The 182,562-nt window shown below is 40.9% G+C and carries 175 protein-coding genes, 2 tRNA genes, 1 rRNA gene, 1 pseudogene, 2 riboswitches and 1 other annotated feature; of the genes and pseudogenes, 121 read left to right on the top strand and 58 right to left on the bottom strand.

What is annotated here, in order from left to right; translation table 11 throughout:
- Positions 1 to 38: 38 nt before the first annotated feature.
- The 8 genes from rrf to tsaD all read left to right on the top strand — a co-directional run bounded on the left by rrf (position 39) and on the right by tsaD (position 4,265).
- Positions 39 to 154 (top strand): 5S ribosomal RNA (gene rrf, locus ASG46_RS19430).
- A 17-nt stretch (positions 155 to 171) separates the two neighbouring features.
- Positions 172 to 248: transfer RNA gene (locus tag ASG46_RS19425), tRNA-Met, on the top strand.
- A gap of 49 nt (positions 249 to 297) precedes the next feature.
- Positions 298 to 374, top strand: a tRNA-Asp gene (locus ASG46_RS19420).
- A 279-nt stretch (positions 375 to 653) separates the two neighbouring features.
- Positions 654 to 1,631 carry a thiamine-phosphate kinase gene (gene thiL, locus ASG46_RS19415; protein WP_017359860.1) on the top strand — a complete coding sequence of 326 codons (978 nt, stop codon included), beginning with the start codon at positions 654 to 656 and terminating at the stop codon, positions 1,629 to 1,631.
- Between the two features lie 12 nt (positions 1,632 to 1,643).
- Complete coding sequence (gene tsaE / locus ASG46_RS19410) at positions 1,644 to 2,120, top strand: tRNA (adenosine(37)-N6)-threonylcarbamoyltransferase complex ATPase subunit type 1 TsaE (RefSeq protein ID WP_017359859.1); 477 nt, start codon at positions 1,644 to 1,646, stop codon at positions 2,118 to 2,120.
- Positions 2,101 to 2,790 (top strand): tRNA (adenosine(37)-N6)-threonylcarbamoyltransferase complex dimerization subunit type 1 TsaB, encoded by a 690-nt coding sequence (tsaB, locus tag ASG46_RS19405; RefSeq protein WP_056705794.1) that lies wholly within the window; start codon positions 2,101 to 2,103, stop codon positions 2,788 to 2,790. Before tsaE ends, tsaB begins: the two co-directional genes overlap by 20 nt.
- A gap of 25 nt (positions 2,791 to 2,815) precedes the next feature.
- Positions 2,816 to 3,244 (top strand): ribosomal protein S18-alanine N-acetyltransferase, encoded by a 429-nt coding sequence (gene rimI / locus ASG46_RS19400; protein ID WP_008344382.1) that lies wholly within the window; start codon positions 2,816 to 2,818, stop codon positions 3,242 to 3,244.
- Entirely contained in the window at positions 3,237 to 4,265 is a 1,029-nt protein-coding gene (gene tsaD, locus ASG46_RS19395) for a tRNA (adenosine(37)-N6)-threonylcarbamoyltransferase complex transferase subunit TsaD (protein ID WP_017359857.1), read from the top strand. Before rimI ends, tsaD begins: the two co-directional genes overlap by 8 nt.
- A 467-nt stretch (positions 4,266 to 4,732) precedes the next feature.
- Here tsaD and ASG46_RS19390 read toward each other — a convergent pair whose 3' ends face one another.
- The gene (locus ASG46_RS19390; protein ID WP_056705790.1) at positions 4,733 to 6,655 is read right to left on the bottom strand and encodes an ABC-F family ATP-binding cassette domain-containing protein; all 1,923 of its coding nucleotides are present in this window, start codon (positions 6,653 to 6,655) and stop codon (positions 4,733 to 4,735) included.
- A gap of 138 nt (positions 6,656 to 6,793) precedes the next feature.
- Here ASG46_RS19390 and moaC point away from each other — a divergent pair, with 138 nt between their 5' ends.
- From moaC to tatC, 4 genes are read left to right on the top strand one after another with little or no spacing between them, the layout of a single operon-like run.
- On the top strand, positions 6,794 to 7,285 hold the full coding sequence (gene moaC, locus ASG46_RS19385; protein WP_035391505.1) for a cyclic pyranopterin monophosphate synthase MoaC: 492 nt from the start codon (positions 6,794 to 6,796) through the stop codon (positions 7,283 to 7,285).
- A gap of 15 nt (positions 7,286 to 7,300) precedes the next feature.
- Positions 7,301 to 7,954: a redox-sensing transcriptional repressor Rex gene (locus ASG46_RS19380; RefSeq protein WP_008355687.1), complete on the top strand. Its 654-nt coding sequence runs from the start codon at positions 7,301 to 7,303 to the stop codon at positions 7,952 to 7,954.
- A gap of 27 nt (positions 7,955 to 7,981) precedes the next feature.
- The gene (locus ASG46_RS19375; RefSeq protein ID WP_008344374.1) at positions 7,982 to 8,161 is read left to right on the top strand and encodes a twin-arginine translocase TatA/TatE family subunit; all 180 of its coding nucleotides are present in this window, start codon (positions 7,982 to 7,984) and stop codon (positions 8,159 to 8,161) included.
- 6 nt (positions 8,162 to 8,167) lie between these two features.
- Entirely contained in the window at positions 8,168 to 8,932 is a 765-nt protein-coding gene (gene tatC / locus ASG46_RS19370) for a twin-arginine translocase subunit TatC (RefSeq protein ID WP_090756407.1), read from the top strand.
- A gap of 39 nt (positions 8,933 to 8,971) precedes the next feature.
- Here tatC and ASG46_RS19365 read toward each other — a convergent pair whose 3' ends face one another.
- Genes ASG46_RS19365 through ASG46_RS19355 form a run of 3 tightly spaced genes read right to left on the bottom strand, consistent with a single transcriptional unit; the run spans position 8,972 to position 10,580 of the window.
- Entirely contained in the window at positions 8,972 to 9,598 is a 627-nt protein-coding gene (locus ASG46_RS19365) for an NUDIX hydrolase (RefSeq protein ID WP_008344370.1), read from the bottom strand.
- A gap of 56 nt (positions 9,599 to 9,654) precedes the next feature.
- On the bottom strand, positions 9,655 to 9,849 hold the full coding sequence (locus tag ASG46_RS19360) for a YdiK family protein (RefSeq protein WP_017366710.1): 195 nt from the start codon (positions 9,847 to 9,849) through the stop codon (positions 9,655 to 9,657).
- Positions 9,846 to 10,580, bottom strand: a complete 735-nt coding sequence (locus ASG46_RS19355) for a CPBP family intramembrane glutamic endopeptidase (RefSeq protein WP_046342812.1) — start codon at positions 10,578 to 10,580, stop codon at positions 9,846 to 9,848. The genes ASG46_RS19360 and ASG46_RS19355 overlap by 4 nt, the downstream gene beginning before the upstream one ends.
- 229 nt (positions 10,581 to 10,809) lie before the next feature.
- Between ASG46_RS19355 and groES the strand changes: the two genes are divergently transcribed.
- The 4 genes from groES to ASG46_RS19335 all read left to right on the top strand — a co-directional run bounded on the left by groES (position 10,810) and on the right by ASG46_RS19335 (position 14,247).
- Complete coding sequence (gene groES, locus ASG46_RS19350) at positions 10,810 to 11,094, top strand: co-chaperone GroES (RefSeq protein ID WP_003214120.1); 285 nt, start codon at positions 10,810 to 10,812, stop codon at positions 11,092 to 11,094.
- 56 nt (positions 11,095 to 11,150) lie between these two features.
- Positions 11,151 to 12,785, top strand: coding sequence for a chaperonin GroEL (gene groL, locus ASG46_RS19345; RefSeq protein WP_007496015.1), 1,635 nt, complete (start codon positions 11,151 to 11,153; stop codon positions 12,783 to 12,785).
- 375 nt (positions 12,786 to 13,160) lie between these two features.
- The gene (locus ASG46_RS19340; protein ID WP_008344363.1) at positions 13,161 to 13,613 is read left to right on the top strand and encodes a MarR family winged helix-turn-helix transcriptional regulator; all 453 of its coding nucleotides are present in this window, start codon (positions 13,161 to 13,163) and stop codon (positions 13,611 to 13,613) included.
- 22 nt (positions 13,614 to 13,635) lie between these two features.
- Positions 13,636 to 14,247: an FMN-binding negative transcriptional regulator gene (locus tag ASG46_RS19335; protein ID WP_056705788.1), complete on the top strand. Its 612-nt coding sequence runs from the start codon at positions 13,636 to 13,638 to the stop codon at positions 14,245 to 14,247.
- Positions 14,248 to 14,282: 35 nt separating this feature from the next.
- On the opposite strand, the gene ASG46_RS19330 is transcribed toward ASG46_RS19335, so the two are convergent.
- Positions 14,283 to 15,083, bottom strand: coding sequence for a M15 family metallopeptidase (locus ASG46_RS19330; RefSeq protein ID WP_056705785.1), 801 nt, complete (start codon positions 15,081 to 15,083; stop codon positions 14,283 to 14,285).
- A 204-nt stretch (positions 15,084 to 15,287) separates the two neighbouring features.
- Here ASG46_RS19330 and ASG46_RS19325 point away from each other — a divergent pair, with 204 nt between their 5' ends.
- The gene (locus ASG46_RS19325; protein ID WP_035391494.1) at positions 15,288 to 15,713 is read left to right on the top strand and encodes a hypothetical protein; all 426 of its coding nucleotides are present in this window, start codon (positions 15,288 to 15,290) and stop codon (positions 15,711 to 15,713) included.
- Between the two features lie 45 nt (positions 15,714 to 15,758).
- On the opposite strand, the gene ASG46_RS19320 is transcribed toward ASG46_RS19325, so the two are convergent.
- The 3 genes from ASG46_RS19320 to ASG46_RS19310 all read right to left on the bottom strand — a co-directional run bounded on the left by ASG46_RS19320 (position 15,759) and on the right by ASG46_RS19310 (position 17,678).
- Entirely contained in the window at positions 15,759 to 16,109 is a 351-nt protein-coding gene (locus tag ASG46_RS19320; protein WP_056705783.1) for a DUF4064 domain-containing protein, read from the bottom strand.
- A 138-nt stretch (positions 16,110 to 16,247) separates the two neighbouring features.
- Positions 16,248 to 16,715 (bottom strand): hypothetical protein, encoded by a 468-nt coding sequence (locus tag ASG46_RS19315; RefSeq protein WP_017366718.1) that lies wholly within the window; start codon positions 16,713 to 16,715, stop codon positions 16,248 to 16,250.
- A 288-nt stretch (positions 16,716 to 17,003) separates the two neighbouring features.
- The gene (locus tag ASG46_RS19310; RefSeq protein ID WP_056705780.1) at positions 17,004 to 17,678 is read right to left on the bottom strand and encodes a hypothetical protein; all 675 of its coding nucleotides are present in this window, start codon (positions 17,676 to 17,678) and stop codon (positions 17,004 to 17,006) included.
- A gap of 209 nt (positions 17,679 to 17,887) precedes the next feature.
- Between ASG46_RS19310 and ASG46_RS19305 the strand changes: the two genes are divergently transcribed.
- Entirely contained in the window at positions 17,888 to 18,256 is a 369-nt protein-coding gene (locus ASG46_RS19305) for an RlpA-like double-psi beta-barrel domain-containing protein (RefSeq protein ID WP_008344356.1), read from the top strand.
- 73 nt (positions 18,257 to 18,329) lie between these two features.
- Positions 18,330 to 19,379, top strand: a complete 1,050-nt coding sequence (locus ASG46_RS19300) for a hypothetical protein (RefSeq protein ID WP_017359848.1) — start codon at positions 18,330 to 18,332, stop codon at positions 19,377 to 19,379.
- Between the two features lie 214 nt (positions 19,380 to 19,593).
- On the opposite strand, the gene ASG46_RS19295 is transcribed toward ASG46_RS19300, so the two are convergent.
- From ASG46_RS19295 to gabP, 3 genes are all read right to left on the bottom strand, one after another.
- Complete coding sequence (locus ASG46_RS19295; RefSeq protein ID WP_056705778.1) at positions 19,594 to 19,968, bottom strand: carboxymuconolactone decarboxylase family protein; 375 nt, start codon at positions 19,966 to 19,968, stop codon at positions 19,594 to 19,596.
- A gap of 268 nt (positions 19,969 to 20,236) precedes the next feature.
- Positions 20,237 to 21,766 (bottom strand): multicopper oxidase family protein, encoded by a 1,530-nt coding sequence (locus ASG46_RS19290; RefSeq protein ID WP_056705775.1) that lies wholly within the window; start codon positions 21,764 to 21,766, stop codon positions 20,237 to 20,239.
- A gap of 97 nt (positions 21,767 to 21,863) precedes the next feature.
- Positions 21,864 to 23,252: a GABA permease gene (gene gabP / locus ASG46_RS19285; protein ID WP_024719380.1), complete on the bottom strand. Its 1,389-nt coding sequence runs from the start codon at positions 23,250 to 23,252 to the stop codon at positions 21,864 to 21,866.
- Positions 23,253 to 23,734: 482 nt separating this feature from the next.
- Between gabP and ASG46_RS19280 the strand changes: the two genes are divergently transcribed.
- The 15 genes from ASG46_RS19280 (at position 23,735) to ASG46_RS19210 (ending at position 39,112) form a co-directional block, all read left to right on the top strand.
- Positions 23,735 to 24,634: a cation diffusion facilitator family transporter gene (locus ASG46_RS19280; protein ID WP_041506687.1), complete on the top strand. Its 900-nt coding sequence runs from the start codon at positions 23,735 to 23,737 to the stop codon at positions 24,632 to 24,634.
- Positions 24,635 to 24,736: 102 nt separating this feature from the next.
- A complete protein-coding gene (locus ASG46_RS19275; RefSeq protein WP_017366721.1) occupies positions 24,737 to 25,699 on the top strand; it encodes an AAA family ATPase in 963 nt (320 codons plus the stop codon).
- On the top strand, positions 25,696 to 26,886 hold the full coding sequence (locus tag ASG46_RS19270; protein WP_056705772.1) for a DUF58 domain-containing protein: 1,191 nt from the start codon (positions 25,696 to 25,698) through the stop codon (positions 26,884 to 26,886). Before ASG46_RS19275 ends, ASG46_RS19270 begins: the two co-directional genes overlap by 4 nt.
- 11 nt (positions 26,887 to 26,897) lie before the next feature.
- The gene (locus ASG46_RS19265) at positions 26,898 to 29,096 is read left to right on the top strand and encodes a transglutaminase TgpA family protein (RefSeq protein WP_056705771.1); all 2,199 of its coding nucleotides are present in this window, start codon (positions 26,898 to 26,900) and stop codon (positions 29,094 to 29,096) included.
- Positions 29,097 to 29,280: 184 nt separating this feature from the next.
- Complete coding sequence (guaA, locus tag ASG46_RS19260) at positions 29,281 to 30,822, top strand: glutamine-hydrolyzing GMP synthase (RefSeq protein ID WP_017359841.1); 1,542 nt, start codon at positions 29,281 to 29,283, stop codon at positions 30,820 to 30,822.
- A 207-nt stretch (positions 30,823 to 31,029) separates the two neighbouring features.
- On the top strand, positions 31,030 to 31,215 hold the full coding sequence (locus ASG46_RS19255; protein ID WP_056705768.1) for a hypothetical protein: 186 nt from the start codon (positions 31,030 to 31,032) through the stop codon (positions 31,213 to 31,215).
- Between the two features lie 144 nt (positions 31,216 to 31,359).
- Positions 31,360 to 31,563: a hypothetical protein gene (locus tag ASG46_RS19250; protein WP_056705764.1), complete on the top strand. Its 204-nt coding sequence runs from the start codon at positions 31,360 to 31,362 to the stop codon at positions 31,561 to 31,563.
- 196 nt (positions 31,564 to 31,759) lie between these two features.
- Positions 31,760 to 32,122, top strand: a complete 363-nt coding sequence (locus ASG46_RS19245) for a hypothetical protein (RefSeq protein ID WP_056705761.1) — start codon at positions 31,760 to 31,762, stop codon at positions 32,120 to 32,122.
- Between the two features lie 17 nt (positions 32,123 to 32,139).
- Positions 32,140 to 33,528 (top strand): FtsK/SpoIIIE domain-containing protein, encoded by a 1,389-nt coding sequence (locus ASG46_RS19240; RefSeq protein WP_235562258.1) that lies wholly within the window; start codon positions 32,140 to 32,142, stop codon positions 33,526 to 33,528.
- 299 nt (positions 33,529 to 33,827) lie between these two features.
- Positions 33,828 to 34,334: a hypothetical protein gene (locus ASG46_RS19235; RefSeq protein ID WP_034320420.1), complete on the top strand. Its 507-nt coding sequence runs from the start codon at positions 33,828 to 33,830 to the stop codon at positions 34,332 to 34,334.
- Positions 34,312 to 35,343: a replication initiation factor domain-containing protein gene (locus ASG46_RS19230; RefSeq protein ID WP_056705758.1), complete on the top strand. Its 1,032-nt coding sequence runs from the start codon at positions 34,312 to 34,314 to the stop codon at positions 35,341 to 35,343. Before ASG46_RS19235 ends, ASG46_RS19230 begins: the two co-directional genes overlap by 23 nt.
- Positions 35,344 to 35,363: 20 nt before the next feature.
- Entirely contained in the window at positions 35,364 to 35,567 is a 204-nt protein-coding gene (locus ASG46_RS19225) for a DUF3173 domain-containing protein (protein ID WP_056705756.1), read from the top strand.
- On the top strand, positions 35,567 to 36,823 hold the full coding sequence (locus ASG46_RS19220) for a tyrosine-type recombinase/integrase (protein WP_056705752.1): 1,257 nt from the start codon (positions 35,567 to 35,569) through the stop codon (positions 36,821 to 36,823). The genes ASG46_RS19225 and ASG46_RS19220 overlap by 1 nt, the downstream gene beginning before the upstream one ends.
- 145 nt (positions 36,824 to 36,968) lie before the next feature.
- Positions 36,969 to 38,390 carry a deoxyguanosinetriphosphate triphosphohydrolase gene (locus tag ASG46_RS19215; protein WP_056705749.1) on the top strand — a complete coding sequence of 474 codons (1,422 nt, stop codon included), beginning with the start codon at positions 36,969 to 36,971 and terminating at the stop codon, positions 38,388 to 38,390.
- Positions 38,391 to 38,410: 20 nt separating this feature from the next.
- Positions 38,411 to 39,112 carry a hypothetical protein gene (locus ASG46_RS19210; protein WP_056705746.1) on the top strand — a complete coding sequence of 234 codons (702 nt, stop codon included), beginning with the start codon at positions 38,411 to 38,413 and terminating at the stop codon, positions 39,110 to 39,112.
- 279 nt (positions 39,113 to 39,391) lie between these two features.
- Here ASG46_RS19210 and ASG46_RS19205 read toward each other — a convergent pair whose 3' ends face one another.
- The 4 genes from ASG46_RS19205 to ASG46_RS19190 form a co-directional block, all read right to left on the bottom strand.
- Complete coding sequence (locus ASG46_RS19205) at positions 39,392 to 40,084, bottom strand: hypothetical protein (protein WP_046342833.1); 693 nt, start codon at positions 40,082 to 40,084, stop codon at positions 39,392 to 39,394.
- Between the two features lie 342 nt (positions 40,085 to 40,426).
- Complete coding sequence (locus ASG46_RS19200; protein WP_056705743.1) at positions 40,427 to 40,912, bottom strand: YbaK/EbsC family protein; 486 nt, start codon at positions 40,910 to 40,912, stop codon at positions 40,427 to 40,429.
- Entirely contained in the window at positions 40,894 to 42,003 is a 1,110-nt protein-coding gene (locus tag ASG46_RS19195) for a helix-turn-helix domain-containing protein (protein WP_056705739.1), read from the bottom strand. The genes ASG46_RS19200 and ASG46_RS19195 overlap by 19 nt, the downstream gene beginning before the upstream one ends.
- Entirely contained in the window at positions 42,004 to 43,665 is a 1,662-nt protein-coding gene (locus tag ASG46_RS19190; protein WP_056705736.1) for a 2-isopropylmalate synthase, read from the bottom strand. It lies immediately after the preceding gene.
- A 57-nt stretch (positions 43,666 to 43,722) separates the two neighbouring features.
- Positions 43,723 to 43,987, bottom strand: a binding site (T-box leader).
- Between the two features lie 409 nt (positions 43,988 to 44,396).
- Between ASG46_RS19190 and ASG46_RS19185 the strand changes: the two genes are divergently transcribed.
- Both ASG46_RS19185 and ASG46_RS19180 read left to right on the top strand, forming a co-directional pair.
- Complete coding sequence (locus ASG46_RS19185; RefSeq protein ID WP_056705734.1) at positions 44,397 to 45,269, top strand: AraC family transcriptional regulator; 873 nt, start codon at positions 44,397 to 44,399, stop codon at positions 45,267 to 45,269.
- Between the two features lie 13 nt (positions 45,270 to 45,282).
- Positions 45,283 to 45,855: a GNAT family N-acetyltransferase gene (locus ASG46_RS19180; RefSeq protein ID WP_008344332.1), complete on the top strand. Its 573-nt coding sequence runs from the start codon at positions 45,283 to 45,285 to the stop codon at positions 45,853 to 45,855.
- A gap of 118 nt (positions 45,856 to 45,973) precedes the next feature.
- Here the strand turns inward: ASG46_RS19180 and ASG46_RS19175 are convergent, their stop codons facing one another.
- The 4 genes from ASG46_RS19175 to ASG46_RS19160 all read right to left on the bottom strand — a co-directional run bounded on the left by ASG46_RS19175 (position 45,974) and on the right by ASG46_RS19160 (position 48,597).
- Positions 45,974 to 46,885, bottom strand: coding sequence for a hypothetical protein (locus ASG46_RS19175; protein ID WP_056705731.1), 912 nt, complete (start codon positions 46,883 to 46,885; stop codon positions 45,974 to 45,976).
- 19 nt (positions 46,886 to 46,904) lie between these two features.
- Positions 46,905 to 47,633, bottom strand: coding sequence for a CPBP family intramembrane glutamic endopeptidase (locus ASG46_RS19170; RefSeq protein WP_056705727.1), 729 nt, complete (start codon positions 47,631 to 47,633; stop codon positions 46,905 to 46,907).
- Between the two features lie 95 nt (positions 47,634 to 47,728).
- On the bottom strand, positions 47,729 to 48,139 hold the full coding sequence (locus ASG46_RS19165) for a hypothetical protein (protein WP_056705725.1): 411 nt from the start codon (positions 48,137 to 48,139) through the stop codon (positions 47,729 to 47,731).
- Positions 48,140 to 48,144: 5 nt separating this feature from the next.
- Positions 48,145 to 48,597, bottom strand: coding sequence for a LytTR family DNA-binding domain-containing protein (locus ASG46_RS19160; RefSeq protein ID WP_056705722.1), 453 nt, complete (start codon positions 48,595 to 48,597; stop codon positions 48,145 to 48,147).
- Positions 48,598 to 48,793: 196 nt separating this feature from the next.
- Between ASG46_RS19160 and ASG46_RS19155 the strand changes: the two genes are divergently transcribed.
- Complete coding sequence (locus ASG46_RS19155) at positions 48,794 to 51,463, top strand: AAA domain-containing protein (protein WP_056705720.1); 2,670 nt, start codon at positions 48,794 to 48,796, stop codon at positions 51,461 to 51,463.
- A gap of 51 nt (positions 51,464 to 51,514) precedes the next feature.
- On the opposite strand, the gene ASG46_RS19150 is transcribed toward ASG46_RS19155, so the two are convergent.
- Both ASG46_RS19150 and ASG46_RS19145 read right to left on the bottom strand, forming a co-directional pair.
- Complete coding sequence (locus ASG46_RS19150) at positions 51,515 to 52,072, bottom strand: GNAT family N-acetyltransferase (protein WP_056705717.1); 558 nt, start codon at positions 52,070 to 52,072, stop codon at positions 51,515 to 51,517.
- A gap of 4 nt (positions 52,073 to 52,076) precedes the next feature.
- Entirely contained in the window at positions 52,077 to 52,262 is a 186-nt protein-coding gene (locus ASG46_RS19145) for a hypothetical protein (protein ID WP_056705714.1), read from the bottom strand.
- Between the two features lie 179 nt (positions 52,263 to 52,441).
- Here ASG46_RS19145 and ASG46_RS19140 point away from each other — a divergent pair, with 179 nt between their 5' ends.
- A complete protein-coding gene (locus tag ASG46_RS19140; RefSeq protein WP_041093219.1) occupies positions 52,442 to 52,987 on the top strand; it encodes a sigma-70 family RNA polymerase sigma factor in 546 nt (181 codons plus the stop codon).
- Positions 52,956 to 54,404 (top strand): DUF4179 domain-containing protein, encoded by a 1,449-nt coding sequence (locus ASG46_RS19135; RefSeq protein WP_056705712.1) that lies wholly within the window; start codon positions 52,956 to 52,958, stop codon positions 54,402 to 54,404. The genes ASG46_RS19140 and ASG46_RS19135 overlap by 32 nt, the downstream gene beginning before the upstream one ends.
- An 18-nt stretch (positions 54,405 to 54,422) precedes the next feature.
- Here the strand turns inward: ASG46_RS19135 and ASG46_RS19130 are convergent, their stop codons facing one another.
- Positions 54,423 to 55,610, bottom strand: a complete 1,188-nt coding sequence (locus tag ASG46_RS19130) for an MFS transporter (protein WP_056705710.1) — start codon at positions 55,608 to 55,610, stop codon at positions 54,423 to 54,425.
- Positions 55,611 to 55,710: 100 nt separating this feature from the next.
- On the opposite strand from ASG46_RS19130, the gene ASG46_RS19125 reads away from it, so the two are divergent.
- From ASG46_RS19125 to ablB, 21 genes are all read left to right on the top strand, one after another.
- The gene (locus ASG46_RS19125; protein WP_056408212.1) at positions 55,711 to 56,589 is read left to right on the top strand and encodes a LysR family transcriptional regulator; all 879 of its coding nucleotides are present in this window, start codon (positions 55,711 to 55,713) and stop codon (positions 56,587 to 56,589) included.
- Positions 56,590 to 56,715: 126 nt separating this feature from the next.
- A riboswitch (purine riboswitch) is annotated at positions 56,716 to 56,817 on the top strand.
- A 145-nt stretch (positions 56,818 to 56,962) separates the two neighbouring features.
- Positions 56,963 to 58,288 (top strand): NCS2 family permease, encoded by a 1,326-nt coding sequence (locus ASG46_RS19120; protein ID WP_024719393.1) that lies wholly within the window; start codon positions 56,963 to 56,965, stop codon positions 58,286 to 58,288.
- A 206-nt stretch (positions 58,289 to 58,494) separates the two neighbouring features.
- Positions 58,495 to 58,656: a hypothetical protein gene (locus ASG46_RS21200; RefSeq protein ID WP_200939635.1), complete on the top strand. Its 162-nt coding sequence runs from the start codon at positions 58,495 to 58,497 to the stop codon at positions 58,654 to 58,656.
- Positions 58,657 to 58,674: 18 nt separating this feature from the next.
- Complete coding sequence (locus ASG46_RS19115) at positions 58,675 to 58,857, top strand: YezD family protein (RefSeq protein WP_025206857.1); 183 nt, start codon at positions 58,675 to 58,677, stop codon at positions 58,855 to 58,857.
- Between the two features lie 217 nt (positions 58,858 to 59,074).
- A complete protein-coding gene (locus tag ASG46_RS19110) occupies positions 59,075 to 59,872 on the top strand; it encodes a hypothetical protein (RefSeq protein WP_056705709.1) in 798 nt (265 codons plus the stop codon).
- A gap of 304 nt (positions 59,873 to 60,176) precedes the next feature.
- On the top strand, positions 60,177 to 60,731 hold the full coding sequence (locus ASG46_RS19105; RefSeq protein WP_008344300.1) for a DUF2179 domain-containing protein: 555 nt from the start codon (positions 60,177 to 60,179) through the stop codon (positions 60,729 to 60,731).
- Positions 60,728 to 60,928, top strand: coding sequence for an NETI motif-containing protein (locus tag ASG46_RS19100; protein ID WP_008344299.1), 201 nt, complete (start codon positions 60,728 to 60,730; stop codon positions 60,926 to 60,928). Before ASG46_RS19105 ends, ASG46_RS19100 begins: the two co-directional genes overlap by 4 nt.
- Before the next feature lie 79 nt (positions 60,929 to 61,007).
- Positions 61,008 to 61,109: riboswitch (purine riboswitch) on the top strand.
- Positions 61,110 to 61,278: 169 nt separating this feature from the next.
- Positions 61,279 to 61,767 (top strand): 5-(carboxyamino)imidazole ribonucleotide mutase, encoded by a 489-nt coding sequence (gene purE, locus ASG46_RS19095; protein ID WP_050827020.1) that lies wholly within the window; start codon positions 61,279 to 61,281, stop codon positions 61,765 to 61,767.
- Positions 61,760 to 62,902 (top strand): 5-(carboxyamino)imidazole ribonucleotide synthase, encoded by a 1,143-nt coding sequence (purK, locus tag ASG46_RS19090; protein WP_056705708.1) that lies wholly within the window; start codon positions 61,760 to 61,762, stop codon positions 62,900 to 62,902. Before purE ends, purK begins: the two co-directional genes overlap by 8 nt.
- Entirely contained in the window at positions 62,899 to 64,194 is a 1,296-nt protein-coding gene (gene purB / locus ASG46_RS19085) for an adenylosuccinate lyase (protein ID WP_056705698.1), read from the top strand. The genes purK and purB overlap by 4 nt, the downstream gene beginning before the upstream one ends.
- Before the next feature lie 72 nt (positions 64,195 to 64,266).
- A complete protein-coding gene (purC, locus tag ASG46_RS19080; protein WP_007496901.1) occupies positions 64,267 to 64,989 on the top strand; it encodes a phosphoribosylaminoimidazolesuccinocarboxamide synthase in 723 nt (240 codons plus the stop codon).
- Positions 64,982 to 65,236: a phosphoribosylformylglycinamidine synthase subunit PurS gene (gene purS / locus ASG46_RS19075; protein WP_003214349.1), complete on the top strand. Its 255-nt coding sequence runs from the start codon at positions 64,982 to 64,984 to the stop codon at positions 65,234 to 65,236. The genes purC and purS overlap by 8 nt, the downstream gene beginning before the upstream one ends.
- Complete coding sequence (purQ, locus tag ASG46_RS19070; protein WP_056705694.1) at positions 65,233 to 65,916, top strand: phosphoribosylformylglycinamidine synthase subunit PurQ; 684 nt, start codon at positions 65,233 to 65,235, stop codon at positions 65,914 to 65,916. Before purS ends, purQ begins: the two co-directional genes overlap by 4 nt.
- A complete protein-coding gene (purL, locus tag ASG46_RS19065; RefSeq protein ID WP_008344291.1) occupies positions 65,900 to 68,131 on the top strand; it encodes a phosphoribosylformylglycinamidine synthase subunit PurL in 2,232 nt (743 codons plus the stop codon). The genes purQ and purL overlap by 17 nt, the downstream gene beginning before the upstream one ends.
- Positions 68,107 to 69,537: an amidophosphoribosyltransferase gene (gene purF / locus ASG46_RS19060; RefSeq protein ID WP_017359819.1), complete on the top strand. Its 1,431-nt coding sequence runs from the start codon at positions 68,107 to 68,109 to the stop codon at positions 69,535 to 69,537. The genes purL and purF overlap by 25 nt, the downstream gene beginning before the upstream one ends.
- Positions 69,538 to 69,633: 96 nt before the next feature.
- Positions 69,634 to 70,674, top strand: a complete 1,041-nt coding sequence (purM, locus tag ASG46_RS19055; RefSeq protein ID WP_017366751.1) for a phosphoribosylformylglycinamidine cyclo-ligase — start codon at positions 69,634 to 69,636, stop codon at positions 70,672 to 70,674.
- On the top strand, positions 70,671 to 71,240 hold the full coding sequence (gene purN, locus ASG46_RS19050; RefSeq protein WP_056705691.1) for a phosphoribosylglycinamide formyltransferase: 570 nt from the start codon (positions 70,671 to 70,673) through the stop codon (positions 71,238 to 71,240). Before purM ends, purN begins: the two co-directional genes overlap by 4 nt.
- Before the next feature lie 15 nt (positions 71,241 to 71,255).
- Positions 71,256 to 72,794, top strand: coding sequence for a bifunctional phosphoribosylaminoimidazolecarboxamide formyltransferase/IMP cyclohydrolase (gene purH, locus ASG46_RS19045; protein ID WP_008344287.1), 1,539 nt, complete (start codon positions 71,256 to 71,258; stop codon positions 72,792 to 72,794).
- A 12-nt stretch (positions 72,795 to 72,806) separates the two neighbouring features.
- The gene (gene purD, locus ASG46_RS19040; protein ID WP_019743755.1) at positions 72,807 to 74,081 is read left to right on the top strand and encodes a phosphoribosylamine--glycine ligase; all 1,275 of its coding nucleotides are present in this window, start codon (positions 72,807 to 72,809) and stop codon (positions 74,079 to 74,081) included.
- A 120-nt stretch (positions 74,082 to 74,201) separates the two neighbouring features.
- Complete coding sequence (locus ASG46_RS19035) at positions 74,202 to 74,393, top strand: hypothetical protein (RefSeq protein ID WP_017359816.1); 192 nt, start codon at positions 74,202 to 74,204, stop codon at positions 74,391 to 74,393.
- Positions 74,394 to 74,412: 19 nt separating this feature from the next.
- Positions 74,413 to 75,258, top strand: a complete 846-nt coding sequence (ablB, locus tag ASG46_RS19030; protein ID WP_056705689.1) for a putative beta-lysine N-acetyltransferase — start codon at positions 74,413 to 74,415, stop codon at positions 75,256 to 75,258.
- Here the strand turns inward: ablB and ASG46_RS19025 are convergent.
- Positions 75,253 to 76,911 (bottom strand): PucR family transcriptional regulator, encoded by a 1,659-nt coding sequence (locus ASG46_RS19025; protein WP_056705687.1) that lies wholly within the window; start codon positions 76,909 to 76,911, stop codon positions 75,253 to 75,255. The genes ablB and ASG46_RS19025 overlap by 6 nt on opposite strands.
- Positions 76,912 to 77,102: 191 nt before the next feature.
- Between ASG46_RS19025 and ASG46_RS19020 the strand changes: the two genes are divergently transcribed.
- Genes ASG46_RS19020 through ASG46_RS19005 form a run of 4 tightly spaced genes read left to right on the top strand, consistent with a single transcriptional unit; the run spans position 77,103 to position 81,087 of the window.
- Complete coding sequence (locus ASG46_RS19020; protein WP_056705683.1) at positions 77,103 to 78,467, top strand: aspartate aminotransferase family protein; 1,365 nt, start codon at positions 77,103 to 77,105, stop codon at positions 78,465 to 78,467.
- Positions 78,468 to 78,479: 12 nt separating this feature from the next.
- Positions 78,480 to 79,166 carry a CoA transferase subunit A gene (locus ASG46_RS19015; RefSeq protein ID WP_056705680.1) on the top strand — a complete coding sequence of 229 codons (687 nt, stop codon included), beginning with the start codon at positions 78,480 to 78,482 and terminating at the stop codon, positions 79,164 to 79,166.
- Complete coding sequence (locus ASG46_RS19010) at positions 79,142 to 79,807, top strand: 3-oxoacid CoA-transferase subunit B (RefSeq protein WP_017359811.1); 666 nt, start codon at positions 79,142 to 79,144, stop codon at positions 79,805 to 79,807. Before ASG46_RS19015 ends, ASG46_RS19010 begins: the two co-directional genes overlap by 25 nt.
- A 14-nt stretch (positions 79,808 to 79,821) precedes the next feature.
- Positions 79,822 to 81,087 carry a peptidase gene (locus ASG46_RS19005; protein WP_056705677.1) on the top strand — a complete coding sequence of 422 codons (1,266 nt, stop codon included), beginning with the start codon at positions 79,822 to 79,824 and terminating at the stop codon, positions 81,085 to 81,087.
- Between the two features lie 194 nt (positions 81,088 to 81,281).
- Here ASG46_RS19005 and ASG46_RS19000 read toward each other — a convergent pair whose 3' ends face one another.
- Positions 81,282 to 81,503 (bottom strand): YgaP family membrane protein, encoded by a 222-nt coding sequence (locus ASG46_RS19000; RefSeq protein WP_008344274.1) that lies wholly within the window; start codon positions 81,501 to 81,503, stop codon positions 81,282 to 81,284.
- A gap of 125 nt (positions 81,504 to 81,628) precedes the next feature.
- Here ASG46_RS19000 and ASG46_RS18995 point away from each other — a divergent pair, with 125 nt between their 5' ends.
- Together ASG46_RS18995 and ASG46_RS18990 are read left to right on the top strand one after the other, a co-directional pair.
- Positions 81,629 to 83,371 carry an adenine deaminase C-terminal domain-containing protein gene (locus ASG46_RS18995; RefSeq protein WP_017366759.1) on the top strand — a complete coding sequence of 581 codons (1,743 nt, stop codon included), beginning with the start codon at positions 81,629 to 81,631 and terminating at the stop codon, positions 83,369 to 83,371.
- Positions 83,372 to 83,902: 531 nt separating this feature from the next.
- A complete protein-coding gene (locus ASG46_RS18990) occupies positions 83,903 to 84,217 on the top strand; it encodes a YerC/YecD family TrpR-related protein (RefSeq protein WP_007496879.1) in 315 nt (104 codons plus the stop codon).
- A 79-nt stretch (positions 84,218 to 84,296) separates the two neighbouring features.
- On the opposite strand, the gene ASG46_RS18985 is transcribed toward ASG46_RS18990, so the two are convergent.
- A complete protein-coding gene (locus ASG46_RS18985) occupies positions 84,297 to 84,812 on the bottom strand; it encodes a DUF3916 domain-containing protein (protein WP_056705673.1) in 516 nt (171 codons plus the stop codon).
- A gap of 93 nt (positions 84,813 to 84,905) precedes the next feature.
- Complete coding sequence (locus tag ASG46_RS18980; RefSeq protein WP_056705672.1) at positions 84,906 to 86,486, bottom strand: FMN-binding glutamate synthase family protein; 1,581 nt, start codon at positions 86,484 to 86,486, stop codon at positions 84,906 to 84,908.
- A gap of 139 nt (positions 86,487 to 86,625) precedes the next feature.
- On the opposite strand from ASG46_RS18980, the gene ASG46_RS18975 reads away from it, so the two are divergent.
- Complete coding sequence (locus tag ASG46_RS18975; RefSeq protein WP_017366762.1) at positions 86,626 to 86,856, top strand: hypothetical protein; 231 nt, start codon at positions 86,626 to 86,628, stop codon at positions 86,854 to 86,856.
- On the opposite strand, the gene ASG46_RS18970 is transcribed toward ASG46_RS18975, so the two are convergent.
- Positions 86,837 to 87,259 (bottom strand): DUF2283 domain-containing protein, encoded by a 423-nt coding sequence (locus ASG46_RS18970; protein ID WP_235562257.1) that lies wholly within the window; start codon positions 87,257 to 87,259, stop codon positions 86,837 to 86,839. The two genes, ASG46_RS18975 and ASG46_RS18970, sit on opposite strands and share 20 nt — an antisense overlap.
- Before the next feature lie 249 nt (positions 87,260 to 87,508).
- Here ASG46_RS18970 and ASG46_RS18965 point away from each other — a divergent pair, with 249 nt between their 5' ends.
- The 5 genes from ASG46_RS18965 to ASG46_RS18945 all read left to right on the top strand — a co-directional run bounded on the left by ASG46_RS18965 (position 87,509) and on the right by ASG46_RS18945 (position 95,103).
- Positions 87,509 to 88,201, top strand: coding sequence for a heptaprenylglyceryl phosphate synthase (locus ASG46_RS18965; RefSeq protein WP_008344257.1), 693 nt, complete (start codon positions 87,509 to 87,511; stop codon positions 88,199 to 88,201).
- Positions 88,202 to 88,258: 57 nt separating this feature from the next.
- Positions 88,259 to 90,481, top strand: coding sequence for a DNA helicase PcrA (gene pcrA / locus ASG46_RS18960; RefSeq protein ID WP_056705666.1), 2,223 nt, complete (start codon positions 88,259 to 88,261; stop codon positions 90,479 to 90,481).
- Positions 90,482 to 90,525: 44 nt separating this feature from the next.
- Positions 90,526 to 92,532, top strand: a complete 2,007-nt coding sequence (gene ligA / locus ASG46_RS18955; RefSeq protein ID WP_056705664.1) for an NAD-dependent DNA ligase LigA — start codon at positions 90,526 to 90,528, stop codon at positions 92,530 to 92,532.
- Between the two features lie 15 nt (positions 92,533 to 92,547).
- Positions 92,548 to 93,735, top strand: a complete 1,188-nt coding sequence (locus ASG46_RS18950; RefSeq protein WP_056705661.1) for a CamS family sex pheromone protein — start codon at positions 92,548 to 92,550, stop codon at positions 93,733 to 93,735.
- Between the two features lie 360 nt (positions 93,736 to 94,095).
- Positions 94,096 to 95,103, top strand: coding sequence for a phosphotransferase enzyme family protein (locus tag ASG46_RS18945; protein ID WP_046527516.1), 1,008 nt, complete (start codon positions 94,096 to 94,098; stop codon positions 95,101 to 95,103).
- A gap of 44 nt (positions 95,104 to 95,147) precedes the next feature.
- Here the strand turns inward: ASG46_RS18945 and ASG46_RS18940 are convergent, their stop codons facing one another.
- Complete coding sequence (locus tag ASG46_RS18940) at positions 95,148 to 95,840, bottom strand: MgtC/SapB family protein (protein WP_008344247.1); 693 nt, start codon at positions 95,838 to 95,840, stop codon at positions 95,148 to 95,150.
- Positions 95,841 to 96,008: 168 nt separating this feature from the next.
- Complete coding sequence (putP, locus tag ASG46_RS18935) at positions 96,009 to 97,490, bottom strand: sodium/proline symporter PutP (RefSeq protein ID WP_056705658.1); 1,482 nt, start codon at positions 97,488 to 97,490, stop codon at positions 96,009 to 96,011.
- 410 nt (positions 97,491 to 97,900) lie between these two features.
- Here putP and gatC point away from each other — a divergent pair, with 410 nt between their 5' ends.
- Genes gatC through gatB form a run of 3 tightly spaced genes read left to right on the top strand, consistent with a single transcriptional unit; the run spans position 97,901 to position 101,107 of the window.
- Entirely contained in the window at positions 97,901 to 98,191 is a 291-nt protein-coding gene (gatC, locus tag ASG46_RS18930; protein WP_003213898.1) for an Asp-tRNA(Asn)/Glu-tRNA(Gln) amidotransferase subunit GatC, read from the top strand.
- 14 nt (positions 98,192 to 98,205) lie between these two features.
- A complete protein-coding gene (gatA, locus tag ASG46_RS18925; protein ID WP_056705655.1) occupies positions 98,206 to 99,663 on the top strand; it encodes an Asp-tRNA(Asn)/Glu-tRNA(Gln) amidotransferase subunit GatA in 1,458 nt (485 codons plus the stop codon).
- A 13-nt stretch (positions 99,664 to 99,676) separates the two neighbouring features.
- Entirely contained in the window at positions 99,677 to 101,107 is a 1,431-nt protein-coding gene (gene gatB / locus ASG46_RS18920; protein ID WP_007496855.1) for an Asp-tRNA(Asn)/Glu-tRNA(Gln) amidotransferase subunit GatB, read from the top strand.
- 182 nt (positions 101,108 to 101,289) lie between these two features.
- Here gatB and ASG46_RS18915 read toward each other — a convergent pair whose 3' ends face one another.
- Positions 101,290 to 102,135: a TetR/AcrR family transcriptional regulator gene (locus tag ASG46_RS18915; RefSeq protein ID WP_039168537.1), complete on the bottom strand. Its 846-nt coding sequence runs from the start codon at positions 102,133 to 102,135 to the stop codon at positions 101,290 to 101,292.
- Between the two features lie 131 nt (positions 102,136 to 102,266).
- Here ASG46_RS18915 and ASG46_RS18910 point away from each other — a divergent pair, with 131 nt between their 5' ends.
- The gene (locus ASG46_RS18910) at positions 102,267 to 105,494 is read left to right on the top strand and encodes an efflux RND transporter permease subunit (protein ID WP_056705651.1); all 3,228 of its coding nucleotides are present in this window, start codon (positions 102,267 to 102,269) and stop codon (positions 105,492 to 105,494) included.
- Between the two features lie 30 nt (positions 105,495 to 105,524).
- Here the strand turns inward: ASG46_RS18910 and ASG46_RS18905 are convergent, their stop codons facing one another.
- Positions 105,525 to 106,478, bottom strand: coding sequence for a nucleoside hydrolase (locus tag ASG46_RS18905; protein WP_056705648.1), 954 nt, complete (start codon positions 106,476 to 106,478; stop codon positions 105,525 to 105,527).
- A gap of 182 nt (positions 106,479 to 106,660) precedes the next feature.
- Here ASG46_RS18905 and ASG46_RS18900 point away from each other — a divergent pair, with 182 nt between their 5' ends.
- The 3 genes from ASG46_RS18900 (at position 106,661) to ASG46_RS18890 (ending at position 113,643) form a co-directional block, all read left to right on the top strand.
- A complete protein-coding gene (locus tag ASG46_RS18900) occupies positions 106,661 to 107,569 on the top strand; it encodes a diacylglycerol kinase (RefSeq protein ID WP_007496845.1) in 909 nt (302 codons plus the stop codon).
- A gap of 61 nt (positions 107,570 to 107,630) precedes the next feature.
- Positions 107,631 to 109,016 (top strand): 23S rRNA (uracil(1939)-C(5))-methyltransferase RlmD, encoded by a 1,386-nt coding sequence (gene rlmD / locus ASG46_RS18895; RefSeq protein WP_056705802.1) that lies wholly within the window; start codon positions 107,631 to 107,633, stop codon positions 109,014 to 109,016.
- Between the two features lie 241 nt (positions 109,017 to 109,257).
- Positions 109,258 to 113,643 carry a hypothetical protein gene (locus ASG46_RS18890; protein ID WP_056705645.1) on the top strand — a complete coding sequence of 1,462 codons (4,386 nt, stop codon included), beginning with the start codon at positions 109,258 to 109,260 and terminating at the stop codon, positions 113,641 to 113,643.
- A gap of 169 nt (positions 113,644 to 113,812) precedes the next feature.
- On the opposite strand, the gene ASG46_RS18885 is transcribed toward ASG46_RS18890, so the two are convergent.
- On the bottom strand, positions 113,813 to 114,385 hold the full coding sequence (locus ASG46_RS18885; RefSeq protein ID WP_035391420.1) for a hypothetical protein: 573 nt from the start codon (positions 114,383 to 114,385) through the stop codon (positions 113,813 to 113,815).
- Positions 114,386 to 114,439: 54 nt separating this feature from the next.
- Positions 114,440 to 114,922 (bottom strand): hypothetical protein, encoded by a 483-nt coding sequence (locus ASG46_RS18880; protein ID WP_056705641.1) that lies wholly within the window; start codon positions 114,920 to 114,922, stop codon positions 114,440 to 114,442.
- A 351-nt stretch (positions 114,923 to 115,273) separates the two neighbouring features.
- Here ASG46_RS18880 and ASG46_RS18875 point away from each other — a divergent pair, with 351 nt between their 5' ends.
- The 3 genes from ASG46_RS18875 (at position 115,274) to ASG46_RS18865 (ending at position 118,751) form a co-directional block, all read left to right on the top strand.
- Positions 115,274 to 116,410 (top strand): Rap family tetratricopeptide repeat protein, encoded by a 1,137-nt coding sequence (locus tag ASG46_RS18875; RefSeq protein WP_235562256.1) that lies wholly within the window; start codon positions 115,274 to 115,276, stop codon positions 116,408 to 116,410.
- 404 nt (positions 116,411 to 116,814) lie between these two features.
- On the top strand, positions 116,815 to 117,789 hold the full coding sequence (locus ASG46_RS18870; protein WP_056705636.1) for a tRNA dihydrouridine synthase: 975 nt from the start codon (positions 116,815 to 116,817) through the stop codon (positions 117,787 to 117,789).
- A 107-nt stretch (positions 117,790 to 117,896) separates the two neighbouring features.
- Entirely contained in the window at positions 117,897 to 118,751 is an 855-nt protein-coding gene (locus ASG46_RS18865) for an SMI1/KNR4 family protein (protein WP_056705633.1), read from the top strand.
- Between the two features lie 54 nt (positions 118,752 to 118,805).
- Here the strand turns inward: ASG46_RS18865 and ASG46_RS18860 are convergent, their stop codons facing one another.
- Entirely contained in the window at positions 118,806 to 119,177 is a 372-nt protein-coding gene (locus ASG46_RS18860; protein ID WP_007496834.1) for a hypothetical protein, read from the bottom strand.
- A gap of 181 nt (positions 119,178 to 119,358) precedes the next feature.
- Here ASG46_RS18860 and ASG46_RS18855 point away from each other — a divergent pair, with 181 nt between their 5' ends.
- Positions 119,359 to 119,796 carry an Rrf2 family transcriptional regulator gene (locus ASG46_RS18855; RefSeq protein WP_045034439.1) on the top strand — a complete coding sequence of 146 codons (438 nt, stop codon included), beginning with the start codon at positions 119,359 to 119,361 and terminating at the stop codon, positions 119,794 to 119,796.
- A gap of 64 nt (positions 119,797 to 119,860) precedes the next feature.
- Positions 119,861 to 120,775: an NAD(P)/FAD-dependent oxidoreductase gene (locus ASG46_RS18850; RefSeq protein WP_056705629.1), complete on the top strand. Its 915-nt coding sequence runs from the start codon at positions 119,861 to 119,863 to the stop codon at positions 120,773 to 120,775.
- Between the two features lie 10 nt (positions 120,776 to 120,785).
- On the opposite strand, the gene ASG46_RS18845 is transcribed toward ASG46_RS18850, so the two are convergent.
- On the bottom strand, positions 120,786 to 120,986 hold the full coding sequence (locus tag ASG46_RS18845; protein ID WP_045034441.1) for a hypothetical protein: 201 nt from the start codon (positions 120,984 to 120,986) through the stop codon (positions 120,786 to 120,788).
- Between the two features lie 113 nt (positions 120,987 to 121,099).
- Between ASG46_RS18845 and ASG46_RS18840 the strand changes: the two genes are divergently transcribed.
- On the top strand, positions 121,100 to 121,747 hold the full coding sequence (locus ASG46_RS18840) for a DUF3885 domain-containing protein (RefSeq protein ID WP_056705799.1): 648 nt from the start codon (positions 121,100 to 121,102) through the stop codon (positions 121,745 to 121,747).
- 34 nt (positions 121,748 to 121,781) lie between these two features.
- On the opposite strand, the gene ASG46_RS18835 is transcribed toward ASG46_RS18840, so the two are convergent.
- Positions 121,782 to 123,110: a 6-phospho-beta-glucosidase gene (locus tag ASG46_RS18835; protein WP_056705626.1), complete on the bottom strand. Its 1,329-nt coding sequence runs from the start codon at positions 123,108 to 123,110 to the stop codon at positions 121,782 to 121,784.
- Positions 123,111 to 123,314: 204 nt separating this feature from the next.
- On the opposite strand from ASG46_RS18835, the gene ASG46_RS18830 reads away from it, so the two are divergent.
- On the top strand, positions 123,315 to 124,046 hold the full coding sequence (locus tag ASG46_RS18830) for a MurR/RpiR family transcriptional regulator (protein ID WP_017366780.1): 732 nt from the start codon (positions 123,315 to 123,317) through the stop codon (positions 124,044 to 124,046).
- Between the two features lie 13 nt (positions 124,047 to 124,059).
- Here ASG46_RS18830 and ASG46_RS18825 read toward each other — a convergent pair whose 3' ends face one another.
- A complete protein-coding gene (locus tag ASG46_RS18825) occupies positions 124,060 to 125,262 on the bottom strand; it encodes an MFS transporter (RefSeq protein ID WP_025206889.1) in 1,203 nt (400 codons plus the stop codon).
- Positions 125,263 to 125,408: 146 nt separating this feature from the next.
- Between ASG46_RS18825 and ASG46_RS18820 the strand changes: the two genes are divergently transcribed.
- A complete protein-coding gene (locus ASG46_RS18820) occupies positions 125,409 to 125,888 on the top strand; it encodes an aminoacyl-tRNA deacylase (RefSeq protein WP_056705623.1) in 480 nt (159 codons plus the stop codon).
- A 32-nt stretch (positions 125,889 to 125,920) separates the two neighbouring features.
- Here the strand turns inward: ASG46_RS18820 and ASG46_RS18815 are convergent, their stop codons facing one another.
- Positions 125,921 to 126,829: a LysR family transcriptional regulator gene (locus ASG46_RS18815; protein WP_045034445.1), complete on the bottom strand. Its 909-nt coding sequence runs from the start codon at positions 126,827 to 126,829 to the stop codon at positions 125,921 to 125,923.
- A 103-nt stretch (positions 126,830 to 126,932) separates the two neighbouring features.
- On the opposite strand from ASG46_RS18815, the gene ASG46_RS18810 reads away from it, so the two are divergent.
- Positions 126,933 to 128,132 carry an MFS transporter gene (locus ASG46_RS18810; RefSeq protein ID WP_045034446.1) on the top strand — a complete coding sequence of 400 codons (1,200 nt, stop codon included), beginning with the start codon at positions 126,933 to 126,935 and terminating at the stop codon, positions 128,130 to 128,132.
- A gap of 63 nt (positions 128,133 to 128,195) precedes the next feature.
- Here the strand turns inward: ASG46_RS18810 and ASG46_RS18805 are convergent, their stop codons facing one another.
- From ASG46_RS18805 to ASG46_RS18795, 4 genes are all read right to left on the bottom strand, one after another.
- On the bottom strand, positions 128,196 to 129,275 hold the full coding sequence (locus ASG46_RS18805) for a DUF3900 domain-containing protein (RefSeq protein WP_017360425.1): 1,080 nt from the start codon (positions 129,273 to 129,275) through the stop codon (positions 128,196 to 128,198).
- 200 nt (positions 129,276 to 129,475) lie between these two features.
- Positions 129,476 to 129,625 (bottom strand): DUF1540 domain-containing protein, encoded by a 150-nt coding sequence (locus ASG46_RS20825; RefSeq protein WP_008344201.1) that lies wholly within the window; start codon positions 129,623 to 129,625, stop codon positions 129,476 to 129,478.
- 206 nt (positions 129,626 to 129,831) lie between these two features.
- Entirely contained in the window at positions 129,832 to 130,281 is a 450-nt protein-coding gene (locus ASG46_RS18800; protein ID WP_123766726.1) for a hypothetical protein, read from the bottom strand.
- 68 nt (positions 130,282 to 130,349) lie between these two features.
- Positions 130,350 to 130,829, bottom strand: coding sequence for a hypothetical protein (locus tag ASG46_RS18795; RefSeq protein ID WP_052320981.1), 480 nt, complete (start codon positions 130,827 to 130,829; stop codon positions 130,350 to 130,352).
- Between the two features lie 272 nt (positions 130,830 to 131,101).
- Between ASG46_RS18795 and rfbF the strand changes: the two genes are divergently transcribed.
- From rfbF to ASG46_RS18770, 5 genes are read left to right on the top strand one after another with little or no spacing between them, the layout of a single operon-like run.
- A complete protein-coding gene (gene rfbF, locus ASG46_RS18790) occupies positions 131,102 to 131,866 on the top strand; it encodes a glucose-1-phosphate cytidylyltransferase (RefSeq protein ID WP_045034448.1) in 765 nt (254 codons plus the stop codon).
- A 4-nt stretch (positions 131,867 to 131,870) separates the two neighbouring features.
- Entirely contained in the window at positions 131,871 to 132,842 is a 972-nt protein-coding gene (locus ASG46_RS18785) for a GDP-mannose 4,6-dehydratase (RefSeq protein WP_025092661.1), read from the top strand.
- A gap of 12 nt (positions 132,843 to 132,854) precedes the next feature.
- Entirely contained in the window at positions 132,855 to 133,766 is a 912-nt protein-coding gene (locus ASG46_RS18780; protein ID WP_056705620.1) for a putative nucleotide-diphospho-sugar transferase, read from the top strand.
- A complete protein-coding gene (locus ASG46_RS18775) occupies positions 133,763 to 134,953 on the top strand; it encodes a glycosyltransferase family 2 protein (protein ID WP_056705616.1) in 1,191 nt (396 codons plus the stop codon). Before ASG46_RS18780 ends, ASG46_RS18775 begins: the two co-directional genes overlap by 4 nt.
- Positions 134,954 to 135,883: a putative nucleotide-diphospho-sugar transferase gene (locus ASG46_RS18770; RefSeq protein ID WP_056705613.1), complete on the top strand. Its 930-nt coding sequence runs from the start codon at positions 134,954 to 134,956 to the stop codon at positions 135,881 to 135,883. It abuts the gene before it with no gap.
- Between the two features lie 34 nt (positions 135,884 to 135,917).
- Here ASG46_RS18770 and ASG46_RS18765 read toward each other — a convergent pair whose 3' ends face one another.
- Both ASG46_RS18765 and pbp4 read right to left on the bottom strand, forming a co-directional pair.
- Entirely contained in the window at positions 135,918 to 137,156 is a 1,239-nt protein-coding gene (locus tag ASG46_RS18765) for an MFS transporter (protein WP_041506635.1), read from the bottom strand.
- 144 nt (positions 137,157 to 137,300) lie between these two features.
- Positions 137,301 to 139,340, bottom strand: a complete 2,040-nt coding sequence (gene pbp4 / locus ASG46_RS18760; protein WP_045034451.1) for a penicillin-binding protein PBP4(5) — start codon at positions 139,338 to 139,340, stop codon at positions 137,301 to 137,303.
- 231 nt (positions 139,341 to 139,571) lie between these two features.
- Between pbp4 and ASG46_RS18755 the strand changes: the two genes are divergently transcribed.
- Complete coding sequence (locus ASG46_RS18755) at positions 139,572 to 141,002, top strand: SLC13 family permease (protein WP_045034452.1); 1,431 nt, start codon at positions 139,572 to 139,574, stop codon at positions 141,000 to 141,002.
- On the opposite strand, the gene ASG46_RS18750 is transcribed toward ASG46_RS18755, so the two are convergent.
- Positions 140,934 to 141,347: a hypothetical protein gene (locus ASG46_RS18750; protein ID WP_224559728.1), complete on the bottom strand. Its 414-nt coding sequence runs from the start codon at positions 141,345 to 141,347 to the stop codon at positions 140,934 to 140,936. The genes ASG46_RS18755 and ASG46_RS18750 overlap by 69 nt on opposite strands.
- A gap of 82 nt (positions 141,348 to 141,429) precedes the next feature.
- Here ASG46_RS18750 and ASG46_RS18745 point away from each other — a divergent pair, with 82 nt between their 5' ends.
- Positions 141,430 to 141,657: a hypothetical protein gene (locus ASG46_RS18745; protein WP_056705606.1), complete on the top strand. Its 228-nt coding sequence runs from the start codon at positions 141,430 to 141,432 to the stop codon at positions 141,655 to 141,657.
- Here ASG46_RS18745 and ASG46_RS18740 read toward each other — a convergent pair.
- On the bottom strand, positions 141,638 to 142,117 hold the full coding sequence (locus ASG46_RS18740) for an Hsp20/alpha crystallin family protein (protein WP_008344182.1): 480 nt from the start codon (positions 142,115 to 142,117) through the stop codon (positions 141,638 to 141,640). The genes ASG46_RS18745 and ASG46_RS18740 overlap by 20 nt on opposite strands.
- A 65-nt stretch (positions 142,118 to 142,182) precedes the next feature.
- Here ASG46_RS18740 and ASG46_RS18735 point away from each other — a divergent pair, with 65 nt between their 5' ends.
- The gene (locus ASG46_RS18735; RefSeq protein WP_008344180.1) at positions 142,183 to 142,440 is read left to right on the top strand and encodes a hypothetical protein; all 258 of its coding nucleotides are present in this window, start codon (positions 142,183 to 142,185) and stop codon (positions 142,438 to 142,440) included.
- A 6-nt stretch (positions 142,441 to 142,446) separates the two neighbouring features.
- A complete protein-coding gene (locus ASG46_RS18730; RefSeq protein ID WP_008344178.1) occupies positions 142,447 to 142,680 on the top strand; it encodes a hypothetical protein in 234 nt (77 codons plus the stop codon).
- Positions 142,681 to 142,715: 35 nt separating this feature from the next.
- Here the strand turns inward: ASG46_RS18730 and ASG46_RS18725 are convergent, their stop codons facing one another.
- Together ASG46_RS18725 and ASG46_RS18720 are read right to left on the bottom strand one after the other, a co-directional pair.
- The gene (locus tag ASG46_RS18725) at positions 142,716 to 144,107 is read right to left on the bottom strand and encodes an amino acid permease (RefSeq protein WP_008344176.1); all 1,392 of its coding nucleotides are present in this window, start codon (positions 144,105 to 144,107) and stop codon (positions 142,716 to 142,718) included.
- Between the two features lie 179 nt (positions 144,108 to 144,286).
- Positions 144,287 to 145,360, bottom strand: a complete 1,074-nt coding sequence (locus ASG46_RS18720) for a tetratricopeptide repeat-containing glycosyltransferase family 2 protein (RefSeq protein WP_056705604.1) — start codon at positions 145,358 to 145,360, stop codon at positions 144,287 to 144,289.
- A gap of 133 nt (positions 145,361 to 145,493) precedes the next feature.
- Between ASG46_RS18720 and ASG46_RS18715 the strand changes: the two genes are divergently transcribed.
- On the top strand, positions 145,494 to 147,386 hold the full coding sequence (locus tag ASG46_RS18715) for an ABC-F family ATP-binding cassette domain-containing protein (RefSeq protein WP_041506629.1): 1,893 nt from the start codon (positions 145,494 to 145,496) through the stop codon (positions 147,384 to 147,386).
- A 227-nt stretch (positions 147,387 to 147,613) separates the two neighbouring features.
- Here the strand turns inward: ASG46_RS18715 and folE2 are convergent, their stop codons facing one another.
- The gene (gene folE2 / locus ASG46_RS18710; RefSeq protein WP_056705599.1) at positions 147,614 to 148,510 is read right to left on the bottom strand and encodes a GTP cyclohydrolase FolE2; all 897 of its coding nucleotides are present in this window, start codon (positions 148,508 to 148,510) and stop codon (positions 147,614 to 147,616) included.
- A 143-nt stretch (positions 148,511 to 148,653) separates the two neighbouring features.
- Between folE2 and ASG46_RS18705 the strand changes: the two genes are divergently transcribed.
- Entirely contained in the window at positions 148,654 to 149,079 is a 426-nt protein-coding gene (locus ASG46_RS18705) for a MerR family transcriptional regulator (protein WP_017366797.1), read from the top strand.
- A gap of 57 nt (positions 149,080 to 149,136) precedes the next feature.
- Entirely contained in the window at positions 149,137 to 150,327 is a 1,191-nt protein-coding gene (locus ASG46_RS18700) for an MFS transporter (protein WP_056705597.1), read from the top strand.
- A gap of 46 nt (positions 150,328 to 150,373) precedes the next feature.
- Here ASG46_RS18700 and ASG46_RS18695 read toward each other — a convergent pair whose 3' ends face one another.
- Complete coding sequence (locus ASG46_RS18695) at positions 150,374 to 151,927, bottom strand: ABC-F family ATP-binding cassette domain-containing protein (protein ID WP_008343192.1); 1,554 nt, start codon at positions 151,925 to 151,927, stop codon at positions 150,374 to 150,376.
- 152 nt (positions 151,928 to 152,079) lie between these two features.
- Between ASG46_RS18695 and ASG46_RS18690 the strand changes: the two genes are divergently transcribed.
- Complete coding sequence (locus tag ASG46_RS18690; protein WP_056705594.1) at positions 152,080 to 153,222, top strand: DEAD/DEAH box helicase; 1,143 nt, start codon at positions 152,080 to 152,082, stop codon at positions 153,220 to 153,222.
- Positions 153,223 to 153,259: 37 nt separating this feature from the next.
- Here the strand turns inward: ASG46_RS18690 and ASG46_RS18685 are convergent, their stop codons facing one another.
- Together ASG46_RS18685 and ASG46_RS18680 are read right to left on the bottom strand one after the other, a co-directional pair.
- Positions 153,260 to 154,264, bottom strand: a complete 1,005-nt coding sequence (locus ASG46_RS18685; protein ID WP_056705591.1) for an NADP-dependent oxidoreductase — start codon at positions 154,262 to 154,264, stop codon at positions 153,260 to 153,262.
- A 121-nt stretch (positions 154,265 to 154,385) separates the two neighbouring features.
- Positions 154,386 to 154,763, bottom strand: a complete 378-nt coding sequence (locus ASG46_RS18680; protein ID WP_017366799.1) for a YfmB family protein — start codon at positions 154,761 to 154,763, stop codon at positions 154,386 to 154,388.
- Positions 154,764 to 154,984: 221 nt separating this feature from the next.
- Between ASG46_RS18680 and ASG46_RS18675 the strand changes: the two genes are divergently transcribed.
- The 13 genes and pseudogenes from ASG46_RS18675 to ASG46_RS18610 all read left to right on the top strand — a co-directional run bounded on the left by ASG46_RS18675 (position 154,985) and on the right by ASG46_RS18610 (position 172,550).
- Positions 154,985 to 155,332 carry a general stress protein gene (locus tag ASG46_RS18675; RefSeq protein ID WP_007496775.1) on the top strand — a complete coding sequence of 116 codons (348 nt, stop codon included), beginning with the start codon at positions 154,985 to 154,987 and terminating at the stop codon, positions 155,330 to 155,332.
- Between the two features lie 1,107 nt (positions 155,333 to 156,439).
- Entirely contained in the window at positions 156,440 to 157,096 is a 657-nt protein-coding gene (locus ASG46_RS18670; protein WP_008343184.1) for a class I SAM-dependent methyltransferase, read from the top strand.
- A 517-nt stretch (positions 157,097 to 157,613) separates the two neighbouring features.
- Positions 157,614 to 158,339 (top strand): GTP cyclohydrolase II, encoded by a 726-nt coding sequence (locus tag ASG46_RS18665; protein WP_056705588.1) that lies wholly within the window; start codon positions 157,614 to 157,616, stop codon positions 158,337 to 158,339.
- Between the two features lie 32 nt (positions 158,340 to 158,371).
- On the top strand, positions 158,372 to 159,175 hold the full coding sequence (locus ASG46_RS18660) for a formylglycine-generating enzyme family protein (RefSeq protein WP_056705585.1): 804 nt from the start codon (positions 158,372 to 158,374) through the stop codon (positions 159,173 to 159,175).
- 4 nt (positions 159,176 to 159,179) lie between these two features.
- Positions 159,180 to 160,937 (top strand): WD40 repeat domain-containing protein, encoded by a 1,758-nt coding sequence (locus ASG46_RS18655; protein WP_056705582.1) that lies wholly within the window; start codon positions 159,180 to 159,182, stop codon positions 160,935 to 160,937.
- A 281-nt stretch (positions 160,938 to 161,218) separates the two neighbouring features.
- The gene (gene ribD, locus ASG46_RS18650) at positions 161,219 to 162,301 is read left to right on the top strand and encodes a bifunctional diaminohydroxyphosphoribosylaminopyrimidine deaminase/5-amino-6-(5-phosphoribosylamino)uracil reductase RibD (protein WP_047946772.1); all 1,083 of its coding nucleotides are present in this window, start codon (positions 161,219 to 161,221) and stop codon (positions 162,299 to 162,301) included.
- An 86-nt stretch (positions 162,302 to 162,387) separates the two neighbouring features.
- Positions 162,388 to 164,806: pseudogene (locus tag ASG46_RS21195) on the top strand (beta strand repeat-containing protein).
- 58 nt (positions 164,807 to 164,864) lie between these two features.
- The coding region (locus tag ASG46_RS18635) for an exosporium glycoprotein BclB-related protein (protein WP_327019553.1) at positions 164,865 to 165,818 on the top strand (954 nt) is incomplete at its 5' end.
- A gap of 142 nt (positions 165,819 to 165,960) precedes the next feature.
- Entirely contained in the window at positions 165,961 to 167,556 is a 1,596-nt protein-coding gene (locus ASG46_RS18630) for a sensor histidine kinase (RefSeq protein ID WP_056705577.1), read from the top strand.
- Between the two features lie 3 nt (positions 167,557 to 167,559).
- Positions 167,560 to 168,258, top strand: coding sequence for a response regulator (locus ASG46_RS18625; protein WP_025206910.1), 699 nt, complete (start codon positions 167,560 to 167,562; stop codon positions 168,256 to 168,258).
- A 2-nt stretch (positions 168,259 to 168,260) separates the two neighbouring features.
- Positions 168,261 to 169,238 carry a tripartite tricarboxylate transporter substrate-binding protein gene (locus tag ASG46_RS18620; protein ID WP_056705574.1) on the top strand — a complete coding sequence of 326 codons (978 nt, stop codon included), beginning with the start codon at positions 168,261 to 168,263 and terminating at the stop codon, positions 169,236 to 169,238.
- Positions 169,239 to 169,429: 191 nt separating this feature from the next.
- The gene (locus ASG46_RS18615; RefSeq protein WP_024719341.1) at positions 169,430 to 170,728 is read left to right on the top strand and encodes a citrate:proton symporter; all 1,299 of its coding nucleotides are present in this window, start codon (positions 169,430 to 169,432) and stop codon (positions 170,726 to 170,728) included.
- Positions 170,729 to 170,909: 181 nt separating this feature from the next.
- Positions 170,910 to 172,550 (top strand): M14 family metallopeptidase, encoded by a 1,641-nt coding sequence (locus tag ASG46_RS18610; RefSeq protein ID WP_056705571.1) that lies wholly within the window; start codon positions 170,910 to 170,912, stop codon positions 172,548 to 172,550.
- 63 nt (positions 172,551 to 172,613) lie between these two features.
- Here the strand turns inward: ASG46_RS18610 and ASG46_RS18605 are convergent, their stop codons facing one another.
- The gene (locus tag ASG46_RS18605) at positions 172,614 to 173,099 is read right to left on the bottom strand and encodes a phenolic acid decarboxylase (protein ID WP_025206914.1); all 486 of its coding nucleotides are present in this window, start codon (positions 173,097 to 173,099) and stop codon (positions 172,614 to 172,616) included.
- A 113-nt stretch (positions 173,100 to 173,212) separates the two neighbouring features.
- Here ASG46_RS18605 and ASG46_RS18600 point away from each other — a divergent pair, with 113 nt between their 5' ends.
- The 3 genes from ASG46_RS18600 (at position 173,213) to ASG46_RS18590 (ending at position 175,505) form a co-directional block, all read left to right on the top strand.
- Positions 173,213 to 173,770, top strand: a complete 558-nt coding sequence (locus ASG46_RS18600) for a PadR family transcriptional regulator (RefSeq protein WP_039168079.1) — start codon at positions 173,213 to 173,215, stop codon at positions 173,768 to 173,770.
- Between the two features lie 104 nt (positions 173,771 to 173,874).
- Positions 173,875 to 174,981, top strand: a complete 1,107-nt coding sequence (locus tag ASG46_RS18595; protein WP_047946767.1) for a nitric oxide synthase oxygenase — start codon at positions 173,875 to 173,877, stop codon at positions 174,979 to 174,981.
- Between the two features lie 194 nt (positions 174,982 to 175,175).
- Complete coding sequence (locus tag ASG46_RS18590) at positions 175,176 to 175,505, top strand: hypothetical protein (protein WP_235562255.1); 330 nt, start codon at positions 175,176 to 175,178, stop codon at positions 175,503 to 175,505.
- Positions 175,506 to 175,519: 14 nt separating this feature from the next.
- Here the strand turns inward: ASG46_RS18590 and ASG46_RS18585 are convergent, their stop codons facing one another.
- Positions 175,520 to 175,792, bottom strand: a complete 273-nt coding sequence (locus ASG46_RS18585; protein ID WP_039962563.1) for an acylphosphatase — start codon at positions 175,790 to 175,792, stop codon at positions 175,520 to 175,522.
- A gap of 122 nt (positions 175,793 to 175,914) precedes the next feature.
- On the opposite strand from ASG46_RS18585, the gene ASG46_RS18580 reads away from it, so the two are divergent.
- Positions 175,915 to 176,565 (top strand): MOSC domain-containing protein, encoded by a 651-nt coding sequence (locus ASG46_RS18580; protein ID WP_046342941.1) that lies wholly within the window; start codon positions 175,915 to 175,917, stop codon positions 176,563 to 176,565.
- Between the two features lie 41 nt (positions 176,566 to 176,606).
- On the opposite strand, the gene ASG46_RS20805 is transcribed toward ASG46_RS18580, so the two are convergent.
- The 3 genes from ASG46_RS20805 to map all read right to left on the bottom strand — a co-directional run bounded on the left by ASG46_RS20805 (position 176,607) and on the right by map (position 178,052).
- The gene (locus tag ASG46_RS20805; protein WP_008341771.1) at positions 176,607 to 176,744 is read right to left on the bottom strand and encodes a YflJ family protein; all 138 of its coding nucleotides are present in this window, start codon (positions 176,742 to 176,744) and stop codon (positions 176,607 to 176,609) included.
- A gap of 134 nt (positions 176,745 to 176,878) precedes the next feature.
- Positions 176,879 to 177,040, bottom strand: a complete 162-nt coding sequence (locus ASG46_RS21190; protein WP_008341770.1) for a hypothetical protein — start codon at positions 177,038 to 177,040, stop codon at positions 176,879 to 176,881.
- 262 nt (positions 177,041 to 177,302) lie between these two features.
- Complete coding sequence (gene map / locus ASG46_RS18575) at positions 177,303 to 178,052, bottom strand: type I methionyl aminopeptidase (RefSeq protein ID WP_008341769.1); 750 nt, start codon at positions 178,050 to 178,052, stop codon at positions 177,303 to 177,305.
- A gap of 190 nt (positions 178,053 to 178,242) precedes the next feature.
- Between map and nagE the strand changes: the two genes are divergently transcribed.
- The gene (nagE, locus tag ASG46_RS18570; protein ID WP_050827054.1) at positions 178,243 to 179,607 is read left to right on the top strand and encodes an N-acetylglucosamine-specific PTS transporter subunit IIBC; all 1,365 of its coding nucleotides are present in this window, start codon (positions 178,243 to 178,245) and stop codon (positions 179,605 to 179,607) included.
- Positions 179,608 to 179,625: 18 nt separating this feature from the next.
- Here nagE and ASG46_RS18565 read toward each other — a convergent pair whose 3' ends face one another.
- A complete protein-coding gene (locus tag ASG46_RS18565) occupies positions 179,626 to 180,384 on the bottom strand; it encodes a DUF817 domain-containing protein (RefSeq protein ID WP_050827055.1) in 759 nt (252 codons plus the stop codon).
- Between the two features lie 194 nt (positions 180,385 to 180,578).
- On the opposite strand from ASG46_RS18565, the gene ASG46_RS18560 reads away from it, so the two are divergent.
- Together ASG46_RS18560 and ASG46_RS18550 are read left to right on the top strand one after the other, a co-directional pair.
- Positions 180,579 to 181,082 (top strand): DoxX family protein, encoded by a 504-nt coding sequence (locus ASG46_RS18560; protein ID WP_007496570.1) that lies wholly within the window; start codon positions 180,579 to 180,581, stop codon positions 181,080 to 181,082.
- Positions 181,083 to 181,302: 220 nt separating this feature from the next.
- Positions 181,303 to 182,453 (top strand): IS3 family transposase gene (locus ASG46_RS18550; protein WP_156376674.1). Its coding sequence is split into 2 segments (ribosomal slippage): positions 181,303 to 181,576 and positions 181,576 to 182,453, totalling 1,152 coding nucleotides; the frame shifts between segments, so codons are not numbered across the junction.
- Positions 182,454 to 182,562: the final 109 nt, after the last annotated feature.

Genomic DNA, 182,562 nt, shown 5'->3' with positions numbered 1-182,562 from the left:
TTGTTATCTAGTTTTGAGAGAACATTCTCTCCATCAGGTTTGGTGGCGATAGCGAAGAGGTCACACCCGTTCCCATACCGAACACGGAAGTTAAGCTCTTCAGCGCCGATGGTAGTTGGGGGGTTCCCCCTGTGAGAGTAGGACGCCGCCAAGCTTGTCATTTTATATCGTCGCGGGGTGGAGCAGTTCGGTAGCTCGTCGGGCTCATAACCCGAAGGTCGCAGGTTCAAATCCTGCCCCCGCAACCAAATTATTTTACCTATTAAGTAGCGAGTGCTCATTGAGTACAGCCAAAATGGTCCGGTAGTTCAGTTGGTTAGAATGCCTGCCTGTCACGCAGGAGGTCGCGGGTTCGAGTCCCGTCCGGACCGCCATTTTTATGACTTGTAAACGAAAACGTATAGTTTCGTTTTTTTTTTATGTCTTTTTCTTTCAATAAGTATCCTAGACGCAATGAAACTCCTTGTGTTTGGCTACACTAAATGTGATAAGAAAAGATCATGACTTCAACAAACAACGCCTGGTTTTTTTATACCAGGCTTTCTTTATATCGTTTTTAGTTGGAACCGAGGCTCATATTCGCTACACTAATACTAACTGTGTCTGACATCATGTTTGCTCAATCAGTTGATTGTATGAAGGGGCTGTCTTTTATGGATGAATTTGATCTTATTCGTCGAATTACACCAAAAGAAACGCATCAGCGTTCTTTGGTCATGGGCATCGGTGATGATGCTAGTGTTTATCAACCTCATTCACATTGTGAAGAGGTCGTTTGTGTTGATACAATGGTAGAGCATGTCCATTTTCGATTTGATTTTTCCACACCCTTTGAGGTTGGATTTAAAGCGCTGGCAGTGAATATCAGTGATATTGCAGCCATGGGAGGAACCCCTAAGTATTATCTTGTATCAATCGCGATCCCGCCTCATGGGGATGAAGCAATTGTCGCAGCTTTTTACGAGGGAATGAAAGCATTGGCTGACACATATCATATGGATTTAATCGGTGGAGATACAGTAGCCACCCGCAGTGACTTTGTCATCACAGTAACGGTCATTGGTGAGATTCCAAAGGGATCAGCCTGTTACCGTCATAGTGCTCAGACAGGAGACGTTGTCTTTGTCACAGGTGAACTAGGTTCATCAGCTGCTGGGCTATCCCTTTTAATGAATGAAGTAAATACTGCACATTCGATTGACACTGCTTTTTTTCTAGAGCGACACAAAATGCCGCAGCCCCATATTGCTGCTGGCCTTATTTGTTCAAGCTTCCCCCGGGTGACCTTGAATGATGTGAGTGACGGATTAGCGAGTGAGTTAAACGAAATAGCGGAAGCCAGTCGTGTGACGATTGAAATTGAAGCTGATCAGCTCCCAAAACATCCACATCTACCGTTGTTACATAAAGAGTGGCTTGAATGGGTCTTGTTCGGTGGAGAGGATTTTGTCTTAACTGGTACGATCCCTGAAACGGATTGGAAGCGATTTGAGACGCAATGTAAAAAAGAACACATTCAGGTCACGCGTATTGGACAAGTCAAAGATGACCAAGCGTCCAGCGTTATTTTAAAAGACCATGATCAACAAACAATTTTAATGAAAAAAGGATATAATCATTTTAAGAAATGAGGTGACTTCACCATGAAGTTAACGTGGACAACAAAAGGTGCGGATGAGACGAAACGAATTGCTGCTGCCTTGGCTACACTTGTGATGCCCGGCGATGTCTTAACATTAGAAGGAGACTTAGGCGCAGGTAAAACGACTTTTTCAAAAGGTTTTGCAGAAGGCTTAGGTATTACCCGTATCGTCAACAGCCCTACTTTTACAATTATTAAAGAATATACGGATGGCAGACTGCCACTTTATCATATGGATGTGTATCGTATGGAAGATGCGGAAGAAGATATTGGACTGGGCGAATATTTTGAGGGGGAAGGTGTGTGTTTGGTTGAATGGGCACATCTCATTGAACCTCAATTGCCTTCATCGTATTTAAAAATTGAAATGCTGAGAACAGAACGTGAAGAAGAACGTCATCTCACGTTTTATGCAAAAGGGGAGCGTTATGAGGCCCTTTGTAAGGAGATGAAAAACATTGACCATACTGGCAATTGATACGTCAAACCATACACTCGGAATAGCTGTTATCCGTGATGACACTGTGGTTGGGGAAAGTATTACGTACTTAAAGAAGAATCATTCAGTACGTGCAATGCCGACAGTTGAAGCACTGATGAAAGAATGCGGCGTAGCACCGAACGAATTAAGCAAAATTGTTGTAGCCAAAGGACCCGGCTCTTACACTGGCGTTAGAATCGGTGTGACCATTGCAAAAACACTTGCTTGGACGCTGTCTATCCCGATAGCTGCTGTTTCAAGTTTAGAAACGCTGGCGGCAAATGCTCGATATTTTGATGGAATGATTTCTCCTATATTTGATGCAAGAAGAGGACAAGTTTATACAGGGTTATATACATTTGAAGGTGGAAAGATAAAAGAAGTGAAACCTGATCAAAATATCCTGCTCACTGATTGGCTTCAAGAGCTGAAAAAGGAAGGGAATCCTGTTTTATTTCTTGGACATGATGTGCATCTTCATCAAGAGAATATACTCTCCATACTTGGAGAAACCGCCGTTTTAGCAGACGAGGCATTTCACAACCCAAGACCTTCAGTGCTCGCATTTTTGGGGGCAGACCGCCCTGCTGAAGATGTCCATCAGCTTGTTCCTAATTATATTCGTTTGGCAGAAGCGGAAGTGAAATGGCTTGAAGGACAAAAATAATCTCAACACAGTAGAGATGCGAAGAATGACAGTAGAGGACATCCCAGAGGTATATACGATTGAAGTGCATTCGTTTACAGCGCCTTGGAAAAAAGAGTCGTTTGTCTATGAAATTCTCCATAACCAATACAGCCATTATTTCCTCATTGAAGAAGATGGTCAGCCTGTTGGGTATTGCGGCGTTTGGATTGTCATGGATGATGCACAAATTACGAATATTGCGATTCTCCCTGAGCACCGGGGAAAAGGATACGGGGAAGCGCTGCTTCGATATGTCATGGAATTTTGCAAAGAAAAAAAGACAGATCATCTTTCACTAGAAGTGCGGGTATCAAATACGCCAGCACAATCCCTTTATGAAAAGCTAGGTTTTAAACCAGCTTCTATTCGAAAAAATTATTATACGGATAACGGGGAAGATGCATTAGTCATGTGGGTGAAGATAAATGAGTGAAAAAAAAGATCGATTCATATTAGGTATAGAAACAAGCTGTGACGAAACAGCTGCGTCCATTGTGAAAAATGGGAAAGAGATCGTAGCGAATGTTGTCGCCTCACAAATAGAAAGCCATAAACGATTTGGCGGCGTGGTACCAGAAATCGCTTCAAGGCATCATGTGGAACAAATGACGATCGTATTAGAAGAAGTCATGACGCAGGCCAATATGACCTTTCAGGATTTAGATGCCATTGCTGTGACAGAAGGACCGGGCTTAGTTGGTGCACTTTTGATAGGTGTTAATGCAGCCAAAGCATTGAGTTTTGCACATCAAATTCCGCTTGTTGGTGTTCATCATATTGCTGGACACATTTATGCGAACCAGCTCGTTGGTGAACTGGTGTTTCCTTGTTTAGCTCTAGTCGTCTCTGGTGGGCATACTGAGCTTGTTTTGATGAAAGAGCATGGGTCTTTTGAGGTCATTGGTGAAACGTTGGATGATGCGGCTGGAGAAGCGTATGACAAAGTAGCTCGGACAATGGGTCTGCCATATCCAGGGGGACCTCACATTGATCGATTGGCACATGAAGGGGAGCCAACGATTAAGCTTCCTCGAGCATGGCTTGAAGAAGGGTCCTATCATTTTAGCTTCAGCGGTTTAAAATCAGCGGTCATCAACACACTACACAATGCGTCTCAAAAGGGTGAAACCATTGCGCCAGAGGATTTGGCTGCAAGTTTCCAAGAAAGTGTGATTGAGGTGCTGGTTGGAAAGACATTAAAAGCGGCTGAAGCGTATGGTGTGAAACAAGTCGTTCTAGCTGGCGGGGTTGCTGCCAATAAAGGTCTTAGAGAAGCCCTTACTTCAGCATTTGCGAAGCTACCTGAAGTGAATGTCATGATTCCGCCATTGTCTCTTTGTACAGACAATGCAGCCATGATTGCTGCTGCGGGAACCATTGCATTTGAAAAGGGAATAAGAGGCGACATGGCAATGAACGGTCAACCTGGACTGCCGCTTGTCTCCTATGAATAAGAACTCCTGTTGATACAGGAGTTTCAGCGTGTAGACAAACCCTCGCATTCTTTGTCAGTCCTGCGTGCTGGTGCTCACGAATATCAAATTCGCTCCGCGCCAGTAATCGTCTTTCCTAGACTTCAAGGGCTTTCTATCACGCTGAAAAGAAGACAAAGGGCTAAAATCAAGTTCATTTTAGCCCTTTGTCAACAATTTGGAACTCCTGTGGATATACAGGATTTTTTTCTATTGAAATGAAAGCGATTTATTCACATGTAAACGTTATATATCCACAATTGTTAGAAAATTTGTTTTAAAATGAAGAGAATGTGTATAAATGTGATCTTTTATGTGGATATGTGATTAAAATACTGTGGATAAAGTGGATAACTTTAAAATATTTAAGAATAATCAAGATGTTATTGTGGGTATCGTTGTGGATAAAGATTCTCTCCTTAAAAAAAGAGCACCCGTTAGGGCACTCTTTATGCATCTGATAGATCTTCCCATTCCGCAAAAAGTGATTCCATCTCTTGATTGAGCGCATCATTTTCTGTTTGAATGGCTTGTACTTTCTCGTGATCTTGGAAAATAGCAGGATCACATAGAAGCTCTTCGTTTTCACCGAGCTTGTCTTCGATGACAGCGATACGCTCTTCAATTTCTTCAATTCGGCGCTGCTTTTGTCTTTCTTTCTTTTTTAGTTCTTTTTCTTCTGCATAGGAAAGTTTTGCTGTTTCTACTGGTTTTTCTGCTTGTTTTTTATGCGTCTCCTGAGTTTGGAGTGCTTCAAGCTCTAATTGTTCGTTTTTCTTTTCAAGATAGTAGTCGTAGTCACCGAGGTATTCTTTTGTTTCATCTGGCGAAAGCTCAAGTACTTTTGTTGCCAAGCGATTGATAAAGTAACGGTCATGCGAAACAAACAAGATGGTGCCTGGATAATCAATCAGTGCATTCTCTAAAATTTCCTTACTGTCTAAATCAAGATGGTTCGTCGGCTCATCAAGAATCAGGAAATTGGCTTTTTGGAGCATCAGCTTTGCCAGCGCAAGTCGTGCTTTTTCTCCACCGCTTAATGCATGTACAGGCTTTAAGACGTCATCACCTGAAAAAAGGAAGTTTCCTAAACAAGTCCGAATGTCTTTTTCAGTCATATGGGGATAATCATCCCAAAGTTCATTTAACACTTTCTTGGAGGATGTCAGCTTGGCTTGTTCCTGATCATAGTAGCCAATCGTCACATGAGAACCAAAGCTGATATCGCCTTTTACTGGTTTTAACGTATCCGTTAAGGTTTTTAAAAGAGTTGATTTCCCGATACCGTTAGGACCGATGAGTGCCACGCTATCCTCCCGTTTAATATGAAAAGAGAGGGAGGAGAGGAGCGGCGTTTTTTCATCGTAACTAATATCGAGATCATGCACCTTCAGCACGTCATTTCCGCTTTGCCTCATAATATCGAAATGGAAGTTTGCGGATTTTTCATCTCCTAACGGCTTATCTAAACGATCCATCCGTTCCAGCTGTTTCCTTCTGCTTTGAGCACGCTTTGTGGTGGAGGCTCTTGCTAAGTTGCGATCCACGAAATCTTGAAGCTTCGAAATTTCTTCTTGTTGTTTTTCATACAGCTTCATATCACGCTCTAGCTGCTCAGCTTTTTGGTCAAGATACTTACTATAGTTCCCAGCGAACTTTTTCATCGCTGTTCTTGACACTTCATATACATGGTTTACGACTTTGTCTAAGAAGTATCGGTCATGGGAAACGATGAGAATGGCTCCTGTATAATTTTGCAAATACTGCTCAAGCCATGATAAGGTATCAATATCTAGATGGTTGGTTGGCTCATCCAAAATCAAGAGTTCTGGTTTCATCAATAATAGCTTTCCAAGCGCTAGACGAGTTTTCTGACCGCCGCTTAAGGATTGGACGGTTGTATGATCTTCAAAATGACTAAAGCCGAGTCCGTGTAAAATGGAGCGGACATCTGCTTCATATTGGTAGCCGCCTTGATCTTTAAATGCTTGCTGCAGCCTGTCATAGGTTTTCATTAGAGAATCTAATTCTGTTCCTGTGGAAGAAGCCATTTTCTCTTCTATGGTTCTCATCTCTTGTTCCATTTCTTTTAAATGATCGAAAACGGATAGTAGTTCGTCTTTTAGCGTACGTGTAGACGTCACATCTGTATGCTGTGCTAGATATCCAATGGATAGGTCTTTCGGTTTGATGATCTCACCTTGTTCGTAAGACATTTGACTGGCAATGATTTTTAAAAGCGTGGATTTTCCTGCACCGTTACGACCAACAATGGCAATACGATCCCTCGCTTTGACTTCCAATTTTATATTCGTTAAAACGGTATCAGCGCCAAACGATTTGGACAGCTGATTCACTTGTAGAATCATCATGTAACTTCACCTCTGCTATAATATGTTAAGTGTAGCTTATCAGCAGTAAACCGGCAAATCTTACATACGGCTGCCATGGTCAAATGAAAGACAGATAGGAAAAAATAGTGTATGATTTGAGTGAGGGAGCGTTGAAAGATGAGTCAATTTAGCCACTTTAACGAACAAGGAAGAGCAAAGATGGTCGACATTAGTGACAAATCGTCTACAGTGAGAACTGCCGTTGCTGTTTCAAGCGTTCGTATGATAAAAGAAGTATTTCATCAAATACAAAAGCATGGTATTGGAAAAGGGGATGTACTATCTGTCGCACAGGTAGCTGGCATCATGGCAGCAAAGCAAACATCTACTATCATTCCAATGTGCCATCCGCTTGCATTAAAAGGTGTCGATATCTCCTTTGATTGGGAGGAAGACGGAAATGCGTACATTCTGAACATACAAGTACAAGTGAAAACAAAAGGAAGTACGGGTGTGGAGATGGAAGCGCTCACTTCTGCCTCAGTATGTGCACTGACCGTTTATGACATGTGCAAAGCAATAGACAAAGGAATGATCATCGGCCCGACCTATCTAGTAGAAAAAACAGGCGGGAAAAACGGTGATTTTCACAGAGCATCTGATATTTAAGTTGGAGGATCTTATATGAATATAGACCAGTCAAAAATTCCACAAGCGACAGCCAAACGTTTGCCGCTTTACTACCGTTTTTTAAAAAATCTGCATGCATCAGGAAAACAAAGGGTGTCATCGGCAGAGCTTAGTGATGCAGTCAAAGTGGATTCTGCCACCATTCGCCGAGATTTTTCTTACTTTGGTGCACTTGGGAAGAAAGGGTATGGCTATAACGTCGATTACCTCTTGACCTTCTTTAGAAAGACCCTTGACCAAGATGAAATGACGAATGTTATGCTCATCGGTGTCGGGAACTTAGGGACTGCTTTTTTACATTATAATTTCATTAAAAATAATAATACAAAAATTTCAATGGCTTTTGACGTCAATGAGAGTAAAATAGGAAGTGAGATAGGCGGCGTGCCTGTCTATGATTTGGATAAGCTTGAAGAGCATGTGCAAGAGGTAGGAGATATTCCTGTTGCGATTTTGACAGTGCCTGCCGTAGCAGCTCAATCCATTACAGATCGTTTGATTGCCCTTGGCATCAAAGGAATCCTTAACTTTACGCCGGCTCGATTGAATGTGCCGGAACACATTCGAATTCATCATATAGATTTGGCGGTTGAACTTCAGTCTCTTGTGTATTTCTTAAAGCATTACTCTGTTACACAGGAGGACTGACGAAAAGGGGTAAAGGGGGTGGAGCAAATGGGTCCGATCGGTCCTGGAAGTTTGGTTCTGATTGCGGTTGTTGCGCTCATTATTTTTGGGCCGAAAAAGCTTCCTGAATTAGGAAGAGCAGCAGGAGATACATTACGTGAATTCAAAAATGCCACAAAAGGTTTAGCTGATGATCAGGAAGAAAAAAAGAAAAAAGAAGATCAGTAGAATAGGATGAGCTTCATGAATGTCAAAGATATGCCGCTTATGGAGCATATTGTGGAACTGCGAAAACGTTTAGTGATCATTGCGATGTTTTTTGTCACCTTTATGGTGGCAGGTTTTTTTCTCGCTAAGCCGGTCATTGTGTATTTACAAAATACCGATGAAGCGGCCACACTGACATTGAACGCATTTAAGCTCACAGATCCACTGTACGTGTTTATGCAGTTCGCTTTTGTCATTGCTCTTGTTTTGACGTGTCCCGTGATTTTATATCAGCTTTGGGCGTTTGTGAGTCCTGGCTTATATGAAAAAGAAAGAAAGGTGACACTTGCTTATATTCCGATTGCACTGCTTTTATTTTTGAGCGGTGTGGCTTTCTCTTATTTTATTTTGTTTCCGTTTGTCGTCGACTTTATGATGCGGATGTCAAATGATTTACATGTGGAGCAAGTGATTGGGATTCATGAGTATTTTACATTTCTGATGCAGTTAACACTTCCATTTGGCTTTTTGTTTCAGATGCCTGTCGTGTTGATGTTTCTCACTAGACTTGGCATCATTACACCGATGTTTTTATCGAAAATACGGAAGTATGCCTATTTTGTCCTCCTTGTCATTGCCGCACTTATTACACCGCCAGAGCTCGTTTCTCACCTCATGGTTACCTTGCCAATGCTCGTTTTGTATGAAGTGAGTATTGTCATTTCAAGAGTGACCTATCGCAAAATGCAGCAAACAGAGACAGAGGAGAAAGAAAATGATGTTGTCTCATAAAAAAGCATCGTGATCCAAATAGGGATCACGATGCTTTTTCTATTGCGAAAGAAATTGATTGATTGCTTGAAAGAGATGCTCATAATACGCAGGTTCATGCGGGACAAAATCATGTACACGGACCTCTCTCTTTTCCTCACATCGCTTGCCGTCTGCATCCACTTCAAAGCCCTCGATGTTCATTTTTTCGCATTCTCTACTTAAAAGCTGCTGTGCATCCATCAGCCTTGCTCTATAAAGTCCAGCAACTTCTTCTTTCTGTAGATGGACATCCATGTGCTCTTTTTGATCCATATAAAGATACACATGGCAAAACTCACGATCGGTAAACGATGGCATATGGATTTCATCTTTAATGACACCAGCAAAGGTAAGGTTCTCAAACGAGATGGAGAGACCAAGCTCTTCTTCGACTTCTCTGATGCCATCAGAAGGCTGTTCATCTGCGAGAAGGTGGCCTGCTGCTGTGATATCAAATAGAGAAGGGAAATCCTTTTTGGAGGGACTCCTCAGCTGAAAATAGAGAAACACTGTGTCATCTTCCTTTTTTAAAAGCCAGAAATGAAAGGTTTCATGCCAAAGGCCCTCAGCATGGATATCAGATCGAGCGGCTGTACCAATCGTTTCATGCTGATTGTTCATGATGTTCAGTTTTTCGTGTTCCATGAAAACATGACCTCCATAAAAAACCATTTTCCAAACGGCGGAAAATGGTTTCTGCTTTATTTTTGCTGTTGTTTTTTCATTTTGACAGAAAAAGCAAACATTTTTAACGCGATATTAATATTATAGGCCGCAAACACCATCAGCAAAATGCTGTAAAATGACCACATGTCACCTGGATTTTGAATGGCCATATAGGTGAACGCCACACCTACGGCAAAATAAATAATGCCCCATACGACAGGGTTTCTCATGAGAAAAAGCCTCCAATAATCATTTGCATTGTTTGAGATTGTTCTTCAATCATTTTTCTTACTGGCTCAATCTGCACAAGGATAACGAGCGAATTCATCAGCATATGAGCACCGATTGGCACAATGATTCGTTTTGTTTTCGCATACAAAAAGGCAAATGTAAAGCCCATTGCGGTATAGAGCAAGATATGTGGGAAATCATTGTGTACAGCAGCAAAAACCACTGAACTGACAAGTGCGCCAATGAAAAAATTCGTTTTTTCATAAACGACACCAAAGATGATTTTTCGGAAAATGATTTCTTCTAATATCGGTCCAATCAGAGCGATGACGATGACAAGCCATGGAACTGCATCCATAATGGCTAAAATGTTTTGAGTATTTTCGGATTCTCGGCTAATGCCAAATGCATATTGTTCAATCGCCCCCGCAATGGATTGTGCAAAGAGGGAAAGAAAGAAACCGCCAATGATCCAAGCGATTGCCACGCCGACTGATGCCGGTGCTTCATTTCGGAGTGAAGCTTTTGGTACAGTCCGAAGGATGAGCAGAATAATGATTAGTCCAATACAGAAGCTGATGATTGTCCATGTTCCTGACAATTTGGAGAGCTCTGCTTGTGTCATCGGTGTCTGAATGTAACCTAACCACTTCATGATGAACACATACGGAAACGCAGAAACCTGCACCAATATATACGTTAAGATGATGTACCAATATTGTTTTTTCAAGTAACGAAAACCCCTTTACTAAAAGAACTAGATTTATTGTAACACAAGTCTTCTTTTTCGTTGAAAAGGAAAGAATCGGTGATAAAAAAAGATCATGAAAGCGTAAAAATTTTTAAAGGTTTTTACTTGAAATTACAGAAGACATTCTTTATTATAATAAATGTGTTAGCACTCGCTAGTGATGAGTGCTAAAAAAGACTACATATAAAAATTGAGGAGGTTGTTTCTTATGTTAAAGCCATTAGGCGATCGCGTAATCATTGAACTCGTTGAATCTGAGGAAAAAACCGCTAGCGGTATTGTCTTACCGGATTCTGCAAAAGAAAAACCGCAAGAAGGTAAAATTGTTGCAGCAGGTTCAGGTCGTGTACTTGAAAGTGGTGAGCGCGTTGCGTTAGAAGTAAACACAGGCGACCGCATTATCTTCTCAAAATATGCAGGTACTGAAGTGAAATATGAAGGAAAAGAATATTTAATCCTTCGTGAAAGCGACATTTTAGCTGTTATTGGTTAATCACATAAACAAAGATTGAGATATATTTCTAAAAAGACTGAGGAGGTTTCGTTATTATGGCAAAAGATATTAAGTTCAGTGAAGAAGCACGTCGTGCGATGTTACGTGGTGTAGATGCACTTGCAGATGCTGTAAAAGTAACTTTAGGACCTAAAGGACGTAACGTGGTTCTTGAGAAAAAATTCGGTTCTCCACTTATCACAAATGATGGTGTAACGATTGCAAAAGAAATCGAATTAGAAGATGCATTTGAAAACATGGGTGCAAAACTTGTGGCTGAAGTTGCAAGCAAAACAAACGATGTAGCTGGTGACGGTACTACTACTGCAACGGTTCTAGCTCAAGCGATGATCCGTGAAGGTCTTAAAAACGTTACAGCTGGTGCAAACCCTGTTGGTGTTCGTAAAGGAATCGAAGAAGCAGTAAAAGTAGCACTTGAAGGCTTGCATGAGATTTCTAAACCAATCGAAGGTAAAGAATCAATTGCTCAAGTTGCGTCTATTTCTGCAGCAGATGAAGAAGTCGGTAGCCTCATTGCTGAAGCGATGGAGCGTGTAGGAAACGACGGTGTCATCACAATTGAAGAATCTAAAGGTTTCACAACTGAGCTTGAAGTGGTTGAAGGAATGCAGTTTGACCGTGGTTATGCTTCACCATACATGGTAACTGATTCTGATAAGATGGAAGCGGTTCTTGAAAATCCTTACATCTTAATCACTGATAAAAAGATCACAAACATTCAAGAAATCCTTCCTGTACTTGAGCAAGTCGTACAACAAGGAAAACCATTATTGATCATTGCTGAAGATGTAGAAGGCGAAGCACTTGCAACACTTGTTGTGAACAAACTTCGTGGAACATTCAACGCAGTGGCAGTAAAAGCACCTGGATTCGGTGATCGTCGTAAAGCAATGCTTGAAGACATCTCTGTTCTAACTGGCGGAGAATTAATCACAGAAGACCTAGGACTTGACCTGAAATCAACTGAAATTGGTCAGCTTGGCCGTGCGTCTAAAGTGGTTGTTACAAAAGAAAACACAACGATCGTAGAAGGATCAGGAGATTCTGCTCAAATCGCAGCACGTGTGAACCAAATCCGTGCGCAAGTAGAAGAAACAACTTCTGAATTCGATAAAGAAAAATTACAAGAACGTCTTGCAAAACTAGCTGGCGGCGTTGCTGTCATCAAAGTTGGTGCTGCAACTGAAACAGAACTAAAAGAACGTAAACTACGCATCGAGGATGCACTGAACTCAACTCGTGCAGCAGTTGAAGAAGGTATCGTATCCGGTGGTGGTACAGCACTTGTGAATGTATACAACAAAGTCGCTTCCATCGAAGCTGATGGTGACGTTCAAACAGGTGTCAACATCGTTCTACGTTCTCTTGAAGAGCCAATTCGTCAAATCGCTCACAACGCAGGTCTTGAAGGATCAGTCATCGTTGAGCGCTTGAAAAACGAGGAAATTGGTGTAGGCTTCAACGCAGCAACAAACGAATGGGTAAACATGATCGAAAAAGGAATCGTTGACCCAACAAAAGTCACTCGCTCTGCACTTCAAAACGCAGCTTCTGTAGCAGCTATGCTTCTTACAACTGAAGCAGTCGTAGCTGACAAACCAGAAGAAGGCGGCTCAGGCGGCGGAATGCCGGATATGGGTGGCATGGGCGGCATGGGTGGAATGATGTAACACCCCTCGAAAACCCCTTGAAATATAGGGGTTTTTGTTTTGTCTATTTTTTGGTTAAGAGCGTTAAATGAATTGAAACTTTCACCGCTTTACATCCGTTAACTAAAGAGACAGTGATTTTTTGATTTTATCTAACATAAAGAGATGAGATGATTTTAAAAAGAAAAGCGGTGATCATATGGGCTTTACGACTTGGGTGGCGATTATTGTTGCACTGGCTGTCGTGTTTGGATTGTTTGGATCGAAGAGGCGTGATAAATAAGAGGTTGAACCCACTTCCAGAGAGGAAGTGGGCTTTTTATTGCATATACAATATTCATGAGCTATACTAATTTTTAAAATTTATGTAAATACAATAAAAAAGAGGCGTGATAAATGAGAGAAATTTTGCGGGAGATTGGCGTGATTGCTCGGGCGCTTGATTCCATTAGTAATATTGAATTTAAAGAGTATGATTTAACGAAGGGGCAGTATTTGTATCTTGTGCGTATTTGTGAGGAGCCTGGCATCATTCAGGAGAAACTAGCGGAGATGATCAAGGTAGACCGAACAACGGCGGCCCGGGCTATTCAAAAATTAGAGCTGCATGGTTTTATTGAGAAAAAAGATGACACAGTGAATAGGAAAATCAAGAAGCTGTTTCCAACTGAGAAAGGAAAAGCCGTCTATCCAATGATCAAACGAGAACATGATCATTCAAATCGGGTAGCGCTGGATGGATTTTCTGAAGAGGAAGCGGAACAGATTTATGAGTATCTTCTAAGGGTGCGAAAGAATATCGAAAAAGATTGGGAAGATGTGAAAAAAGGCAAAAAGAGAAGCTACTAATTAAATAAGGGGGGAAGGGAACATGCATGTACCATCATTTTTTCAAGTGAAAGATATGGAGAAAATCAAATCATTTATTCAATCTCATTCATTTGCTACAGTTGTGACGACAACGAATGAAAAGCCCATTGCGACACATATTCCAGTGAGTTTTCATCAAATTGGCGATTCGTATGTGATCTCAGGGCATATGGCGATTGGAAATCCTCAGTGGAAAACGTTTGAAGAGAACGAGAAGGTGCTCGTCATTTTTCAAGGGCCGCATGCCTACATATCCTCTTCATGGTATGAGAAAGAAGCCGTACCGACGTGGAATTATCAAGCTGTACATGTATATGGAAAGGCTGCACTGCTCGAAAAATCAGAACTGGTCAAGGAATTAACAGCGATGCTGGAGACATATGAAAGTCATAGAGATCAGCCAGTGTTATGGGATACGTTGTCTGAGGAACTGCTAGAGAAACAAATGAAAGGGATTGTGGGCTTCAAAATCATCATTGATGAAGTTCAAGCTGCTTTTAAGTTAAGTCAAAATCGCCATGAAAGAGATTATGCTCGCATTATTGAACAGCTGGAAGCAGAGGGTGAAGTGGAATTGGCGGCTGCGATGAAAAAAAGAGAAGAGAATATATGAAAAAAGCACTCTGAAGAAAAAGAGTGCTTTTGTAGTTATCCTTTTATGTTTAAATATTCTTCAAGGGTTTTACCGCTCTTATTTACTTTTTTCGCATTGGTTGATCCGAGGTATCTGAGGTGCCATGGTTCATATTGATAGCCTGTCACTTTTTCTTTACCTTTCGGATAACGGATGATAAAACCAAATTCATGGGCATGTTTGGCTAGCCATTTCGCTTCTTTTGTATTGGCAAAAGAATCTTCAGCCCAATGTTTTGAATTGGCACCGCCGATATCAAAAGCAAGGCCGGTTTGATGTTCGGAATAGCCTGGTCTTGCGCTAAATCGATCTGCTTGTTTTTTGCCATGAGAGGCGACGTAATTGTTGTACAAGACACGCTGACGGTCGTATGAACGGAAGGTGCTAAAAGCGGTGAGTCGGATGTTTGCTTTTTTTGCTTTTGCTGTCATAGCATTTACAGCTTTTCTCGCTTGTTTGTTTTCTCCTGGATTGTATGAAGATGGGAGTCTATGTTTCTTATTCACAACCAATATCCCTTTTACATACGTACCTGGCGTTTTAGTGGAAGGAGCAGCATATGAAGCTGGTGAGCTTTTGCCTGCTTTTTTGATATATTGAAAGCTGACGTAACCCGTCTTTCCTTTATATTTTGTTCCAGGTCCCTTGCGAAGATGAACATTCGCTGTTGTCACGTATTTCGGTGCGGCTGCTTTTGCGACTGGTGTCACATGAGTCATGTGTAAAAAGGGCAGCTGGACAGGAAAAATTCCAAGCCCAAGAACGAGAACCACACTGACAATAATTCCTTTGATCCACGGGTGTTTCATCTTCATTTGTCTCATCCCTTTCAATCTACTAACATACATATATTGAGATAGATTGAAATAAAGTGCAATGGTTTTTTTATGCCAATTGAGATTGAATCATATTATAGGTTCTTTTTTTGTTTAAAATTACATAAAAAAATCCACTATTTCCATAAAAAATCAGGTGAATTCCTTATAATAAAAGTATCTGAGAACGGGGAGTGAGTCGAGATGGACCAAAACGTGCTGCAAATGGATCAAGACAGATCAGAGAATGAATTCGCGGTTCTTAACATATCTTCTAAAGAGATTGGTGCTCTATCAAAGGGAGCAGCGGAGCAGATTTTACAAACGGGAGATACGGACCGTATTCATCAGCTGATGTACGTTCCGATTGAAAAGAAAGAAGATTTGAATTGGCTGATCCAATGTGTTGGGGAGGCGCTAAAGAATGAAGTTGGCGATGACGTTGCTCTAGAAGTAGCTGATTTGCTCTATTTCTTTGTCATTCCGTATTATGGGAAGTATATGTTGAAAGATCGTCATTTGTATGAGTATATCGATCATTTGCTGGTACGATTAGCATCTAGAGCTCACTCGGATATTGATACACTGATTCATATCATAAGAGAAGATTTAAATGAAAATATACAATAAAAGAAGCTTGTAGAGCGACCCTCTACAAGCTTTTTTATATCAACTTTATTCAGTTGGAACTGTTTTGACAGGCTCTTTTCTAAACACACCCATGCATCCTGCGATGAGGATTAATACAGCTGGAAGGATAAAGAACATAGAAATAGAAATAATACCACCAACAGCAGATACTAATAATAAAATCCCGCCAAGCTTTGCTTTTTTCTTCACGATAACAGATGCCACAATCGCAAGAATAGAGAAAAGCATTGCTGCCCAGCCTAATCCTGTGATTTGACTCGTACCTGATTCACTAAATGCGGCATCGAGTCCTCCAAAGGCAATGGCAAACATTGCACCAAAAAACCCAAAAATTCCTCCAATTAAGCCTAAAACAAATTCCGTTGTTCTTTTCATGATACTTTCCTCCGATATGTAAATAAGAATTATTGGTACTTAAGAACCAACACAATCTTACTCATCGGCATTCTTTTCACAATGTTAATAGTTTTGTTAAAAAAAACAAGAAAATCCATAAAGGATTTTCTTGTCCAATTACTGGGCTCTCTCCCAGGTAATCTTTGTTTCGTTTGTTGTTTTCTTTCCTTTTGCCAGTACTTTTCCGTTTTCCTGTTTCACGGTAATGTTTAGGTCATAAAAGGAGTAGAGGGCGCCGAGGCTGTCATTTTCCGGTTTATGCAGGTTGTTTTCCTTTTCAGTGGATGCACCAATAGCTAGTGTTTTGGCAAAGTTCAAACCAATGACTTCAGCGTAATCACTATTGGTCTCAGATGAAGCCGTCACGTTTAAGGAAATGACTTTTTTCTTTTGATCAACGGTGATCGCTGTGTCTTTTACGAGCTTAGACTGCTCCATGACCTCTTTCGTTTCATTTTGAATGCGTTCATTAATCGTTGGAAGTGCCGTAGATTCTGTTTTTTCTTCTTTTGCCGTATTTGAGCAAGCTGCTAGGATAGAGAAGGTTGCAACAAGACTCATGAAAACAAGTAGACTTTTTCTCACGTTCTTTCTCCTTTGTTCTTCAAAGTATGTATGCTTATGTTACCACGAATTGATGTTTTGATTAAAAGAGAAGTGTTGATAAGCTGTGAACAATCAAAAGCACCCAAAGTTGGGTGCTCCAGCGTGTAGACAAACCCTCGCATTCGGTGTCAGGCCTGCGCGCCGGTGCTCGCCCTTCCTAGACTGCAAAGGTTTTCTTGCACGCTGAAAAGAAGACAAAGAGCTAAAATAAAATCATTTTAGCTCTTTGTCAGCAATTTTGAAGCACCCAAAGTTGGTGCTCGTGTTTTATTGTGCTGAAAGGGTTGTACTAAGTGGAACAGAAGAAATGACCGTGAATTTTGGAGCCGGAGCACCAGATTCTAGATTTTTGCGTAAAAGAGATGATTTGACGGTGCCGTCCCATTTTTTATAGACACTTCCAGATGTATTTGCACGAAGCTGTACATTAGAGAAACTTGCTTGCGAGTAGCTGTTTGTTCCATTATCCTGTACGCCGTGTACCATTTTGACAACATCGAGGTCTTTCAGACGGCTAGGGTTGTAAACAGGCTGCTTATAGCGCAGTTTCCCGTTGACGTATAGTGACACTGTGCCATCACCATTGTTGATGAGCTTTAAGTTGACACGTGCACCATCTTTAATACTTGAATCGTATTCACTGTTCCAATATTGACTGCCGCCTTGGGAGCCGGTGCCCAGGAATACCTTATAGCCAGAAGCTGTTTTTGAAATCCCGCTTTCAACAACGGCAGAACCGAGACCAAGATACCAGTCGGCATAGCCATTTTTAATGGTTGCTGTTTTTGGCAGCACAATATCAGCCGTGATACCTGACCATTTGGCTTCATCCGTTTGTGTCACGATGGCGCCGTGACGAGGACCAGCCGCAGAGGCAGGAATACTTGAAAGCATCAAAACGAAGATCAAACTTACACTCAAAACGATGAACCACTTTTTCATGAAAATTCCTCCTTATCTTTGATTCATTTCTATTATATAAAACGAAAGGGGAGGTCTACTTACGATGTTCTGGCTGTTTTTGGTGAAATTTATGAACAAAACCGGTCATTAAGTGGTCAACTTGTATTCAAATTGTAATGTGACTGTAAAATAACTGGGTGCATCTTCATGTATAATAGGGTCAGAAACCAAATACGGAGGATTTTTTAATGAATAAAAAGCTTATCGCGACAATCGTAACAGTAGCTAGTTTATTTTTAGCGTTTAGTTTCTCACATGGAGCAAGTGCAAAAAAAGTAAGCGGCAATATTACATGGTATAATGGTGTCGGTAAAAAAGGCGCAGATGGAAAAAAACTCGGTCATTGGGATGCAGCAACAAAAATGGGATTTGACGTACCGAAAAAAGGTACAAAACTAAGAGTGACAACAAAAGCGAAACCACATAAAGTGATTACAGTATATAAATATGATGTAGGTAGAATGCCAAACGCAGTATTAGACGTAAGTCCGAAAGCATTCAAAGCACTTGGGTATTCAACAAGTAAAGGTGTCGTCAAAGGGCATTACACTTATTAATACATAGGCATGCAAAGAAGCGGGAAAAGTTCATTTTCTGGCTTCTTTTCTTGTGGAGAGGGTCTGAAAGTCAATGAAAAAATCAACATGGTGGATCATCACAGTAATTGGAGTCGCAGTGATTGCGGCCGTCATCTTCTTCATGATGAAGCCGGGGCAAGAGGCAAAACATGCAGGAAAAGTGAAAACAAATCAAGATGCAAAAGACGAATTGCTTGTTTCATTTACGGATCAAAAGTTAAACAATACTTATTACTTGCATGACAAGGCGCTTCATACAGAAAAACTGACAGCATATCCTTCAATTGCTTATGATCAGGCAAAACAGCTTTTATACTACACGTATACAGATGAAGACACACAAAAAGTAAGTATACGGGAATTGAATGTGAAAACGGATAAAGAAAAAACGCTCTTTACGAGTGACGATTCAATCGACAGTATGAGACTTTCTGGTGACGGAAAACAGTTATATTTAAGGTATAACAAGGATTCAGGTGAGCAATTTTATGTAGCGTCTTTTGATTTGAAAACACAGAAAGTGAAAGTGTTATATCCAGAAAAAAGTGATGATGATACGGTGAGTTCTTTTGCTTATGATCCAGCATCAAATCTGTTGGCCATTCAGCATTATTCGTTAAAAGAGGATTATAAAAAGACGGATGAGGCAAATGAAAAAGGAATGGATCCTGAACCAACGACCATGAAGATTACCCTACAAACAGGTGAGAAGGGAAAGCGAATTGCACGTATTTCTCAAACCATCAATGATATTTCTTTTTCACCAGATCATAAAAAACTCATTTATACAGAAGTGAAGGTTCGAAATGAAAAAGAAGTATCATCTATTAAGGTGATGGATGTAGATACAGGAAAAACGAAGACACTTGTTAAAAACAGTCAGGATGTACGTATTTTAAGTGCTGCCCAGCCGCAATTTTCTGCGGATGGTACATCTGTTTATTTCTTAGGTGTTGCAAAGAACGCAAAGGAATTAAAGGATGACACAGGACGAAAGGCGAAGGTCAGAACCATTTTTGAATATGATATTAAGAAGAAAACAGTAGAAACCGCTTGGGAGAAAGAAGGCGGGATTGTTAACAATTTCACTGTCAATCGGTAAAAGGTGCGCGTTCAGTTATTTCATATAACTGGACGTTTTTTTATTTTGTCATGGGATGTGTTGGTGAAAAATGCGGATTTGTGAAATCAACATCACTTTTTAAGCAAGGAAATGAGTGGTATTTTGATATTTTGCTACTGTGACAGAATCAGCGTAAGAGAGTAAAGTAAGTGGAAATAAAAAAACGAGAGGACAGAAGACTTCTCGTTTTCTCTTATTTATTGTTTTCATCTAGTAAGTTTTGAAAAATAAACAAGGCATTAATGGAATGAGGGAATCCCGCAACCTTTGTACAGTGCTTAATGATCTCCATAATCTCTATAACAGAGAGCCCGATATGTAATGCTTGTACAAAATGAGCTTTTAACTCTTCATCACAATCACCTTTTGCAATGAGAGCCGATAATGTGCTGATGGCCTTCTGTTTTTCATCTAATATGAAGTGATTTAATTCTTTTTGTTCACCGAGTTCAATTGTTAGTTGTTCAATGTTTGATCGAATGCTCTCGTTTTCATGAATTGAAAGCTTCTCCCTGTTACCTGCCACTGTTTCTTGCTTGACCTGGCAAGTCTCTTTTTCTTCATTCAAATTGAACTCCTCCGTTTTTTATGACGATTTTCTATTTGTTTGTGCATGGTTTCTTAAGTGCCTTTTGATAGAGGTAATGGGTATATAGTAGTATTATCGGTTTACTTCGTCAACTTTTTAAGTGTGGAATGTTCAAAAAAATGCCATTCATGCGATACATTGTTCGTTTTTTCTCATGGAGATTGAAAAGAAAATAGAGGGCTAATATATAGAAGCTGTTAGCCCTTTTTCATATTACGCAATTAACAAAGAGGAGGTTTCATATTTACTAAATGATATCCATCGGCCGCATCATGTCATAATCCTCGTGTTCTAAAATGTGACAATGCCACACATATCGTCCGCTATATGGGACAAACCGAGCGATGATGCGAATGACTTCACCGGCATGCGCCTGAATTGTATCCTTGTATCCTTGTTCATGCAAAGGAGGCGCTTCATTTGGTCCTGTATACACGATTTCACCTGTTGATTGATAGATGTCTGTATCGAATGGTCTTCTATCAATCACCCGAAATTGAACAAGATGTAAATGAATAGGGTGTGTGCCCCTTGTTGGGTTGACAATGTTCCATACCTCTACACTACCAAGTCGAGGATTTTCCGTGACAGGATCATTCCAAAACTGGTTATCTAGTAATAAAACTGGGCGCCCATATTTATCTTGTGTGCCAGTAAGAGTTAGCGTCCGCTCGTTATCAGCTCTGCTCGGCCGGAGCGGTGGCAGTGGTTTGAAGATCGGACGTAATGTTTTAGCTGCTCTTCCTTTGAGCGGACGAGTGACTTTAAACTGCATAATGTTCGCATCTGTTTCTGGATTGACTTCCTGACCGCAGCCTGCCGTATTTTTTAAAATAATCGTTTGGTTTTCGTAAGCTGAGAAGTCGATGATGACATCAAAACGTTCAGCAGGTGCAATGCTAAAAGATTGGTGATGAACAGGTCTTGGCAAAAAGCCGCCATCAGATCCAATTTGTAAGATTGTGGCGTCGTTATCTAGATGAAGCTCGTAAGTTCTTGTGTTGGATGCGTTTAAGATACGAAAACGATATTTTCGCGGCTCTACTTCTAAATACGGCCATACTTTTCCATTGACTAAAATCGTTTCCCCGCAAAAAAATGGCACGATAGAGGGATCTGGAAGGTCACTATCTTCTGGTGTGTTATTTGGTCTACTTGGGTAAAACAGTGCGCCATCCTCCTGGAATGTCCGGTCCATGATCATTAAAGGGATATCATATTCATCTTTCGGTAATTCGAGTGATTTTTCAAACGCATCTGAGATCAAATAAAAGCCAGCTAATCCGGCGTATACATTTAATCGTGTTAATGCCATGGCATGATCGTGATACCACAATGTGCATGCTTGCTGGTGATTAGGGTATTCGTAAACCTCTCGTTCAAAGAAGGGGCCGGTCGCTTCAAAGTCTCGCGAAAACCAAGCCTCCGGATAACCGTCACTGCTTGCAGGTGTCACGCCCCCATGTAGGTGAACGACTGTTTTGACTTCGGGTTCATCATGATGTCCAGCGTGAATGGTATGATCGACAGGCAGGAAGTGTTTCAGCGGCAATTTGTTCATCCATTTCACTTTGACCTTTTCATTTCGATTCGCTTTAATGGTTGGACCCGGCAAACTGCCATTATAGGTCCATAGCTTGGTTGGGGGCAGATCTCTATGAACTTTTAGGAACACCTCCTCCATAGCGATTTCATAATACGTTTGTCTTGGGTTTTTTTTGACGGGCTCTGCGACTTCTGGAATTGGCAGCTCGTCAACAAACTTTTCTAGGTTCATGTTGACTAATCCTCACTTAAAATCAATTTGATACATTATAAGTGCGGACATCCAAATAGGTGAATAAAATAAAAAAACCCGCTTTTCAGCGGGAGAATTAAGGGTGTTTATTTTCAAGCGCTGCACTTGCAGGCACTTTTTTATTCGGTTTAAAGATGAAGTAGGCGGCTAGTACACCGATGGTAATGATGCTTGTCAGTATGAGCTGAGGTCTCATCGATTCGATAAACAGCATAGAGGCCAAGATGGCGCAGATGACCAAAATGGTAAAGTACGTAAGGTATGGGAACAGCCACATTTTGATTTTGAGTTGTTCTGGATTTTCTTTTTCAATTTTACGACGCATTCTTAATTGTGAAACGGCAATCACCAAGTAGACAAGAAGTGCAATGGCACCAGAGGCATTGACTAGAAATAGAAAGATGGTTTCAGGGTAAAAGTAGTTCATCATGACGGCAATATAGGAAAAGAAGGTACCTGCGACTGTCGCTGCTACAGGGACACCGCGTTTGCTGATTTTCATAAAACGTTTTGGTGCTTCGCCTCTTTCAGCTAATGAATAAAGCATTCTGGACGTTGTGTATAGGCCGGAGTTTAAACAAGAAAGAACGGCTGTTAAAACAATGACGTTCATGACTTGAGCGGCTGATGGGACACCGATGTATTCTAATACTGCAACGAACGGGCTTGTTAAAATATTCGCTGAATTCCATGGGAGTAAAGTGACAACGACGGCGATCGACCCGACGTAGAACACAATAATACGCCATACAACTGAACGGGTAGCTGTTGTCACAGATTTGACAGGGTCTGCTGATTCACCTGCGGCAATTGCCACAATCTCGGTTCCCATGAAGGAAAAGATGACAACGACAATCCCGAGGAGCACAGAGCCGAACCCGTTTGGAAGGAAACCGCCATTTCCCGTTAAATTAGCAAGACCTGCAGTATGATGACCGCCAAAACCAAAAATAAATGCAAAACCAATGAGTAGGAATAGAATAATGCTGACGACTTTAATCAATGAAAACCAATATTCAAATTCGCCAAAAGATTTAACAGAAAAGATATTTGTCAAAGTTAAGAGGATTGTGAGGATAAGACTTGTGAGCCAAACAGGTGCATCTCCATACCAATATTGAATAATGGCAGCACCGGCAATGGCTTCGATGGCGATGACGATGACCCAGAAGAACCAGTAAAGCCAGCCGATTGTAAACCCGGCCCACGGGCCGATGGCGTCGCTCGCATATTGTGAGAAAGAGCCGCTTGTCGGATAGGCACATGCCATTTCTCCAAGCATTCTCATAATAAAGATGACCAGAAGTCCGGCAAATGAATAGGAAAGAATCGATCCAGGCCCTGCAGAATGAATGACAGCACCACTACCAACAAATAGCCCTGCCCCAATGACCCCGGCAATGGAGATCATTGAAATATGTCTTGTCTTAAGGTTTTTTTGAAGACCGTTTGTCATGTTGGACATTTCTTTACCTCCAAACATTTCTCTTTTATTCAAGAGTTTGTTTTTAGAATATTTTAAATTTTATCATACTGAATTGTCATTCAGCATTGGACAGGTTATCAAACTGACATTTCAAACCTCTTAACATGATGTTAAAAAGTATAAAGGATTTGAGAGATTATGTTCCCTCATTTTCCTCTGCCCATTCTTAAAAATAGCATAAGAAGGAAGAAAGAAAAGTTGTGTTTTAAAATAAAACTATTCTGACAATTAGATAGTAGAGAAATTTTGTTCTTTTTCATTTTTCGGGGTGGTTTTGAAAAACATTGATGGGAGTAGGTCTTGAGGTCAATTGACCTTATAAAAATAAGTTTGCTTAGGTCAACACATTTCTATGTATCCTATTTTGCTGATTCAAGCGAATCATGTTGCTGTAGACCCACACGGGCTTGGCTTTGTAAGATAAATATAGAAAAGTAATGTGTGAGGAGGCGCTGTTCGGTATGGAGCGCTACAACGAATTAAGACAAGGTGAAACAGGTGCTTGGGTCAGCATTATAGCCTATGTGATCTTATCTGCTGTCAAACTGATCATTGGGTATGTGTTTCATTCAGAAGCCCTTTCCGCAGATGGCTTGAATAATACGACAGATATCATTGCTTCGCTTGCCGTATTAATTGGGTTGCGTATTTCTCAGAAGCCACCTGATGAGGATCATCCATACGGTCATTTTAGAGCTGAAAATATTGCGTCACTTGTGGCTTCCTTTATTATGATGCTTGTCGGGCTTCAGGTTTTGCTGAGCGCAGGCCAGTCGCTTTTCTCATCAGAGCATCAAACGCCTGATATGATTGCAGCTTGGACGGCAGCAGGAAGTGCTGTTGTGATGTATGGTGTGTATATGTATAACCGTAAACTGTCTAAACGAATTAATAGCCAGTCGCTATATGCGGCAGCGGCTGATAATAAATCAGATGCTTATGTGAGTATCGGGACGTTTGTCGGAATTATCGCCTCTCAATTTCAGCTGGCGTGGGTTGATACGCTTGCTGCGTTTGTGATTGGCTTAATTATCTGTAAAACGGCGTGGGAGATTTTCAGAGATGCGTCTCATTCGTTAACGGACGGTTTTCATATAAAAGATATGTCTAAATATAAAGAGACGATTGAAGCGACACCAGGAGTGGGCGATTTGAAAGACATTAAAGCTCGTTACCTTGGAAGCACCGTCCATGTGGATGTGGTCGTTGAAGTAGAACCGCATTTAAACATCGCAGAAAGCCATGATATTGCAGATGAAATTGAACGCAGAATGAAGCAGGAACATGATATTCTACACTCTCATGTTCATATGGAACCAGCAAGTGAGCCTAAAGAGGAGCAGAAGTCTTTTCCATCGTGAGAAGGCTTCTTTTTTCTACGTGTTGATGTTTCATGCAAATGCGTGTTGTATGGTAAAGTTAGACTATATGAAAATTGACGGAAACGTGATAGGAGGATCAGGATGGCATTTGATGAACCGATGCATTCAGATTTACAAAAAATCGTAGATAACATCAATAAAGTGATGGTGGGGAAAAAAGATATTGCGATATTAAGCCTTGTTGCGATTTTGGCGAAGGGGCATGTGCTATTAGAGGATGTGCCTGGCGTTGGGAAGACCATGATGGTTCGTGCTCTGGCAAAATCCATTGGGTGTGAGTTTAAGCGAATCCAATTTACGCCTGACCTTTTGCCTTCAGATGTAACAGGTGTGTCGATTTATAATAAAAAGACAAACGAGTTTGAATTTAGACAAGGACCGATTATGGGGCAGATTATTTTGGCTGATGAAATCAACCGAACCTCTCCTAAAACACAATCAGCCCTTCTTGAAGCGATGGAAGAAGGCAGTGTCACAGTGGACGGAGAAACGATGCCGCTGGCAGATCCTTTCTTTGTGATGGCTACGCAAAATCCAGTAGAGTATGAGGGAACCTATCCACTTCCAGAGGCGCAAATGGACCGTTTCTTATTTAAGCTGCAGATGGGGTATCCAACCATGCTGGAGGAGCTTGAGGTGCTGAATTTGCAGGAGAAACAATCGCCAATTGACACGCTTCAGGCAGTCATGACAAAAGATCATATCCATGCTTTGCAGCAAGCGGTTCAGACCGTACATGTGGATGCATCGATTAAAGAATATATTGTCGAAATCGCCCAAGCGACGCGAAATCATCCGTCTGTCTATTTAGGCGTGAGCCCAAGGGGTTCAATTGCATTGATGAAAGCGGCTCAGGCGTATGCGCTGTTGAACAGGCGGGATTATGTGATTCCTGATGATGTACAGTATTTGGCGCCTTACACATTGCCGCATCGCATGATTTTGACATCAGAAGCAACGTATGAAGGGAAGAAGGCGGAGACACTGCTACGACAGATGATTGAGCATATTGGCGTACCAGTTCAAAAGTCGATGACTCAATGAAGTCACGTGACCGTTTCGCTTTTTCACTATGGTTACGGGTGTTTATGCTCTTTCTCCTCACGGCAGCAGCCTTTTGCTATGCCATGTTTCAGGGCGGCTTTGTGAGCTGGTTCCTTTTTTATGCATTTTCACCATATGCTTTGTATGCTTTGCTGTTTGCCCTTGTTCCACTTCGTGCAACTGCCAAAAGGACATTACAGCATACCCGGTTAAAGGCAGGGGATATGCTGTCTGTTGACCTTGAAATCAAGCGGACGAATTTATTTCCGTACGTGTACGCCATACTTGAGGATGACCCGCCGGATACCTTCCATTTACAGGAACAGATTGAAATGAAGCGAATGATCTTTCCTTGGTTTCGGAAAACGTGGCGATTTTCATATCAATTCAATGACATCATGCGGGGAGAGCATCAATTGACGGCGGTTAGAATCAAAACGGGTGATATGTTTGGGTTTGTGGAAAAAGAAGTAATTCTTCCATTAGAGAAAAAATTACTTGTGTATCCGAAAATGTTGGATATTCCGGTTGAATCTGCTGCATCGGTGAATGAAAATGGAGGCAAAGCGGTGCACTCTTGGTTAAATGAACCGACAAATGTGACGACAGGTGTGCGTGAATACCAGCAAGGAGACCGTTTCGCTTGGGTGGACTGGAAGACAACAGCTAGAAGAGGTCAGCTCATGACGAAGGAGTTTGAACAGAATCAGACAAAGGATCTGGTGGTGTTTGCTGATTTTACAGATGAAGCCGCTTTTGAAACGATTGTGTCTATGGCCGCATCGGTTCTGCAAACGGCTGTGAAAAAAGGGGTGCCGGTAGGCCTTGTCCCGCTTGGGTATCAGCACTTATTTCGAGTGGATCAAGGAGAGTGGCATTTACAGGACATGCTCTACTATTTAACAAAGGTGCAGTATCAGCCTTCTCGTGCACCTGATTATCAATCATTAACATCGAGTGAGCACCAGCAGACAGGAAAGTATGTGGTGACAGGTCATCTGCAAGAAGAGCTTGCTGCCATTTTACTTGGGAATCGAAACAGAAAGAACATCACTGTTCTTTTAGTGAAGAGAGCCGTTGATCGATTGACGGCAAAAGAAAAACAGCTTGTGGACCGGCTTAAAGCTTCTGGGATACACACGACCCTTTTATTTGAGGACCGGCTGCACGAAAGAACTGTGAGGTGACAAACATTTATATGCATCAGCGGCAAAGCCGTTTTGAGTTGTTCATCTATTATGCTGTCGCATTTCTGCTGCTTTGGGAGTGGCTTCGTCCGCTTCAAGATTTTACAGAGACGAGTCATACGTCTTATTTCATCATTTTTATAGGGCTTACGTGTTTGTTTACGTTCTTTCGATTGAAGTGGTATGTGACGTTTCCTATTTGTGCTGGATTGATCTTGCTCGCATTATATTTGATTTTTTATCAATCAGAGCCAAGTTATCTGCCTGCGCTGTTTGCTGATATTCAAGATAATATTTCTTTGATGAGCATGGGCATGTGGAGTGACATGTATCCGTCTTTCCGCACATTGTTGTTCTATATTTTGCTTTGGCTGCTTGTTTATTTGCTCCATTATTGGGTTGTGTATCAGCAGCGTATCTTTTTCTTTTTACTGATGACGATTGTATATGTCACGATTCTTGATACGTTTACGCCTTATGATGCGACTTTTGCAATCGTTCGAATTATGGTATTTGGCTTTTGTTTGCTTGGCCTGCTCTATTTCGACCGGCTTCGTTCGGCTGAAGGTGTGCGGGTGTCACAGAAAGCGCGTTTCAATTGGTTCTTACCCATGCTGGCGCTTGTCCTTGTATCAGCATCACTCGGTGCTTCTTTGCCAAAATCTGATCCGAAATGGCCTGACCCTGTCCCGTTTTTTAAAGCGGTCACGAATCAAGATGGTTCCACCGGGCAGAATAAGGTGGGATATAGTGCGGATGATTCGTCGCTTGGGGGACCGTTTAGTGAGGATCGTACACCGGTATTTAAATGGAGCGGAAAAGAGCCGTCTTATTTTCGTGTAGAAACAAAAAGTATTTACACGGGGAAAGGCTGGGAGGATGCTTCAAATGATACGAAACCTACTCGGTTAAAAGGGAATGATGTGCCGAACCGGTGGTTTACCAATCGCGTGAAAACAGAGGAGCATGAAACGAGAGTCGATATGGAATCAAATTATCGATTTAATCATGCTGTTTATCCGATTGGTACGGTTATGCTGACGCCAATGGAAAACATTCCACTGCAAATGATGGGCAAAACGGAGAAAATTGTCCCGTCTACTCAAAACCCGCCCAAAAATTTAGGGAACTATCGAGTCAGCTTCTTATCACCTACATTTATCCTAGAGGACTTACAGCGAATCAAAGTGCCAACCAAGAAGCAAGTGAATCAGCAGGTCGGACGTGAATACTTGCAGCTCCCATCCTCGCTGCCAGAGCGTGTGAAAACATTGGCGAACAGCTTAACGGAAACGAAGGATAATATGTATGATAAAGCAAAAGCGATTGAGGATTATTTAGGATCTGCGAAGTTTTCATATGAAACCCAAAATGTCTCTGTGCCTGGGCGTGACGAAGACTATGTGGATCAGTTCTTATTTGATACGATGATTGGCTATTGTGATAACTTTTCAACCTCGATGATTGTCATGCTTCGCTCGATTGGAATTCCGGCGAGATGGGTGAAAGGATATACGTCTGGTCAGTTATATGAAACACAGATGGATGGAAACAATGTGTATGAAGTGACCAATAACAATGCCCATTCATGGGTAGAGGTGTATTTTCCAAACCGTGGTTGGGTGACTTTTGAACCGACAAAAGGGTTCACGAACCCAGAGACATTTACGAATGAAACCACGGCTAACAACGACCAAGCAGATGATCAAGAGGATGAAAAAGATCAGCCCGCATCTGATCAACAAGAAAACGAGCAGACACAGCAGCCGCAGCAACAAGAACCAGAACAGGCGGCAAAACAAGAGGAACAAGCAGCTAAAGCAAAGCCAAGTATGGTTCATGTTGGTTCAATCTTGGGCTACGCAGCAGGTGTGATTGTCTTTCTTGGTTTCATAGGCTGGATGCTTTACCGGTTCAGAGCAAGGTGGCTGCCAATCTTTATTGTGAGAAAGGTAAAACGTCTGCCAGATGAGGAAGCTTTTTTCTACGCGTATGCTGCTCTATTAAAACAGCTAAGGCGCAGAGGGATCGAGAAAAAGCCAGGCATGACGCTAAGAGAATTTGCTTCTTTGATCGATGACAAGGAAGGGAATCATCACATGTCTGAACTAACGCAGTTCTATGAGCGGGCGCTCTACAGGCGAGAAGATGCGTCGGCGCTTTGGCGGCAGTCGGTGAAGTTATGGGAAAATTTAATAAACAGGAGATAGTCTTGACCACGTACCTTCCTGTTGTTAGAATAGGTGAATATTAAAACCTTCTAAAATACATGAAATTGAAGCGTTCGGATGTGAGTCTGGGCGCTTCAAAAGCGTGATTTACACTGAGAGAGGTTTTCTCCTCTCATTTTTTCTGTGCGTTTATAAAAACTATATTGGACATAGAGGTGACACCATGACAAATTTAGTAAATGAAATGATTTTGGTTCTCGATTTCGGTAGTCAGTACAATCAGCTGATCACTCGCCGTATTCGTGAATTTGGTGTGTACAGTGAGCTTCATCCGCACACTTTAACTGCTGAAGAAATTAAAGAAATGGCGCCGAAAGGAATCATCCTTTCTGGTGGACCAAACAGTGTATATGATGAAGGATCTTTCCGCTGTGACGAAAAGATTTTTGATCTAGGCATTCCGGTTCTAGGCATTTGCTACGGCATGCAGCTGATGACTCACTATTTAGGTGGGAAAGTAGAAGCGGCAAGCCAGCGTGAATATGGAAAAGCAGACATTCATATTAACGGAACACCTGCTCTATTCAAAGACCTTCCAACGGATCAAGTCGTTTGGATGAGCCATGGTGACCTTGTCGTTGAAGTACCAGAAGGCTTTACAGTTGATGCAACAAGTGCACATTGTCCAAACTCAGCGATGAGCTTAGCTGAGAAGAATTTCTATGGCGTTCAGTTCCACCCAGAGGTACGTCACTCTGAGTACGGAAATGATCTATTGAAGAACTTTGTCTTCGGCGTATGTGAGTGCGATGGCAAATGGTCAATGGAGAACTTCATTGAAATCGAAATGCAGAAAATCCGTGAAACAGTAGGCGACAAACAAGTATTGTGCGCACTAAGCGGCGGTGTAGATTCATCTGTTGTGGCGGTATTGATCCACAAAGCCATCGGCGATCAGCTGACATGTATTTTCGTTGACCACGGTCTTCTTCGCAAAGGCGAAGCAGAAGGGGTAATGAAAACATTTAGCGAAGGTTTCAACATGAACGTGATTAAAGTAGATGCGAAAGATCGCTTCTTAAACAAGCTAAAAGGTGTGTCTGATCCTGAGCAAAAACGTAAAATCATCGGTAACGAATTCATCTATGTATTCGATGACGAGGCGGACAAGTTAAAAGGAATCGACTACTTAGCACAAGGAACGCTTTACACTGACATCATTGAGAGTGGTACAGCAACGGCACAAACAATCAAATCTCACCACAACGTTGGCGGTCTTCCAGAAGACATGCAGTTTGAATTGATTGAGCCACTTAATACGCTATTCAAGGATGAAGTCCGTGCTCTAGGGTCAGAGCTAGGTATTCCAGACGACATCGTATGGAGACAGCCATTCCCAGGTCCAGGACTAGGAATCCGTGTACTAGGTGAAATTTCTGAAGAAAAACTAGAAATCGTCCGTGAATCGGATGCGATTCTACGCGAAGAAATTGCCAACTTCGGCCTTGAGCGCGACATCTGGCAATACTTCACGGTTCTCCCAGACATCCGCAGCGTAGGTGTCATGGGTGACGCAAGAACATACGATTACACAATCGGTATCCGTGCTGTTACGTCTATTGATGGTATGACGAGTGACTGGGCAAGAATCCCTTGGGATGTACTTGAGAAGATCTCGACTCGTATCGTGAATGAAGTGAAGCATATTAACCGCGTGGTGTATGATATTACGAGTAAACCGCCTGCTACGATTGAGTGGGAGTAATAATTAAGAATGATATAAATTGATTAAGCCTATTTTACAGTGTTTATCGTGGATCAAATGCTGTGAAATAGGCTTGTTTTTATATGATTCCCCACCGAATAACCCCCCAAAAGCTCTTTTTTAGAAATCTGTTTTTATGATATTGTAAGTGTTTGACGTCATGACAGTATCATGCTATTGTAAACGTAAAAATGGGAGGTCTTTTAAATGGCAAGTACAAAGTTTTCTTTCTACCTTAATCAAAAAGGAGAAGATAGCTTAAATAAAGTCCAAAAATTAATTACAGAAAAGGAAAATAGAGTAACGAAAGCGTGGATTATTAATACTGCGATTATAAAGTACTATGAAGAAATAAAAAAACAATATCATAACAAAGATGATGCTACAGAATAGTAAGCAGAAGAATTTTAAAAGGAAAAAGATTATGGATAACATAGTCTTTTTTATTTTTCTCTTGACGTCATGATGTTGTCCGTATATTATCTACATATATATAATGTCATGACGTTTTGATTTGATTGTGAGGGGGGTGAAGTGATGGAGAAAAGAGAAAAATCTATACGTCTGATGAATAAGAGAATAGAAAAATTAAATTATCTGATGAAGCAACTTGCCAATTTATCGACATCTCATTATTCATATACAGAAGATGAATTAGATTATATGATTTCAACAATCAAGCAAAAGAATTCATATGCTGTAGGGTGCTTAGAACGTAGGAAAGAACTAATTAAAGAATAAAGTAAGAAATGTTGTGCAATAAACTGAGCTAAATAATTTAAATGTTATTACTTATAGTGAAACGCAAACAGAGAGAGTTATTGATTTTTTGAAGTATCCTTCTTCATAGATAATTATGAGGAAAAGGAAATAACATACTTGCAATGGAGAGCACTAATTAAAGCTTCTCCATTGCAAAATTTGGAGAAGAAAATAAATGAAAAATATAATCAAAGTGGTAAACAAATTTATCTTTGAGACAGCTATAATTCTCCTACCCTTTACGATTGTGTATTTGTTATTGGGGAATTGGCTGTCAGGTATTACGGATTTTGGTAGAACTTATGTGTTTTCATCTGATGTAACTAACCTTCGTGAAGTTTATGGGACAGGAGTAAAATATGGCTGGATAGAGTTTGATACCTTTGGTCAAGGTTTTAAAAATTACAGTTTTAATGTTTCCTATGTATTTTGGGGCGGATTAGTATCTGCAATTCTTCTAGTTTTGATTGGCAAGTTAATTCATGTGGTCCTTGTAAAATTATTAGTGAACCGAGTAAATATAAAAAATAGAACTTGAAAGGGCGTTAGTAATCTGTGAAGCTAGAGGCACTAAAGAATATCCTTAGTAGAAGGCAGAGTGAATGGCATCATGTTGTTTTTCCGCGCAGGAAAATGAATTTATTTAAATATCTCCTTGGAGTATTCATATTTGTGCTGACAGCTTTTTGTGGAATGGTGTCTAATGCTATTCCTCCACTAATAATTAATATTCCTGTGGTGTATCGTTCTGTCAGTTTTAATGGTTTCGTTAATCTAATCATCATCACTTTTTGGACGGTATCCATTTATAAAAGTATAAGGCTCTACTTTAACTTTGTTAAGAATCCTAAATCATGGATTGCGAACAATTTAGCTTATATGATTGATACTTTGAAATTATATGACGAGGAATACTTTGAATCTATTAAAAACGATAAAGTTGTTAGGGAAAAGCGAATTGTCAGAGTAATTCGCATTCAATATAGGGAAACAAGTAGGCATGTGGTCGTAAGGATTTTACGTGATGGTGACAGGTTTACCAAAGAAGCCACGAAACTAGGGGAGAATTTAGAAGCTGCTTTAGGCTTGGAACTAGACTCTACCAATAAGTCGGTAGATTATGCTGAATATGTATTTTTAAAGCATAAAGATGAACGTATAGATTTAAATTCTACTGTAACTAACGTAAATGATTCAGATGAAATCAAAATAACGGGCAACATATCTTATGAGCTTCATAAGGTCCCCCATTCTCTTATTGTAGGAGGTACTGGATCGGGCAAGTCATTCTTTATATTAGGTAAGATTGTTAATTATTTGAAGTTGACTCCGCAAGCTGATTTACGAATTATAGACCCTAAAAAAGCTGATTTGAGTCTGTTTAGATTTATTACTGGATTTGAAAATAAAGTTGCAACAGATGCCAACCAAATATGTCGAATTCTTAGAGAAACTGTCGAATTGATGGAACGAAGATATACGGAGTATTTTAATGACATATCAGCTTTCGGAAAAACGTATCGAGACTTTAATTTGCCTGTCGTTATTGTGATATTTGATGAATTTTCAGCTTTTATGCATTCAGTGGATAAGAAAATTGCTAAAGAAGCATTAGATTATGTATTTACTCTAGTAATGAAAGGTAGACAAGCTGGAGTAATGATCGAGATCCTTATGCAACGTCCATCCGCAGATGATCTACCTACAAATATAAGGGCACAAATGGGGTTTAAAGCTGGGTTAGGTGCTATGGATTCCATTGGCTATAATATGATATTTGATACGAAAGACGTTGAATATAAGACTGTCACAGAAAAAGGTGGAGGTTACATACAACTAGATGGCAAACACACTTCTCCAGTTTATTTCGAAACGCCGTATATAGACAAAGATTTTGATTTTATAGCAGAAATAGAAAAACTAATGATTCAGAGAGCAAATTAAGTGTTTAATGCTATTCTTGTCAAACAGCTACAGCCAACATTGACCGTCAATTTTTGTGAAGGTTTGAGGCGGTGGCAGAGCCATCCGAACGGAGTGGTCGAAAACGTTCAGAAAAAGTGATGGCCAGTTGAGCGATTTTTGCTCAACATGAATCGAAAAATAGGGTCGCACCAGTTGGGTAACACTGGTGAATCTCCCTCAACGAAAATGCTCGAAACTCTTGGTGCTCATGGGTTAGAGGGCTGTGTGAAATCCCGAGAGTTGGGGATTTAAAAAATGATAAAGAGGTGTCTGTAAAAATGGGAAAACTAATATTAAAATCGTCTAAGTTACATTCGTTAAATGACTCGGAAAATGTGGATCTAGCTGATTTCCACTTTGATATTAAACAATTTAAGATTCCTACAGCAATGCTGATTCAGAAAGACGGCTTTACTACTCGAATTGAAAAAGAAAAAAATCTAAATGGAGAGTTAGTTGAAACTGGAAAGTATTCTGTCACATTTAAAGTATATGATCGTCCATTTATCGAACTCGTCTTACAAAATGGCGGTACTGAAATTGGCTCCCCTATTACTGTAATAGTTGAAAAACAGGATAGCCTACCTATTTTAGATGATTATGAAGATGGTGAGTTCATTCCAATTTCCTTTTCGGGACTAAAAGTGAAGCCTAAAAAGGTTCAAAAGAAAGCATTTGTTGGGCAAGGTAAACCAATGATTGATACATGGCAGTATTCAGAGCTTAAAGTTGAAGCTGATAGTTACATCATTGGTGAAGCACATGAGTCGTCTAAATCGAAGTAATCAGTGTCTTATTGATTACTTTCGTTGTTCAATTCCGAATAGTGAATTTCCAATCGTTGCTAATGAAATTTTAGGAATCCCTATCTCTGAATTTTCTTCAGAGATTAAGGGATCGCCTTATCCAACATACGATAGATGTATTAGCTTTGCGAATATAAAACTCCACTCTTCGGGAAATCATGGAAGCATTCTTGTAGATATGTCAGGACAAGCTTGTCGACAGTATGAGGAATTCATGTCAAGAATTGATGGATGGCATTGGTACAAATTTGTATCATTTATTTTAGGAATACAAGGGAAAATATCAAGGATAGATTTGGCATTAGATATATTCGATAATGCTTCTCCATCTGTAAAAACGCTACAGGATTATGTGAAACGAGGGCAGTTGAGTACGAAAAGCCATAAATATGTTGAAATAAATAGTGGAAGGATTCTTGATGGAAAACTAACAGGGTTTACGTTGTACGTAGGATCATCTCCTCAAATTTTACGAATTTATGATAAGAAACAAGAAAGACGAGATAATGCAGATGAAGTTGTGAACATTGGAAAATGGGTTAGATGGGAACTGGAGTTGACAGGAAACAAAGCAATGTTAGTTGCTCTTCAAATCTCAAATGGGAAACCATTGAACGCTATAGTTAAAGGTGTTCTATCAGCACATTATTGTTTCAAGAGGCAACCTAAGAATGTTAGTGAGTTACATAACAAAAATAGGCTTCCTACAATGAAATGGTGGGGAAAGTTTATAGAAGGTATTGAAGAAATACCTTTGAAAGTACAGCGTGAAAAGTTGACTTTAAAGAAAAAGAAAAAATGGGTTGAGCATTCAACTGTAAAGTCAATAAGTATGGTCTATGAATCATTTAGGCGAGTATACGGCGAAAAATATGCTGAGGAATATTTGAAAGAGTTAGTACATATAGGGAAAGAAAAAATCACTGAGTCTGATCAATCATTAATCGAGCAACGTGTTTTAGAACTTGTAAGCGAAGATGAATACTAGTGTGGAAAGGGATATGTGTGATGGGTACAACAATTTGTAAAGATGATTTAATAAAACTAGGCTATAAGAAATATCAAGCTATTTCGCTAATTAGGCAGGCAAAAGCAATCATGGTACAAAAAGGTTGTCCGTATTATAACAACAAAAGGCTAGGGAGAGTACCGAGGGATGTGGTTGAATCAATTTTAGGAGTTTCCCTTTTGGCAGAAATGAGTAACTCCTAATGAAAAATAAAACGCAACAAACAACGAAATACCCTGGTGTATATGTTGATGATAAAGGAAATTTCTTTTATCAATCGGAATTTGGTATTGATCGAATTACGGGAAAACGAATACGTAAAAAGGGAAGAAAAGATGTTAATGGTAAGCCTTTTGCTTCTGCATTTGAAGCAAACAAAGAGTTAACTCGATTAAAAAGAGAATATCATAAGGTTAACAGTTATTCTAACTATAAAATGACTTATGAACAATTTATGAATAGTGTGTACATACCTTATTATCAAACGAATGTTGAAGAAAGTACATTCTCTGTGCGAAAAAGAATATTGGAGAAGATCAGGGATAGATTTGCTTCTATCCCTCTTCGTTCAATCTCAGTAGAAGACGTACAGCATTTTCGCACATGGTTATTAACAAGTAAAGAAAAGGGTGGTGCGGGGTATTCACAATCTTATGCAAGTCTAGTATTTGGAACGTTTCGTAAAAGTTTAGATAAAGCTGTTGAAATGCAATACCTAGAAATGAACATATCTAAGAAGGTTAGAGCTATTCCTAAAGGTAAGGCGATTGTGCCGTATTGGACAAAAGATGACTTTGAAAAGGTGATAAACCAAATTTATATAGAAGATTGTTATGAGCATCTGAATTTTGTTATGCTGTGGGTCTACTATATGACCGGAATACGAGTGAATGAAGGAACTGCTTTACGTTGGAATGATGTCGATTTGAAAAATAAACGTTTACGTGTCCATCATATGCTAATTATGAAAACGAGAAGTGATTGGAAAAGAAATTCGTACACAAAAACGGAAGATGGAAAGAGAATTATAGCTCTTGATGATGATACAATAAATATATTAACAATTTGGCGAAAAAGACAATTGGAGATAGGGTTAGGTAATTCAAACGATTTTATTTTTAGTTATGATGGATTGCCAATGATTAAATCGACAATAGGCAGAATCATTAAACGCTATTCACAATTCGCAGGAGTAACAAGTATTCAAGCAAAAGGATTGCGTCACTCCCATGCTTCATATTTAATCAATGAATTTAATGTTTCTGTTCTTGTACTATCACAACGTATGGGACATTCAAGTCCAGAGATTACTTTAAAACACTATGCCCATATGTGGAGTGGGGCAGATACTGCAATTGCTGAAATAATGGCTGGGAACGTTATAATCAAAACAGCATCACAAACAAACATTAAATTTAATGGAAATCAAGCTTTTAAAAAAAGTAATTTAAGAGGCTAATTTTGAGATGTAAGGGATTAGAATATTTAAGTATATGTAGCAAAGTTCATATAAGTATGTGATGTTAAAATAAGTCTGTTTTTCTCCTTGTACTTTGATAAGATAGAATTATAAGGAAAGAAAATACAAAAAGGCAGGTTAGGTTATGTTAAATTGGGAGAATTTATTATTAGGTGAACGAAAAAGGAAGTCAGAAAGTAAAAGTCTTCCTCACAGAAATGAATTTGATAAAGATTATCAACGAATTATATATTCTTCATCTCTAAGAAGGCTACAAGATAAAGCACAAGTATTTCCCTTACAAAATAATGATTTTACAAGGACAAGGTTAACACATTCTTTAGAGGTTGCCTCTTTAGGCAGATCATTAGCATGGAATATAGGAGAATGGTTAATTCAAGAAAAAGTTTTTAAAGATTTTGCAAAGGCTAGAGAGTTAGCCTCACTAGTTGAAGTATCATGTATAGTACATGATTTAGGTAATCCACCATTTGGACATTATGGTGAAGATATTATTCGGAAGTGGTTTGAAGATTGGTTTAATATAAAACCAGATACAAAAATAGCGGACAAAGACAGCAAAACATATGGAGAATTATTTGGAGAATTAAATGAACAACAGAAGAATGATTTTCTGTTTTTTGAAGGAAATGCACAGGCAATACGAATTTTAAGTAAGTTACAATTTTTAAATGATGAATATGGTGCTAATTTCACTCTAGCAACATTAGGAACATTAATGAAATATCCATGGGCTTCTAATGATGAAAAAATTAAAGGAAAAAAGAAGTTTGGATATTTTCATTCTGAACAAGAATTGTTTGAAGAAATAAAAAATAAGATAGGTATTGATGGATGTAGACATCCTGCTACGTATATTTTAGAAGCAGCAGATGACATAGCTTATTTAACTGCTGACATTGAAGATGCTGTAAAAAAGAAAGTAATAAAATGGGATGATATTTATAAAAATATTAAAGGAAAATTTGAAAAGGAGTACCCTAACCAATTTGCAATATTAGAACAACTAAGAGATCAAACTTTGTTAAACAAAGTACCTGATAAAGATTTAATAAATGTTCAAAATTTTAAAGTATATATCCAAGGCATATTAATAAATGCTGTAGTCGATAGTTTCAAAAATAACTATGGTTCAATTATGGAAGGTGCTTTTGAAGGGGATTTACTATCTAATTCTACAGCAAAAAAACTTTCGAAAGAATTGAAGAATGTAGCTTATAAACATGTATTTACTGATAAGGAAGTTTTAACTCTTGAATTAGTAGGGGATAGAGTCATATCTGATTTATTAAATTTATTTGTTAACGCTGTTATAAACGTTGATGGCTTAACAGAAGCTAAAACAAAACATGAAAAACTTATTCATTTAATATCAGAGAACTTTAGGCATATTCAACGAATTTCTAAAGAGGGCAAGCCTACAGTGGAATTTAAAGATTTATCATTGTACAATAGACTTCAATTAGTAACAGACTTCATTTCTGGTATGACTGATGGATATGCAGTGAGTTTACACCAAGAGCTATTAGGGGTAAGATTACCTTAGTTATAGAGGGGGGATTTAAGGTGAGTAGATATGAAAAAGAAATAAAAAATAGACTGATTTTTTTACTGGGGAAAGATTCTAATAGACTTAACTTCATTGAAGAACTGTCTAACGTAGGCGATTTATTGTTCTTTGGAGGTTCGATAAGAGATATCTGTTTGTTTCCTGATAATCCCCCTCTACCTAGAGATTTTGATATAGCAATAAAGTTTAAAGATAAAACTAATTTTGATTTAATTACAAAGAAATATAGTAATAGAAGAAACAGATTTGGTGGATTCAAATTTAAAATAGGAAATATGGAATTTGATATATGGGATTTAGAAAACACATGGGCATTTAAAAATACAAATTTGCAAGCTAGTGAAGAAAATTTAGCGAAGTCTGTGTATTTGAATATAGATGGTATTGTATACAATTTTAATAAATCTAAATTATATGATGAATTATTTAGAACTTCTATAAAAGCTTCTAAATTAGATGTGAATTTAGAAGAGAATCCTCAAGTTGAGCTGAATTTATTAAGAGCTCTTGTTTTTAAAGATAAATATAAAGAAGAATATAAGCTTAATTTTTCAAGTAACCTTAAAAGGGTTTTTAAGAAACATTTAGCAGATGAATCGGTTGAATTGGTAGAGAATCTTTATAACCTACAATGTACGCATTATAAAAAAGATCATTTATCAAAAGAAAAAATAAAGTATGAATTACAGCATATTTAAATTGCATTTACTCATATTAAAGCCTAGGAACCATAATATAAGTGAGTGCTATTTAAGGGGAATTTCATATTAATAAAGAATGATTCTCATTAGTACTACCCACCAAACGCACCACCAAAACAATGTTTTTTTCAAAACGTGCTGTCATACAAGGAAAGAGGGAGTACTGTTTATTATCGAGTGGGAGTAATAAAAAGAAGCTTAGAATTCTTGATTTAAAAGGGTTCTAAGCTCTTTTTTGTTATTGTTGCAAACAATTTGCAAACAAAAGCTATTAGTTTATGTATTTTTATCGATTTTATTATTTTGTTTTCTGAGCTCTTTTCTTTTATCGTGAGTTAGTTTTGTAGTAATTAAAATCAAAAGACTAAGAACAATTGTAAATGTACCAAAAGCAATCATTAAAATTTGGTAATCATCAGTTGACGAAATTGGCAAACTGAATTTTTTAGCATCTAATAAAGTAAGGATAAGAAACATATATGCGGAAACTGTTACTCCTAAGATGTATAGATATTTAAAACGGATTGAACGATACCTAAGATATTTTTCATCTTCATTGATATTCTTATTTTCATCTAAAATAATCGTTTGATTTAAAGATTCTTTTGTATCGATTAATTCATTCGCTAAAGTCTGCTTCTTTTCAACCGGAATAAAATTTGTTTCAAATAATTCAGTGACTAAATCGTTATAAGTTTCCTCTACAGTATTAATATCTTTTAAAAGAATATTGTTTCTTTTCGCTAATGAAGATAGTAATGCACTGACAACTTGAGGGTTCGGTATTTTACCTTCAGAAATAGACATTATTAGCATTTTTGACACTTTAAAGTTAACTTCTTTTACTGAATTATAGTAATCTTTTTTGCTAATTTTATTCGAAATAGCAGTAGTTATAAAAAAAACTATAACACCACTTACAATACCACCAGCAATACCTACAAACCATGGGTTACTTATAAAATCCATATTATAAAAATCTCCTTATCAATTTATAAATATAATTAATTATATCAATAAAATTCAAAAAAATGGATGTTTTTTAAAAATAAAGAGAGCCATTCAGCTCTCTTTTAAATTTCGTTTCTCAAATTAGAGAAGAACGATTTGCAAACATTTTGCAAACAACAGTTATAAATTCATGTTCCATGAAGTATATTTAAATGATTTAAAAGCTTTTAAGACGGAAAATTAACTTTAAATGAATTTGCAAAATCATCGAGTGGGAGTAGTTATAATAGAGCTAGAAACCTTTGTGTATCAAGGGTTTCTAGCTCTTTTTTATGTTTGATTGCACTTTTTTCTTCCGTTTTATTGTGTGAATTCATCATTCCATCCCTTACACACAGCAATCCATTGTGTATAACCGGAGTGTTTTTCTAGTTGTTTGATTGTGAGTTCAATAGCACTGTTACTGCTGCCGCAGGCTGGATAGACTGTCTCAAAACGTTTGAGTGACATATCTAAATAAACAGAAACGCCATTCTTTATAGCAAAAGGACATACTCCGCCAATTTCATGACCGACCAAGTCAAAGACCTCATGAGGAGGCAGCATTTTCGCTTTTGTTTTAAAATATTCTTTGAATTTTTTGTTATCAATTTTTGCATCGCCAGAGGTCACAACTAAAATAGCTTGTCCATTTACTAGAAAGGAGAGTGTTTTTGCGATTCTTTCAGGTTCGCAGCCCAATGCAGAAGCAGCCAAGTCTACGGTTGCGCTAGATACTGAAAATTCCTGAATTCGAGTATCCATCTCATATTGTTTAAAATAATCTTTTACTTGCTTGATTGACATGATGATTTCTCCTTTTTATTCGTATTGATTTGACATGATCTATTATTTAAACGATATTGATGTGGTGTTAGGCGATACTTTTTCTTAAATAAACGAATGAAATGCTCTACATTTTGATAACCAACGGCTCCCGAAATATGATCCACTTGTAAATTACTACCGGTTAGCATTTCGCAGGCTTTTTCCAATCTTATTTCTTGTCGAATTTCACGAAATGATTTGCCGAGTGTACGAGCTATATATCTAGACAGATAAGATTGTGAAAGGTTGAATTTCTCTGCCATCTTTTGGAGTGTTATATGCTCACAACATTGCTGAATATATTGAAGCATTTGAATCATACGTATATCACTATATGGTTTGACCTGAATGACGTTCATATGATTTGGTTTGAATCTTAATAAGAGACATAATAATATCTCAAACAAATTATTCATAATCAACTGGTAACTAGGAAATCGATTGTGATTTTCTATAAATAGTTGAAGAGAGCAGTCTAGCAAATTTTTATCCATGTGACTATGGAAAATAAGAATATGTTTATTTTCTTTTATATACAATGCATTCAAAAAGAACTCAGAAATGACATGATTTCCTTTTAACATTTTAAAAAACACTTTTTGAAAAGTACTTTTGCGGATCATGATTTGGATTGCGATTGTATTCTCCATTACAAGTGGCTTGTGTATTGTGTCAGGTGGAATAAAGGCAATATCTCCTGATTTTAAAGCGATTTTTTTATCTTCCACTTCTACATACATCTCATTTTCCAGAACATAGATCATCTCAAAGAAATCATGGATAGCCGACAATTGAGGCATAAAACGGCTATACTTTCTCACTTCGATATCTTTCTCCTGACCTAACCACATGGTATCCTCTTTTTCAAATTCGTTCTGCCCTCTTAGCAAAAATTCTTCTATATATATTTGCTTTTGCATGAAATTGTTTTGATCATAATCCTTCAAAAATAATTGCAATGATTGATTGTCATGCTTTTTCTGTTGGTATTGTTGATAAAAGATTTCTTGCTCGTTATATTTTCTTAAATATTGCATCGCTTCATGTTTTTCAAGTGTATCTGTTTCCATCTACATCCAAACCTCTAGTTTATTTACTGCAACCACCAGGGCCTTTACTGTTGCTTCTATAATATCTTTATCGATTCCAGCACCCCAATGCATTTTTCCTTGATTTGAAATACCAATCTGCGCACAGGCTTTTGCTTGAGAATCGTTGCCCAAAGAATTCTGTTCATAGACTTCCAAATCATACTCGAGATGAAAATGTGCTTTTAACGCGTTACTGATTGCATCTAAACTTCCAGTGCCAGTTCCTTGTATGTCAATTTGTTGATGATCTCTCAGCAAAGTTAAGGTGACTTCTTGCTTCTCTCCTTTATGAAATTGATAATCAAGCAGCTGGAAATGAGGGTGAAAATCAACATACTGCTCTTTAAAAACATGATATATTTCTTCGACAGACAATTCCCTATTTGTCTGATCAGATACTTTCTTCGCTGCATATCCCACGGCTTCATTCATTTGATAAGGAAGTTGAATGCCATAATTTGTTTCTAATATATAGCCTATGCCGCCTTTTCCAGACTGGCTATTGATTCGAATCACATCCGTTTGATAATTCCTCCCCAAGTCAACTGGATCTATTGGGATATACGGAACGTCCCATTTATCAACATGATGTTCCTTTCTATATTTCATCCCTTTAGATATCGCATCTTGATGTGACCCAGAAAATGCGGTGAAAACCATCTCCCCAGAATATGGCTGTCTCTCATGAACAGTGATTTTTGTTAGTTTTTCATATTTTTTACGAATCGCTTCTAGGTTATTGAAATTCAATTGTGGATCATAACCTTGTGAGTACATATTCATCGCCAAAGTAATCAAGTCTACGTTCCCTGTACGTTCACCGATACCAAATAATGTCCCTTCGACTCTTTCGGCACCAGCTAGCACACCAAATTCTGCATCACTCACCCCAGACCCGCGGTCATTATGAGGGTGAACAGACAATGTCACACTGTCTCGGTAAGACAGATTTTTGTGTATATACTCAATCTGACTTGCAAAGATATGAGGCATTGAATATTCAACTGTTGTCGGAATATTGATAATCGCTTTGTGATGTGGTGTCGGTTTCCAAATATCTAAAACACTATTACAAATATCTAACGCGTAATCCACTTCTGTTCCTGGAAAGCTTTCAGGACTATATTGAAAATAAATATCGCTATTTGTTTTTTCGGCAAGTTCTTTTACTAAAATAGCTCCATCCATTGCAATTTGTTTAATTTCATCTTTTGTTTTCTTAAATACTTGTCTGCGCTGAGCTTCTGAAGTCGAATTATATAAATGAACAATCGCTTTCGGTACCCCCTTAATGGCTTCGAAGGTTCGGCGGATAATATGCTCTCTCGCTTGTGTGATCACCATAATCGTGACATCGTCTGGAATCATATGATGATCAATCAGTGTCCGTAAAAACCTAAACTCCGTATCAGAAGCAGCTGGAAATGCGATTTCAATTTCTTTAAAACCTATCTCTATTAGTAACTGAAACATTTCCAATTTTTCTTCTAAGTTCATAGGAATAGGTAATGCTTGATTTCCATCCCGTAAGTCCACACTGCACCATATCGGAGCACTTTCTAATGTTTCTTTCTTCACCCAATCATACGTAAGGTTCGGTGGCAAAAAGTATTTCTTTTCGTATTTTTTGTGGTTAAACATCATCGATTCCTCCTAGAAAATAGAATATAAAAAAAGCCTTTCATCCCCAAGATTTAACTTGGAGACGAAAGACTTCTTCTTACGCGGTACCACCCCTGTTTCATGATAAACAAACATTATCATGCCCTTATTCGGATACAGATTGTTTGATCTTATATCCTTCCCATATAACGGTGGGGTGCCGACCTTAACTACATCAATACTTTTCATTTCACTAAGGCTACTCTAAGGTGAGTTCCCTGCCTTTTTGTTATTGCTTCTCATCAGCCAGCAACTTTCTGACAACATTTCGGCAAGTACTATTCCTTATCATCGCATTCTCATTTTTCTGATTTTTTCTATTATACCAAGATGACAAAAAAGTGATAGTGGTAGGGATATCTTTTTTAATTGATTTTTTTTGTCCTGTGGGTGTCTTGTCTTCATTTTTAATTTTATTTTACTTCTGTTTTAATGGTAGAATAACTAGCGTTTTTTGCTAGAGTTTGAAGCGGTAATTTATCTTTCAGATGTTAATGGTCCTTGAATCGTTTTCTCATGTTCTTGATAGGACAACCGAGCACATCTTTACCTTACGAGTTTAATATAACGGAAATCATTTTTAAGAAACTTGACTTTTTGTGCTATGGAAATTGAATGATTATTTTGTGGAAGGTTATTTAAAAATAGCACAAATGATCAAAAAGTAAGAGGAGGGAAGTAATAAAATAAAAGTAGAGGAGGGAGAAACAATGGATTACTATGAGAGAATACAGCATTCGATTGAGTTTATTGAGGAGAATCTTCAAAACAATATAAGTATAAAGGATATTTCCTCGAAATCCTGCTTTTCAGCGTTTCATTTTCAACGACTGTTTCAAGCCATTACAGGTTTTTCTGTGCAAGAGTATATCAGAAATAGAAGGCTCTCTGAAGCTGCTAGGTTACTGAAAGAAACAAATCAAAATATTTTACACATAGCGATTGCGTTCCAGTATGGTTCTCAAGAAGCGTTCGCCCGTGCTTTTTTACAATTCTTTGGGGTGACACCAGGCAGGTTTCGAAAAGAGGAAATGGAGTTAAAGAAACAAAACAAAATGGATTTTTTAGCGTATCAATCTAAGTTAGACAGTGAATTCAATATGAATAAACCTGTCATGACTCAATTAAACAAATTTTATATTATTGGTTACGAGTATCAAACGAATCTTCAAAGTGAGGAATATTTCACGGACATTCCTTTGTTTTATATGGATTTTGGAAAAAAGGAGTATTATCAACAGATTCCAAAGAGAAAAGCACCTCATATGGCTTATGGTGTATCTACTTCCTTTCATGATGATGGCCGTTTTTCGTTTGTGGTAGGGGAAGAAGTGGAGGAATCCGATATAGATTTAAATGAAGGGTTTGTAAAAATAGTGATTCCTGAGGGGAGATATGCAGAATTTAAAGTGAGTGGCTCTCATGAAATGGTGCAAAACACTAGAAGATATATCTATGGTAGCTGGCTCCCAAATTCTAATTATGAAAGAACGAGTGGACCAGATTTTGAAATAACAGATGTCTTACATTCGAATGGCCCGAACGATATCAAAATGAAAATCTATATTCCTATCGAGGAATAAGGGGGATTAAGAGATGAAAATAGAAAGTCTTTTTGGTACTTTTCCTGTAGTTGCGTCAAAGAATCTATTGTTAAAAAGGGTGGAAGAGCGTCATTTGCCAGAGTTATTTTCAATTTACGACAATGACACAGTCTTTCAGTATTGTGGGATCATTCCCAAACATAATCTCCAAACGGTAAAAAAAATGATTGGACATTTTGAACGAGATTATACGAAGAAAAGCAGAGTGAAATGGGGAATCTTTCAAAAGGATAATCCTCATACGCTAGTTGGTATCATCGAAACAATGGACATCAATCAAAAAGTGAATGCGGTGACGATTGGTTATTTCTTTGCAGAGGAACATTGGGGAAAAGGCATCGCAACAGAAGCTGTCTCTACACTAGTGAAATTTCTGTTTGAAGAGATTGATATCAATAGAATTCAAGCGGAAGTCATGCCAGCAAATGAGGTATCAAAAAAAGTCCTATTGAAAAATGGTTTTATCAAAGAAGGGCTGCTTAGACAAGCTGTTTTATGGTCTGGCAAAGGAGTTGTTGATGTAGAAATATACAGCATGCTGAAAGAGGATTACATGAGTGAATAAGCTTGATAACATGATGCTGATATAGCGTTTAAGATATCAGCTTTTTATGATCTCATTTTTCTTTTATCGGAACCCTTTTAGAAAATAAAAAAGCGAACACGAAGCTCGCTCATTATGGTTAATTCAATTCGTTGGAAAATCGAATTTGTCTATCTTTTAGTTCATCATAAAATGTGAAGTGTTGCAACTTCAATTCTTCACAGACTTTTTTGATCATCCATTTGCCCCGTTCTTCAATCCTAATATTGACTTTATGTAGGTACTCACTTAATTCTTGTTCATTTTGAGGTTTTAATCGATTGTAATTTCCGATTCCTGCAAAATGACCTTCCCAAAATTCACTCACTGTCCATTGCTCATCATTGTTTACATAAGGTTGAAGGAAATATCGTTCGACGAACTGTTTCCAACAGCCTAATGGTTTAAAAAAGCCAAAGAATGATTGTAATGTCACATCCCAATAATCTTGAGAGAAACTGTATCGACCAGTGTTCATCCAATGAGGTAATACAGTGAAATTTCCAATATAATGAGAAGAAGTAGCGAATTTTTCAAACGCTGCAATATTATCTTTGATCTGTTTAAACTCTTTGACTTTCTCATTAGAAATCAATAAATGACATTGATCTATAAGAGGGTTTTTGGGGTTAATGCCAATTTCATTGTATAAAGCGTTTTTATTTTCTGAGCTTATCACACTGTTTTTATAAGTTGTCCAAAACGAATTCATTGTTTCGCCGCGGAGCAAATCATAATAATCTAAATGGTGCTTTGATTTAAGCTCAGGATCATTCTCTGTACCCCATAGTAATTGATAAATATGAAAAGGTTCTTTATCACAATCAGCTTTACTACGCGGTTTAACTTTAGCTTTGAGTTTACCCATTTTATACTCTAACATGATCTTAATTGATGATGTATCTTTGATCGGCTCTTTGATATAACTTTGTTTAAAATCCCATTCCCAAGGCTTGATTTCAAGTTCTTCACACTTTTGAAACCAGCCTTCTATCCATGTGTTCCCCTTCATCTCTTTCCTCCTCTTTTCATTATCTATTGAACACTTTTTTCATTCTTAATCTTTTCCACAACACCACCGCAAGAACAAGCAAAATGACACATTGAATCGAAAGCAAAAGCATTTGCATTCCCACAGACGTTTGCCCATTTGTGGTTTGATCCACGATATTATGAACCGCGTGCCATAAGATCACCCATTGCAGGCTGTTCGTGAGTGCAACGATTTCAGCTGCAACGAATCCAAATAAAAAGGCGAATAGGATTTGTGCGACTGTTAAGGTGAGGCTTTTTCCGCTTAGTAGATTCGCAGCATGACCGAGACCGAATAGTACGGCGGAGCCCCATATGGCAGTGCTCAAGTTAATTTGTTTTAAATATTGAAACAGAATGCCTCGAAAGATTCCTTCTTCAAAAAGACCGACACACACCATGAAGAAACAAAGTGCTAGAAAGGAAGAAACAGTTAAATCCTTGTTGAATCCAGCAATAAACGGAATGGCCTCGATGATCAGGATCGGAAATATCCACATCCCAAGAGAGCCTTTTCGAAAACCTATTTCTTTCAAGTGAAAACGACTTTTTTGAATAATGAATAGAAGTAAAAGACACCCAGCTAGCATGGCACTGCCATTGATGATATAGATGGTCATTGGATCGGTCACTTGTTTTATGGATATATAGACACCTGCACTTGTTGGAATAATTAAAGAAAACAGCAGTAGAAGTACTGATTTTCGAATGATTGTGATTGGTTTCATGTGTTGATTCCTCCTCTAACGTCAGAGTAGAGGAATCATGCAGAAGTCACAATGAAATCTTCCTAACATGTCAATTTTTAGCCCTAAGATGCGCTTTAAACTGTTGTTCGTTTCTTTCGCTGCTGTAAAAGATCGTTGATTTCCTCAGCGGTTGCTTGATCTTTTTTATACAATAGGTACTTGATCACAAAGAATAAAGCCATGACCACAAGGAAATTCACGATAAACGAAAGGGGGCTGATTTCACCGCTCACAATAATGATGGTTGTTATAATCATACACATCACAAGGACGATATATAGAATTTGTTGAAAAAGAATCCGTTGATGGCTGTACGTTTGTTTTGGGTATAGCAAGAAGGTCAGGGCGCTTGAAAAAAAGGAATTGAACATGATGGCTTGTAAAATATAGATGGGCATCGTTCCAAACGTGAAACAGTAAATCAATACGAGTGCAGTAAAGATTATACAAAATGTGATCAAAAGATTTGTGATATAACGTTTCATCCTGTTCACTTCCTTCGTAACCCAAGTTTCTCTTTTAATGATTGGATATAAAAACGTGAAATCATCACCTTTTCCTCATTTGTAAGCTTTGCTTCAAAACGACCACTCGTTTTAGGAGAAATAGCGGCAATAGAATCTATATTCAGAATCATCGATTTTGAAATCCTGACATAATCGTGCGCTTCAAGCTGTTTTTCAAGTTCAAATAACTTTTCCTTTAAGAGAAACACTCCATCTGACGTATACAAGAACGATCTTTTATCAACGCTTTCTATATATAAAATGTCGTGATAATAGACCTTTTTCACTCTTTCTTTCGTGGGTTCTTGTGCTAAGAAATAGGGGGCTGACTGCTCCACTTGCTGGACAAGTTTTTCAACCGCCGGATTGAGTTCATAAATGTGAAAAGAAACATACTCTGGTTGCGGCTTTTGGATGAAATTAAGTTTTGTTTTCATAGTTTTCCTCGGTAAGTATGATTTATAAATTCTTGTGTTAGTAAGATCATTTAGATAAATACATTTGATTATATGATATCAAAAATTTCATATCATAGATTTGATTAAGGTAAAAATCCATAATTTAGATGAAAATCAAAATATTTTCAAGTATATTAGATATAACATAACTAACATACGGATGGTGTTTTTCTCTATGGTTTTAATATATATGGATGGGCAAGATAAAACGGATCAAATCAAAGATTGGAAAATATGTACTGAAAAAGATTCCGATAGACTTATGTTAAGAGTTGAATTTCCATCAGGTAAGTTCTTTTTTAAACCGCTAGATCAATGTGTGATTGAACCAACAATAGATTGTAAAGGGAATTTACTACATAATAAAAACAAGAATACATTCAGTTATATTGAGAAGGCAATACATTATGGAAATAAATATATCGTAGTAAAATACCCGGAATCCGAAAAACCATATATTATGGAGAGTGATAACGCTCAAATTTCATATTCGGCAAATTTTAAAAATGAAGAAGTATTCTCATACTTTACTTCAGTTGCAAAAGAACGTTTAAAGTTTACTAATAAGCATATAGCAGAGAATGTAATTCGACAGTTAGAAAGAATAGTTCCTTATTCCGGTACAGCTTTAAATGCGTATTGTTTAGGTAAAACAGAAAAGAGAACACCAAAGAAACATTTGATTTTCCCTTTTGGATTAAATGAATCACAATTAAAAGCAGTCGAAGCAGCATTTTCATCCCAGATAAGTGTCATTGAAGGACCACCAGGAACAGGAAAAACCCAGACGATACTTAATATTATTGCTAACATATTAATAAATGGGAGTACAGTAGCAATAGTTTCAAATAATAATGATGCTGTGATTAATGTGTATGAGAAACTTGAGAAGGTGAATTTAGGACATATAATAGCGAAATTAGGTAATAAAAGTAATCAAAAGGAGTTTTTTCAATCATCGATTGAGATTGTTAATGAAGATATACAAGGCGTAAAAGAAATAGAAGAAATTGATGATCTTGTACAGAAATTAAAAAAACATTTGCATGCACAAAATCAAGTAGCAAGTTTAAAAGCTGAAATTAATGAATTGTCTGTAGAGGTATCTTATCTAGAAAAGTGGCGACATGAGGAACGCCCTGATGTAAAACTGATCCCTCTAGAAAAATATAAATTTAGTCTCAGAAAAATAGTTGATTTAATGGTTTTTTTAGATCATCAAGTTAAAGCAAAAGTTTCCTTAAAGAAAAAATTACAACTGCTTTTTAATTATCAAATGATTCGTACAAGCTTTCTTAATGATATTGATGAGCGCGACAATTTTATTTATTCACTTCAATTCTTGTTTTATCAACGTTTATTAGAACGTAAAAAGAAAAAAGTTGATTTATATGAGAACGAACTGAAAAGCCAAAATTTTGGAGAGCTATTAGAAGATTTAACTCAGAATTCTATGGGGTATCTTAAAAATTATCTAAGTGATGCTATTCCATCTAAGTCATTTAATTTTGAGTTGGATAATTACAAAAAAAATTTTAATTTGTTCTTAAATAGATATCCAATCTTAGGTAGTGGAAGTCAATCAATAATTAATGCAATAGGTAAGGGTACATTAATTGATTATGTAATTATGGATGAAGCTTCTCAACAAGAAATAATTTCAGGAATTTTAAGTGCAGGTTGTGCCAAGAATTTGATTGTTGTTGGGGATAGGAAACAATTACCACATATTGAGATTAGGAGTGACATTGAGCCACCTTCTCCAGTTTATGATAGTAGAAAAATGAGCTTTTTAGATTCTGTTATCTCGTGTTTAAAAGAGGAGATCCCTATAACTTTATTAAAAGAGCACTATAGATGTCATCCGAAAATTATTCAATTTTGTAATCAACAATTTTATGACAATCAGCTAATCCCAATGACTGAGGATAAAGGAGAGCAGTCTTTAGAGTTGATTACAACTTCAAAAGGAAATCATACGAGATGGAACGCTAACCAAAGAGAGCTAGAGTCAATTCTTGAAGTAGGAGTTGATGAAGAAGCAGAGACTAGTTTTATTGCTCCTTATAATGCACAAATAAACTTGTCAAAAAAGTATTTAAGTAAAGATGCCTCTAGTTCAACAATTCATAAAGTTCAGGGAAAAGAGCGAGATAATATTATCTTCTCAACTGTTCTTGATAATAAAAAAAGTAGTTTAAGTAAGATGGATTTTGTTGATAATCCACATCTAGTAAATGTAGCTGTGTCTCGTGCGAAACATAAGTTTACATTGGTCACAGGAAACAGTGTTTTTTTACCATATAACAAAGATGTTGCTGCGCTTATCCGCTATATTCAGTACTATGCTGACTCTGATCAGATACATGAAAGTCCTGTCATCTCTGCGTTTGATTTACTCTACGAAGAATATGATAAATCGTTAGAAAAGTTAAAAGCAAAATTAGATGGCAAAGATTCTAAATATAAATCTGAACAGATAATAGCATCAATTATTAAAGAATTGATGCTAAAAGATGACTTTAAACTGTTAAACTTTCATATGCATATAAAATTATCTCAATTGGTTAAAGTTGACGGTAATTTTACGAAAAGAGAGCAAGAATTTCAAAAAAGAGCTAACTGTGATTTTGTATTTTATTATAAAGTTGGAAAAGTTCCTATGGCAGTTCTTGAAGTAGATGGGGGCTATCATGATAGACCAGTACAAAAGGAACGAGATAGTGTTAAAGATAGTATTCTAGAAAAGGTTAGAATACCAATTCTTAGACTTAAGACAACTGATGTTAAAGTTAGTAAAAAAATTGAGGAATTTCTATTAGCAACAATCAATATGAAACCTTAATGAAAAGTCCTAAACCTTTTTAAAATAGGTTATAGGACTTTTTTGCAATTATTAATTATCTTTGTTTAACAGACCATACATTAACACATCATCAAATTTCCCTTTGCCATATTCATATTCCCTCAATAATCCTTCTCGAACAAAATTAAATTGCTCTAACAATTTAACAGAAGTTATATTTTGGGGATCTATCAGTGCTTCAATCCGATTCAAGTTCATCTCCTGAAATCCATACCGCAACACCGCAGTAATCGCTTCCTTCATGATGCCTTTTCTCCAATGATCGTGGTGTAATTCATAGCCAATTTCCGTGCGGCAGTGCTGTTTTTCCAAGTTAAGAAATCCACAGCTGCCGATGATCGCTGGATCATCTTTTAAAGAAATGCCCCAGCGGATGCCTGTTTGTTCTTTGAAGATATTGTCATACCACTTGATTTCTCCTTTTGTGTCTTCGATGGTTTCATGTGCATCAATGCCCATGTAGCGGCAGACAGTTTCATTGGATAAATAGATGTGCATATCCTCAGCATCTGTGATCGTTGCTTGTTTTAAGATCAGTCTTTCGGTATGTATCGTTGGAAATGATTGTGGAAAAGTGATTTTGTTCATGTGTTTATCCTCCATGTGATGTCTTTTGTTCTGTACATGCCTTACAATAAAAAACCCCTTCATTCCTTAGCCAAGCCTTCACTTCTGTCATCCCTCGTCTCTTTGGATAGATCAGCTTAACGTACACTTCTTCGTTACCTTCTATTTTCTTTTGGCAGCTAGCACAAGCAGGTTCTTCAAATAGAAACAATCAATATCCTCCTTTTTGTAGATATTTCTTCCATTATATCAAAAGTTCAATACGATCTTTGTGGCCTATTCTTCACTTTCTCTATTTTTGTCCGACATATGCTAAGTAAAAGAAATTTCCGTTTGTTGAAACCGTTTGAGAGAAACCTTGCTCTAACAGGTGTAGGAGGTGTGGATGAGATGAAGCAAGTGCGTCTAATTAAAAAAGCACAAAAAGGGAATGTCCCGGCATTTGAGACATTAATGCTGATGTATCAAGAGCGTTTATATAAAACGGCTTTTCTCTATACAAGAAATAAAGAGGATTCGTTAGATGCTGTTCAAGAGACGGTCATTAAAGCGTTTAAACATTTATCTGGATTAAAAGAACCGGCTTATTTTTCTACATGGCTGACTAGGATCTTGATTCATACGATTTTTGCGATGAAGAAGAAGCAGCAAGATGTTGTTCCGTTTGAACAGCATCATGAGAGCGTTGAGCGGCATGATTTTTTGGAAGACAAGCTGGATTTAAAAAATGCACTAGATGTGTTAGATGAGCAATATCAGCTCGTGATTCAGCTATTTTATTTTCAAGATTATTCGATTTCAATGATTTCTGAACAGATGGGTGTGCCCGAAGGAACTGTCAAAACTCATTTGTATCGAGCAAGAAAGTTATTAAAGCAAACATTGGAGAAGGAGGAGAGTGTCGATGGAACGAAAAGAAATGAAAAAGCTTTATGAAGAGATTGATGTACCAAAGGTTGAAGTGACCTCTGTGATTCGCCAAGCAATGGGAGATGTGAAAGCGGAAAAGAAAAGACGTTGGTTCACATGGAATTGGAGAACGCCAATATATTCTGCCATTGTACTAATCGTTCTTTATTTTTCATCAGGCTTCCTTTTTCCTTCTCTTAATACAGCGATGGCTCGAGTGCCATTGGTTGGACAGTTATATATGATGTTTCACGATAAAGTAGGAATGTCTCTTTTTCAGAGTGAGTTGGTGAAGCATGTCAATGAGGGGGCTGAATCAAGAGGGGTTACTGTGAAAGTAAACAGTGTGTATTATGATGCAGGGCGGCTTGTTTATACGTTTACTGTGGAGAATTTGAATACAAAGGAAGATTCTGTACCATTCATAGTCAACAACTTCGATCGTATAAATGACACTTTCCAACCGAGTTACGACAATCAGGGATTGAAAAAAATGAAAGATGGCCGCTATGTTGGGCAGACGGAAGTCTATACAAATGGACAAACGATCAAACAAGGTCAGCAAGTACCGCTTGTTATTTCGAAGATTGGGGATATTGTAGGGAATTGGCGCTTCAAGTTACCTGTGGTCAAGCAAAAAACCACTTTATTAGCGGGACAAAAAGACGTGTCTATTTTAAATGGACGTTATCAAATAAGAAATGTAAAGGTAGAAAACGGAGTGAATGGCTCTGCAATTCAATATGCCATTGATTACAATGGTTTTGCCAAAGATGATAAAGTCAGTATAGATGGAATGAAGGATAATTTAGGGAATGAGTATCAGCTTGAGATTGGAACCGTTTTAAGAAAAAAACAAATGTCTTCTGACAAAACTAGAAAAGATCATTTAACGATTTTGAATCAGCCGATCAATCCAAAGGCGACTGAATTGACATTTGACACATATGTGAATATCGAACGGGAAGAAAGCAAAATCATTCCTCTTCAGACAAAGCTGCCTGTTCAGTTCAAAACAAAACACCATGGCATCGGAATCAAAATCAATAAGATAGAGCAAAAAGACCGTTCTGTGATTGTTGATTATCAATTTACTGGAGTAGATCAAAAAGAATTAGATCAGGATGTGATGGAGAATATAGGTGAATTCATTGGATTAGGCGATGTTGAAAAGATGAAATCATGGCCCGATCCACAAGCAGACTATGAAAGCGGATATTACTTGAAAGGGAACCATGCGAAGATGACGAATTTAAAGACAGCTTCCATGCAATCCACCTTTGAATTTGATAATAAGGAGTTAGATACTTTATCATTAAACCATTTTTCATTTAAAGAATATGGGCTTTATATTGATTTGTCAGAGCTGAATATGTTGGCACCACAGAAGGCGATAACGGTAACCATTCCAGTCAAAAAAGAAACATCAAAAGCTAGTCGATAAATAAGCAAGCGAACATGATTACACATGTTCGCTTTTTATCTGTTGATGTGCCAGTCGATTGCGATGGAACGAGTACCGAATCAACATCAACGCAACAAAACTGGCTAGCCCGCCAATCCAACTTAAATTCGTTACATTTGTATATTGAATAATCAGACCGCCCATTGATGATCCGAGCATCATGCCGATATTCATAATCGCTGTATTAAAGCTCAGCACGGTTTCCGATGTTTCGGGTTTTAGGGAGATGAGATAAAATTGCTTCGCTGGTGTTGTTGTCCATGTGGCGGTGCCCCAAATGGCGAGCGTGATGAAGACGCCAACTACCGAAAATTGTGTAAAGGATAATGCAAAGAGCATGAGCATCTGAACCGTGATGCTGATTGAAATGGTTCGGTTTGGTCCCCAATGATCGACAGCGTATCCACCAAAGCGCGAGCCAATAAAAGCGGAGATGCCTAAGACAAGCAAGGCAATGCTTGTCAGTTCAAGCGTAAATCCGGATGTCTGCCGCAATAATGGCGAAATGTAAGCAAATACCATCGTATATCCTAAGATCCAAAAGGCTGTCGTGGCTAAGCCGCTTAACACCCTACGGTCTTGAAGAATTTGAATTTGCTGCTTAAATGGCACATGGGAATGTCCCGCCATAGGCGGTAATAATCGATACAGAAGAAACAAGAGACAAGCGGTCCCTATTGCAATGATGAGAAAAATGGCATGCCAATCTACATATCCTGCTAAAAATGTTCCAATCGGTACACCGAGTACTAGTGAAACTGTAAATCCAGTGATCACCGTTGCCATCGCACTCCCCTTTTTTTCTGGCGGGGCGAGCTGCGCTGCGTAATTTGTTGCGAGCACAATATATAAGCCGCCACTCATGGCCATGATGACTCGCGAGAGCATGAGCAGCATAAAGTGATGGCTAAAAAAGGCGAGCACATTCCCTGCTATAAACATGGAAATCGCCGATAAAAGAACCTTTTTTCGATTCAATTTCGATGTGGCCATGACTAAAAAGAGGGCACCCACCGCATAAAAAAGAGAATAGATGGTGATGAGCTGTCCCGCAACCGGGATGGAGATGCGCAGATCGTCAGAAATGATGTCCAGTATGCCTGATACGACGAATTCTGAAGTGCCTGTGACGAAAGAACCGACGGCTAAAAGAAATATGAGCAATGGATAAGATGTACTTTTCATTTTGAACCCTTCCTTTATGTTGAAACGTTGTATTCATTTTAAATTCCGTGCTAACATAAGTAAAATTGATGTTTTTCATGAAAGGGATGAGTGAATACTCATGAGCTTTGTTCGATTCGAGACAATGGCTAAGGTGGTCGAGCTAGGCAGTTTTACTGCTGCAGCTGAAGCATTAAATATGACACAGTCTGCCGTGAGTCATGCGGTGGCAAGTTTAGAGACGGAGTGGGGCGTGTCTTTATTCGTGCGTGACCGAAAAAAGGGCATCACGCTGACAGATACCGGTGAAACCCTTCTTCCGCATATAAGAGAAGTGCTAAATCGAGTAGAGAAAATTCAGCAGGAAATTGCGCTCACCAAAAATATTGAATCTGGCTTGATTCGGATTGGAACTTTTGCCAGTGCATCCGCTTGTTTATTGCCAAAGCTACTTGTGAGCTATCAGAAAAAGCATCCAAAGATTGAATTTAAATTCTATGAGGGGACATATGAAGAAATATTGGAGTGGCTCGATTCTGGCATTATTGATGTTGGGTTTGTTGTAAAAGGTAAAGCGGATGAAGCGTTTGATCTATTGCCACTTATGAAAGATAAAATGGTGGTCGCCTATCACGAAAATCATCGTTTTAAGCAGCAGCCAATTGTAGACATGGAAGAATTAGCAGATGAACCATTTATTATGCCAACTGGCATGTATCAGTCCCATGTAGAGGATATTTTTGCAGAGGCGCAAATCAAGCCGTCTATTTTATTTGAAGTGCATGATTGTACGACCATTGCCCGCATGGTTGGGGAAGGACTTGGTGTGACGATAGGTCCTGAGTTATTCCTAAAAACGCAGCAACTTGTGCAGATCAGTCATCTGAATGTATCGCATCATCGTGAGGTGGCGCTTGCCTGTCCATCGCTTACGCAAGCGTCTCCTGCTGTGAAGGCATTTTTCGATGTAGCAGAAACGGTTTTTGCCAGAATTCAGTGATGGGTGTATAAAGAACTAGATGTGATTTTCCAAATTCGTGTAATAAGACGAATGAAGCGGACATTTCTTTGAAAAATGTTCGCTTTTTGTATTGTGTTTTAAAAATGAAGTTGGTACAATAGACACAGAAATCAAATAGATAGAAGTCGTATAATGGCGGGGATATGGCCCGCAAGTTTCTACCAAGCTACCGTAAATGGCTTGACTACGTCAATTCACACTCGTTTGATATAAATCATGCATTGTTCTTGTTTGATGTCACGGTCTGAATTCACATTGTAGTCAAGCGTCCCAAAAACTGTTGGGGCGTTTTTTATTTGACTTGTGAATGGGACAGACTAAAGCAAAAGGACATGAAGGGAGTCAGTTGGCTTTGAAACAGTTTTTTCAGTTTGATGAGTTAGGTACGAATTATCGCAGAGAGATCATCGGCGGTTTAACGACATTTTTGTCGATGGCTTACATCTTGTTTGTCAATCCGATCACACTTGCTTTAGTAGCAGTACCGGATTTTCCAGATAAATTACGAATTGATCAGGGGGCTGTCTTTACAGCTACGGCGCTAGCTTCTGCGGCAGGTTGTTTCCTGATGGGATTGATCGCCAGGTACCCGATTGCAATTGCACCAGGTATGGGACTGAATGCGTTCTTCGCTTTCTCAGTTGTTCTTGGTATGGGAATCTCATGGCAGGCAGCACTTTCCGGTGTGTTTGTTTCAGGATTGATTTTCGTTGCTCTTTCTTTAACAGGTTTTCGTGAAAAAATCATCAATGCTATTCCGAGTGAGCTGAAGCTGGCTGTTGGTGCAGGGATTGGTTTGTTCATTACATTTGTAGGTCTTCAAGGATCTGGCATTATTGCCAATAACGATAATACGCTCGTTTCGATTGGAAATATTCATAGTGGTCCTGTATTGTTGACGGTATTTGGGATCGTTGTGACTGTCATTTTAATGGTTCTTCGTGTGAATGCAGGTGTCTTCATTGGGATGCTTGTGACAGCTATTGCTGGGATGATCTTTGGTCTTGTGCCAGTTCCATCTCAAATTATAGGAAGCATTCCAAGCTTGTCTCCAACTTTTGGTCAAGCCTTGATTCACTTGCCAGACATCTTCTCCATTCAAATGCTTGTGGTCATTTTAACGTTCCTATTCGTTGGGTTCTTTGATACAGCTGGTACACTTGTGGCTGTGGCAACGCAGGCTGGTTTAATGAAAAATAATGAGCTGCCTCGTGCAGGAAGAGCGCTTCTGGCGGATTCTTCTTCTATCGTCGTCGGTTCTGTTCTTGGTACATCAACGACGACGTCTTATGTTGAATCTAGTTCAGGTGTTGCTGCGGGTGCCCGCTCTGGGTTTGCAGCCGTCGTGACAGGTATTTTCTTCTTACTTGCGATGTTCTTCTCGCCACTATTATCTGTCGTGACATCAAATGTAACGGCACCTGCTTTAATCATTGTCGGTGCACTGATGGTAGCACCTCTTGCGAAGATCGCATGGGATCGTTTTGAAATAGCGGTACCGGCTTTCTTAACCATGATTATGATGCCACTGACATATAGTATTGCGACAGGGATTGCAATTGGTTTCATTTTCTACCCGATCACCATGATCTTTAAAGGAAAAGCAAAAGAAGTGCATCCAATTATGTACGGCCTGTTTGTCATCTTTATTCTATATTTTGCTTTCTTAAATCATTAATCGTTTGTCTGAAACAGCAGCTCATGGAGGCTGCTGTTTTTTGTAGGGAAATTTCAAAAACATAGTTGACTTATAGGAATTATGTGTTTATGATAAAAAGACATAATTCGCTGATTGGATCACCAAAGGCGCTTTGATTTCCTTTTTTCTATAGAAGGGTTCAGAGTGCCTTTTTTCTTGCATTCATCATAACGGGAGGGGATGACTTGTCACGCTGGCTTAGGCAGGTGATTGAGCGGAAAAAGCAGGTATTGATTGAGCAGCTCCTTTTATGGGGGCATGAAGAAAAACATGAAGCGCTCATGCACTATACGATTCATGAGCTGGAAAATGAAGTTCTCTATTTAAAAAAGCGCAAGCAAAATTAGTGGGATGGGGGATGAGCAATGGATGAACAAAAGCTGAATTTTATTTTATCTGCCTTAAAAGGGATTGAATACGGGTCGGTGGTGATCACCATTCATAATGGACAAATTACACAAGTCGATACGACAGAAAAGACTCGTTTCCCCGCACACCAAGAGAATCTTCGGATTCAGAAAGCAAAGCAGGCGCGCTATCGTTCATGAAAAGTGATGAAAGATGATGAAAAGCTGATCCACTCATCAGCTTTTTTGTTTTGGCTTATTTTCTCTCCATTTAAAACCTCTTCATTCTTTTATCCGTCTATTCGTATGAACGTCAAGGAATCTTGACTGAATAGAGAGACTCCGCTACTTTAATAGGAGTCATCTGGACAGGTCACCTGAGCCTGTGCGGATTGTCTGAGATAGGAGTTGATATGGGATGTTAGAGAAAGATCAAGAGCAGGTCACATCCGAAACAAAAAACGAAAACGAAGAGCCATCAATAGATCAAGAAACGAGGCAGTCCCGCCTCAGCCGCAGTGCTGCAAAACGAGGAAGAACGGCTAAGCCAGCTGATGAAGAGGGTTCAGCCATTCAGCGCATCGCAAGAGGTGTTGGAGGTGCGTTTAAGCGCTATGGCTCATATGGGTTTGCGATGTTAAAATCACCGAGTCGTGCGATTCATCAAGCGGACACTTTACGCATGAAGTACGCCTGGATTTCAATTGTGTTATTCAGTGTGTTTTTTGCTTTAGGCAACTACGTTCAATTAAAGGCGTCAAAGACCCGTTTATTAGGTTTTGGTATTCATTATTCTTTTGGTGACGCCTTTTTAAAGGTAGCGGTCTTTACACTCATTTTGTTGACACTGATGATGCTGACGGTTTGGGTGCTCGGTAAGTACATGCTGAAAGGGAACATATCGCTGAAAGAAGTGATCATGAAGTTCGGTGCCGTGCTTGTGCCAGTTTTGGTTTTATCTATCCTTTGGCTTGTATTTGCCATGCTGAATATTCCATATGTAACGGTGATTTTATCCGTGATGATGTTTTTTGGTCTTCAGCTGATTGCCATTGTGCTCTTCCGCTCCATTCAATCAGAGCAAGATGCTGTGCGGGGAGACTTGATGTATGCCGGCTGGGTCTTTTTGTTGATTGAGCTCGTCATCATTGCCCTTTTATGGGGCATTGTCGGAGAGTATTTGATCCCATCACTTGTTCCAGTTCGGTTTGGATAAAACACGTTTCAGCGTGTACTCGGTCTTTTTAAAATTCAAAGGCTTTCTATCACGCTGAAAAAAGACAAAGGGTTAAAATAAAGTTCATTTTAGCCCTTTATCAACCATTTAAAGCCTCCTTTTGAAAAAGGAGGCTTTAAATGTTGAGAAGAGGAAAAAACGGGTAAACTCTTGGTAACAAAGACCACCCCTTGTTGTCGAAAGATATATGTGTTTTTCTCGCGCAAATTTGATTGTATCAAGGTTTGTTCTCTAGTAGAATATGGGGTGCTTTATTTGATTTTTAGTGCAGGGGGTTCGAATCGTGCTTCAACAACTTTTATCCAATGCGTTCACCATGGTTTTGATTATTTTAGTGATTAACATTGTTTATGTCTCTTTTTCCACTATGCGTTTAATTTTAACAATGAAAGGCAGAAGGTATGCAGCCGCTTTTGCTGGTACTGTCGAGATGCTGATTTATGTCATTGGTTTGAGTATCGTATTAGATAACTTAGATCAAGTACAAAATGTCATTGCGTATGCGCTAGGTTATGGAATTGGAATCATTGTAGGGATGAAAATTGAAGAGAAGCTGGCACTTGGCTACATTACTGTGAACGTGATTACAAAAGAAATCGATCTAGATCTCCCAAAACAATTGAGAGAAAAAGGATATGGCGTCACCAACTGGGTAGTAGGAGGTCTTGAAGGAGACCGGTCAGCGATGCAAATTTTAACACCGAGAAAATATGAACTGCAATTATATGAAACGATTAAAACGCTTGATTCAAAGGCGTTTATCATTTCGTATGAGCCCAAAACGATTCATGGCGGCTTCTGGGTGAAGGCTGTGAAGAAAAGGAGAATTAAAGAATGACCGCAAAACCAAAGAAAAAGAAATTCTACGTGGAAGACAACATGACGATTGATCAAGTGTTGTCCCAGATGGCGGAGGAAGGCTACTCACCTGTCCGACGAATGGAGGAACCGATCTTTCAGGAAAAGAAGGAAAATGGGTCGATTCAGATCATTCCGATTGGGAAAAAAATCGTATTTGAGGGAAAAATACTCTAAATCCGAACATTAAAACGACGACTTCATAGATTGTTCGATAAATCCGTTGACATCATGAACATCCGTTGTTAAGATAAACATGAAATCAAAACACGAGCCTCATATAATCTTGGGAATATGGCCCATAAGTTTCTACCCAGTTACCGTAAATGACTGGACTATGCAGGATAGTGAACAAAACTGACATGGCGTTTTAAAAGCGAACAGCGCTTACCATGGCCCGGTTTGTGTTGCTTCCTAACAATGCAATACAAACCGGGCCTTTTTGTTCGGCGTTTGACAAGCTACTTAGGTTTGGGAAGCGTGTCAAACGATACAAAATCGAATAATAGCTTAAAGGTGGGGACAAAATGAAGCCGCTTGTAGGTGTCATCATGGGAAGTACATCTGATTGGGAAACAATGAAACATGCGTGCGATATCTTAGAGGAATTGAACATTCCGTATGAAAAACAGGTTGTATCCGCACATCGGACACCTGATTTGATGTTTGAATATGCGACTGAAGCAAGAGGTAAAGGACTCAAGGTCATTATTGCCGGTGCTGGAGGCGCAGCACATTTACCGGGGATGGTCGCAGCAAAAACGACACTGCCGGTCATTGGTGTGCCCGTACAATCAAAAGCATTAAACGGGCTAGATTCCTTATTATCCATTGTTCAAATGCCAGGCGGTGTACCTGTTGCCACAGTGGCAATCGGCAAAGCCGGTGCAACAAATGCAGGCCTTTTAGCTGCACAAATGATTTCAGCATTCGATGAAGCCGTTGGAACACGCCTTGAAGAAAGAAGAGAGCAAACAAAACAAACTGTATTAGAAAGCAGTGATCAGCTTGGCTAAGCAGACCATTTTTCCAAACGCAACCATTGGTATCATCGGCGGCGGACAGCTTGGCAGATACATGGCCGTCAGTGCAAAGCAAATGGGTTACCGTGCAGCAGTTCTTGACCCCGTCACACATTCACCTTGTGGACAGGTTGCTGATACAGAAATCACAGCCGCATACAGTGACCTTAAAGCGATCAGGCAGCTGGCGGACATCAGTGATGTGGTCACATATGAATTTGAAAACATTGATTATGATGCACTCAATCAACTGAAGGAAGAGGCGTATTTACCGCAAGGAAGCGAACTCCTTCTTTTAACCCAAAACCGTGAAACGGAGAAAAAAGGGATTGTAGATGCAGGCTGTGAAGTCGCCCCTTATCGCATCGTTCATGATGAGAAGGAGCTGAAAGATGCAGTAAATGCGCTTGGTTTGCCAGCTGTGCTGAAAACATGCAGAGGTGGTTACGACGGTAAAGGACAGTACGTCATTAAAGAGAAGGATCAGCTTCATGAAGCTGTTGCACTTCTCACTCATGGGACATGTATTTTAGAAAGCTGGGTTCCTTTCCAAATGGAACTGTCCGTGATTGTGACGCGGTCTGTTCATGGAGAAATTGCGACATTCCCAGTCGCTGAGAACATTCATAAGCACAATATTTTATTCCAAAGCATCGTGCCTGCACGGGTAGATGGCAGCATTCAGGAGAAAGCAAAAGAACTGGCAACAACGCTTGCTGAAAAGCTAGGGCTAGTCGGTACGCTTGCTGTTGAACTGTTCTTGACAAATGAAGGGAAGCTGCTCGTCAATGAACTGGCACCGCGCCCACATAACTCTGGACATTACACATTGGATTTATGTGAGACGAGTCAGTTTGAACAGCACATTCGCGCCATATGCGGTTTGCCTCTTGGCGGAACAGCTCTTTTATCAGAGGGAATGATGGTGAATTTGCTGGGCGATGAAGTGGACATCCCAAAAGAACATCCTGAGCTTTTAAAGGAAGCGAAGCTTTATCTATATGGCAAACATGAAGTAAAAGCCGGCCGTAAAATGGGGCATATGACATTTATGAAACAGCTTGATGATGAATGGATGGCAAACATCACAAAGATATGGACTGAAAGAGATGGAGGAAACGGGAAATGATCGAACGTTACGCACGACCAGAAATGTCAGCAATCTGGACAGAGGAAAACAAATTTAATGCATGGCTTGAAGTAGAAATTCTCGCTTGTGAAGCTTGGGCAGAACTTGGTGTCATTCCGAAAGAAGACGTTGTGACTATGCGTAAGAATGCAAGCTTTGATATTGATCGTATTCTAGAGATTGAACAAGACACGCGCCACGACGTGGTTGCCTTTACGCGTGCTGTATCTGAATCTCTAGGAGAAGAAAGAAAGTGGGTTCATTACGGGTTAACATCTACAGACGTAGTGGATACGGCGCTTTCATATCTATTAAAACAGGCGAACGATATTTTGCTCAAGGACATTGAGAGATTTGTTGACATACTAAAAGAAAAAGCAAAAGAGCACAAATATACAGTCATGATGGGCCGTACGCACGGTGTACATGCTGAACCGACAACATTTGGCTTGAAGCTTGCTCTTTGGTACGAGGAAATGAAGCGTAACTTAGAACGTTTTAAACAAGCAAAAGCCGGCATCGAATACGGCAAAATCTCTGGTGCTGTTGGCACATATGCGAACATCGACCCGTTTGTTGAGCAATATGTATGTGAGAAACTTGGCATCAAAGCTGCACCAATTTCAACCCAAACCTTGCAGCGTGATCGTCATGCAGATTACATGGCAACCCTTGCTTTAGTTGCAACAAGCATTGAGAAATTTGCTGTTGAAATTCGTGGTCTTCAAAAGAGTGAAACACGTGAAGTAGAAGAGTTCTTTGCAAAAGGACAAAAGGGATCATCAGCGATGCCGCATAAACGAAACCCAATCGGTTCTGAAAATATGACGGGGATTGCCCGTGTCATCCGTGGTTATATGCTGACTGCTTATGAAAATGTACCGCTTTGGCATGAGCGTGATATTTCTCATTCATCTGCTGAACGCATCATTTTACCAGATGCAACGATTGCACTGAACTATATGCTGAACCGTTTCTCTAACATTGTGAAGAACTTGACGGTGTTCCCTGAGAATATGAAACGCAACATGGACCGCACACTTGGCTTGATCTATTCTCAGCGTGTTCTGCTTGCACTTATTGATACAGGTATGGCACGTGAAGAAGCATATGACACGGTTCAGCCAAAGGCGATGGAAGCTTGGGAGAAACAAGTACCATTCCGTTCATTAGTAGAAGCAGAAGAGAAAATCACTTCACGCTTAACACCTGAACAAATCGCTGACTGCTTCGATTACAACTATCACTTGAAAAATGTCGATATGATTTTCGAACGTCTAGGTCTTGCGTAAGAAATGGGCCGCCTGCTAGTCAGGCGCCTAATCCTGAAAATTGCCAACATTCAAATTAGGAGGCCAATCTGAATGACTGTGAAACAAGAACTTCTCTACGAAGGCAAAGCGAAAAGAATCTATCAGACCGATGACGAGCATATTTTATATGTTGAATATAAAGACTCAGCTACAGCATTTAACGGTGAAAAGAAAGCGGAAATTGAAGGCAAAGGCAGACTGAATAACGAAATTTCCAGCTTGATTTTTCAAATGCTACATGAGAAAGGGATCAACAATCACTTTGTGAAACGCCTATCTGAAACAGAACAGCTCATTCAAAAGGTAGACATCGTACCGCTTGAAGTCGTTGTGCGAAACGTGGTGGCAGGCAGTATGTCAAAACGTCTTGGGATTCCAGAGGGAACGAAACTGGACACACCTTTGATCGAGTTTTACTACAAAGATGATGCACTCGGCGATCCACTCATTACAGAAGATCATATTCGCATTTTACATGCAGCGACACCTGAACAGGTCGAGGAAATGAAACAGATCACAAGACAAGTGAATGAAGAATTGAAGCAAATCTTCTCAGATTGCCATGTGAATTTAATTGATTTCAAGCTTGAATTCGGAATAGATCACGAGAATCGTATTTTGCTAGCTGATGAGATTTCACCTGATACGTGTAGGCTTTGGGACAAAGACACAAACGAAAAGCTTGATAAAGACGTGTTCAGACGAAACCTGGGCGGCTTAACAAATGCATACGAAGAAATTTTCAAAAGACTTGGAGGCCATAAACATGTATAAAGTGAAAATTTTTGTCAGCTTAAAAGAGAGCGTTCTTGATCCACAAGGAAGTGCCGTGCAGCACGCTTTGCACAGCATGTCTTATCAGGAAGTAAAGGATGTCCGTATCGGGAAATATATGGAGCTAGTCATTGAGAAATCAGATCGTGACTTAGATACAGTGGTCAAAGAAATGTGTGAAAAATTGCTTGCCAACACGGTGATTGAAGATTACCGCTATGAGGTGGAGGAGGTTGTCGCACAGTGAAGTTTGCAGTGATCGTCTTGCCTGGCTCTAACTGTGATATCGATATGTACCATGCGATTCAAGATGAGTTAGGTGAACAAGTTGAATATGTACGGCACGACGAAACGAGTCTTGATGGTTTTGACGGTGTACTCGTACCAGGCGGTTTCTCTTATGGGGATTACTTAAGATGCGGTGCGATTGCTCGTTTTTCTAACATCATGCCGGCTGTGAAAAAAGCAGCTGCGGAAGGAAAACCTGTTCTTGGTGTTTGTAACGGGTTCCAAATTCTTCAAGAGCTTGGCATTCTGCCAGGCGCAATGAGACGAAATAAAGATCTAAAATTTATCTGTCGTCCAGTTGAACTCATTGTAGAGAACAACGAAACGCAATTTACAAGCGGTTATCAAAAAGGTGAATCGATTACGATTCCTGTAGCACACGGAGAAGGCAACTTCTACTGTGACGAAGACACGTTAGCGAAGCTGATTGAACAAGGCCAAATCGCTTTCACTTACGGTGACGATATTAACGGCAGTGTGAATCGAATTGCAGGTGTAACGAATGAACAGGGCAATGTACTCGGCATGATGCCGCACCCTGAGCGCGCGGTTGACTCATTACTAGGCAGCGCAGACGGACTTAAATTGTTTCAATCTATCGTGAAAAATTGGAGGGACACTCATGTCACTACTGCTTGAACCAAGTCACAAGCAAATTAAAGAAGAGAAATTGTATCAGCAAATGGGATTGAGTGATGAAGAATTCGCTTTAATCGAATCCATTATTGGCAGGCTGCCAAACTACACAGAAACGGGTATCTTTTCTGTCATGTGGTCAGAGCATTGCAGTTATAAAAACTCAAAGCCTGTTTTAAGCAAATTCCCGACAAAAGGAGAGCATGTTCTGCAAGGTCCTGGGGAAGGCGCTGGAATCGTTGATATTGGAGACAACCAAGCGGTTGTATTTAAAATCGAATCACATAACCATCCATCTGCAATTGAACCGTATCAAGGAGCGGCAACAGGTGTCGGCGGAATCATCCGTGATGTATTCTCCATGGGTGCTCGTCCAATTGCGGTATTAAACTCTCTTCGTTTTGGTGAACTGACTTCACCGCGCGTGAAGTACTTGTTTGAAGAAGTAGTGGCAGGGATTGCAGGCTATGGAAACTGTATCGGTATTCCAACAGTCGGCGGAGAAGTTCATTTTGATCAAAGCTATGAAGGCAACCCGCTCGTTAACGCGATGTGTGTAGGGTTAATCAACCACGAAGACATCAAGAAAGGGCAGGCAAAAGGTGTTGGCAATACGGTCATGTACGTTGGTGCTAAAACGGGACGTGACGGGATTCACGGTGCAACATTTGCGTCTGAAGAATTTTCTGATGAATCAGAAGAAAAACGTTCAGCGGTTCAAGTCGGCGATCCGTTCATGGAAAAGCTTTTGCTTGAAGCATGTCTTGAAGTCATCAAAAATGATGCGCTTGTGGGCATTCAAGATATGGGAGCGGCTGGCTTAACTAGCTCAAGTGCAGAGATGGCAAGTAAAGCCGGTTCAGGTATCGAAATGAACCTAGACCTGATCCCTCAGCGTGAAACAGGCATGTCAGCGTATGAAATGATGCTGTCTGAATCCCAAGAGAGAATGCTGTTGGTCATTGAAAAAGGCCGTGAGCAAGAAATCATTGATATTTTTGAAAAATACGATCTTGAAGCAGTCTCAGTCGGTCATGTGACAGATGATAAAATGCTTCGTTTACTCCATCAAGGAGAAGTAGTGTGTGAGCTTCCAGTTGATGCACTTGCAGAAGAAGCACCGGTTTATCACAAGCCGTCAAGTGAGCCTGCATACTATCGTGAGTTTTTAGAAACAAAAGTGGAAGCTCCAGCGATCACAGATGCAGCAGATACATTGAAACAGCTGTTAAAGCAGCCAACGATTGCGAGTAAAGAATGGGTTTACGATCAATACGACTATATGGTTCGTACAAACACAGTCGTTGCACCTGGCTCTGATGCGGGTGTGCTCAGAATCCGTGGGACGAAAAAAGCTCTTGCGATGACAACAGATTGTAACGCACGTTATCTCTACCTTGATCCAGAGGTTGGCGGTAAGATCGCCGTTGCAGAAGCCGCACGTAACATTGTCTGCTCAGGCGCTCGTCCGCTTGCAGTAACAGATAACTTGAACTTCGGTAACCCGGAGAAACCAGAAATCTTCTGGCAGATTGAAAAATCTGCTGACGGCATTAGCGAAGCTTGCCGTACATTAAGTACACCGGTCATCGGCGGTAACGTCTCTTTATATAACGAGTCAAATGGAACAGCCATTTACCCAACGCCAGTTATTGGCATGGTTGGTTTGATTGAAGATACAGCTCATATTACGACTCAATCGTTCCAGCAGGCAGGCGATGTGATTTTCGTCATTGGTGAAACGAAGGAAGAATTCGCAGGCAGTGAGCTTCAAAAAATGACTGAAGGCCGTATCTACGGAAAAGCACCAGAAATTGATTTGGATGTAGAACTGGCGCGTCAAGAAGCCCTTTTAGCAGCAATTCAAAACGGACTTGTTCAGTCAGCACATGATGTGTCTGAAGGGGGTCTTGGTGTAGCTCTAGCTGAAAGTACATTTGGAACAGATGGTCTTGGCGCTGATATCCAGATCGATCTAAACAGCGCAGCATCACTATTCAGTGAATCACAGTCACGTTTTGTCGTCACAGTGAAACCAGAAAATCGCGAAGCGTTTGCTGCGGCTGTGCAAGATGCAAAAGAAGTCGGAACGGTCACAAATGATGGTGTATTCACTGTCAAAAATCAAGAAGGACAACAATGGATTCATGCGGCAGTCAACGAGCTTGAACGCGCATGGAAAGGAGCGATCCCATGCTTGCTGAAATCAGAGGCTTAAACGAAGAATGTGGCGTCTTTGGGGTTTGGGGGCACGAAGAAGCCCCACAAATCACATATTACGGATTGCATAGCCTTCAGCACCGAGGACAAGAAGGTGCGGGAATTATTGCAACAGACGGTGAAAACCTGACGTCACACAAAGGCCTTGGACTGATTACGGAAGTGTTCCAAAACGGTGAGCTTAAGGATTTAAAGGGAAAAGGTGCGATCGGACACGTTCGGTATGCGACAGCAGGCGGAGGCGGCTTTGAGAATGTGCAGCCCCTCTTCTTCCGCTCGCAAAACAATGGCAGTCTTGCCCTTGCTCATAATGGAAACTTAGTCAATGCAACGCAATTAAAACAGCAGCTAGAGAATCAAGGAAGTATTTTTCAAACGTCTTCTGATACCGAAGTGCTCGCTCACTTAATTAAGCGTAGCGGATATATGGATTTGAAGGATCAAATCAAAAATGCTCTGTCCATGCTAAAAGGAGCTTATGCTTTCTTAATCATGACGGAAACAGAAATGATCGTAGCGCTTGATCCGAACGGATTACGCCCACTTTCACTTGGTATGCTTGGGGATGCTTATGTTGTCGCTTCTGAAACATGTGCCTTTGATGTCGTTGGTGCTACCTATTTACGAGATGTAGAGCCTGGCGAAATGCTGATCATTAATGATGAAGGCTTAAAATCTGAGCGCTTCTCGATGAACATTAACCGCAGCATGTGCAGTATGGAATACATTTATTTCTCAAGACCGGACAGCAATATCAATGGCATCAACGTGCATAGTGCGAGAAAGAATCTTGGCAAGAAGCTTGCAGAAGAAGCACATGTCGAAGCAGATGTCGTGACAGGTGTGCCAGACTCCAGTATATCTGCAGCGATTGGCTATGCCGAAGCAACAGGTATTCCATATGAGCTAGGTTTAATTAAAAACCGTTATGTCGGCCGGACATTTATTCAGCCGTCTCAAGCATTGCGTGAGCAGGGCGTGCGCATGAAGCTGTCTGCTGTGCGCGGGGTGGTCGAAGGCAAACGTGTCGTCATGGTGGATGATTCCATCGTACGTGGAACAACAAGCCGCCGAATTGTGACGATGCTAAGAGAAGCGGGTGCGACGGAAGTGCATGTACGCATTAGTTCACCGCCAATCGCTCATCCGTGTTTTTATGGAATTGATACGTCTACACACGAAGAGCTGATTGCATCATCTCATTCAGTGGAAGAAATTAGACAGGAAATCGGTGCAGACACCATTGCATTTTTATCTGTAGACGGTTTAATGGACGGGATTGGCAGAAAGTATGATGATCCGCAGCGCGGTCAGTGTTTAGCATGCTTTACTGGAAAATACCCGACCGAAATTTATGAAGATACTGTCCTTCCTCATGTGAAGGAAACAGTCCTGACGAAATAATCGAATAATGGAGCAGCAGTCAACGTGATTTGATATGCTGCTCTTTCATTCTGCCGAAAATACATGAAAGACAAGCAGATAAAAGGAGTGAATGGGATGTCAGAAGCATATAAAAACGCCGGTGTCGACATCGAAGCAGGATACGAAGCCGTTAAACGAATGAAAACACACGTAGAACGTACAAAAAGAGCAGGTGTCATGGGCGCTCTAGGTGGATTTGGCGGGATGTTTGATTTATCTGAACTGCCATACAAAAAGCCCGTTCTTGTCTCAGGAACAGATGGTGTTGGTACGAAATTAAAGCTCGCTTTTTTAATGGATCAACACGATACGATCGGTGTAGATGCTGTTGCTATGTGTGTGAACGATGTGCTTGCACAAGGGGCAGAGCCGCTCTTTTTCTTAGATTACTTAGCAGTTGGAAAAGCAGATCCTTTGAAAATTGAATCCATCGTCAAAGGTGTAGCTGACGGATGCGAGCAGTCTGGTTCAGCGCTTGTCGGCGGAGAGACAGCAGAAATGCCGGGACTTTACACAGAAGAAGAATATGATATTGCTGGATTTTCTGTAGGTGTCGTTGAAAAGGATGAAATCGTCACAGGTGAGAACATCAAGGAAGGGCATTTGCTGATTGGACTCAGCTCTAGCGGAATTCATAGCAACGGCTATTCTCTTGTACGAAAAGTATTGCTTGAAGATGCGGGTCTAGATCTTCACCAAACATATGAACCTTTTACAAGACCACTTGGAGAAGAGCTGCTTGAACCGACGAAGATTTATGTCAAGCCTGTTCTTAAACAAGTGAAAGCTGGCAAGGTTGACGGTATGGCACATGTGACAGGTGGCGGCTTTATTGAGAATTTACCACGTATGCTGCCTGAAGGACTTGGTGTGGAGATTGATAACGGCTCATGGCCAGTTCCACCTATTTTCTCCTTTATTCAAGAAAAAGGGCAATTAAAAGCAGAAGAGATGTTCAATGTATTTAATATGGGCATTGGCTTTGTCCTAGCCGTCAAAGAGGATGATCTTGTGGATGTGATCAGCGGACTTGAACAAGACGGAGAGAAAGCCTTTCTTATCGGACGAGTTCAAAAAGGAGAAGGCGTCACTTTCGGTGGTGGAAGCCTCTCATGAAAAAGTTTGCGATCTTCGCCTCTGGAAGCGGGACAAATTTTCAAGCCATTATTGATACGTTAAAAGAAGAACAGTGGCAGGCAAAAGCTGCCATTGTGATCTGTGATAAACCGGGTGCGAAGGTGCTGGAGCGGGCAGAAAAAGAGGGCATTCCGTCCTTTTCTTTTACGCCGAAGGCTTTCCCGAGTAAAGCCGCTTTTGAGCAAACCATCATTGAACAGCTGAAGCTGCATGAAGTGGAATGGATTTTTCTCGCTGGGTATATGAGGCTGATCGGTCCGACATTACTGGACGCATTCAGAGGAAAAATCGTGAATATCCACCCTTCTTTACTGCCAGCATTTCCTGGACTCGATGCGATTGGACAAGCCTATCAAGCAGGAGTCAAAGTGGCTGGCATCACGGTTCATTATGTCGACGAAGGCATGGATACCGGCCCGATTATTGATCAAGCAGCCATTCATATTGAACAAGGGGAAGACCTTGAATCCATTGAAAAAAGAATGCATGAATTAGAACATACACTATATCCAAAAGTGATCAAATCACTTTTAGAATTATCTTAATGAGGTGACAAAGGCATGACGATCAAACGCGCATTAATCAGTGTTTCCGATAAAACAAATCTTGTACCTTTTGTGAAAGAACTAACAGAACTTGGCGTTGAAGTGATTTCAACTGGTGGTACACACAAACTTCTTCAAGAGAACGGCATTGATGTCATTGGTATTTCTGAAGTGACTGGCTTCCCAGAAATCATGGACGGACGACTCAAAACGCTTCATCCGAACATTCACGGTGGACTATTAGCAGTGAGAGAAAACGATGAGCATATGGCACAGATTGAAAAGCACGGCATTCAGCCGATTGATCTTGTCGTTGTGAATCTATATCCATTCAAAGAGACCATTTCCAAAGACGATGTCACGTATGAAGAAGCGATTGAAAACATTGATATTGGCGGACCGGGTATGCTTCGTGCTGCTTCTAAAAACCATCAGGACGTCACGGTGATTGTAGACCCGCGTGATTATGATTCTGTCGTTCAACAAATCAAAGAAGGCGGCGTCTCACTAGAGAAAAAACGTGAGCTTGCAGCAAAAGTATTCCGTCATACAGCTGCTTACGATGCCCTGATTGCGGATTATTTAACGAACTTTGTTGGCGAAACAGAGCCAGAACAGTTCACAGTCACATTTGAGAAAAAACAATCTCTTCGTTATGGAGAAAACCCGCACCAAGCGGCGACGTTCTATGAAAATGCGCTTCCAAGCAAAGGCTCTTTAGCTACTGCAACGCAATTACATGGAAAAGAACTTTCCTACAACAACATTAAAGATGCAGATGCAGCTCTTCAAATTGTACGTGAATTTACGGAGCCAGCGGCTGTGGCTGTAAAGCATATGAACCCATGTGGTGTTGGGACAGGGGAAACGATTGCAGAAGCATTTGATCGTGCATTTAAAGCAGATGAAACGTCTATTTTCGGCGGCATTGTGGCGCTTAATCGTGAAGTAGATAAGCAAACGGCTGAGGTGCTCCATACGATTTTCTTAGAAATCGTCATCGCACCATCGTTCAGCCAAGAAGCACTTGATGTGCTAACAGCGAAAAAGAACCTTCGTCTACTAACATTAGATGTAGAAGCAGATCTTGGGAAAAAAGAAAAGCAGCTCACAAGTGTTCATGGTGGATTGCTCGTTCAGGATATCGACACATACGGCTTAGAGGAAGCAACGATCTCTATCCCAACGAAGAGAGAGCCAACTGAAGACGAATGGAAAGACTTAAAGCTCGCTTGGAAAGTCGTCAAACATGTGAAATCAAATGCCATCGTTCTAGCGAAGGATCAAATGACAGCAGGTATTGGTGCTGGTCAAATGAACCGTGTTGGCTCGGCTAACATTGCGATTGAGCAAGCAGGTGAAAAGGCAAAAGGGAGTGCACTAGGTTCTGATGCATTTTTCCCAATGGGCGATACAGTAGAAGCTGCTGCAAAGGCAGGCGTCACAGCGATCATTCAGCCAGGCGGATCTATTCGTGATGAAGAATCGATTCAAAAGGCAGATGAATACGGCATCGCCATGGTCTTCACTGGCGTTAGACATTTCAAACATTAAGGGGATGACAGTGTGAACGTATTAATTATCGGCAGAGGCGGAAGAGAGCATACCATCGCATGGAAAGTGAATCAAAGCGAACTTGTCAGCCAAGTATTTGTCGCACCCGGCAATGATGGAATGACAGACGCAGCAAAGCTTGTACCGATCGACGAAGGTGATCATGAGGCGTTAATTCGTTTTGCAAAAGACAATAACATCGGCTTAACAATTGTCGGTCCAGAGGTTCCTTTAATTGCAGGTGTCGTCGATGCATTTGAAGAAGCAGGTCTAAAGGTATTTGGACCGAATGCAAAAGCCGCAGTCATTGAAGGCTCAAAAGAATTTGCAAAAGATTTAATGAAAAATTATGATATCCCGACAGCCGCTTATGCCACCTTTACATCGTTTGAAGAAGCGAAGGCATATGTGGAAGAAAAGGGTGCCCCAATTGTCATTAAAGCAGATGGGCTTGCCGCAGGAAAAGGCGTGACTGTGGCAATGACGCTTGAAGAGGCGATCAACTGCCTGCATGACTTTTTAGAGGATGAAAAGTTTGGTGATGCGAGTGCATCGGTTGTCATTGAAGAATTTTTAACAGGTGAAGAGTTTTCTCTGATGGCCTTTGTCAATGGAGAAAAGGTGTATCCGATGGTGATCGCACAGGATCATAAACGGGCATTTGAAGATGACAAAGGACCAAACACCGGCGGGATGGGCGCTTATTCACCGGTTCCACAAATTTCAGATGAAGTCGTACAAAAAGCGGTGGAAGACGTCGTCAAACCAGCAGCTCGCGCGATGGTGCAGGAAGAGCGTTCGTTTACAGGCATTTTATATGCAGGCTTAATGCTAACACCAGAAGGCTCTAAGGTCATTGAGTTCAATGCACGCTTTGGCGATCCTGAAACGCAAGTAGTACTCCCTCGTCTTGAATCAGATCTAGTCCAAGTATTCCTCGACATTCTAGATGGAAAAGATGTGGACTTGCAGTGGAAAGACACAGCCGCTGTCAGTGTCGTTCTTGCATCAGAAGGATACCCGGAAGACTACGCAAAAGGCACACCAATCGGTGCTTTGCAAACAACGGTCTCTGATGTTGTGACCTTCCACGCAGGAACAAAAAAAGAAAACGATCAATTTGTCACAAATGGCGGCCGAGTAGCAAATGTGACCGCATTTGACGACACATTTGAAGCAGCAAGATCAAGAGTGTATGAAGCGGTTGAAGAAATCATTCAGCCAGGTTTATTTTATCGCCGTGACATTGGCGCCCGTGCGCTGAAGGCGGCGGGAAAAAACGTTTAATCAAAACACCTTTCTATCTGACGAGATGGAAAGGTGTTTTTTCTTCTTCTGTTCATAGGAGGGATGCGGGCAGATGATGAAGAAGTAGTATGGGATTACGAATAGATTTAGGGAGGAAACATGGAAATCAAAGCATTTATCATCTTTGCAAACGTCATGCTTGTTTTATATCTCATAACTATAAATAACATCATGGTGACTGCCATTAAGCAGAATAAATTGAAAAAAGGCTTTGCCATTAGTTATATGATCCTATCCATTTTTTCTGGTATTGCTATTTCTTCATTTTTAATTTGGAAGTTTTTTTATTAGCTAAGAGGGGAATGAGTGTATGGTGCAATTGAAGAAGCTTGCAAACGATCGTTTTTCTGCTTTGATCTGTATGGATCCATTCAATGAGCGAATTCGTTTGGATGACTATAGCGGCAGGGTGCAGGATGTGATTCAGTCCGTGCTTCAGGAAGCGGCGGACTGCAAGGCGTCTAAGGTTATTGTAAAAGTAAGGCGCGAGCATATGCCTCTTTTTTTAGCAAAAGGCTTTCGGCTTGAAGGCGTGTTTTCTCATTATTTCCTCGGAAGTGATGCGTACGGCATGTCGCTTTTTCTGACCGAAGATCGAATGAACAGCCCATTTTGGCTGAAGGAAGATGAAATCGTTGCTTCTATTCAAGAAAAGCCGATTAAAAAAGACCAAGGCGTGTGGCAAGATGAGTATGTGATGAGGAAAGCCGGTCCAGAGGATGTGCACAAGCTGGCAGCGCTCTATGATACGGTCTTTGAAACTTATCCCACGCCAATGAACGAGCCAGATTACATCCAAAAGGTAATGGAGGAAGGTACGGTTTTTTATGCCGTTGAACATGACAGTCAACTTGTAAGTGCCGCATCCGCTGAAATCAATGTGCCGTATGGTCATGCAGAATTAACAGATTGTGCAACCCTTCCCACATACAGAAAACTAGGATTCATGCATCATTTGATTCTAGCCCTCGAACAAGAGCTTCAATCCATGCACATTTATGTCTTTTATTCTCTTGCCCGTGCACTGTCCTATGGAATGAATCAAGTATTTTATCAGCTCGGGTATACATACACCGGACGCTTTCAAAACAACTGCTATATTTTTGACAAAATTGAAGATATGAATCTATGGGTCAAAACGCCAAATGAATCATGAGATGGTTCTCATCTGATCAAGCAGACCAGATAGGCGGTACGCCATGATACTCAGCTGCAGCTTCATCCGATCATCAGTGGATTTGAGGCTGCAGCCTGTTCTCGTTTCAATTTGTTTCAACCGGTAGCTTAACGTATGCCGGTGAATAAACAATTCCCCCGCTGACTTTTGAATATTTTCATTGTGTGCCAAATACACTTCGAGTGTATGAATGAGGTCAGCTCCTTGTTTTTTTGTATAAAGCAGCGGGCTTAACAGCTCCACATAAAAGTCATGCAAATTCATTCCGGCTTCGTTCATTTCAAGCAGCATCCCATATAGACCGAGCTTCTGATAATGAATGATGCTGTCATCTGTTTTCAAAAGAGGAAGAAGCCTTGCTGCATACTGGGCTTCTTTTGCACTTTTAGCAAAGAGACTGATCTGGTCGTAGGCTCTTCCAATGCCAATCACAATGGGATGGACGGGGAAAAAATAAGACCAAGTACTGCGGCATTCTTCTGATGCGCGATACCAATTTGTTTCTTGATACGTGCTTTTCCCTGCAGGCGTCAAGACGAAAATGGAATCAAGCCTTGCCTTTAATAAAAAAGGAATTTGTCTGCGTTCAAAAATGGATGTGAGCAATTGGGATAGGCGCTGCACCATTTGATGGTCGAGCTGTGTGTGCTGATGCTGAAATTGAAAGTAGATGACGACTTGTTCTTCGCTCATATCATATTGCAGCTTTCTTGCTTGTTCGATGACATAACTTTCTTCTGTGTATTGCTGTTGCAGCATATCATCCAATAAATGCCCCTGCATTTGGTTTTCTGTATCTTGAATGGCTTTTTGTTTCAACCATTCAATCGCATACACCGCACCGGCATGCTCAATGGCGATGGCATCGAGATGGTGCCACGTCTCTTTTTTCTTTAACGCCACAATGAACCCGAAAATATCCCCCATTGCAATCACAGGGCATGCTGCTAGAACAAACGCACCATATGTGTCATAGACGAGCCGGCCTTTTTCCTCTGCCTGCTTGAGCAGAGAAGAGGTTTCAATCGGTTCGTCATCTGTTAGAAAGCCAAAAGCAGGGGAATAGGTCACTTCGTCTGTTTCGAGATGAGTGGCTGTTTGGTGCAAAAACACATCCAGTACGACGATATTTGCCGCTGTGAGATGTGCCAGTTCATCCGTAATTTGCGTGACATTTTTATTGCTCACATTTAAATGGGTCAGTCTTTGATGAATCGCGGAAGAATATTTGAGCTGATGGAGCTGACTGCTGACGATTTGTTCTAGAACGGCTTTTGTGATGTCTGAAAAATTGACATGAGGCGGAATCTCGATGAGCGGAATACCGCTATTTTCGGCGGCTTCAATGAGTGATGCGGGAATTTCCGTTAAGTACACGCCTTTATAAATGGCAATGGCTGAAAGACGATGAGATTGAATCAATTTTTCAAGCCGGATGCGTCTTTCTTTATTTTCTGTCAGTCCAAATCCAGTTGTAACAAGTAATTCTCCTTCTGAAAGTCTAGACGTGTCCTCAATAATTTCCACAATGGTCACCCACTGGATAAGACGATCCAGTCCATTTTCTCCAGCAAGCAGTTTGGTTTCTTTCATCATATCGAGCGAGAGTGCATCTTTGACGAGAATCGCCATAGACTCATGACCTCCTTTTGAACACTCTTATACACCATGTATAAAAAACACGCGTGAAATTCGGGCATATGGCGAATGGAGGATGACTGCCCTCTTGATTAAGCTAATCTTATACCAAGTATACAAAATTTTCTTGCGATTCATGTAAAAAGAAAAGTGCAGCTGCTGACAAGAGAGGGAGGAATGACAAAGTGGAGACCCGGGATTACTTAATCAAACCGATGTTAAATCAGCAATATCCTGTGGCTGTGAGAGGAGAGGGGATTTATTTATATGATCGGGACGGACAAAAATATATAGATGGCTCATCAGGGGCAGTCACGGCAAGTATTGGACATGGCATACAAGAGATTATTGATGCGATGACGGAGCAAGCGAAAAAGGTGAGCTTTACGTACAGGTCACAATTTACGAATGAACCAGCGGAAGAACTAGCGTATGAATTGAGTACACTTTGCCCAGGTGATCTGAACTGGTCTTTTTTTGTAGGGAGCGGTTCAGAGGCAACGGAAACCGCTATGAAAATGGCGATTCAGCATTGGCAAGAGCAGGGGAAGACGGAAAAAAATCATATCATCTCAAGATGGATGAGTTACCACGGTATTACATTAGGGGCGCTGTCAATGTCAGGTCATATTGCAAGGAGAGAGCGCTTTGAACCACTGCTTGAAAAGCACCCAGTGCTGTCACCGCCCTATAGCTACCGGTCATGGCTGCCAAAGGAAGACAGCAAGCAGGTCGAGTGGTATGTTCAGGAATTTAAGACCGTCATCCAGCGTATAGGAAAAGAGAGGATCGCCGCATTGATTGCTGAACCGATTGTTGGCGCAGCGGGAGCGGCGCTCCTGCCGCCAGACGGATATTTCGAAGCGATGAAGCGTGTCTGTGTAGAAAACGACATTTTAATGATCGCAGATGAAGTCATGACGGGCTTTGGACGAACTGGGAAAATGTTTGCGATGGAACACTGGAGCACGGTACCAGATATCATGGTTCTTGGAAAGGGCATGAGCGCAGGTTATTCTCCAATCGCAGCAGTTGTCTCAACGGATCGTGTGATGGCACCGATTATCAGCGGCTCCGGCTCTGTCATGGCAGGGCACACATATAGTGCCAATCCGCTTTCAGCAGCCGTTTCATTAGCGGTCATTCGATATATGAAAAAGCATCAGCTTCCCGAACGGGCTGAACTTTCCGGGCGATACATGATGAATGCTTTAAAAGATCTGCAAGTAGCCCATTCCATCATAGGGGATGTAAGAGGGAAGGGATTGCTTATTGGCATTGAATTTGTCGCAGATCGTTTATCCAAAACACCATTTCCTGCACATGCTCAGATAACCAATCTCGTCGTTGAAACGGCAAAACAAAATGGACTGCTGGTGTATCCAGCAAGCGCTGGAGAGGATGGAGTCGGAGGCGCAGCGGTTATGATCGCACCGCCGCTTTCCATCACACAGCAGGAAATGGATGAACTCATTGATTTATTCGGGCAGACCATCACACTAGTCGAACAAGAAGTGATCAATCGAGGCTTTTTCCCATCTGCTATGTAAGGAGGAACGAACATGAACAAAACTGTGGGTTTGGATGACGTGATGACGCGATTAAAAGATGGCATGACCATCATGTTTGGCGGATTTGGCGGCGTGGGTTCACCACCATCGTTGATTGATGCCATTTTGGAAGCAAATATTCAAGATCTGACATTGATCGGAAATGATGCAGGTTTCCCGCAAATTGGTGTGGGCAGGCTCATCACAGAAGGAAGAGTGAAAAAAATCATCGCCTCTCATATCGGCTCAAATCCCATTGCCGGACAGAAAATGCAGGCTGGTACATTAGACGTTCATTTTTACCCGCAGGGCATTCTTGCAGAAAAAATCAGAGCAGGCGGAATGGGGCTGGCGGGCATTGTGACAGATGTTGGGATGGATAGCCTGAATCTCGATGAGAAACAATTGGTTGAGCTGAATGGGAAGAATTATATGTTAGAGCCTGCGCTCACAGCGGATATTGCCATCGTCAATGCCTACAAAGCAGATGAAGTGGGAAACCTGATTTTTGATAAAAGCGCACGGAATACAAACCCGATTGTGGCGATGGCAGGAGACTGGACCATAGCGGAGGCAGAAGAAATTGTGGCAGCGGGGCAGCTCAATCCAGAAGAAATCGTGACGCCAGGCGTATTTGTGAATCAAATCGTGCAATCAAAAGGAGTGAACTGGACATGGGCATGGGAGACATCGATTTAAGACACCGCATTGCCAAAAGAGCAGCACAAGAAATTGAAGATGGCATGATTGTGAATCTTGGGATCGGCATTCCGACCCTAGCAGCAGATTACATTCCATCACATTATGAGGTGTGGCTGCATGCAGAAAACGGCATTATGGGGGCAGGAGCCTCGCCTCTGCAAGGGGAAGAAGATCCGAATTTGTGCAATGCCGGTGGTTTTCCCATTACGTTGACAAAGGGCGGCTCGTACATGGACAGTACGACTGCTTTTGGCATCATCCGAAAAGGCATGCTGGATATGACGATTTTGGGTGCACTTGAAGTAAGCAGCCAAGGGGATCTTGCCAATTGGATTGTACCGGGGAAAAGAGTACCGGGTATGGGCGGAGCGATTGAGCTGGCGCAAAAAGCGAAAAAAGTGGTAGTGGTGATGAGCCATCTGGATAAACACGGTCGATCTAAAGTGAAAACGGCTTGTTCATTGCCATTAACCGCTAAAGCGTGTGTCGATTTGATTATTACGGATATGGCGGTCATTGAGGTCAAGTCTCAGCTGCTCATTTTACGTGAAGTCATGCCGCCATTTCAGCCGGAAGATGTCATAAGGGCGACTGAAGCGCCATTAATTTTAGCGCCTGATGTCAAATCTGTTGTGTAGAAAGGATGAACGACTTGCAGCCAATGACACGTATTAGAAACTGGATGAAAGAGCATCAGGATGAAGCCATTACGCTTCTTCAGCAAATGGTGCAATGTGACAGCACCCAAGGAAATGAAGAAGAGGTTCAGCAGATCGTGGCCAATAAACTGTCCGCCATTGGCTTTGATGTAGACGTTTGGGAAATTGGCGGCGATGAATTACTAGAGCATCCTTATTTTTATTCCCCGCGCCGATCTTTTCAAGGGAGTCCAAACGTTGCTGGGCGATTGAAAGGAAAAGGTGGCGGCAAATCGATTTTATTAAACGGGCACGTAGATGTGGTTCCGGCAGGATATACGAATCAATGGACATATCCGCCTTACAGCGGGCATATCATAAACGGGAGACTTTATGGACGCGGGGCAACAGATATGAAAGGTGGAAACGTTTCTTTACTCTTTGCGCTTGAGGCACTGCATGCGCTTCAGATTCCCCTGAAAGGAGATGTGGTGTTTCATAGTGTCGTCGAAGAGGAAAGCGGCGGAGCAGGCACACTTGCAGCAATATTGAAAGGGTACACAGCGGATGCTGCCATCATTCCAGAGCCAAGTCATATGAACATTTTTCCGATTCAGCAAGGATCAAAGTGGTTCAGGCTGCATATTAAAGGAAGGGCAGCTCATGGCGGAACAAGGTATCACGGTGTTTCTGCTATTGAAAAGAGCACGGTGGTCCTTTCTCATATAGCGGCACTAGAAAAAGAAAGAAATCAGCGAGTGACGGAGACGCTGTTTCAGCATATCCCGATTCCAATTCCAATCAACATTGGGAAAATTCAAGGCGGTGATTGGCCGTCCTCTGTCGCAGATCTTGTCACAATGGAAGGCAGGCTTGGTGTGATGCCAGGTGAGACAGTTGAGCAGGCAGAGAAGGAATTAGAAAATTGGATGACTGGACTCGCTGAAAAAGATGATTGGTTTCAAGAACATCCTGTGGAGGTGGAGTGGTTTGGTGCTAGGTGGCTTCCAGGGTCAATCGACTCTGATCACCCGCTTTTAGGTCTATTGAAGGAACAATATGAAGAGGTCATGCAGCACCCGCCAAAGGTAGAAGCCGCCCCTTGGGGGACAGACGGCGGATTACTGTCACAAGCAGCGGATATCCCAATCATTGTGTTTGGACCTGGAACGACAGAGCTTGCCCATTTCCCGAATGAATCTATTGAGATCAAACATGTCATTGAAGCAGCAGAAATCATTGCTGGTACGTTGGTCAAATGGTGCGAAGTAGCGGAGTGATTCACACACAAAAAAGGAGGCTGTCTACTCAGCCTTCTCCAGCGTGCAGATAAACCCTCGCATTCGCCTGCTGGTCTGTGCGCCGTTGCTCGCCCTTCCTAGACTTCAAAGGTTTTCATGTCACGCTGAAAGGAAGACAAAGAGCTAAAATAAAATTCATTTTAGCTCTTTGTCAACAATCTGAAGAAGGCTGTCTACTCAGCCTTCTCTTTATGTGTATTCTGCTGTTCACACATATAGGTCACTGGACAAAAACGAAGAATACCAGAGCCCAATTTTAATCCGCCGAGCATGATGCCAAAAAGCAGCATTTTACTCCATGGTTTTCGAGCATATAAGGATCCAGCTACAGTACATATCGTCATTCCGCAGGCAATTCTCATGAGCGCTTCCATTAAGCCAAGATTAGGTTTCATTGCAAGTGATTCTCCTTTTTTAAATTATTTTAAGTGTGATTTCAAGAAATTGTAACGTTTCATTAATGCGTAACGTGGTTCGTTATGTTACGATAGGGCTAATACAAATGAAGGAGAGTATGTGAATGTCCGAACGTACTTTTAATTGGAGAAACAATGACATCCGCACACAAATCGATGTAGTCGACTCAAAAATAGTTCCAACACTCCTTTTAACGAATGGACTCGTGCTAAACCCGTTTTTGAAGCAATGGGTGAAGGCAAATATTTGGATACATGATGATCGAATTGTTTATGTCGGAGCAGAGCTTCCTCAAAATAAATCAGCTAAACGTGTGATTGATTGTGAAGGTAAATACATTGTGCCGGGGTATATTGAACCTCACGCGCATCCGTTCCATATTTATAATCCCCAATCACTTGCAGAATATGTGTCTCAATTTGGCACAACAACGATGGTCAGCGATAACTTATTTCTTCTTTTGCAAAGCAATGAAAAGAAAGCGCTTTCCACTCTATGCGAATTAAAAAAGCAGCCATTTCAGTATTTCTGGTGGTCCAGATACGATCTTCAAACCGAGGTCAGGTATGAAGATGAGATGCTTCCTATTAACTATCGGAAAGAATGGATTGATCATCCCGACGTCCTACAAGGCGGCGAATTAACGAGCTGGCCAAGATTAATGGACGGTGATGATCTCATTTTATATTGCATGCAAGAAACGAAGAAGCAGAGAAAACGAATTGAAGGGCATTTCCCTGGGGCTTCTGAGAAAACGCTAACAAAAATGAAGCTGTTTGGAGCGGACAGTGATCATGAAGCAATGAATGCAGACGATGTGCTCAAACGCTTGTCTCTTGGCTATCATGTGTCCTTGCGTCATTCTTCCATCCGCCCAGATTTAGTGAACATTTTAAGAGAGTTGCATGAGCGTGACTTTAGGCACTACGATCACTTTTTCTATACAACAGATGGATCAGCACCTCATTTTTATGAAGAAGGCATGATCAATCGTCTCATTTCCATTGCCCTTGAAGAAGGCGTGCCTACTATTGATGCGTACAATATGGCAACCTTTAACATTGCGAAATACTATCAAATTGATGACTTATTAGGCGTGGTCGGTCCTGGCCGATTGGCTTCTTTGAATATTTTAGATGATCCGATGAATCCAAATCCAGAAACGGTGATTTCTAAAGGGGTGATCCTGAAATTAGAGGGGGAGAACCAGCATCAATTCCAAGAGACAAAATGGGAAAATGGCGGGCTCGAACCATTAGATTTAAGCTATGACCTGACGATGAGTGACTTGCAATTCTCAATGCCGCTCGGTGTCAAAATGCGAAATGCTGTCATTATGGAGCCTTATACAGTGGAGATTGATAACTCTGTCAATCAGCTGTCCTGTGACCATGATCAAAGCTTCTTCAGTCTGATTGATCGAAAAGGCGAGTGGCGCGTGAACACAATGTTAAAAGGATTTGCAAACAAGGTGCAAGGGTTTGTCAGCTCATTTTCAACCACTGGTGACATTTTAGTGATTGGGAAAAATAAAGATGATATGATGCTTGCTCATAAGCGAATGAAAGAAATTGGCGGGGGAATTGTGCTCACAGAAAACGGAAAGATTTTGCATGAAATCCCGCTGCAATTATCAGGCTGTGCATCAGCTGAATCGTTTGAAACGGTTCTTCAGCAGGAGCAAACGTTACGCGAGCTACTCATTGAGCGCGGGTATCCATTTGACTGCCCGATTGATACACTTGTCTTTTTCCAAAGCACACACTTGCCGTATATTCGGGTGACACCAAGAGGAATATTTGATGTCATGAAAAAAACTGTACTCTTTCCGTCTATAATGCGTTAAAATATAACAGAGTGGAGCTGTATCATATTTGCTAGATTTCTGACCGCTGTTATAGGGCAGGAGTGAGCAAAAGATCTCTTCGCTGCTAGATATGGTGACAAAGCATAGGGCTTTGACATGACGAATGAAGTGCCCAATTGTAAAATGAATCTGTCGGTTACGCTGGCCGACCAACATATTTTGAATAATCAAGCAAGGCGGGGCGCAGGTTTGTCGTCTCGCCAAGCTTTCTACACATACTGTTTTTTAGGGAAAGACCTAACAGAGCAGAAGTGTTCTAGATATCGGAGGCAAACAAGTTTGTCAGATTGTCGCACAAGGAATATGACAAAACTTGTCGAATTTGTTTACGATAAAGAAGCTTCGGCTTACGAAAGAACCTGATGGCATTTTCAGCGTAGAACCAAACCTGTCATGATTCGTTCAAAGCTCATTGCTGAGGTTGAAAAAAATGAGTCAGGAAAGATACCGCTTTCTCGGAAAAGTCAGTGCGGAGCGGTGTGCCAATAGTAAAGGAGAAGATGTATAAAGATGCAAATTGATAAATTAAGGGGCAAAAGCTTAGATCAGCTATTCAACTCCATCTTATCCCTTAAAGACCTGGAAGAATGTTATCGATTTTTTGATGATTTGTGCACCATCAATGAAATCCAATCTTTATCACAGCGTCTTGAAGTAGCGCGTATGCTTCGCGAGGGAAATACGTATCACAAAATTGAAACGGAAACAGGTGCAAGTACAGCCACTATCTCACGTGTCAAACGCTGCTTGAACTACGGAAATGATGCCTATACGATGGCACTTGACCGCGTAGCAGAGCAACAAGCAACGGACGAAACAAAATAAAGCAGCTTTCACTGCAAACATTCTTTATGATTTGTCGTTTTGAAGTTGAACAAATAGAGCCATTTCATTTGAAATGGCTCTATTTGATATCATCAAGTTCCCCCATAAACCATCGTTCACCTTCATAGGACACTTCATCGTCATCAGTGATTACTTCCTTAAAACCGATGGTTCGCATATTTTGCGCAACAGATAAATCCCATTCTTTTTGAATATTTCTCTGATCAGAAAGGGGAAGCCATGTCTGATACTCATCTTGTCTGTTGAAGAAATCTTTCACATAAGAATCCCCTTTAAACACAATGATTTGTGAATGCCATAATCCAGGCAGATCGACTGCGACCACGACACGATATATGTCCCCGTCGTTTGGTTTCAAATCAATGAGATGCTCAGCTCTATTCAATAGAGTTTGAATGCATAGACGTTTGATCTTTTTCGGTGTTCTGTTGGACGTCATAAAATCATAAGCCGCTGGTAAAGGCAGGTGCCAGTAGTCAGAAATATTCGCCGGAAACGACTGCGTATTTGCGTTCATTTCTTTTATGATCTGTTGAGTCTTTCGTTTCATACCGCGGATCTTTTTTTCACGCATACTCTTTCTCCTTATCAAAGATCTATTAAGTCTTTTATACGTGATTGCGCAAGAATGTCAACGAAAAAAGGTGCGGAAACGCACCTTTTTAAGCTAGACAGACTGCTCTGTGCCTGAGAACATAGGGACTTCACTTGTCTGACCGTTTTCTTGTCTAAAAATAATATGTTTTTCGTTAAAATGAATAGGTGATTCAATTCCAGCTGCTGCGCATAAATTAAACAAACCTTCTCTAAGGGACAGGATATAATTGCAGACTCGGTATTTCTTTTCTTCAATGGATAAACCTTTTTGCAGCTTTGGATCTGTCGTGGCAACCCCAACAGGGCATTTATTTGTGTGGCATACTTGCGCCCGAATACAGCCAACCGAGAACATCAATCCTCGTGCGATATTCACAAAATCTGCTCCCATGGAAAGGGCAATGGCAATTTTATCAGGGGAGAGAAGTTTACCAGACGCAAACAGCTTGAGTTGATCTCGAACCGCATATTTTTTCAAAATTTGATGGACCATCGGTAGTGCGGTGAAAATGGGCAGGCCTGCGGAATCAGCCAGTTCATGAAAGGAAGCACCTGTGCCACCTTCTCCGCCATCCACTGTAATGAAATCAGGATGTTTTCCGCTTTTTTTCATATAGAGAGCAAGCTCCTCGATATCTTCTTTATGTCCAACAACTAGCTTGATTCCAACTGGTTTTCCACCGATGTTTCGCAGTTGTTCAATAAAATCAAGCATGTCAGGAATGGAGTCAAACATCTCGAACCGGTTCGGACTGTCAATGGATTGGTGTGGCGGCAGTTTACGGATTTGGGCAATTTCCTCTGTGACTTTTTCACCATCAATGTGTCCCCCGCGTGTTTTCGCCCCTTGTGCCAGCTTGAGTTCAAAGGCTTTTACCTCATCATGCTCACTTTTTTTCTTAAACTCTTCAAATGAAAATGCGCCATCCTCTGTTCGAACCCCAAATAAACCAGGCCCAATCTGGCAAATGATATCGGCGCCCCCTTTGAGATGGTAAGGCGAAAGTCCGCCTTCACCTGTGTTCATCCATGTGCCGCCAGCCATTTTTAAGCCGGAGGATAATGCTGTAATGGCCCTGTCGCCTAAAGATCCGTAGCTCATGGCTGACTGACCTATCAGGCCTTTTACACGGAAAGGCTTTTGACATGTGTGCTCGCCTATCACTTGTACATCGTCTTGATGGAGATAGTAAGGTTTTGCTTCGACCTCTTTGGAATGTTCACTTCTTCTCAGTAAATTGTCTTGATCGATCTGATACACTTTTGTTTGGATTTTTTCAGATTGATCGATGCGTAACTCATCTCGCTGCTTTGGAAATAGGACGTTGCGAATATAGTAACCAGGCTTGTCAAAATCACGTTTTGATCCAAAGCCCATTGTCCGGCTTTTGTACTTCCCAGACATGACAGCTTGCTCGTATTCTCTTCTTGAGAAAGGAAGCTCCTCTCGATCATTTAGAAACAGATATTGACGAAGCTCAGGTCCTATTTTTTCAAAAATAAACCGTAGCTTTCCAATGACCGGATAATTTCGTAGGACAGAATGCTCTTCCTGTTTTTCATCTCGCATCCAAATCCAGATGAATAAAATGATTGGTATGATGAAAAAAATCACTAATAATGCGCCAATGACAATGAAAGTTGTTGTCACGAAAATCCCCTCTTTTCTCTATCATTACTGTTGTTATTCCACTTTTCATTGAAAGAGAAACCACTTCAACAGATTGTGACGTTTAGAAATGAAAAGGCGGGGTAACTTACAAATAAGATCATAAGGGGAGGGAACATACATGAATAAGCGTCCGAATGCGTATGTACTTGCAGGATTAGGGGTTGGTGGTGCAGTGTTATTAGCAGTGAAAAATAAACAGCATCTCAAAAAATGGGCAAGCATGTTCCGATCAGATGAAAAGGTTCCTGAAAAAGCTGGACACCCTGATCCATTAGATATTCAAGACAACAAGATGGTCGATGAAGGGGCCATGACATCTGTTCATTATTTTAATGAAGTGAGACAATAGCTTTAAAAAACCGTTTTGAATCAATCAAAACGGTTTTTTTTGTCTTTCTTTTGACATGATATTTAAGAGGATCGACAATGGTAAAACCAATCAGTCCATTGTGATCAGGCGTTGAGAATTGAAATTCAATGCCCGATAAATGATAGGTTGAGAGAACTTCCTGATCCGTAAAACGTAACGAAAGCTCGTCCTCATAAACGGGTGTGTGTTTCAACACCTCTGCTTCTTCTGCAAATAACTCCAGCCCAGCCACTCGGTCCTCTTTGTCGATGTCTACGTTCACACATTCATTCACGTCTAATTCAATGGTTTCTTTAATTGTCCCGATTCGAGGCGGGATGAGATAGATGTATCCGATGTTGATCGTTTGATCATATGTGATGGTTCTTTTCAAATCATTCACCTGCTTGGTCGATAGTAAAATGTTCCTTTCATGTATAATATCATGTGATGAGATGAAGTAGCTCTCATTTCAGTTCAGCATCGATCTATTTATCTCCCTCGCCTCTTGAATCATTCACCTCGCCTAAAGTGAAAATCGACTATTTTCAAAAGAATGAAACTTTTAGCTGAAGGAGGTTACCCATTTTTTGCGGTGTCTGATTTTGTTATAATATTTAAATGGAATGAAACGAATGGAGGAACGTTTTTCATGTATGATGTTACCGAGTGGAAGCATGTCTTTAAACTCGATCCAAATAAAGAGATTTCCGATGAACAACTTGAAGCGATTTGTGAATCTGGTACGGATGCCATTTTAATTGGTGGCAGTGACAACGTGACAGAAGACAACGTGCTGCAACTGATGTCAAAGGTGCGCCGCTTTCTTGTGCCATGTGTCCTTGAAATCTCGACACATGAGATGATTGTGCCTGGCTTTGACCTGTATTTTATCCCCACTGTGTTAAACAGCGCTCATCCTGATTGGATTGTTGGTCTGCATAAGGATGCGATGAAGGAATACGGTGATTTGATGTCAATGGAAGAGATTGTGCCGGAAGGATATGTCATCTTAAACGAAGAGTGTAAAGCGGCTAAGCTGACAGAGGCAAATACGGCACTGGATATAGATGACGTAAGGGCATATGCGAGAGTGGCAGAGCACTTGATGAAACTGCCCATCTTTTACTTAGAATACAGCGGAACGCTTGGAGATATAGAGCTTGTGAAAGAAACCAAAGCAGTGCTACATGAAACGGTTCTATTTTATGGCGGCGGTATTGAAAGCGAAGAGCAGGCGAAAGACTTTGCACAGCATGCAGACGTTGTCGTCGTGGGAAACGTCATTTATGACAATTTTAAAGAAGCGTTAAAGACAGTCGACGCAGTGAAAAAGTCATCATAGTCAAACAAGACGAAACGGGTTAAAATAGAACATAAGTTCGAATTGGCGGTGAATGAAATGAATGAAATATCGAATCATCTATTAAAAGGGCTGAATGACGCGCAGAAAGAAGCGGTCAAAGCAACAGACGGACCGCTGCTACTGATGGCAGGAGCAGGTAGTGGAAAAACACGAGTGCTCACGCATCGAATTGCGTATTTAATGGCAGAAAAGCATGTGGCACCGTGGAATATTTTAGCGATTACCTTTACAAATAAAGCAGCAAGAGAAATGCGTGAGCGTGTACAAGCCATTTTAGGGCCTGGTGCGGATGACATTTGGATCTCTACGTTCCACAGCATGTGTGTGCGCATTTTACGACGCGATATTGACCGTATTGGTGTGAACCGCAACTTTTCTATATTAGACACATCTGATCAGCTTTCAGTCATTAAAAACATTTTAAAAGAACGAAATATCGATCCTAAAAAGTTTGATCCACGTAGCATTTTAGGTTCAATCAGCAGTGCAAAAAACGAACTCATTGACGCAGAGGAATACGCAAAAACAGCCGGTGACTTTTACGATCAAGTGGTCAGCGACGTCTACACAGATTATCAAAAACGATTACTCAAAAACCAATCACTCGATTTTGATGATCTTATTATGATGACGATTCGTCTGTTTGAGCGGATCCCTGAAGTATTAGAACACTATCAGCGAAAATTTCAATACATTCATGTCGATGAGTATCAGGATACAAACAGAGCGCAGTACATGCTTGTGAAATTGCTCGCGCAGCGTTTTCAAAATATATGTGTGGTCGGTGACTCGGATCAGTCCATCTACCGCTGGCGTGGAGCGGATATTACAAACATTCTTTCCTTTGAAAAAGATTATCCGTCCAGTGAAGTGATTTTGCTTGAGCAAAATTACAGATCGACTAAACGTATTCTGAATGCCGCAAACACGGTCATTCAAAACAATTCAAACCGCAAGCCAAAAAACCTTTGGACAGAAAATGACGAAGGAGCGAAGATTGCCTATTACCGTGCGGATAATGAATTCGGTGAAGGTCAATTTGTCGCTGGAAAGATTCGTCAGCTTCATCAGAGCGGCAAGCGTAAATTATCTGATTTTGCGATCCTCTATCGAACGAACGCTCAGTCACGTGTCATAGAGGAAACGTTAATGAAGGCGAACATTCAATACAACATCGTCGGTGGCACGAAGTTCTATGACAGAAAAGAGATCAAGGACATTTTGGCATACTTACGCCTTGTGGCAAATCCAGATGACGATATTAGTTTTGCACGCATTGTCAACGTACCAAAACGAGGAATTGGGGCGACTTCTGTTGATAAAATTGCCGCATACGCAGAAATGAATGATCTCTCTATGTTTGAAGCACTTGGTCAGGTGGATTTCATTGGACTCAGTGCAAGAGCAGCCAATGCACTTGATGAGTTCAAACAGCTCATTGATCAAATGACAAATATGCAGGATTATTTATCTGTCACAGAATTAACGGAAGAGATCCTAGAGAAAACAGGCTATCGTGAAGCACTGAAGATCGAAAAAACGATTGAAGCACAAAGCCGTTTAGAAAATATTGACGAGTTTCTATCGGTCACTAAAAACTTTGAAGAACAAAATGAAGATAAATCACTTGTCACCTTCCTGACAGACCTCGCCCTCGTCGCAGACATTGATAAGCTGGATGAGGCTGAGGAAGAAGATCAGGATGCGGTCATTTTAATGACGCTTCACGCCGCAAAAGGGCTGGAATTCCCCGTTGTGTTCTTAATGGGCATGGAGGAAGGCGTCTTCCCGCACAGCCGTTCATTAATGGAAGATGCCGAGATGGAAGAAGAGCGCCGTCTTGCTTATGTAGGGATCACACGGGCCGAAGAAGAGCTTTATTTATCAAGTGCGAAGATGAGAACGTTATTCGGCCGGACGAACATGAATCTGGAATCACGATTTATCAGAGAAATACCAGCTGATTTATTGGACAACCTAAATGAGAAAAAAGAAACGAAAACACCGTTTGGCCAAACGAGAGAAAGACCGCAAAGACGAGGGCCTGTCTCACGTCCCCAAACGCAAACCATTCAAAACACAGGCGGCGGCAGCATTGGCTGGGCTGTCGGTGATAAAGCCGCTCATAAAAAATGGGGCGTTGGCACGGTTGTGAGTGTAAAAGGTAGTGGAGATAGTACAGAGCTTGATATTGCCTTCCCAAGCCCTACAGGCATTAAGCGTCTCCTTGCCGCCTTTGCGCCAATCGAAAAGCAATAAACTGATAGGACTGACAAAACGGATGAAGTGAAAGGAAGAAGCAGATGGATAAAGAAGCAGCGAAACGCCGGATCGAGGAACTACACCAGATTTTGAATCAATACAACTACGAATATCACACACTGGATCGTCCAAGTGTTCCTGACGCTGAATATGATGCGCGGATGCGTGAGCTGATCTCTCTGGAGGAAGAATACCCTGATTTAAAAGCAGCGGATTCACCCTCGCAAAGAGTAGGAGGTGCTGTTTTAGACGCCTTCCAAAAAGTACGTCACGGCACACCGATGCTCAGTCTCGGCAATGCGTTTCATGAACAGGACCTTCTTGATTTTGACCGCCGGGTTCGTCAAGCAGTCGGTGACGACGTCGCTTACAATGTCGAGCTGAAAATTGACGGACTCGCTGTTTCTCTCCGTTATGAAAATGGCGTGTTTGTCCGGGGTGCCACGCGGGGTGATGGGACAACAGGTGAGGATATAACCGAGAACCTCAAAACCATTCGTTCCATCCCGCTCAAAATCAATCGGCCTCTGTCGATTGAAGTGAGAGGCGAGGCATTTATGCCAAAACCTTCTTTTGAAGCCCTTAACGAAAAAAGATTACAAAACGAAGAAGAGCCGTTTGCGAACCCGCGTAATGCGGCTGCTGGCTCACTTCGTCAGCTCGATACGAAAATTGCAGCGAAACGAAACCTTGATATCTTCGTCTACAGTATAGCGGAGCTTGATGAAATTGGTGTTAATACGCAAAGCGCAGGACTTGATCTTCTCGATGAGCTTGGCTTTAAAACGAACAAAGAAAGACGGATGTGCCAAACCATTGAAGAAGTGATCGACCTCATTGAAACACTGAAAACAAAGCGTGCTGATTTCTCATACGAAATCGATGGCATTGTCATTAAAGTCAATTCATTGGCACAGCAAGAAGAACTAGGCTTCACAGCAAAAAGTCCACGCTGGGCTGTTGCGTACAAATTTCCGGCCGAAGAAGTCGTGACGAAGCTGATTGATATTGAACTAAGTGTGGGACGTACTGGCGTCATCACACCAACAGCGATTCTTGAGCCTGTAAAAGTCGCAGGAACGACAGTGCAGCGTGCTTCTCTTCATAATGAAGATTTGATCAAAGAGAAGGATATCCGCCTTTTTGATCAAGTGATTGTCAAAAAAGCGGGCGATATTATCCCAGAGGTTGCAGGGGTCCTTGTTGATCAGCGAACAGGAGAAGAAAAGCCGTTTCACATGCCGACTGAATGTCCAGAGTGTCAAAGTGAGCTGGTCAGAATTGAAGGAGAAGTGGCGCTTCGGTGCATCAATCCACAATGCCCCGCTCAAATACGTGAAGGACTCATTCACTTTGTGTCTCGTAATGCGATGAATATTGATGGGCTAGGCGAGCGAGTCATTACACAACTTTTCAAAGAACAGCTTGTCTCTCGTGTATCAGACCTTTACCGTTTAACAAAAGAAGAGTTGATTCAGCTAGAACGAATGGGCGAGAAATCAGTCGATAACTTACTGCGTTCGATCGAGCAATCGAAAGAAAACTCTCTTGAACGTTTATTGTTTGGACTTGGTATTCGATTTATTGGTTCTAAAGCAGCGAAGACATTGGCCATGCACTTTGAGGATATCGATCAGTTAAAACAAGCAACGAAAGAACAATTACTTGAAGTAGATGAAATTGGTGAAAAAATGGCCGATGCAGTCGTCACGTACTTTGAGAAAGAAGAAATACTAGATCTGCTAAATGAACTAAAAGAACTTGGGGTCAATATGACCTACACAGGGCCAAAACCGGTGAAAGTAGAAGAAAGTGATTCCTACTTTGCAGGAAAAACGATTGTGCTGACGGGGAAATTAGAAGAAATGTCTCGTAATGATGCAAAGGCAGCGATCGAAGCATTAGGCGGCAAGTTAGCAGGTAGCGTAAGTAAAAAAACAGACTTAGTCATTGCCGGCGAAGCAGCTGGAAGTAAGCTGACAAAGGCAGAAGAACTCAATATTGAAATTTGGGACGAAGCCAAAATGCTCGAGGAGCTAAAGAAATAAGAGGAGTGTTTTCTATTGAAAAAGTTGCTATTGCTGCTGACAATGCTCACACTGGTATTGTCAGCGTGTGCACCTTTTGGGGGAAAGGATGAGGAAGAGGTCACACAAAAAACGGATGAAACGAAAGAAACAGCGATCATCCCAATGTACAACATCTCTGATTCCTATTACAAAATGGTGCTGCCGTTTAAACAAGGAGCGGCAAGAGGACTAACTGCAGAGCGTCTCAATACACGCTTAGACATTGATGAATTTGAAACAGGACTCATGCGCCTGGCAACAGAATCATTCAATACAAACGATTATCTGTTCCAAGAAGGACAGCATTTAGATGAAGATACTGTTCTCAGCTGGCTTGCCCGCAAAAAAACAGGCAGTGATCTGAAAAAAGCTGAAAAAGAAGACAAAGACTTTAAGAACTTAGGCTTAAACCCTGCTCTTCCAAACTCAGGTTCAACAAAGTCAAAAAATGAAAGTAGTCCAATCTACTTAGCTTCCATGTTAGAGCATAATTACTTAATCAGAAAAGATAAAAATAGCTTACAGCTTGGCGGGGTTGTCATCGGTCTTGCGCTTAACTCTGTCTATTATTATCGCGAAAATATCGGAGATCCTCAGCAAGAGGTGACCATCGATTCATCGAAGAATTCAAAGAAACTTTTAGCAGAGGGCGAAAAAATTGCGGAACAAGTCATTAAACGACTTCGTCAAATGGACGGACTGCAAAAAGTCCCAGTCATGATTGCTCTTTATAAACAAGCACCAAAATCATCTATTGTTCCAGGAAACTTCATCGCTAAAACTGATGTAAAAGCAGGATCAGCTGATATTGGCAGTTGGGATACGATTAAAGAAGAGAATGTCTTCTTCCCTTCAGATAATGCCAAGAGCAGCTACAAAGATGATTCAGAGCGATTTGACCGCTTCAAGACAAAGGTAGAAGACTACTTCCCGAATTACACAGGTGTGGTAGGCAAAGGTTTCTATAAAAACGGGAACTTGCAAAAAATGAAAGTAGAAATTCCAATGCAATTCTACGGAAAAACAGAAGTCGTGGCATTCACGCAATACTTAACAGGTGAAGTCATGGATTACTATAAGAGCACCAATATAGAAATCAACATCACCTCTTCTGATCAGCAAGAAGCCCTCATCACAAAAAATGCTGAAGATAAAGAACCAACGGTCCATATATATGACTAAATAAAAACCGCCTTTTGGCGGTTTTTAGCGTGTAGACAAACCATCGCATTCTTTGTCAGTCCTGCGTGCTGGTGCTCACGAATGTGACATTCGCTCCGCGCCAGTACTCGTCCTTCCTAGACTTCAAAGGTTTTCTATCACGCTGAAAAGAAGACAAAGGGCTAAAATCAAGTTCATTTTTGCCCTTTGTCAACCATCTGAAAACCGCCTTTTGGCGGTTTTTTATTTCTAATTAGAGGAATTTTTCAACTTTTGTCAAAGTATGTGAAGAAACCAAAAGGAAAGGCAGGTATGTTGATGCTCGTATAAATGCTGATTACCGTCATGTATAAGTAAAAAGACGATAAAAGGAGAATCAGCATGCATAAAGAAGTAAAAGCACGATACGATGAACAAATGGTCTTAAAGAAAGCGGCTCTACTCTATCATTTTCAGCCAGAACAGGTCACATTTCTAGCCGATGCAGAAAATTATGTGTATGAATATACGGATGAAAAAGGGTCGAGTTATATATTGAAAATCACCCATACCATTCGCCGCTCCCGCACATATATTCTAGGAGAAATGGACTGGATTCGGTATTTATCTCAACATGGAATCTCAGTAGCTAAACCGGTTTTATCCGCAAGAGGAAAAGATGTTGAAGCGATTCCCGATCAAGCAGGAGGCGCTTTTTTGCTGAGAGTGTACGAAAAGGCGCCCGGCAGAAAAGTGACCGAAGCAGATTGGAATGGACAGTTGTTTCAAGCGTTAGGAGCCTATACTGGGCGTATGCATCAAACGACTAAACAATATCAAGTGAAAGATCCTCGCTATAAGCGTCAAGAGTGGTATGAGGAGGAGCAATTAAAGCTTGAAACGTATATTCCTTCTGATCAAACGGTTGTGTTGCAGAGAAAAGATGAACTGATGCAAAAGCTTCACCAGCTCCGAATATCCAAGGATGTCTATGGACTGGTGCATGCGGATTTACATCACGGGAACTTCCATTATCATCAGGGAGAAATCATTGCATTTGATTTTGATGATTGTGGGTATCACTGGTTTATCAATGATATAAGCATTTTGCTATACAACGTTCTTTGGTATCCGGTGATTCCGTATGAGGATAAAGCTGAATTTACGGGTGAATTTATGAGCCATTTTCTCAAAGGCTATCGACAGGAGAATGAGCTTGATGACGCATGGCTGGCGACAATACCAGATTTCCTTATGCTGCGTCATATGCTTATTTATGGGCTTTTACATCAAGCATTTGATCTCCGAACACTAAGCGCTGACGAAAGTGCCATGCTGGCGCGTTTTCGAAAGGAGATTGAGGACAAAACCCCAATTACGCCTTTTGACTTTCATCAGCTAACAACATAAATAGAAAGCCCCTTGCTGTTTCATATAGCAAGGGGCTTTTTATCCTAAACCGTATCACACTTCACACCAACAACGCCTTCTAAATCTTTAATATCAAAGTACACATCGGTTGTATAGCGGTCTTTATGTACGCGAACACGTACTTCCATGATCGGATAGTCCTTTTCCTTTAAATCATCAATACGTACAGAATGAATACGAATATTGAGTGCTTTCATTTCTTTTAAAATCTCTGTCATGCGGTTTCGATCAGAAAGTGACATTCTGATGCGGATTTCTTTTTCCTGTAAGCGAATGGGTCCAATTCGCTGGAAGAGCCAAGGTAAAAATTCCACACTGACGAGAATAAAGAAAAGACTGAGGAAGGCTTCTTTATAAAAACCTGCACCTGTTGCAACCCCAAGTCCTGCTGCTCCCCAAATCATCGCAGATGTCGTAAGACCTGAGATGACGTCATTGCTTTTGCGAAGAATCACACCTGCTCCAATAAAACCAACACCAGATATAATTTGCGCCGGTAACCTGAGTGGGTCCATTTGAAGCTTAGAGACTCGAGGGAAATTGTAGGCTGCATCAATGCTGATGATGGTTAATACGCAGGAGCTGACAGCAATGACAATACACGTTTTCAGCCCAAGCGGCTTTTTCTTAAGTTCGCGTTCAAGACCGATGATCAAACCGATTAAGGTGGCAACGGCTAATTTTAAGACCGTATCCCATTCAATTGTCCAAAACATGCGTATCGCTCCTTTCACTTCATGTACGTTTCACATCATGTATATGATCTTCTCACAGCCCATATGGCTGCACAACTTCTATTTTATTCAGAAACGGGAGAAAGAAAAGCATTTTATTTAAAAATAAAGAGAGTCATCCGCATAATGCAGATGACTCCTCATGTCTAGTTATTTTGTTTCTTCTTCGAGATGGTCTTCCATTTTGCTAAATAGCTTTTTAGAAGCTTTAGACGGTTTATTTGTTAAGAGGCTGACAATAATAGCAGTCAAACCACTTAAAATAAATCCAGGAACCATTTCGTACAATCCAGTCGTGTTGTTTAAGCCTGTTGAAATCCAAACGAGAACGACAACAGCCCCAACAATCATTCCGGCTAAAGCGCCATGATGAGTCATTCGTTTCCAGTATAGACATAACAAGATGACTGGACCGAATGAAGATCCAAATCCAGCCCAAGCATAACCGACAAGGTCAAGAATAGTATCACTTGGGTTTAGAGAGAGACAAATGGCAACAATCGCTACGACTAGTACAGAGATACGTCCAATCATCACAAGTTCTTTGTCAGAGGCTTTTCTTCTAAAGAATGTACGGTATAAATCCTCTGTCATCGCACTTGCAGTGACAAGCAGCTGAGAAGAAATTGAACTCATAATTGCAGCTAAAATGGCAGAAAGTAAAAATCCAGTAATATATGGATGGAATAACACTTTAGAAAACACAATAAAGATGGTTTCTGGGTCTGCCAAAGTGGTGCTTGTTTCATGAACATACGCCACGCCGACTAAACCGACAGATAGTGAACCAATGACAGACACAATCATCCAGCTCATACCGATACGACGTGCTGGCTTTAAATCTTTTACAGTCGTAATCGCCATAAAGCGAACAATAATGTGCGGCTGTCCAAAGTAACCGAGTCCCCAAGCGAGGAAGGAAATAATGCCAATGACGCTCGTTCCTCTAAAAATATCAAGCAATTTAGGGTCAATCTGTTGAATATCATTGAATGTGGCAACAGGTCCACCTAATTGAGTAAAGGCAACGATCGGCACGAGCACTAATGCTAAAAACATAATAGCTCCTTGAACAAAATCAGTTAAACTAACTGCCAAAAAGCCGCCGAATAGTGTGTACAAAATGACAATACTAGAAGTTAAGATTAAGCCAAACATATAATGAGCACCAAACGCTGATTCAAATAAGCGTCCGCCTGATACCATACCTGATGAGGTGTAAAGCGTAAAGAAAATCATAATGATGACAGCTGAGACAGCTTTCAATAAAGTAGATGAGTCTTTAAACCGTTTGTCAAAAAAGTCTGGAATGGTAATCGCATCATCAGCAACTTCTGTATACGATCTCAATCGTGGCGCTAGGAATAGATAGTTTAAGTAAGCCCCACTAATTAACCCAACAGCAAGCCATCCAGATGAAAGACCAGTTGTATACATAGCGCCTGGAAGCCCCATCAGCATCCACCCACTCATATCAGCTGCACCAGCAGATAGAGCCGTTACATAAGGACCTAACCCGCGTCCGCCTAACATATAATCATTCAAGTCGTTTGTTTTTCTGAATGCATACCAGCCAATAGCAAGCATTCCAATAAAATAAATAGATAGAGAAATTACAATCTCAATACTCATGTTTCCATATCACCTTTTTCGTATTAATTTGACATCACCTCAATCAAAATATACAAAGAACAGCCTATTGAACTGTCTGCTCACTGCTATGGTTACTTAACCTATCAGAGTATTCCCAAGTGATCAACCTTCTTAAACATCCTCATCAGACAAAAAAATACGTGTATGCGTGATAAGCGTCTATATGTAAGCGCTTACCCAATTAAATAAAAGAAAAAATTTTCTGAAAAATAAAAGTCACCTTGATGAATATTTTAGACAATGGCTGCACCACAATGACATATTAGTGGACAAAGCCTTTCTGGGCGACCTCGTAAAGTTGCTTTAGAACAGTAAAATTTGATATGATAAAGTGTATATGACTTATGATCATGACCACGAACACGTATCATTTTTGGAGGTGAACCTGCATGTCAAGAATTTCAATAGAAGAAGTAAAGCATGTTGCGCATTTGGCACGGCTTGCGATTACAGAAGAAGAAGCTGAGATGTTTACAGAACAGCTTGATAGCATCATTTCATTTGCAGAGCAGTTAAACGAGGTAGATACGGAAAACGTTGAACCAACAACACACGTATTAAAAATGAAAAACGTCATGAGAGAAGATGTTCCGAATAAAGGTCTTTCCATTGAGGCAGTCATCAAAAACGCGCCTGATCATAAAGACGGCTATATTCGTGTGCCATCAATTTTGGACTAAAGGAGGCCTGAGGCATGTCACTGTTTGACCACAAAATTTCTGAATTAAAAGAGCTTTTACATAAAAAGGAACTGTCTGTTTCTGATTTAGTGGACGAGTCTTATAAACGAATCCATGAAGTAGACGGGAAAGTACAAGCATTCCTAGCGCTGGACGAAGAGAAAGCACGCGCGTACGCAAAGGAATTGGACGAGGCCGTTGGTGAAAAGGACGAGCTTGGTCTATTGTTCGGTATGCCGATCGGTGTCAAAGATAACATCGTGACGAAAGATTTACGTACAACGGCATCAAGTAAAATCTTGCAAAACTTCGATCCTATTTACGATGCAACCGTTGTGAACCGCTTAAGAGAAGCGGAAGCTGTCACAATCGGTAAATTAAACATGGACGAATTTGCGATGGGATCTTCTACGGAGAACTCTGGCTTCAAAGCAACGAAAAACCCGTGGAATTTAAACACAGTTCCAGGTGGGTCAAGTGGTGGCTCAGCAGCATCTGTTGCAGCTGGAGAAGTACCATTCTCTCTTGGATCAGATACAGGCGGCTCCATTCGCCAGCCGGCATCATTCTGTGGTGTTGTTGGTCTTAAACCAACGTATGGCCGTGTATCTAGATACGGTTTAATCGCATTTGCTTCATCATTAGATCAAATTGGGCCGATTACGCGTAATGTTGAGGACAACGCATATATTCTTCAAGCGATTTCTGGTGTTGATCAAATGGACGCAACGAGTGCAAATGTCGATGTCCCAGATTTTCTTTCTTCATTAACTGGCGACATCAAAGGCTTGAAAATCGCTGTGCCAAAAGAATATCTTGGCGAAGGTGTTGGCGAAGAAGCAAAAGAGTCTGTTCTTCAAGCGTTGAAAGTATTAGAAGGACTTGGTGCCACATGGGAAGAAGTGTCTCTTCCGCATTCTAAATATGCGCTTGCGACTTACTACTTGCTTTCATCTTCAGAAGCATCTGCAAACCTTGCGCGTTTTGACGGTATTCGCTATGGCTACCGTACAGACAATGCAGACAACCTGATTGATTTATATAAAAATACCCGTTCTGAAGGCTTTGGAGACGAAGTCAAACGCCGCATCATGCTAGGCACATTCGCTCTAAGCTCAGGGTATTACGATGCATACTATAAAAAGGCACAAAAAGTCCGTACGCTGATCAAAAAAGACTTTGAAGATGTTTTTGAAAAGTATGATGTCATTGTAGGACCAACAACACCAACTCCGGCATTTAACATTGGTGAAAAGACAAGCGATCCACTCACGATGTATGCAAACGACATTTTAACGATCCCTGTTAACCTTGCAGGCGTTCCAGGAATCAGTGTGCCTTGTGGATTTGCAAATGGTCTTCCGTTAGGACTGCAAATCATCGGTAAACACTTTGATGAAGGAACCGTTTACCGCGTGGCTCACGCTTTCGAACAAGCAACAGATCATCATAAAGCAAAACCTGAACTGTAAGGGGTGAATCAGAATGAACTTTGAAACGGTAATTGGACTTGAAGTCCACGTAGAGCTCAAAACACAATCAAAAATTTTCTCAAGCTCACCGACGCCTTTTGGTGCGGCTGCCAATACGCAAACAAGTGTCATCGATCTTGGTTATCCAGGCGTACTACCTGTGCTGAACAAAGAAGCGGTGAACTTTGCGATGAAAGCAGCAATGGCACTGAACTGTGAGATTGCAACTGATACAAAATTTGACCGTAAAAACTATTTCTATCCTGATAACCCAAAGGCGTATCAAATTTCTCAATTTGATAAACCGATCGGTGAAAACGGCTGGATTGAAATTGAAGTAGACGGCAAAACAAAACGAATTGGTATTACACGTCTTCATTTGGAAGAGGATGCAGGAAAACTGACGCACACAGGCGACGGTTATTCACTCGTCGATTTCAACCGTCAAGGAACACCACTTGTTGAAATCGTATCTGAGCCAGACATTCGTACGCCAGAAGAAGCGTATGCTTACTTAGAAAAATTAAAATCCATTATTCAATATACAGGCGTCTCTGACTGTAAGATGGAAGAAGGCTCACTGCGCTGTGATGCCAACATTTCTCTTCGTCCAATCGGCCGTGAAGAGTTTGGAACGAAAACAGAGCTGAAGAACTTAAACTCATTTGCTTTCGTCCAAAAAGGTCTTGAGTTCGAAGAAAAACGCCAAGAGCAAGTATTGCTTTCTGGCGGATTGATCGAACAAGAAACTCGCCGCTATGACGAAGCGTCTAAAAAGACGATCCTCATGCGTGTCAAAGAAGGCTCTGATGATTACCGCTACTTCCCGGAACCAGATTTGGTGGAGCTGTATATTGATGACGAGTGGAAAGAACGCGTAAGAGCATCCATTCCAGAGCTTCCAGACGAGCGCCGCAAACGCTACATTGATGAACTTGGACTTCCTGCATATGATGCAATGGTACTGACGCTGACAAAAGAAATGTCTGATTTCTTTGAAGCGACCATTTCAGAGGGTGCTGAAGCGAAGCAAGCATCAAACTGGCTCATGGGTGAAGTATCTGCCTACTTGAACTCGGCTCAAAAAGAGCTGGAAGATACGAAGCTAACGCCGCAAGGACTGGCTGGTATGATCAAGCTTATCGAAAAAGGAACGATTTCTTCTAAGATTGCCAAAAAGGTATTCAAAGAACTTATCGAAAATGGGGGCGACGCAGAAACAATCGTCAAAGAAAAAGGACTTGTCCAAATTTCTGACGAAGGTGCACTGCTCAAACTTGTCACAGAAGCTCTTGATAACAACCCGCAATCCATTGAAGACTTCAAAAATGGAAAAGACCGCGCAATTGGTTTCTTAGTCGGACAAATCATGAAAGCATCGAAGGGCCAAGCAAACCCGCCGATGGTCAACAAGATTCTTCTTGAAGAAATCAAAAAACGATAAATTGCAAAAACCGCCTCATGGAAGAGGCGGTTTTTTTGTTGATGGATATGACAGGGTCTTATCACAGATTCAGACCACCGCCGTATATCAATTCATTGGTTCTTTTTTTATAATGAAGCATAAGCTTTAGCACATATTCGAAGGGGATAAAAGTGAACTAAAGTGAACATCGCCACGTATTGTCATTGGAGGAATAGCTTCAATTGTTCCACAGCTCTTTGGACAGCGGAGTCCTCACACGTTTCTAAATTTGTCAGCATCCCTTGAATGACCGGCTTGCGAGGCTCAGCTTTGGCCAATTCTTCTTCAATAACTTCAATGGATACAAGGGTATCATCCGAAAGCAGATGCTCAGATTTTAACAATCGAAGCTCTTCTTGAAGAGTAGCGGCATTTGGCGCTTCATCATCCCAAATGTTTTGCTTTAGAATCGGCTTCGCATGAGAACGAAGAAGCCCATGCACCAAATCATCAAATCGGTCAAGAATAAAGGATGAGAGCTCATCACATGATAATTGCATCTGATCTTGCAAAAGCAGTACTTGCACATAAGATTGGATGATTCCTTGAATCATGACTGACAGGTCAGTTATATATGGTTCGATCTCCTGTCCATACGTGGTCAAAATAGAAATTTGGATTTCATCATTCATCTGTTTTTTAACCGTTTTGGAATACTTTTTAATTTGCTGGTTTTCCGGAATAATGTTCTCGCTGAGGATCAAAATGATAAAATCCTTGTTCTCAGCAAAGTGCTGGAACTGTTCAGCGATTTGTTTCTGAAAGATATCTCTAGGCGCAAGATGTTGATTTTCTTTTCGAATCTTTTCAATACTTTGCATAGACGTGTCGATATAATATTCAAACGCTCTGTTGAAAAGCTGTTCTTTTGATTTGAAATGCAAATAAAATGCACCTTTAGAAATTCCGCATTCATCTGCAATTTCCTGAATGGTCGTAGAAGAAAAACCTTTTTTCGCAAACAACTGAATGCTTGCTTTAATGATTTTTTCTTTTTTTTCGTTCATGAAATAAGGCCCCTTCAGCTTTAGAATGTTACGTCAAACGCAAGTGAAATGGTTGACGGCATTGTATATCACCGTTTATTATGATATAGAATGACCAGTCAGTCAATACATAAAGGAAAATGGAGGACATAATGAATTCGATCATCAATTTTGTATTAAAGAACAAGTTCGCTGTATGGCTCATGACGATTATCGTAACAGTTGCTGGTCTATATGCCGGATTGAATATGAAACAAGAATCAATCCCGAATATCAACACTCCAGTCATTACGGTTTCTACAACGTATCCTGGCGCAACGCCGGACGAAGTATCAGATAAGGTGACAGATCCAATTGAGAAGTCGATACAAAATCTCAATGGGGTGAATGTGGTCACTTCTAATTCTTTTGAAAATGCCTCATCGATTCAAATCGAGTACGATTACAATAAAGATATGGATGAAGCAAAGAAGGAAATTGAAGATGCCATTAGCAATATCAATTTTCCAGAAAATGCAGAAAAACCAAAAATCGCACGCTTTAGCATCAACGCGATTCCAATCTTAGCTCTTAGTGTCTCTGGTGACAAAGAATCTTTACAAGACCTGACACAAAAAGTGGAAAATGATCTTATTCCTTCTCTTCAAGGCTTAGATGGTGTCTCTTCTGTCGAAGCTTCTGGACAACAAATCAAAGAAGTAGAATTTTCTTTTAAACAAAAGAAATTAAAGGAATATGGTTTAGATGAAGAAACTGTCCAAAACATGATCAAAGGCTCTGATGTCAATGTACCTTTAGGGTTATACACATTTGGCAACAAGCAAAAATCAGTCGTAGTGGATGGCAATATTCTAAGTGTTAAAGATTTGAAAAACATGCGAATTCCTGTTACACCAAGTGCAAGCGGCGGTGCGGGAAGCGCAGGAGCTGGGGCGTCTTCTAGCGGCTCAGGAAATGCAGGAGCTCAAGGTGCTGATCAACAGGCTGGAAGTGCAAGTCAGCAGCAGGCAGCAGCAGCTCAGCAGCAAACTGGTACAGGTGCAGCAAGCGGTCAATCGGTAGAGCTGCCGACGATCAAACTTTCTGAGATTGCAGATATTAAAGTCGTAAAAGATGCAGAATCGATTTCTAGAACGAACGGAAAAGACAGTATCGGTCTGCAAATTGTCAAAGGCTCTGATGCCAACACAGTGAGTGTAGCAGAAGCAGTCACAAAAGAACTTGAAACATTCAAAAAAGACAATAAAGGAATCAAAGTCAGCACGACATATGATCAAGCAGAGCCGATTAAAGAATCTGTCAGCACAATGCTGAACAAGGCGATCATCGGAGCAATCTTTGCGATCATTATCATCATGTTGTTCCTTCGAGATATCAAATCAACATTAATTTCGGTCATCTCCATTCCGTTATCCCTGTTGATTGCTGTTTTATTATTAAATCAGCTAGATATCACATTAAATATCATGACACTTGGTGCCATGACAGTCGCCATTGGACGTGTTGTCGATGACTCGATTGTCGTCATAGAAAACATCTATCGAAGAATGGCGTTAAAAGATGAACCGTTAAAAGGCAAAGCACTCGTTAGAGAAGCAACAAAAGAAATGTTTATTCCGATTATGTCTTCGACGATTGTCACAATTGCGGTATTCTTGCCATTAGCGCTAGTGGGTGGAATGATTGGTGAACTATTCATCCCATTTGCATTAACCATTGTGTTTGCTCTAATGGCTTCACTACTTGTCGCCATTACAATCGTTCCAATGATGGCTCACAGCCTATTTAAAAAGAACCTGTACGGCAAAGCGAAAAAGGTAAAAGAACACAAACCAAGCAAACTTGCTGGTGGTTATAGACGTGTACTCAATTGGACATTGAACCATAAATGGATCACGTCAGGAATTGCGATTCTGATGCTGATCGGAAGCTTATTCCTCGCACCACTTGTCGGTGTCAGCTTCTTACCACAGGAAGCAGAAAAAACGGCAATGGTGACATACACGCCAGAGCCTGGACAAACAAGAGAACAAGCCATTGCTGAAACGAAAAAGGCAGAAGATTACTTAATGAAACGTGATCATGTCAATACGGTTCAATATTCATTAGGCTCTTCAAATGCACTGACAGCAAGTGTTGGTGGAAACTCTAACGGTGCATTATTCTTCGTACAATACGACGATGACACACCGAACTTTGATAAAGAAAAAGATCGTGTGGTTAAAGCCCTTCAAGACAAAACGTCTAAAGGGGAATGGAAATCACAAGACTTCTCATCTGCTGGCGCAAGCAATACAGTGACGTACTATGTGTACAGTGACAAAGCAAGTGATATTGAAGGCACAGTCAAAGATGTCGAGAACATTTTAAAAGATGAGAAGAACTTGAAAAACGTCAGCACAAGCTTATCTGAGAAGTATGACGAATATACGTTTAATGCAGATCAAGAAAAACTGGCGAAACTAGGCTTGACCGCTTCACAAATCGCACAGGCGATCGCTCCTCAAAGTAATGAAACAACGTTGACGAAAGTAACAGAGGACGGCAAAGAACTAGATGTGAAGCTTCAAACGGAAAAAGATGAATACAAGAGTAAAAAAGATCTAGAGAATAAAAAGATCACAACACCAACAGGACAACAAGTCCGAATTGGCGATGTGGTGAAAGTGAAAGATGGCACAACAGCAAACACTGTGACAAAGCGTGATGGGAAGATTTACGCTGAAGTATCTGGTGACATGACAACAGACGACGTATCAAGTGTGACACAAGATGTCCAGAAGAAAGTTGACAAGCTTGATTTAAAATCTGGCGTTACGATTGATACAGGCGGTGTAAGTGCGGATATTGAGGAATCCTTTACACAGCTAGGACTCGCAATGCTTGCAGCGATTGCTATTGTATACCTCGTTCTCGTCATTACATTTGGCGGAGGTCTTGCACCATTTGCGATTCTGTTCTCACTTCCATTTACGATTATTGGGGCACTCGTTGGATTGTTTGTAGCGAAAGAAACCATCAGTTTAAATGCCATGATTGGATTGCTGATGCTGATCGGAATCGTTGTAACAAATGCCATTGTCTTGATTGACCGAGTGATTCATAAAGAAAAAGAAGGTCTTTCAACAAGAGAAGCCTTACTTGAAGCAGGTACAACAAGATTACGCCCAATCTTAATGACGGCACTTGCGACAATTGGTGCATTGTTGCCACTCGCATTAGGTTTTGAAGGCGGAAGTCAGATCGTATCAAAAGGACTTGGCGTCACCGTTATTGGCGGTTTAACAAGTTCTACACTTCTCACATTGGTCATCGTGCCAATCGTGTATGAAATCTTAAGCAAGTTTAGACGTAAGAAAAAATACGCTGAAGAAGAGTAAGAGGAAGCCCCGCTAATAAGCGGGGCTTTTTTATGATGAAATCTGACAAACCGCTTTTCTCATAAGCTCTTCAAAGGCCTCGAAAAAGGCATCTCGATCAACGTGGTCAATGACTTGAATCGATTTTCCATCTGGATGTTCTTCAGTACGTCCTTGTCTTGGCGATTCGGTATAAACAATTGCATTCATTTCTTTTGAACGGGTAAATGAGGTGGATGCAAGAGTGATCGTTGTCAGCACATCCCATAAGTAGTAAGTCGAGTTCGTTTCGTGATGAATGAGAGGCGGACAAAAGGCATAACATTGTCCAATAAAGTCAATCCCGATGTGAGAGCGAAGGGAAGCCCATCGTTGACGGACATCGAGTGTGAGCGGGACTTGATTCGTGCTTTCCAGTGCGACCATTTCAATTGGAAAACGCTCTTGAAATACGGTGCTCACAGCATAAGGGTCCCAAAAAGCATTCCATTCTGCTGTTCCATCATGTTCGGGTTCTTCGACATTGCCTTTTTCAAGGAATGTGCCGCCCATCCACACCAGTTTCTCAATTTTATTTGAGATGGAAGGATCTTCTTCTAAGGCGCGTGCAAGGTCTGTAAGCGGTCCTGTAAAGAGCAGCGTAACAGGTTCGGTTGACTTTTTCACCGTTTCAATCAGATGAAGATGTGCAGGAAGCTTAGATATTTTTGTATCAATAGCGCCTTTTTCATTTAAAATTGGCAGGGCATCTACATAAAAAGCATGCATGCGCCATTCCTTTGGAAAGGGATTCACTCCTCTAGAATTGGAAGCGGCTACTTCAATCTCATATGGGCTAAATCGATCAATAATTTTCTGAGAGGCGCTCAGCGCAGGCTCTAAATAACAATCAGCAGGAATCACAGACGTCCCGATCACTTTCAGGTGTTCCATTTGAAGAAGCAGAAATAAGGACACGAGATCATCAACACCGCCGTCATGATTGAAATAGACAGGTTTTTTCATGGCATACCATCCTTTTCATCGTTTTCTTTTATCTTATCAGAATGCTGATCTGCTGAGGGAAACGTACCGTGAGATTTCAAATATTAGGGGGGTGTTCTGTTGCCATTTTCAAATCTCATAGTATAATTAAAGGTTGTTAGTGGTGAAAAATAGATTGCATAATGATAATAGGATGATGATGAATGAAACGTGCTCGAATTATTTACAATCCGACATCTGGACGTGAACTCTTTAAGAAGAATTTACCGCAGGTTTTGCAAAAATTTGAACAGGCTGGCTATGAAACATCTTGTCATGCAACGACATGTGCAGGAGATGCAACACAAGCAGCCGAAAAAGCCGCACAGAGAGATTTTGATTTAATTGTAGCAGCTGGTGGAGACGGCACGATTAATGAAGTCGTCAATGGATTAGCACCGCTTGAAAAAAGACCAAAATTAGGAATCATTCCAGTTGGAACGACCAATGACTTCGCAAGAGCACTTGGCATTCCAAGAGAAGATATTTTAAAAGCGACAGATGCCATCATTGATGGTGTAGCAAAGCCGCTTGATATTGGTAAAGTGAATGGACAGTATTTCATTAATATTGCGGGAGGCGGCCGATTAACAGAGCTGACCTATGAAGTGCCTAGTAAGCTGAAAACCATGCTAGGACAACTTGCGTATTATTTGAAAGGCATGGAGATGCTTCCTTCCATTCGTCCGACAGAAGTCGAAATTGAATATGACGGCAAATTGTTTCATGGAGAAATCATGCTGTTTCTTGTTTCACTAACAAACTCAGTAGGCGGCTTTGAAAAGCTCGCACCAGATTCCATTCTAGATGATGGGATGTTTGACCTGATCATTCTAAAGAAGGTCAATCTAGCAGAAGCCATTCGAGTGGTCAGCCTTGCACTCAGAGGCGAGCATATTCATGATAACAATGTCATCTACGCAAAAGCGAATCGCGTGAAGGTAGATGTAAAAGATAAAATGCAATTGAATTTAGATGGTGAATACGGCGGCATGCTGCCAGGTGAATTTGAAAACCTGTATCGCCATATTGAATTTATTGTGCCAAAAGCAACAGCTGAAAAAATAGGGTGAAGACTGAACTTGGTTCCTTATGGCGACCAAGTTTTTCTTTGCAAATGAGGTGATAAAATTGGTGAAAATGAAACCGCCTGTTGAAAAGAATGAATACTACAATGTAACCTTCGAAGATTTAACGCACGAAGGTGCAGGAGTAGCGAAAATTGAGGGTTTCCCTGTGTTTGTACCGAATGCCCTTCCTGACGAACAAGGGAAAATCAAAGTCACACGTGTCAAAAAAGGATTTGCTTTTGGACGACTCATGGAGCTGACAAAGGAAAGTCAGCACAGGCAAGATGCGCCATGTCCCATTTACAAGCAGTGCGGCGGCTGTCAAATCCAGCACATGAGCTATGAAGGTCAGCTGCAATTTAAACAGAAACAAGTAAAGGACGTATTGGAGCGGATCGGCAAGCTTGATATGAGCCGTGTAAAAGTTCATCCTGTACTCGGCATGGAAGACCCTTGGAACTACCGAAACAAAGCACAAGTACCAGTTGGCGAACGGGAAGGCGGACTTGTTGCTGGATTTTATCAGCAGCGTACCCATGAAATCATTGATATGGAAAAATGCTTGATCCAGCAATCAGAAAATGACGAAGTGGTACAGGCAGTAAAAGACATCTGCAATGCGTTTGGCATCAAAGCATATAGCGAAGAACGTCATAAAGGCTGGCTTCGCCATGTCATGGTTCGTTACGGTATTGCAACAGGTGAAATGATGGTTGTGTTTGTCACAAGAACGGCTGATTTTCCGCAAAAGCAACAGGTGATTGAGCAGATTATAGCACGCTTCCCACATGTTCGGTCAATTGTGCAAAACGTGAATTCAAAGAAGACAAATGTCATTTTCGGAGACGAAACGACCGTTTTATGGGGAGAAGAATACATTTATGACACGATTGGCGACATCAAATTTGCTATTTCAGCCCGCTCATTTTATCAAGTGAACCCAGCTCAAACAAAGGTGCTTTACGATAAAGCCCTTGAATATGCCGAGCTGCAAGGAGAAGAAACCGTCATCGATGCATACTGTGGAATCGGTACGATTTCCTTATTTCTCGCACAAAAAGCAGGCAGAGTATATGGGGTTGAAATTGTCCCAGAAGCAATTGAAGATGCAAAACGCAACGCTGCCTTAAACGGAATCAATAATGTTGAATTCGCAGTCGGCGAAGCAGAAACTGTCATCCCAAACTGGTACAAAGAAGGCATTAAAGCAGATACGCTAGTGGTCGATCCGCCAAGAAAAGGCTGTGATGAAGCACTGCTTGATACGATTTTAAAGATGAAACCAAACCGTGTTGTGTATGTGTCCTGTAATCCTGGGACGCTAGCTCGTGATTTGCGTATTCTTGAAGATGGTGGGTATGTGACGGAGGAAGTGCAGCCTGTGGATATGTTTCCGCATACGAGTCATGTGGAGTGCGTGGCGCAACTTATTTTAAAAGAAGGCAACTAACCTGTATGGTGGTTGTCTTTTTTTTATAGTAGGGGGATTAAAAAAGTTTTAGTTGAAGTTCCCTCAAACTCTTTGTTGGTAACTACTGGTACTTAATCAGCCAATTCACAGAAAATTATTTTAACTTTTTGATATAATAGGAATATGAATAAAATGTAAAATTGGTAATTAAAAGGATGATGAGAAGGTTTGTTATTAGAATATAAGAAAAATCATGGTCGTCGATTAGGGGGGAATAATAGTGAGCATTTTAGCATATATAGCTGGAACTTTGATAGCCCCAAACTTTGCCGGTTATCTTTTGTCAAAGGGTTTAACAAATCGAGATGAAAAGAGATTAATTAAAGACATAGAAGATACAGTTACTGAATTTAATCGTAAGTTTGATAATACTGAGGTTGATAGTAACTATTTTATAGAATTTCTTGAACAGAGTAAGACTGTTGAAACAATAATACAAAGAGTATTTTATGCATATAACACTACAAAGGAAGATTACCAAGATATATTTAAGAAACTAGCACAAGAAGCGGTCGAATTTGTCAATCTTAAAAAAGATGAATTTAAGCATACGCCTATTAAGAAACCGAGCGATTTTGAAGAGTACTTCTCTGAGTTATTTGAAATACTAGTAAATTTTCGAGAATCGTTATTAGATATTAAAGACAAGGCAATTGTATCAATGGTTGTTGAGTCAATTGGTAAATCAGAATGGGAAATTATCAGAACAATTGAGGAGCAAAGGGACGATTATTTGTTAGGAGGGAATAGACACCTTTCGTCTAATGAACAAATCAAGCCTAGGATAGAGGATTTGAATCGCGAATATAAATCAGCTTTTATTCCGTTGGGCAATAGTCTTATAAAGAGAAAAGAATTTTCTATATGTAGGGAAGCATTAGATTCAGAGAAATCTATAATAATACATGGAAAGGCTGGAAGAGGGAAAAGTGGATGTACAGAAGATGTTATCAATTATTGTGAAGAAAATCATATACCATATTTGGCAATTAAATTAGATAAACGAGTTCCCGGTATGACTGCCGAGAAATGGGGAGAAGATTTAGGATTACCTGCATCAATCACTCATTGTATTCACAGTGTTTCTAAAAATAAAAGGGCAGTAATTATTTTGGATCAGTTAGATGCCCTGCGTTGGACTCTGGCGCATTCTAGAGATGCTTTATTAGTATGCTCTCAGATTATTAATCAAATAGAGGTATTGAATAATGATAGAGCAAACAAGATATCTGTTGTTTTTGTGTGTCGAACTCATGATTTGGAAAACGATAATAATATTAGATCATTATTTAAAAAAGATGATTCAAAAGAGGACGTTATTCAATGGAATAGGGTTCAGGTTAATGAGTTGGACGAGGAATTAGTTGAGGGTATTGTTGGAAAGCGTTATGAGCAACTAACAAGTAAACTGAAAGAGATACTAAGAATTCCAAGCAATTTATATATTTGGAAACAGCTAGACCCTGGCAAAGTATATGCAGAATGTTCTACCGCAAGCCATTTGATATCAGAATGGTGGGGACAGCTTTCCGAAAAATGTTTTGAGTTTGGATTGAGAGAAGACAATCTAAATCAGATTAAAGATAAGATGGTAACTTTTTTAGAGAAGTCTAGTAGAATATTTATTCCTTTAAGTATATTAAACGAAAATAAATCAACCTTAGAATTTTTATCTTCAAATGCTTTCTTAATAATTCAAGATAGAAAAGTTTCATTTGCTCATCAGTCTATATTAGACTGTTTTTTAGCAGATAAGATGCTTCATAGATATTATGATGGTGAAGATATCGTAGATATTATTGGTACTAAAGATAAACAAACACCTGGTAAAAGATATCAAGTGCAAATGTTTATGCAAAATTTATTTGAAATTGATAGCCATGATTTTATTACTGTTGGACAAAAAATGTTTGAAGCAAAACAAATCAGGTATTTTGTCAAATTTGTTTTCTTCGAGGTGCTAAATCAGATAGATAAAATAGATGAAAATATACAAAACTTTATAGTGAATAACTGTGAAAATGAAAGATACAGTAATCACATTATTAATAACGTCATATTTTCTAAGACCAATTATATTAAGTTGCTTAGGCAAAATGGTATTTTAGAGAAATGGTTTAACACCCCATCTAAGAAAGATATGGTTATCAATTTGTTCGTAAGTATAAGCCCGAATTTAGAGGCTGATGATATTATGTTCATTGAAAAATATGCATTTAATTCTCAGGAAGACGATAATAAATTTTCTAAATGTTTTTTTCACGATATAAATGATGATACGGATGAGTTATTTGAATTAAGACTGAAATTTTATAAACGTTATCCGTCAATGGCTGATGACTATCTCGATTTTAAGGCGATGCTCAAAAATGATGAAATAAGAACAATACGGCTAGTGTCTTTTTTGTTGGAAAATAAAATTAAAAGTAAGGGGGAACAAATTTATACTTACGAAGATGAAATACTTTATGATGACTCTGAAATTTTAAAAAATAATGGAGAAGAGGTTCTTAATTTATTATTACCATTCGTTCCAATAGAAAAAGACACAAGCTTTATTTATAGTGAGTGGTCTGGATATTATATTCATAAAAGAGGCCTAGAAAGGGCTGCTATCCAAATTATAAAAAAAGCGAATGCAGCAATAATTTCTCAACAACCAAAAAAATTCTTTGATCGCTATAAAGAATTCATGGGAAAAGGTAATGATTTATTTAATGAAATTATATTGGATGGATTATTCAGAGTGTCAGAAAGTTATAGCGATGTTGTAATTAACTATTTATGCAGTGATTTTAACAGTAACATATTCGATAATACAAGTGGTAATGGTGATAAATTACTTTTTGCCAAACAAATATTAAAAAAGCATGCGAGATACTGCAGTGAAGCTACTTTTAATGTATTGGAAAACCGAATTCTAAGTTATCTATCTCCACAAGCTAAAGATGTATATCGAAGAAGAATTGATTATAATAAAGAAAAAAATAGTTATACAGTTTATTGGAGTTTTTGGGGTGATTTCCAAAAAGAAATTCTAGAAATTCTTCCCTATAATCGTTTAAGTATTCAAGCCAAGGATTTGCTACGTATTTTAAGACGTAAATTCCCTAAAGGGTCAACTTCATATAGATATTCGGATGGGCACAGCGGATGGATAAGCTCACCCATAGCGGGGAAAAAATTAAATAACAAAAAGTGGATAGAGATTTTAACTAATAAAAAACTTATTCAAAAAGATTCATCCAGATGGATAGAGGTTCCAGAAGGTTTTATTAGTTCTTCTATTGAAGAATTTGCAAATAGTTTTAGTAAAGCTGTTTCCGAGGAACCTGAAAGAATGATAAATCTAGTTCTTTCAAATAAAGAGAAAGTTCTGGAATCATTCGTAGATTCCTTATTTACTGGCGTTGCATCTAGTAAGGTATTGAGTAATGTGCCGGTAGAGTTATTGGAAAAAGTGATTTTGACCTATCCATATGATTATACCTCATATCGGGCGAACGACATTTGCTCAATCATTAGAGACAGGAAAAATGTAAAATGGCCTCAAGGGATTTTAGACATTCTAAAGGATATTGCGATCAACCACAAAAATCCTGAATTAGGAGAACCGAATATAACTAATAATGAGGATAAAGAAATGCGTAGCTTTAGTATGCTACAAAGTAATGCATTAAACTGTGTAAGAGGCAACTCAGCTCAAGCTATAGCTGAGTTATTATGGTATGAAAGAACTTTGTTTAAACAGTTTAAAGATACAATTGAAAAGTTGGCATTGGATGAAAATCCGGCAGTTAAATTTGCTAGTTTACTCGCATTATGGCCTTCATATAACATTGAAAGGGATTGGGCATCAGAATTAATTTTACTTCAATATGAACAAGATTATAGGCTAGCGGGCTTCTTTGGTACGAAAAAAATGCTCTTTTTACTATATCCGAAGTATCGCGAACGAGTATTAGAAGTTATTAAAAAATGCTATAAATCTGAAGATGAAAAATTAGTTGTAATGGGTGGACATTGTCTTTCGGAGATGTTTATTCTAAAAAAAGAATTTACACAAGTAATGAATGATGTGGATAAAATGAGTGAAGTACAAGCAAAAGCAATTCTCCATATGACAACTAATTATTTCAATAAAGATGAATTTAATTCATCCGCAAAAAATATAATGCTTAAATTTAAGGCGAGTAAATTAGATTTGGAGATTCCGATTTCAAGATTATTTTATGATGATCTTATTGATTTAAATAGAGATAAGGATTTTTTGATTGAAATAATGAATTCTAGTTTAAACCGTAGAATGGTACATGCATTTGTTCGTTATCTTGAAGAAAAATCAAAATCAATAGTTGATTACAAAGATATTATATTTTCAATGAGTTACCACTTACTTGGAAACGAAGTTGGTAAGTTTGAAGATATTTGGGGGATAGAAGATGAAATTTCTAAATTAATCATTGGATTATATGACGAAACCTCTAATTCAACTATCCCTGAGATAAAAGATATTGCAAATGAATGTCTTAATATATGGGATTTGATGTTCGAAAATCAATGTGGTCAAATTAGATCCTTGAGCCAAAAACTAATGGAAAGGTAAGAAGATGTTGTATAACTCCTATGTATATCAGTTTTACACCTTTTGACCTTTTAAGTACTTCATTTTTTTCACGTAATTCAAAAGAAAAAATTCAGATATCTTGAGTAATCTATATTCGTCCCTTATGTTAATTAGATAAATTCTATATATCAATAAACCCCCTTCTCCATTATAGGATAGGGGGTTCTTCTTCTATATTCTGATTTTTTTGATCTAGTGCGGAGGATATGATATCAAGTCCGATGTATAAAAAGCTAACAAAGAAAGATAAAATTAATACACCATTCCCCCATATAGAAACTTCAATTATCTTTAAATTGAGTACATATTTAATCGTGAAGTAAATAAGAGCCCACGAAGCAAAAAATTCTAAAATATAAGTTATCCATTTTGGGACCTTCAACAAAAAAATAATTCCTTTCCCTATAAATAAAACTATAAATGACCAAAAAATTACGATGATGCTAACTAACAAAGAAAAGGTCACCAAAGAGAAAAATGAATCATAAATTATGTATTCGCCGAAAAGAAAATTTACTCCCAATGATACTAGGTAAAGCATGAAAGTCGGAATAGCAATAACGAAACCAAGGGAAAAACATATTAGTAAAATAAGAAGAACGGCAGCAATAGCACCTGGGGGTTCATCTACAACATTTTTTTTCCTTAAAAAAGTATAAAATATGATAGAAACTAAAAGGAGTATTAAAAAAGTCAATGAAATCACATAAGAGAAAGACAATATATACCCTCCATAAAAAGCGCTATTAGAAAACTAATAGCACTTATTGTTTATTTAAATAAGAGTAATGATGAATTTTGCCAAAGTTTTAGCAACATCTTTAGGTGCACCCATTTTAACAAAAGCTTTTACAAACTGTTTTTCTGTCCACTTTTCCCCTTTATCCATTACCTTTGCGATCTTAGCAGATTTCTTTCTGATCCAAGCAGCAACCTTTGGATTAAAGGGTTTCAATGCTTTTGATAGTAACCATCCACCAGAACGTAAAGCACCTCGGAATGCTTTATATGACCATGAAACAGCCCCTTGAGTAGAAACTTCCCCGTTTGCGGCTGTTTGAGTTGTTAAAGCATTTGACTGAATAGGGCCAGTGCTGTTATTTGTTGCGGCTTGTTGTAAAGATGTTTTATATACCTTTGTATGTACTGGTGCTATTGATTTAGTTGGCTCCGCTGCAAACGCAGTAGTCGCACCAAGACCGGAAGTTAATAAAGTTGCGCTTAATAGTACAGGAACAAACTTCTTTCTAAAAGTCATAGTAATTTCGCCTCCGAAAATTTAATGAAGAGGCTGTTTATAGTGCTAAAAAAATCTTGTTGTTCGAGCCTCAATTATAAAATACATCTTGAGAAAAAACAGTGGCATATGTCTTAAATTCTTATAGGACTTTGATATAAGATAATCACTCCTTTTTTGATTTACGTAAAAATTGTAACAACAACCAAATTAAGGGTAAATGGTATTTCAATACTGTATTTTTTCAATATTATACATTTGTGTATCTATATAATTGTATTTTATTTTATGGAGAAATTGCGGTTTCTTTTCGGTGTGGAATTATTTTGAAAATGATAATATATGTAATTATAGGGAATAGCAAGAAAGGGGATGGTAGGAGTGGAGAAAATTCTTTCTTCTCAAGTTGGTATATTAATAAATGATTGGTATAGATTTATAAGGACATTCAGCGTGCCGGATGCAGAGATTTTAAAAGAACAGGTTGAAAGAGAAATAGAGCACATGGAAGAGGATCAAGATTTACTGCTATATTATCAATTAATGGAGTTTAGGCATCGACTCATGCTTGAAAGTCTTGTGCCTATTGAAATGAATCAACAACGCCCCACTTTACCCGATTTACTCAGAGAAATAGAGAACAAACAGCCCCACGTCAAAGGAACGCTTGACTACTATTCAAACTTCTTTAGAGGTATGCACGAATTCCACCAAAAAAATTATGTTGCTGCTATAAATTTTTACAAGGCTGCTGAAGAACATTTAAAGAATGTTCCCGATGATATAGAAAGAGCCGAATTTCATTACAAACTAGCTGATGCATATTATCGCATTGATCAACATTTCGTATCGTTAAACCATTTGGAAAAAGCAAAAGAAATGTATTCAACAAGCGAGTTTTACAAAGCGAAAGTAGTCGGTTGTAATATCAAATTTGGAGCGAATATGTACGACTTATACCGCTTAGATGAGGCAGAATCTTATTATAGGGAAGCCTTGAGCTTGGCTCAAGAGCTTAATGAGGAAACAGCCCAACGGATTATTGGTGTAATACATCATAATTTAGGTTTAGTGAAAAAAAGAGCCGGAGAAATTGAAACCGCAGAAAATGAATTTCTAAATTCAATTCAAATAAAAGAACATGCCGAAACGATCTCGGGAATTAGAACACTTTATATGTTGTCCTGGGTATTCTACGAACAAGATAAAAAAGATAGAGGAAACCAATATTTCACCATTGGCTTAAATAGAGCTAACTTTGCAGACGACCAAGAATATATAGCTAAATTAAAAATCATTTATGCGCTTTTTGAAGAATATAATGAATCGGAGGTAAATGAAAGCCTCAGTTATTTAGAAAGCAAAAGTTTGTGGCAAGATGTAGCGGAGTTATCAGAAAAACTCGCAGATTATCATTATCAAAAAGGGAATTTTGAATTGAATAGAGAATATCTAAAAAAGACCATTAAAGCACAACAACAAATACTAAAAATGGCGGAGGCGTTATGATGAAAAAGTTATTTATCAGTTTAACAATTTTTTCTGTGTTATTCGCTGCCGGTTGGTCACTTGATAAAATCATTACTTCTAACACTTATCATGTAACAGAAAAGGCAATTACAATTTAAAAAGCCCCTGCATAGGGCTTTTTTATTTGAATATCTTTTCATTAGTTTGCCGGATGCTGTTCCTGCTGCCCGTCGCGTGACACGTTTCCCAGAAGTAGCTTTTGAACGGCGTTTACGTCTCCTCAAATTTTTGATATTTTATAAAGTGCTGATAGTATTTTGTTCATTTTATACTCCTTTTGCGTTGAATCCTTACAAAAGTATATAATGATAAAAATTGCTGAAAGAATTTACAGAAGGACATGCCCCATAAGGCGCTATGTCATGAGAGGAATTGGATGAAAGATGAGTAAAAATTTCTGGCGTGATTTACCACGGCCATTTTTTATATTAGCACCAATGGAAGAAGTGACAGATGTTGTGTTTCGTCATGTTGTGAGTGAGGCGGCGAGACCGGATGTGTTTTTTACAGAGTTTACGAACAGTGAGAGCTACTGTCACCCTGATGGCATTCAAAGTGTGAAAGGCCGTTTAACATTTACAGAGGATGAGCAACCGATTGTTGCTCATATTTGGGGAGACAAGCCTGAGAACTTCAGACAAATGAGTATTGGAATGGCGGAGTTAGGATTTCAGGGGCTCGATATTAATATGGGTTGTCCTGTCCCTAATGTTACGCAAAACGGAAAGGGCAGTGGATTGATTCTTCGTCCAGACGTTGCTGCAGAGCTGATTCAAGCGGCAAAAGCAGGGGGATTACCTGTTAGTGTGAAAACAAGACTAGGGTTTACAGAGGTCGATGAATGGCGTAGTTGGCTCAGACATATTTTGGAGCAAGACATTGTGAATTTATCGATTCATCTTCGTACAAGAAAGGAAATGAGCCAAGTAGATGCGCATTGGGAGCTCATTCCTGAAATTAAAAAACTACGTGATGAAATAGCACCTGATACGCTTTTGACAATCAATGGTGATATTCCTGATCGTCAAACGGGCTTAAAGCTCGCTGAGCAATATGGAATAGATGGAGTGATGATTGGGCGTGGGATTTTCCATAACCCATTTGCTTTTGAAAAAGAGCCGAAAGAGCATACGAGTGACGAACTGTTAGGTCTTTTAAGGTTGCATCTTGATCTTCATGATCAATATTCCTCATTAGGCTTGCGTCCATTCAAGGCACTGCATCGTTTCTTTAAGATTTATGTAAAAGGATTCAGAGGAGCGAGCTTCCTAAGAAACCAATTAATGAACACATCATCAACAGATGAAGTGCGTGCAATGCTAGATGAATTTGAAGCGAGAAATCAGGAACAATCATAATCAACAAGAGGAGTGGGAACCCTTCTCTTTTTTTATGAATAGGACTATTAAACTAGTTCTCTCAAATGGTAAAATGAGATAGAAATAACAATTGGAGGTATTTTTATTTGAAACCATTCTGGGATACAGACAGAGAAAGTGAAGAGACATTTAAGAAAATCAATGAAAAAGGTATTGCAAAAGCAGAAAAGAAACTAGGCATCACCTTGCCTGATACATATAAGAAGCTTATCCTCGAACAAAATGGCGGTTATACCTTGCATAATGCTTTTCCAACAGATCAGCCGAATGGATGGGCAGAGGATCATGTGTCATTTGATCATTTAAGAGGAATTGCCAAAGGCGAAGGCATCATGGATAGTAATTATTTAATAGAAGAATGGGAATTGCCTGAGGGACTTGTGCTCATTTGTGGTGATGGTCATACATGGATTGCATTGGATTACAGAGAAACAAAGGAGCATCCGCCGATTCATTACTTTGATCTAGAATATGAGACGGATTTCAAATTAGCGGATTCGTTTGATGAACTGATTGCAGGGCATTATATCGCAGAAGATAGCGAAGAAGATGGGATGTCAGATGAAGAATGGCTGGCTGAATATGAAAAACAGAATAAACCATTATCAAAAGAAGAAGTGAAAGATATCTTTTTAACCAAAGACCCTGAGCAACTTTCAAAAATCGCGAATTTCCAAGTGGAACAAATTGATGATATCAAGTGGATTTTTTCTGAAGTAGAAACATATATGGATACCCTTCAGGACGAAGAAATGTTAACGACTGTTGGCTGGGCAATCAATACGATCTTTATAATGAATGACGAAATGATTAAGCAGCATGTTGATGTTGTCGAGCATGCACGTCGTTTTGCGAAGCGTTTGAATCAATCAGAATTAGATGAAATGCCCCAAATTGCCTTTAATATATCAATCGCATTGGAATTTGATTTAGAGGAATAAGATCTATCAATTTTAAAATAGACCCCCTTATCAAAAAGGGGGTCACCACTTCCTTTACTCTGCACTCTCCTCAACATCACGGCTATCTTCTGTTTCACCAATATAAATAGGGCCGTTTGCATGGTCGATTCGGATTGGCCATTCGTATGGGACTTGCAGGCGTCGTGCGATGGCTCTCCAAAATTTTGCAGAATCAAATTCTAGTTCTTGAAAGTCTTTAAGCAATTCTTTATAAGAAGATCCATCAAATTGAATGTACGAGTCTTGCAGACGCATAAAGGCGTAATGTCTCACTTCTAATGCTGCCGCAGCTTCCATTTCTTCTTCTGTTGCTTCGCCAATGATTGTTCCTGCGGGTGGAAGCATGTCGTATACGTTAAATTCCTCTTCTTCTTCGTGTGCTGCATTGTGCTGTTGATCTGACATTTTTTTCACTCCTTCTAGTCTTCATCAAGCTTTTATTCGTGCTTACTTCTATTATCGGAAGGAAATGCGAAATGTGGAATGAAAAAAGAAGCAGATCCACAATACTTGCTTTTTCTTCTTGAATCTTTTATGATCAATTACAGACATAAAAGGTCTACAATAGATAGAAAGGAATGTTTCTATGAAATATTCTAAAGCGACCAACTATGCGCTGCATACGATGGTCTTTTTAACCCTTGCACCAAAGGGGAAAGCAATAGGCGTTGAGCCTCTCGCCAAGATGCAAGATCTTTCGCCTACCTATTTATCTAAAATTTTAACAAAGCTTGTGAAGGCAGGATTGATTGAATCAACATCTGGCGCAAAAGGTGGTTACACCATTCTGAAAAAGAAAGAGGACATTTCGTTTCTAGACGTCATTCAGGCGGTAGAAGGACAAACCAATTTATTTCGTTGTTCTTTAGAACATGATTCTTTCATGCCTCATGATGACTGTTTGATTGAACAAGTCATGCAGGATGTTGAAACGAAAATGCAGGAGACGTTAAGTCAAAAGCGGTTAGTTGATATTGCAAGCCAAATAGAGCAGACAGAAAAAAATCCATTTTTCAACATGTGATTTTTTTGAACAAATTATAGATATTAAGAGTCTTTAAAGTCTTGAATGAAAAGGAGCAGTTTATATGATATTAGATTGTGCCATTATCGGAGGCGGGCCAGCCGGATTAAATGCAGCTCTTGTTGTGGGGCGGGGCAGAAAACAGGTCATGATATTCGATGACGAGATGCCAAGAAATCGAGTGACTCAGGAATCACATGGATTTATTACAAACGATGGAATGACACCGTTTGAGATCAGACAAGCGGGAGAAGCGGATCTTCAAAACTACCCCAATATCCAAATCAAACGAAGCAGAATTGTGGAGATACAAAATCATGAGGACAACTTCGCGTTAATGACACAAGAAGGAGAAAGATTCGAAGCGAAAAAAATCATTTTGGCCACAGGACTTCAGGACATATTGCCAAAGATCAACGGGATTCATGATGTGTATGGAAAGACGTTGTTTAGCTGTCCTTTCTGCGATGGCTGGGAGCTGAAGGACAAGCCACTTGCCCTGATTGCAGAGAACCAGCGCGCTTTGCATATGGCGAAACTTCTTTCCAATTGGACAAAGGATTTGATTGTGTTTACAAATGGACAGCAAGTGTTAGCTGAAGAGGAGAAAGCACTGTTATCAACACATTCTATTCAAGTGATTGATGTGCCAATTGTAGCGATCCATCATGACAATGGACAGCTGCACTCTATTCACCTTGCGAATGGGGAAACAGTGAAACGAGAAGGTGGATTTGTCGCAAGTGATTTTAAGCAGTCAACCCCTTTTGCTGAAAAACTAGGCTGTCAAATGACGAAAAATGGGGGCATTGAAACAGATATTCTTGGGCGTACAACCGTCAGCGGTATTTTTGCATGTGGTGATAATTTAGGCGGGCCTGCTCAGCTTGTTCTTGCAGCAGCAGCTGGAAGTCAGGCAGGAATGGGCGTGATTCATGAACTTGTGCAGGAAGAGTTTCAACAAAAAACATCTCTGTAAAAAGAGATGTTCAGCGATGAGCGATTTTCCGTTTTGCTAAGACGTGAGCAGTCCATTCAAAAAGTGCGTAGATGACAAAGAAGATCAGGATCCAGCTGCTGACATCGACCCATACATTGTTGATTTGAATGATGTTCGCCTGATCAAGTCCAGTCTGTATCCACATCGTGATCAATGCGGTGAGGAATACCTGTAAAAACCATTTTTTCAATTGGTCACACCTCCATCTCTTTCTATCATATAAGAAATGACAGTTTATTTCCAATTGAATTTCCATCAGTTTCAACGGTAAAATGAGAAATAAAACCAATGGAAGGACATGAGATGAGCGATCAAACCAATCGTTTTTTTAAAAGTCATTTTCCTGAACTTGTCCTCGCGCCGCCTCTTTTTTATAAGTGGCCTTTTGGTCTTCGCTTTGAAGTGGCAGATTGGTCATTAGGAGAAGAATCGGTTGTATTAGAAAAAGCAGGCGATCGGGCTTTAAAAATTGTCAGATATGCTTTTGATCCAGAAGACGATATTCTACTTGTCACGGATGTTTACACGCAGCATGAACATGAATTAACGAAGCAAAAGCTCCTAGTTTATCAGAAATATGCCGACCGACAAGTGCGTCACCGATTGCGTCACGAGCGTTTGACCTATATACAACCAAAACAAGAAGAAACAATGAAAATAGAGAGATTTACACTCATGTGTCAGCTGCAAGATATTCGATTGCGCCCGCTATTACAAGCCATATGCCAAGAGGATTTCTACAAACCGAATCAAATCATGAAAGGAAAGCTTGGTTATGACATTTATCTCATCAATCTCTCAAAACAGATGATTTTCCACTTATATGATGATCGAGGTTGTGATCTTATTGCGGCAGATCCAGAACATCTGCGTCCAGTTTATGAAGGTTTACAGCACTGGCTCTTAGACTATGACCGTGCTCAGATGGATCAGTTGTTTGCCTGGAAATAAGAAAAACCGCACTTTTGACAAGTGCGGCTTCTTTTTATGCTTCTACTTTATTGAAAAACTGTGGTAAGTAGTCTTTGTGTGCTTCTAGCATTTCATCTAGGATGCTTTTTGCAATGGCATCTGATGGGACGAGCGGATTGATGGACATGGCGACAAGTGCTGTGTTGTAGTCGCCTGTCACGGCTGCTTCAGCGGCTACACGTTCAAAGGATTTAATTTGAGAAATAAGTCCTTTGACAGCGACCGGCATTTCACCAACAGCGATTGGTTTTGGGCCGTCTTTTGTGATGACACAGTTCAGTTCAACGGCAGAATCATTTGGAATGTCACTGATGGCGCCATTGTTGATCGTGTTTACAGGCTGAATGTCATGCTTGTCGTTATAAATGGATGCGATCAAGTTACATGCTGCATCACTGTAGTAAGCACCGCCTCGTTTTTCAAGCTGTGGCGGCTTAATATCAAGATCAGGATCTTTGTAAAGCTCGAACAGGTCATTTTCTAGTGCACGGACGACTTCTGCACGAGTTCCTTCATTCTCTGCTGCTTTCTTTTCTTCAGCCAGCATATCACTTGTTTTGTAGTAGTAGCGGTGGTACGGACAAGGGATTACGCCAAGCCCTTTTAAGAAATCTGCATCCCACGGAATGGCTTGAATGTTGTTCATGGACATGGTGGAGTTTGGATCTGCCATGTCTTCGATCACTTGATCCATGATGCTTTTGCCGTCTAAGAACACGTTCAGTCCAAAGACCATATGGTTTAATCCAGCAAAGCTGACTTCGACTCTGCTTGCGTCGACATCAAGTCCTTTGGCGATGCCCATGCGAATGCCGATTGGTACGTTACATAGTCCAACGACTTTGCGATGGTTTGAATAGCGAAGTACGGCTTCTGTGACCATACCAGCTGGATTTGTGAAATTCACAAGCCAAGCATCCGGGCATAATTCTTCAATATCTTTCACAATCTCAAGAATGACAGGGATGGTGCGCAGCCCCTTGAATAGACCGCCTGGACCGTTTGTTTCTTGACCAATGACATCATATTTTAAAGGAATGCGTTCATCCTTCATACGTGCTTCCAGTAATCCGACGCGGAATTGTGTTGTGACGAAATCAGCGTCTACCAGTGCTTTCCGGCGATCTAAAGTTAAATGAACCTCGATTGGAAGTCCCGCTTTTTTCACCATGCGTTTTGCAAGATTTCCGACGATCTCAAGCTTTTCTTTACCTGCTTCGATATCGACGAGCCAAAGTTCGCTAATTGGAAATTCCTCGTACCGTTTAATGAATCCTTCGACAAGTTCTGGTGTATAGCTTGATCCTCCGCCGATTGTGACAACCTTTAATCCTTTTGCCATGTTCTGCACCTCCGAATAATGTAACGCACAATGTTATAATAGAGTGAATCAATCTTTTATCATTTGTTTGTACATCTATAGCTTATCGTGAGAGTACCTTATGCGTAAACGGTTTCAGCGTCTTTAGGCAAGGGTGCCCTATTTAGAGATTTGTTACATAAAAGAAACGTGTTGTGTCATGTTGTTGGAGAAAGGGGAAGTCAGATGTTTTCAAGTGAGGTCATTTCCAGCTTTAATGAACTAGAAAGCGCTTTATACCGATACATTATGGAAAACAGTGAAAAAGTCGTCTATATGAGAATTCGTGATTTGGCAGATGCCGCACATATATCGACCTCATCTGTCCTTCGCTTTTGTCGAAAAGTGAATTGTGAAGGCTTTTCCGAATTTAAGGTGAAGCTCAAAATGTATTTAGAAGCAGAACAAACACCTTCTTTGAAAAGCACGCAGCATTTCCTGTATGAATTTATCGAACGGACACTTAAAGGAGATTTTGAGGAGAAGATTAAAGAGGCAGCGAAGCTCATTGCGGATGCAAAGAATGTGCTGTTTATTGGGACGGGCAGTTCTGGTATTTTGGCGCAGTATGGGGCAAGGTACTTTTCAAGTCTGGAGAAATTTTCGTTTTACATCAACGATCCGTTTTTCCCGATGAATATGCAGTATTTAGACAATAGTGTCACCATTGTGCTGTCGGTATCAGGAGAGAACAGTATTACGATTGATCATATTTCGAAACTTAAAAGAGAAGGCAGCACGATCATTAGTATTACAAACAATCAGCACTGTACAATTTCTCGTATTTCTGACTTAAATATTGCTTATTACGTTACAGACGAACGAGTCCATAGAGCCAACATTACTACACAGACACCCGTTGTGTATATCCTAGAAGCAATGGCGCGTGACATGTTTGCGATGTTAAAAGAAAAGTAAAAGAGCCGCTGCCTTAAACAGCCGCTCTTTTTTTCTGCATCATGAAAGTGGTGATGGCAATGCTTGAGCAGATGAGTACAAACAGTCCGCCTAACAAATACACAAATCTCGCTCCGAATGTATCCGCAATTAATCCAACAAAGAAAATAGATAAACTGACAGACATAGAAGAGAGAACGTATTGAGCCGAATACACCTTTGATAACTCATGGACTGGCGTTTCCGTTTGGAGGATGGTTTGCTGCGAAACATCCCGAATTTGATAGGCAGGCCCCATTAAAATACAAAGCAGCAATGCAAGCCATGGCAGGCTGTTTAGTGAAAATAGGATCGTCAGCACTGCATAAATAAAAGAGCCCGCTGCCATAAAGAGGAGAAGTTGTTTTTGAATAAACTGACTTAGCCATGCAGCCATGAGTCCGCCTATAATGGCACCTATATAATATGCGGCATTGATATATCCCCACCATTCCGCACCTTCATTTAAAACAAGTGTGACAAAGGCAAGCGTAACCGGTCCGACCCACAAAGCACCTGCAATATTTTCACTAACATCCATGAAAGTCAGGATGCGAACCGTTTTGTTTGTCCAAATGATCTTCCAGCCATCCTTGAACCCGTTCATCTTATTTTCTTTTTGAACCGTGTCTTCTTGCTTGAGTAGAGGAAAAACAGGGATGATCAATAGATAGGACAACACAATCATGAAACAAGAGGCCCACATTAAATAAAATGGACCAATCAACAGGACGAGCATTCCAGTAAACGAATAGCCGGCGATTTGAACAGATTGATAAAAAACGGAGGCTGTACTGTTCGCTTTCACAAGCTGATTTGCTGATACAAGCATCGGCATGATGGCCTGTAATAAAGGGCTGATGAACCCGCCTGTGATGGAAATCAATACGAACGCACTAAACAGCCAGATCAGGTGCTGCTGAAAGAAATCAAATTGGGTCGTGAATACGACGAGCATTCCAATACGTAAAAGAGGGACCCATTTCAATAGACGCTTGGCTTGAAAGAGTTCTGTCAAAACAGGAGAGAGGAGCCCAGCCAATAGCTGACATAGTGTTCTTATGAGCGGAAATACAGCCGCATACGCGACAGATTGTGTATCTTGATAAATAACCAATGTGACTGTCATCAAAAATAGAATATCACTTAGCATGAGAAGGCTTTTACTGCCTGTATAAAACCAAAACTTATTTCCCATATCCAACCGACTCCTTTTCAAAAACAAGTTCAGTATAGCATGTTGGCGAAGTGTGCAGAGGTTTTCCATTGAAAAATACATCTTAAGGATGAGAGGATTGTGATAAGCTAAATGAAAGAACATCGTAAGGAAAGGGGTTCAATTCATTGAAAAAATTACCAGCGCATGACTTTTTGGACAAGCATGGCATCTCGTATGACATCAAAACATTTTCTGCCGACACAGAGAAGGGCGCAGCGAATGTAGCTGCAGCACTTGGTTTTAGAGAAAGACAAATGATCAAGACATTGATCTTTGAAACAGGGGAAGGGGAGCAGCTGCTTGTAATGGTTGGTGCTGACCAGCACATCAAATCAGGGAAACTAAAGAAAGCCGCAGGCTCTCGCAATATCAAAATGGCTTCACCAGACACGGTGCTTGAAGTGACAGGCTATCGGATTGGCTCTATTCCGCCATTTTGTTGGCAGCCTGAAGGGTTCCGCACGATTATCGAAGCATCGCTATTAGAAGAAGAGAGATTAGGCGTTGGAGCGGGAGAATGGGGAAATGAAATACTCATCACACCAGAACAATTAGTGATAGCCTCAAAAGCGGTCCCATTTGATCTTGTTCAGCCATCCGAATAGAAAAAGTGCCTGTTGCTGAAGCAGGCACTTTTTTAATTGGAGTTAGGTGCTATAAAGGGTCCGATGTCTTTCATTTGCAGAAAAGTATTCACCGTCCTATTTTCCTCAAGGTCATTCGCCCGTTTGCAGACCACAACAGGTCTGATAATGTCAATTCCTTCGATATACACGCGCCCAATCTCTTCACGTTCTAAGCTTCGCTGAACAGCGTCACGAGGAACAAGGGTAATGCCATAGCCAGCTTTGATCATTTGAATGGCTTCGTGGACACCACTGAATTGTAAATCAACGGTCGGTTTTTTAATTCCTTTAGCGGTAAAAAGGGAAAAAAGTTTGTCTCTCGTCGAACTGCCTTCTTCTCGCATTAAAAAGGGTTCGTGGCTTAGGCGTTCTAGGGGGACAGTTTGTCCATTTAACGGGTGATCCACAGGCACGATAAAGTCATAACTTAAATCAGTTAAGTGAGAGGTGTGAAGATCTTCGTGGTGCAGATCCTCTATTACGGCGATCGCCACATCTGATTGATATTGAAGCAGGCTTTCGATCACTTGAGCGGAGTTTCCGCTTTTTAATTCAATGTCTGTCTGTGGCGATGCTGTTTTAAAAGAGGCAAGCCAATCAGGCAGTAAAAAGTTAAGTGGTACGTAGGTAGAAGCAATTCTGAGTCTTCCTTTTTTTCCGTTTTGCAGAAGGGTGATCTGATATTCTACTTCTTTTTCCGCCTCGAATACTTGCCGGGCATATGGATACAGGATCTTCCCCATCTCCGTCAGGGTAATCCCCCGGCCGTTTCGTTTGAAAAGACGAAAGCCGATCTCTCGTTCAATGCTTCGTAATTGTGCTGTCACAGCCGGCTGTGTCAAAGACAGCACGTCTGCCGTTTGTGTGACACTTTTTGTTTCGGCTACCTTTGCAAAAATACGGAGGGCATGTAAATTCATCTTTGCACCGCCTATCAATTATTTTGATGATTCAATCAAAAACATTCATTAGATTTATTATAAGGTATCCCTTATCGTAAAGGTAGCGAAGGGGGAAGAAAAAATGGATCGTCGTCAAAAGCAAGTGGTGTCAATTTCGCTCATCACAGCATTTGCCCTTATTGGGGATTCAATGCTCTATATTGTTATCCCGGTCTATTGGAAAGAGATTGGTTTATCATCCATTTGGGAGGTGGGGTTACTGCTGTCTATCAACCGATTCATTCGTATCCCGCTAGCACCTGTCGTATGGTGGCTTTATCGATATATCCCAATGAAGACCGGTGTACTGATCGCAATTTTGATCGCGTCAGTGACCACGATATTATATGGTATGAGTGGATTTTGGCTGCTATTGATTTGCCGTTGTGCATGGGGTCTCGCTTGGACGTTACTCCGTATGAGTGGGATGAGGGTCTTGGCTGAAATGGACGAAGGCTCACAAGGACATTTGACGGGTCTTTATAATGGGCTTTACCGGCTTGGCAGTTTATTTGGCATGTTATTTGGTGGAATCCTTGCCAGCTTGATCGGTTTTCAGTCCATGACGCTTGTCTTTGGCTTACTCACATTAATGGGCTGCATTTTTTATGTATCGTTGAATGAAATTGAAAAGAGAGAAGGCACGCAGGTGTATCATGGCATCAAACAGAAGTGGTTTACACGAGATGTGGTAAAAGTACTGATAACAGGCATGCTGATCGCACTGATCATCCAAGGTTTATTCGCATCCACGCTGAGTCATGTCATTGAAGCAAAGATTGACCAAGATGAATTGACTCTGTTTGGCTTTGTCATCGGAGCTTCGGCTTTAAGCGGTGTTATTCAAGCACTCAGGTGGGGATGGGAACCATTTCTCGCACCGAGAACGGGCAAATGGTTTGATCGTCTTGTGATGAAGGAACGAATGTTATGCTGGATGTTTCTTTCATTTGGAGGGCTCAGTTTTCTTGTGATCATGCTGAAGGTAAGCGGCTGGTTCCTATTGATGCTGCTTTTGATGCAACTGATGGCAACAATTGTCACAACGTTCACCGATACACTTGCCTTTCAAAAAGCTTCTGCTCAAACAGATAAGAACCGCTTTCTCGCCAGTTATTCTTTTGTTCAAGATATGGGGGCAGCTTTAGGACCTTTGTGTGGGTATACGTTGATCCAGTTTTTCGGAACAAACAGCGTCTTTTGGCTGATGCTTATCATAAGTTTAATGCTCGTCAGCATGTGGATAAGAAGCGGGCAGCATGTTTCTTCTAGTGCAGTGTAAGAAATAAAGCGTTATATAAAAAACTGCCTCATGCAGCTAATCGCAGGAGGCAGTCATATTCTCTTATTCTAAGTCTGAATCATAGGCTTTTTGCGTGAGTTGGCTGACGACCTCTTTCAAGCCATTGGGTTTATGGAATTCAACAGGTGTGCTTCCTTTTTCAAATACAATTTGATCTGCTTCAACGAGCACGACATATCGATTGTTGACCTTTGCAATATGAATCGAGTGACCGAAGTCGGCTAAAAGTCCTTTAATTTCTGTTTCGCCTAGACGCATCTTCATCGTGATATCAGGGGTTTGTTCAACAATGTGTGAAGCCGCTAGCGTGACCTGTTCTGTATCGAGTGTTTCCCGAATCTCCCGTTTTTCACTTGCTTCCCATATTTCAAGGTCCTCTTCAAATTGTTTTAATTCTTCACTTTCATCCTGAAATGTTTCAAATACATGTTCCTGCACCATATTCATGACCTGTGATTTCATGATTTCAGGCATCGATTCTCCGTATTCGACGAATTTCAGAAAGTCTTCAAAATAACGAGCGTGTGAGGATTGGTGAATTTTCACTTCGGCTTCCTCTGTCATGCCCTCTTCTGGCATAAACGGGTATTGAATCGATTTCATGTTTTTTGTTGTAATCGCCATTTCTACTTTTTTGATCAAGGTAGATGTATCAGCAATAGAAGCGACTTTCTGTTCAAAATCGCATTTCATGATAAAGACAAAAGAGTCATCGAAATACTTTTTAGGAACCGCAGATGCAACCAAAAACACGCCGCCTCTGACAGCACTTGTATCTAAATAGGTGCGAACAAATTGTTCACTGCATTCGTTAAATACTTCTTTTGTATCTGCAAATCTCGTCTGATGAAATAAATTGTAGTTTGGATTTGAATCGAGTTCATGCCCAGGTTCAACAATAAATCGGCCAATTTTAGTCGGTACTTGCTCAGACTTAGGGTGTCTGTCCACTTTTCGTTTGACGATTTTTTTAAGCTCACCGTCTAGAAAGTCCTTCAGTTCACTTTGTTCAAATTCTTCTTGGTCTAATGTTTGGTAATGTTTAAACCGTTTATTTGCTTGTTCCTCTTTGCCTTCTATTTCAACCACATAGAATGATAGAAAACGTATCGTAAAATCCACTGATTGGTCACCACTTTTTCTTCTTTGGATATGTTGAGTATAGAAAAAGGAGTGAAAATCGTCAACGAATGGAGAAATATCGTGTCATTATTTCCCGAGAAATGTTTCGTGAAAAACGCTTGATAATAATTATCATTCTTGATAGAATGATAAAAGAAAAGAAGGAACCTGCCAGTTCCTTCATCTCAGAAAATCATGTATTATTTTGTTTCAAATGTTTCGCAATCCGTTTCAGCATTGCGAGTCACGTCAGTCATTGTGCTTTTACCAATTTTAATTGTAGAGGCTGTACAGCTGTTGTCAGCCCAAAAACGGCAAGAGTTCACTTCACAAAGTACATTTTGTGCCATGGGAATTCACCTCCGTGATTCATATTCAGAATGAAGCAAGCTGCCACTTGAGTTCATTCAATCTAGTAGTCTCTTTATTGAAAGAGGCTGTTTGTGCTGTATATGCACATGTTTATCATACCATCTACCCTGAAAATATACAATTTAAACTTTGAGTAAGAATACAAAAAATCCATCTATTTTTAAGATGGATTTTTTGTATTCTATCACTTAGATGATTCATATAAAAGTTCAATATCATCAAAAAAATGAATTGGTCTTTTTTCATGATTTAGAATGTAAAAGCTGTAACCTTCTTTATTTGTCTTAATCTCTTGTTGTTCTTTAATTGATAACATACGAGATGTTTGCAAATTAAAGGTGATGTTATAATTTAATTGATTAAAACTAAAAGTCCTCTGTCCTGGAATCAAATCTGTTTCTTGCTCTTTAATAATAGCAGATATTTTTTCAGGTATGTTTATTAAAAAGTAATATTCGCTATTGTGCACATTTAGAACAAAATGCAATTTGCTTCGTAAAGTATAGTCAATTGAATATTCTACTCCTAATGGACTTGTTTTAATTTTGAATTTATTTATTTCAAAATTGGGAGGTGTAAAGTTTTCTTCTAAAGGAAGTGCAATTGCATCACTATCTTCTTTTTGAGTTTTCATATTATGACAACCTGATAGACTAACTATCAACATCAAAAGAAAAAAAGTGATCCATTTTTTTTCTAAATTCATTTTTTAACTTTCTTACTCCATGTTCCATAAGACCACTTCGCTGATACCGATTTAGAGCTTAAAATTTTTCCTGCATTCCATTTTCTTATGACGCCTGATTCTTTTACAAACTTAGTGCCAGCAGTCAGTTTATATGTGCTTTTAGGTGGTATGGACCAAGTCATTGTGATTTTTTCTGTTTTTGATAGTCCTAAGCCGATTTGGGTTTTTATTCCGACCTCGTGAACCATAAGCTTTAAAGTATAAGAAGCACTGAAGTCAGCATTCGTAGATTTTGTAGTACTTACCGAATAACTAACTCTATCAGTTTTATTACTTGGATTTGTGGCAGTATGTGTAAAAGAAGTCTTTTTGCTTTTAGTAGTGGTCACATGCACATACTCTGTACCAGTCATATCACTTGCAGCATAAGTCTTTGTTCCTAATCCTAATGTGAAAACTAGTATTACAATACTTGATAAAATAATTTTTTTCAAAAAAATCCCTCCTATAGTTAAATTAAACCACTCATGTTAAATTAAATCAATATAAAAATAGGTAAATAACCTTAAAATAACCTTAAAAATCAAATATTAAAATATTTGTGAAAAATAGTTAAATGCTAGGTGGCACCCTCTCTTATTCCGACATATGAATAGAGTAGATTCAAAACCTGATGTCGGACAAAGTATAAGGGTACATGTACTGATTTTCCGCATGAAGATAGGGTTTTCAATCAAAAATTTTCATAGAGAGATGAGGGGAGAAGATGAAAGCAGTCATTCTCTGCGGAGGAAAGGGAACGAGAATGAGTGAGGTCACACAAGCGCTTCCTAAACCACTTGCTATGATCGGAGATCGGCCTATTCTATGGCATATTATGAAAATCTATCAGTATTACGGTGTAGACGAGTTTATCTTATTGCTTGGATATAAAGGAGAGAAAATCAAAGAGTATTTTCTCAACTACGACTGGCGGCATCACAGCATGCAGCTGGATATGTCGACAGGAGAAATGAAGCTTTTAGGGAATTCGGAGAACTGGAAAATCACTTTTTTAGATACGGGTGAGAATACGATGACAGGCGGGCGGTTAAAGCAGGTACAGGATTATATTGGTGATGAGACATTTATGATGACGTACGGGGACGGACTTGCCAATATCAATATGTTTCATTTGCTCAAGCGCCATCAAGAGCTTGGAGCAGCTGCCACTGTCACAGGAATTGAAAAGAAATCACAGTACGGCACGCTGAAGGTGTATAACGGGATGGCACAATCCTTCTCTGAGAAGACAGACAGTATCGGGATGATCAATGGAGGATTTTTTGTGTTGTCTCCAAAGGTTTTTGATTATTTAACAGATGATGATCAATGTGTGTTCGAAGCAGAGCCTCTTCAAAACTTGGCGAATAATGGAGAGCTTGCAGTCTATGAGCACCACGGATTTTGGACAGCAATTGATACGTATAAAAACTTGAAAGAAATCAACGGCATGTGGGCAGATGGAAAACAACCATGGAAGGTTTGGTGACAGCATGAGCGGATTTTGGAATGGGAAAAACGTATTTGTGACCGGGTGTACGGGATTGTTAGGGAGTTACCTCGTCAAGGAATTGATTGATCAAGGAGCAAACGTAACAGGGCTTGTACGTGATCAGGTGCCAAGATCGAACTTATATCAAGGCAGTCAATTTGAAAAGATGAATGTCGTCCAAGGCGCACTTGAGGACATGCAAACGATAGAACGTGCGTTAGGAGAATATGAGATTGATACAGTCTTTCATTTGGCCGCCCAAGCGATTGTTGGGGTCGCAAATCGTCACCCGGTCTCTACATTTGAAGCCAATATTTTAGGAACATGGAATGTGCTGGAGGCGTGCAGAAGGCAGCCGCTTATCAAACGAGTGATCGTGGCATCAAGTGATAAAGCATACGGAGATCAAGAGCAGCTTCCTTATGATGAAGACATGCCGCTTAACGGTAAGCACCCATATGATGTGTCAAAAAGCTGTGCAGATTTAATTTCTCACACGTACTACAACACATATGGTCTTCCGGTTTGTATTACGCGCTGCGGTAATTTATATGGAGGCGGGGATTTGAATTTTAACCGAATCATTCCGCAAACCATCCAGCTGGTGTTAGAGGGAAAGGCGCCAGAAATTAGAAGTGACGGAACCTTTATCCGTGATTATTTCTATATTGAAGATGCGGTCAAGGCTTATTTACTGCTAGCTGAAAAAATGGAGGAAAAAGGGCTTGCAGGAGAAGCATTTAACTTTAGTAATGAAATTCAGCTGACTGTGCTTGAGCTCGTTGATAAAATCTTAAAGGCGATGGGCAGTGAACTAAAACCTCGTATTTTGAATCAAGGAACGCATGAGATTAAGCATCAATATTTATCAGCAGAAAAGGCGAGAAAGCTGCTTGATTGGAAGCCTGATTACTCCATTGATGAAGGGTTAGAAAAGACAATTGAATGGTATCGCGAATTCTTTCAAAAATAGAGGTGTATACAGATGAACAGCATATATTGTACGGTTCTATCAAGTGGAAGACTTTATCAAGCCATTGCGTTTTTCTTATCGTTGAAGCAAGTAGAAGATGATGCTGTCATCAAGACGTTATGTATGGATGATGCTGCATTTGATTTGCTTCATCAAATGAATTTCCCGCATGTCGATCTTGTTCATGTGCGTGAGCTTGAAACGCCTGAGCTTCTAGAGATCAAAAAGGAACGAAATGATTCGGAATATTGCTGGACATTAAAACCGATTTGGATTGAGTGGCTATTTAAGCAGGACCAGGCGGAGGAAGTGACGTATCTTGATGCGGATTTGTTCTTTTATGAGAGTCCACAAGTGATTTTTCAAAACCAGCCTGATGCGTCTGTGCTTCTATCAAGAGGGGATATTGTCATTCCAAGCTTTGATCCAGAAGAAGTGAAGATGCTTCAGAAACTTTTAGGGCGCTACAATTCAGGATTCCTCCATTTTAAAGGAGATGAAGCCGGCCGGAAGTGCCTGAGCTGGTGGAAAGAAGAATGTCTAAAGGAATGCAAAAATGCGCCTGGAGAAGGAAAATTTGGCGATCAAGGGTATTTGGATCATATGCCGATGCTGTTTGAAAGAGTAGAAGATATTCAAACAAAGGGTGTGAATATTGGTCACTGGAATTATGGCCAGCATTCTTATCAGGAAGAGAATGGACGTATTTTGCTTGAGGATGGAAGCCCACTCATTTGCTATCATTTTAGTGGTTTTCGGATCTTAAGCAAAGATGATATGCAGCAAATCCATGAAAAAGGAAGAGATGACTTGCCATTTTTCCAAGAAGCCTATCGGGAAGTGCTGCGTCATGTGATTGAATCGGTAGAACAAGTCAATCCGATGTTTAACGGCTATGCCAAACTGGAGGAGGATGGCGCATGAATGAAAAGCCGAAGGTCAGCGTCATTATTCCGAGTTATAATGCGAAAGAGCGTTTAGAAGGGAGCCTCTTTTCCTTAACGCTTCAGGAAACCGATATTCCATTTGAGGTCATTGTTGCTGATAATGGGTCAACGGACGGCACGATGGAAATGCTCGAAAACATTGAGGTGAACTTTCCATTCAAAAAGGTGCGTATTCCTGTCAATCAAGGAATTGCCAAGGGGCGCAATCATGCCATTCGTGAGGCAGAGGGAGATCTCTTAATATTTCATGACAGCGATATGTTGGCAGAGCCCCAATTTATTCAAAAGCACGCAGAGGCACATGCTGATCATGAGGACCGTGTCATTTGCGGTGTATGCTGGAAGCGAATCTACCGTTATTTTTACACCGGTTTTGATCAAGATCATGTGAAACGATTAAAAAAACAAGGGCTGTATCAGCGGAAAATGAAAGACAAAACGTCTCTTGTGTCGATGGAGGAAGTGAAAAGCGGCGCATTTCTAGAGAGAAGCTTCGACTTGCAGTCCGAATTTATTGATATCCTGAAAGACATTTTAAACACGTACGACTATGATTTAAGTTCTTATCAATTGCCGTGGCGATTTTTTATCACAAATAACTCTTCCGTCAAGCGAAAGCATGTTATGGAACTAGGGATGTTTGATGAAAAAATCGTTCGATACGGGTTTGAGGATTATGATTTAGGCATTCGTCTGCATCAGCTTGGCCTCTCATTTGAGCTGCGTGAGGATATTTTAAGTGTGCATCAGGAACATCCAAGTAATTTAACGTCATTCGATGACATCAAATATAACATTTTGTATATGTGCGAGAAGTACAACAATATTGATTCGATTGATGTTCATTTGGCTTTCTCTGGACCATTTTCTCATACCGTGACAAATGATATCGTGAAAGACATTCGCCAGCTGCGTAAGAATGAAGCATATGATGATCTGCTCGCTTATTTTTTGGAGCTGCTTCATATGATCACAGAGCGGAATGTGGGCATTAAACGTGATCAAAAGGACGTGCTGACGGCAAAGCATTTCCCTTTGAAAAAGCTGTCAGAGGCGGTCCAGCTTGCCAAGCAGGAACATGGATGCACGGTGCTGGCAGAGGCCATTCAAGGGCTCACAAAAGAGCTGCTGCATGTTGACTTGTTCCAAGTGGATGTGTTGTAGATGGCATCCTATCATTTCACAACCATTGTGTCGAATACCCATGTATTTAAGCTGCTGGCACTGATTCATTCACTTGAGCAGACGGCTCAATCATACAAACTTTCTGTCTTATGTGCTGATCCTTTGGCTTACAAGGTGTTAAGTCAGTTTCCTCATCCACATGTCCAATATGAACAGCTTGAAGATGTGGAAGATGATTCGCTGCGAAAAGCAAAGGCGGATCGTACGTTCCACGAGTATTGCTGGACGCTTAAGCCTGCGTTTCTACTCAAAATTCTTGAGTCCTCTGATGCAGATTATCTCGCTCATTTGGATACGGATTTATATTTTTATCATGATCCAGAGGCGATATTTGCAGAAAATCCACTCGCTCATGTATTTTTGACAGATCATATGAATTCCAAGCGATTCTATCACTTTTATGAATTATCCGGCCGTTTTAATACGGGGTTTGTAGGTTGCCGAAACACAGATGTGGCCAAACGGGCTGTGACGCAGTGGAAAGAGAACTGTATTGCGCACTGTACAGTAGAAATGGATACGGAAAAAAAGACATATGGTGATCAGCGGTATGTTGAAAGATGGGTCGATGATTTTGAGGGTGTCCATGTGGTGGCATCTAAAGGTGCCAATGCAGCGATTTGGAATATTGAAAACTATAAGCTTTCCGTTGTGGAAGGAGATATGTACCTCGATGAATGTCCACTGCTGTTCTATCATTTTTCTGCCTTTACGATCATTGATGAAAAGAACTTTAATCTGAATTGGTATTACTATATGACAGAACAAAAGCTGGTGGATCATTTGTATATTCCGTATGCGGATTTGATTCATCTGAAAATTAAACAGGTGCAAAAGGTCTTTCCAGACTTTCAGCAGGGGTTTATTGCAAAGAAGCATGTTCCGGACACGCATTTTTATGAGATATGAAAAAACCGCTCATTTATTGAGCGGTTTTTACCTTTTATGATTCATTCCATTTCGCTATGGTCTGATCGCTTGGCAGTAAGAAGGCTAGGATGCCTAATATCGGTAAAAAGGCGACACCGATCATGGTAGGCGTTAAACCGACTGCATCAATTAATGAGCCGAGGGCAACGGATCCAATCGCTCCCATACCAAACGCAAGCCCAACAGTTAAACCAGACATTGTGCCAATTTTCCCGGGAAATAGTTCTTGGGCATAGACCACGGTGACAGAGAAGCTTGAGGTCAGAATGATCCCAATGAGTCCAAGTAAAACATAAGCAAAAACTGGTCCGGCAAATGGGAGAAGCAGGGCAAGCGGAAAGGATGCTAATAAGGAAATTAAAATGACGGTTTTCTTGCCGAAGCGGTCTGCAAGCGGCCCGCCTAAAAATGTCCCAATCGCACCCAATATCAGAAATAAGAAAATATAAGTTTGTGATTCTTTAATCGTCAAACCATATTGCTCAATCGCATAAAACGCATAGAAATTCGAGATCGCATTTCCATACCAAGAACGTGCGAAAATAAGAAAGACGATAATGCCAAGTGCTGTGAGCGCTGATTTGCGGTGAAGTTCAGATCTTGCTGCTTTTGCAGGCGCTTTTTTCGCTTGTGCTCGAATGGTTTGAAGCTTTCTTGCGTACCATCTCGAAATATAGAGAAGGAAACCGACAGCAATCATTCCAACAATCGTAAACCAAGCCACACCTGGCTGACCGAGAGGAACGAGCATTAATGCAGCGATTAGCGGAGCAAAGGCTTGACCTGTATTTCCACCGACTTGATAGATAGATTGAGCAAGACCACGTCTAGGACCAGCTGCCATGTTGGCAACCCGTGAGCCCTCTGGATGGAAAATCGCAGAGCCGAGTCCAATAAAGACGACGCACAGTAGGATGGTCGCAAATGATGGCGCAAACGCAAGGCCGAAAATGCCGACAGCACTTGAAAATAATGCGATAGGCAGTGCATAGGGCATCGGCCGTTTATCTGTGTACCACCCGATCGCAGGCTGCATGACAGAGGAGACCATATTTAATGTAAAGGCGATTAGCCCTAATTGAGTAAAGGTCAGCCCCATTGAGCGTTCTAAAATAGGGAACATGGCAGGAATCACGGCTTGCAATGTGTCGTTGAGCATATGGCAAATACCAATAATCAATAAAATAGGATAAACCGTTGAACCGGTGACCGTTTTTTGAGGTTTATTCTTTGTTTGAGCAGCAATAGCCAATGAGACTTCCTCCTTTCATTCAACTTGTTTCTTTTTTCATTCTTCTCATTTTATTCATAAGGTGAACTATAAAACAATAGCAAATTGTCATGATTTAGAAAAAAAGAGACACATGCGCTTGATGGAGCGTGTGTCTCTTAAGGGTTATTTATAGAAAGAAGCGATGACAGGCTTCATTTTTTGAATGACAAGTCCACTGCCTCCACGGTTTTTCACACCTTCAATCATGCCGACGAGGACGTAATCTTCTTTTTTAGGATTAAACGCAAGTAAAAATCCATTTTCAGTACCGTCTGTCGCACCTTGTTTGCTCTTTAGTTCCGCTGTTCCCGTTTTAGCGGCTATATCAGCCCCTTTTATTTGCAACGAGTGAGCGGTTCCGTTTGAATTGGTGACGACTTGAGTTAGTGCGTCCTTCACCGTATTTGCTGTATCTTCTTTGATGATCTGTTTTGGTGATGCTGTTTTTTCATTCTGAATGACTCGAGGGTACACAAGCTTTCCTCCTGTTGCAAATGGAGAATAGGCATGTACTTGTTCAATTGGAGACATGAGTAATTCTCCTTGGCCATATGCAGAGTCAGCGAGTAAGATGTCTGATTGAATCCCGTCGTTAGACACTTGTGCCGGTTTCATTGTGAACGGCATGTTTAAATCATCGCCAAACCCAAATGTTTTCACTTTTTTCTCGTAAGTATCTTTGCCGATTTCAAGGGCTTCCTGTCCAAAATAAATATTATCTGAGTACACGAGGGCATCGACCATATTGACTTGTTCTTTGTCATGAACCCGTGTAATGCGATAATTTCCCCATGATTGATCCTTTTGCCATTTCAGTCCATGAATGGTGCGCACTTTATTAGGTTTTGTGACACCTGTTTCCAGTCCAATCGCTGCTGTAATGGTTTTGAATGTAGATCCTGGTGCATATCTGCTCGCATACCGAGCTTGGAATGGGAGATCAGGATTTTCACTGTATGCTTGGTATTGTTTAGGCGTGATCCCGTTGGTCATTAAATTGACATCGTAAGAAGGGGTGCTAACAAGCGCTAATAAATCACCTGATGATGGATTCATAATGGTGACAGCCCCTTTTTCACCTTTCAGCTGTTGATAGGCTTTTTTCTGTAAAGATGCATCAATGGTCAGTTTGACTGTTTTTCCGTCTTTTCGGTCTGTTTTTTGTAATGTTTCTTCAATACCTGTTTCATCATGGATAATGAGGATGCTTCCGCCATCTTGTCCTCTTAAGTTCTTGTCAAATGTGAATTCAAGGCCGGTTTTGCCGATGATTTGATCCGCCTTTAAAGCTGGATTTCTTTTGATATCATCCGCATTTGCTTTTCCCACATAGCCTGTCAGATGAGCAGCGGCTTCGTTATATGGATAGTAGCGCATTTCCTTCGTTTGATAGGTGACGCCATTTATGTCCTTTGGAATCGGCTTTTGCTCTAACATAGACTTTAGCGGGACAAATGTGTCATCTGTGACCCATGCTTGTTTCAACTGATTTTGAATCAGCTCTTCATCTATATCAAAAGCGCTGCTGATTTTTTTGATGTTGCTTTCTTTTTCCGTACCTGTCCCGAGCTTTCCAGGGATGATGCCAAGTGCGTGTCCACCAGTTGTTTCTGCTAACGTGCGCCCTTTTCGATCTACAATATTTCCGCGTACCGCAGGATCCGTTGTCACTTTGATGGTGTCACCCTTTTCCATTTGCGGGAAGATGAGATTTGGTTTCCAGTCTACTTTCCACTCGTTATCCTCTTCGGAGAGAACACCTTTGTAAGAGAGTTTGTTCAGTTTTCCAAGTGACGTTTTCATCGTGACTTCATAGGTGAATTGATACCCATTTCCTTTGTCCTGTTTTTCTACGTTGACGTTTGAGACGTTTAGATCATTCGCACCGATGCCGCTAAAGATATGATCGTATTTTACGGCAAGTTGTTTTTTAGAAAAGTCATTGGCTTTCAGAGAGCCGCTTGTGACCTCATCTGCCAATTTTGTGAATTCTTTTTTCTCCAGATGTTTCGTAAAGGATTCAGCGGCTTTCAGCGCCTCTTTTTCTTTGGAGAAAAGCGTATCTTTTAAGAAAAAGAGAGCAGCAGCAATCGCGATGATGCTAAGAAGGGGAATGATGACTTTTTTCTGTTTCCAAAATGATTTTCGTTGATCTGTATACAATGAAAACACCTCAATTTTTGATTAGATCCTCTATAGTTTACAGTTACTGTGTAGGATTTGTATAGTTTCTCCTATGAAAATAGACCAAGACATGAAGTGGAAATATGAATCAAGACACAGCTGCTGCTTAAGGATCTCTTCATTTTTTCTTATGATTTAAAGGATTTTTTATGTGATCATCGAATGTGAAAAATTAGAAAAAATTAAAAGCGTTTTCATGGAGGAGGAATTGTGATCGTTTATAAAAAAGTGAATCTGACTGGACTTGTTCTTGGACCGATCTTCTTTTTGCTTATTTTTTTGCTCATTCCAGAAAGTGAATTGACCTATGCAGCAAGAGTGGTACTGGGCGTTACGGCTTGGACTGCGACATGGTGGGTCACAGAAGCTTTGCCTATACCGGCTACTTCTTTATTGCCCATCATCCTTTTGCCAACACTTGGCGGGCTATCGATGGAGCAAACATCAAGAGCTTATGGAGACCCGATTGTTTTTATGTACATGGGCGGATTTATGATTGCCATCGCCATTGAAAAATGGAATTTACATAGAAGAATGGCCTTACATATTTTAAACATCATTGGCACAAGAAGTGACCGCATTGTATTAGGGGTTATGATGGCAACAGCTTTTTTATCTATGTGGATTTCAAATGCAGCCACAGCACTGATGATGCTGCCGGTGGCACTGGCTGTGATTAAAGAGGTGAAGGCGAACGATATTTTGTCTGGTGCATCTCTTGACCGATTCAGTAAAAGCATCCTATTATCGGTCGCTTATTCAGCCTCTATTGGCGGACTGGCGACACTCGTTGGGTCTGTGCCAAATGCTGTTTTTGCAGCGATGTCAAAAAAGCTGTTAGATCGAGAAATTATGTTTTTTGAATGGTTTTTGTTTGGTTTTCCGGTGGCGGCTGTTCTGCTCATTCTCTTATTTCTGTATTTGACCAAGATACAGTTCAAGGTAGAGCACACAGGGGAAATGGGAGCAGCGTTTATACGGAAGGGTTTAGAGGATTTAGGCAAAATGAAACAAGAAGAAAAATGGGTTTTTGCTATTTTTCTTATGACGGCTTTTTTATGGATTTTTAAAATCTTTTTGTTTGGCGGGCTTCCTGTCTCGGATACGTCGATCGCAATCTTTGGGGCGATGCTGTTATTTCTCATTCCAGCGACAAATGGAGAGAGAATACTAGAATGGCAGGATATGAAGCAGTTGCCATGGGGGCTTTTGCTTTTGTTTGGAGGCGGGCTTTCGCTCGCTACAGGATTTGCGGAAACGAATCTAACAGGATGGATCGGGGAAAATTTACAGCATTTAAATGGGCTGTCTTACCTCATGCTGCTAATTATTTTAACGGCTTCTATTTTATTTATGACCGAAATTATGTCTAATACAGCAGTTGCGAACATGATCATTCCGATTACAGTAGGGCTTGGACTTGCAATTGGCATGGAGCCGTACGGCTTAATGGCTGCGGCTGCGTTAGCTTCCTCATGTGCGTTTATGTTGCCAATTTCCACACCGCCAAATGCGGCTGTCTTTAGTGCGGACGTGCTGAAAATATCTGATATGGTCAAGGCTGGCTTTTGGCTAAATGTGATCAGTATTGTAGCGATTGTGCTTGCGGTTTATTTCTGGCTTCCGGTCGTGCTGAGATGAAGACTTTGATCGAATGGAGACTTTTGGTGTTTTTGTTTCTTTTGGCTTCGGTACTGAAGCTGCCTTTTTGAGGTGCGGGTCCTTTGGCGTGTAATAGGTGGCTCCAATGTTGAGTCTACCTTTAAGCTGATCAATGGAAAGCTCACCAAACTCTAAATGGTAGTCAATTTTGTCCACATGCAGTGATTCAATGTGAATGTGCGTATCCTCCGAGACAGGCGGAGCAGGTGCAGACATTTTCTGCTCAAGAGCGGTGAGTCTTTTTTCCAGCTCGACGACAGATGGGGATGGACTGGCTTCGGTTTTTTTAAAGAGTGATTGAATGAAATGTTTCAAGTGGACCACAACCTTTTCTTTCGCCTTGCTCTAGTCTATGGAAAAGCTGCCCGGTATATACTTATAGAGATACATGAAAGGGGAGAAGTGCATGCTGCCTACACGCATTCAGATTACACATATGAAGACGAATACGATTGGTACAGGGTCCACGATGACATTCGGTTCGACGATCGTACGAAATCACTGCTCGACGATCAAAAGAAACAATGGTTTTGGTGAACAAAATGCCGATGGCGTGATCACGATCTTGCCGATTGAAACGATTGATGATCGTGATCTAATAGACGCAGTCAGTATCAATATTCGTCATCTATGATTATCGCAGTTGCTTTTCCTTCATCCTTTTGCAGGCGAATGTATAGCACGCCGTCTTTAAAGGCCGCATTCATTTGACCAAGAATCATATCTGGGAGCCGAATTTTTCTTTCAAACGGACCATACTTCCCTTGTTTTTGGCGAAAATCCTGTTCGTTAAAAAAGGAAAAACGCTGTCCTTTTACAACTAAATATTCACCATATGACAGCACCTGAACATCTTCCTTCCGGTAGCCAGGCAGATAAATTAAGTACTGAAATTCAGTAGGGGTTTCCACAATGTCGACTGGTGGAAACGATGCATCTGTTCCTCGCTGATCTTGCTGCGAGAATGTAAAGGGAGACGGACCATTTGCCATAAAGGGAGATCTTTGCTCATCATCGAATATCATTTTCCAAAAATCATCTCCATGCATTTGCTGGGCAATGTCCATCCACTGCTTCATTTTTTCGAAGTCCATGTGAAGACCTCCTGTTAACATACTTGATGGGTGCTCGCATATACCTATAAAAAGGAGGTTTATCTGTGGTTCAACCAACTCCGTATATCAATATTAATATTTTCATGTTAAAAATTAATTCCTTTGAAAATGCGTCGGCGGTGAATGTCGGACAAAATTTGTTAGCAGAGTGGCAAAACTCAGATAAAAAAAATCAGGGGTACGGACAGAATTTTGGAGATGCCAGCGGTTTTGTCGGAACAAAGAGCCATGTAGATGATCGAGATCAAGTGGACTCACCTGCCTCTTTTTCGCCAGCAGCTAAACCTATTCCAAGGAAGTGATGTGTGATGTTATTCTCACCCTCAGTCGTCAATGTCGGTGCTTTTAAAATCAATGCAATGGATCGGGGGGCATCACTGACGCTAGGACCTTATCAGCAGATCGATTATTTTCTCTCGATGAAATTGAACCAGGGTTTTGGTGAGGACAATGGAGATTGTTCACCGCTTGTCATTCCGATTTCAAGCGTACTCGATCCAGATATGGTGGATTCGAATTCAGTGAAAAACAGTGTGATTTAAACAAAAAAGAGACCGGGATACCCCGTGTCTCTTTTCTATTGTGTTTGATTCAGATGGCTTTTGCGTCTTGCATAGGTGAAGTACACAACGACACCTATGGCTACCCAGATGAGGAAGGCTCGCCATGTCTCCCATTTCAGTGTGGCAGCCAAGATCATACAAATGACCGCACTAATGATGGGAAGGACAGGAACAAAGGGTACTTTAAACGCTGTTTTCATATTCGGATGTTTTTTCCGGAGTATGATCACAGCGATCGAGATCACCGTAAAGGCCGCAAGTGTACCGATGCTGACTAAATTAGCAAGTGTTGATAAGTTGACGAATCCAACGATACATGCCGCAACAGCGCCTGTCAGCCAAGTGTTGGCAACCGGTGTCTTCGATTTTGGATGAACGTTTGAAAAGATTTTCGGCATGAGTCCATCTCGGCTCATGGCAAAGGTTAAACGAACCTGAGCGTAGACAAGTGCAATTAACACTGTCGTAATCCCGATAATAGCACCTGCCGATATAATACCAGCGACACTGTTCAAGCCAACCACTTGTAAAGCAAAAGCGACAGGGTCACTGACATTCAGCTTCGTGTAGTGAACCATGCCTGTTAAGACAAATGAAACCCCGATGTATAAAATCGTACAAACGCCGAGCGCACCGATGATTCCGATCGGCATCGCTTTTTGTGGGTTTTTAACTTCTTCAGATGCATTAGCGATTGCATCAAATCCAAGGTAAGCAAAAAAGACAGTGGCCGCTCCAGCAATCACGCCATGGAAGCCCATTGGCATAAAAGGTGTCCAATTTTCAGGTTTAACGTAAGCAAAGCCTGAAATGATAAAGAGGAGGACAATGGCAATTTTGATGAGCACAATGATGTTATTCAGCTTTGTGCTCTCTTTTACGCCTCTTGAGACAATAAAGGTAATGAGTAAAATAATGAGTGCGCCTGGCAGGTTAAAGATGGCCCCATCAGCGGCTCCGGGTGCAGCCGATAAAGCCTTCGGTATGTGCAGACCAAATCCACTGAGCAGTGATTGAAAATAGGATGACCATCCGCTTGCCACAGCAGAGAGCGCAACAACATATTCAAGCATTAAATCCCAGCCCATTAAAAAGGCGAGGAATTCTCCAAGTGTTGCGTAAGAATACGTATAGACACTTCCTGACACTGGAATGGACGAGGAAAATTCAGCGTAGCAAAAAGCAGCAAGGGCGCATGCGATCGCAGCCAAAATAAAAGATATAATAATCGCAGGTCCCGCATCTTTCGCAGCCGCAACCCCCGTTATCACAAAAATTCCAGTCCCGACCACACAGCCAATGCCAAGCAAGATTAAATCAAATGTATTCAAAGAACGGCTCAGCCGCTTCGTTTGACTTTCAAGCATGAGCTGGTCGAGAGACTTTTTTCTAAATAAAGAACTCATGTCGACCTCCTAATGGATAAATCTTTTCGTAAGACGAATGTTAGTATATGCGTAAATGACAATTTAGTCAATTGGTTGAAAAACGCTTTAAATCACTAAAGTGTTAAATGTCACAAAAGGCTAATGTGTATCAAAAGACATCCGCCGGCATGTGACAGGCGGATGTGATAACAGGAGATTTACGTTTGTTCTGCAAATATTTTTTCATTGTACAGCACACTCGGATGGGTTGGGTAATGGGCTGAGGATGCAAGATGATGGGTTTTGGCTTGAGCCAAATCACCAAGCTGATAATAACAATAGCAAAGCTGAAGGTGAGGATACCATGTTTTATATTGTGTTAGTGTAAAGGCTGTTTCAATTTCAGGCGCTTTCAGTGCCTGCTCATACCAATAGATGGCCGCTTTGTATTTATTTTGTGCTTTGAAATGATCCCCAATCCGGCAGCAAAATTCTGGACGGGGCTGATCATATAAGAAGGATCGCAATAAGGAGGATAAGGCGGCTTCCTCAAAACCGACTGCATAATAGCAGTCAGCTAAATTTTGGCATGTGCGAATTTCATCTTCAATCCAGCATTGTTTTGTGGCTAAAAATTTGTGATAAAAGCGAATCGCCTTCACATGCTGCTTGTTATCTCGCAATTCATTGGCGAAGTAAAAGAGATCACGAGGCGTCATCTCTTCGCCTTTTGCAAGCATGTTTTCATAAATGCGCAGATTGCGTCCAGGCTCTCCAGCGGTTGTTTTCTTACGCTTTTGATGGGTGACGGCGATATCAGCCGGTAAGATGTTTCCATACACCTGAAGAAACTCATGAACGGCCCCATACCACTGAAAGTTCAAGGCACGCTTGACGAGCCGATTTCTTCTATATTTAAAATTCACCTGACCGTCCTCACTAAATCCAACGTGGTAAAACATCGAGACGGCATCTACTGCGGGATCAAGCGTCTGTTTGAGCTGAAGCAGTTTTTGCTGGTCCTCTTCAAGTAGGACATCGTCGGCATCCAGCCATAGGATATACTCTTTTATCGCATGGGAAAAAGCGAAATTGCGTGCTTTTGCAAAATGCTGGACCCATTCAAAGTCGAGTACCTTTGCTGAAAAGGAGTGAGCAATGTTCTTCGTTTGATCCGTTGATCCTGTATCAACAATGATCATCTCATCTACAATGTCTTGAACAGAAGACAGGCAGTCAGCCAAAACCTCCTCTTCATTTTTCACAATCATACATAAACTAATGGTTATCATCTTTAGATCACCTCTTCATAGTGTATCGAGCATCAAAAGGAAACATTCTTTTCAGCAGCGGGTTTTTTTAAAACTAGTTTTCTGCTACTGGCTGATTTAAAATAAAGGAAGAATCTATGTAAGGGCTGATAAAATGAGTTTATTGAATGTAGAAGGATTATATAAAACCTATGGCGAAAAAACGCTGTTTGACCATATTTCTTTTCATATAGAACCAAAGGAACGCATCGGGTTAATTGGACCGAATGGAACAGGGAAGTCAACGCTTTTAAAAGTCATTGCAGGACTTGAATCATTTGAGGAAGGCGACATCACAAAGGCAGGGACACTTGATATCGAATTTCTCGAGCAAGATCCTGAAATGAGCGGGGATGAAACGATTCTCGACTATATTTTTTCAGGAACAGCACCAATGATTCAAACAATGAAAGCCTATGAAAAGGCGCTGGCTGATTTAGAGCATGATCCACAAAACGAGGCAAAACAAGAAGCGCTTATGCGTATGCAAAATAAAATGGATCAGGACGACGCATGGGATGCGAACCTTTCTGCGAAAACGATTTTGACAAAGCTTGGCGTTAAAGATGTGAGCCGATCTGTTCATGCGTTATCAGGCGGACAGAAAAAGCGTGTGGCGATCGCCAAAAATTTAATTCAGCCTGCGGGTTTGCTGATTTTAGATGAGCCGACAAACCATCTAGACAACGCAACCATTGAATGGCTTGAAGGGTATTTGAGTCAATACAGCGGGGCTGTCATTCTTGTCACCCATGATCGTTATTTCTTAAACCGTGTCGCCAATCGGATTTATGAATTAAATCAGGGGCAGCTTTACACATATAAAGGAAATTATGAAGTCTTTTTAGAAAAAAGAGCGGAACGAGAAGCAGAAGCTCAAGTAAAAGAAACGAAACGTCAAAACCTGCTTAGACGTGAGCTTGCATGGCTCAGAAGAGGGGCAAAGGCTCGAACGACAAAGCAAAAAGCACGTATCGGCAGAGTGGAAGAGCTGAAGGATCAAAAGGGACCTGATGCAAAGGGAGAGCTTGATTTTGCGATCGGTTCTCACCGGCTTGGAAAACAAGTGATTGAGGCAGAAGAGATCAGCATCACATTTGCTGGTCAAACCCTTGTGGACCAGTTCAGCGATTTAGTCGTGCCAGGGGATCGCATCGGATTTATCGGACCGAATGGAGTGGGCAAAACGACTTTACTCAATTGCCTGGCGGGTAAAATCGAACCGACGAATGGACAATTGACCATTGGACAAACAGTTCGCATTGGCTATTACACGCAGGACCATAACGAAATGAATGAAGAGCTGAATATCATTGATTACATCAAAGAAACAGCTGAAATTGTCAAAACGGCAGATGGCGTCATTGTGACAGCAGAGCAGATGTTGGAGAGATTTTTATTCCCTAGATCCATGCAGCGCACGTTTATCCGCAAGCTGTCAGGGGGAGAGCGCCGCAGATTGTATTTATTGAAGGTATTGATGGAAGAGCCGAATGTTCTCTTTTTAGATGAGCCGACGAATGATCTTGATACAGAGACGCTCAGCATTTTAGAGGATTATTTGGAGCAGTTCCCAGGCGTAGTCATCACCGTGTCGCATGATCGTTATTTCTTAGACCGAGTCGTCCATCGTCTGCTTGTGTTTGAAGGAAATGGACGCATTTCACACTTCCAGGGTGCTTACAGCGATTACATGGAGCAAGAAAAAGAACAGAAGCGGACAGAGACAAAACCAGCTGAAAAACAAGTAGAAGCTGCACCGAAAAAGAGGAAAAAACTATCCTATAAGGACCAGCTTGAATGGGATGGGATTGAAGATCGGATACAAGCACTAGAGGACAAACACCAGCAGCTCGAAGCCAGCATTGCTGAGGCTGGCAGTGATTTTGGGAAAATTCAAGAGCTGATGGACAAGCAAAAAGCCGTCGCTGAAGAATTAGAACAAGCGATGGATCGCTGGACAGAACTGTCGATGATGATTGAGGAATTAGAAAGTAATGAAAAATAAAGGTTGGCAAAAAAACTGTAGAGACATTCTACAGTTCAGATTGTTGACAAAGGGCTAAAATGAACTTGATTTTAGCCCTTTGTCTTCTTTTCAGCGTGATAGAAAGCCTTTGCAGTCTAGGAAGGACGAGTACTGGCGCGGAGCGAATTTGGCATTCGTGAGCACCAGCACGCAGGACTGACAAAGAATGCGAGGGTTTGCCTACACGCTGAAACTGTAGAGACATTCTACAGTTTTTTTTGATAAGAACATTTGGCATAAGCATCGTGCTGATGAATGGATTCTTCATTTCGACACTCAATTTGAAACCCTTTGATCCAGTTTTGTTCGTACAACTCTGCCGCAATTAATCTCGCAACATCCTCTACAAAACGTGGATTTTCATAGGCCTCTTCTGTCACTTGTTTTTCATCTGGTCTTTTGAGTACAGGGTAAAGGGGCGCACTCGCATTAGACTCGATGATCTGCAGTAGATCTGCTTTCATGTCATCAGGGAGTTGACCTTGTTCAAACAGCTCTACCTGAATAGATACAGTGCCGCGCTGATTATGTGCACCGTATTCACTGATTTCTTTTGAACAAGGACATAACGTTGTCACTTGAGCAGTGCAGCCAATATGACAAATCCATCCGTTTTCTTCATGAAAGTGGATGTCGTATTGCACGTCTGCATGCATCAAACCGGACTTTCCGCTGTTGGGACTCTTTTTTTCCATGTACCACGGAAAGGAAACTTGAATCGAGGCAGATGGCTGATTCATATGCTTGGCAAGCTGTGCTGTCAATTCTTTTAAGGAATCCACATCAACCGGCTTTCCGCTCTCATAAAATGAGTGAAGCTGCTCGGTGAGACGGCTCATATGAATACCTTTTTGATGAGCTGGCAAATATGTACTCAGCGTAAAATCAGCGGAAGAGGTTTGGTGCTGTGGAGCCGTTTTAGACAAAATATGTACAGGGTACGACACACGGCAAATTCCGACCTGTTCCAGATCAAAATAAAAGTCTTGTTCGGTTTGTTGGATGTCTATCATGTCCTCTTTTTGACAAGATTTTGTTCTAGCGCTTGGCGGGACAGAACCGAATTGTGCGTGTCGTTCTTTTTTGGATGGAAATGAACGCATAGGGTACCTCCTTTAAAACGTAATGATTCCTATTTATTCTGCATCAAACCACAATAGAAATCAAGTGATCAAACATTAACGTTTACGTTAAGGTCACAAAGGTGTATAATAAAACATGAATTGATGAGCAGGAGGCACTGGTGATGGAATGGATGAAAATTGATCAAGTGGCGAAAAGAAGCGGTCTGACGAAACGGACCATTCGTTTCTATGAAGAGATTGGTTTATTATCAGCACCAAAGCGGACAGAGGGCGGTGTCAGACTTTACTCAGAGGATGACATGGAAGAACTGGAGAAAGTGATGCAGGCCAAAGAAGTACTTGGCTTTTCTTTACAAGAGCTTCAATCGTTTATGGAAATCGGAAAACAGCTTGAGCTGAATAAAGAAGGCTACTTGCTGTCACTTGACCCGAAGGAACGATTAGAGAAACTGTTAGATATTGATGCGCAGCTGACTGTGCAGCATCAATTGATTACAAAAAAGCTAGAAACGATTCAATCCTTTAAAAAGGATCTTGAAATGATGAAAGAAAGAGCGGCTCATGCCATTGAGCAATTACAAAAATAAACACCTCAGTGTGTTTATTTTATTTTGTTAAACAACTGTAGGAAAGGTTCTGATGGAATGAAGGAAGAAGAAGTTTTGAAACAGCGTACGAGTCTGCTTAGACAGCCGAAGGCCGTCTGGGCGGTGGCCTTTGCTTGTGTGATTTCATTTATGGGCATAGGGCTTGTAGACCCGATTTTGCCAGCCATTGCATCACAATTACATGCATCTCCAAGTCAGGTGTCTCTTTTATTTACGAGCTATTTGCTTGTCACCGGCTTTGTGATGTTTTTTACCGGTTTTATTTCTAGTCGTATTGGTGCCAAATGGACGTTATTATTAGGACTCATCTTTATTATTGTCTTTTCTGCTTTAGGTGGTACTTCTTCAACCATTAATGAATTAATTGGTTTTAGAGGCGGATGGGGCATTGGGAATGCCTTATTTATTTCAACGGCTCTCTCTGTCATTGTCGGCGTGTCTGTTGGAGGAAGTGCGAAGGCCATTATTTTATACGAGGCTGCACTAGGTCTTGGGATTTCGGTTGGACCGCTGCTTGGCGGAGAGCTTGGGACGATCTCTTGGCGCGGTCCATTCTTTGGCGTTGCGGTGTTAATGCTTGTTGCTCTTTTAGCCATTACGTTTATGCTTCCGCCGATGCAAAAACCCCAGAAAAAGGTGAAATTATTCGAGGCTGTCGGGGCGTTAAAATATAAAGGACTTTTAACGATGGCTTCTGCCGCTTTCTTATACAATTTCGGTTTCTTTGTGCTTTTAGCGTATTCGCCATTTGTGCTTCATCTGGATGAGCATGGTCTTGGTTATGTCTTTTTTGGATGGGGACTATTTTTAGCTGTGACTTCCGTCTTCTCAGCGCCGGTCATTCATCGCAAGCTTGGAACATTGACTTCTCTTGTGGTTCTGTTTGCTTCGTTTGCTGTGATTTTATTCGGTATTGGAATCTGGACTTCACATGTTGTAGTCGTCATCTGCGGAATTGTCATTGCTGGGGGTATTCTTGGTATGATCAATACTGTGCTTACGACCGCAGTGATGGGATCAGCACCGGTTGAGCGTTCCATTGCTTCATCCTCTTACAGTGCCGTGCGGTTTATTGGGGGCGCGATTGCTCCTTGGATTGCCGGCGTACTTGCTGAATCTTTTACTGCAAGCACCCCTTACTATGTTGGGGCGGCTGTCGTTCTGTTAGGCATGATCATCCTGCTAATTGGCCGGAAACATCTCATCAATATTCAAGCAGGTCATTAAATAGAAAAAGCCTTATATCTGCATGAGATATAAGGCTTTTTTGTGATTATAATACTTTGGTCGTCCAGGATTCACAATTCCAAGTTTCAGTGGCCACATCTTGATAAAATTCAGGTTCGTGAGAAATCAATAAGACGCTGCCTTTATATTCTTTTAACGCGCGTTTTAGTTCTTCTTTTGCATCGACATCCAAGTGGTTTGTCGGCTCATCGAGAACAAGCAAATTGGTTTCTTCGTTAATGAGCTTGCAAAGGCGGACCTTCGCTTTTTCACCACCACTTAAAACAGACACACGGCTTTCAATATGTTTTGTCGTTAAACCGCATTTGGCAAGGGCAGCTCTGACTTCATATTGTGTGTATGATGGGAAGGTGCTCCACACCTCTTCGATACAAGTGTTGCTGTTTTGTTCTTTTACTTCTTGTTCAAAGTACCCAATATGCAGGAATTCTCCGCGTTCCACCTCACCAGAAATGGGGGAGATTTCTCCAAGAAGACTTCGGAGCAGTGTCGTTTTTCCGATACCGTTGGCACCGTATAATGCAATTTTCTGCCCGCGTTCCATTTTTAAATTCAATGGACGAGAGAGCGGTTCGTCATACCCAATGACTAAATCCTTCGTTTCAAAAATCAATTTCCCTGATGTGCGTGCAGGTTTAAAGTGGAATTCTGGTTTTGGTTTTTCCGCTGCTAATTCAATCATGTCCATTTTATCGAGTTTCTTTTGACGAGACATCGCCATATTTCGAGTGCTGACACGTGCTTTGTTTCTCGCGACAAAATCCTTTAATTCAGCCACTTCTTGCTGCTGCCTTTTATACGCTGCCTCTAGCTGCTGCTTTTTCACTTCGTACACTTGTTTAAATTGATCATAATCACCAACGTATCGCGTGAGTTCTTGATTTTCGACATGATAAATCAAGTTAATGACACTGTTTAGGAACGGAATATCATGTGAAATGAGGATAAACGCATTTTCATATTCCTGCAAATAGCGCTTCAACCACTCAATATGCTGTTCATCTAAATAGTTGGTCGGCTCGTCAAGAAGAAGAATTTCAGGCTTCTCTAACAGCAATTTCGCAAGTAGTACTTTTGTCCGCTGTCCGCCGCTCAGCTCTGTCACATCACGATCGAGCCCGAGATCTGTTAACCCAAGACCTCTTGCAATTTCCTCTACCTTGGAATCAATGATATAAAAATCATTGTTCGTCAGGGCATCCTGAATGACGCCTACTTCTTCTAAAAGCTTTTCCAGCTCATCAGGATCTGCTTCACCCATTTTTTCGTAAATGTCATTCATTGCGGCTTCCATTGAGAATAAATAATGGAATGCATCTTGAAGGACTTCACGAATGGTTCTTCCTTTTTCAAGCACGGTATGCTGATCGAGGTAGCCGACACGGACATTTTTTGCCCATTCGACCTTTCCTGCATCTGGCTCAAGCTTGCCAGTAATAATATTCATAAACGTTGACTTTCCTTCACCGTTGGCGCCGATCAAGCCGACATGCTCGCCTTTTAATAACCGGAAGGAGACTTCGTGGAAAATGGCTCTGTCGCCAAAGCCATGACTTAAATCTTTAACAGATAATATCATTTTTTACACCTCAAATAGATTCAAAACGGCTAGTGCCTCTCATGATTATATCGAACTGTCCGGCTCGATAAAAGCATCAAAAGAAAAATTGCGTTTCAAAGCTGATTTTGAGATACTTAAGGATAGATTGAATGAGGATAAAGGAGATCAACATGACGGAAAATTGGGCATTTTTTAAAGAAGCAAAGCCATTTATTCAAAAGAACTTTGAAGCGGCTGGCTTTGAGAAGCCAACAGCGATACAAGAACAAACAGCAGAGTGGATTACGGAAAAACGCGATGTGATCGCAGAATCACCGACTGGAACAGGGAAGACACTTGCGTATGTTCTGCCGCTTTTAAATAAAATTGATGTGACTATCAAACACCCGCAAGTCTTAATCTTGGCACCTTCAAGAGAGCTTGTGATGCAAATTTTTGATGTCGTGCAAGAATTCAAACAAGGTTCAGACATCAAAGCTATTTCCTTAATAGGCGGGGCAAACATCAAGAAGCAGCAGGAAAAGCTAAAAAAACACCCGAATATCGTGGTGGCGACACCGGGTCGCGTACAAGAGTTAATCAAAATCAAGAAACTGAAAATGCATGAAGTGAAAACAATCGTGTTAGATGAGGCAGATCAACTTCTTGTCCCAGAGCATATGAAAACGATCCAAGCGATCATTAAATCCACATTAAAAGAAAGACAAATCCTTTGTTTTTCTGCGACGTTGAAAGAGGAAACCGTTCAACTGATCAAAGACATCGCATCTGAGCCAGAAGTATTGAAAATTAGCAGAAGCCAAGAAGAAGCGCAGAAGGTAGGGCATTATTACCTGTTATGTGATCAGCGCGACAAGGTGAAATTACTGCAAAAGCTATCACGGCTTGAGGACATGCAGGCACTTGTCTTTGTGCGAGATATTACGAATTTGAGCATTTATGCAGAAAAATTAGCGTATCACCATGTCGACCTTGGTGTGCTTCACAGTGAAGCGAAAAAAGCAGAGCGTGCTGTCATCTTAAAGGCATTTGAACAGCGTGAATTCCCGCTCCTCCTTGCAACAGATATTGCAGCAAGAGGAATCGATATTGATGATCTGCCATATGTGATTCATGCAGATATGCCAAATGAAGAGGGCTACATCCACCGTTCAGGTAGAACCGGACGCGCAGGAAAAGAAGGCGCAGTCATCAGTCTTGTCACACCTCAAGAGCAATCAATGCTGAAAAAAATGGCGAAAAAGCTGAATCTTTCGCTTGAAGAAATTGTGTATAAGCAAGGCCAGCTGCACCTTGCGCCCAAGCAGGCATAAGAAAAGGACCCTCCATAATTGGCAGGGTCCTTTTTTGTTATGAAATTTTGACAAGCTGTTTTCCGACATTTTCCCCTTTGAATAGTCCAAGGAATGCATCTGGAATATGGTCAAAACCTTCGATAATGGTTTCTTTGTAAGTCAGTTTGTCTTCTTTTACCCATTGTGCGAGATCTTTTGCCGCCTCTTCAAAACGATCAGAGTAGTTGGCAACAATGAAGCCCTGCATTAATGCACTTGTTTTTATGAGTTTTGTTTGCACACGAGGGCCAATGTCTTCGTTTGCACTAATGTTATAAGAAGAAATGGCGCCGCAGACTGGAATACGTGCAAAACGGTTCAAATGATTCATCACAGCATCAGAGATGTCGCCGCCCACATTGTCAAAATACACATCGACACCGTTTGGACAGGCTTTTGCAATGGCGTCATCTAAATCATTTGTTGTTTTATAATTAATGGTTTCATCAAAGCCGAGTTCTTTTAAATAAGCCAGCTTATCATCAGATCCGGCAATTCCAACGACGTGGGCACCTTTGATTTTAGCGATCTGTCCGACAACAGAACCAACGGCACCTGCGGCTCCAGAAATGACAACAGTTTCGCCTTCTTTTGGCTGACCAATCGCAAGAAGTCCAAAATAGGCGGTTTGTCCTGGCATGCCCAAAATCCCTAAGTAATAAGATAACGGCGCAATGGATGGATCAATTTTTGTCAGAGACTCTGCTTTGGCAGTAGAATATTCCTGCCAGCCAAGGAATCCAAGTACAAAATCACCTTTCTCAAATTGAGGAGATTTGGACTCGACGACTTCTCCGACCACACCACCCTGGATCACTTCATTGAGTTTAAACGGAGGTGTATAGGATTTTGTATCTTGCATTCGTCCTCTCATGTAAGGATCTACAGACACATATTTCGTTTGAATCAAGACTTCGCCATCTTGCGGCGTTGGTATATCAACTGTTTCAAAATGAAAAACATCTTTAGTAGGTAACCCTTTTGGACGTTTTGCTAATTGAATTTGTTTTTGTTGACTCATGTCAAATCCTCCCTTTCACTTGCAACCTAGATTTACATTAACATGATGCTTCTTTTCGTTCAAAACATACGGTCTTTTCCAAGCACATACAAAAAAGCAGCCACCATCTAAAAGAAGGGGACTACTTTTTTTGAAGAGAGACAGAAAGGAGCGGCGGGAGACAACCAAACAGTTGATATTCATCCGCATCACGTTCTTTTAACAAATATTCATTTGCATTTTGCATGGAGGCTTTCATCATATCGTGCGTCACAAAAGGAAAAAGGATATTTAAATATGAGGACAACAGGTCTTGTGGATCTTGTTCGATTGACTCGATATCTCCAATGTTAATAATAATAGAAAAGAGATAATCGATGCAGATGTGAAAGTGCTGTTCAGCAAACAAAGTAAGCGGCTTTGCTTTTGATTCTTCAGGATTCCATTTTTGAAAAAGCTGTTTCACCAAATCACTGACAACCCATGCATTAAACTGCTGCTCAGCTGAAAAATAATACATCAGCTCCACCCCATTTCTAGCCTCCAGTATAAGAATTGTACAACAAATGACAAGGAATGAATACGATTTTTCAGAAAATTTAGTCATTTTGCAGTCTTTTTGTCAAAAATAAGTCCATAGACGCATGAAGTTCACAGAGTAAAAATGGATGTGCTGGAGGAAGGTTTAATGACAAAAGTGACGGGTAAAAGATTCGTAAGACGTTAAAGGAGGAATAATAAATGAAACCTGTTGTAAGAGAGTATTCAAATGATGAAACACTTCAAAGAGATGTGGAGCAATTAAAACAACTCGGTGTTGCAAGAGAGGACATTTATGTTCTGTCCCATGACGATGATCGAACTGAGCGTATTGCAAGCAACGCAGATGCCAATACGATAGGTCCAAAAGAAGTTGGACTCAAGCATGCGGTTGGAAACATCTTTAGCAAAAAGGGCGATGAACTCCGCAATAAGATTCACGAAATTGGTTTCTCAAAAGAAGAAGCTGAGACATTTGAAGAACATTTAGACGAAGGAAAAGTTCTTCTCTTTGTGACTGACCATGAAAAAGTGAAAAATTGGGCATAAACGCCATCGTCAGATTGTTGACAAAGGGCTAAAATGAACTTTATTTTAGCCCTTTGTCTTCTTTTCAGCGTGATAGAAAACCTTTGCAGTCTAGGAAGGACGAGCACTGGCGCGGAGCGAATTTGTCATTCGTGAGTACCAGCGCGCAGGACTGACAAAGAATGCGAGGGTTTGTCTACACGCTGAAAGCCTCTTACTTTTGTAAGGGGCTTTTTTTCATGCTGCGATAATTAAAATCTACCATCTGTCTTTTTCACTATATTAAGGAAGGTTAAAAAATTGGGATAAACAGTAAAATGTCTAATTGAAAATATAGAAATATCAAAGGATACCATCAAAAAAATGAAAAAAGTAGTGAAAATATCACAAAAAACCATTCGGGAAATAATTATGATATCTTTATTTTTATCTCAAAATGAAATAAAAATCTTGTGTAATTTAGTAGATAAATTTCTTAGTTCTATTGGTTTAAGTTATATTTTTGTGTAGAAATAAGTGTTTTAAGGTCAAAAAACCACGAAATATACCTGTATTTTCAATTAGAAAATCATTCTAATGTTTAGGAAATAATTTGTTGACAAAATAATCTAAAAACAATATATTTGGCTTAATCAAGTCATTATGGAAGTAGTTGTTAAATTTTTGATAGGTGGATTTCAGGATCTATTCTGTAAATGATGATGCATTAAGACCTAAGGGAGAGCGCTTCTGAGGCAGAGCGATACTGAAGAAATATCTATTAGACAAAAAGAAATGGATGATAGATAGCTTAGAATGGTAGATTCGTTTTTCTACTATGCCTATTTCTCAATGATATGATTCAGGGTATTCAGAGGATCATCATAAAGAAAACGCTTTCTAAACGCTGTTAAGGAGGTGAACCCATATGAAGAAAATGTATAACAAACTAAGGCGCTGTAACAGTTGAATGGCTGGGGTTGTATGTGAAGATGAGTGCTGAAAAAGAAGAGTGACATGTGGGATGCTTCTCTCCTTTTTCAGAAAACAGATTTCCTAAAAAATCCATCTTTCATTTTATCATAAGGCTTTTTGCTTGAAAACCACCTTTGTTAGGAAAGGTGATTGTGAATTGAAGGAGGTCACGTGATGAAAAAGGCTTTGTATCATGAAGACAGCGGGTTGTATTTAGAGAAAATGCGCATGGCTTTTCAAGAACACTATGAGCAAAGAACAGATATGTGGTCCACTGATCCATCATTAACAGACGCTGCAGTGATGTCTCTCAAGGCATGGCGTTCCAGGGAAAAGGATGCACTTGCTTCTGTGCTGGATATCGGATGCGGGAATGGACGGGCTCTTGAACATTTACAAGGACTGTCGGCATATACCGGCATTGACCTTTATGAGCATGAGGAATGGCAAGGATTAAAGAAGAGAAAAGAGGTTCCTGTCCATTTTTATCATCAAGATTTTATGTCCTGGTCAATGAATCAAGGGCGCGAGCTGACGTTTGATCTGATTTTAGATCATGGCTGCTTTCACCATCAGCACCCTGATGACCACGAACGATACTTAAAGCAGATTTCCTCGCTGCTTCATGAAGGTGGTGTGTTTTCCCTTGTTGTATGGGGAGAAGAGTGGAAAACAGGCTTAATCGGAGAAGATGGACGCTTCCATTTTTCATTCTCAGATACTCAGCTTGGAGAAAAGATTTGTACATCAGGACTTGAGCTCGTTTCGATTACACCATTACAAGCGAAGGCTGGGATCAGCCAGCATCATGTCATTGCTGTCAAAATCTAGTGCAAAGGAGGATAAACGCGATGTTTGATGTGATGGTTCTTGGTGCATACCTAGGCGGGTGTCATGTTTCAATCAATGTAGCTGAATTGAAGTAAGGATTATTCATCCAATCAAAGGGCACAACCGGATGACGTGCATTTGAAGAACCAGAGCTTCTAGTAAAGGAGAAAGTAGCTTGAAGCTAGCAGAGATATTCTTTTAGAGAAAGAGCATGTCAGTTTCCATTCAAGAATCATCAAATGGTGTTGCTCTCTTACAGAGAATACAGCGTATGAAGCTCGATTTCTGCTCCTTTGTACTGGACAAGTGACAGTCTAAAAAGAGTCTTTATGAAAGGTACTGATGGATGATTGGCATCGCACATCTATTCAGCCAGTATGACAGGAAATTTCTCCTGAGCCATGATTCTAGCTGGAACCGGTGCTCAGGATGCAAAGGGAGTGCATACACATATTCATCACGCCATCACTGCGCTGAGAGAGTTCAATGGGGTGCAGTGATGAATAGGGGGAGACAAATGAACAAGTTTGTAGCTGAACTACAATCAATGATTCATCATTTTACATTTCAAGAAAAACACTATTTGCTCGTGGGGCCAGTGAACCTGCCGATCTCTATTGAACATGAAGAAGTGCAGTTTACATGGTATGCCTTTGCGTCTGTAGAAGCTGATACAACGCCAACGGTTGAGTCTATTGTACAAATGAGTACCGAGCAGCAAACATTTTCCTCTTGTCTCCTTTTTGGCGACTTTGAAAATGAAGTGCCGCCGCTTGTGCGAATTCATAGTGTCTGCCAAACAGGGGATGTGTTTGGGTCACTGAAATGTGATTGCGGTCCACAGCTTGCATCATCGCTAAAAAAAATCACCGATTACGGAAAAGGCATGCTTGTGTATATGGCCAATCAAGAAGGGCGCTCTATTGGGCTAATGGCCAAAGCCTTCACGTATAAATTACAGGAAATGAAACTGGATACATTTGAGGCGAACAGGTTGATCGGCTGCGGAGATGATGATCGGCATTACGAGGAAGCAGCGGCTGTCTTGCACTATTTAAACAAAGATAAACCATTGCATCTCTTAACCAATAATCCAGATAAAGTCGATTCCATTGCTGCTTACGGTCTTCCGGTTTTACGGTTTGATCATACGGTAGAAGCCTCTCTCTATAATGAGGCGTATTTAAAGGCAAAAGCAGCATCAGGGCATATGGTCGATGAGAAGAAATTAATTAATCAGTAGATGAGTTTATTTAAAGAAGGCGGGAGAAAAGCGTGAAACCTGATATCAATTGGATTCAAATCCCAAGCGGCTATGCGACGATTGGAAGTAATGAAGAAGATATGAAAAAGGCATCAGAATTTTGGAAGGACAAACTTCTGAATCCAGCCTATGGCCGTGAGAAAAAATTTCAAAAATGGCTGTACAAAGAATTTCCATCTTATCAGCCGTATATAAACGAATTTTTCATCTCAGATACGGTCGTCACCAATGAATGGTATCAAAGCTATTGCGACGAGACAGGAAAGCCTTATCCAGAGAGCTTGACGAACCTAGAACTTGGCGGGGGAAAAGACCATCCAGCTTGGGGCATGGACATCGAGGAAGCTTTCTCATTTTGTCAGTGGCTGAGCGGGAAGCTTGGATATGAGGTATCGATCCCTACTGAGGAAGAATGGGAATATGCTGCCCGGGGCAATACGAGACATCAATATCCTTGGGGAGATGAGTTTGATCCCTCTTACTGTAATACGCACGAATCAAATATTGAAAAAACGACACCTGTCCGTCATTACGAAAAAGGAAGATCTCTATTTGGACTATATGATATGGGTGGCAATGTCGAAGAATGGGTCAACACCAAGTATCACATATATGAAGGCGGAATTGAGGTTGTAGATGATTTAACCGAGACACTCGGCAGTGATTACTACATTTTAAAAGGTGGCTCCTTCGCAAGAGGCGGAGATTTATGCAGAGTCGCAAGAAGACACGGGAAACACCCAGACCCTGTTTTTCGATTTACTGGTTTTCGTGTAGTTACTCGTCAAAAACAACATATAAAGGTGGGAGTGTAAAACCATGCATAGAGGACCGATTACATCCGTTTTATCAACTCAGCATGACCAAATTGTCTACACAGGTGGCTATGACCGCTGTATTTATAAATGGGACCGTGCCACGGGAGAAGGAACATTCATTGGCAGTCACGAGCATATCATCAACTCTTTATCCCTTTCGGAAAATGGAACGTATTTAGCGAGTGCATCGTCAGACTATACCATTCAATTATATGATACTAGCACACATACAAGAATTCGTACGTTATATGGTCATGCGGATGATGTGGAAGCTGTCGCATTTGCAAAGCAGGATACGCTTCTTGTATCGGTGTCCAGAGACAGAAGATGCTTAGTTTGGGATATTGAAACGGGAGCCATTTTAAGAGAATTTCATGGACATAGCAAGGATGTATTAGCTGTATGGATTCATGAGGATAAAGCTTATACAACTGGTGACGATGGCTATGTCCTTGTATGGCTCTATGAAACAGGAGAAATTGTAGGTGAAATTGGCCCGTTTGATTATGAGCTGGATACCATCAGCGGCAGCAATCAAAAAGAAGTATTCGCCCTTGGTAGAGACGATGGCACAGTTATCATTTATGATGCCGCTACATTACAGGAGAAAAAAATCATTAAAGCTCATTTACAAGGTGTGAAACGTGTGAATTTTTCGCCGAGCGGTAACTACTTGCTTACAGCGGGTTATGACCATCTAATTAAGCTGTGGAATTATGAAACCGGTGATTTAATTGATACGTTGCTGCCTCATAAATATCAATGGGAACGCTCGCTTGTTTGGACAGAAGACGAGCAAGCCATTTTAGGAGCCAGCTTTGGGAAAACGTATTGTGAATGGTCAATTCAAGAAGGAAAAGTGATCTCTGATGAGCAGGAATTGGCGACACCTTCTATTAATGATATTGCGTTGACTGAAGCGGGTGATATTATCACTGCATCAGATGACGGAAAATTCAGAAAGAATGGAATCGAAATCGCAAAATCAACAGGTGTTCTCACAAATGGAGTGGCTGTTGCACGGGATGGAAGCTATTATGCATGGGGCGATCATGCGAGTCAGGTGCATATTGTACACGAGTCATTGCAGCAAATGGTCTCTTTTGATCTCAACACAGGTCCTGTCAATAGTGTGTATTTCCATGAGGAGGATCGTCAATTTTATATCGGCACTTATGGCGGTTATGTGCATGTCATTTCGACAGAACACTTAAAGGAAATTGGCCGTTCTAAAGCACATGATTGCGCGGTCAAAGCATTAAAGGTAGAAGGAGATCATATCATCACAGCAGCAGTGGAAGGAACCATCTGTCTTCTCGATAAAAAGAGTTTGTCCTTAACAGCAGAATATATCGGGGCGACAGAGCTGTTAAATGATGTATTTATTGATAGCAAAAGAGATCGTATTGCCATTGTCAGCCGTGATAAAAACGTCCGATTGTTTGATTTGCATACAGGCAGAATTTTAAATCAGCACAACGAGCATCAATATTCCATTAAATCCATCACTGTGACAGACTCTGGCTATATTGTGAGCGGAGACTATTGGGGATATATTGTGGTCTGGAATCCAGAGCTAGATGTCAATACAGGTCCGATTCGAATTGCTAAGAATGGCATTAGTGCCATTAGACAACTAGGAAATGATGTGTATGCAAGCTCATATGACGGTGGTATTTATTATATTCGAGAAGATGGCACACATACGGAAGTACTGCGCTTATTTGAACAATTTCCGAAAGAAGTAATCTCTCATTAAGAAAAAGAATGTAAGCGGGGGATTCTCATGATAAGTGTTTGCAAGGAACATATGAAAAAAGGTCTGACTGTACTCAATTGTCCGCATGTGCTCCTCATTAATAAATATGAATGTCGCAAATGCTGTTTTTGTAAACAACGAGCATCATATAAACTGTTTTATTCCTTGCCTTACTATGATCGATCTGAAAAGAAACGGCTTGAGACAGTATAGCACATGAGAATAGAACTCCTTCATTTTCTGAAGGAGTTCTTTCCCTTGAGAGAAGAAAGGAGCCCGAGATGAAAGACGATGTTTTTTATATGAAGCTGGCGATTGCCAACGCGAAGGCGATGAAAGGACAAACCTCACCCAATCCGCTTGTTGGTGCAGTGATTGTTCAGAGCGGTGAGATTGTTGGGATTGGTGCGCACATGAAGGCTGGCGAGCCTCATGCTGAAATTCATGCGCTGCAAATGGCAGGAGAAAAGGCGAAGGGAGCTGACATGTATGTGACACTCGAACCTTGTACACATCACGGAAAAACAGGCCCTTGCACCGAAGCGATCATCAAAAGTGGAGTGAAGAAAGTGTTGATTGCCACCCAAGATCCGAATCCGGTTGTTGCAGGTAAAGGAATTGCCTTTTTGAAAAAGGCTGGAATTGAAGTGGAGCAAGGGATATGTAAACAGGAAGCAGATCGTTTAAATGCGCCTTTTTTTCATTTGATGCAAACAAACCTTCCTTATGTCATTTTAAAATCAGCTATTTCGATAGATGGGAAAATTGCCACGGCTGATCAAGAAAGCAAATGGATCACTGGAATAGAAGCGAGAACAGATGTGCAGCGCTTACGTCAAGAAGTAGATGCGGTGCTGACAGGAGTGGAAACGATTATTCAAGATGATGCCGGCTTAATTGTAAAGGATTCATTCAACCATCAGCCCATTCGAGTCATTTTAGATTCAACATTAAGGATACCGCTTCATGCCAAATGCTTAACAGATCATAGGGCAGAAACCATAATTTGTACATCACAAGATTATGATCATCAAAAGTATCAACAGTTGATACAAAAAGGTCATCAAGTATTTGTCACAAGCGGAGAACACCGGACAGATCTTCAGGATGTGTTACACATGTTGAAGAAGCGCTCTGTGATGTCAGTGCTTGTAGAGGCAGGGGGCAGTGTGAGTGCGTCATTTTTAGAAGCATCACTTGTGAACGAAGCTGTTATCTATATGGCACCTTTATTAATCGGAGGGAAAGATGCACCTACTTTTTTTGAAGGAGAAGGTGTGAAGAAACTAAAAAAGGCGATCCGTCCAGCGGATATTGAATATAGTATGGTAGGAAAAGATTTAAAAATGACGATGACATTTTAACGATGGAAAGAGGTCCTTGCACGTAGAGTGCAAGACCTTTCAAATTTTTTGATAAAAATAAAATTGTACATACACCTTTATCGATCATGATGAATACGATGGATGGGGGTGATTCTATGAGAAAATGTAGACAATGCGGAAAGATATACCCAACTCATTCGACAGACCACTACCAAAAAGGAAGCTGGTATGATGCGTATAAGGATGATGGCTGGGAATGTGATAGTTGTAAGAAAGGTAAATCAGACAAACCAAGGAAACCAGTAAAAAATCCATGCTGCGGAAAAGATCCTTGTGTGTGTGTCATTCAAGGACCGCCAGGGGGAAGAGGAAGGAGAGGCCCAGCAGGTCCGGCGGGTCCAGTGGGTCCAGTAGGCCCAGCGGGTCCAGCCGGCCCGGCAGGTCCACAAGGCCCAACAGGCGTTGGGTTAACAGGGATTGTAGCATTTGATCCAGCGGTAGCCCCGGCGTATCCAGTAGGTCAAGTGGTGACATATGATGGCAGTACGTATGTGGTAAATTCAGCACCACCAACAGGTACGCCTGATACATCGCCGGATTATACGCTTTTAGCAGCTGCGGGCGCAACAGGTACAGGACCAACAGGTGTCACCGGAGATCCAGGTCCGACGGGTGCAACAGGAGCCACTGGTGTAGGTCTAACTGGAGTCGTTCCTTTTGATGCGGCAGCGGCACCAGGATATCCATTGGGTCAAGTAGTGACATATGAAGGTGGAACGTATCTTGCAAACACAGCATCACCAACGGGTACACCGGATACATCACCAGATTATACGCTTCTAGCCGCTGCGGGTGCGACAGGAGATACGGGTGCAACCGGAGCAACAGGAACAGGAGCAACAGGAGATACAGGCGCAACTGGAGCGACCGGAGCCACAGGAGATACGGGTGCCACAGGAGCAACAGGAACAGGAGCGACTGGCGCTACTGGAGATACAGGCGCAACCGGAGCGACCGGAGCCACAGGAGATACGGGTGCCACAGGGGCAACAGGAACAGGAGCGACCGGCGCTACTGGAGATACAGGTGCTACTGGAGCGACCGGAGCCACAGGAGATACGGGTGCCACGGGAGCAACAGGAACAGGAGCGACCGGCGCTACTGGAGATACAGGCGCAACCGGAGCGACCGGAGCCACAGGAGATACGGGTGCCACAGGGGCAACAGGAACAGGAGCGACCGGCGCTACTGGAGGGAGCGACCGGAGCCACAGGAGATACGGGTGCCACAGGGGCAACAGGAACAGGAGCGACCGGCGCTACTGGAGATACAGGTGCTACTGGAGCGACCGGAGCCACAGGAGATACGGGTGCCACAGGGGCAACAGGAACAGGAGCCACGGGAGCGACTGGAGCAACCGGAGCCACGGGTGCAACGGGAGATACAGGAGCGACAGGAGCAATCGGAGCGACCGGTGCAACGGGAGATACGGGAGCGACCGGAGTAACCGGAGCCACAGGAGTAACGGGAGATACGGGAGCGACCGGAGTAACCGGAGCCACAGGAGTAACGGGAGATACGGGAGCGACCGGAGTAACCGGAGCCACAGGAGCAACGGGAGATACCGGGGCAACCGGAGTAGGGTTAGCTGGTATTTTGGCATTTGACCCAGCAACAGCTCCAACCTATCCAGTAGGTCAAGTGGTGACATATGCAACCGGAGTAGGGTTAGCTGGTATTTTGGCATTTGACCCAGCAACAGCTCCAACCTATCCAGTAGGTCAAGTGGTGACATATGAAGGTGGAACTTATATCGTAAATACAGCGCCACCAACTGGCACACCAGATACGTCTCCAGATTATACGTTATTGGCAGCCGCAGGTGTGACAGGCGCCACGGGAGATACAGGAGCGACCGGAGTAACCGGAGCCACAGGTGTAACGGGAGATACGGGAGCGACCGGAGTAACCGGAGCCACGGGTGCAACGGGAGATACGGGAGCGACTGGAGTAACCGGAGCCACAGGTGCAACGGGAGATACGGGAGCGACTGGAGTAACCGGAGCCACAGGTGTAACGGGAGATACGGGAGCGACCGGAGTAACCGGAGCCACAGGTGTAACGGGAGATACGGGAGCGACCGGAGTAACCGGAGCCACAGGTGTAACGGGAGATACGGGAGCGTCTGGAGTAACCGGAGCTACAGGTGCAACGGGAGATACGGGAGCGACTGGAGTAACCGGAGCTACAGGTGCAACGGGAGATACGGGAGCGACCGGAGTAACCGGAGCCACGGGTGCCACGGGAGATACGGGAGCGACCGGAGTAACCGGAGCCACGGGTGCCACGGGAGATACGGGAGCGACCGGAGTAACCGGAGCCACGGGTGCAACGGGAGATACAGGAGCGACCGGAGTAACCGGAGCCACTGGCGCTACGGGAGATACCGGGGCAACCGGAGTAGGGTTAGCTGGTATTTTGGCATTTGACCCAGCAACAGCTCCAACCTATCCAGTAGGTCAAGTGGTGACATATGAAGGCTGAACTCGTCAAAAGAGCAATATTTAGCCCCCATTTTTCAAATAGCTGATACAGTGAATCNACGGGAGATACCGGGGCAACCGGAGTAGGGTTAGCTGGTATTTTGGCATTTGACCCAGCAACAGCTCCAACCTATCCAGTAGGTCAAGTGGTGACATATGAAGGTGGAACTTATGTCGTAAATACAGCACCACCAACTGGCACACCAGATACGTCTCCAGATTATACGTTATTGGCAGCCGCAGGTGTGACAGGCGCCACGGGAGCAACCGGTGTCACCGGAGATACAGGTCCAACAGGAGCGACCGGAGTCACAGGCGCCACAGGTGTAACAGGAGATACGGGTGCAACAGGGGCTACAGGAACAGGCGCCACGGGAGCAACCGGTGCAACAGGCGCCACAGGTGCGACAGGTGTAACAGGAGATACGGGTGCAACAGGGGCTACAGGAACAGGTGCCACGGGAGCAACCGGTGCAACAGGCGCCACAGGTGCGACAGGATCAAGTGCGATTATTCCATTTGCATCTGGTACGCCAGCTGTTTTAACCACAATCGCAGGCGGTCTAGTTGGAACATCTAGCTTGGTCGGATTCGGTAACTCGGCGACAGGTGTCAGTATTGTAGGAGGAATCATTGATTTAACCGGAGCAGCAGGCACATTGTTGAACATGGCATTCTCCGTTCCAAGAGCTGGAACCATTACGTCATTTGCCGGCTATTTTAGCACGACTGCAGCCCTTTCTTTAGTTGGCACGAGTATTACTGTAACTGCTAGTCTGTTTGCTTCACCGACACCAAATAACAGCTTCACTCAAGTAGCGAGCGTCACATTGGCTCCAGCGTTAACCGGGATTTTAACGCTAGGGGCTATTACAAACGGCATCGCTACTGGTTTAAATGTACCAGTCACACCAGAAACAAGATTACTTGTCGTATTCTCGGCATCAGCTACAGGTCTTTCCTTAGTGAATACCGTAGCAGGCTATGCAAGTGCTGGTTTATCCATCACGTAATAGGCACACAGGGATGACTCAATACTGAGTCATCCTTTTTTTGTCTGTGTGAATTTTCTCTTAACTTCATGAGAAAAAATGATATGATTTTCTTAGAGTCTATTCGGGTGAATCTACTGAATTAGGGGTTGTGGCGGTGAGGATGGGCAAAAGAAAAGTCACTTTACAAACAAAAATTTTGGGGTTAATTATTGGTCTTTTACTTGTTGTTATTGCCTTATTGACCATTTGTTTTGGTTTTTTGCAGACATCAGAAAGGCAGAGCCAAGCTGAACAGCTGGCGGTGCAAACTGCTAGAACGATATCTTATATGCCGCCTATTAAAACATCGGTGGCCACGGGAGATTCGCAAAATGAAGAACAGGCTGTGCTTGAGCAAATGAAAGAGCAAGTAAGAGCGCATGCCATTTTTATCACCAATCAAAAAGGAAAGGTTCTTTTTCATACGAATCATGAGGATGTAGGGAAAACCATCAGTGTGTCGGAAGGAAGAAGTACACTACTATTTGGAGGAACTTCCATATCAACGGGTGATTCTGATGGTGAAACCGTTGTCAGAGGAAGTGCTCCGATCATGAAAGAAACTGGCAGTTATGAAGAGATTATTGGGACAGTCAGTGTCGAATTTTTAAAAAGAGATATCGACCAAGCGACAGCTCATCAACTCTTCAAATTAAGTTATATTGCCCTTCTTGTGCTCTTGCCTGGGGTTTTTGGAGCGATTTTTTTAACAAGGAGTATTCGAAAAGATATATTAGGGCTTGAACCGCATGAAATTGCTTCATTATATCGAGAAAGAGAAGCGATGCTGCATGCGATTAAAGAGGGAATCATTGCATTTGACCGTAAAGGTGCCATTACGATGATGAATACGTCAGCTGAACAGATGCTGCGCGTCTCTTCAACGCTGCCTCTTCATATTGATCAAGTGTTGCCAAATGCCAATCTTCTTTCCTATCTAAAGGTAGAGATGATTGAACCTAACATAGAATCAATCGTCAATGATAAAACCTTCGTGCTAAATGTCAAAAAAGTGGTGCAGGACAATCGAGTATTTGGAGGAATTGTGAGCTTCAGGGAGAAAACAGAGCTGACAAAGCTGCTGGATACATTGACAGAGGTCAGTCAATATTCAGAAGACTTGAGAGCACAAACACACGAATTTTCGAATAAACTGTACGCTATTTTAGGCTTGCTTGAGTTGAAACAAGTGGATGAAGCCATTGAGTTAATTAAAGAAGAGTATACACTTCAAAATCGCCAGCATGATTTACTCATGAAGCAAATTCGCTCTCCGAAGATACAAGCCATTTTACTTGGGAAGTTAGGAAAGGCATCTGAGAAAAAGGTTCATTTTCACATTGATGAAAATAGTTCATTGGAGCCGCTCCCAGCCCATTTAAGTTTATCTCACTTTATTACCATCATTGGCAATCTCGTAGACAATGCGTTTGAGGCTGTATTGAATAAAGAGAAAAGAGAAGTCAGCTTGTTCATCACAGATATTGGATTTGATATTATCATAGAGGTATCTGATTCAGGGGACGGTGTAGATGAAGGAGCCATTTCACAACTTTTCACAAGAGGACATTCATCAAAGGGAGAAGGCCGAGGTTATGGACTTGCCAATGTCAAAGAAGTGCTAGATGAACTTGAGGGCTGGATTGAAGTTGCGAACCAAAAAGAAGGCGGTGCCATCTTCACTGTTTACATACCGAAAGGCACAAAGGGGGAATAGGTTGTGATAAAGGTACTCATTGCGGAAGATGATTTTCGAATCGCTGCGATTCATGAATCTTATATCCAAAAGGTACAAGGCTTTCAAGTGGCCGGCAAGGCAAAGAGTGCAAAGGATTTGTGGGAGGCACTTCAAAAAGAACAAGTGGATCTCATTTTACTTGATGTCTACATGCCTGATGAGCTCGGCACGAACCTTTTGCCGCTGTTAAGAGAGCGCCATCCTGAAGTGGATGTGATCATTATCACGGCTGCAACGGAAACGATGCTGTTAAGAGACGCATTGCATTATGGAGTGGTTCATTATTTAATCAAACCAGTGACCGCCCAAAAATTCACGCAGGTTTTAACCGAATATAAAGAGAAGAGAGAGTTAATCAATTCAAAAGAGGAAGTCAATCAAACGATGATTGATCTGTTTTTTGGTCAAATACAGGAAGAATCGCAGCAAAAGGATGAACGAGACTTGCCAACAGGCATTAATTCATTGACTTTAGACAAAGTGAAAACATTCATGGCAGCAGAGATGAACGGAATTACAGCGGAAGAACTCGGAGAAAAAATGGGCGCATCACGCACAACAGCAAGACGATACGTAGAGTATCTTGTGACAACGGGAGAATGCCGGGCAGAGCTGGCGTATGGAATCATTGGTAGACCAGAACGGAAATATTATCCCGCCAAAAAACAAACGGAGTCATAAAAATGAAAAAAGGAATACTCTTACTCATTTTGGTCTGCCTTTGTACAACGCTCACCTTTAATGAAAAAACAGCAAAAGATTCTTTCCTGAAGCACAGCCCATTATATATTGTGGTATCAGGTGTACCTGATGGCGGATTTGACCAAACAGCTCAAGTGATGAAAACCGTGCTAGAACAAGAAAAGCTAGTGGAAGAGCCTGTGCATATTCTTTATCAAAGAGGCGGAACGGTTGATAAAGGATGGACCTATATGATGGAGCGAGATGCCAATTATATCAGTTTAAATTCAAGCTTATTATTAAGCCGTAATTTGCTGGGCAGCAGTAACGTGACCATGAATGATGTCACCCCGCTTGCTATTCTTGCGGAAGAGTGGCAGGTAGTCGCAGTGCCAGTTGATTCTCCTTTCTCAGATGGAAAAGAGCTATTACACGCATTAAAAAAGAAACCAGATTCCTTAAAAATTGGGTTTGCCCCGGACTTTGGAAATGATGATCAAATCTCATTCGCACGGGCTGCCGAAATGGCAGGAATTGATCCGTACCGCATTCAGTTTTTAAAATTTGATAGTGCAGATGATTTATTCCAAGCGCTCATTGACCATGAGGTAGATGCGGCAACCACGACCATTACGGAGGTTCGCCATGATTATGAAAAGAAAAGACTGAAGCTTGTTGCGACCACAACGAATCAGCGTTTAGAAGGATTCAAAGACGTGCCCACTTGGAAAGAACAGGGGATTCCGCTCATCTTCTCTCATTGGCGTGGTGTGATGGGACCAAAGCAAATGAATCAGCACGACATTCGAGCATGGGATCAGCTTCTTCAAAAAATGACGCAAACGAAGTCGTGGAAAAAGCAGTTAAAACAAAAAGGCTGGACAAGCCGTTATATGAACAGTAAAGAAGCAAAGGTCTTTATGGAAGATCAATTAAGGCGATATGAGCAATTTATACAAGGAGAACAAGCGGTCAAATGAGACCGCTTTTTTTTATGGAACCAACAAAGAACAACAATTGCACAAAATGAACAAAAAGCATTTATCGACCAAAAAAGAATTAAAATTCATAATATTTACTTCAATTCAGGCGTCAGATATCATGACAGAAAGGGTTGGAAATGGGATACCAACATTTAATGAAAGCGTATACAACATAAGGGGGGAACAAAATGTTAGCGATCTTAGGATTTCTTATGATGGTTGTATTTATGGTTTTAATTATGACGAAACGTATGTCTGTTCTAACGGCATTGGTATTAACACCGATTGCATTTGCTCTTATTGCAGGTTTTCATTTTACAGAAATTTCAGACATGATTGTCAAAGGTGTACAGCAAGTTGCACCAACGGCGGTCATGATCATGTTTGCCATTTTGTACTTCGGGATTATGATTGATGCAGGTTTATTTGATCCGATGGTGGCAAAAATTTTAAACATCGTCAAAGGCGATCCATTAAAAATTGTTGTCGGAACAGCTGTCCTGACGATGCTTGTCGCACTTGACGGTGATGGAACCACAACGTACATGATTACAACAACAGCCATGCTCCCGTTATTTACACTGCTTGGCATTCGTCCGATTATTTTAGCGGGTATCGCCGGAGTCGGTATGGGGATTATGAATACGATTCCATGGGGAGGGGCAACACCTAGAGCGGCAAGTGCACTTGGCGTTGATCCATCACTTTTATTTGGCCCGATGATTCCAGTCATTGGCGCAGGGGTTTTGAGCATGATTGTGGTGGCATACTTTCTTGGGAAGTCTGAAAGAAAACGTCTTGGTGTTATTGAGCTCGAACAGCCGATTCATGCCAATGAAATGGCAGCGGCACTGCAAGATGATATTAAGCGACCGAAACTTTGGTGGTTTAACCTGACACTGACTTTGCTATTGGTTCTTTTGCTAGTGTCAGGAAAAGTAAGCTTAACGGTTCTGTTTGTTCTTGCCTTCTGTGTTGCCATTATCGTGAACTATCCGAATTTAGAGCAGCAGCGTGAGCGGATTGCGGCTCATTCAACAAATGTTTTGGCGATTGCTTCGATGATTTTTGCGGCAGGTGTTTTTACAGGCATCTTAACTGGGACGAAAATGGTTGATGAAATGGCGATTTCGATTGTTTCAGCTATTCCAGAGCAGCTTGGCGGGTTTATTCCAGTCATTGTCGCGCTAACAAGCGGGATCTTCACTTTCTTTATGCCGAATGATGCATACTTTTATGGGGTACTGCCGATCCTATCAGAAACAGCGGCAGCATACGGTGTCGATAAAATTGAGATTGCGAGAGCATCTATCATAGGTCAGCCGATTCACATGTTAAGCCCACTTGTTCCATCGACTCATTTACTTGTTGGACTCGTTGGGGTATCACTAGATCAGCATCAGAAATTTGGCATGAAATGGGCGGTTCTTGCAGTCGTCGCCATGACAGTGATGGCGGTTCTCATTGGGGCCATTTCGATCTGGTAATGAGAAGAGTGTCTGCTGTTCATGCAGGCGCTCTTTTTTAGGTCCTATTGCAGGGCAAGCTCCATTCATTTGCCCTATATAAAGCCATACATGATTCCTCCAAAAGATATATTTTTGAAAAATGCTGACACTTTTGCTGTTTTTTTCTTTATAATGCAAATCAACGAAGGGAGAGGATAGCATGTCCAAACAGAAAAGTAACATTCTTTTTGCTGCTGTATGCCTCATGGCAGGAAGTTTGTCGATGGTGATCCCAGCTTCAGCGAATGCAGAGACCCCTTATTATGGAAAAAGCTATGAGCAGCCAGCCTCGGTTCAAAAACTGTATCCTGAGCCTGATGAAACGTTTGATACCCCTGCTTTTCAGAAAAAAGGAAAAGCATTTACCACACAAGAAGAGCTTCAAGATTTTTTACGTGACATTGTCAGTAAAAGTCCTTACGCCACGCAGAAACAGATTGGAACATCCATTGAAGGCAGGTCCATTCCAGCCCTCTATTTTACAAAGGATCGCCACATCTCTCCACTGTCAAAAAAGCCAACGATCTGGCTTCAAGCACAAATACACGGAAATGAACCAGCCTCCGGTGAATCTGCCCTTGTCATCGCCAAACGACTAGCAGGTGATGAAGGAGAGCGTATCCTGAGCCATGTCAACGTCATCATTGTCCCAAGAATCAACCCAGATGGTTCTTATGCATTTGACCGCAGGCTTGCAAACGGAATGGATGGCAACCGTGACCACATGACATTAGAATCTCCAGAGCTGACAGCCCTTCATCAAGAATTTAATCGCTTTGCGCCCGAGGTCGTCATCGATGCCCATGAATATGATGTCGGTCAAAAGCAGTTCGAAGACATCGGTGCATCAGGTGCTCTTAAGTATCACGATTTGCTGATATTATCCGGTAAGAATTTAAACATTCCTGAAAGCATTCGATTAACGTCAAATGAATTGTACGTCAACGGAGTGCGTGAAGCATTGACGAATAAGGGATTTTCCAACGATTTATATTATACAAACACAAGAGGGAAGGACGGAAAGATCGACCTTTATGAAGGCGGAACCGATGCACGAATTGGCCGAAATGCCCTGGCGCTTTCACCAGCTTTATCATTTCTTGTAGAAAGTAGGGGGATTGGAATTGGCAGAGAGGACTTTACTCGGCGTGTGGCAGCACAAGTCACCACTCATGAAAAAATCATTGAGACAACAGTGAAGCATGCTAAGCAGGTGAAGCAGCAAATGGTGACGGAGCGGCTGAAACTTGTGAAAAAAGGTCTTCAACCAAATGATGATGATCAAGTAGTCATTCAAGATGCTTTCAAGGCGCCTGTGAACGATTCACTTGAAATGGTGGATATTGAGAAAGGACAAACCACCAATGTCCCAGTGCGTTTTCATAGTGCAAGTGATGCGGTTCCTGTATTGACAAGAGAACGGCCAACAGCTTATCTCATTCTCCCTGGACATGAAGGGGTAGATCGAAAACTTAGAACTTTAGGACTGAAAAGTGTGACATTGCCTGTTGGCATGAAAGTACCAGTTCAAGCCTATCAGGTGACAAAACGAGTGGAAACAAGCAAAACAGATATTCAGCTTGAAACGAGACTCGTTGAAAAGAAACGTCAACTGCCAAAAGGAACAAAGGTATATGTGACTGCACAGCCAGAGACCAATTTGTTGTCACTTGCCCTTGAACCAGAATCAAAAGACAGCTATATGTCATCAGGTTTTATTGCATCGAAAGTAGGCGATGAACTACCAATTTACCGATTCTTGTTATCTCAAAAGACGTTAGGTATAAATAAAAAGGACTAAAATCAAGTTCATTTTAGCCCTTTGTCAACCACCCTAGAAGCGGCACAGTGCGTGCCGCTTTTTCTATTTTCGTCCAGCTCTGATCTCATCTGTCAAACCTTCATACGGTGCTTCTGCGATAATCGTTTCATCGTTTACCCCAGCATGGTGGATGTACGTAATGTCTGCGAATTCTGGTACGACATACTTCGGATAGGTTTCATATTTTTCACGGGATTCTTTCATGAGGTCGATATAGTCATTTTGATAGCAAACGGTGATATCTGGACGTTCATGCACCCATTTTGGGAAGAAAATGACGCCATGCATGCGTTTTTCCTCAGGCATAAAGTTTAAAGACACGTCTGTCCCAGTCGGTTCCGTCCAGGAAACTTTGTATACCCCTTTTGTCAGTTTCACAATATTCACTTCTTGATCACGAACCCAGCGGCCTCCAACCATTCCGCTATGAATGCGGTAATCAATGGTGTGATCATTTTTAATGTAAATCTCATATTCCCAGCCATTTTCATACGTATAAATCATATGAAGTCCAACGAATTGATCCATGTTTATTCCTTCTTTCAATTAAAATGATGTTGTTTCAAACATGTCGTGATTTACATATTTATTTTAGGGTGTATGGTATACTATTGTCAAAGAATATGCGTTGGAGGCATGTCATGAGAGTACTGAAATATGCCATTCTTGGCTTACTAGATCAGCGTGAGCTGACGGGATACGATATGAAGAAACACTTTGAAGATTCCCTTGGACAGTTTTGGAGTGCGAAGCATAGTCAAATATACCCTGAATTAAAGCGGCTAACAGAAGAGGGTTTTATTGAATTTGATATTCACATACAAGGAAAGAAGCTAGAGAAGAAGGTCTATCAAATCACTGATGCAGGAAAAAGAGAACTGCATGAGTGGTTAAGGAAAAAAGGCCCGATTCCAGACACAACAAAAGATGAATTTATGTTAAAAACGTTCTTTATCTCATCTATGGATCAAAAAGAAGCGGCCGGTCTCTTCTCACATCAGCTGCAGGAGCGAACAAAGAAAGTAGAGATGCTTGAACAGAAACTGAACGTTTTAACAGAAGAAGATCCATCTGCCCAATCACTGCATTCAACACAATTCGGGCATTATTTAGTACTGACAAGAGCAATTGAAAGGGAAAAAGGGTATGTTCGCTGGCTCCAAAAGACCCTTGAAGTCATTGATTCATCCATTGTCTAAGGACAATCGTCGCACGATATGATAAAAAATGGTTTGAAACAAGTGAATTTATCAATAGAAACCGCTACAATAGATATATTCGTATTAAAGTGAGGCGAGTATGTTTGAGTAACCAAGAAGCGTTGTGGAATGAAGCAGAAGCTTTTATATCTGTATGCTATGAAGAATTAGGCAAGTCAAATGAAGAAAAAGCAGCACGTCTGCATGAAATAAAAAAAGAAATTGAGTCTGACGGTATGTATACTCATACGCAGGAAGAATTAGCTCACGGGGCAAAAATGGCATGGCGCAACAGCAACCGGTGCATTGGGCGTTTGTTTTGGTCAACACTGCATGTGCATGACTGCCGGCACGTGACAACAGAAGATGAGGTGAAAGAGGCACTCTTTCATCATATTGAGTATGCGACAAATGGGGGTAAAATCAAACCGTCCATTACCATCTTCCCACCAGAGAATAAGGGACGGAAGGAAGTCGTTATTTATAATCATCAGCTTGTTCGTTATGCGGGATATGAGTCGGAATATGGCATCATTGGGGACGAGGCATCACTTGAATTAACCAAGTTGTGTGAAGCGCATGGCTGGAAAGGCGAAGGCACGCATTTTGACCTTCTGCCACTTATGTTTCAGCTAAAAGATCAGCCGCCGGTTCTGTATGATCTTCCGAGAGAGATCGTTCAAGAGGTAGAGATCACCCATCCTGAATATGATGGATTCGGTGATTTAGGACTGAAATGGTATGCTGTTCCGATTATTGCTGATATGAAATTAGAAATTGGCGGCATTCATTACAATGCGGCACCGTTTAATGGATGGTATATGGGAACAGAAATTGGCGCACGAAATCTAGCTGACGAAAACCGCTACAATATGCTGAAAAAAGTTGCTTCTATTTTAGGACTGGACACGACAAAGAATGCGTCACTTTGGAAGGACAAAGCCATTGTCGAGTTGAATGTGGCGGTTCTTCATTCTTACCGGGAAGCAGGGGTGACCATTGTGGATCATCATACAGCTGCCCATCAGTTCAAACAATTTGAAAAACAGGAAGAAAAGGCTGACCGTAAGCTGACTGGTGATTGGACATGGCTGATTCCGCCAGTATCACCAGCTGCTACGCATATCTTCCATCGTCACTATGACAATACGATCGTGAAACCGAATTATTTTTATCAGGAAAAACCCTACCATGGGACGGAAAGAGCCTAGCGAAAAGCTAGGTTTTTTTGTATGAAATGAGTCTTTTGAATGTTGTTCGATTTGGAAAATGATGGTTTAATGTCGGTGGAATCAAAAAGGGGGAATATAGATGAAAAAAATGACGTTGCTCATATCTTTGGCTGTATTCAGTTTCAACGGATTTCTACCTAGGTGATGAGAGAGCTAAAGCAACTACTGGAACAATGGTTCAGAATGTCATTGATTTAAAGGTGACAACCGATCGTTCAACTTATACTTCGCTTCATCCTCAGGTCAACGTCAACATGACCGCAACAACAAATGAAACACTTTATTATACAGCTGCTATTCGAAAACTTACTTTCCCAGTGACACCAGTCTTTACACACGAAGGGTCTATCTCTGGGCAAAACGCTTTCGCAGCACCTACTCGTTTATTACTTCCTAACAGTGGATCAGCCAACTATGATGTTCATGTGAGTCTCTACAAAGATGCTTCACGTACAACCTTGATTGGTTATTATATTGCAAACCCATTTACTGTTGTGAAATAAAGGGTACACTTCAACTATCCTCTAATCCGAAAGTCTTGATAATGGGCGAACTTGGTGAGCGGCTCCATGTCCAAATGTGTGACTTTTGAAAAAGGACTACCTTTACGGACGGTCTCTAAAAAGTCAAAAACCTCCTGCTGCTCTCCTTCTACTTTTAACTCCACGTGACCCTCATCTGTGTTGCGTACCCAGCCTTTTATCCCTCGATTGACGGCTTCTCCTTGAACAAAATATCGAAAACCGACTCCTTGCACTCGTCCTTTTACAATAGCGTGATAATGAACCAATGTCATCTCTCCTTTTTTCTCATCGTACCATAACCTGCCTCGTTCCTTCACGTACCGACTATGATTTGACTGTCAAACCATGTAAAATAAAAACAATCAGACAATCAAAGGAGATGGCAAGAGTGGGGCAGACAAGGTACGACATCGAAGGAATTCAAGTAGGACAACCTATCACCACCTATGTGAATGGTAAAGAAATCAAAACAGCCATCAACAAAAAGCGTATTCACGAGCCTGTTTATTTGAGTAAGCTCAATTTTGATGGAGATGGACAAGGTGATTTGGTCCATCACGGAGGTGATGATAAAGCCGTTTGCGTCTTTCCATATGATCACTATACTTATTTTGAGCAATTTTTAGGGGTGCCGTTACAGGAGGCAGCCTTCGGTGAAAACGTGACCGTGCATCAGCTTGTAGAGACAGAAGTTCGTATTGGAGATGTATTTCAGCTTGGGGATGCGCTAGTTGAGGTCAGCCAGCCAAGACAGCCATGTGTGAAGCTCTCTCTTAAGCATGGAAACATGAAGCTTGTAAAGGAAGTGCAGCAAACGGGATATACCGGTTTTTATTTGCGTGTGCTGAAAGAAGGAATGGTCTCTCCTGATGAAGCTCTTGTGTTAGTCGAAAAAGCGCCCCATCCCATCACAGTCCACGAAGTCAATGAAGTCAAATACCGTCAAGTAGATCAAAACAGGCTGAAAGCAGTTCTTGAAGTAGATGCCTTAGCAGATGTGGTCAGAAAATCTTTAGAAAAACGTGTTCAGCCCATATAAAAAAGCCGTACATCTGCTATGGATGTACGGCTTTTCAACATTTAAGAGCTCGTTTTCTTTTGCTCAAGAAGATTTGCAAGGAAATAAGTTTTAAAGCTTTGAAGCTTTCTTCCTTCATGCTTGGTCACACCAAGCTTCTTTAATTCTTCGACATACCAGCCTTTGCTACCATAATGCATGATAGAAAACTCCTTTCAATGGAAACTGCCTGCATTGTAACATCTCAAAAAAGGACGTGAAAAGTGTGCAGGTGTTTAGAAATGAAAACTGATTCTATCTGCCTATGATCCATGTATATGCTGGAAATAATTATTTATGAATTTGGCGGGTTGAGGGTAACGATGATCATGCCCACTGTCATAATCATGATGACAATACCGAGGTAGGTCATCATGGATTGTTTTTTCTTAATACCTACAACCGTTAAAATAATACTTTCAATAAAGAAGATAACACCGATGATGATGAACCACATATCAAATAAGACCCCTTTCGCATATCTTTGCCTATTTTACCACAGGCATTTTTGTTTAGTCGTGACAGATTCGTGAAAGGGATTGCAGATTGTTGAGAAAGGGCTAAAATGAACTTGATTTTAGCCCTTTGTCTTCTCTTCAGCGTGATAGAAAACCTTTGAAGTCTAGGAAGGACGAGTACTGGCGCGCAGGACTGACACCGAATGCGAGGGTTTGTCTACACGCTAAAATCCCCTCCAGTGAAGGAGGGGACCCGCTTGCTTACAGCTTTGTTAAAATAATCGGTTCGTCTTTTGTGATCACAATCGTATGTTCAATCTGTGCGACCAGACTCTTATCAGGTGTTTTAAATGTCCAGCCGTCATCCGCTTGATAAATCGACTCAGCATTTGTTGAAATGAAAGGTTCAAAGGCGATGACTGTCCCATTCTTAAACAAAGCATTATCGAATGGATCATAGTAGTTCAAAATATGGTTAGGTGCTTCATGCAGGCTTTTCCCAATGCCGTGTCCTGTCAAGTTCTTAATGACGGTAAATCCTTGTTCTTTCGCCGTATTGTAGACCGCACGGCCAATTTGATTTTGTCTTTTTCCGGCTTTCGCATGCTTTAATCCTTCAAGGAATGCATCCTCTGCACACTGGCATAATGCTTCAAGACGAGCATCTCCTGTACCTAAAACGAATGAAATCCCAGTATCGGAATAATATCCATCAAGCTCTGCTGAGATATCAATATTAATGAGGTCGCCCTCTTGTAAAATGGTTTTTTCACTTGGAATGCCATGTGCGACTTCATCATTGACACTGATACAAGTCGTACCGGGGAAATCATATTCTTTTTCAGGAGCTGAATTGGCTCCATGTTCTTCTAATATTTTTTTCCCTATCAAATCTAATTCTTTTGTAGACATGCCTGGTTTCGCTTGGCTTTTCATTTCTTCTCTTGCCAAAGCGACAATTCGGCCGACTTTTTTTAAGGCTTCTAACTCATGATCATGTTTGACAATCACTGTTCATTCCCGCTTTCTATAACTTCATTCTATTCAATAGCTTACCACATTTTACGCCAAAAGAGTAAAGGCTGAGATTTGGGTGAGATGTGGACAAATTGGTATAGATAACTAGATGTGCATATGATATATTTTTTATGAACATCATGAGAGATTTGTTCATGATGATGACGAAGGGGGGAGAAATAAGATGGTGTTTCAGTTTTTTCAAAAGTTAGGAAAATCATTTATGCTTCCAATCGCTGTGCTTCCTGCAGCGGGTATCATTTTGGCTATTGGGCGAGAAGATGTATTCAACATCCCGTTTATTCATGCGGCAGGAAATGCAATTTTTGCGAATTTGGCTTTAATTTTTGCTATGGGTGTAGCGATTGGTATTTCAAAGGACGGTAACGGGGCAGCGGCGTTATCTGGAGCGATCTCTTATTTTATTTTGTCAGCTGGTACCACGTCGATCAATTCGACCAACAATATGGGGGTATTGGGTGGTATTTTGTGCGGACTTTTGGCAGGTTACGTTTACAATAAATTTAAGGACACGAAACTGCCGGAATACTTAGGTTTCTTTAGTGGAAGACGGCTTGTGCCAATTATGACAGCACTTTTTACCATTCTATTAGCAGCCGTTTTTGGATATGTATGGCCTCCAATTCAAAGTGTGATCAATGATTTAGGGGAGTGGATTTTAAGTCTTGGAGCAACGGGTGCCGGGCTGTTTGGCTTCTTTAACCGCCTGCTCATTCCATTAGGACTTCATCATGTGTTGAATAATCTATTTTGGTTTCAATTCGGTGAATTCAGCGGAGCGACAGGTGATTTAGCGCGGTTCTTCAAAGGCGATCCAAGTGCAGGTGTCTTTATGACTGGTTTCTTCCCAGTGATGATGTTCGGGCTGCCGGCGGCATGTCTCGCGATGGTTGTGACCGCAAAGCCTGAAAAACGAAAAGCAACAGCCGGTCTTATGATTGGAATGGCACTGACGTCATTTATTACAGGAATCACAGAACCAATTGAATTCTCATTTATGTTTTTATCTCCACTTTTATATGGTGTTCATGCGATATTAACTGGTCTTTCGCTCTTTATTGTCAACACCTTAGGCATTCATAGCGGTTTCGCTTTTTCAGCCGGTGCGATTGATTACGTTTTAAGTTTTGGAATTGCGCAAAAACCCATTCTGTTACTTGTGGTTGGGGTCATCTATGGCGTGATTTACTTTGTTGTTTTCTATTTCCTGATTAAATTGTTAAAGCTAAAAACACCGGGCAGGGAAGATGATGACATCGAAGATATTTCAGGGGATGATACACATACTGCCGGAGCAAGTATGCTCGTAGAGGGACTAGGCGGCAAAGGCAATATCACCACAATTGACCATTGTGCGACCCGTCTTCGTTTAACAGTAGAAGATACAGATTTATTAAATGAAGGTACATTGAAAAAAGCAGGTGCCAAAGGGGTACTGACGTCAGGAAAAACTTCTGTACAAATCATCATTGGAACAAATGTCGAATTTGTCGCCGATGATCTTCGCAAGGAAGTCGCTCGGGACTAAAAAAAGCGTTCAGCCAGATCAAATGGGCTGAACGTTTTTTTGTTTTCGCTGTTCGATCACCAGTACAATGCTGATGACAACAAGTAAAAACCATGAACTGATTTTACCAAGATGGACGAGAGACCAAGCATGCTGCTGATTTGGATATTGCCATGCTCCTAAAAAGGTCGTGACATTTTCGGCCACCCAAATAAAAAAGCCAATCAGCAAAAACGAGATAACAAGCGGCATACGAAAGGTCGATGAACCGACCTGAAAGGAAACGGCTGTTTTTCGAAACACAACCACTAGGAGTAATGTCAGCCACCAGCGTAAATCATAGATCCAGTGATGAGTAAAGAAATTGAGGTAAATACATAAACTGATCCCAATCGAAAGGTACGGCTGAGGCCATGCTTTCACCTTCACGTGAAGCCGAGTCAGTGCCTGATAAATATAGCTTGCCACGCTCGCATACATAAAACCGCTATAGAGCGGAACCCCCAAAATTTTCGTATAAGCTTCTTCAGGATAGGACCATGAACCCATATGTACTTTGTAGATTTCTAAGCCTATTCCAATCACATGAAAGAGACAAATAACCTTCAACTCTGTCAGCGTCTCAAGCCGTAGCATCAGCATGAGAAGCTGTGCCATGAGGCAAAGCAGAAGAATAACATCATATCGATGAAGAAAAGGAATAGACACGACCTTTGATAGGGCAAGCGCCGTAAAGATCATGACAGGAAATAGACAAGAGATGGCCTGTAAATAAGCAAAATGAAATAATGTTTTCATACAAAATGTAACCCCTTTTTACTGTCTGAAATAACTTAGACGGCAATAGCAAGGGGAAAGTTTACCTCGACTAGATATTCATGAACAATTTGTGAATATATATGTGAAAAGGATCACAAATGTATATTAAGTAGTATAATAAGATCATAAAGAAAATGTGAAATATTTCACATAATTTAAAAGGAGGCATCATCATGTTTACAAAATTCTTACAAACGAATGTATGGGCAGCGGTTATCCTTTTGGCAGCAAGACTTTATATCGGATGGACTTGGCTGACATCTGGTATTGGAAAACTAACAGGCGGATTCGATGCATCAGGATATTTGCAATTTGCCATAGCTGAACCTGTTGTGAAAGATGGACATCTTGTTTATCCGTTCTATGTCTGGTTTTTAGAAAATGTCGCGTTGCCAAATGCCGGACTCTTCAGTGCCATGGTCATGTGGGGAGAAATCTTAGTTGGTCTAGGACTAATTGTTGGATTGTTCACAACAACAGCAGCCTTTTTTGGAAGCGTGATGAATGTCTCTTTCTTACTAGCTGGAACCGTTTCTGTTAACCCGCTTCTTCTTCTAATCGCCGTCTTCATTATGGCAGCGAAAGGAAATGCCGGAAAACTTGGCCTTGATTATGTAGCAGGTCCAGTCCTTAAGAGAAAACTGAAAAGAAAGCCGCATTTAGAAGTGGCATCTTAATAAAAGAAAGCATCCTGAGCGAAAAGGGACTGACCCCAAAAGATGAGACAAATAAAAAACACCTTCAAGTTTGAAAACGGATCGTTGTGATCCGAAATAAAACATGGAGGTGTTTTTTCTATGGNGGGACTGACCCCAAAAGATGAGACAAATAAAAAACACCTTCAAGTTTGAAAACGGATCGTTGTGATCCGAAATAAAACATGGAGGTGTTTTTTCTATGGGGACAAGAGTGAGTTATCCGGTTGAAGTCAAACAGAAGGCTGTGGAAATGAGATTGGCAGGCGTACCTATGAAAGAGATCATGCAGGAATTGAATATCAAGAATAAGACGCAGGTTCAGACATGGGTGAGATGGCATAAAGCTGGGGATACACACAGGTTCGAACAACCTGTTGGAAAACAATATTCCTATGGAAAGGGACCCGAGTACTCTTCCGAATTAGAGAGACTGCGGGCAGAAAATCGCTATTTGAGTCAACAGAATGAAGTTTTAAAAAAGTACAACGAATTGGAAAGGAAGTTGATAAGGAAACGTCAATCAAACTGGTAGATGAATTGTGCAAAACGATGACGGTACAGGACATCTGTATCCATTTAGGCATCTCACGTACTTCGTATTATAGATGGAAAAAGAATCTGACTCAGAATCATTCTAAAAGACAACTAGAGAAACAGGTCGGCACGTTGTGCCGAAAGCACAAATATCGATATGGTTATCGGAAAATCACAGCCATACTAAAAATGGGAATGCATATTAACCATAAAACTGTTCAACGTATCATGCAGAAAAACCAGTGGCAATGCCGGGTTAAAATGAAAAAGCGTAAGAAGAATGGGCAGCCCTATGCCGTGGCTGGTAATATACTGGATCGGAATTTTCAGTCTGATCGCCCTCTTGAAAAACTAGTAACGGACATCACGTATTTGCCTTATGGACAGAAACAATTGTACCTTTCCAGTATATTGGATTTATATAATGGAGAAGTGATTGCTTTTACGATTGGTGATAAGCAGGACACAGACTTTATCTTAAACACACTTAATCAGCTCCCAGCACTGCCTGAGAATTGCGTGTTACATAGCGATCAAGGTTCTGTGTATACATCTTACGAGTATCAGAAAGCTGTTCATATAAAAGGCATTACCATGAGCATGTCCCGTAAAGGGACGCCCGCTGATAATGCCTCCATCGAATCGTTTCATTCCTCACTAAAGTCTGAAACGTTCTATCTTAACAGGATTGATCGCACTACGACCACCATCGTAGAACGCACTGTCAAAGAATACATTTATTATTATAACAACATTCGTATTCAAACGAAACTAAACAACCAATCACCGATAAACTATCGGCAATTGGCTGTATAAAGGTGTTTTGATCCCTGTCTCAAAAACGGGGGTCAGTCCCAAAACTCAGGATGCTCATTGAATTACATAGGTGTTCCAGTAACATTTGCAGATGAACATGAATGGAGCG

It is taken from the genome of Bacillus sp. Leaf49 (assembly GCF_001426125.1).
In the GTDB taxonomy this organism is placed as follows: domain Bacteria; phylum Bacillota; class Bacilli; order Bacillales; family Bacillaceae; genus Bacillus; species Bacillus altitudinis.
The sequence above is the reverse complement of the archived record's forward strand: the minus strand, read 5'-3'. Positions and strand labels throughout refer to the sequence as shown.

Bases quoted from the DNA above. Each gene is read 5' to 3' on its own strand.
- ASG46_RS18655 (WP_056705582.1), top strand. From the start codon at position 159,180: ATGCATAGAGGACCGATTACATCCGTTTTATCAACTCAGCATGACCAA.
- ASG46_RS19290 (WP_056705775.1), bottom strand. From the start codon at position 21,766: ATGAACCTAGAAAAGTTTGTTGACGAGCTGCCAATTCCAGAAGTCGCA.
- ASG46_RS18965 (WP_008344257.1), top strand. From the start codon at position 87,509: ATGTATGATGTTACCGAGTGGAAGCATGTCTTTAAACTCGATCCAAAT.
- ASG46_RS19180 (WP_008344332.1), top strand. From the start codon at position 45,283: ATGAAAATAGAAAGTCTTTTTGGTACTTTTCCTGTAGTTGCGTCAAAG.
- purN (WP_056705691.1), top strand. From the start codon at position 70,671: ATGAAAAAGTTTGCGATCTTCGCCTCTGGAAGCGGGACAAATTTTCAA.
- ASG46_RS19325 (WP_035391494.1), top strand. From the start codon at position 15,288: ATGGACCAAAACGTGCTGCAAATGGATCAAGACAGATCAGAGAATGAA.
- ASG46_RS19245 (WP_056705761.1), top strand. From the start codon at position 31,760: ATGAAAAATATAATCAAAGTGGTAAACAAATTTATCTTTGAGACAGCT.
- ASG46_RS19115 (WP_025206857.1), top strand. From the start codon at position 58,675: ATGGATGAACAAAAGCTGAATTTTATTTTATCTGCCTTAAAAGGGATT.
- ASG46_RS18770 (WP_056705613.1), top strand. From the start codon at position 134,954: ATGGCATCCTATCATTTCACAACCATTGTGTCGAATACCCATGTATTT.
- ASG46_RS19235 (WP_034320420.1), top strand. From the start codon at position 33,828: ATGGGAAAACTAATATTAAAATCGTCTAAGTTACATTCGTTAAATGAC.
- moaC (WP_035391505.1), top strand. From the start codon at position 6,794: ATGAGTCAATTTAGCCACTTTAACGAACAAGGAAGAGCAAAGATGGTC.
- ASG46_RS19015 (WP_056705680.1), top strand. From the start codon at position 78,480: ATGAACAAAACTGTGGGTTTGGATGACGTGATGACGCGATTAAAAGAT.
- ASG46_RS18850 (WP_056705629.1), top strand. From the start codon at position 119,861: ATGATATTAGATTGTGCCATTATCGGAGGCGGGCCAGCCGGATTAAAT.
- ASG46_RS18815 (WP_045034445.1), bottom strand. From the start codon at position 126,829: ATGAATTTACATGCCCTCCGTATTTTTGCAAAGGTAGCCGAAACAAAA.
- purH (WP_008344287.1), top strand. From the start codon at position 71,256: ATGACGATCAAACGCGCATTAATCAGTGTTTCCGATAAAACAAATCTT.
- ASG46_RS21190 (WP_008341770.1), bottom strand. From the start codon at position 177,040: ATGTGGTTCATCATCATCGGTGTTATCTTCTTTATTGAAAGTATTATT.
- tsaE (WP_017359859.1), top strand. From the start codon at position 1,644: ATGAAGTTAACGTGGACAACAAAAGGTGCGGATGAGACGAAACGAATT.
- ASG46_RS18985 (WP_056705673.1), bottom strand. From the start codon at position 84,812: ATGCGTGAAAAAAAGATCCGCGGTATGAAACGAAAGACTCAACAGATC.
- ASG46_RS18990 (WP_007496879.1), top strand. From the start codon at position 83,903: ATGCAAATTGATAAATTAAGGGGCAAAAGCTTAGATCAGCTATTCAAC.
- ASG46_RS19100 (WP_008344299.1), top strand. From the start codon at position 60,728: ATGACCGCAAAACCAAAGAAAAAGAAATTCTACGTGGAAGACAACATG.
- ASG46_RS19300 (WP_017359848.1), top strand. From the start codon at position 18,330: ATGAAAAAATCAACATGGTGGATCATCACAGTAATTGGAGTCGCAGTG.
- ASG46_RS18875 (WP_235562256.1), top strand. From the start codon at position 115,274: ATGGTAGGAGTGGAGAAAATTCTTTCTTCTCAAGTTGGTATATTAATA.
- ASG46_RS19125 (WP_056408212.1), top strand. From the start codon at position 55,711: ATGAGCTTTGTTCGATTCGAGACAATGGCTAAGGTGGTCGAGCTAGGC.
- gatB (WP_007496855.1), top strand. From the start codon at position 99,677: ATGAACTTTGAAACGGTAATTGGACTTGAAGTCCACGTAGAGCTCAAA.
- ASG46_RS18840 (WP_056705799.1), top strand. From the start codon at position 121,100: ATGAGCGATCAAACCAATCGTTTTTTTAAAAGTCATTTTCCTGAACTT.
- groL (WP_007496015.1), top strand. From the start codon at position 11,151: ATGGCAAAAGATATTAAGTTCAGTGAAGAAGCACGTCGTGCGATGTTA.
- ASG46_RS18700 (WP_056705597.1), top strand. From the start codon at position 149,137: ATGAAGGAAGAAGAAGTTTTGAAACAGCGTACGAGTCTGCTTAGACAG.
- putP (WP_056705658.1), bottom strand. From the start codon at position 97,490: ATGAGTATTGAGATTGTAATTTCTCTATCTATTTATTTTATTGGAATG.
- purB (WP_056705698.1), top strand. From the start codon at position 62,899: ATGATCGAACGTTACGCACGACCAGAAATGTCAGCAATCTGGACAGAG.
- ASG46_RS18830 (WP_017366780.1), top strand. From the start codon at position 123,315: ATGTTTTCAAGTGAGGTCATTTCCAGCTTTAATGAACTAGAAAGCGCT.
- pcrA (WP_056705666.1), top strand. From the start codon at position 88,259: ATGAATGAAATATCGAATCATCTATTAAAAGGGCTGAATGACGCGCAG.
- ASG46_RS18940 (WP_008344247.1), bottom strand. From the start codon at position 95,840: ATGTTTTGGACAATTGAATGGGATACGGTCTTAAAATTAGCCGTTGCC.
- ASG46_RS18670 (WP_008343184.1), top strand. From the start codon at position 156,440: ATGAAAAAGGCTTTGTATCATGAAGACAGCGGGTTGTATTTAGAGAAA.
- ASG46_RS19270 (WP_056705772.1), top strand. From the start codon at position 25,696: ATGAAGTCACGTGACCGTTTCGCTTTTTCACTATGGTTACGGGTGTTT.
- guaA (WP_017359841.1), top strand. From the start codon at position 29,281: ATGACAAATTTAGTAAATGAAATGATTTTGGTTCTCGATTTCGGTAGT.
- nagE (WP_050827054.1), top strand. From the start codon at position 178,243: ATGGTGTTTCAGTTTTTTCAAAAGTTAGGAAAATCATTTATGCTTCCA.
- gatC (WP_003213898.1), top strand. From the start codon at position 97,901: ATGTCAAGAATTTCAATAGAAGAAGTAAAGCATGTTGCGCATTTGGCA.
- ASG46_RS19010 (WP_017359811.1), top strand. From the start codon at position 79,142: ATGGGCATGGGAGACATCGATTTAAGACACCGCATTGCCAAAAGAGCA.
- ASG46_RS18945 (WP_046527516.1), top strand. From the start codon at position 94,096: ATGCATAAAGAAGTAAAAGCACGATACGATGAACAAATGGTCTTAAAG.
- tatC (WP_090756407.1), top strand. From the start codon at position 8,168: ATGAGCTTCATGAATGTCAAAGATATGCCGCTTATGGAGCATATTGTG.
- ASG46_RS18680 (WP_017366799.1), bottom strand. From the start codon at position 154,763: ATGTATTATTTTTCAGCTGAGCAGCAGTTTAATGCATGGGTTGTCAGT.
- ASG46_RS20805 (WP_008341771.1), bottom strand. From the start codon at position 176,744: ATGCATTATGGTAGCAAAGGCTGGTATGTCGAAGAATTAAAGAAGCTT.
- ASG46_RS19250 (WP_056705764.1), top strand. From the start codon at position 31,360: ATGGAGAAAAGAGAAAAATCTATACGTCTGATGAATAAGAGAATAGAA.
- ASG46_RS18825 (WP_025206889.1), bottom strand. From the start codon at position 125,262: ATGGGAAATAAGTTTTGGTTTTATACAGGCAGTAAAAGCCTTCTCATG.
- ASG46_RS19135 (WP_056705712.1), top strand. From the start codon at position 52,956: ATGGAACGAAAAGAAATGAAAAAGCTTTATGAAGAGATTGATGTACCA.
- ASG46_RS18665 (WP_056705588.1), top strand. From the start codon at position 157,614: ATGAACAAGTTTGTAGCTGAACTACAATCAATGATTCATCATTTTACA.
- ASG46_RS20825 (WP_008344201.1), bottom strand. From the start codon at position 129,625: ATGGCACAAAATGTACTTTGTGAAGTGAACTCTTGCCGTTTTTGGGCT.
- ASG46_RS19375 (WP_008344374.1), top strand. From the start codon at position 7,982: ATGGGTCCGATCGGTCCTGGAAGTTTGGTTCTGATTGCGGTTGTTGCG.
- ASG46_RS18780 (WP_056705620.1), top strand. From the start codon at position 132,855: ATGAACAGCATATATTGTACGGTTCTATCAAGTGGAAGACTTTATCAA.
- ASG46_RS19175 (WP_056705731.1), bottom strand. From the start codon at position 46,885: ATGAAGGGGAACACATGGATAGAAGGCTGGTTTCAAAAGTGTGAAGAA.
- ASG46_RS19190 (WP_056705736.1), bottom strand. From the start codon at position 43,665: ATGTTTAACCACAAAAAATACGAAAAGAAATACTTTTTGCCACCGAAC.
- ASG46_RS19280 (WP_041506687.1), top strand. From the start codon at position 23,735: ATGGAGCGCTACAACGAATTAAGACAAGGTGAAACAGGTGCTTGGGTC.
- ASG46_RS18915 (WP_039168537.1), bottom strand. From the start codon at position 102,135: ATGAACGAAAAAAAAGAAAAAATCATTAAAGCAAGCATTCAGTTGTTT.
- ASG46_RS18725 (WP_008344176.1), bottom strand. From the start codon at position 144,107: ATGAGTTCTTTATTTAGAAAAAAGTCTCTCGACCAGCTCATGCTTGAA.
- ASG46_RS18870 (WP_056705636.1), top strand. From the start codon at position 116,815: ATGAGTAAAAATTTCTGGCGTGATTTACCACGGCCATTTTTTATATTA.
- ASG46_RS18590 (WP_235562255.1), top strand. From the start codon at position 175,176: ATGGTTCAGAATGTCATTGATTTAAAGGTGACAACCGATCGTTCAACT.
- ASG46_RS18565 (WP_050827055.1), bottom strand. From the start codon at position 180,384: ATGAAAACATTATTTCATTTTGCTTATTTACAGGCCATCTCTTGTCTA.
- ASG46_RS19165 (WP_056705725.1), bottom strand. From the start codon at position 48,139: ATGAAACGTTATATCACAAATCTTTTGATCACATTTTGTATAATCTTT.
- ASG46_RS18705 (WP_017366797.1), top strand. From the start codon at position 148,654: ATGGAATGGATGAAAATTGATCAAGTGGCGAAAAGAAGCGGTCTGACG.
- ASG46_RS18995 (WP_017366759.1), top strand. From the start codon at position 81,629: ATGTCCGAACGTACTTTTAATTGGAGAAACAATGACATCCGCACACAA.
- ASG46_RS18800 (WP_123766726.1), bottom strand. From the start codon at position 130,281: ATGAAAACTCAAAAAGAAGATAGTGATGCAATTGCACTTCCTTTAGAA.
- ASG46_RS18730 (WP_008344178.1), top strand. From the start codon at position 142,447: ATGTTATTCTCACCCTCAGTCGTCAATGTCGGTGCTTTTAAAATCAAT.
- rimI (WP_008344382.1), top strand. From the start codon at position 2,816: ATGACAGTAGAGGACATCCCAGAGGTATATACGATTGAAGTGCATTCG.
- ASG46_RS18810 (WP_045034446.1), top strand. From the start codon at position 126,933: ATGGATCGTCGTCAAAAGCAAGTGGTGTCAATTTCGCTCATCACAGCA.
- ASG46_RS18615 (WP_024719341.1), top strand. From the start codon at position 169,430: ATGTTAGCGATCTTAGGATTTCTTATGATGGTTGTATTTATGGTTTTA.
- ASG46_RS19160 (WP_056705722.1), bottom strand. From the start codon at position 48,597: ATGAAAACAAAACTTAATTTCATCCAAAAGCCGCAACCAGAGTATGTT.
- purS (WP_003214349.1), top strand. From the start codon at position 64,982: ATGTATAAAGTGAAAATTTTTGTCAGCTTAAAAGAGAGCGTTCTTGAT.
- ASG46_RS19195 (WP_056705739.1), bottom strand. From the start codon at position 42,003: ATGGAAACAGATACACTTGAAAAACATGAAGCGATGCAATATTTAAGA.
- groES (WP_003214120.1), top strand. From the start codon at position 10,810: ATGTTAAAGCCATTAGGCGATCGCGTAATCATTGAACTCGTTGAATCT.
- purL (WP_008344291.1), top strand. From the start codon at position 65,900: ATGTCACTACTGCTTGAACCAAGTCACAAGCAAATTAAAGAAGAGAAA.
- ASG46_RS19150 (WP_056705717.1), bottom strand. From the start codon at position 52,072: ATGAACAAAATCACTTTTCCACAATCATTTCCAACGATACATACCGAA.
- ablB (WP_056705689.1), top strand. From the start codon at position 74,413: ATGGTGCAATTGAAGAAGCTTGCAAACGATCGTTTTTCTGCTTTGATC.
- ASG46_RS19360 (WP_017366710.1), bottom strand. From the start codon at position 9,849: ATGAGAAACCCTGTCGTATGGGGCATTATTTATTTTGCCGTAGGTGTG.
- ASG46_RS19365 (WP_008344370.1), bottom strand. From the start codon at position 9,598: ATGGAACACGAAAAACTGAACATCATGAACAATCAGCATGAAACGATT.
- ASG46_RS18740 (WP_008344182.1), bottom strand. From the start codon at position 142,117: ATGGACTTCGAAAAAATGAAGCAGTGGATGGACATTGCCCAGCAAATG.
- rfbF (WP_045034448.1), top strand. From the start codon at position 131,102: ATGAAAGCAGTCATTCTCTGCGGAGGAAAGGGAACGAGAATGAGTGAG.
- thiL (WP_017359860.1), top strand. From the start codon at position 654: ATGGATGAATTTGATCTTATTCGTCGAATTACACCAAAAGAAACGCAT.
- ASG46_RS19380 (WP_008355687.1), top strand. From the start codon at position 7,301: ATGAATATAGACCAGTCAAAAATTCCACAAGCGACAGCCAAACGTTTG.
- ASG46_RS18975 (WP_017366762.1), top strand. From the start codon at position 86,626: ATGAATAAGCGTCCGAATGCGTATGTACTTGCAGGATTAGGGGTTGGT.
- ASG46_RS19340 (WP_008344363.1), top strand. From the start codon at position 13,161: ATGAGAGAAATTTTGCGGGAGATTGGCGTGATTGCTCGGGCGCTTGAT.
- ASG46_RS19140 (WP_041093219.1), top strand. From the start codon at position 52,442: ATGAAGCAAGTGCGTCTAATTAAAAAAGCACAAAAAGGGAATGTCCCG.
- ASG46_RS18675 (WP_007496775.1), top strand. From the start codon at position 154,985: ATGAAACCTGTTGTAAGAGAGTATTCAAATGATGAAACACTTCAAAGA.
- ASG46_RS19215 (WP_056705749.1), top strand. From the start codon at position 36,969: ATGTTAAATTGGGAGAATTTATTATTAGGTGAACGAAAAAGGAAGTCA.
- ASG46_RS19225 (WP_056705756.1), top strand. From the start codon at position 35,364: ATGGGTACAACAATTTGTAAAGATGATTTAATAAAACTAGGCTATAAG.
- ASG46_RS18685 (WP_056705591.1), bottom strand. From the start codon at position 154,264: ATGAGTCAACAAAAACAAATTCAATTAGCAAAACGTCCAAAAGGGTTA.
- ASG46_RS19000 (WP_008344274.1), bottom strand. From the start codon at position 81,503: ATGAAACCTAATCTTGGCTTAATGGAAGCGCTCATGAGAATTGCCTGC.
- ASG46_RS18860 (WP_007496834.1), bottom strand. From the start codon at position 119,177: ATGTCAGATCAACAGCACAATGCAGCACACGAAGAAGAAGAGGAATTT.
- purF (WP_017359819.1), top strand. From the start codon at position 68,107: ATGCTTGCTGAAATCAGAGGCTTAAACGAAGAATGTGGCGTCTTTGGG.
- tsaD (WP_017359857.1), top strand. From the start codon at position 3,237: ATGAGTGAAAAAAAAGATCGATTCATATTAGGTATAGAAACAAGCTGT.
- ASG46_RS19390 (WP_056705790.1), bottom strand. From the start codon at position 6,655: ATGATGATTCTACAAGTGAATCAGCTGTCCAAATCGTTTGGCGCTGAT.
- folE2 (WP_056705599.1), bottom strand. From the start codon at position 148,510: ATGCGTTCATTTCCATCCAAAAAAGAACGACACGCACAATTCGGTTCT.
- ASG46_RS19305 (WP_008344356.1), top strand. From the start codon at position 17,888: ATGAATAAAAAGCTTATCGCGACAATCGTAACAGTAGCTAGTTTATTT.
- ASG46_RS18720 (WP_056705604.1), bottom strand. From the start codon at position 145,360: ATGATAACCATTAGTTTATGTATGATTGTGAAAAATGAAGAGGAGGTT.
- ASG46_RS19170 (WP_056705727.1), bottom strand. From the start codon at position 47,633: ATGAAACCAATCACAATCATTCGAAAATCAGTACTTCTACTGCTGTTT.
- ASG46_RS18910 (WP_056705651.1), top strand. From the start codon at position 102,267: ATGAATTCGATCATCAATTTTGTATTAAAGAACAAGTTCGCTGTATGG.
- ASG46_RS18560 (WP_007496570.1), top strand. From the start codon at position 180,579: ATGTTTACAAAATTCTTACAAACGAATGTATGGGCAGCGGTTATCCTT.
- ASG46_RS19025 (WP_056705687.1), bottom strand. From the start codon at position 76,911: ATGGCGATTCTCGTCAAAGATGCACTCTCGCTCGATATGATGAAAGAA.
- ASG46_RS18855 (WP_045034439.1), top strand. From the start codon at position 119,359: ATGAAATATTCTAAAGCGACCAACTATGCGCTGCATACGATGGTCTTT.
- ASG46_RS19335 (WP_056705788.1), top strand. From the start codon at position 13,636: ATGCATGTACCATCATTTTTTCAAGTGAAAGATATGGAGAAAATCAAA.
- ASG46_RS18695 (WP_008343192.1), bottom strand. From the start codon at position 151,927: ATGATATTATCTGTTAAAGATTTAAGTCATGGCTTTGGCGACAGAGCC.
- gabP (WP_024719380.1), bottom strand. From the start codon at position 23,252: ATGTCCAACATGACAAACGGTCTTCAAAAAAACCTTAAGACAAGACAT.
- purC (WP_007496901.1), top strand. From the start codon at position 64,267: ATGACTGTGAAACAAGAACTTCTCTACGAAGGCAAAGCGAAAAGAATC.
- ASG46_RS18600 (WP_039168079.1), top strand. From the start codon at position 173,213: ATGAGAGTACTGAAATATGCCATTCTTGGCTTACTAGATCAGCGTGAG.
- ASG46_RS19200 (WP_056705743.1), bottom strand. From the start codon at position 40,912: ATGTCAATCAAGCAAGTAAAAGATTATTTTAAACAATATGAGATGGAT.
- gatA (WP_056705655.1), top strand. From the start codon at position 98,206: ATGTCACTGTTTGACCACAAAATTTCTGAATTAAAAGAGCTTTTACAT.
- ASG46_RS19310 (WP_056705780.1), bottom strand. From the start codon at position 17,678: ATGAAAAAGTGGTTCATCGTTTTGAGTGTAAGTTTGATCTTCGTTTTG.
- ASG46_RS18835 (WP_056705626.1), bottom strand. From the start codon at position 123,110: ATGGCAAAAGGATTAAAGGTTGTCACAATCGGCGGAGGATCAAGCTAT.
- ASG46_RS19110 (WP_056705709.1), top strand. From the start codon at position 59,075: ATGTTAGAGAAAGATCAAGAGCAGGTCACATCCGAAACAAAAAACGAA.
- ASG46_RS18620 (WP_056705574.1), top strand. From the start codon at position 168,261: ATGAAAAAAGGAATACTCTTACTCATTTTGGTCTGCCTTTGTACAACG.
- ASG46_RS18775 (WP_056705616.1), top strand. From the start codon at position 133,763: ATGAATGAAAAGCCGAAGGTCAGCGTCATTATTCCGAGTTATAATGCG.
- ASG46_RS19035 (WP_017359816.1), top strand. From the start codon at position 74,202: ATGGAAATCAAAGCATTTATCATCTTTGCAAACGTCATGCTTGTTTTA.
- ASG46_RS18745 (WP_056705606.1), top strand. From the start codon at position 141,430: ATGCTGCCTACACGCATTCAGATTACACATATGAAGACGAATACGATT.
- ASG46_RS19185 (WP_056705734.1), top strand. From the start codon at position 44,397: ATGGATTACTATGAGAGAATACAGCATTCGATTGAGTTTATTGAGGAG.
- purM (WP_017366751.1), top strand. From the start codon at position 69,634: ATGTCAGAAGCATATAAAAACGCCGGTGTCGACATCGAAGCAGGATAC.
- ribD (WP_047946772.1), top strand. From the start codon at position 161,219: ATGAAAGACGATGTTTTTTATATGAAGCTGGCGATTGCCAACGCGAAG.
- ASG46_RS19155 (WP_056705720.1), top strand. From the start codon at position 48,794: ATGGTTTTAATATATATGGATGGGCAAGATAAAACGGATCAAATCAAA.
- ASG46_RS19320 (WP_056705783.1), bottom strand. From the start codon at position 16,109: ATGAAAAGAACAACGGAATTTGTTTTAGGCTTAATTGGAGGAATTTTT.
- ASG46_RS18610 (WP_056705571.1), top strand. From the start codon at position 170,910: ATGTCCAAACAGAAAAGTAACATTCTTTTTGCTGCTGTATGCCTCATG.
- ASG46_RS19230 (WP_056705758.1), top strand. From the start codon at position 34,312: ATGAGTCGTCTAAATCGAAGTAATCAGTGTCTTATTGATTACTTTCGT.
- ASG46_RS19330 (WP_056705785.1), bottom strand. From the start codon at position 15,083: ATGAAGATGAAACACCCGTGGATCAAAGGAATTATTGTCAGTGTGGTT.
- ASG46_RS18690 (WP_056705594.1), top strand. From the start codon at position 152,080: ATGACGGAAAATTGGGCATTTTTTAAAGAAGCAAAGCCATTTATTCAA.
- purE (WP_050827020.1), top strand. From the start codon at position 61,279: ATGAAGCCGCTTGTAGGTGTCATCATGGGAAGTACATCTGATTGGGAA.
- ASG46_RS18900 (WP_007496845.1), top strand. From the start codon at position 106,661: ATGAAACGTGCTCGAATTATTTACAATCCGACATCTGGACGTGAACTC.
- ASG46_RS18715 (WP_041506629.1), top strand. From the start codon at position 145,494: ATGAGTTTATTGAATGTAGAAGGATTATATAAAACCTATGGCGAAAAA.
- ASG46_RS18605 (WP_025206914.1), bottom strand. From the start codon at position 173,099: ATGGATCAATTCGTTGGACTTCATATGATTTATACGTATGAAAATGGC.
- ASG46_RS19220 (WP_056705752.1), top strand. From the start codon at position 35,567: ATGAAAAATAAAACGCAACAAACAACGAAATACCCTGGTGTATATGTT.
- ASG46_RS18630 (WP_056705577.1), top strand. From the start codon at position 165,961: ATGGGCAAAAGAAAAGTCACTTTACAAACAAAAATTTTGGGGTTAATT.
- ASG46_RS19265 (WP_056705771.1), top strand. From the start codon at position 26,898: ATGCATCAGCGGCAAAGCCGTTTTGAGTTGTTCATCTATTATGCTGTC.
- ASG46_RS19130 (WP_056705710.1), bottom strand. From the start codon at position 55,610: ATGAAAAGTACATCTTATCCATTGCTCATATTTCTTTTAGCCGTCGGT.
- ASG46_RS18880 (WP_056705641.1), bottom strand. From the start codon at position 114,922: ATGACTTTTAGAAAGAAGTTTGTTCCTGTACTATTAAGCGCAACTTTA.
- ligA (WP_056705664.1), top strand. From the start codon at position 90,526: ATGGATAAAGAAGCAGCGAAACGCCGGATCGAGGAACTACACCAGATT.
- ASG46_RS19205 (WP_046342833.1), bottom strand. From the start codon at position 40,084: ATGGATTTTATAAGTAACCCATGGTTTGTAGGTATTGCTGGTGGTATT.
- ASG46_RS19255 (WP_056705768.1), top strand. From the start codon at position 31,030: ATGGCAAGTACAAAGTTTTCTTTCTACCTTAATCAAAAAGGAGAAGAT.
- ASG46_RS19275 (WP_017366721.1), top strand. From the start codon at position 24,737: ATGGCATTTGATGAACCGATGCATTCAGATTTACAAAAAATCGTAGAT.
- ASG46_RS18785 (WP_025092661.1), top strand. From the start codon at position 131,871: ATGAGCGGATTTTGGAATGGGAAAAACGTATTTGTGACCGGGTGTACG.
- ASG46_RS18905 (WP_056705648.1), bottom strand. From the start codon at position 106,478: ATGAAAAAACCTGTCTATTTCAATCATGACGGCGGTGTTGATGATCTC.